This window comes from Dorea sp. Marseille-P4042, from assembly GCF_900290215.1.
Taxonomy (GTDB): Bacteria; Bacillota; Clostridia; order Lachnospirales; family Lachnospiraceae; genus Dorea; species Dorea formicigenerans.
This window is the reverse complement of the sequence record NZ_OLMI01000002.1, coordinates 57,672-288,357: the sequence shown is the minus strand read 5'-3', so window position 1 is coordinate 288,357 and position 230,686 is coordinate 57,672. Positions and strand designations below refer to the sequence as shown.

General features: G+C 40.6%; 211 protein-coding genes, 2 tRNA genes, 4 pseudogenes and 1 riboswitch (2 of these 218 only partly in view). Of the genes and pseudogenes, 193 read left to right on the top strand and 24 right to left on the bottom strand.

The genetic code is table 11. The features are described from left to right. The 15 genes from C7E02_RS06795 to thiI all read left to right on the top strand — a co-directional run. Positions 1–118, top strand: the final stretch of a protein-coding gene (locus C7E02_RS06795; protein ID WP_105309130.1) for a hypothetical protein. The gene continues 854 nt to the left of window position 1, outside the view; only the last 118 of its 972 coding nucleotides appear in the window; the start codon falls outside the window, past its left edge; it ends in the stop codon at positions 116–118. A 33-nt stretch (positions 119–151) separates the two neighbouring features. Further along, a complete protein-coding gene (locus tag C7E02_RS06790; protein WP_242978765.1) occupies positions 152–1,822 on the top strand; it encodes a glycosyltransferase family 2 protein in 1,671 nt (556 codons plus the stop codon). 10 nt (positions 1,823–1,832) lie between these two features. Further along, the gene (locus C7E02_RS06785; protein ID WP_242978764.1) at positions 1,833–3,536 is read left to right on the top strand and encodes a glycosyltransferase family 2 protein; all 1,704 of its coding nucleotides are present in this window, start codon (positions 1,833–1,835) and stop codon (positions 3,534–3,536) included. A gap of 9 nt (positions 3,537–3,545) precedes the next feature. Continuing rightward, entirely contained in the window at positions 3,546–4,760 is a 1,215-nt protein-coding gene (locus C7E02_RS06780; protein WP_005337858.1) for a glycosyltransferase family 4 protein, read from the top strand. A gap of 2 nt (positions 4,761–4,762) precedes the next feature. Beyond that, on the top strand, positions 4,763–5,641 hold the full coding sequence (locus C7E02_RS06775; protein ID WP_105309128.1) for a glycosyltransferase family 2 protein: 879 nt from the start codon (positions 4,763–4,765) through the stop codon (positions 5,639–5,641). Between the two features lie 104 nt (positions 5,642–5,745). After that, positions 5,746–7,149: an undecaprenyl-phosphate glucose phosphotransferase gene (locus C7E02_RS06770; protein WP_105309810.1), complete on the top strand. Its 1,404-nt coding sequence runs from the start codon at positions 5,746–5,748 to the stop codon at positions 7,147–7,149. Positions 7,150–7,187: 38 nt separating this feature from the next. Next, the gene (locus C7E02_RS06765; RefSeq protein ID WP_105309127.1) at positions 7,188–8,336 is read left to right on the top strand and encodes an LCP family protein; all 1,149 of its coding nucleotides are present in this window, start codon (positions 7,188–7,190) and stop codon (positions 8,334–8,336) included. A 13-nt stretch (positions 8,337–8,349) separates the two neighbouring features. After that, the gene (locus C7E02_RS06760) at positions 8,350–9,285 is read left to right on the top strand and encodes a glycosyltransferase family 2 protein (protein ID WP_105309126.1); all 936 of its coding nucleotides are present in this window, start codon (positions 8,350–8,352) and stop codon (positions 9,283–9,285) included. A 62-nt stretch (positions 9,286–9,347) separates the two neighbouring features. Then, a complete protein-coding gene (locus C7E02_RS06755) occupies positions 9,348–10,775 on the top strand; it encodes an LCP family protein (protein ID WP_105309125.1) in 1,428 nt (475 codons plus the stop codon). A gap of 51 nt (positions 10,776–10,826) precedes the next feature. Then, positions 10,827–12,440 (top strand): hypothetical protein, encoded by a 1,614-nt coding sequence (locus C7E02_RS06750; protein WP_105309124.1) that lies wholly within the window; start codon positions 10,827–10,829, stop codon positions 12,438–12,440. A 131-nt stretch (positions 12,441–12,571) separates the two neighbouring features. Further along, the gene (gene glf / locus C7E02_RS06745) at positions 12,572–13,669 is read left to right on the top strand and encodes a UDP-galactopyranose mutase (RefSeq protein WP_005337849.1); all 1,098 of its coding nucleotides are present in this window, start codon (positions 12,572–12,574) and stop codon (positions 13,667–13,669) included. A 68-nt stretch (positions 13,670–13,737) separates the two neighbouring features. Then, positions 13,738–14,694 (top strand): 50S ribosomal protein L11 methyltransferase, encoded by a 957-nt coding sequence (gene prmA / locus C7E02_RS06740; RefSeq protein ID WP_105309123.1) that lies wholly within the window; start codon positions 13,738–13,740, stop codon positions 14,692–14,694. Positions 14,695–14,709: 15 nt separating this feature from the next. Continuing rightward, positions 14,710–15,456: a 16S rRNA (uracil(1498)-N(3))-methyltransferase gene (locus tag C7E02_RS06735; RefSeq protein ID WP_005337847.1), complete on the top strand. Its 747-nt coding sequence runs from the start codon at positions 14,710–14,712 to the stop codon at positions 15,454–15,456. An 80-nt stretch (positions 15,457–15,536) separates the two neighbouring features. Then, positions 15,537–16,694 (top strand): cysteine desulfurase family protein, encoded by a 1,158-nt coding sequence (locus C7E02_RS06730; protein WP_005337846.1) that lies wholly within the window; start codon positions 15,537–15,539, stop codon positions 16,692–16,694. Between the two features lie 21 nt (positions 16,695–16,715). After that, on the top strand, positions 16,716–17,897 hold the full coding sequence (thiI, locus tag C7E02_RS06725) for a tRNA uracil 4-sulfurtransferase ThiI (protein ID WP_105309122.1): 1,182 nt from the start codon (positions 16,716–16,718) through the stop codon (positions 17,895–17,897). 95 nt (positions 17,898–17,992) lie between these two features. On the opposite strand, the gene C7E02_RS06720 is transcribed toward thiI, so the two are convergent. Then, positions 17,993–18,241 (bottom strand): HPr family phosphocarrier protein, encoded by a 249-nt coding sequence (locus C7E02_RS06720; RefSeq protein ID WP_005331686.1) that lies wholly within the window; start codon positions 18,239–18,241, stop codon positions 17,993–17,995. Between the two features lie 107 nt (positions 18,242–18,348). Between C7E02_RS06720 and mtaB the strand changes: the two genes are divergently transcribed. From mtaB to C7E02_RS06680, 8 genes are all read left to right on the top strand, one after another. Continuing rightward, positions 18,349–19,635, top strand: coding sequence for a tRNA (N(6)-L-threonylcarbamoyladenosine(37)-C(2))-methylthiotransferase MtaB (mtaB, locus tag C7E02_RS06715; protein WP_105309121.1), 1,287 nt, complete (start codon positions 18,349–18,351; stop codon positions 19,633–19,635). Positions 19,636–19,728: 93 nt separating this feature from the next. Beyond that, the gene (locus tag C7E02_RS06710; RefSeq protein WP_005331681.1) at positions 19,729–19,992 is read left to right on the top strand and encodes an IreB family regulatory phosphoprotein; all 264 of its coding nucleotides are present in this window, start codon (positions 19,729–19,731) and stop codon (positions 19,990–19,992) included. 5 nt (positions 19,993–19,997) lie between these two features. Then, positions 19,998–20,432, top strand: coding sequence for a Holliday junction resolvase RuvX (gene ruvX, locus C7E02_RS06705; protein ID WP_029731303.1), 435 nt, complete (start codon positions 19,998–20,000; stop codon positions 20,430–20,432). Positions 20,433–20,439: 7 nt separating this feature from the next. After that, positions 20,440–20,700: a DUF1292 domain-containing protein gene (locus C7E02_RS06700; RefSeq protein ID WP_005331675.1), complete on the top strand. Its 261-nt coding sequence runs from the start codon at positions 20,440–20,442 to the stop codon at positions 20,698–20,700. 6 nt (positions 20,701–20,706) lie between these two features. Next, a complete protein-coding gene (locus C7E02_RS06695; protein ID WP_005331674.1) occupies positions 20,707–21,162 on the top strand; it encodes a Fur family transcriptional regulator in 456 nt (151 codons plus the stop codon). Positions 21,163–21,207: 45 nt separating this feature from the next. Further along, positions 21,208–22,875: a ribonuclease J gene (locus C7E02_RS06690; RefSeq protein WP_005337844.1), complete on the top strand. Its 1,668-nt coding sequence runs from the start codon at positions 21,208–21,210 to the stop codon at positions 22,873–22,875. 99 nt (positions 22,876–22,974) lie between these two features. Further along, entirely contained in the window at positions 22,975–23,625 is a 651-nt protein-coding gene (locus tag C7E02_RS06685) for an O-methyltransferase (RefSeq protein ID WP_005337843.1), read from the top strand. Positions 23,626–23,698: 73 nt separating this feature from the next. Beyond that, positions 23,699–24,940: a peptidase U32 family protein gene (locus tag C7E02_RS06680; RefSeq protein WP_022279648.1), complete on the top strand. Its 1,242-nt coding sequence runs from the start codon at positions 23,699–23,701 to the stop codon at positions 24,938–24,940. Positions 24,941–25,068: 128 nt separating this feature from the next. Here C7E02_RS06680 and C7E02_RS06675 read toward each other — a convergent pair whose 3' ends face one another. The 4 genes from C7E02_RS06675 to sigK form a co-directional block, all read right to left on the bottom strand. Beyond that, positions 25,069–26,133 carry a PTS sugar transporter subunit IIC gene (locus C7E02_RS06675; protein ID WP_105309120.1) on the bottom strand — a complete coding sequence of 355 codons (1,065 nt, stop codon included), beginning with the start codon at positions 26,131–26,133 and terminating at the stop codon, positions 25,069–25,071. 147 nt (positions 26,134–26,280) lie between these two features. After that, on the bottom strand, positions 26,281–27,123 hold the full coding sequence (locus C7E02_RS06670) for a response regulator (protein WP_044994243.1): 843 nt from the start codon (positions 27,121–27,123) through the stop codon (positions 26,281–26,283). Beyond that, the gene (locus tag C7E02_RS06665; protein ID WP_105309119.1) at positions 27,120–28,400 is read right to left on the bottom strand and encodes a sensor histidine kinase; all 1,281 of its coding nucleotides are present in this window, start codon (positions 28,398–28,400) and stop codon (positions 27,120–27,122) included. The genes C7E02_RS06670 and C7E02_RS06665 overlap by 4 nt, the downstream gene beginning before the upstream one ends. A 58-nt stretch (positions 28,401–28,458) precedes the next feature. Next, entirely contained in the window at positions 28,459–29,076 is a 618-nt protein-coding gene (gene sigK / locus C7E02_RS06660; protein ID WP_005337832.1) for an RNA polymerase sporulation sigma factor SigK, read from the bottom strand. A 280-nt stretch (positions 29,077–29,356) separates the two neighbouring features. On the opposite strand from sigK, the gene C7E02_RS06655 reads away from it, so the two are divergent. The 19 genes from C7E02_RS06655 (at position 29,357) to C7E02_RS06570 (ending at position 47,089) form a co-directional block, all read left to right on the top strand. Next, positions 29,357–30,910: a YifB family Mg chelatase-like AAA ATPase gene (locus C7E02_RS06655; protein WP_105309118.1), complete on the top strand. Its 1,554-nt coding sequence runs from the start codon at positions 29,357–29,359 to the stop codon at positions 30,908–30,910. Then, positions 30,910–32,022: a DNA-processing protein DprA gene (dprA, locus tag C7E02_RS06650; RefSeq protein WP_203226951.1), complete on the top strand. Its 1,113-nt coding sequence runs from the start codon at positions 30,910–30,912 to the stop codon at positions 32,020–32,022. The genes C7E02_RS06655 and dprA overlap by 1 nt, the downstream gene beginning before the upstream one ends. Positions 32,023–32,095: 73 nt before the next feature. Further along, a complete protein-coding gene (topA, locus tag C7E02_RS06645) occupies positions 32,096–34,177 on the top strand; it encodes a type I DNA topoisomerase (protein ID WP_029731298.1) in 2,082 nt (693 codons plus the stop codon). 63 nt (positions 34,178–34,240) lie between these two features. After that, a complete protein-coding gene (gene codY / locus C7E02_RS06640; RefSeq protein WP_005337824.1) occupies positions 34,241–35,026 on the top strand; it encodes a GTP-sensing pleiotropic transcriptional regulator CodY in 786 nt (261 codons plus the stop codon). A 3-nt stretch (positions 35,027–35,029) separates the two neighbouring features. Further along, positions 35,030–35,368: a hypothetical protein gene (locus C7E02_RS06635; protein WP_242978763.1), complete on the top strand. Its 339-nt coding sequence runs from the start codon at positions 35,030–35,032 to the stop codon at positions 35,366–35,368. 120 nt (positions 35,369–35,488) lie between these two features. Continuing rightward, complete coding sequence (locus C7E02_RS06630; protein ID WP_005337820.1) at positions 35,489–35,773, top strand: co-chaperone GroES; 285 nt, start codon at positions 35,489–35,491, stop codon at positions 35,771–35,773. A 68-nt stretch (positions 35,774–35,841) separates the two neighbouring features. After that, complete coding sequence (gene groL / locus C7E02_RS06625) at positions 35,842–37,467, top strand: chaperonin GroEL (protein ID WP_005331654.1); 1,626 nt, start codon at positions 35,842–35,844, stop codon at positions 37,465–37,467. 174 nt (positions 37,468–37,641) lie between these two features. Continuing rightward, positions 37,642–39,096, top strand: a complete 1,455-nt coding sequence (gene guaB, locus C7E02_RS06620) for an IMP dehydrogenase (RefSeq protein WP_005331653.1) — start codon at positions 37,642–37,644, stop codon at positions 39,094–39,096. A 138-nt stretch (positions 39,097–39,234) separates the two neighbouring features. Beyond that, positions 39,235–39,456: a hypothetical protein gene (locus C7E02_RS19670; protein WP_242978869.1), complete on the top strand. Its 222-nt coding sequence runs from the start codon at positions 39,235–39,237 to the stop codon at positions 39,454–39,456. Further along, the gene (locus C7E02_RS06615; protein WP_242978834.1) at positions 39,392–40,024 is read left to right on the top strand and encodes a peptidoglycan recognition protein family protein; all 633 of its coding nucleotides are present in this window, start codon (positions 39,392–39,394) and stop codon (positions 40,022–40,024) included. Before C7E02_RS19670 ends, C7E02_RS06615 begins: the two co-directional genes overlap by 65 nt. 117 nt (positions 40,025–40,141) lie before the next feature. After that, a complete protein-coding gene (locus tag C7E02_RS06610; protein WP_105309115.1) occupies positions 40,142–40,927 on the top strand; it encodes a shikimate kinase in 786 nt (261 codons plus the stop codon). After that, positions 40,927–41,436 (top strand): YqeG family HAD IIIA-type phosphatase, encoded by a 510-nt coding sequence (locus tag C7E02_RS06605; protein ID WP_105309114.1) that lies wholly within the window; start codon positions 40,927–40,929, stop codon positions 41,434–41,436. Before C7E02_RS06610 ends, C7E02_RS06605 begins: the two co-directional genes overlap by 1 nt. Before the next feature lie 86 nt (positions 41,437–41,522). Beyond that, positions 41,523–42,080, top strand: coding sequence for an elongation factor P (efp, locus tag C7E02_RS06600; RefSeq protein WP_005331647.1), 558 nt, complete (start codon positions 41,523–41,525; stop codon positions 42,078–42,080). A gap of 124 nt (positions 42,081–42,204) precedes the next feature. Next, on the top strand, positions 42,205–43,080 hold the full coding sequence (locus C7E02_RS06595) for a DUF5688 family protein (RefSeq protein WP_029731294.1): 876 nt from the start codon (positions 42,205–42,207) through the stop codon (positions 43,078–43,080). Between the two features lie 212 nt (positions 43,081–43,292). Beyond that, a tRNA-Arg gene (locus C7E02_RS06590) sits at positions 43,293–43,364 on the top strand. Between the two features lie 35 nt (positions 43,365–43,399). Then, the gene (locus tag C7E02_RS06585) at positions 43,400–43,981 is read left to right on the top strand and encodes a hypothetical protein (RefSeq protein WP_105309113.1); all 582 of its coding nucleotides are present in this window, start codon (positions 43,400–43,402) and stop codon (positions 43,979–43,981) included. Positions 43,982–44,120: 139 nt separating this feature from the next. Next, complete coding sequence (locus tag C7E02_RS06580; protein ID WP_105309112.1) at positions 44,121–45,383, top strand: S1C family serine protease; 1,263 nt, start codon at positions 44,121–44,123, stop codon at positions 45,381–45,383. Between the two features lie 36 nt (positions 45,384–45,419). Next, entirely contained in the window at positions 45,420–46,655 is a 1,236-nt protein-coding gene (glyA, locus tag C7E02_RS06575) for a serine hydroxymethyltransferase (protein WP_005337806.1), read from the top strand. Between the two features lie 23 nt (positions 46,656–46,678). Beyond that, complete coding sequence (locus C7E02_RS06570; RefSeq protein ID WP_105309111.1) at positions 46,679–47,089, top strand: hypothetical protein; 411 nt, start codon at positions 46,679–46,681, stop codon at positions 47,087–47,089. 174 nt (positions 47,090–47,263) lie between these two features. Here C7E02_RS06570 and C7E02_RS20425 read toward each other — a convergent pair. Then, a pseudogene (locus tag C7E02_RS20425) lies at positions 47,264–47,473 on the bottom strand (manganese catalase family protein); the annotation flags it as partial. Positions 47,474–47,678: 205 nt separating this feature from the next. Between C7E02_RS20425 and C7E02_RS06560 the strand changes: the two are divergent. The 22 genes and pseudogenes from C7E02_RS06560 to abc-f all read left to right on the top strand — a co-directional run bounded on the left by C7E02_RS06560 (position 47,679) and on the right by abc-f (position 72,417). Then, entirely contained in the window at positions 47,679–50,717 is a 3,039-nt protein-coding gene (locus C7E02_RS06560; protein WP_105309110.1) for a VaFE repeat-containing surface-anchored protein, read from the top strand. 243 nt (positions 50,718–50,960) lie between these two features. Next, entirely contained in the window at positions 50,961–51,275 is a 315-nt protein-coding gene (locus C7E02_RS06555; RefSeq protein WP_016440011.1) for a YdcP family protein, read from the top strand. Positions 51,276–51,290: 15 nt separating this feature from the next. Then, positions 51,291–51,677, top strand: a complete 387-nt coding sequence (locus C7E02_RS06550) for a YdcP family protein (protein WP_016440012.1) — start codon at positions 51,291–51,293, stop codon at positions 51,675–51,677. A 100-nt stretch (positions 51,678–51,777) separates the two neighbouring features. Beyond that, positions 51,778–52,338, top strand: a complete 561-nt coding sequence (locus tag C7E02_RS19665) for a hypothetical protein (protein WP_016440013.1) — start codon at positions 51,778–51,780, stop codon at positions 52,336–52,338. Between the two features lie 97 nt (positions 52,339–52,435). Continuing rightward, positions 52,436–53,232 (top strand): annotated as a pseudogene (locus C7E02_RS06540) (ATP-binding protein); the annotation flags it as partial. Between the two features lie 732 nt (positions 53,233–53,964). Then, entirely contained in the window at positions 53,965–55,785 is a 1,821-nt protein-coding gene (gene ltrA / locus C7E02_RS06530; RefSeq protein ID WP_105309109.1) for a group II intron reverse transcriptase/maturase, read from the top strand. 115 nt (positions 55,786–55,900) lie between these two features. Beyond that, positions 55,901–56,506, top strand: a pseudogene (locus tag C7E02_RS06525) (ATP-binding protein); the annotation flags it as partial. Between the two features lie 170 nt (positions 56,507–56,676). Then, the gene (gene mobT, locus C7E02_RS06520) at positions 56,677–57,888 is read left to right on the top strand and encodes a MobT family relaxase (RefSeq protein ID WP_016440015.1); all 1,212 of its coding nucleotides are present in this window, start codon (positions 56,677–56,679) and stop codon (positions 57,886–57,888) included. A gap of 4 nt (positions 57,889–57,892) precedes the next feature. Continuing rightward, positions 57,893–58,024 (top strand): DUF3789 domain-containing protein, encoded by a 132-nt coding sequence (locus tag C7E02_RS06515; protein WP_005363224.1) that lies wholly within the window; start codon positions 57,893–57,895, stop codon positions 58,022–58,024. 878 nt (positions 58,025–58,902) lie between these two features. Beyond that, positions 58,903–60,813, top strand: coding sequence for a group II intron reverse transcriptase/maturase (ltrA, locus tag C7E02_RS06510; protein ID WP_105309108.1), 1,911 nt, complete (start codon positions 58,903–58,905; stop codon positions 60,811–60,813). A gap of 103 nt (positions 60,814–60,916) precedes the next feature. Further along, positions 60,917–61,141, top strand: a complete 225-nt coding sequence (locus C7E02_RS19660; protein ID WP_242978832.1) for a hypothetical protein — start codon at positions 60,917–60,919, stop codon at positions 61,139–61,141. A 98-nt stretch (positions 61,142–61,239) separates the two neighbouring features. Beyond that, positions 61,240–61,443: a hypothetical protein gene (locus tag C7E02_RS06500; RefSeq protein ID WP_016440016.1), complete on the top strand. Its 204-nt coding sequence runs from the start codon at positions 61,240–61,242 to the stop codon at positions 61,441–61,443. Then, a complete protein-coding gene (locus C7E02_RS06495; protein ID WP_105309106.1) occupies positions 61,443–62,150 on the top strand; it encodes an AbiTii domain-containing protein in 708 nt (235 codons plus the stop codon). Before C7E02_RS06500 ends, C7E02_RS06495 begins: the two co-directional genes overlap by 1 nt. Positions 62,151–62,241: 91 nt before the next feature. Further along, a complete protein-coding gene (locus C7E02_RS06490) occupies positions 62,242–62,487 on the top strand; it encodes a hypothetical protein (protein ID WP_016440018.1) in 246 nt (81 codons plus the stop codon). Next, positions 62,469–62,963 carry an antirestriction protein ArdA gene (locus C7E02_RS06485; protein WP_105309808.1) on the top strand — a complete coding sequence of 165 codons (495 nt, stop codon included), beginning with the start codon at positions 62,469–62,471 and terminating at the stop codon, positions 62,961–62,963. The genes C7E02_RS06490 and C7E02_RS06485 overlap by 19 nt, the downstream gene beginning before the upstream one ends. 23 nt (positions 62,964–62,986) lie before the next feature. After that, a complete protein-coding gene (locus C7E02_RS06480) occupies positions 62,987–63,475 on the top strand; it encodes an antirestriction protein ArdA (RefSeq protein ID WP_005335611.1) in 489 nt (162 codons plus the stop codon). Positions 63,476–63,590: 115 nt separating this feature from the next. After that, complete coding sequence (locus tag C7E02_RS06475) at positions 63,591–63,980, top strand: conjugal transfer protein (protein ID WP_105309105.1); 390 nt, start codon at positions 63,591–63,593, stop codon at positions 63,978–63,980. Next, on the top strand, positions 63,967–66,417 hold the full coding sequence (locus C7E02_RS06470) for an ATP-binding protein (protein WP_105309104.1): 2,451 nt from the start codon (positions 63,967–63,969) through the stop codon (positions 66,415–66,417). Before C7E02_RS06475 ends, C7E02_RS06470 begins: the two co-directional genes overlap by 14 nt. 5 nt (positions 66,418–66,422) lie before the next feature. Then, complete coding sequence (locus C7E02_RS06465) at positions 66,423–68,573, top strand: CD3337/EF1877 family mobilome membrane protein (RefSeq protein ID WP_105309103.1); 2,151 nt, start codon at positions 66,423–66,425, stop codon at positions 68,571–68,573. Then, a complete protein-coding gene (locus C7E02_RS06460; RefSeq protein ID WP_016440024.1) occupies positions 68,570–69,571 on the top strand; it encodes a bifunctional lytic transglycosylase/C40 family peptidase in 1,002 nt (333 codons plus the stop codon). The genes C7E02_RS06465 and C7E02_RS06460 overlap by 4 nt, the downstream gene beginning before the upstream one ends. A gap of 18 nt (positions 69,572–69,589) precedes the next feature. Then, positions 69,590–70,492: a conjugal transfer protein gene (locus C7E02_RS06455; protein WP_270850521.1), complete on the top strand. Its 903-nt coding sequence runs from the start codon at positions 69,590–69,592 to the stop codon at positions 70,490–70,492. Positions 70,493–70,872: 380 nt separating this feature from the next. Then, the gene (gene abc-f / locus C7E02_RS06450; protein WP_105309102.1) at positions 70,873–72,417 is read left to right on the top strand and encodes a ribosomal protection-like ABC-F family protein; all 1,545 of its coding nucleotides are present in this window, start codon (positions 70,873–70,875) and stop codon (positions 72,415–72,417) included. A gap of 17 nt (positions 72,418–72,434) precedes the next feature. Here abc-f and C7E02_RS06445 read toward each other — a convergent pair whose 3' ends face one another. Then, positions 72,435–72,788 (bottom strand): helix-turn-helix domain-containing protein, encoded by a 354-nt coding sequence (locus tag C7E02_RS06445; RefSeq protein ID WP_105309101.1) that lies wholly within the window; start codon positions 72,786–72,788, stop codon positions 72,435–72,437. Positions 72,789–73,359: 571 nt separating this feature from the next. On the opposite strand from C7E02_RS06445, the gene C7E02_RS06440 reads away from it, so the two are divergent. The 4 genes from C7E02_RS06440 to C7E02_RS06430 all read left to right on the top strand — a co-directional run bounded on the left by C7E02_RS06440 (position 73,360) and on the right by C7E02_RS06430 (position 76,195). After that, positions 73,360–73,779, top strand: a complete 420-nt coding sequence (locus C7E02_RS06440) for an RNA polymerase sigma factor (RefSeq protein ID WP_016440028.1) — start codon at positions 73,360–73,362, stop codon at positions 73,777–73,779. Between the two features lies 1 nt (position 73,780). Then, positions 73,781–74,020 carry a helix-turn-helix domain-containing protein gene (locus C7E02_RS06435; RefSeq protein WP_006857574.1) on the top strand — a complete coding sequence of 80 codons (240 nt, stop codon included), beginning with the start codon at positions 73,781–73,783 and terminating at the stop codon, positions 74,018–74,020. Between the two features lie 381 nt (positions 74,021–74,401). After that, positions 74,402–74,545, top strand: coding sequence for a hypothetical protein (locus C7E02_RS19380; protein ID WP_203226950.1), 144 nt, complete (start codon positions 74,402–74,404; stop codon positions 74,543–74,545). An 81-nt stretch (positions 74,546–74,626) separates the two neighbouring features. Further along, the gene (locus C7E02_RS06430) at positions 74,627–76,195 is read left to right on the top strand and encodes a recombinase family protein (RefSeq protein WP_105309100.1); all 1,569 of its coding nucleotides are present in this window, start codon (positions 74,627–74,629) and stop codon (positions 76,193–76,195) included. Positions 76,196–76,278: 83 nt separating this feature from the next. Here C7E02_RS06430 and C7E02_RS06425 read toward each other — a convergent pair. The 3 genes and pseudogenes from C7E02_RS06425 to C7E02_RS06415 all read right to left on the bottom strand — a co-directional run. Then, a pseudogene (locus C7E02_RS06425) lies at positions 76,279–76,686 on the bottom strand (manganese catalase family protein); the annotation flags it as partial. A gap of 3 nt (positions 76,687–76,689) precedes the next feature. After that, a complete protein-coding gene (locus C7E02_RS06420; protein WP_105309099.1) occupies positions 76,690–76,959 on the bottom strand; it encodes a spore coat protein CotJB in 270 nt (89 codons plus the stop codon). Beyond that, the gene (locus C7E02_RS06415) at positions 76,949–77,143 is read right to left on the bottom strand and encodes a spore coat associated protein CotJA (RefSeq protein WP_044911804.1); all 195 of its coding nucleotides are present in this window, start codon (positions 77,141–77,143) and stop codon (positions 76,949–76,951) included. The genes C7E02_RS06420 and C7E02_RS06415 overlap by 11 nt, the downstream gene beginning before the upstream one ends. Before the next feature lie 186 nt (positions 77,144–77,329). Here C7E02_RS06415 and C7E02_RS06410 point away from each other — a divergent pair, with 186 nt between their 5' ends. From C7E02_RS06410 to C7E02_RS06320, 19 genes are all read left to right on the top strand, one after another. Beyond that, a complete protein-coding gene (locus tag C7E02_RS06410) occupies positions 77,330–78,490 on the top strand; it encodes an FtsW/RodA/SpoVE family cell cycle protein (RefSeq protein WP_105309098.1) in 1,161 nt (386 codons plus the stop codon). Between the two features lie 121 nt (positions 78,491–78,611). Further along, entirely contained in the window at positions 78,612–79,451 is an 840-nt protein-coding gene (locus C7E02_RS06405; protein WP_105309097.1) for a DegV family protein, read from the top strand. A 114-nt stretch (positions 79,452–79,565) separates the two neighbouring features. After that, positions 79,566–79,820, top strand: coding sequence for a hypothetical protein (locus tag C7E02_RS06400; protein ID WP_005337796.1), 255 nt, complete (start codon positions 79,566–79,568; stop codon positions 79,818–79,820). A gap of 223 nt (positions 79,821–80,043) precedes the next feature. Beyond that, the gene (gene mraZ, locus C7E02_RS06395) at positions 80,044–80,484 is read left to right on the top strand and encodes a division/cell wall cluster transcriptional repressor MraZ (protein WP_105309807.1); all 441 of its coding nucleotides are present in this window, start codon (positions 80,044–80,046) and stop codon (positions 80,482–80,484) included. A gap of 11 nt (positions 80,485–80,495) precedes the next feature. After that, the gene (gene rsmH, locus C7E02_RS06390; RefSeq protein ID WP_005331632.1) at positions 80,496–81,431 is read left to right on the top strand and encodes a 16S rRNA (cytosine(1402)-N(4))-methyltransferase RsmH; all 936 of its coding nucleotides are present in this window, start codon (positions 80,496–80,498) and stop codon (positions 81,429–81,431) included. 31 nt (positions 81,432–81,462) lie between these two features. Then, complete coding sequence (locus tag C7E02_RS06385; protein WP_022279778.1) at positions 81,463–81,990, top strand: hypothetical protein; 528 nt, start codon at positions 81,463–81,465, stop codon at positions 81,988–81,990. An 8-nt stretch (positions 81,991–81,998) separates the two neighbouring features. Further along, on the top strand, positions 81,999–83,924 hold the full coding sequence (locus tag C7E02_RS06380) for a peptidoglycan D,D-transpeptidase FtsI family protein (RefSeq protein WP_105309096.1): 1,926 nt from the start codon (positions 81,999–82,001) through the stop codon (positions 83,922–83,924). A gap of 100 nt (positions 83,925–84,024) precedes the next feature. Continuing rightward, on the top strand, positions 84,025–85,758 hold the full coding sequence (locus tag C7E02_RS06375; RefSeq protein ID WP_203226949.1) for a peptidoglycan D,D-transpeptidase FtsI family protein: 1,734 nt from the start codon (positions 84,025–84,027) through the stop codon (positions 85,756–85,758). A 34-nt stretch (positions 85,759–85,792) separates the two neighbouring features. Then, positions 85,793–86,749 (top strand): phospho-N-acetylmuramoyl-pentapeptide-transferase, encoded by a 957-nt coding sequence (gene mraY / locus C7E02_RS06370; RefSeq protein ID WP_040015341.1) that lies wholly within the window; start codon positions 85,793–85,795, stop codon positions 86,747–86,749. Between the two features lie 113 nt (positions 86,750–86,862). After that, positions 86,863–88,215, top strand: a complete 1,353-nt coding sequence (gene murD / locus C7E02_RS06365) for a UDP-N-acetylmuramoyl-L-alanine--D-glutamate ligase (protein ID WP_005337781.1) — start codon at positions 86,863–86,865, stop codon at positions 88,213–88,215. Positions 88,216–88,229: 14 nt separating this feature from the next. Further along, positions 88,230–89,339, top strand: coding sequence for an FtsW/RodA/SpoVE family cell cycle protein (locus C7E02_RS06360; RefSeq protein WP_022279781.1), 1,110 nt, complete (start codon positions 88,230–88,232; stop codon positions 89,337–89,339). A 13-nt stretch (positions 89,340–89,352) separates the two neighbouring features. After that, positions 89,353–90,156, top strand: a complete 804-nt coding sequence (locus C7E02_RS06355; protein ID WP_105309094.1) for a cell division protein FtsQ/DivIB — start codon at positions 89,353–89,355, stop codon at positions 90,154–90,156. Positions 90,157–90,273: 117 nt separating this feature from the next. Then, positions 90,274–91,518, top strand: coding sequence for a cell division protein FtsZ (gene ftsZ / locus C7E02_RS06350; protein WP_005331622.1), 1,245 nt, complete (start codon positions 90,274–90,276; stop codon positions 91,516–91,518). Between the two features lie 444 nt (positions 91,519–91,962). Further along, positions 91,963–92,739: a sigma-E processing peptidase SpoIIGA gene (locus tag C7E02_RS06345; protein WP_005337775.1), complete on the top strand. Its 777-nt coding sequence runs from the start codon at positions 91,963–91,965 to the stop codon at positions 92,737–92,739. A 154-nt stretch (positions 92,740–92,893) separates the two neighbouring features. Beyond that, a complete protein-coding gene (sigE, locus tag C7E02_RS06340) occupies positions 92,894–93,634 on the top strand; it encodes an RNA polymerase sporulation sigma factor SigE (protein ID WP_005331619.1) in 741 nt (246 codons plus the stop codon). 37 nt (positions 93,635–93,671) lie between these two features. Beyond that, positions 93,672–95,279: an MBL fold metallo-hydrolase RNA specificity domain-containing protein gene (locus tag C7E02_RS06335; RefSeq protein ID WP_005331618.1), complete on the top strand. Its 1,608-nt coding sequence runs from the start codon at positions 93,672–93,674 to the stop codon at positions 95,277–95,279. A 193-nt stretch (positions 95,280–95,472) separates the two neighbouring features. Next, positions 95,473–96,252 (top strand): RNA polymerase sporulation sigma factor SigG, encoded by a 780-nt coding sequence (sigG, locus tag C7E02_RS06330; protein WP_022279784.1) that lies wholly within the window; start codon positions 95,473–95,475, stop codon positions 96,250–96,252. A gap of 175 nt (positions 96,253–96,427) precedes the next feature. Beyond that, entirely contained in the window at positions 96,428–97,078 is a 651-nt protein-coding gene (locus C7E02_RS06325) for an HAD family hydrolase (RefSeq protein WP_022279785.1), read from the top strand. A gap of 17 nt (positions 97,079–97,095) precedes the next feature. Next, positions 97,096–97,359 carry a hypothetical protein gene (locus C7E02_RS06320; protein WP_005331615.1) on the top strand — a complete coding sequence of 88 codons (264 nt, stop codon included), beginning with the start codon at positions 97,096–97,098 and terminating at the stop codon, positions 97,357–97,359. An 83-nt stretch (positions 97,360–97,442) separates the two neighbouring features. On the opposite strand, the gene C7E02_RS06315 is transcribed toward C7E02_RS06320, so the two are convergent. After that, positions 97,443–97,880 (bottom strand): FMN-binding protein, encoded by a 438-nt coding sequence (locus tag C7E02_RS06315; protein ID WP_005331613.1) that lies wholly within the window; start codon positions 97,878–97,880, stop codon positions 97,443–97,445. A 135-nt stretch (positions 97,881–98,015) separates the two neighbouring features. Between C7E02_RS06315 and pth the strand changes: the two genes are divergently transcribed. The 3 genes from pth to C7E02_RS06300 all read left to right on the top strand — a co-directional run bounded on the left by pth (position 98,016) and on the right by C7E02_RS06300 (position 103,083). Further along, positions 98,016–98,600: an aminoacyl-tRNA hydrolase gene (gene pth, locus C7E02_RS06310; protein ID WP_022279786.1), complete on the top strand. Its 585-nt coding sequence runs from the start codon at positions 98,016–98,018 to the stop codon at positions 98,598–98,600. Positions 98,601–98,602: 2 nt separating this feature from the next. Then, positions 98,603–101,950: a transcription-repair coupling factor gene (gene mfd, locus C7E02_RS06305; RefSeq protein ID WP_105309093.1), complete on the top strand. Its 3,348-nt coding sequence runs from the start codon at positions 98,603–98,605 to the stop codon at positions 101,948–101,950. A gap of 71 nt (positions 101,951–102,021) precedes the next feature. Next, the gene (locus tag C7E02_RS06300) at positions 102,022–103,083 is read left to right on the top strand and encodes a peptidylprolyl isomerase (protein WP_105309092.1); all 1,062 of its coding nucleotides are present in this window, start codon (positions 102,022–102,024) and stop codon (positions 103,081–103,083) included. Between the two features lie 94 nt (positions 103,084–103,177). Here C7E02_RS06300 and C7E02_RS06295 read toward each other — a convergent pair whose 3' ends face one another. Continuing rightward, positions 103,178–103,624: a GatB/YqeY domain-containing protein gene (locus C7E02_RS06295; RefSeq protein WP_105309091.1), complete on the bottom strand. Its 447-nt coding sequence runs from the start codon at positions 103,622–103,624 to the stop codon at positions 103,178–103,180. A 264-nt stretch (positions 103,625–103,888) separates the two neighbouring features. Here C7E02_RS06295 and C7E02_RS06290 point away from each other — a divergent pair, with 264 nt between their 5' ends. The 6 genes from C7E02_RS06290 (at position 103,889) to C7E02_RS06260 (ending at position 109,215) form a co-directional block, all read left to right on the top strand. Next, complete coding sequence (locus tag C7E02_RS06290) at positions 103,889–105,094, top strand: glucose-1-phosphate adenylyltransferase (protein ID WP_005337758.1); 1,206 nt, start codon at positions 103,889–103,891, stop codon at positions 105,092–105,094. Beyond that, a complete protein-coding gene (gene glgD, locus C7E02_RS06285) occupies positions 105,091–106,236 on the top strand; it encodes a glucose-1-phosphate adenylyltransferase subunit GlgD (RefSeq protein WP_005337757.1) in 1,146 nt (381 codons plus the stop codon). The genes C7E02_RS06290 and glgD overlap by 4 nt, the downstream gene beginning before the upstream one ends. A gap of 11 nt (positions 106,237–106,247) precedes the next feature. Further along, positions 106,248–107,129, top strand: coding sequence for a radical SAM protein (locus C7E02_RS06280; protein WP_105309806.1), 882 nt, complete (start codon positions 106,248–106,250; stop codon positions 107,127–107,129). A gap of 127 nt (positions 107,130–107,256) precedes the next feature. Then, positions 107,257–107,952 carry a sigma-70 domain-containing protein gene (locus C7E02_RS06275; protein ID WP_105309090.1) on the top strand — a complete coding sequence of 232 codons (696 nt, stop codon included), beginning with the start codon at positions 107,257–107,259 and terminating at the stop codon, positions 107,950–107,952. 276 nt (positions 107,953–108,228) lie between these two features. After that, positions 108,229–108,774: a stage V sporulation protein T gene (gene spoVT / locus C7E02_RS06265; RefSeq protein ID WP_005331603.1), complete on the top strand. Its 546-nt coding sequence runs from the start codon at positions 108,229–108,231 to the stop codon at positions 108,772–108,774. A gap of 69 nt (positions 108,775–108,843) precedes the next feature. Further along, the gene (locus C7E02_RS06260) at positions 108,844–109,215 is read left to right on the top strand and encodes a TIGR04086 family membrane protein (RefSeq protein WP_105309089.1); all 372 of its coding nucleotides are present in this window, start codon (positions 108,844–108,846) and stop codon (positions 109,213–109,215) included. 204 nt (positions 109,216–109,419) lie between these two features. Here the strand turns inward: C7E02_RS06260 and C7E02_RS06255 are convergent, their stop codons facing one another. Continuing rightward, complete coding sequence (locus tag C7E02_RS06255; protein ID WP_005337754.1) at positions 109,420–109,935, bottom strand: glyceraldehyde-3-phosphate dehydrogenase; 516 nt, start codon at positions 109,933–109,935, stop codon at positions 109,420–109,422. A 226-nt stretch (positions 109,936–110,161) separates the two neighbouring features. Between C7E02_RS06255 and scfA the strand changes: the two genes are divergently transcribed. The 10 genes from scfA to aspS all read left to right on the top strand — a co-directional run bounded on the left by scfA (position 110,162) and on the right by aspS (position 124,206). Continuing rightward, entirely contained in the window at positions 110,162–110,305 is a 144-nt protein-coding gene (gene scfA, locus C7E02_RS06250; RefSeq protein ID WP_005331596.1) for a six-cysteine ranthipeptide SCIFF, read from the top strand. A gap of 126 nt (positions 110,306–110,431) precedes the next feature. Then, positions 110,432–111,826 carry a thioether cross-link-forming SCIFF peptide maturase gene (scfB, locus tag C7E02_RS06245; protein ID WP_105309088.1) on the top strand — a complete coding sequence of 465 codons (1,395 nt, stop codon included), beginning with the start codon at positions 110,432–110,434 and terminating at the stop codon, positions 111,824–111,826. A 53-nt stretch (positions 111,827–111,879) separates the two neighbouring features. Next, positions 111,880–114,123 (top strand): protein translocase subunit SecDF, encoded by a 2,244-nt coding sequence (locus C7E02_RS06240; RefSeq protein ID WP_022279796.1) that lies wholly within the window; start codon positions 111,880–111,882, stop codon positions 114,121–114,123. 164 nt (positions 114,124–114,287) lie between these two features. Next, a complete protein-coding gene (gene recJ, locus C7E02_RS06235; protein WP_105309087.1) occupies positions 114,288–116,003 on the top strand; it encodes a single-stranded-DNA-specific exonuclease RecJ in 1,716 nt (571 codons plus the stop codon). Between the two features lie 80 nt (positions 116,004–116,083). Further along, positions 116,084–116,608 (top strand): adenine phosphoribosyltransferase, encoded by a 525-nt coding sequence (locus tag C7E02_RS06230; protein ID WP_105309086.1) that lies wholly within the window; start codon positions 116,084–116,086, stop codon positions 116,606–116,608. 46 nt (positions 116,609–116,654) lie between these two features. Further along, positions 116,655–119,000, top strand: coding sequence for a RelA/SpoT family protein (locus C7E02_RS06225; protein WP_105309085.1), 2,346 nt, complete (start codon positions 116,655–116,657; stop codon positions 118,998–119,000). Between the two features lie 16 nt (positions 119,001–119,016). Then, the gene (locus C7E02_RS06220; protein WP_005337742.1) at positions 119,017–119,646 is read left to right on the top strand and encodes an MBL fold metallo-hydrolase; all 630 of its coding nucleotides are present in this window, start codon (positions 119,017–119,019) and stop codon (positions 119,644–119,646) included. 2 nt (positions 119,647–119,648) lie between these two features. Further along, on the top strand, positions 119,649–121,121 hold the full coding sequence (hemZ, locus tag C7E02_RS06215; RefSeq protein ID WP_105309084.1) for a coproporphyrinogen dehydrogenase HemZ: 1,473 nt from the start codon (positions 119,649–119,651) through the stop codon (positions 121,119–121,121). Beyond that, positions 121,106–122,377, top strand: coding sequence for a histidine--tRNA ligase (hisS, locus tag C7E02_RS06210; protein WP_105309083.1), 1,272 nt, complete (start codon positions 121,106–121,108; stop codon positions 122,375–122,377). The genes hemZ and hisS overlap by 16 nt, the downstream gene beginning before the upstream one ends. A gap of 38 nt (positions 122,378–122,415) precedes the next feature. Continuing rightward, positions 122,416–124,206: an aspartate--tRNA ligase gene (aspS, locus tag C7E02_RS06205; RefSeq protein WP_005337737.1), complete on the top strand. Its 1,791-nt coding sequence runs from the start codon at positions 122,416–122,418 to the stop codon at positions 124,204–124,206. 151 nt (positions 124,207–124,357) lie between these two features. Here the strand turns inward: aspS and C7E02_RS06200 are convergent, their stop codons facing one another. Then, the gene (locus tag C7E02_RS06200; RefSeq protein ID WP_105309082.1) at positions 124,358–125,053 is read right to left on the bottom strand and encodes a hypothetical protein; all 696 of its coding nucleotides are present in this window, start codon (positions 125,051–125,053) and stop codon (positions 124,358–124,360) included. A gap of 327 nt (positions 125,054–125,380) precedes the next feature. On the opposite strand from C7E02_RS06200, the gene C7E02_RS06195 reads away from it, so the two are divergent. From C7E02_RS06195 to C7E02_RS06070, 26 genes are all read left to right on the top strand, one after another. Beyond that, a tRNA-Gly gene (locus tag C7E02_RS06195) sits at positions 125,381–125,453 on the top strand. A 300-nt stretch (positions 125,454–125,753) separates the two neighbouring features. Then, a complete protein-coding gene (locus tag C7E02_RS06190; protein WP_330406743.1) occupies positions 125,754–126,053 on the top strand; it encodes a MerR family transcriptional regulator in 300 nt (99 codons plus the stop codon). Then, positions 126,001–127,164: an RNA-guided endonuclease InsQ/TnpB family protein gene (locus C7E02_RS06185; RefSeq protein WP_105309080.1), complete on the top strand. Its 1,164-nt coding sequence runs from the start codon at positions 126,001–126,003 to the stop codon at positions 127,162–127,164. Before C7E02_RS06190 ends, C7E02_RS06185 begins: the two co-directional genes overlap by 53 nt. 176 nt (positions 127,165–127,340) lie before the next feature. Then, positions 127,341–128,018, top strand: coding sequence for a response regulator transcription factor (locus tag C7E02_RS06180; RefSeq protein ID WP_005337005.1), 678 nt, complete (start codon positions 127,341–127,343; stop codon positions 128,016–128,018). Position 128,019: 1 nt separating this feature from the next. After that, complete coding sequence (locus C7E02_RS06175) at positions 128,020–129,513, top strand: sensor histidine kinase (protein ID WP_105309079.1); 1,494 nt, start codon at positions 128,020–128,022, stop codon at positions 129,511–129,513. Between the two features lie 72 nt (positions 129,514–129,585). Beyond that, on the top strand, positions 129,586–130,191 hold the full coding sequence (hisH, locus tag C7E02_RS06170) for an imidazole glycerol phosphate synthase subunit HisH (protein ID WP_005337009.1): 606 nt from the start codon (positions 129,586–129,588) through the stop codon (positions 130,189–130,191). A 16-nt stretch (positions 130,192–130,207) separates the two neighbouring features. After that, positions 130,208–130,969: an imidazole glycerol phosphate synthase subunit HisF gene (gene hisF, locus C7E02_RS06165; RefSeq protein ID WP_005337012.1), complete on the top strand. Its 762-nt coding sequence runs from the start codon at positions 130,208–130,210 to the stop codon at positions 130,967–130,969. Positions 130,970–131,050: 81 nt separating this feature from the next. After that, positions 131,051–131,719 carry a uracil-DNA glycosylase gene (locus C7E02_RS06160; protein WP_005334523.1) on the top strand — a complete coding sequence of 223 codons (669 nt, stop codon included), beginning with the start codon at positions 131,051–131,053 and terminating at the stop codon, positions 131,717–131,719. Between the two features lie 119 nt (positions 131,720–131,838). After that, entirely contained in the window at positions 131,839–134,253 is a 2,415-nt protein-coding gene (locus C7E02_RS06155; protein ID WP_242978761.1) for a heavy metal translocating P-type ATPase, read from the top strand. Between the two features lie 195 nt (positions 134,254–134,448). Further along, positions 134,449–134,808 (top strand): ArsR/SmtB family transcription factor, encoded by a 360-nt coding sequence (locus C7E02_RS06150; RefSeq protein ID WP_005337017.1) that lies wholly within the window; start codon positions 134,449–134,451, stop codon positions 134,806–134,808. 104 nt (positions 134,809–134,912) lie between these two features. Further along, positions 134,913–136,775 (top strand): heavy metal translocating P-type ATPase, encoded by a 1,863-nt coding sequence (locus tag C7E02_RS06145; RefSeq protein ID WP_029730738.1) that lies wholly within the window; start codon positions 134,913–134,915, stop codon positions 136,773–136,775. A gap of 24 nt (positions 136,776–136,799) precedes the next feature. Beyond that, on the top strand, positions 136,800–137,324 hold the full coding sequence (locus C7E02_RS06140) for a tetratricopeptide repeat protein (RefSeq protein WP_005337019.1): 525 nt from the start codon (positions 136,800–136,802) through the stop codon (positions 137,322–137,324). A gap of 11 nt (positions 137,325–137,335) precedes the next feature. Next, positions 137,336–138,583, top strand: coding sequence for a GTPase HflX (hflX, locus tag C7E02_RS06135; RefSeq protein ID WP_029730736.1), 1,248 nt, complete (start codon positions 137,336–137,338; stop codon positions 138,581–138,583). Positions 138,584–138,723: 140 nt separating this feature from the next. Further along, the gene (gene dapF / locus C7E02_RS06130; RefSeq protein WP_005334513.1) at positions 138,724–139,581 is read left to right on the top strand and encodes a diaminopimelate epimerase; all 858 of its coding nucleotides are present in this window, start codon (positions 138,724–138,726) and stop codon (positions 139,579–139,581) included. Positions 139,582–139,603: 22 nt separating this feature from the next. Continuing rightward, on the top strand, positions 139,604–143,008 hold the full coding sequence (gene addB, locus C7E02_RS06125) for a helicase-exonuclease AddAB subunit AddB (protein ID WP_105309078.1): 3,405 nt from the start codon (positions 139,604–139,606) through the stop codon (positions 143,006–143,008). Further along, complete coding sequence (gene addA / locus C7E02_RS06120; RefSeq protein ID WP_105309077.1) at positions 142,999–146,580, top strand: helicase-exonuclease AddAB subunit AddA; 3,582 nt, start codon at positions 142,999–143,001, stop codon at positions 146,578–146,580. Before addB ends, addA begins: the two co-directional genes overlap by 10 nt. Before the next feature lie 377 nt (positions 146,581–146,957). After that, positions 146,958–147,278, top strand: coding sequence for a PadR family transcriptional regulator (locus C7E02_RS06115; protein ID WP_029730733.1), 321 nt, complete (start codon positions 146,958–146,960; stop codon positions 147,276–147,278). Further along, the gene (locus C7E02_RS06110) at positions 147,278–147,979 is read left to right on the top strand and encodes a DUF1700 domain-containing protein (RefSeq protein WP_029730732.1); all 702 of its coding nucleotides are present in this window, start codon (positions 147,278–147,280) and stop codon (positions 147,977–147,979) included. Before C7E02_RS06115 ends, C7E02_RS06110 begins: the two co-directional genes overlap by 1 nt. A 2-nt stretch (positions 147,980–147,981) precedes the next feature. Further along, positions 147,982–148,791, top strand: coding sequence for a DUF4097 family beta strand repeat-containing protein (locus tag C7E02_RS06105; protein WP_105309076.1), 810 nt, complete (start codon positions 147,982–147,984; stop codon positions 148,789–148,791). Between the two features lie 115 nt (positions 148,792–148,906). Continuing rightward, positions 148,907–149,101 (top strand): small, acid-soluble spore protein, alpha/beta type, encoded by a 195-nt coding sequence (locus tag C7E02_RS06100; RefSeq protein WP_005337026.1) that lies wholly within the window; start codon positions 148,907–148,909, stop codon positions 149,099–149,101. Positions 149,102–149,227: 126 nt separating this feature from the next. After that, positions 149,228–149,905, top strand: a complete 678-nt coding sequence (locus C7E02_RS06095) for a WecB/TagA/CpsF family glycosyltransferase (RefSeq protein ID WP_005337028.1) — start codon at positions 149,228–149,230, stop codon at positions 149,903–149,905. Positions 149,906–150,039: 134 nt separating this feature from the next. Then, positions 150,040–151,128, top strand: a complete 1,089-nt coding sequence (locus C7E02_RS06090) for a PucR family transcriptional regulator (protein ID WP_005337030.1) — start codon at positions 150,040–150,042, stop codon at positions 151,126–151,128. A gap of 17 nt (positions 151,129–151,145) precedes the next feature. Next, positions 151,146–151,832, top strand: coding sequence for a cell division ATP-binding protein FtsE (gene ftsE, locus C7E02_RS06085; RefSeq protein WP_005337032.1), 687 nt, complete (start codon positions 151,146–151,148; stop codon positions 151,830–151,832). Further along, entirely contained in the window at positions 151,822–152,730 is a 909-nt protein-coding gene (gene ftsX, locus C7E02_RS06080; RefSeq protein ID WP_005337034.1) for a permease-like cell division protein FtsX, read from the top strand. Before ftsE ends, ftsX begins: the two co-directional genes overlap by 11 nt. A 33-nt stretch (positions 152,731–152,763) precedes the next feature. Then, complete coding sequence (locus tag C7E02_RS06075) at positions 152,764–153,897, top strand: murein hydrolase activator EnvC family protein (RefSeq protein WP_005337036.1); 1,134 nt, start codon at positions 152,764–152,766, stop codon at positions 153,895–153,897. Positions 153,898–153,971: 74 nt separating this feature from the next. Next, entirely contained in the window at positions 153,972–155,168 is a 1,197-nt protein-coding gene (locus C7E02_RS06070; RefSeq protein ID WP_044911722.1) for a S41 family peptidase, read from the top strand. Positions 155,169–155,243: 75 nt separating this feature from the next. On the opposite strand, the gene C7E02_RS06065 is transcribed toward C7E02_RS06070, so the two are convergent. The 3 genes from C7E02_RS06065 to C7E02_RS06055 all read right to left on the bottom strand — a co-directional run bounded on the left by C7E02_RS06065 (position 155,244) and on the right by C7E02_RS06055 (position 157,876). Further along, the gene (locus tag C7E02_RS06065; RefSeq protein ID WP_029730730.1) at positions 155,244–155,744 is read right to left on the bottom strand and encodes a hypothetical protein; all 501 of its coding nucleotides are present in this window, start codon (positions 155,742–155,744) and stop codon (positions 155,244–155,246) included. Continuing rightward, on the bottom strand, positions 155,737–156,663 hold the full coding sequence (locus C7E02_RS06060; protein ID WP_005337041.1) for a PucR family transcriptional regulator: 927 nt from the start codon (positions 156,661–156,663) through the stop codon (positions 155,737–155,739). The genes C7E02_RS06065 and C7E02_RS06060 overlap by 8 nt, the downstream gene beginning before the upstream one ends. Positions 156,664–156,766: 103 nt before the next feature. Beyond that, positions 156,767–157,876 (bottom strand): ABC transporter ATP-binding protein, encoded by a 1,110-nt coding sequence (locus C7E02_RS06055; protein ID WP_005337043.1) that lies wholly within the window; start codon positions 157,874–157,876, stop codon positions 156,767–156,769. A 493-nt stretch (positions 157,877–158,369) separates the two neighbouring features. Between C7E02_RS06055 and pyrF the strand changes: the two genes are divergently transcribed. From pyrF to C7E02_RS06040, 3 genes are read left to right on the top strand one after another with little or no spacing between them, the layout of a single operon-like run. Further along, positions 158,370–159,296, top strand: a complete 927-nt coding sequence (pyrF, locus tag C7E02_RS06050) for an orotidine-5'-phosphate decarboxylase (protein ID WP_005334472.1) — start codon at positions 158,370–158,372, stop codon at positions 159,294–159,296. 1 nt (position 159,297) lies between these two features. Next, on the top strand, positions 159,298–160,083 hold the full coding sequence (locus tag C7E02_RS06045; RefSeq protein WP_005337045.1) for a dihydroorotate dehydrogenase electron transfer subunit: 786 nt from the start codon (positions 159,298–159,300) through the stop codon (positions 160,081–160,083). After that, on the top strand, positions 160,083–160,985 hold the full coding sequence (locus tag C7E02_RS06040; RefSeq protein ID WP_005334469.1) for a dihydroorotate dehydrogenase: 903 nt from the start codon (positions 160,083–160,085) through the stop codon (positions 160,983–160,985). The genes C7E02_RS06045 and C7E02_RS06040 overlap by 1 nt, the downstream gene beginning before the upstream one ends. Positions 160,986–161,223: 238 nt before the next feature. Here the strand turns inward: C7E02_RS06040 and C7E02_RS06035 are convergent, their stop codons facing one another. Beyond that, the gene (locus C7E02_RS06035) at positions 161,224–162,447 is read right to left on the bottom strand and encodes a chloride channel protein (protein WP_105309074.1); all 1,224 of its coding nucleotides are present in this window, start codon (positions 162,445–162,447) and stop codon (positions 161,224–161,226) included. A gap of 172 nt (positions 162,448–162,619) precedes the next feature. Then, a riboswitch (Fluoride riboswitch) is annotated at positions 162,620–162,692 on the bottom strand. A 294-nt stretch (positions 162,693–162,986) separates the two neighbouring features. Beyond that, positions 162,987–163,925 (bottom strand): Abi family protein, encoded by a 939-nt coding sequence (locus C7E02_RS06030; RefSeq protein ID WP_242978760.1) that lies wholly within the window; start codon positions 163,923–163,925, stop codon positions 162,987–162,989. Positions 163,926–164,501: 576 nt separating this feature from the next. On the opposite strand from C7E02_RS06030, the gene pyrE reads away from it, so the two are divergent. From pyrE to C7E02_RS05840, 40 genes are all read left to right on the top strand, one after another. Next, positions 164,502–165,182, top strand: coding sequence for an orotate phosphoribosyltransferase (gene pyrE, locus C7E02_RS06025; protein ID WP_005337048.1), 681 nt, complete (start codon positions 164,502–164,504; stop codon positions 165,180–165,182). A gap of 11 nt (positions 165,183–165,193) precedes the next feature. After that, entirely contained in the window at positions 165,194–165,346 is a 153-nt protein-coding gene (locus C7E02_RS19375; RefSeq protein WP_005334464.1) for a hypothetical protein, read from the top strand. 56 nt (positions 165,347–165,402) lie between these two features. Beyond that, positions 165,403–165,867, top strand: a complete 465-nt coding sequence (locus tag C7E02_RS06020; RefSeq protein WP_005337052.1) for a VanZ family protein — start codon at positions 165,403–165,405, stop codon at positions 165,865–165,867. Continuing rightward, positions 165,851–166,198, top strand: a complete 348-nt coding sequence (locus C7E02_RS06015) for a DUF6142 family protein (RefSeq protein ID WP_005334460.1) — start codon at positions 165,851–165,853, stop codon at positions 166,196–166,198. Before C7E02_RS06020 ends, C7E02_RS06015 begins: the two co-directional genes overlap by 17 nt. Continuing rightward, on the top strand, positions 166,199–168,247 hold the full coding sequence (locus tag C7E02_RS06010; RefSeq protein WP_029730720.1) for an aminopeptidase: 2,049 nt from the start codon (positions 166,199–166,201) through the stop codon (positions 168,245–168,247). 42 nt (positions 168,248–168,289) lie between these two features. Then, positions 168,290–168,802: a 5-(carboxyamino)imidazole ribonucleotide mutase gene (gene purE, locus C7E02_RS06005; protein ID WP_105309072.1), complete on the top strand. Its 513-nt coding sequence runs from the start codon at positions 168,290–168,292 to the stop codon at positions 168,800–168,802. 80 nt (positions 168,803–168,882) lie between these two features. Then, complete coding sequence (gene purM, locus C7E02_RS06000) at positions 168,883–169,908, top strand: phosphoribosylformylglycinamidine cyclo-ligase (protein ID WP_105309071.1); 1,026 nt, start codon at positions 168,883–168,885, stop codon at positions 169,906–169,908. After that, positions 169,902–170,525 carry a phosphoribosylglycinamide formyltransferase gene (purN, locus tag C7E02_RS05995; protein ID WP_105309070.1) on the top strand — a complete coding sequence of 208 codons (624 nt, stop codon included), beginning with the start codon at positions 169,902–169,904 and terminating at the stop codon, positions 170,523–170,525. The genes purM and purN overlap by 7 nt, the downstream gene beginning before the upstream one ends. An 82-nt stretch (positions 170,526–170,607) precedes the next feature. Continuing rightward, the gene (gene purD, locus C7E02_RS05990) at positions 170,608–171,882 is read left to right on the top strand and encodes a phosphoribosylamine--glycine ligase (RefSeq protein ID WP_105309069.1); all 1,275 of its coding nucleotides are present in this window, start codon (positions 170,608–170,610) and stop codon (positions 171,880–171,882) included. 193 nt (positions 171,883–172,075) lie between these two features. Beyond that, positions 172,076–172,414 carry a helix-turn-helix domain-containing protein gene (locus C7E02_RS05985; RefSeq protein WP_105309068.1) on the top strand — a complete coding sequence of 113 codons (339 nt, stop codon included), beginning with the start codon at positions 172,076–172,078 and terminating at the stop codon, positions 172,412–172,414. A 196-nt stretch (positions 172,415–172,610) separates the two neighbouring features. Further along, positions 172,611–172,856, top strand: a complete 246-nt coding sequence (locus tag C7E02_RS05980) for a hypothetical protein (protein WP_105309067.1) — start codon at positions 172,611–172,613, stop codon at positions 172,854–172,856. A 409-nt stretch (positions 172,857–173,265) separates the two neighbouring features. Further along, positions 173,266–174,258, top strand: a complete 993-nt coding sequence (locus tag C7E02_RS05975) for a glycine betaine ABC transporter substrate-binding protein (protein WP_105309066.1) — start codon at positions 173,266–173,268, stop codon at positions 174,256–174,258. Between the two features lie 67 nt (positions 174,259–174,325). Beyond that, positions 174,326–175,501 (top strand): ABC transporter permease, encoded by a 1,176-nt coding sequence (locus tag C7E02_RS05970; protein ID WP_105309065.1) that lies wholly within the window; start codon positions 174,326–174,328, stop codon positions 175,499–175,501. Next, entirely contained in the window at positions 175,498–176,430 is a 933-nt protein-coding gene (locus tag C7E02_RS05965) for an ABC transporter ATP-binding protein (RefSeq protein WP_105309064.1), read from the top strand. The genes C7E02_RS05970 and C7E02_RS05965 overlap by 4 nt, the downstream gene beginning before the upstream one ends. 5 nt (positions 176,431–176,435) lie before the next feature. Further along, a complete protein-coding gene (locus C7E02_RS05960; RefSeq protein WP_105309063.1) occupies positions 176,436–177,170 on the top strand; it encodes an ABC transporter permease in 735 nt (244 codons plus the stop codon). A gap of 15 nt (positions 177,171–177,185) precedes the next feature. Further along, a complete protein-coding gene (locus C7E02_RS05955; protein ID WP_105309062.1) occupies positions 177,186–178,442 on the top strand; it encodes an MFS transporter in 1,257 nt (418 codons plus the stop codon). Next, positions 178,399–179,241, top strand: a complete 843-nt coding sequence (locus tag C7E02_RS05950; protein ID WP_158682983.1) for a DUF169 domain-containing protein — start codon at positions 178,399–178,401, stop codon at positions 179,239–179,241. Before C7E02_RS05955 ends, C7E02_RS05950 begins: the two co-directional genes overlap by 44 nt. Then, complete coding sequence (locus C7E02_RS05945; protein ID WP_158682981.1) at positions 179,234–180,277, top strand: uroporphyrinogen decarboxylase family protein; 1,044 nt, start codon at positions 179,234–179,236, stop codon at positions 180,275–180,277. The genes C7E02_RS05950 and C7E02_RS05945 overlap by 8 nt, the downstream gene beginning before the upstream one ends. Before the next feature lie 406 nt (positions 180,278–180,683). After that, positions 180,684–180,812, top strand: coding sequence for a hypothetical protein (locus C7E02_RS20055; RefSeq protein WP_278336543.1), 129 nt, complete (start codon positions 180,684–180,686; stop codon positions 180,810–180,812). A 29-nt stretch (positions 180,813–180,841) separates the two neighbouring features. Continuing rightward, positions 180,842–181,078, top strand: a complete 237-nt coding sequence (locus C7E02_RS05940; RefSeq protein ID WP_105309059.1) for a hypothetical protein — start codon at positions 180,842–180,844, stop codon at positions 181,076–181,078. A 73-nt stretch (positions 181,079–181,151) separates the two neighbouring features. Next, positions 181,152–182,399 carry a glutamate-5-semialdehyde dehydrogenase gene (locus tag C7E02_RS05935; RefSeq protein WP_105309058.1) on the top strand — a complete coding sequence of 416 codons (1,248 nt, stop codon included), beginning with the start codon at positions 181,152–181,154 and terminating at the stop codon, positions 182,397–182,399. 659 nt (positions 182,400–183,058) lie between these two features. Continuing rightward, on the top strand, positions 183,059–184,099 hold the full coding sequence (gene argC / locus C7E02_RS05930) for an N-acetyl-gamma-glutamyl-phosphate reductase (RefSeq protein WP_005334447.1): 1,041 nt from the start codon (positions 183,059–183,061) through the stop codon (positions 184,097–184,099). A 24-nt stretch (positions 184,100–184,123) separates the two neighbouring features. After that, a complete protein-coding gene (locus C7E02_RS05925) occupies positions 184,124–184,567 on the top strand; it encodes a GNAT family N-acetyltransferase (protein ID WP_005337066.1) in 444 nt (147 codons plus the stop codon). Positions 184,568–184,697: 130 nt separating this feature from the next. Continuing rightward, the gene (gene argJ / locus C7E02_RS05920; RefSeq protein ID WP_005337068.1) at positions 184,698–185,921 is read left to right on the top strand and encodes a bifunctional glutamate N-acetyltransferase/amino-acid acetyltransferase ArgJ; all 1,224 of its coding nucleotides are present in this window, start codon (positions 184,698–184,700) and stop codon (positions 185,919–185,921) included. Between the two features lie 56 nt (positions 185,922–185,977). Then, a complete protein-coding gene (argB, locus tag C7E02_RS05915) occupies positions 185,978–186,877 on the top strand; it encodes an acetylglutamate kinase (protein ID WP_022279143.1) in 900 nt (299 codons plus the stop codon). Further along, a complete protein-coding gene (locus C7E02_RS05910; RefSeq protein ID WP_330406742.1) occupies positions 186,864–188,057 on the top strand; it encodes an aspartate aminotransferase family protein in 1,194 nt (397 codons plus the stop codon). The genes argB and C7E02_RS05910 overlap by 14 nt, the downstream gene beginning before the upstream one ends. Positions 188,058–188,182: 125 nt before the next feature. After that, complete coding sequence (locus C7E02_RS05905; protein ID WP_005334438.1) at positions 188,183–188,614, top strand: DMT family transporter; 432 nt, start codon at positions 188,183–188,185, stop codon at positions 188,612–188,614. A gap of 125 nt (positions 188,615–188,739) precedes the next feature. Next, on the top strand, positions 188,740–189,468 hold the full coding sequence (locus C7E02_RS05900) for a helix-hairpin-helix domain-containing protein (RefSeq protein WP_117612979.1): 729 nt from the start codon (positions 188,740–188,742) through the stop codon (positions 189,466–189,468). A 15-nt stretch (positions 189,469–189,483) separates the two neighbouring features. Then, positions 189,484–190,173, top strand: coding sequence for a response regulator transcription factor (locus C7E02_RS05895; protein WP_005337074.1), 690 nt, complete (start codon positions 189,484–189,486; stop codon positions 190,171–190,173). Beyond that, a complete protein-coding gene (locus C7E02_RS05890; protein WP_105309055.1) occupies positions 190,130–191,596 on the top strand; it encodes a sensor histidine kinase in 1,467 nt (488 codons plus the stop codon). The genes C7E02_RS05895 and C7E02_RS05890 overlap by 44 nt, the downstream gene beginning before the upstream one ends. Before the next feature lie 14 nt (positions 191,597–191,610). Then, complete coding sequence (locus C7E02_RS05885) at positions 191,611–192,528, top strand: GerMN domain-containing protein (protein WP_105309054.1); 918 nt, start codon at positions 191,611–191,613, stop codon at positions 192,526–192,528. A 4-nt stretch (positions 192,529–192,532) separates the two neighbouring features. Next, positions 192,533–194,938 carry a DNA internalization-related competence protein ComEC/Rec2 gene (locus C7E02_RS05880; RefSeq protein WP_105309053.1) on the top strand — a complete coding sequence of 802 codons (2,406 nt, stop codon included), beginning with the start codon at positions 192,533–192,535 and terminating at the stop codon, positions 194,936–194,938. Further along, positions 194,922–195,908 (top strand): DNA polymerase III subunit delta, encoded by a 987-nt coding sequence (holA, locus tag C7E02_RS05875; protein WP_105309052.1) that lies wholly within the window; start codon positions 194,922–194,924, stop codon positions 195,906–195,908. Before C7E02_RS05880 ends, holA begins: the two co-directional genes overlap by 17 nt. Before the next feature lie 124 nt (positions 195,909–196,032). Beyond that, positions 196,033–197,847 carry a translation elongation factor 4 gene (lepA, locus tag C7E02_RS05870; protein WP_005334431.1) on the top strand — a complete coding sequence of 605 codons (1,815 nt, stop codon included), beginning with the start codon at positions 196,033–196,035 and terminating at the stop codon, positions 197,845–197,847. After that, positions 197,847–198,938 (top strand): radical SAM family heme chaperone HemW, encoded by a 1,092-nt coding sequence (gene hemW, locus C7E02_RS05865; protein WP_005337088.1) that lies wholly within the window; start codon positions 197,847–197,849, stop codon positions 198,936–198,938. Before lepA ends, hemW begins: the two co-directional genes overlap by 1 nt. Positions 198,939–199,049: 111 nt before the next feature. Further along, entirely contained in the window at positions 199,050–200,249 is a 1,200-nt protein-coding gene (locus tag C7E02_RS05860) for an ATP-NAD kinase family protein (RefSeq protein WP_022279151.1), read from the top strand. Between the two features lie 234 nt (positions 200,250–200,483). Then, complete coding sequence (gene gcvPA, locus C7E02_RS05855; protein WP_242827023.1) at positions 200,484–201,902, top strand: aminomethyl-transferring glycine dehydrogenase subunit GcvPA; 1,419 nt, start codon at positions 200,484–200,486, stop codon at positions 201,900–201,902. Between the two features lie 2 nt (positions 201,903–201,904). Then, positions 201,905–203,464: an aminomethyl-transferring glycine dehydrogenase subunit GcvPB gene (gene gcvPB, locus C7E02_RS05850; RefSeq protein WP_105309051.1), complete on the top strand. Its 1,560-nt coding sequence runs from the start codon at positions 201,905–201,907 to the stop codon at positions 203,462–203,464. A 77-nt stretch (positions 203,465–203,541) separates the two neighbouring features. Beyond that, positions 203,542–204,525, top strand: coding sequence for a dipeptidase (locus C7E02_RS05845; RefSeq protein WP_029731592.1), 984 nt, complete (start codon positions 203,542–203,544; stop codon positions 204,523–204,525). Between the two features lie 51 nt (positions 204,526–204,576). Continuing rightward, positions 204,577–205,785, top strand: coding sequence for a DUF819 family protein (locus C7E02_RS05840; RefSeq protein WP_005337097.1), 1,209 nt, complete (start codon positions 204,577–204,579; stop codon positions 205,783–205,785). A gap of 91 nt (positions 205,786–205,876) precedes the next feature. On the opposite strand, the gene C7E02_RS05835 is transcribed toward C7E02_RS05840, so the two are convergent. From C7E02_RS05835 to C7E02_RS05825, 3 genes are read right to left on the bottom strand one after another with little or no spacing between them, the layout of a single operon-like run. After that, positions 205,877–206,389 carry a DUF4364 family protein gene (locus C7E02_RS05835; protein WP_005334399.1) on the bottom strand — a complete coding sequence of 171 codons (513 nt, stop codon included), beginning with the start codon at positions 206,387–206,389 and terminating at the stop codon, positions 205,877–205,879. Positions 206,390–206,392: 3 nt separating this feature from the next. Beyond that, positions 206,393–207,316, bottom strand: coding sequence for a TIGR01212 family radical SAM protein (locus C7E02_RS05830; protein ID WP_005337099.1), 924 nt, complete (start codon positions 207,314–207,316; stop codon positions 206,393–206,395). Next, complete coding sequence (locus C7E02_RS05825; protein WP_022279154.1) at positions 207,316–208,464, bottom strand: NAD(P)-dependent malic enzyme; 1,149 nt, start codon at positions 208,462–208,464, stop codon at positions 207,316–207,318. The genes C7E02_RS05830 and C7E02_RS05825 overlap by 1 nt, the downstream gene beginning before the upstream one ends. 233 nt (positions 208,465–208,697) lie before the next feature. On the opposite strand from C7E02_RS05825, the gene rho reads away from it, so the two are divergent. From rho to prfA, 5 genes are all read left to right on the top strand, one after another. Next, positions 208,698–210,047, top strand: a complete 1,350-nt coding sequence (gene rho, locus C7E02_RS05820; RefSeq protein WP_029731591.1) for a transcription termination factor Rho — start codon at positions 208,698–208,700, stop codon at positions 210,045–210,047. A gap of 103 nt (positions 210,048–210,150) precedes the next feature. Then, positions 210,151–210,351 (top strand): 50S ribosomal protein L31, encoded by a 201-nt coding sequence (gene rpmE / locus C7E02_RS05815; RefSeq protein WP_005334394.1) that lies wholly within the window; start codon positions 210,151–210,153, stop codon positions 210,349–210,351. An 80-nt stretch (positions 210,352–210,431) separates the two neighbouring features. Next, positions 210,432–211,376: a DUF1385 domain-containing protein gene (locus tag C7E02_RS05810; RefSeq protein ID WP_005337105.1), complete on the top strand. Its 945-nt coding sequence runs from the start codon at positions 210,432–210,434 to the stop codon at positions 211,374–211,376. Then, positions 211,339–212,238: a peptide chain release factor N(5)-glutamine methyltransferase gene (gene prmC, locus C7E02_RS05805; protein WP_005337107.1), complete on the top strand. Its 900-nt coding sequence runs from the start codon at positions 211,339–211,341 to the stop codon at positions 212,236–212,238. The genes C7E02_RS05810 and prmC overlap by 38 nt, the downstream gene beginning before the upstream one ends. Positions 212,239–212,342: 104 nt before the next feature. Next, the gene (prfA, locus tag C7E02_RS05800; RefSeq protein WP_029731587.1) at positions 212,343–213,413 is read left to right on the top strand and encodes a peptide chain release factor 1; all 1,071 of its coding nucleotides are present in this window, start codon (positions 212,343–212,345) and stop codon (positions 213,411–213,413) included. A gap of 816 nt (positions 213,414–214,229) precedes the next feature. Here the strand turns inward: prfA and C7E02_RS20420 are convergent. Beyond that, positions 214,230–214,358 carry a type II secretion system protein gene (locus tag C7E02_RS20420; protein ID WP_278336552.1) on the bottom strand — a complete coding sequence of 43 codons (129 nt, stop codon included), beginning with the start codon at positions 214,356–214,358 and terminating at the stop codon, positions 214,230–214,232. A 271-nt stretch (positions 214,359–214,629) separates the two neighbouring features. On the opposite strand from C7E02_RS20420, the gene C7E02_RS05790 reads away from it, so the two are divergent. The 10 genes from C7E02_RS05790 (at position 214,630) to C7E02_RS05745 (ending at position 224,744) form a co-directional block, all read left to right on the top strand. Further along, a complete protein-coding gene (locus C7E02_RS05790; protein WP_005337112.1) occupies positions 214,630–215,472 on the top strand; it encodes a transporter substrate-binding domain-containing protein in 843 nt (280 codons plus the stop codon). Positions 215,473–215,666: 194 nt separating this feature from the next. Beyond that, a complete protein-coding gene (locus C7E02_RS05785) occupies positions 215,667–216,377 on the top strand; it encodes an amino acid ABC transporter permease (protein ID WP_005334387.1) in 711 nt (236 codons plus the stop codon). Position 216,378: 1 nt separating this feature from the next. Then, positions 216,379–217,119, top strand: coding sequence for an amino acid ABC transporter ATP-binding protein (locus C7E02_RS05780; protein ID WP_022279159.1), 741 nt, complete (start codon positions 216,379–216,381; stop codon positions 217,117–217,119). Between the two features lie 150 nt (positions 217,120–217,269). Further along, complete coding sequence (locus C7E02_RS05775; protein ID WP_029731628.1) at positions 217,270–218,442, top strand: MalY/PatB family protein; 1,173 nt, start codon at positions 217,270–217,272, stop codon at positions 218,440–218,442. Between the two features lie 111 nt (positions 218,443–218,553). Beyond that, positions 218,554–219,693, top strand: a complete 1,140-nt coding sequence (locus C7E02_RS05770) for a M20 metallopeptidase family protein (RefSeq protein WP_105309050.1) — start codon at positions 218,554–218,556, stop codon at positions 219,691–219,693. 211 nt (positions 219,694–219,904) lie between these two features. Then, positions 219,905–220,819, top strand: coding sequence for a DUF2156 domain-containing protein (locus tag C7E02_RS05765; protein ID WP_105309049.1), 915 nt, complete (start codon positions 219,905–219,907; stop codon positions 220,817–220,819). Continuing rightward, positions 220,816–222,003 carry a pyridoxal phosphate-dependent aminotransferase gene (locus C7E02_RS05760; protein WP_105309048.1) on the top strand — a complete coding sequence of 396 codons (1,188 nt, stop codon included), beginning with the start codon at positions 220,816–220,818 and terminating at the stop codon, positions 222,001–222,003. The genes C7E02_RS05765 and C7E02_RS05760 overlap by 4 nt, the downstream gene beginning before the upstream one ends. 52 nt (positions 222,004–222,055) lie before the next feature. Next, entirely contained in the window at positions 222,056–223,114 is a 1,059-nt protein-coding gene (hisC, locus tag C7E02_RS05755; RefSeq protein WP_105309047.1) for a histidinol-phosphate transaminase, read from the top strand. 38 nt (positions 223,115–223,152) lie between these two features. Beyond that, positions 223,153–223,665, top strand: coding sequence for a COG2426 family protein (locus C7E02_RS05750; RefSeq protein WP_005337135.1), 513 nt, complete (start codon positions 223,153–223,155; stop codon positions 223,663–223,665). A 47-nt stretch (positions 223,666–223,712) separates the two neighbouring features. Continuing rightward, entirely contained in the window at positions 223,713–224,744 is a 1,032-nt protein-coding gene (locus C7E02_RS05745) for a 3-deoxy-7-phosphoheptulonate synthase (protein ID WP_005337137.1), read from the top strand. Between the two features lie 31 nt (positions 224,745–224,775). Here C7E02_RS05745 and C7E02_RS05740 read toward each other — a convergent pair whose 3' ends face one another. Continuing rightward, positions 224,776–225,129: a helix-turn-helix transcriptional regulator gene (locus tag C7E02_RS05740; protein WP_022279161.1), complete on the bottom strand. Its 354-nt coding sequence runs from the start codon at positions 225,127–225,129 to the stop codon at positions 224,776–224,778. Between the two features lie 299 nt (positions 225,130–225,428). Between C7E02_RS05740 and C7E02_RS05735 the strand changes: the two genes are divergently transcribed. The 3 genes from C7E02_RS05735 to C7E02_RS05725 form a co-directional block, all read left to right on the top strand. After that, a complete protein-coding gene (locus C7E02_RS05735) occupies positions 225,429–225,890 on the top strand; it encodes a hypothetical protein (protein WP_105309046.1) in 462 nt (153 codons plus the stop codon). Between the two features lie 83 nt (positions 225,891–225,973). Beyond that, entirely contained in the window at positions 225,974–227,029 is a 1,056-nt protein-coding gene (ispG, locus tag C7E02_RS05730; protein ID WP_105309045.1) for a flavodoxin-dependent (E)-4-hydroxy-3-methylbut-2-enyl-diphosphate synthase, read from the top strand. Then, positions 227,022–230,686: the 5' portion of a PolC-type DNA polymerase III gene (locus C7E02_RS05725; protein WP_105309044.1), read on the top strand. The gene runs 901 nt beyond the window's last position; 3,665 of the gene's 4,566 nt are visible here — the first part of the coding sequence; the start codon lies at positions 227,022–227,024; its stop codon lies beyond the right edge, outside the window. The genes ispG and C7E02_RS05725 overlap by 8 nt, the downstream gene beginning before the upstream one ends.

The following is a 230,686-nucleotide window of genomic DNA, read 5'->3' as shown; positions in this document are numbered from 1 at the left end:
AGATACAGAAAGTCTGGATAAATCGTTGAATGGATTTTCAGATTATGAAGGACATATGTATGAAGATGAAGCTGAAAGATTCAGCGCTGAGCTTGGAAAGATGCTTGCTGGAAAGTAGAGCTTTGAGAATCATATGGAAGGCAGAATGAATATGTCAGAATTTTGGAAGAATATAAATACTTATTATAAACGATATGGATTACATGCAACGATAGTCCGTATTATGGATAAATTGACAGGACAGTCTCGTGTAGATTATATGACATGGTATCAGAAAACAAAGCCGACAAAACAGGTGCTCAAAATACAGCGAGAAACAACATTTCCATATATGCCAGAGATTTTGGTAATTGTGCTGGAGAATAAGAGTGGATCTCATCGACTGGCTGACTCTTTGAAAAATCAGACTTATTCAAGGTGGAAGCTTTGCAAAATAAGAGAATTAAATGATGTAGTGGAAATTCTGAAAGAAGCGAAAGAAGAGTATGTGTTGATTACGCAGCCGGAAGATGAACTTTCAGCGGATGCATTCTTTCAGTGTGTGAAGTCATTGAATGCAGACAGAACAATTGAAGCAATTTATTCTGATGATGATATAATAAAAAATGAGACAGAATATGAAGAATCAGCTATAAAGCCGGATTTAAATCTAGATATGCTTAGAAGTTGTAATTATATTCATAATTTTTTATTGGTAAAAAAGAAACTTTGCCAGGAATTGTTTGATGAGTGTTTGGAAAGTTGGAATGGACAAATTGACTGGAAGTATGACTTTATATTTCGATGCATAGAAGAAAAACACTCAATCCATCATATTGCAAAAGTGTTGTATCACAGGAATGTAGAGCATGTTCAAGTGTGTGACGAACAAGAACGCAAAGCAATTGATATGCATCTGAAGAGAATGAATATAAAAGGGAATGTAGAAAAGACAGAGTATAGAGGGATTTATCGTGTCAGATATACGATGGAAGAAACACCGCTTATTTCCATTGTAATTCCTAATAAAGATCATGTGGAAGATTTAAAAAAATGTATTGATTCTTTGGAAAAAAAGAGTTCCTATGACAATCGAGAATATATCATTGTCGAAAATAACAGTACAGAAGAACAGACATTTGCCTACTATAAAGAATTGGAAGCAAAATGTCCAAGAGCCAAAGTAGTTTATTGGAAAGAAAAAGGTTTTAATTATCCGAAAATCAATAACTATGGAGTGCAGTATGCAAAAGGAGAGTATATTTTATTCCTGAATAATGATACGGAGATCCAGAATCCGGATTGCCTTGAGGAAATGCTCATACATTGCAGCAGACCAGAGGTAGGAGCTGTCGGAGCCCGCTTATTTTATGAAGATGGAACAATTCAACATGTAGGTGTGATTGTTGGGCTCGGAGGAATTGCGGGACATCCTTATGCAGCCGAAGCAGAAGAAACGTTAGGGCATATGGGAAGAGTTCATATGATTCAGGATTTAAGTGCAGTAACGGCGGCATGTATGATGGTGAAAAAAACGGTTTTCTTTGAAGTTGGTAAATTTGAGCCGGAGTATGCGGTTGCGTTTAATGATGTGGATTTATGTATGAAAATCCGGAAGGCGGGATATCTGATTGTTTATACTCCATATGCAAGACTGACACATTATGAATCTAAATCAAGAGGTTTAGAAGATTCTCGTGAAAAGGTGAAACGTTTTGATTCGGAGGTAGCACTTTTTGAAGAGCGTTGGGGAAAGGAATTAGAAAAAGGCGATCCTAATTATAATCCTAATTTCAGGCTGGATGAAAAAGATTTCCGATTGAATGTACATGTCAGAAGGTAAGAATAAAAAGATGAATGTAAAGCAAATCAGCGAAAGATTGAATAAAGAGAATGTAAAAAAAGGTTTTGAATATATTCGTAGAAATGGTATCAGCAGATTTTTGACGCTTGCGAAAGCAAAAGCTTTTCCGGCAGGAAAGAGTTATAAAGAGTGGTATGAAGAGCATTGTCCGACAAAAGAAGAGCTGATGCGTCAAAGAGAGGTTGAATTTTCTGTTCAGCCTCTTATTAGTATTGTTGTGCCGACCTACCAGACTCCGATTCCTTTTTTAAAAGATATGATTGATTCGGTAAGAAAACAATCTTATGAAAAGTGGGAACTATGTATTGCAGATGGAAGCTTGAACGGAGATGAAAATGACACAAAAGTCATTCGCGTCAGAGAAGAATTAAATCGTTATTCCATGGAAGATAAAAGAATTAAAGTAGTTTATCTGGAAGAAAATCAGGGAATTGCAGAGAACACAAATCAGGCACTAGCGCTCGCTACAGGAGAGTATATCGGGTTATTTGACCATGATGACATGCTGACGCCAGACGCTTTATATGAGATTGTAAAGGCAATTAATGACTATGATTATGATGTGTTGTACACAGATGAGGACAAAATATCAGAAGATAGTCACGATTATAAAAAGCCAGTGTTTAAACCGGATTACAGCCCGGAATTATTATGCGCTAATAATTATATCACTCACTTTTTTGTGGCTAAAAAATCAATTGTAGATCGGTTGGGAGGATTCAGAAAGGAATATGATGGATCTCAGGATTATGATTTTATCTTTCGGTGTGTAGAACTTGCAAAAAAAGTAGGACACGTTTCTAAAGTTTTGTATCACTGGAGGATGCATGGAGGCTCAGTAGCAGGAGATCCAACAAGTAAAATGTATGCGTACGATGCGGGAAAGAAAGCAATTCAATCACATTATGAGAGAGTTGGTATTCAGGCTAATGTAGAGCATATGGAGCGACTGGGACTATATCACACAGAATACAAGATGATAAAGCAGCCTTTGATATCTGTGATTATATATGGGGAAGATGATGAAAAAAAGAAAAGATGTTCAGAGTGGTTCAAAAGAAAAGATTATTCGAATTTGGAAATTTTAGCTTCTGCAGGAATAAACGTTGAAGAAATTAATACTCTTGCAGAAAAAGCGAGAGGATCTTATCTGTTTTTTGTTTCAGAAAATCTGGAGAGTGTAGAAAGAGACGCATTGCAACAAATGGCTGGAGTTTTACAGATACAAAATGTTGGTGCCGTGAGCGGAAAGGTGATTGGGCGAAAACATACTGTAGAAGATGCAGGAGTTGTGTTTAGAACAAATGGGGATTTGTGCAAAGCGAATTATGGTATTGGAGATTGCGATTATGGAGATATGTTTCGGGCAAAAGTAATGAGCAATTATAGCATTTTATCTTTGAATTGTTTCATGACACACAAAAATACATTTGAAGAATTAGGCAGATTTAATAAACGTTTTTCTTTAAGTTTTGCGGCAGCAGATTATTGTTTAAAACTGAGAATGCATGGGAAAAGATGTGTCATGCAGGCATCAACAGTCTGGGAATCAAAAGATTCGATGAAAACTGGTATAATCAACGATGAAGAACGTGAAAGATTTTATAAAGAATGGCAGGAAGTTTTAAGAATGGGAGATTCTTATTACAATTCTAATTATGCAAAACAGGGAGCACTTTATATTCTGGAGTAGGAGTAAAAAATGACAATACGAAATGTGATAGTAGCTTGTGATTATGCCTATATAGAAGGAGGCGCAGCCAGAGTGGCTGTTCAGACTGCAGTTGAGCTGTCGAAGCGAAGTAACCTGAAGGTTTATTTTTTTGCAGGTTGTGGTGAACCATGCCAGGAGTTAGTTCAAAGTTCTGTACAGGTGATTTCGCTGGGAATGTATGATCTGCTCGGAAATCCAAGCAAATTAGATGCTATGAAAAAAGGAATTTATAATCGGAAAGCTGGAAAATTGCTGGAAGATTTATTAAATACTTTAAAAGAAAATGAAACAATTATCCATGTGCATACATGGACAAAAGTGTTATCCAGTGCAATCTTTGCTATTGCGGATAAAAAAAATATACCAGTATTTTTGACTGTGCATGATTATTTCCTTACATGTCCAAATGGAGGCTGCTACGATTATGTAAAAAATGAAATCTGTGAGAGGAAGCCAATGTCTTTTAATTGTGTTGTTTGCAATTGTGATTCCAGACATTATTATTATAAAGTCTGGAGATGCATGAGGCAGTTCAGGCAGAATCGGGTTATGCGAAATTGCAAAAATATTCGGTATATATTTATATCTGAATTTGAAAAAAAGCAATTGGTGAGACGTTTTGGCGAACCTAAGTGGCAGTTTATGCTAAAAAACCCAAGTACATTTTCAGAAAGAAAACGAGTATTGGCAGAAAAGAATGAGATATATCTGTACATTGGGCGAGTATCTGAAGAAAAAGGAGTACCACTTTTCTGTGAGGCAGTAGAAAATGCGGGAGTAAAAGCAGTTGTAGTCGGAGATGGCGGATTAAAAAAAGATTTGGAAAAAAAGTATCCAGACATTACGTTTACAGGCTGGCTGGAAAAAGCACAGATAGATCAATGGATTGAAAAAAGCAGATGTCTGATATTTCCGTCAAGATGGTATGAGGGATCACCACTTACGGTACCGGAAGTTCAAGCCTATGGTATTCCATGTATCGTGACAGACTGCAGTGCGGCAGTTGATAATATTGTGACAGAAAAAAATGGTTTGATTGTAAAAGCAGATGGAAAAGAAATGTGCAGCGCAATTGCCAAGATGGCGAATGATGAAATCGTAGCGAAGATGTCATATAATACATTTGAATTGTTCGATGAAAAAAGTTATTCAAATGATGTATACATTAAAAATCTGCTGCAGATTTATGAAAAGGGAGTCTAGAAATGAAAATTTCGGTCATTATCGTAGCTTATAAAAGTGGAGACATTCTTGTGAAATGTTTGGATTCTATTGCAAAATACAATGATATTGAAGATGAGTTGGAAGTGATTGTGGTAGACAATAGTCCAGAAGATGAAAGAATAGAACGAGATTTAGCAAAATCACAATATAAAAATTATCGATATATTCCATCGGACAATCGAGGATTTGGTGCCGGCAATAATCAGGGAGTAGATATATCAACCGGGGAAATCCTTGCATTTTTGAATCCGGATATTATGTTAATTGAACCAATATTTAAAAAAGTCTGGGAGAAATTCCAGAAGGAAAAAGATCTGATGCTCATGGGAGGGAAACTTTTGTTTGAAGATCTAAAACCGGGCTTTTCATTTTACTTTGATTACAAGCCTTCTATAATAAAAAAATGGTCGTTAAAATTATGGAATCGGAAAGACCGTTATGATGAAAAGAACATGTATATTGCTGGGGCAGATTTGTTTGTAAGACGAGATGCTTTTTGTGAGGCGGGAAAATTTGATGAGAATATTTTTATGTATTATGAGGAGCCGGATTTGATTCGAAGACTTCGAAAGGTGAAAAAAGATTGTAAGATTGTGTATGAACCGGGAATTCGAATGATTCATCTGGAAAAGAAGAGTACGCCGATGTCTATGAATATGATTGGGCACGAAATGGATTCTTGTATTTATTATGGAAAAAAATATGGACTGGATTATAAGAAGAAGATTCGTTTTGAATACAGATATTATAAACTAAAAAGGATGGTTTATAAGGTATTGAAGAATCAAAAAGCAGAGCGTATGAATGAAATTATTCAATATTTGAATGAAAATTATATAAAAATATTACGTAAATATTAAAGAAATGTTAAGAATTATGCATCTGATTAGGGTTGTAGACAATTTAAAGATATAGTATAATTTGTAGAATAAAGAGCTATGTTTTGAAAAGTCAGGTGAAAATTGTGATTAAAGATAATCAAAAGTTATTTAATAGATTACATGTGTTGATAGATGCACTTATTATTATATTTTCTTATGGAGCAGCGTGGTTTATCCGTTTTAAAAGCGGATTATTCGCGCTGTCTTCATGGTATCTTTCTTTGAGCCAATATATGAAAGTGCTGGTGTTTGTAGTACCTATCTATTTGATTCTATATTATGCGTTTCAATTGTATACTCCAAAGCGTGGACAGGGAAGAAGAATTGAAGCGTGGCATATCGTACAGGCTAATATTATTGGTCTCTTAGTATTTATTCTAATACTTTATCTCGCAAAAATGACAGATTATTCCAGAAAGATGTTGTTTGTATTTTTCTGTGTAAATGTAGTTGCTGAGATAGGGTTTAGAAATGTGTTACGATGGATTCTCAGAAAGTATAGAAAGCAGGGATATAATCAGAAACATATCTTGTTGGTCGGATATAGCCGTGCAGCAGAAGGATATCTGGATCGCGTGGTAACACATCCAGAATGGGGATATATTGTAAAAGGAATATTGGCAGATAATAAGCCTGAAGGAGAGGAATATCGAGGAATAAAGATTCTTGGCGGAACAGATAAACTGGCAGAAATTCTTCCGCAGAACCAATTGGATGAGATCGTAATTACGCTTGGACTGGCTGAGTATCATAAACTGGGACGGATTGTTAATATGTGCGAAAAGTCTGGTGTGCATACGAAATTTGTTCCGGATTATAATAATATTATTCCGACAAAACCGTACACCGAAGATTTGATGGGAATGCCGGTCATAAATATTCGACGGGTACCTTTGAATAATATGTTAAACGCAGTGGCAAAGCGTTGTGTGGATATTTTTGGAGCATTGGTTGCGATTATATTGTTTTCACCGGTAATGCTTGTTACTTCAATCATTATTAAAGTAACTTCACCGGGACCACTTATTTTTAAACAGGAAAGAATTGGAAAGCATAATCGTCCGTTTTATATGTATAAGTTCCGTTCTATGGTTGTTCAGGATGAAAAAGATGAAAAGAAAGGCTGGACGACGAAAAATGATCCACGTGTGACACCAATTGGAAGATTTATTCGTAAGACAAGTATTGATGAATTGCCACAGCTTTTTAATATATTAATAGGAGACATGAGCCTTGTCGGACCAAGACCGGAAAGACCGCAATTTGTTGAAAAATTCAAAGAGGAAATCCCAAGATATATGATTAAGCATCAGGTAAGACCTGGACTTACAGGTTGGGCACAGGTGAATGGATACAGGGGAGATACATCTATTCAGAAGCGTATAGAATTTGATCTATATTATATTGAAAACTGGACAATGGGATTTGATTTTAAAATTATTTTCCTGACATTTTTTAAAGGCTTTATTAACAGGAACGCATATTAACCAGGAAATGGGAAGACTCGGATAAGAGGAGTGGAAGTATGGATAGAAAGAGATTGAATAAAAGACAGCAAAGATTGGAACGTGAACGCAGGCTTAAAAAGAAACGCAGAAAAAGGATCATCATTATTATGGTTGAATTATTAATCCTGGCAGGTCTTGGAGTTGTAGCTTATGGGATGTTCGTTATGGATAAGATGGATAAGACTACGCTGAACACAGATGATCTTAATATTTATAAGAGTACAGGAGATTATACGAATATTGCATTATTTGGTCTGGATTCCAGAGAAGGCGAGCTGGATGGCGGAGTACAGAGTGACTGTATGATGATAGCCAGTATTAATAATAAGACCAATGAGGTGAAATTAATTTCACTCTATCGAGATACACTTTTGAAGCAGGAAAATGGGAAATATCAGAAAGCTAATTCTGCATACCGTATGGGAGGACCAGCCGAAGCAATTGCGCTACTGAATCGTAATTTAGATCTTGATATTGAAAAATATATCAGCGTCAACTTCAATGCATTGGCAGATATTATAGATGCGTTGGGCGGAATTGATCTTGATTTTACAGAAGATGAAATTAAATATACCAATATGTATTGCGATGAAACTGAAATTGTAGTAGGTCGTGAAACTTCCAGACTTAAAGGAGCAGGAACACATCACGTAGATGGTATTCAGGCAGTAGCGTATACGAGAATTCGATATACAAGTGGAATGGATTTTGAGAGAACACATCGTCAGAGAATTGTATTAGAAAAAATAGTTGAAAAAGCACAGAGTGCAAACGTGATTACATTGAACAAGTTGATTAATGAAATCGTTCCACAGATTTCTACAAATCTGACAACAGGTAATTTCCTGGCGCTTGCATCAAAAGCAACAAATTACAAACTTAGTGAGATGTCTGGATTCCCATTTGAAGTGACAACATGTGACAATGTAAAAGGACACAAAGGGTCTTATGTCGCTCCAGTTGGATTTGCTAAAAATGTAACAGAATTACATCAATTTTTATTTGGAAAAGAAGATTATGATCCTTCTGATGAAGTGAAAGAAGCAAATGATGCAATTATAGAATTGACAGGGGTTGATCCGAAAACTTATAAAGAGACTAAAGACTTTACTTATAAGAGTGGAGGAGAAGAATCAGATACTTCAGAAAAGCAAAATAGTAAATAAAGGGGAATTTTAAATGCAGGTGGATGTAATTATTCCAACATACAGACCAGGAAGTGAGTTTGGACAATTAATTAGCAAGTTACAAAAGCAGGAATATCCGATTCATAAAATTATCATAATTAATACGGAAGTAGGAGAATTTCCACAAATGCTTGAATCAGAACCATATCAGATTGAAGTTACTCACATCAGACAAGAAGAGTTTGATCATGGGGGAACAAGAAATATGGGAGCTAGTATTTCACAGGCAGATATTGTTCTCTATATGACACAGGATGCGATTCCGGCAGATAATCAGTTGATCGAAAGATTTGTGGAAATATTTAAAAGTAATCCAGAAATTGGGATTGCATATGGAAGACAATTGCCAAGAGAGGATTGCAATATAATAGAAAGATATACAAGAAGGTTTAATTACCCGGAAAAAAGCAGAATCAAATCAAAAGTTGATTTATCACAGCTTGGAATTAAAACATTTTTTTGCTCAGATGTATGTGCAGCTTATCGAAGAAACTATCTTTTGAGTGCAGGAGGATTTGAAGATCCAACTATATTTAATGAAGATATGATTTTTGCCGGAAAGAGGATATTAGCTGGAGATAAGGTGGCATATGTGGCAGAAGCGAAAGTGATACATTCACATAATTATACGGGAAGTCAGCAATTTCATCGTAATTTTGATCTTGCAGTGTCACAGGCACAATATCCGGAAGTGTTTGAAGGAGTTCCGTCAGAAGGAGAAGGAATCCGTATGGTAAAAGCGACTGCAAAATACCTGATTCGGAGCGGACAGCCTTTGGAAATATGGAATTTGATATATCAGTCAGGATGTAAATATATGGGATATTTCTTGGGAAAGCGATATGAAAAATTACCAAAATGGCTCGTATTAAAATGTACGTCAAGTCCAAAATACTGGAAAAATCTTAAGAAACACAATTTCTGTTGAAATTTGTAAAAAAATAGGATATTATTAATCTGTTTAATTCTGTTCAATGAAAGGAAGTTTCGATGGTTAAGAAAAGAAGAAGTAATCGTAAGGTACATAGAGGTAGAAGAAAAAAAAGAGGATTTTCTACCTGGTCGTTAGGTAAGAAGATAGGCGTGATTGCTGTTAGCATACTATTAGTACTCGTGATTGGTGGAGGAGCAGCGGCAGCTGCTTATGTGACCAGCAAGGTGGACAAGATGGAAGTCCAGAAGCTAGATGTGAATAAGCTGGAAATTAATAAAGAAGTAGAACATAAGACGGGATACTTAAATGTTGCGTTATTTGGAGTAGATTCCAGAGAGGCTTCTTTGGGGAAAGGTACCAGAAGTGATACAATCATGATCGCAAGTCTGAATCAGGAGACTGGAGAAGTAAAGATTAGTTCCGTATATCGTGATACGATTTTGCAACAGTCAGATGGTACATACAATAAAGCGAATGCAGCATATTCCTTTGGAGGAGTAGAAGAGGCAGTTGCACTGTTGAACAAAAATCTGGATTTGAATATTGAACATTATGTTGCAGTGAATTTTAATGCTATGATTGATGTGATTGATACACTTGGTGGTCTGGATATTGAACTTACAGAAGAAGAAGTTAAGTATACGAACATGTATTGTGATGAGACTGCTGTAGTAACAGGACGTCCATTTGAAGAAGACCTGGTTGGTGCTGGGGTGCATCATCTAGATGGTGTTCAGGCTACTTCTTTCTGTCGTATTCGTTACACGAAAGGCGATGACTTCAAAAGAACTGAGCGTCAGCGCTTTGTGATTGAGAAGATTGTAGAAAAATTACAGGCAGCTAATCTTGCAACAATCAATAAAATTGCAGACGACGTATTTGCAGAGGTAGGTACTAACTTTACATTACCGGAAATTCTTTCTTATGCAAAAGATTTTAAAAAGTATACATTGGGAGAAACTACGGGATTCCCATTTAATAAATCAACTGGAACATTAAGCGGAATTGGAAGTTCCGTACTTCCTACTGATTTAGCAGGAGATGTGCAACAGCTTCATCAATTCTTCTTTGGAGATGATGGCTACACCCCATCAGATGTTGTGCTGAGTATTGATGCAGGTGTTAAAAAGAAAGCAACTGATGTTGGTAAAGGTACAACAAAAGGTAATGACAGTTATTACGATAACAGCTCCAACAGTTCTTCTAAGGGTTCATCAGGAAGTAGTTCCAATAAATCTTCAGGAACTTCAAGTAGAGGCTCCGGTAGCGGCAATTCCTCTGGCAGTAGAAGCTCCGGTGGCAGTAAATCAGACAGCGGATCAGGCGGCGGCTCCGGCAGCGGTAGTTCAGGCAACAGCGGTTCCGGTGGTGGAAGTGAATCTGGAGGAAGCGGTTCTGGCGGCAGTAGTTCCGGTGGCGGAAGTGAATCTGGTGGAAGCAGCTCCGGCGGCGGAGAATCTTCCGGTGGTGAAAGTGCAGAATAATGTATAACCATTCTTAAAATACAGAAACTATAGAAAAAAGAGGTAAAGTACATGAAGTTTTTAAAGAAAGTACTGGCTGCAGTTGCCTGTGTATGTGTGCTGGCTACCAGCGTGACACTGACATCCCATGCAGCTGGCGGTAGAATTTCTTTTGCAGATCCGAGTACGGCTGTGGGAGATATGGTAGACGTAAAATGTGTTTTAAAATCCAGCAGTGGATCTCTTGGAAGTTCATCAGTAACACTTTCTTATGATGCCAGTGCATTGAAGTTTAATTCCGGTGATGGAGTGACCGGTGGTGATGGAACCCTGACATACTCAGGAAATGGCGGCTCTTCAGAAGTGTCATTTACCATGACATTCCAGGCACTGAAAGAAGGTTCTACAGAGATTACGGTAGCATCTCAGGATGTGAAATCCAGTTCTGGTTCAGAGGTTAAGCTGACAGAAGGAAAATCTACAGTGAAAATCGCTGCCGGAGATCCTTCTAAGATCGTGGATGATACTCAGGCAGCAGAAAGTGCTGACACAGCAGCTAGTGGCGATGTTACAGTTAAGGTGAACGGTACATCTTATACGCTGAGTGATTTTGTAGAAGCTTCTGTTCCAGCAGGATTTAAAAAGACAACAATGAATTATGAGGGCGCTGACCGCCCAATGGCTTATAACGAGACAAATGGTGTTTACCTTGCTTATCTGACATCAGCGGATGGTAATTCCAATTTCTTCTTATATGATGATTCAAATGCAACATTTGCACCATATGAAGAGATTGATATTTCCGATACAACAACGATTGTTCTGTTAAGTGATACAAGTGTGAAGCTGCCATCTAATTATGCGCAGACAACACTGACGCTGAACGGACAGGAATTCCCTGTATGGCAGGATAAAGACAAAGATGGATTCTATCTGATGTATGCTGTAAACAACAATGGTACGAAGAATTTCTACGAGTATGATTCTCAGGAGAATACGTATCAGAGATGTGATGTAAAGCAGGATACCGGAGCAAGCAATGCTAAGAAAAAGGCAAATGGCTTCTTTGACAAGATGCAGAATGTGATTGACGGACATTTTAAAGTATTTGCGATTATCTTTATTGTTATTTTACTTCTTCTCATTATCCGTTTGATTGTGGTTCGTGTGAAGCTTCGTAACCGTGATATTGAGTTGGATGACCTGTATGATGAGTATGGAATCGACTTAGAAGAGAAAGAACCGGAACCGGCTCCGAAGAAGATAAATAAAAAGAAAGCTCAGCCGGCTCCGAAAAAAGACAAAAACAAAAAAGTCGTAGACGAAGATGATTTCGATGACTACGATGATGACGAATTTGGCGATGATGACGATGATGATGACGATCATTATGATAGCAAGCGTTATGATGACGAAGATGATTATGCAGATGATGACTTTGAAGAAGAGAAATTTGATGAAGTCAGAGAAGCACCGCTTCGTACAGTGAAATTCGATGATTTTAATACCATTACGGATATGTCTTTATATGAAGATGAGAACTTCGAATCATTTGTGATGGATGAGGAAGAAGAGGATGATATGGTAGATGATTTAGATGATCTGCTCAGTGAGCGCCCGAAGGAGAGACGCAGCCATTCTGAGAAGGATGACACATTCCAGGTGGATTATATTGATCTGGATTAATAAGAGTGAAATGAGTAACCAGGGAGGAATGCATAATGTAAGATGCATTCCTCTCTTAATAAATGGAACTTAAAAGGCATAAATGGAGTTTGAAAGGCATAAATGGAGCTTAAAAGGCAGCAGGAGGGATTATGTACGATTATATTATTGTAGGGTCTGGGCTTTATGGAGCAATCTTTGCCCATGAGGCTATGAAGGCAGGAAAGAGCTGTCTCGTTGTAGAGAGGCGTTCGCATATCGGTGGAAACATTTATACAAAAGAGATGGAAGGAATCCAGGTGCATCAGTATGGAGCACATATTTTTCACACAAGTAATAAAGAGGTGTGGGATTACATTGGACAGTTTGCAACATTTAACCGTTATACGAACTGCCCGGTGGCATATTATAAAGGCCAGATGTACAATATGCCGTTCAATATGAATACATTTCATAAGATCTGGGGTGTGATCACACCGGCAGAGGCGAAGGCTAAGATTGAGGAACAGGTGAAGGAATATGGCGTGAAGGAGCCGAAGAACCTGGAAGAGCAGGCAATCAGCCTGGTTGGAAAAGATATTTATGAGATCCTGGTTAAGGGGTACACTGAGAAGCAGTGGGGAAGGCGTGCGACAGAGCTGCCGCCGGAGATCATTAAGAGACTGCCGGTCCGCCTGACTTATGATAACAATTATTTTAATGACCTTTATCAGGGGATTCCGGTGGGAGGCTACACGCAGATCATTGAGAAGATGCTGGAAGGCGCCAAGGTCCGCCTGAATGTGGATTATCTGAAAGAAAAAGAAAATCTTCGCCCACTCGGTAAAAAAGTAGTGTATACTGGACCTGTAGATGCATATTTTGACTATTGTTTTGGTGAATTAGAATATCGTACGGTCCGTTTTGAGACAGAGATTCTGGATACGGACAATTATCAGGGAAATGCGGTAGTCAATTATACAGAGTATGAAGTTCCATATACAAGAATCATTGAGCATAAGCATTTTGAATTTGGAACCCAGGAGAAGACCGTTATTTCCAGAGAGTATCCGGTGACATGGAAGAAAGGGGACGAACCTTATTATCCGGTCAATGATGAGAAGAATACAGCACTTTATGCAAAATACAAAGAGCTGGCAGAGAAGGAAGAGAACGTAATTTTTGGAGGACGTCTGGGACTTTACCGTTATATGGATATGCATCATGTAGTGGATGCGGCGTTACAGGCTGTAAGAGAAGAAATGAAATAAATGATAACGAGGTTAGAAACCGGGTATCATCAAAGGAAGATAATGAACGTAAAGAAGGAGAAAGTATTATGAAATGGAAGCAGTTTCGTTTAAAAACAACGACACAGGCGGAGGATATTGTGAGCAGTATGCTGGCAGATCTTGGAATTGAAGGTGTGCAGATTGAGGACAAGATCCCGCTTACAGAACAGGATAAGGAGCAGATGTTCGTGGATATTCTGCCGGATATCCCAGATGATGACGGAACAGCATATTTAACATTTTATCTGGATGAGGAAGAAGATGTGGCGCCGGTTCTTATGAACGTGAGAAAAGAACTGGAAGATATGCGTGCATTTCTTGATGTTGGGGAGTGTACTATTGAGGAATCTGAGACGGAAGATGTAGACTGGGTCAACAACTGGAAGCAGTACTTCCATCAATTCTATATAGACGACATTCTTGTAATCCCATCCTGGGAAAAAGTAAAGCCGGAGGACAGCGACAAGATGGTCATTCACATTGATCCGGGTACAGCGTTCGGAACAGGCATGCATGAGACGACACAGCTTTGCATCCGGGCGTTGAAAAAATATGTGACATCCGAGACGGAGATTTTAGATGTTGGTTGTGGAAGCGGGATTCTTGGAATGCTGGCGCTTAAGTTCGGGGCAAAGCATTCTCTTGGAACAGATCTTGATCCATGCGCCATTGATGCGACTCACGAGAATATGGAAGTGAATGGGATCCGCAAGGATCAGTATGAGGTCATGATCGGAAATATCATTGATGACACGGCTGTTCAGTATGCGGTTGGATATGAAAAATATGATATTGTAGCAGCAAATATTCTGGCAGATGTCCTTGTTCCGCTGACGCCGGTCATCATTCATCAGATGAAGCCGGGTGCTGTATATATTACAAGTGGAATTATCGAAGATAAAGAAAATGTTGTAGTAGAAGCTGTGAAGGCTGCCGGGCTGGAAGTTCTGGAAGTGAATCACCAGGGCGAGTGGGTATCTGTTGTAGCAAGAAAGAATGCCTAGAGGAGTAAAGAGAAAATGCAGCATTTTTTTGTAGATGCCTCTCAGGTATCGGAAGAAACAATCCGGATCGAAGGCACTGATGTGAATCATATGAAAAATGTGCTCCGTATGCGGATTGGTGAGGAAGTGACGGTCAGTGACGGTCAGGGAAAAGAATATCTCTGCCAGGTTCTGGATCTTGAAGAGGAGCAGGTGCAGTTGAAAATCGTAGAGACGAAAGCTTCAGATGCGGAACTTCCATCAAAGATCTATCTGTTTCAGGGTCTCCCGAAGCAGGAGAAGATGGAATTGATCGTGCAAAAATGTGTGGAGCTTGGGATTTATGCGGTTGTACCGGTGTCCATGAAGCGGTGTGTGATGAAGCTGGATGCAAAAAAAGGGGCGAAGAAAGTGGAGCGTTGGAATACAATTGCAGCCAGCGCAGCCAAACAGTCCGGGCGGGGGATCGTGCCGGAAGTGATGTCTGTGAAGACTTATAAGGAAGCCCTTGAGATGGCAAAAGATTTGGATGTTGTATTGGTGCCTTATGAGTGTGCAGAAGGTATGGACCACACAAAGAAACTGATACAGTCTATAAAGCCGGGACAGTCTGTTGGAATATTTATCGGACCGGAAGGCGGATTTGATCCGGATGAGATTGTGCTTGCATGTGAGACGGGCGGTCAGGTCATAACTCTCGGAAGGCGTATTTTACGGACAGAGACAGCGGGACTCGCGCTATTATCTGTGCTGATGTTTCAACTGGAGCAAGTTACATATTAAATTGCAGGGACATATATTGATGATAAGAAGAGACAGTGATCAACTGTTATTGGAAAAAAGAAAACAGGAAGTGAGATAGAATGAAGGAAGTATATCTGGACAATTCTGCTACGACGAGAGCATACCCGGAAGTGGGAGATCTGGTCCGTAAGGTATTGTGTGAAGATTATGGAAATCCATCTTCCATGCACCGTAAGGGCGTGGAGGCTGAAAAATATATAAAAGAAGCGAAAGAGACATTTGCAAAACTTTTAAAGGTGCAGGAGAAAGAAATCTTTTTTACCTCCGGAGGTACGGAAAGTGATAATCTGGCATTGATCGGGGCAGCAAAAGCGAATCGAAGAGCAGGGAATCATCTGATCGCATCCGGAATTGAGCATCCGGCGATCATTAATACGATGCGTTATCTGGAAGAAGAAGGATTTCGTGTTACATTTCTTCCGGTGGACCGCTTTGGAAGAATCAGTCTGAATGCACTGAAGGATGCACTCTGTGAAGACACGATCCTTGTATCTGTGATGTATGTGAATAATGAGGTGGGATCCGTGCAGCCGATTCAGGAGGCTGCCAGCATGGTAAAAGCGTATAACAAGAACATTTTGTTCCATGTGGATGCTGTGCAGGGATTTGGAAAGTATCACATTTACCCGAAGCGCCTGAAGGTGGATATGTGTTCCATCAGTGGACATAAGATTCATGGACCAAAAGGAATCGGAGTGCTTTATATTGATGAACATGTGAAGATAAAACCAATCGTATTTGGCGGTGAACAACAGAAAAATGTCCGTTCCGGTACGGAAAATGTACCTGGAATTGCAGGGATTGGTCTTGCTGCGAAGATGATTTATGAAAATCTGGATGAAAAAGTTGCAGCGATGCGTGCGATGAAGGAGCATTTTATTGAAGGCGTGAAGCAGATCCCGGATACGACCATCCATGGTCTTTATGATGAGACCAGTGCGCCACACATTATCAGTGTTGGATTTGCGGGAATCCGAAGCGAGGTTCTTCTGCATGCGCTGGAAGATAAAGGCATCTATGTATCCAGTGGTTCTGCATGTGCTTCCAACCATCCGCAGATCAGTGGCGTGTTAAAAGGAATCGGAGCCGGTCAGCAGTTTTTGGATGCAACGCTTAGATTCAGTCTTTCTGAATTTAATACGATGGAAGAGATTGACTATACATTAGATACTCTGTATAATATAGTACCGATGCTTAGAAAATATACCAGACATTAGAGATAAATGAGGAGAAGATCGATGAGATTTCATACATTTTTATTGAAATACGGGGAGATTGGTATCAAAGGAAAGAACCGTTATCTTTTTGAAGATGCTCTTGTAAGACAGGTGCGTTATGCGTTAAAGGATGTAGACGGGAACTTTGATGTCCACAAATCCCAGGCAAGAATCTATGTGGACTGTGAGGGTGATTATGATTACGAGGATACGGTGGAACATTTGAAAAGAGTGTTCGGACTGGTCGGAATCTGCCCGGTTGTCCGTATGGAGGATAAAGGTTTCGCGGAATTGAAAAAAGACGTGGTAGCTTATATGGCAGAGATGTATCCGGACCGCAACTTTACATTTAAGGTAGAGTCACGCCGTGCCAGAAAGTCATATCCGAAGAACTCTATGGAAATAAGCCGTGACCTTGGAGAGGCGATTCTCTATGCGTTCCCGGAGATCAAAGTAGACGTACATCACCCGGATGTACTGGTAAATGTAGAAGTGAGAAATGAAATCTATGTTTATTCTGAGATTATTCCAGGAGCAGGCGGAATGCCGATAGGAACCAATGGAAACGCTATGCTTCTGTTATCCGGTGGGATTGACAGCCCGGTCGCAGGCTATATGGTATCCAAACGAGGAGTTGGTCTTGAGGCAACTTATTTCCATGCACCGCCGTACACAAGTGAGCGTGCAAAGCAAAAAGTTGTTGATCTTGCGAAGATTGTGGCAAGATATTCCGGACCGATCAAATTACATGTTGTGAACTTTACAGATATTCAGTTGTATATTTATGACAAATGCCCGCATGACGAGCTGACTATTATTATGCGCCGCTATATGATGCGTATTGCGGAAGAATTCGCAAGACGTGATGGCTGCCTTGGACTGGTGACGGGAGAGAGTATCGGACAGGTGGCAAGTCAGACTATGCAGAGCCTGGCTGCAACGAATGATGTATGTACGATGCCGGTATATCGTCCGCTGATTGGATTTGATAAGCAGGACATTGTAGATGTGGCAGAGAAGATCGATACTTACGAGACCTCCATTCTTCCATTTGAGGATTGTTGTACCATTTTCGTGGCAAAGCATCCGGTCACAAAGCCGAATATCGAGGTTATCCGCCGTTCTGAGGAGAATCTGGCAGAGAAGATCGATGAACTTATGCAGACAGCGTTAGATACAGCAGAGATCATTGAAGTGAAATAGAAAAAGTGAAATAAAAAGGGGCAGCCCTTCGAAAGGAAGAACTGCCCTGTTATCTTTACTGCTTTGCTTTTGATATATGCTTTTTGGCCTGAATCCTACTTAGGATCTTCGCTTACGATATAAGGCTTGATTGCTTCAAGAATAGGACCCATCTCAGAATCTGTTGCGTGGATATTCAGAGTTGTTGGCTCATTCAGATCCAGACTGAAGATTCCCATAACAGACTTAGCGTCTACGATATATCTTCCGGAAACAAGATCAAAGTCGTTGTCGAATTGTTCAAGCTCGTGAGAAAAAGAGTTCACCTTTTGGATTGAATTTAAATAAACCTGTACAGTTTTCATTGTACGTTACCTCCTTATTTATCATACTTCTATCATCTCTATCTTAAAAGTATGACAGATAAAAGTCAAGAAACAAATTACCAAATATTTTGAAAGGAATGTGTAAAATGAAAAAGAAAGCTGCGCTCCATAATCTGGGCTGCAAAGTAAATGCATATGAGACAGAGGCTATGCAGGAGCTTCTGGAGCAGAATGGATATGAGATCGTGCCATTTAAAGAAGGGGCAGATGTCTATATTATCAATACATGTACAGTCACCAATGTTGCAGACCGCAAATCCCGGCAGATGCTTCATAAAGCACGGAAAATGAACCCGGATGCGGTAGTTGTGGCGACAGGCTGTTATGTGCAGGCAAGAGGAGAAGATATCGACCCTTGTGTGGACATCGTAGTTGGAAATAATAAAAAGAAAGACCTGATCGCGATTCTGGACGAGTATTACAATGCTCAGCATAAAGTAAAAAAAGAGCTGCTTGATATCAACCATGAGAAAGAATATGAGGAGATGCAGGTCACCCATACAGCAGAGCATACCCGTGCGTATATCAAGGTCCAGGATGGGTGCAATCAGTTCTGTTCTTACTGCATCATTCCGTATGCGAGAGGACGTGTCAGAAGCCGTAACCTGGAACATGTATTAGAAGAGGTGCGGACACTGGCTGCTTCCGGATATAAAGAAGTTGTGCTGACAGGAATCCATCTGAGTTCTTATGGAATTGATACCGGGGAGAGCCTTCTGGAACTGATCCAGAAAGTACATGAAATTGACGGCATTAAAAGAATCCGGCTTGGATCTCTGGAGCCGAGGATCATTACAGAAGAATTTGCTTCCAGTATTGCTGCACTTCCGAAGATGTGTCCGCATTTTCATCTGTCATTACAGAGTGGCTGCAATGCGACCCTGAAGCGTATGAATCGTCGTTACAGTGCAGAAGAATATATGGAAAAATGTGACCTTTTACGGAAATATTTCCACAATCCGGCACTGACAACAGATGTAATCGTAGGATTTCCGGGGGAGACGCAGGAAGAGTTTGCCGAGTCCATGGATTTTGTAGACCGCGTGAATTTCTATGAAACACACATTTTCAAATATTCCAGAAGAGCAGGAACAAAAGCAGCCGTGATGCCGGATCAGGTTCCGGAGGAAATAAAAAGTGAGCGAAGCGCGAAAATGATCGAGCTTGGACATAGAAAACAGAAAGCTTATGAAGAAAAACTCCTTGGAACGACACAGGAAGTGCTGATGGAAGAGGCAGTTGAGGCAGAAGACGGCATTTACCAGGTCGGGCATACGAAAGAATATGTTAAAATTGGTTTAAAAACAGAAGAAAATCTATCAAATCAACTGAAAAATGTTAAAATCGAAGATACAAAGCAAATAATTCATTGAATTTTGACAAATGATAGGTTAGAATAAGATTGAAGAAATGTAATTATGAAGATGTGAGAATAATTACAAAGTAATGTGAAGGACGTGAATAGTATGAAAGAATTAAGCAATACACAATTTTTTCAGGTAGAGAGTGCACCACAGATTCAGGCAAAAGATATTCTTGAAATTGTGTACAAGGCTCTTGTGGAAAAAGGGTATAATCCGGTGAACCAGATCGTAGGTTATATTATGTCAGGTGATCCGACTTATATTACCAGTTACAATGGTGCCCGCAGTCTGATTATGAAGATGGAACGGGATGAGCTGGTTGAAGAGATGTTCAAGACGTATATTGAGCATAATAAGTGGGGATAATATATATGAGGATTATGGGGCTGGACTACGGCTCGCGTACAGTCGGGGTGGCTGTCAGTGATCCTTTGGGGATAACTGCGCAGGCTGTAGAGACTATATGCCGTAAGGACGAGAACAAGCTTCGGAAGACATGTGCCCGCATCGAGGAACTGGTGGCAGAGTATAAAGTTGAGAAGATTGTGCTTGGACTTCCGAAGCATATGAATAATGATATTGGAGATCGGGCGGAAAAATCTATGCAATTTGGTGAGATGATCGGACGACGGACCGGCCTTGAGGTCGTGATGTGGGATGAGCGTCTGACTACTGTTTCGGCAGAGCGGACTTTAATCGAGAATAAGGTAAGAAGAGAAGACCGCAAGAAGTATATTGACCAGATTGCGGCTGTTTTTATATTGCAGGGATACCTGGACTCCGCACACCTGAATAAAGAAGGGTAGAAGATTTATGGAAAAGATTACATTTGCGTCTGCAGATTCACAGGAAAATGAAGAGTTTTTTGTGTTGGAGCAGACAAAGTTAAATGGAGTATCTTATATTCTTGTCACGGATTCGGAAGAAGACGATGCAGAATGTTGGATTTTAAAAGACACGTCACCGGAGGAATCATCCGAGGCAATCTATGAGTTTGTGGAAGATGAAAAAGAACTGAATGGGATAATGGGAGTTTTTGAAGAACTTCTGGAAGATGTGGAAATTGAAAGGTAATGAATTATGTCAGTCAGTCAGGAGAGTTTTAAGAAAAAGTTAAAAGAAAAAGGGCTTAAAGTGACGAATCAGAGACTGCTTGTACTGCAGGTTCTTGCAGAGAATAAGGACAGACATCTGACTGCTGAAGATATCTATGAGCTCGTAAAAGAAGATTACCCGGAGATCGGGCTGGCAACCATTTACCGAACAGTGCAGTTGTTACTGGAAATGCAATTGGTGGATCGTATTAATCTGGATGATGGATGTGTGCGTTATGAGATCGGGGAGACGCTGGATGGCACAGGAAAGCACCATCATCACCATCTGATATGTAAAACATGTGGAAAAGTACTGCCTTTTAAAGACGACCTGTTGGATGAACTGGAGCGGCATATAGAAGAAGAGACAGGATTTCATGTGTTAGACCACGAATTAAAGTTCTACGGACAGTGCAGTGAATGTAGAAAGAAACAGAAATAGACCCTTTGTTACACTGGGGGTCTGTAATTACGTGGAGGTGTAAACTTGAAAAAAGAGAATATTGGAAGTATGCGTATCATTCCACTCGGGGGACTCGAGAAGATCGGAATGAACATTACTGCTTTCGAGTACGAAGACAGTATTATTGTTGTGGATTGCGGATTGGCATTCCCGGAGGACGGTATGCTTGGAATTGACCTTGTTATTCCAGATGTGACATACCTGAAAAACAATATTGAGAAAGTAAAAGGATTTGTTATCACGCATGGTCATGAGGACCATATTGGAGCATTAAGCTACATTTTACGGGAAATCAATATCCCAATCTATGCAACAAAGCTTACGATGGGTATTATAGAGAAGAAACTAACAGAGCACAATCTGCTTCGCTCAACGAGAAGAAAAGTAGTAAAACATGGACAGTCTATCAACCTTGGACAGTTCAGGATAGAATTTATTAAGACGAACCACAGTATCCAGGATGCAGCAGCACTTGCAATCTATTCCCCGGCAGGAATTGTTGTGCATACAGGAGACTTTAAGGTGGATTATACACCAGTCTTTGGAGATGCTATCGATCTTCAGAGATTTGCAGAGATTGGAAAAAAAGGAGTACTGGCACTTTTGTCAGACAGTACCAATGCGGAACGAAAAGGCTTTACACAGTCTGAACGTACGGTAGGTATTACCTTTGATCATATATTTGCAGAACATCAGAATACAAGAATCATCATTGCGACATTTGCGTCTAATGTAGATCGTGTACAGCAGATCATCAACTCAGCGTGCAAGTATGACCGTAAGGTTGTGGTAGAAGGACGCAGTATGGTGAATATCATTCAGGTAGCACAGGAACTCGGATACTTGAATGTTCCGGAGAACACGATGATCGAGATTGACCAGCTTAAGAATTATCCGCCGGAGAAGACGGTTCTGATCACGACCGGAAGCCAGGGTGAGTCTATGGCGGCTCTTTCCAGAATGGCGGCAGACATTCACAAGAAGGTAACGATCATGCCAGGCGATACAGTTATTTTAAGCTCTAACCCGATCCCTGGAAATGAGAAATCCGTATCCAGAGTTATCAATGAGCTGTCTGAGAAAGGTGCAAATGTTATCTTTCAGGATGCTCATGTATCCGGACATGCGTGCCAGGAAGAATTAAAGCTGATTTATTCACTGGTCAAACCAAAGTATGCAATACCGGTACATGGTGAGTACCGTCACAGAAAGGCGAATGCGAACCTGGCAAAATCTCTTGGAATTCCAAAAGAGAATGTCTTCATGCTTCAGTCCGGAGATGTACTGGAAGTCAGTGAACAAGAGGCAAAAGTCGTAGATAAAGTCCATACGGGAGAGATTCTTGTAGACGGACTTGGTGTCGGTGATGTGGGAAATATCGTACTTCGAGACAGACAGCATCTGGCAGAGGACGGAATTATGATCGTAGTCCTGACGTTAGAGCGCGGAAGCAACCAGCTCCTGGCAGGACCGGATATTGTGTCCCGTGGATTTGTCTATGTTCGTGAGTCAGAAGATCTTATGGAAGAGGCAAGACAAGTCGTAACTGACGCAGTAGAAGATTGCCTGAATCATCAGAGAAATGCTGACTGGAGCAAGATAAAATTAGTGATCCGCGATACAATGAACGAATTTATCTGGAAAAAAACAAAACGTCGTCCGATGATTTTGCCGATTATTATGGATGTATAAAGTGATATTTATTTAAAAGGGGACGTAGTACTTTGAAGAAGTGCTACGTCCCCAATTGCGAAGAGGGGTGTCCCTGATTGAGGAGAGAGGTGATTGTAAATGATCGTAGATGAGCGGATGGTGACTTATATACGGTCGCTGGAGGTGCCGGAAAGCGCGGTAATTGAAGCGATTGAGCAGGAAGCTTTAAGAGACCGTGTGCCGATTATCCGGAAGGAAATGCAGAGTTTTCTGAAGGTTCTGCTGATGATCAAAAGACCGATGAGGATTTTGGAAGTAGGAGCTGCGGTTGGTTTTTCGTCAATTCTTATGAGTGAATATATGCCGGAAGGCGGGCATATTACAACAATAGAAAATTATGATAAACGAATTCCGATAGCCCGGGCGAATTTTAAACGGGCAGGGAAGGAAGAGCAGATTGATTTGATTGAGGGAGATGCCCTGGAAGTGATGCATGGCCTGGAAGGGCCGTATGACCTGATATTTGTGGATGCGGCAAAAGGGCAGTACATTCATTACCTTCCGGAAGTTATGCGGCTTCTTGGGACAGATGGAGTGCTTGTGTCAGATAATGTGCTGCAGGAAGGTGATATTATTGAATCCAGATTCGCGGTGGAGCGCAGGAACCGGACTATTCACAGCCGTATGCGGGAATATCTCTATGAGTTAAAGCATCATGATCAGTTGCAGACATCGATTATTCCACTGGGAGACGGCGTGGCATTGAGTGTAAAGCGCAGTGATATTTAAATAGTGATAGATATTTAAGCAGTGATATTTAAGAAGAATAGAAAGTTAATAAAAAGAGAAGGAGAAGAGAAGTATGAGTCAGAAACGTCCGGAATTATTAATCCCGGCCAGCAGTCTGGAAGTATTGAAGACTGCGGTTATGTTTGGTGCAGATGCAGTATATATTGGTGGCGAAGCATTTGGGCTTCGTGCGAAAGCAAAGAATTTTTCCATGGAAGATATGAAGAAGGGTGTGGAATTTGCGCATGCACATGGTGTAAAAGTACATGTGACGGTCAATATTCTTGCGCATAATGATGATCTTCCGGGAGTAGAAGAGTATCTGAAAGAATTAAAAGAAGTTGGACCGGATGCGCTTATTATCGCAGATCCCGGTGTGTTTGAGCTGGCAAAGGAAATCTGCCCAAAGATTCAGCGCCACGTCAGCACGCAGGCAAACAACACGAACTATGCGACCTATCAGTTCTGGTGGAAGCAGGGAGCTTCCCGCGTAGTATCTGCCCGAGAATTATCCTTGAGAGAAATCAAAGAAATCCGTGAAAGAATCCCGGCTGAGATGGAGATTGAAAGCTTTATTCACGGAGCAATGTGTATATCATATTCCGGAAGATGTCTGCTTAGTAATTTCTTTACCGGTCGTGACGCAAATCAGGGAGCATGCACGCATCCGTGCCGCTGGAAATATTCCATCGTGGAAGAGACGAGACCGGGAGAGTATATGCCTGTCTATGAAAATGAGCGTGGAACATACATTTTCAACTCAAAAGACTTATGCATGATCGAGCATATTCCGGAAATGATCGATGCCGGAATCGACAGCTTTAAAATTGAAGGGCGTATGAAAACGGCTCTTTATGTTGCAACAGTTGCAAGAACTTATCGCAAAGCGATAGATGACTATCTGGAAGATCCACAGAAATACAGAGATAACATGCCTTGGTATCTGGATCAGATATCTAACTGCACATATCGTCAGTTCACTACAGGATTCTACTTTGGAAAACCGACCGAAGAGAGCCAGATCTATGACAGCAATACTTATGTAAAAGAATATACTTATCTTGGAATTGTAGGAGAAATCTGTGACGGGCGCTGCAAGATTGAGCAACGTAACAAATTCTCAGTCGGTGAGACAATTGAGATTATGAAACCGGATGGAGAAAATGTAGAAGTTGCAGTCAAACGGATTATCAACGAAGAAGGTGAAGACCAGGAGAGTGCACCACATTCTAAACAAGTGCTCTATATTGAGTTAGAAGGCGGTCAGGCAAGCCCATATGATATTTTGCGCAGGCAGGAGCCAGAAGTTCAGTAAGGCGGTAAATGAGAACTTGTTGCATAGAATATCATGAATTTCTTTTCTTGTGTAATAAAAAAAAGATGCGCTGGCGAAGCGCATCTTTTTTTATATGTATCAATGTCAATATCGATGGAGTGCGATACTTACATTCCAGGCTCAAGCTCTGCTTCTGCCATTTCTTCGGCTGCTTCAGATGCTTTCTCATAAGTTCCGTTTTTCATACGAATGTGTTTGAAAATTGTTCCACCTACAAATCCTGCAACACTTCCTCCGATAGCTGCGAACAGAAGAGCAAATAATACATTCTGAACCGGGTTAAATGCAAATGGTGCTAACAGTCCAGGGATTGGAGATGCTGTACCAGGTGCATCATTTACAACATGGAATACTGCTGCTGAAATTCCGGCAAATCCACCTCCGAAGAAGTTAGAACCGTAAATCGGAATCGGGTTTGCAGTAACGATTGGAGCCTGTGTTAATGGCTCGAGCATAACGCCGATCACATTACCCTTGTTACCAAGTTTCAGTTTGTGGAATACAAATCCATTTGTAAAGGACCCACCAAAACATGCGATGGCTGCAATACCCATTGGAAGACCGGTCAGTCCTAACATAGCTGTGAGCGCCATAGAACTAAGCGGCGATGTACAGATCATCTTCATCATTCCACCTAACAGGAATCCCATAACGATTGGAGACTGGTCTGTAGCAGCAGAAATAGTAGCACCAATGTGTGACAGAATCCATGTTACACCAGGATCAACAACTGTTACAATAATACGGGCAACTGGAGCAATTATAAGTGCTCCTGCAATAATGTTAATTCCAACAGGAAGTTTCTTTTCAATAATCGGAGCGATGAATCCGATGACATAACCTGCGATAAATCCAGGAAGGATTCCGAATCCACCAACAGCAACACCGGCTACAACTGCGAATAACGGGTTAGCGCCCATTGCAATCGGAACAAGAGTAGCTGCGGCAACACCGCCCATGCTTCCGGAGATATCTCCAACTTCACGTAAGAATGCAATGCCAATCAGATCACCGGAAATATACTTATGAATTGCTTCAACAAGGAATGTTGCAACGGCTGCGTCTGCCATACCGCCCATTGCAAGAGATCCTTTTGGCATCTTCAGACTGAAAACAGAGAAGACTGCCAGAGTGACGAGTAGTAAACCTACACCAGATAAAATTGTTACCATACTTTGTACCTCACATTTCTTTAATTTGTTATTTTAATAACATCGCCGTGTTTATCGATGAGATTAATATATAAGCATGGTTACAAAAAGTATCAAATGGTGTCAAAATACCATTAAAAATTTAACAAATCGCGATAACTTTGTGCATTATTGACAATAAGAGGCCAATGCGTTCAAAAACTGCTTAATCCTTACATTGCCGTGCTTATCAGTCTTTCCACGTATAAAATCCATTTCCCTGCGAACCTGCTCAAAATTGTATAATGTGCTGGAATAGTCTACAAAAATTTCGTTACTATAATCTTCAAGACCAAGGTGAGCCAGGTTTACGAGGCCATTAAATGCTGTTCTGCGTATGCGCTGCTCCATAGATTTCGGTGTATCACAGAAGCGGCTGCACAGATCGCTAACTGTCAGTGAGTCGGCATTATCCTGGTGGTCGACTAGATATTTGACGATAGAAATGATATCTTTACTGCCAATATCCCCGATAATACCGATTCTTGTAAGGATTGTGCGAAGGGAATTCTCAATCTGCTCACTATTGTCAGGTACAGTCACAGTTGCAGGGCTGGTATCTTCCATAAATATGTTTTGCATTTTGCGGACCATTCGTTTCATAGATAAGCCATCGGAAACTTTTTTGATGACAACTTCTACTTCCACACTATTAATTGGTTTCTGGATAAAGAATTCAATCCCGGCTTCATAGGCAGAAGCAATCATATCTTTGGAGGACACTTGGGACAGCATAATATAAGATGCATCTGGTACTATTTTTCGAGCCTGTTTTACAAAGCTGATTCCATCTATTTCAGGCATGAGCAGATCTACAATTACAATATCCGGTTTAGCTGAAGGAAGATCTTCCAGTGCTTCAGCTGCATTATTAGCACTGCCGCAACATACCCCAAGTCCTCGTTCATTTATAATTAGTTTCAAAATGTTACAAATATTTTTGTCATCGTCTATAAAATAGAAAGACATCATTTTGACATTACCTCCAATTCATTTAAAGGGATGCAGATGGTAAAAACTGTCCGACCCGGAATAGAGGTCAGACCAATCGTTCCATGTAATTCCCCTTCTACAAGATCTTGTACCAGATTCAGTCCAAGTCCCCGGCTGACTTCCCCTGTCTGGAAATTAATCTTGGTCGAGAATCCAGTCTTAAATACTTCTCCTATGTATTCAGCCGGAATTCCCGGGCCGTCATCTGTAACGGTAAAAATAGCCTGCCCATCTTCGATGACCTCTGTGACAGAAAGATTAACGGTGTCAGTCTTCGAAGCTTCCAAAGCATTTACAAAAAGGTTACGGAAGATGGAAAGAAGGGCATAGTGGCTGGAAGTATAGAAATTTTTCTGATATTCATAAGTAAGATTCAGTGTCTTTCCCTGTGATTCCGCCAGATTGGTGATGGAAGATTTTAAAAGGGAGAGCACTTCTTCCAGATACATACCGTCATTTTCCAGTTCCTGTTCCAGTGCTTCGGAAATTCCACGCATGATCAACAGATATTCTTTCTTTATCTCGTGAATATCTTTTGCAGTAGTAAGCGCAGAAGAGGCAAGGGCAGGATCGGCACCTGAGTCACGCAGTGTTTCAAAGAGCCGGTAAGAATTATTCATAGTTTCTTCTATTAATGTAGTATTTTTCTTCATCCAGACAATTTCTCCATTGAGTTTGGAGAAGAGAAGTACCAGTTTCTGATAACGTTCCTCATGTTCTTTCTCAATTAAAAAGATCCGGTATTTTTCAAAGAGCAACATGACAAGCCATGTGAGACAGGAACGCATAACAGCAGCCAGAAAGATTCCAGACTGCATGTGAAGCACAAGGGAACTGAGTTCCAGTCGTACGAGAAGCTCGATAAAGTTTGCCAAGTAGTCAATCAGAATCAGAGCTCCCAGTGTCAGGTTCCGCTTTTCATGAATAGTAGCCGACAAATAATCAAACCGTCTGATATACAGATGTAGAAGAAGTCCGTAGCAAAGATAGAAAGCTATCTCCGGCATATAGTGAGAAGGACTCGTCCAATGCCCGTGGGTGATCCAATAGACGAACATACGCATAGAAAATACACCGATTGCGGATAAAAATGTAACCGGAATCAGTGGAAAATTGGACATTAATAATCCGCAAGCGGCCAGAATAACGACTGCAATGGATATTTTAAAGTTTGCTGTGAACCAGTTAATACTGAGCTGCGAAGTTAAAGCAATTGCGAAGCTGTAAAATATAGATTTTTTCAATATATCTTTCATAATATATACCACACCCTATACCTAATATAGTACAGGAAAAAAGAAGACTGCGCAAGTATTAAAAATACCCACGCAGTTTTTCAATAGCGCTCTTTTCGATTCTGGATACATAGGAGCGGGAAATGCCAAGAAGCTTTGCAATTTCGCGCTGTGTATATTCTTCTTCGTTATACAGACCATAGCGCATTTTTAAGACCAGACGTTCCCGGGTAGATAATTTAGACTCTACGTGTTGATATAATTTCAAAATATCATCTTTTTCCTCGATTTTCCGGTGGGCCTCCTGATCGTCTGTCTCAATTACATCGAAAAGCTGGATTTCGTTGCCTTCCCGGTCCGTGCCGATTGGTTCATAAAGGGAGACTTCCCGAGAAGTTTTTTTTCTGGCACGCAGATGCATCAGAATTTCATTTTCAATACAGCGTGCAGCGTAAGTTCCGAGACGTACGTTTTTTCCCGGATTAAATGTAACGACTGCTTTGATCAGCCCGATGGTGCCAATGGAAAGCAAATCTTCAGCTTCTTCTACATTTGCCTGATATTTTTTGACAATATGAGCTACGAGCCGGAGATTATGCTCAATCAGGATATGCTTGGCATTTAAGTCGCCCTCGATATATTTTTGCAGGTAATACTGTTCTTCGGAAGCAGTCAGGGGAAGGGGAAAAGATTTCAAGAAATGCACCTCGAGACAGATTTGATATAGTTTATGATGGAAAATGAAAATTTGTGCTTTTCCCATGTGGAAAAGTGTGCTATACTGATGCTACTTCAGACAGGAAATTCTTCCGTCTGCAGGAGATCTGTTGTATCGGGCGGTATCCGCCGGAGAATCCAACGATTTTGATTGAGATTGATTGTTATTAATTGTTACCTGATTATCGAAAAAATCTATGAGTGACTGAACATGAAAATGTGAATAAAAAGTATAGTTCAGTTAGAAATGAGGTGTATGAATGGCATTTAGTTCAATTGCGTCTGCCTGTGTTCAGGGACTTCACATTGAAGTAATCCATGCAGAATCAGATGTCAGTAATGGTCTTCCGATGTTCCATATGGTGGGCTATCTTTCGTCGGAAGTGAAGGAGGCTGCTGAGCGGGTGCGGACTGCGATCCGTAACAGTGGATTTTCGCTTCCACCTAAGAAAATCGTAGTAAATCTGTCGCCGGCAACGGTGAAAAAGAAAGGAGCATCTTATGATCTTCCAATCGCATTATCTGTATTAGAAGCTGTTGGCAATATTCCGGCAAAAGTGCTGGAGAGAGTTCTTGTAGCCGGGGAACTTAGTCTGGACGGGAAAGTACGTGAAGTAGAGGGAGTTCTGCCAATCGTTCTGGAGGCAAAAATGCAGGGATTTCACACATGTATTTTGCCCGAAAAAAATGTAAGTGAAGGGCGTCTTGTTCCGGGAATTCGAATTATAGGTGCCGGGACATTGGAACAATTGTGCCGGGACTTAAATAAGAAGGAAGGGTTAGGGGGAAAAATATCAGAGACGAAAGCAATCACTGAGTTTAAACAGATATGGGAACCGGAGATGCTATATGATGTGGATTACAGTGATATCTGTGGACAGGATATGGTGAAGCGGGCGGTTGAAGTTGCAGTAGCGGGTGGTCATAATCTGTTGCTTGTAGGTCCGCCGGGAAGCGGAAAATCCATGGTGGCAAAACGAATCCCGACCATTTTACCGCCGATGCAGTTGGAAGAGAGTATGGAGGTGACAAAGATTTACAGCGTGGCAGGGATGGTAGACCGGGAACATCCGTTGATTACAAAACGTCCATTTCGAAGTGTACATCATACGGTAACGAGAGCAGCACTTATTGGTGGTGGTGTGATACCGAATCCGGGGGAAATCAGTCTTGCACATGGAGGTGTTTTATTTCTAGATGAACTGGCGGAATTCCATAAGCCAGTGCTGGAAGTTTTAAGACAACCTCTGGAGGAACATAAAATCCGGATTTCCAGAAACAGTGGATGTTATGAGTATCCGGCTGATTTTATGTTGATTGCGGCAATGAATCCGTGTCCTTGTGGAAATTATCCGGATTTGAACAAATGTAATTGTACAAAAACGCAAATTCAAAATTATCTGGGTCATGTAAGCCAGCCTTTTTTAGATCGTATGGATTTATGTGTAGAGGCTTCAAGGGTAGAATACGGGGAATTACACAAGACTGGAAAAGAGGAAACATCAGAAGAAATACGTAACCGTGTCTGCACGGCGAGAAAAATCCAGGAGCAGCGTTATGAGGGGACCGATATCCGGACAAACTCCGGAATCGGAGTACGGCAGATGGAAGAATTTTGCCAAATTGGAGAAAAAGAAGAAAAACTGATGCGATGTGCATTTTCAACGATGAATCTGACTGCCCGGACTTATCATAAAGTATTGAAAGTCGCCAGAACGATCGCTGATCTGGACGGGGAAGAACAGATTGGATGCAGCCATCTGAAAGAGGCGCTTGGATACCGTATGCTGGATAAAAAATACTGGGGGAGGTAATGTGGGTGATTTATGAATACTGGTTTGCCAGGATGAAAAATATCTCTGATAATAAGAAGAAAAAACTAAGAGAGGCATATGGCTCTGCAAAAGAGATATATTATATAGAAGAAACTCAACTCAGATTACAGGATTTCCTGACAAAAAAGGATATAGAACAGCTGAAAATGGCGAGAAAGCAGAAAGATTTAGAAGAAAAATATTATAATATGGAAGAAAAAGGAATTGATTTTGTACCGTATTTTCAAAAAACATATCCGAAACGGTTGTCGGAGCTTGACGCTGCACCGTATGCGCTTTATGTAAAAGGGAAACTGCCGGAAGAAGACCGGCCTTCGGTAGCGATTATCGGAGCAAGAAGATGTAGTAATTACGGGGAAGGGCAGGCGCTGGAATATGGGAAATGTCTGGCATCAGCCGGGGTACAGATTATCAGTGGTCTTGCACTTGGTATTGACGGGGCCGGACAACGGGGGGCACTAAATGGAGGCGGAACAACTTATGGCGTGTTAGGCTGCGGAGTGGACATTTGTTATCCGAGAGAAAATATCGGTCTTTATATGGATATTCAGAGAGAAGGAGGGATAATTTCGGAGCAAATACCAGGAGAACCACCTATGTCATATCATTTTCCACTGAGAAATCGTATCATCAGTGGATTGGCAGATGTAGTGCTTGTGATGGAAGCGAAAGAAAAAAGCGGATCTTTGATTACCACAGATATGGCACTGGAACAGGGGAGGGACGTATATGCTCTTCCAGGGCCTGTCACAAGTACTCTCAGTCAGGGGTGCCACAGGCTGATCAGACAAGGTGCGGGCATATTGATCTCGCCGGAAGAATTCCTGAAAGAACTGCAGATTGAGGTTTCCGAAAACTCTACAGAATTATTAAAAAATGAAAAAATGCTTGAAACAACAGAAAAAGTGGTGTATAGTTGTCTCGATTTGTTCCCCAGAAATGTAAGTGAGATTCAGATGAAGACCGGGCTTGATGCACGGATTCTTATGGAGACACTTATGACGCTGGAGATGGAAGGATATATAAAAGAAACGGCAAAGAATTATTATGTCAGAATGTCAGATGTAATCAGAATGTCAGATGTAAGATGAAACATTTGCATTTGAACGAAAATAGTGTACGGGAATTTGCCCGATACAGATAACATGGAGGTTAGATACAGATATGGCACGATATCTCGTGATAGTGGAGTCACCGGCAAAGGTGAAAACAATCAAAAAGTTTCTGGGAAGTAATTATGTGGTGGCTGCGTCAAATGGACATGTCAGAGATCTTCCGAAAAGTCAGCTTGGTGTAGATGTGAAGAATGACTACGAACCGAAGTATATTACGATACGTGGAAAAGGTGAGATCCTTGCAAATCTCAGAAAAGAAGTGAAAAAAGCAGATAAAGTTTATCTCGCAACTGACCCGGACCGCGAAGGAGAGGCAATTTCCTGGCATCTGAGTAAAGCATTGAAACTGGAGGATAAGAAAGTTTATCGTATTAGCTTCAATGAGATCACCAAGAATGCGGTGAAGGCATCTCTTAAGACCCCGCGGGATATCGATATGGATCTGGTGGATGCACAGCAGGCGAGACGTGTGCTGGACCGTGTGGTTGGATACCGCATCAGTCCACTCCTCTGGGCCAAAGTAAAGAGAGGTTTAAGTGCCGGTCGTGTGCAGTCTGTAGCGCTTCGCATTATAGCAGATCGTGAGGCGGAAATCGATGCATTTATTCCAGAGGAATACTGGACTCTGGATGCAGAGCTGAACGTAAAAGGTGAGAGAAAGCCTCTGATCGCGAAGTTCTACGGAACAGAGAAAGAGAAGATGACGATTGAGTCGAAAGAACACTTGAATAAGATTTTAAAGGAGCTTGATGGTGCGGACTATGAAGTGAGTGAGATCAAAAAAGGAGAGCGTACAAAAAAGGCACCGGTCCCATTTACGACAAGTACACTGCAGCAGGAAGCTTCCAAAGCTTTGAATTTTGCAACCTCCAAGACGATGCGTATTGCGCAGCAGCTTTATGAAGGAGTTGATGTCAAGGGAAGTGGAACCGTGGGTATTATCACATATCTTCGTACGGATTCTACCCGTATTTCCGAAGAGGCAGATGCGAATGTAAGAAGCTATATTGGAGAGCAGTATGGCAGCCAGTATGTGGCAGCAGAAGGCGCCGGGAAAAGTGGCAGTCAGAAGATTCAGGATGCTCATGAGGCAATTCGTCCGACGGATGTTACCCGCACTCCGGCTATGTTGAAGGATTCCTTGTCCCGTGACCAGTTCCGCTTGTATCAGCTGATCTGGAAACGTTTTGTTGCAAGCCGTATGATGCCTGCAGTTTATGAGACCACTTCTGTAAAAATCGCAGCAGGAAAATATCGTTTCAATGTTGCAACATCAAAGATTGCATTTGAAGGATTCCGTCTGATCTATACGGAGGCGGGAGAAGAAAAAGACGAGAAGGGTGTGCTTTTAAAGGGACTGGATGAGAACAGTGAACTTTCTCTGAAACAGTTTGACAGTAAGCAGCATTTTACACAGCCGCCGGCACACTACACAGAGGCGTCTCTTGTAAAGACTTTGGAGGAGCTGGGAATCGGACGCCCAAGTACTTATGCACCGACAATTACATTGATTATAAATAGAAGATACGTTGCGAAGGAAAATAAAAACCTTTATATGACAGAACTTGGAGAAGTTGTTAATAATATAATGATGCATTCATTTCCAAGTATTGTGGATGTCAGTTTTACGGCAAATATGGAAAGTCTTCTGGACGGTGTTGCGGAAGGAAAAGTCAGATGGAAGACGATTATTGAAAATTTCTATCCGGATTTGGACGCAGCCGTGAAAAAAGCGGAAGAAGAACTGGAAGAGGTAAAAATCGAGGACGAAGTAACGGATGTAATCTGTGAAGAATGTGGCAGAAACATGGTTATCAAATACGGTCCGCATGGAAAATTTCTGGCATGTCCGGGATTCCCGGAATGTCGGAATACAAAGCCGTATCTGGAAAAGATTGGTGTAAAATGTCCGATGTGCGGAAAAGATGTAGTAATTCGCAAAACGAAGAAGGGAAGACGCTATTACGGTTGTGAAAATAATCCGGAATGTGAGTTCATGTCCTGGCAAAAACCGTCTGAAAAGAAGTGTCCTCAGTGTGGAAAATATATGGTAGAAAAAGGAAATAAACTTCTTTGCAGCAATGAACAATGTGGTTACACTGAAAGTATAAAAAAAGAGAAAGAAAATTAAGGAAATTTATTGAATAAGCGTGAATTGTATGATAATATACACTCATAGATGGAGGAATTGCATATGGGCGTACAATTATTAGATAAAACTAGAAAAATCAACAAATTACTACACAACAATAATTCAAGCAAGGTTGTATTTAATGACATTTGTGATGTCTTGACTGAGATACTGGAGTCAAATGTTCTGGTAGTCAGTAAAAAAGGGAAGGTGCTTGGAAAAAGTCGGTGCCTGAATGTACAGCCGATTGGAGAACTGATTGCCTGTGAGGTTGGCGAGCATATTGATGGTATGTTGAACGAGAGATTGCTTAGTATCTTATCAACAAAGGAGAATGTAAATCTTCAGACACTGGGATTTTCTGCTGAGGCAAGCGGAGGATATCAGGCAATCATCACACCAATCAATATTGCAGGAGAGCGTCTCGGAACATTGTTCATTTACAAAGTAGATAAACCATATGAGATTGATGATATCATTCTCAGCGAGTATGGAACAACAGTTGTAGGACTGGAGATGCTCCGTTCTGTTAACGAAGAAAGTGCAGAGGAGACAAGAAAAGAACACATTGTACAGTCTGCGATCAGTACATTATCTTATTCAGAACTTGAAGCGATCATTCATATTTTTGATGAGCTGGATGGCTCAGAGGGAATTCTGGTTGCAAGTAAGATTGCAGACAGAGTTGGAATCACCCGTTCTGTAATTGTAAATGCTCTGCGCAAGTTTGAAAGTGCAGGCGTGATTGAATCTCGTTCATCAGGAATGAAAGGAACTTATATCAAAGTTGTAAATGATTATGTATTTACAGAACTGGAGCACATCAAGGAAGAAAAGAACAGAGGTTAAACTTTGAAAAATCGGAGAATGGACAACATGTATGAAGAGTGTCCGGCGCTGCTTCAGATGACGCGGACGTTTTTGGAAGATGGAGAAAAAGATGAAATCATTCATCATTGTAAAGTAATCCGGTATGATTCGGAAGAAGATAACATATACTTCATTGCAGGAAAATCAGATATCACAAGTTTTTTGCTGGATGGAGTATATAGATGTACGATCAATAGTGAAAAAAAAGAAATCTGGTGCCAGGGCGTCATACGTGAAAGATACTGTAATAAAGTCGGAAAAGTCTTAGTATTTCGTGTACAAAACGGCTTTTATGAAAAAAATATAAACAAGATAAAATAAATAAAAGAGTGTTGACAAAAGAGAAAGAGAGTGCTATTTTATACCTAGAGTTTTTAATAGCACTCTATTTTTATGAGTGCTAACAACATAAAAGAGATGTTAAAGCAAGGAGGAATAAATATGAAATTAGTACCATTAGGAGACAGAGTCGTATTGAAACAGATCGTGGCTGAGGAGACTACAAAGTCAGGAATCGTATTACCTGGACAGTCTAAAGAAAAACCACAGCAGGCAGAAGTTGTGGCAGTCGGACCAGGCGGAACTGTTGATGGAAAAGAAGTGAAGATGAACGTAACAGTAGGACAGCAGGTTATCTATTCTAAATATGCAGGAACATCTGTTGAGATTGAAGACGAAGAATATATTGTTGTGAAACAGGATGATATTTTAGCAATCATCGAATAAGGAATGTTTGTTAATTTAAAATATTTTGTGTGAAATCAGTAAAGTCTAATTTAGGAGGCAGTTTAATCATGGCAAAGGAAATTAAATACGGAGCAGAAGCAAGAGCAGCCCTGGAAGCAGGAGTAAATCAGTTAGCAGATACAGTAAGAGTGACACTTGGACCAAAAGGACGTAACGTAGTACTTGATAAATCATTTGGTGCACCACTGATTACAAATGATGGTGTTACAATCGCAAAAGAAATCGAGTTAGAAGATCCATTTGAGAATATGGGAGCTCAGATCATCAAAGAAGTTGCATCTAAAACAAATGATGTAGCAGGAGATGGTACAACAACAGCTACTGTACTTGCACAGGCTATGGTACATGAAGGAATGAAGAACCTGGCAGCAGGTGCTAACCCAATCATTCTCCGTAAAGGAATGCAGAAAGCTACAGATGCAGCCGTTGAGGCAATTAAGAATATGTCCAGCAAAGTTAACGGTAAAGACCAGATTGCTAAGGTTGCAGCTATTTCAGCAGCAAGCGAGGAAGTAGGTCAGATGGTAGCAGATGCTATGGAGAAGGTTTCTAACGATGGTGTTATTACAATCGAAGAATCTAAGACAATGAAAACAGAGCTTGACCTTGTAGAAGGAATGCAGTTCGATCGTGGATACATTTCTGCATATATGGCAACAGATATGGATAAGATGGAAGCTAATCTGGAGGATCCATATATTCTGATCACAGATAAGAAAATCAGCAACATTCAGGAAATCCTTCCAGTACTTGAGCAGATCGTTCAGTCAGGATCCAGACTCCTGATCATTGCAGAGGATGTTGAGGGTGAAGCTCTTACAACCCTGATTGTAAATAAACTGCGTGGAACATTCAATGTTGTTGCTGTAAAAGCACCTGGATATGGTGACAGAAGAAAAGAGATGCTCAAAGACATCGCTATTCTGACAGGCGGACAGGTAATTTCCGAGGAGCTTGGATTAGAGCTGAAAGATACTACTATGGATCAGCTTGGACGTGCAAAATCAGTCAAAGTACAGAAAGAGAATACGGTTATCGTAGACGGCTGTGGAGACAAAGATTCCATCCAGGCAAGAGTTGCTCAGATCAAAGCTCAGATTGAGGATACGACATCTGAATTCGATAAAGAAAAACTTCAGGAGAGACTTGCAAAACTGGCAGGCGGAGTTGCAGTAATCCGTGTCGGAGCAGCAACAGAAGTTGAGATGAAAGAAGCAAAACTTCGTATGGAAGATGCTCTGGCAGCAACAAGAGCAGCAGTAGAAGAAGGAATTATCTCCGGTGGCGGTTCTGCATATATCCATGCAGCAAAAGAAGTAGCAAAATATGCTGCAACACTGGAAGGTGATGAAAAGACAGGAGCTAATGTAGTCCTCAAAGCACTGGAGGCTCCATTATTCCACATTGCTGCAAATGCAGGACTGGAAGGCTCTGTTATTATCAATAAAGTATCTGAGTCTGAACCGGGCGTAGGATTTAACGCATTGACAGAAGAGTATGTAGATATGGTAGAGGCAGGAATCCTTGATCCGGCTAAAGTAACAAGAAGTGCACTTCAGAACGCAACAAGTGTAGCATCTACGCTTCTGACAACAGAGTCTTGTGTAGCGAACATCAAAGAAGATACTCCGGCAATGCCAGCAGGCGGCGGAGCAGGCATGGGAATGATGTAAGAATAGTGTATTAGCAATTCTAATAATCATAGATTAGTATTATGAAAACTCCCCCTTTAGGGAGTTTTCTTTTTAACACAATTTGTGGTAAAATAGAGAAAATGGTTGACAAATGCCGACTGTTTTTTGTATCATAGCTTTTAAATATTACAAAGGAAAGTGAGGATAATAATCATGGGAAAGATTATTGGAGAAGGTATTACATTTGATGACGTACTTTTAGTACCAGCTTATTCAGAAGTAATTCCGAATCAGGTTGATCTGTCAACATATCTGACAAAGAAGATCCACCTTAACATACCGATGATGAGTGCAGGTATGGATACGGTTACAGAGCATCGTATGGCAATTGCTATGGCTCGTCAGGGAGGAATCGGTATCATTCATAAGAATATGTCTATTGAGGCTCAGGCTGAAGAGGTAGACAGAGTAAAGCGTTCTGAGAATGGTGTTATTACAGATCCATTTTATCTTTCACCGGATCATACACTGGCAGATGCTAATGAATTAATGGCTAAATTCCGCATTTCAGGTGTGCCGATCACAGAGAACGGAAAGCTGGTCGGTATTATCACGAACCGCGATCTGAAATTTGAGGAAGATTTCTCAAAGAAGATCAAAGAGTCTATGACTTCTGAGGGGCTCATCACAGCACCGGAAGGAATTACACTGGAGGAAGCAAAACGGATCCTTGCAAAAGCAAGAAAAGAGAAACTTCCAATTGTAGATAAGGATTTTCACTTAAAAGGACTTATTACAATTAAAGATATTGAAAAACAGATCAAATACCCTCTTGCAGCAAAGGATTCACAGGGACGTCTTCTTTGTGGTGCTGCTATTGGTATTACAGCAAACTGTATTGAGAGAGCTCAGGAGCTTGTCAATGCAAAGGTTGATGTTGTTGTTCTTGATTCTGCACACGGACATTCAGCAAATGTTATCCGCACAGTGGATATGATCAAGTCTAAATTCCCGGATCTTCAGGTTATTGCTGGTAACGTTGCAACAGGAGCTGCTACAGAGGATCTGATCAAAGCAGGAGCTGATGCAGTTAAGGTTGGTATCGGACCTGGATCCATCTGTACAACACGTATCATCGCAGGTATCGGTGTGCCTCAGATTTCAGCAGTTATGGATTGCTATGAAGCAGCAGATAAATATGGAATTCCGATTATTGCTGATGGAGGAATCAAGTACTCAGGAGATATGACAAAGGCAATTGCAGCCGGAGCAAATGTATGTATGATGGGAAGTATCTTTGCAGGTTGTGACGAGAGCCCTGGAACATTTGAGTTATATCAGGGAAGAAAATACAAGGTTTACCGTGGTATGGGATCTATCTCCGCTATGGAGAACGGAAGTAAAGACCGTTACTTCCAGACAGATGCCAAGAAACTGGTACCGGAAGGTGTCGAAGGACGTGTCGCTTACAAGGGAAGCGTAGAAGATACTGTATTCCAGTTAATGGGAGGCCTTCGTTCCGGTATGGGTTACTGTGGAGCACCGACAATCGAAGATCTGAAGGAAAAAGGAAGATTTGTCAAGATTTCTTCTGCATCATTAAAAGAGAGTCACCCACATGACATCCACATCACAAAAGAAGCTCCGAACTACAGCGTAGACGAGTAAGATCAGTAATTCATTGGTGAGCTGCTTTTGCATTAAAAGATAGAATTGTGGCTGAGTGAACAGCAGATAATAAAATTCATAAATTAATAAGAATTCATTCATAAAATGTTTCGCTGGAATATGTAGAATATATATCAGATGAGTGATGACTTCACCTCTATAGGTGACGGACAGCAAGCATGCCTGGGGCATTCTTGGATCAGAAAAAGGCGGGGCAAAGAACGTGCAGATGAAGAGGAACAGAAAAAGAAGAACTCTAAGCACGACAAAGAAGAAAAGAAAGACCCAGCGGAATATCCGGCTGGGTTTTCTTATTCTTGGAATTGTGCTAGTGGTCATGCTGATTATAAAAATAAATAATCCGGGATTTTTTTCCAATAAGTATTATGAGTTGGATACGAAAGCAGTGGATGCATCAAAGCCTGATATTGATGTGGAGCTTCTGACACCGAATCCATATTCCAGATCGCAGGAGAAGACAGACAAGATTACAGGGATTGTTATTCACTATACAGCTAATCCGGGAGCAACGGCTATAGGTAACCGGAATTATTTTGAAGGGTTAAAAGACAGCCACGAGACGAAAGCCAGCAGTAATTTCGTGGTGGGACTGAACGGGGAGATCGTGCAGTGCATTCCGACCTGGGAAGTGGCGTATGCATCGAATGACCGGAATTATGATACAGTATCCATCGAATGCTGCCATCCGGATGCGACTGGAAAGTTTAATGATGCGACTTATCGTTCTATGGTCCAACTGACGGCGTGGCTTTGTCTGAAGTTCAACCTGACAGAAGAAGATGTGATCCGCCACTATGATGTGACTGGGAAAATCTGTCCGAAATATTTTGTGGAAAATGAAGGCGCATGGGATCAGTTCCGGAAAGATGTAAAGTCAGCTATGGCGATGAACAAGAATCCGGAATAGGAATGAATAGAAAAAAATAAGGCAGTTGCGAAATAAGATAATTGTTGGTATAATACACCCGATAAGACAGAAAAGAAGTGGATAAAGAGGCCACATTTGACACAGGAGTAATATACGATGAACGATTTGGAAATGTACAGAGAGAGTCTGGCGCTTTGTGATGATAAGATTATTGACGTGCTTGTTGAAAGAAGTAAAATAGTAGAAAAAATCATGGCATATAAAGAGGAATATGGTATGCCGATTTTACAGCCGCAGCAGGAGGCAAAACAGGCCTCGAGACTGGAAGAAAAGCTGAATGGTAATAAGTACAGAGAAGAGATTAAGGATATCTTTGAATGTATCCGTATGAACAGCAAGAAGATCCAGGCAAGAAAGTTATTCAATTACAATATTGTAATGATCGGATTTATGGGAGCTGGAAAATCAACAGTGGCGGAGTATTTAAGTACCATGTTTGCCATGGAAGTTGTAGAGATGGATCAGGAAATTGTGAAAGAGGAAGGAATGAGTATTCCGGACATTTTTGCAACTTATGGCGAAGAATATTTCCGTAACTGTGAGACAGAACTCCTGAAGAAAATGCAGAGCCGCAAAAATGTACTTATTTCCTGCGGAGGCGGAGTTGTACTTCGAGAATGCAATGTAGAACAGATGAAGAAGAATGGAAGAGTCGTTCTTCTGACTGCCAGTCCGGAGGAAGTTTATGAGCGCGTGAAAGATTCCGATGACAGACCGGTTCTCGCAGGACGAAAGAATGTAAAAGGTATTGCAGAATTGATGGAGGCACGTCGTGAAAAATATGAGGCAGCAGCCGATATTATTGTCAATACGGATCACAAGACTGTTCTTCAGGTGTGTGAAGAGTTAGTACAGAGACTGACAGAAATGGATGGAGAGTAATGTTTGACAGATTTTTCCCGGATAGATATGTGGCTTCCACATATGTGATTGATTTTGAAAAATTATATGAAGAAGGATATCGTGGCCTGATCTTTGATATTGACAATACACTTGTACCGCATGGAGCACCGGCTGATGCGAGGGCAATCGCACTCTTTGACAGATTAAAAAAGATTGGATTTAAATGTTGTCTCATTTCCAATAATCAGGAGCCGCGTGTAAAGATGTTCAATGAGCCGATTCAAGTAGATTATGTGTACAATGCGCACAAGCCATCAACAAAGAATTACCGGAAAGCTATGGAAATCATGGGGACTGATGAGATAAACAGTGTGTTTATTGGAGATCAGTTATTTACGGATGTCTGGGGCGCAAAAAGAACTGGGATTTCCAATATTCTTGTGAAACCGATTCACCCAAAAGAAGAGATTCAGATTGTGCTGAAGAGATATTTGGAGAAGATTGTATTGTATTTTTATGCAAGAAGCAAGAAACAGGCGAAAAAATAGTTGAAAAAAGGCACAATCTATTATAAAATGGTAAAAGTGAAAACGTATAAAGTGCCATTCGGGTGCGATTAAGGAGGATATATACAATGGCTGATGCTTATATTGAAAAAGGTACGACGTATGAGATCGACGGAAAGGTATATGAATGTCTGGAATTCTTACATGTAAAACCAGGTAAAGGTTCTGCTTTCGTCCGTACAAAACTGAAAGATGTTATCAATGGTGGTGTTGTTGAGAGAACATTTAACCCATCTAAAGATGTATTGAAGAAAGCATTTATCGAGAGAAAGACAATGCAGTATTCCTATGTTGACGGAAACCTGTATTACTTCATGGACAACGAGACATTCGAGCAGATTCCGGTTGATTCTGAGGATGTTGGAGATAGCCTGAAGTTCGTAAAAGAAGGAACAGACGTAACTCTGAAATCATATCAGGGTAAAGTATTTGCAATTGACCCACCGACAACTGTTGAGCTTCTGATCACAGAGTCTGAGCCAGGTGTAAAAGGTAACACAGCAACAGGTGCTACAAAACCGGCTATCGTTGAGACTGGTGCGCAGGTTATGGTTCCTCTGTTCGTTAATGAGGGAGAGGTCATCAAGATTGATACACGTTCCGGCGAGTATCTTTCAAGAGCATAAGCTTAAGAAAAACATAAGAAAAATAAACGACAAAAGCCTTGCATTTTTTGCAGGGCTTTTTTATAATTCTAATACCATAATATTTGAAACACAGAAACTGCTGCTGTCTGAGGAAAGGAGATGTATGGATTATAAGCAGTTTTTAGAGACAGTAGAGAAAAATGTAAGAGTGAACATGGGGACACACATCAGAGTCAGCACACGTACCGTGAAGAAGAATAACGGAACCGAGCGGAGCGGGCTTCTGATTGAGGATGACAGTACGAATATTTCACCGACCATCTATCTGGAAGAATATTATCAACAGTTCCTTAGCGGCAAAGGAGTTGATAAGATTGCAAAAGAAGTGGCCGATTTGTATGAGGATTTGAAAGTTGACCGGCCGTGGGATGAACAGAAGCTTGGAGAATATGATAAAATCAAGGAAAAAGTGATTTATCGTCTGATTGGTCGTGAGGCAAATGAAGAACTTCTTCAGGAAGTGCCATATGTGCCATATCTTGATCTGGCAATTATCTTTTGTGTACTTTTTGAAGCAGGAGATTATGGCATGGCGACAATGATGATCCGTAACCGGCATCTGAAACTGTGGCATGTGACAAAAGAGGACATTTATCATCAGGCAAGATATAATACATGGCATGAACTTCCGGGAGAATTTCTGACTATGAGTGATTTGATTGCGGAACTTACAGGAATAAAGGAGAAATGTCCGGAAGAACCTATGTATGTATTGACGAATCAGATCCGCAATTATGGAGCATCAGCAATTCTGTATCCAGACAGACTTGCAGGTATCAGTTTATGCCTTAAAGAGAATTTCTATGTGGTTCCAAGTAGTGTCCATGAGATGATCATAGTGCCGGAGAGTGCTTCGCCGGGACGGAGAATGCTGACAGAGATGTTAAGAGAAGTCAATGAGACACAGGTACCGGACGAAGATATTTTGTCAGATCATGTTTATTATTATGACAGAAAAGAACGGAGATTGCGATTATAAGAGAAGTGAAGAGCAGTCAATGCAAGTAGCGAAAGATAATCTATGATATAGAAGAGTATTATAATTGGTGTATGGGAGCGCCAGCGGTCAGGAATGCCGAAGGCGCTCTTGCTATAATGTTATGATGATTCGAATTGTGTAGAAAATTATCTCATGTATTTACTTTACTTTGTGAGATAAATGTGTTACTATTACAAAGTCAAATTGACCAGGCACCCGTAGCTCAGGGGATAGAGCACCGCCCTCCGGAGGCGGGAGCGGCGGTTCGAATCCGCCCGGGTGTGTATGAATAACGAGTACTGATGTGTGGAGGAGATCTATGAAGAGAAGGTGGATTGTCCTCCTGCTTCTTTTTATGACGATAGGAGCAGCGGGGTATGGATTTGCCAGAGAAGAAGCACAGAAGGTACAAAAGACAAGTTCGTTGAAGATACAGGCTGTTTATCTGGAATGTGAATCGGAAGAGGCAAATCCGCTTTTGGAAGATGCAGTTTTGGAAGTGAATCGGGCAGTGGAAGAACACTTTGCGAAGATGCAGGAAGAGACAGGCTATGTAGAAGCTTATCATAATCTGCATGTGTATACAAAGGAAGGAAAAGATGCGGATACATATGTGACATTTGTGACATACGATATGAAAATCCGAGGGATTTATACAGAAGTACCAGGACTTGCAACATTTTATGTAAAAAAAGAAAAGGACAAGATGCAGGTAATCTCAGATCCAAAAGAGAGTGACGTACAGAGATACATTGCAAGACTTACGAAACACCAGGATGTTCAGAATCTGTTCCGGAAAGTGAATGAGGAGTATAATGGAGCACTTCAGTCCGATGCACTTTTGCGGGAGGCGTTGAGCGAATTGCAGAATGCATATGGAAGCACAGAAGATAACGGTTAAATATTTTAGAAATAGAGAAGTATGCTGTCAGAAGCATGCTTCTTTTTTAAATTTATAGATTTGACAAGATTTCATCACAATTCGAACACATTTAAACGATACAATCTATTACAGAAATGAAGGAAAGGAGATTATTGATATGGAAAATCAATATACTTATTATAAACCAGAACCTGATGACATGAATGGTATGAACGAGGAAACGCCAAAGCCAAAGAAGAACCGAAAGGTGCCAAAACCAGTGAAACTTGTATGCGCCGGAGTTACATTTGGTCTTGTGGCAAGTGCAACATTCCAGACAGGAAATTATGTGGGAACAAAAGTGTTCGGCACAATAACTACAAACGGTAAGACTGCCAAGACAGCACAGACAGTGGATGGTGCGAAACTAACAACATCATCAAGCAGTACAGGAACTTCCGATATTGCAACGATTGCAAAGAATGCAATGCCATCTATTGTATCTATTACGAATATGAGCGTTCAGGAAGTACAGAGTTTCTTCGGAGGAACACAGCAGCAGGAGAGCACAAGCGTCGGATCTGGTATTATTATCGGCCAGACAGATAGTGAACTTCTGATCCTTACAAATAATCATGTAGTGGAAGGCAATGAAAAGCTTACAGTTTCTTTTGTGGATAATGAAAGTGTTGAAGCTAATGTAAAAGGAACTGATTCCACAAAAGATCTTGCAGTTGTGGCTGTAAAGATTAGCGATGTGAAAGATTCTACTATGGATAAGATTGCAGTTGCGACAATGGGAGATTCCAGTAAGCTTGAGGTAGGTGAACAGGTCGTCGCAATCGGTAATGCACTTGGTTATGGACAGTCTGTAACATCAGGTATCGTATCTGCAACGGAGCGGACACTGGACGGTTATGAAGGAGGTACTCTGATTCAGACAGATGCAGCAATCAACCCTGGTAACAGTGGCGGAGCACTTTTGAACTCTAACGGTGAAGTTATTGGAATTAATACCGCAAAAGTTGCAACAGACAGTGTAGAAGGTATGGGCTATGCTATTCCAATTTCTGATGCAAGCGATACGATCCAGAATTTGATGAATCAGGTGACAAAGACAAAAGTGTCTGAGGCAGAACAAGGATATCTTGGAATCCAGGGTGTAGATGTCTCGGATGAAAGTGCCAAGATGTATAATATGCCTACTGGAGTTTATATTTCCGATGTTGTGAAGAATGGTGGAGCCCAGCAGGCAGGTCTGACAAAAGGCAGTGTTATTACAGGACTTGAAGGAACCACAATCAGCGATATGAATTCACTGAAAGAACAGCTTCAGTATCATCGTGTGGGTGATAAAGTCAAGGTAACTGTACAGGTTCCTGGAAATAATGGCGAATATACTGAAAAAACTGTCGAAGTAACACTTGGAAGTAAATCATAAAAATGATATAATTGTCCCCATAGGAGGGACAGGACTATGTATACATTTGATGAAATTGAAAAGACAGACAGCGAAATAGCAGATGCGATCAAGGCAGAGATGGAAAGACAGAACTCACACATCGAGCTGATCGCATCTGAAAACTGGGTAAGTAAAGCAGTCATGGCGGCTATGGGAAGTCCGCTGACGAACAAATATGCAGAGGGGTATCCGGGAAAGAGATATTATGGTGGCTGCCAGTGTGTAGATGTTGTAGAGAATCTTGCCAGAGACAGAGCAAAAGAGTTATTTGGCTGTGAGTATGCAAATGTTCAGCCACATTCAGGAGCACAGGCAAACCTGGCAGTATTTTTTGCAATGCTGGAGCCGGGAGATAAAGTAATGGGAATGAATCTGGATCACGGCGGACATCTGACACACGGCTCACCGGTCAATATTTCCGGAAAATATTTTAATATTGTGTCCTATGGTGTCAATGAAGAAGGCGTGATCGATTATGATAATGTAAGAGAGATCGCTTTGAGAGAAAGACCGAAGTTAATTGTCGCAGGAGCAAGTGCTTACGCGAGAACAATTGATTTTAAAAAATTCCGTGAGATTGCAGACGAAGCAGGCGCATATCTGATGGTAGATATGGCTCATATTGCAGGTCTTGTTGCAACAGGACTGCATCCAAGCCCGATTCCATATGCTCATGTGACAACGACAACGACTCACAAGACTCTTCGTGGACCAAGAGGAGGTATGATTCTGTGTAACCAGGAGGCAGCAGATAAGTTCAACTTTAACAAAGCTGTATTCCCGGGAATACAAGGCGGACCATTGGAACATGTTATTGCGGGAAAAGCAGTATGCTTCAAAGAGGCATTACAGCCAGAGTTTAAAGAATATCAACAGCAGATTCTGAAAAATGCACAGGCACTCTGCAAAGGATTACAGTCCCGTGGCGTGAAAATCATTTCCGGAGGAACAGACAATCATCTGATGCTTGTAGATCTTCGCGATGAAGAGGTGACGGGAAAAGAGCTGGAGCGTCGTCTTGATGAAGCTCATATTACCTGCAACAAGAATACAATTCCGAACGATCCACGTTCACCATTTGTTACAAGTGGTGTAAGACTCGGAACACCAGCCGTCACAACAAGAGGCATGGTAGAAGAGGATATGGATGTGATTGCGGAAGGTATTGCACTTGTGATTAAGAGTGAGGATAATATTGAAAAAGTACGCGAGATGGTAAAAGGTCTGACTGACAAATATCCATTGATCTAAGAGATAGATAACAGGAGGTATTGATGATGAAGTGTCCAACATGTGGCGGACCATTGAAACCAAGCAAAAAAGATCCGGATTATCTGCTTTGCTATACATGTAAGAAAAAATTTAAAGTTCCACAGCATCAGGCGGAAGATGTGGCTCCGAAAGCAGAGCGTATGTCTGTGAAGAAAGAGGCTGGTAGAAGAGATAGTGCGAAAAAAGATAGCGCAAGAAAAGAGAATGTAAAGAGGGAACGTTCTGTAAAAGAACAGAAGTATTCCAATATTCCGCCAAAGGAAGTACGTGATAAGCGGGAACGCGAGATGAAAAAAGCGTATGATGACATGCTTTCTGTTGAAAAAGAGAAGGTGTCTAAAGCACCGATTATTATTCTTGCGATTGCAATTATCGTAGTGGCAGCAGTTATTGTGTATATGTTATTAAAGTAAGATGCAAAAGCTGAAAGTTTTCTTTAGGAGCCTTTTCTGAATTTTTTACAGAAACTGAGATTAATATTTTGTTATAGAAACTGAGAGTGTGGATGATCCACACTCTCATTATTATTTTGCAGGAGACTGCGTATACTTTCGGAAGGTATCGTTGGATATTTTTGGCTGATTGAATTAAGATTTAAGATCAAATTCAGGATTAATTGCATAGAAGTTCTTACTATCCAAGTGATCCTGGATGATTCTGAGACTTTCGCCAAATCTTTGGTAATGTACGATTTCACGTTCTCTGAGAAAACGAATCGGATCGCAGACTTCAGGATCTTTTACAAGCCGTAAAATATTGTCATAAGTCGTTCGTGCTTTTTGCTCTGGGGCGACCTCGTAAGAACAACATAGCTGGAAACCCTTGAAAATACGCCATTTTGCGTAGGACAAGCCTTTTCCTGCTACGATTGCATAAGAACAAAAACATAGAAAAATGAAGATGAAGCAAGCTATCCTACATAGTTCCAATGGTTTCAGCAACTAAGACGTTCAACAATGAGCGTCTATTTTTTTACCCAAAATGAAAGGAGAATCAAACATTATGAAAAAGATTATGAAGCGATTGCTTACAGGTGTACTTACCCTTGCAACCGTATTTACTGCATTACCTGTCACACAGGTTCATGCTGCGGATTCCGTCTATACTACTACGGACGGTAAAGCAGGAACAATCGTCAAGATTGACAATGGCGGTTCAGAGGTTTCCAGCTTTGAAGAAAGCATAATGAACGCTGACGGGCAGATTGCCTACTGTATTGATATAAACACAAATTTCCAATCGGGATATAAGAATCGTATCAATGCAACAGAGCGAATGAGCGACGACCAAATATCTGATGTGGCGTTGAATCTGGAATACGTCAAACAGTATGCAGAAAAGCACAGTCTTTCCAGCAAACAAGTCTATCTGTTGGAACAATGTGTTGTCTGGCGAAGATTGAGCGTTCACTTAGGCTGGGGGTACAACAATGTACGAGCTGCCTATGATGAAGTGTCAGAGAAAATCCAGTCAGAAGTCTATGAGAACGCAAAGGCTTTCGCTAAAGAAAATAAAGACCGTTACGATTGCGGTGGTTACATCTATGTTGGTGAAGGACAGGACTTAGGACAGTTCTGGGCGAAGTTAGCTGTCGGTGATGGCAAGATTCAGAAATCGTCCAGTAATACAGCGATTACAAAATCTAATGACTGCTATTCTTTATCTGGTGCGACTTATGGTGTCTATTCTGATAAAGGCTGCACGAAATCAGTTGCCACACTTATGACAGATGGCAACGGGAATACGGATACGGTGGAGTTGAGAGCTTCTACATACTATGTAAAAGAAATCGAAGCTCCAAAAGGATTCCAGTTAGATAACAACGTCTATACCCTTACGGTAAAGGCTGGTGAAACTTCCACATTGAAAGTCAGCGATACACCAAAAGTCACAGACACTTTGGTTGAGCTTTTCAAGATTGATATGGAAACAGGAAAAGCAACCGCACAGGGTAACGCTTCTTTAGAGGGTGCGGAGTTCGTCTGGAAGTATTATGACGGTTATTACACAAAAGATAATCTTCCATCAGAACCAACACGCACATGGACGACAAAGACAAAAGCGGAAAAAGGCAGCGATAACACTATCCACTATATCACAAGATTGGCAGATTCCTATAAGGCATCTGGTGACAGCTTCTATACACAAAACGGTACTATCTGTTTACCGCTTGGTACTATCACTGTAGAAGAAAAAGCTGCTCCAAACGGTTACTTGTTAGATGGTGCTTATATGCAAGCCGCTGGAAGTTCTGAACTGATAAAAGGCGTGTATGTGGCACAGATTACAGAAGATGGCGAACTTGCAGCATTAAGCGGCAGCAACCAGTATTCCGTATCGGACAAGATTATCCGTGGAGGTGTGAGAATCCAAAAGCGTGACCTTGAAACAAAAGACACAAAACCACAAGGCGGTGCAACATTGAAAGATACTGCCTTTGAAATCATTTCCTTAAATGATAATGCGGTATTGGTAGATGGCAAATTATACAACAAAAATGAAACAGTCAAGACAATCCATACAGGCGTTGACGGTATCGCTACGACTGCCGCAGATACTTTACCTTATGGGAAATACCGCTTAGAAGAAAGCAACGCCCCAGAGGGATATTTGACGGACGGTGCAAAACCGATTGAGTTTGAAATCACAGAGAATGGAAAAATCGTTGACTTAACTGACGAAGCACATTCCATCTACAATCAGATTAAACGTGGTGACTTGGAGGGTGTGAAAATCGGTGACGGTACTCATAAGCGACTTGCGAATGTTCCGTTCAGGATCACAAGCAAGACCACAGGCGAAAGCCACATCATTGTGACGGACGCAAACGGTCAGTTCTCTACCGCTGCTGACTGGGTATCTCATACACAGAACACCAACGCTGGCGAAAACAGTGAGGACGGTATCTGGTTCGGTACTTCCACACCAGACGACAGCAAAGGTGCGTTGCTCTACGATACCTATACAATCGAGGAATTACGCTGTGATTCCAACAAAGGAATGACACTGATTCCTGCTTTTGATGTGATAGTTTCAAGAAATAAGACTGTCATTCATTTGGGTACATTGACAGATGATTATGAACCAGAAATCTCTATCCATACTACCGCTGCTGATAAGGCAACAGGCGAAAAATCAATTGTCGCTGGTAAAAGCGTGACTATCGTTGATACCGTCACTTTAGACGGACTTACAAAAGGTACGAAGTATCAACTAAAAGGCTGGCAGATGGTGAAGTCTGAAAACGCACAGCTTCTTATTGATGGTGAGCCTGTGGAAAGTGATTACACTTTCACTGCAAAAAAATCAGAGATGGAAGTTGAGGTTTCTTATACATTCAATGCTTCTGCTCTTGGTGGTAAAGATCTTGTAACTTTTGAGGAATTGTACGATTTATCCAATCCAGACGAGCCTACAAAGGTAGCAGAACATAAGGACATTGAGGACGACGGACAGACTGTGACAATCACAGAGCGTATCATTACCATGCATACAACCGCTACCGACAAGGCAACAGGGAAAAAGACAATCGAAGCTGGTAAAGATGTGACTATCGTTGATACCGTCACTTTAGACGGACTTGAAAAAAGTGTGAAATATCAGCTCAAAGGCTGGGAAATGGTGAAGTCTGAAAATGCAGAGCTTATCATAAATGGTAAACGTGTAGAAAATGACCTTACTTTCACCGCTACCGATACGAAGATGGAAGTTCAGATTGCATTTACATTCAATGCCAGTGAGCTTGCAGGAAAAGAGCTTGTCACATTTGAGGAATTATATGACGTGACAAATCCAGACGAGCCTATCAAAGTAGCTGAACATAAGGACATCAAGGATAAGGGGCAGACGGTGACAGTCAAAGAAAAACCAGAATCCCCTGCCACATCAGAAGAACCCAGCACACCAACAAGAACAGGCAATTCACCAAAGACAGGTGACAATACACCATTTGCCGCATTGTTCGCTATGATGGGGATTTCCGCTGTTGGTCTTATTTTTGCAGGATATAAGAGATTTCGCAAAGTAAAGAAAGTTAAATAATACGGGAAGTCACAGTATATGAAAACTTCCCGTTCACCGCCCACCATAAAGAAGTCAGTCTGTAACTGACAGCTTAACCAAATTCTGCTTGATTATCATTTATCTTTCTGAATGGGGATTGTCAAGGGTGCTTCAAGCACAACGCTTGCCCTTGATGATTCACAGGCAGACAGATACTATCCAGACAGCAGAATGACACTATCAATCATTAAAAATATAGAAAGAAAAGAGGTAAATACATTTATGGAATTAAAACACGTTATCCCTAACATGGAAAGAACATTCGGGAATTTGGAATTTGCAGGTGAGAATAAGGTGGAACAGCGTAGGATCAACGGACGTATGACGGTCGTTTCCCGTAGCTTCAACCTTTATTCGGACGTGCAGAGAGCAGATGATATTATCGTGGTGCTGCCTGCTTCTGCTGGTGAGAAGAACTTTGAATCAGAGGAAAAAGTAAAACTTATCAATCCAAAAATCACCGCAGAGGGTTACAAAATCGGTACAAGAGGATTCACAAACTATATCCTGTCAGCGGACGATATGGTGAAAGCATAAGGAGGAAAAATTTATATGAGATTAGCAAATGGAATCATTATTGATAAGGAAAAGACATTCGGAGTGTTGAAGTTCTCGGCGTTGCGTCGTGAGGTACATATCCAGAATGAAGACGGTACGGTTTCTGAAGAAATCAAGGAACGTACCTACGACTTGAAGTGTAAGGAACAGGGACGCATGATACAGGTAAGTATTCCCGCCACTGTTCCATTAAAGGAGTTTGACTACAACGCAGAGGTGGAAATCATCAACCCTGTGGCAGACACGGTGGCAACCGCTACATTTCAAGGTGCAGACGTGGACTGGTACATCAAGGCAGATGATATTGTTTTAAAGAATAAGAATGGTCAGCCAGCAGGAAATCCACAGCACCATAACCAGCAATCACAGAATAAAAAATAAGTCATGTCGTTTTGTTGCTTGCAATATTGGAATAGGATATAATTTCCTCATAAAGTAAGATTTGTGATATACTAAAATTTAATAACGAGGAGGAGTTTAAGTGTCAGAAATTTTGCAACTACTAAATGATTTTCAAGGAATTATCGGTACAATTCTTGGTAGTGTTACAACACTGATTGTTACTGATATATTAAAAAAAAGAGGACAATTAAAAAATTATCTTGTTTCATACGAAGCCAAGTTTCAAACATTTCGAGATGTCGGTTGCAGTATGGGCGGCAAAAGGGATGAAGATTTTTATGGTTATTCTATAAAATATATAATTCAAATATATAATCAGAGTGATACTCCCAAAATAATGAGAGATTTTAGGCTAATATTCTATAAAAATGCAAAAGAACAATATTCCCTTATCCCTGATAATGAAGAAACCAGAAGATATTCTGCTCATATCTCACATATTGATGAGATGGAAGTTGCCAATATTGCTCCAAAAGAAATACAGGTATTAAAACAATCAATCTATGTTATGTATGATATGTTAGATAAAATTCAAGGTGCTGATAAAGTAGAATTGCAATATAAAGATGAAAAAGATAAAAATAGAAAAATTATATTATCAAATAAAGTAATTACAACAGATGATTATGTGCAAGAATAATATCATTTAATACTTGATTAAAACTTAATATTCTATATTGCATAAGCAGTAAATCTATAAGGTTTGCTGCTTTTTTTCATGGAAAGGAGATTTTTATATGCCACAATTCAAAAAATGGGGAAAACATATCAGAGCCAGCGACAAATCACTGGTTTTTCGTTTCTCGGCTGGTTCGCTGCCCTGCTGTTTCTTGCTATGATTATACTGTTGAACCTAAAGGCAATTGTAACAACGGACTGGGAATCGGTTAGCTTTCTACAAGATGGCAGTGTCCATTTTTCAGTTACGCCATATAGGATAGTTACGGTCATAGTGTCAGCTCTGGTCTGTGTGATTGCTGCCTTTTTGTATCAGCGTTTTCAGTATGACAGGGTGAAGCAGCTCTTCCACCGTCAAAAGCTAGCAAAGATGATACTTGAAAATGGCTGGTATGAATCGGAAACAACACAGGAAAGCGGATTCTTCAAGGATTTACCAGCGTCCAGTAAAAAAGAGAAAATCACCTATTTTCCTAAACTGTATTACCGTATGGATAACGGACTATTGTATATCCGTACAGAAATCACGCTGGGAAAATATCAAGACCAGCTCTTACACTTGGAAAAGAAGCTGGAAACAGGCTTGTACTGTGAGTTGGTGTCAAAAGAATTAAAGGACAGCTATGTGGAGTATGTCTTACTTTATGACACTATCGCAAATAGAATCACTATCAATGAAGTACAGGCGGAACATGGCAGCCTGCGTCTGATGAAAAATGTCTGGTGGGAGTATGACAAGCTCCCCCATATGCTGATTTCTGGCGGCACTGGTGGAGGAAAGACCTATTTTATTCTCACTATCATTGAAGCTCTGCTCCGCTGCAATGCGGTCATGTATGTGTTAGACCCGAAGAACGGTGCGAGACGTTTCTACTTGAAAAAAGTAGACACTGCACAATCAATTAAAATTGTGTTGGAGAACTGAACACACGAATAGTCGAATGATGGGGTAACGCCCTGAAAGGCTACTTTAATACTCCGACTGGCAGGATTATGAGTAAACATAGGTCTGTCAGAAGCTCGGTGAAGTCGGCAGAGAGATACCGTAACAGATAGCGCTGTCGAAAGATACCCAGAGGTGGGTGTCGTATCCTATATGCCGGAAGTCTATAAAATATCTATGGTTAGTATGTAGATGAGCGGTCTACTGACGAATCTTTGAATGTACAGGTCTATATCGGGACTGGATAGAAATGTCCAGTGACACAAATAGTGTCGCTACTGTGGGTGAGTAAGACTCGTTTTTATGAAAACCCATATAATGTTACAGGCATTATCAAAGTAGCAGGCTTAGAGAAGAAACCTACGGATATATATGTACAGATAGTGTGTTTGGAACGTTGAAAGCTGGCAACATGGAGATTTTACTGTCTATGAAGTGTTCACATCATAAGGTTGTTGTGAGATTAGCAATAATATAAGGTGTGTTTATGCCAGTGAAAGTGGTGGCACAGTACCTATGAAACCGTGATAACAAACGGTGGAGGGATAGCCACTAGTCATTGAAGAATAGAATTACTAAGAATGGTATGGGTTCGAGTAAGACTAAAAGATGTACTTGCTCCTGTGATTAAGGAGGGTACAGACCATGCTAAAGAAAGACAAGCTCCGCTATAACGAATATTATGATATGCAACATATTTATGATGAGTTATACGCACAGAGCAAAAATGGTAATAACTTTTATAAGTTACTGGAAATTATTGGTTCAGAACAAAATATCTGCTTGGCATACCGAAATTTAAAAACAAACAGCGGAAGCAAAACCGCTGGTACAGATGGGCTAACGATTGATGATATTAAACATTTATGTGATGAAGATATTATTATGAAAGTCCGAAGCAGCCTGGATAATTACCAACCAAAATCAGTCAGACGGGTTTTTATTCCTAAATCTGCAAGCGATAAAAGGCGACCTCTCGGAATCCCCTGTATCTGGGACAGACTTGTACAACAATGTATCTTACAAGTCCTAGAACCGATATGCGAACCTAAGTTCCATAATCATTCCTATGGATTCCGTGCGAATCGAAGTGCCCACCATGCACTTGGCAGAGTAACCAGTTTGATAAACATATCAAAGTATCATTACTGCGTTGATGTAGATATTAAAGGATTCTTTGATAATGTCAACCACGGGAAATTGTTAAAACAGATTTGGACACTTGGCATTCGGGATAAAAGACTGATTTGCATTATTAGTAAAATGCTGAAAGCTGAAATTGACGGCGAGGGTGTTCCAGAAAAAGGAACTCCGCAAGGCGGTCTGTTAAGTCCCCTGCTCTCGCTCATAGTCCTTAATGAATTGGATTGGTGGGTAAGCAGTCAATGGGAAACTTTCCAGCCAAAGCACCGTAATAAAAACGGTTGGTTTCAATATGCAAAGAAACATACGAGGTTAAAAAGTGGCTTTATTGTGCGTTATGCTGACGATTTTAAAATTATGTGTTCGACCTATGAAGAAGCACAGCGATTCTATCACAGTACCGTAGATTTTCTAAACAAAAGGCTGAAATTAGAAATCAGTCCAGAAAAATCAAAGGTAGTAAATCTGAAGAAAAATTCATCAGATTTTCTGGGATTCAAAATTAAAGTGATTCCAAAAGGGAAGACAAAACATGGATATGTTGCCAAAACAGATATGAACCAGAAAGCACTAAAGAAAGCAAAAACAAATCTAAAGTTAAAAGTCAAGGATATAGTCAGGCACACAACTACTTTCCAGATTGCACGTTATAATCTGGCGGTTATGGGAATGCAGAATTATTATTGTGTGGCTACGAATATATACAACAATTTAACAGAAGTAAGTTACGCTCTCTTACCGACCACCAGAGTTCGTTTTAAAAAGATTGCAAAGCTAATACCTTTTGAAACTACAAGTCAAGATTTCCAGATGAAAACAACTGGAATACGACCACAAACAAAAATTATTATGATTGCCGATACTCCTCTATTGCCAATCAACGGAGTAAAACACAAAAATCCGCTGAATTTCTCACAGGATATATGCAACTTTACAGAACACGGAAGAAGCAAAATACATGAGGAAATAGCATTGGTAACGAAAGGAGAGATACGGATTCTTTTAGAGTATAAAGACACCACAAAGAGTGTTGAATTTAATGATAATCGAATTTCGGTATTTATAGCCCAACAAGGCAATTGCTATATCACTAATCGAAGGCATAGCCCGACTGATATGGTTTGTATCTACAAGAATATTACCGAAACAGATAGAGATAAATACCAAAATCTTGTATTTGTTGAAATACCAATATCAAAAGCGATACTGACTGAATCAGTACAACAGGCGAAAATGTGGTTGATGAACTATGGCTTGAGCAGTCAACAAAAGAAAAAGCTGAACAAAATACGAGCGAACTATGGATACCAAGCAATAAAATAACCAGAACTTATGAATCTATTTGAATATGATGGAACGCCGTATGAAGCGAAAGTTTCATGTACGGTGTGAAGCGGGGGAAAACTTGGAGATAACATCAAAGAGTTACCTATCGCTATCCGACCTTGCGGATTTATCCGTCGTCATGCCAGAAGTCTATTACAAAAAGGAAGATATAACTGCCTGTATTGACAGATTTTATGACGGTATGATGGCAAGAAGTGAAGCTATGAAACTCATGGAGAACTACAAGACGGGTGAAAACTATGCCTATCTTGGTCTTGCTCCGCATTTTCTCATTTTTGATGAATATGTGGCGTTTATGGAAATGCTGACGACAAAGGAAAACGCCGCTGTTTTAAATAAGCTTAAACAAATAGTCATGCTCGGACGACAGGCAGGTTACTTTCTCATTCTCGCCTGTCAGCGACCAGACGCAAAATATCTCGGTGACGGAATCCGTGACCAGTTTAACTTCCGTGTTGCATTGGGGCGTATGTCAGAGCTTGGCTATTCCATGATGTTTGGTGAGGTAGACAAGGACTTTTTTCTGAAACAGATCAAAGGACGTGGATATGTCGATACGGGAACGAGTGTCATATCCGAGTTTTACACTCCCCTTGTACCCAAAGGACACGATTTCCTAAAAGAAATAGGCAGATTGTCACAAAACAGGCAGGACGGACAGGCGGCGTGCGAAGCGAAAGCCGCAGGTACGGACTAGCCTGTGTTGGTGTGGCTTGCCACACCAACCATTCGCCCCCGTTATCTAACAGGGGGGCACAAATCAACTGAAAACAGTCAATTTAATATGGAAAAATCCTTAAAATATGAGGATTTTTCAAACATTCAAGGGAATGTGACAAAATCGGTAAATGTCACATTCCTTTTCGATTGGAGGGATTTTTACTGAACGATACCGACTGGATAAATGATTTTAAAGAAAAACGGACACAGTACGGCGTTTCCCAGAATCAGCTTGCGGTCATGGCTGGTGTCAGCCGAGAGTATGTCAGCAGGCTTGAATCTGGAAAAGTAGCCTTGACGGAAGAAATCAAGGGGAAATTCACGGACGCTCTGGATAAATTGAATCCAGACAATCCGCTGGAAATGGTCTTGGATTACGTCAGAATCCGATTCCCCACACAGGACGTTAAGCACGTGGTTGAGGATATTCTCAAATTAAGGCTTGATGTGATGATACATGAGGATTTCGGGTTCTACTCCTATGCGAAACATTATGTCTTGGGTGATGTGTTCGTGCTGACTTCGCCCGATAAAGAAAAAGGCACATTGCTAGAGCTGAAAGGGAAAGGCTGCCGCCAGATGGAGAGCTACCTTTTGGCACAGCATAGGAGCTGGTATGACTTTCTCATGGACGCTCTGATAGAGGGAGGTGTGATGAAACGTCTTGACCTTGCCATCAATGATATGGCAGGAATCTTAGACATTCCAGAGCTGACAGAGAAATGTAACCATGAGGAATGTATTTCCGTATTCCGCAGCTTCAAGAGCTACCGCAGCGGTGAGCTTGTAAGAAGTCAAGAACAGGATAAATACGGTATGGGAAATACATTATACGTCGGTTCGCTCAAATCGGAAGTCTATTTCTGTATCTACGAAAAGGACTATGAACAATACGCAAAGTATGACATAGCCATTGAAGATACGAAAATAAAGAACCGTTTTGAAATAAGGCTAAAGAATGAGCGAGCCTATTATGCGGTGCGTGACCTGCTGACCTACCACGATGCAGAGCGTACCGCTTTTGATATTATCAACCGCTATATGCGATTCGCTGACAAGGAGGTGGATAAGCGACGCAGCGAATGGAAAACCAATGAGAAATGGGCGTACTTTATCGGTTCTGATCGTGGGCGTTTGAAACTGACGACCAAACCAGAACCGTACACGCTCGCAAGGACGCTGAACTGGATAAGCAGACAGGTAGCTCCCACATGGAAAGTCTTACAGCAGATAGACAATACCAACGGTACGACTTACCTCAAAGATATTTTAGACCATGCGAAGCTCACCGAGCGTCATAAAAAGCTGATCGAACAACAGACGACTTCCACAGAGGAAATCATCAGTAAGGAGGAATGACAACATGAAGCATATCTTATTTGACTTCTTCCTGTTCTCACTTGGGGCAGGATTCGGAGTAGTAACTATGTGTCTTATGCAGTCTGCAAAAGCCGCAGACAGAGAAATTGAAATGATGGAAAGGAGAAAGAGATAATGAATTTCGGACAGAACTTATGTGCGACTCGTTCCTTAGTGAAAAGCTAAGGCACTAATAAAAGAACGAAAAAGTTTGGTTATTAGGAGAACTGATAATCTGACAGGTGGAATGATGAAGTAACGCTCTGAAACGCCTGCCCTGAGCCTCCNAACTTATGTGCGACTCGTTCCTTAGTGAAAAGCTAAGGCACTAATAAAAGAACGAAAAAGTTTGGTTATTAGGAGAACTGATAATCTGACAGGTGGAATGATGAAGTAACGCTCTGAAACGCCTGCCCTGAGCCTCCGACAAGCATTGTATGAGGAAACTCAGAATGTTTGAAGCTCGGTAAAGACGGCTGAAAGATACCGTAATAGTTGATGAACATATATCTTCTATCGAAAACTATCCAGAGGCGGGTAGCGTATCCAACAGGTCGGGGGTCTATAAAATATCTATGGTTAGAATGTTCTATAAGGAACTGACGAAACAGCGAATGTACGGGTCTAAATTTGAACTTTGTAGAAATGCAAAGGTACGAGAAATCGTAGCTGGTGTGGCAAAGTAAGAATATAGGTTATGAAATGCCATATAACGTTACAGGCGGTATCAAGCCAGCAGGCTTATAGCTAGTGACCTAAGGATATATATGTATAGATAAGATTATCGGAACGAGGAAAGGTATTGGGTTCTCATCAAGAGAATAAACTGACGAAGAACAATAAGCAGTTGAACTAATGCTGAAAAGCAGAGGGCGAACCTAAGAAATTCTTGTAATGAGAATGGAGGAATGCCCTCAAGTCGTGTATATATTAGAAAAGTATTATGTTGTTTCAATAAGGATTACGAGTAAGATAAAAAAGCTCACTCAATTTCAAGCAAAGGAGTGAAGCCTTATGCCTAAAAATAAAAATGAAACATTGTGTGTAGAAGATTTAAGACACGCCGAATATTACGAAATGCAAAACACCTTTGATGATTTATATGCCAAAAGTAAGAATGGAGATATTTTCACTCATCTTATGGATATTATCCTATCGAGAGAAAATATATTACTGGCATATCGAAATATCAAAGCAAATGCAGGCAGTAAAACAGCAGGAACAGACGGTACAATAATTAAAGATATTGGCAAATTGCCAGCAGAAACAGTTGTCAAAAAAGTAAGATACATTGTTGCAGGCAGTCCACATGGGTATCGATCTAAGCCAGTGAGGCGAAAAGAAATACCAAAACCAAATGGGAAAACCAGACCTCTAGGTATTCCTTGTATGTGGGACAGGCTTATACAACAATGTATAAAACAAGTATTAGAACCAATCTGCGAAGCTAAATTTAGTGAAAACAGCTATGGTTTCAGACCTAATAGGTCAGTTGAAAATGCAATAAAAGCAACCTATAACCGCCTACAAATCAGCCAGCTACATTATGTGATTGAATTTGATATTAAGGGTTTCTTTGACAACGTGAACCATTCCAAGCTGATAAAACAGATATGGGCTATGGGAATACGGGACAAGCACTTGATATTCATTTTAAAAAGGATATTAAAAGCTCCAATCAAAATGACTAACGGTACAATAACATATCCAGAGAAAGGAACTCCGCAAGGGGGAATAATATCCCCACTACTAGCAAACATTGTTCTTAATGAGTTAGACCATTGGGTAGAAAGCCAATGGCAGGAAAATCCTGTTACAAAAAACTATGTGGTTCATATCAATAAAAGCGGTAGCCCATGTAAAAGCAACGCTTACAAAGAAATGAAGAAAACAAAGTTAAAGGAAATGTATATGGTTCGTTATGCAGATGATTTTAGAGTTTTCTGCCGCTACAAGGAAAGTGCTGAAAAAGCCAAAATAGCAATCACTCAATGGATTGAACAACGATTAAAATTGGAAGTATCACAAGAAAAAACAAGAATTGTAAATGTTAGAAAAAGATACTCCGACTTTCTTGGTTTCAAGATTAAAATGATACCGAGAAGAAAGAAGTTAGTTGTTAAATCACATATAAGTGATAAACAATTCAAAAACCAAAAAGACAAGCTGGTATCACAGGCAAAGAAAATTGCTTCTCCCTCAAAAGGGAAAACGGAATTAGAAGAAACAAGACTTTATAATTCAATGGTATTAGGTATGCAAAATTATTATCAGATTGCAACGAATGTAAATCTGGATTGTATGAAACTGAATAGAGCTGTAATGGCTATCTTCACTAACAGATTAGGTACAAACAAAAGGGGCAGATTGAGAAAAACAGGCAGACAACTTACGACAAAGGAGGCAACAAGATATGGTAAATCTAAAATGCTCCGGTATGTTGCTGGCGAGGGCGAACCTATTTTCCCTGTTGGATATATCCAACACAGAAAACCAATGGCAAAGGTGTATTTAGCGAATTGCTACACTCTAGAGGGAAGAAAATTTATCCACACCAATCTAAGTGTTGATAAATTACTGATGTACCAGTTAATGAAATTATCTTTGGAAAATCGCACAATAGAATACGCAGACAATCGAATTTCGCTATTTTCTGCTCAACATGGAAAATGTGCTATAACTCTGGAAGAATTTCAACAAGCTAATGAAATACACTGTCATCATATTGTACCAACTGGAGCTGGTGGAAATGACGATTATAAAAATCTTATTTTGGTAAAAGAGGCGGTACACCGTCTAATACACGCTAAAACAGAAGAAACAATACAAAAATATATAGCTCTATTGAAGCTAAATAAAGTCCAGCTCATAAGACTAAATAAATATAGAGTATTAGCTGGCAATCAAGAATTAAACTTGATATAGGTCTACTACATAAATACTTTTCAATATAAACACGATGGAACGCGGAGTGCGGTGAAAGTCGCACGCTCCGTGTGAATGGGGGGAAAAGTTTGAGATATTTATAATATCAGGAACTTACCTATCCATATACAACTGGTTTTTATCTAACGCACAATCCCTTGTGCTTATGGCAATCGCTGTTATCGGGGTGTATCTCGGATTCAAGCGTGAGTTTTCCAAACTTATCGGCTTTCTGGTGATTGCCTTAATCGCTGTCGGCTTGGTATTCAATGCCGCTGGCGTAAAAGACGTACTGTTACAGTTATTTAATAAGATTATCGGAGCGTAATGCTCCGATAGTCCTAAAGTAAAAAACAAAAGATTGTATATCATCTATATTAGTGCTAAAATCATATGCAAATATAGATTTACTGGAGGAATTATTTAGTGGGAATAAACATTGGTGATGGCAACAAGATTGTAAATTCAAATATTGCAGAAAAGATAGAGAATACCAATCTTAAAGAAAAAAAGAGATTTTATGATAAGCACCCGTGGATTTGTGGCATTTTGGTTTCTCTTTTTGTGGGTATAATTTTATTATTTTCTTTCTGGCAAAATATTATTACATGGATTGAGGGGTGGTTTTAATGGCTAAAAGTCAAATTATTAAAGACCTTGCAAACGGTAAGGCAGATACACAAACTGCACTGAAACGTACGAAGGTATTATTGCAAGATTTAGAAAACGATGATTTGCTTGATTGGGTAAACTATGAAATAGAAGGTTATCCTGATGATGTAGAAATTCCAGATTATAGAGTAATTGGAGGACAACTATATGGAACTTATTTCAAAGGGTCAATGGCAAATCATATAACATATAACCATGTTCCTTTACCACTTGGTAATTTGCCCGATGAAATTAAAGAAGATATTTTGACTATTAAAATCAGACAAGGTATCGAAGCATTAAAAGGTGTTATTGCAGAAAGTGAAAAAAATGATAATAGCGGATTGATAAAACCGATTCCTGCTGAATATTATCCATACATAGCACAGGCAAACAATGACCTCGGTATGATGATTGCAACAGCTAGTGTTGAGCTTAATATGCCAAAAGTATTAAATATTTTTCCAAAAGTTGAAAGTAAATTGCTTGATATTCTATCATATTTGGAAAAACAATTCGGTAATTTAGATGATTTAGATATTGATATTGAAAGCAAAAGTGAAAAAGAATTGAATAATATTATAAATCATATCCATGTGCTAATATATAATGATAAAAGTGTTACTTTAGGAGATAACAACAAAATCAAAAACAGTAATATTGCTTCTTCCATTAAAGAAGATTAAAAGCACTAAGAATCAACGATTGTAATAAAAAGGCAGCAACTTTATTGGTTAGCTGCTTTTTCTATGCAAAATTTTAAGATTGGAGGACACTATGAAAACAGATATTTTTGAGGATATGAAAGACTGTATCGGCTGTAATGATGTTTCTGACCTGCCCTACCACAAACGTGAGGTGTGGGAAGAAATCAAACGACAGTTACCGCTTGATTATCCCAAAGAACAGTTAGAAAAATTTTCTCATTATGTGTTCGGTGTAGATTATGCTGTTATAATGGGAATACTGGAAATGAAGAAAGGAAGTGACAGACCTTGCAGGAAATGCGAATCTACCTTTTAAATAATACGAAACCCTACCATGACGAGGACGACGGTTACTCTGGTGACTGGTTTCACTGCCCTGTGGACTTTGAGGAAGTCAGAGAAAAGCTCGGTGTGGAAAACGAAGAACAGATTAAGATTGCAGACTATGAGCTGCCCTTTGACTTACACAGCGATACGCAGCTCTGGGAAATCAATGCCAACTGCCGCATGGTGCTGGAATTGGAGGGTACGCCTATCGGCAATGAAATGAAAGCCATTCAGCAGAAATGGTTTTCCAGCTTCGAGGAATTTATCGACCACAAGGACGAGATACGCTACTATGATGTGGGTGACGGTGCAGCTCTGGCAGAATACCTTATCCGTGAAGAATATGTTTTTGGTGAGATTCCTCACGAACTGTTGAAACATATCGACTATCACTCCTATGGTAGTGAGCTGGAAATGGACGACAGATACTTATTTACCACAAGCGGCGTATTCCGCTATCAGTAAAGGGGTGATGTGGTATCGAAGAAATGCGAATCTATATCGCCAATCTTGGGAAATACAACGAGGGTGAGCTTGTGGGTGCGTGGTTTACGCCGCCCGTTGATTATGACGAGATGGCAGAACGTATCGGCTTGAATGACAGATACGAAGAATACGCAATCCATGATTATGAGCTACCCTTTGAGATTGACGAGTACACACCCATTGAGGAAGTCAACCGCCTGTGTGAAATGGTGGAGGACTTACCAGAGGACATACAGGACGAATTATCGGAACTGCTAGGCTATTACAGCAGCTTGGAAGATTTGTGCGAACATGCAGACGATATTATCCATTATCCCGATTGTGACGATATGACAGACGTTGCCTATTACTTCATAGATGAATGTCAAAGTCTGGGTGAGATACCAGACAGAATCCGCAGTTACATAGACTATGAAGCCTACGGGCGTGACCTTGATTTAGAGGGGCGTTTTGTCGTCACCAATCATGGCGTGTTTGAATGTCCGTATTAACAATTACAACTGAATATTTTTTATCTGCCAGTGAAATGACACTGGTTATTTTTTTGCAGCAGCCTTGAAACATAGGCTGCTGTTTCCATTTTAGAACAGAAAGGAGCTGTGAAAATTGAAGAAAATCAAAAGCTATACAAGCATATGGAGCGTGGAAAAAGTCATTTATGCAATCAACGACTTTCAGCTCCCGTTCCCTGTCACGTTCAGTCAGATGGCTTGGTTCGTGGTGTCGCTGTTTGTGGTGATTCTCTTTGGGGAGCTACCGCCCTTTAACATGATTGACGGTGCATTTCTCAAATACTTTGGAATCCCTGTGGCGTTCACTTGGTTTGTATCGCAAAAGACCTTTGACGGAAAAAAGCCTTTTGGATTCCTAAAATCCTGTGTGAGCTTTTTCCTCCGACCAAAAGTGACCTATGCAGGAAAAGCTATCAAACTGAAAAATCAGAAATTCAATACAAGCGTGACCGCAGTTAGGAGTGTGATGTATGTTCCCGATTAAGTACATAGAAAACAATCTGGTGTTCAATCATGACGGTGAGTGCTTTGCCTACTATGAGCTGACACCTTACAATTATTCGTTCCTGTCACCAGAAGAAAAATACATGGTGCATGACAACTTCCGTCAGCTTATCGCCCAGAACCGTGACGGAAAAATCCATGCCCTACAGATTGCCACAGAGGACAGCCTGCGTGCAGTACAGGAGCGTTCCAAAAAGGGAATCACAGGCAGATTAAAAGAGATTGCCTGTAAAAAGGTAGATGAACAGACAGAAGCGTTGGTTGAGATGATTGGTGAAAATCAGATTGACTACCGCTTTTTTCTTGGCTTCAAGCTGCTGGTAAATGAGGAAGAAATCAGCTTCAAGGGTATGCGAAAATCAGCAGCTATGACCTTTGCGGATTTTATCTATGAAGTCAATCACAAGCTGATGGGTGACTTCGTTTCCATGAGTAATGATGAAATCAACCGTTTCCTAAAGATGGAAAAATTCTTGGAAAGCAAAATCTCACGCCGCTTTCAGTTCCGCAGACTAGATAAGAACGACTTCGGCTACCTCTTGGAACATATCTACGGGAATACCGGCGTTGCCTACAGTGATTACAGTTATGACCTCCCGATAAGAAAGTCAAAGCGTGAAACATTGGTGAAGCGATATGACCTTATCCGTCCGACACGCTGCATGATTGAAGAAAACCAGCGATACCTAAAGATTGAGCGTGAAGATCAGACAACTTTTGTTGCCTACTTCACGATTAACAATATCGTGGGTGAGCTGGATTTTCCGTCAAGCGAGATATTTTATTATCAGCAACAGCAATTCACGTTCCCCGTTTCCACTTCTATGAATGTGGAAATCGTCACCAACAAAAAGGCTCTGACGACTGTTAGGAACAAAAAGAAAGAGCTGAAAGACTTGGATAATCATGCTTGGGAATCCAACAACGAAACAGGAAATACCGTCATTGAAGCTCTGGATTCAGTCAATGAGCTGGAAACGAACTTAGACCAGTCCAAAGAATCCATGTATAAGCTGTCCTACGTTATCCGTGTGGCGGCTAATACTCTGGAAGAACTGAAACGCCGCTGTGATGAAGTCAAGGACTTCTACGACGATTTGAATGTGAAGCTGGTACGCCCATTCGGTGATATGTTGGGGTTGCATGGTGAGTTTATCCCGTCCAGCAAAAGATATATCAATGATTATATCCAATACGTCACTTCTGACTTTCTGGCTGGACTTGGATTCGGTGCGACACAGCAGCTTGGGGAAACGGACGGTATCTATATCGGCTATAACCTTGATACAGGAAAAAATGTATATCTGAAACCCAGCCTTGCGGCACAGGGCGTTAAGGGTTCCGTCACCAATGCGTTAGCTGCCGCTTTTCTTGGTTCTCTTGGCGGTGGCAAGTCATTTTGTAACAACCTTATCATCTATTATGCGGTGCTGTTTGGAGGAAAAGCGGTCATTGTAGACCCAAAATCAGAGCGTGGCAACTGGCAGGAAACACTACCCGATATTGCACATGAAATCAAAATCGTCAACCTTACCAGCGAGAATAAGAACAAAGGACTTCTTGACCCTTATGTGATTATGAAGCGTACAAAAGACGCTGAAAGCCTTGCGATTGATATTTTAACATTCCTTACAGGTATTTCTTCCCGTGACGGTGAGAAGTTCCCTGTATTAAGGCGTGCAATCCGTTCTGTTACCCAGAGCAAAAAACGAGGACTGCTCCGTGTCATTGATAAATTAAGGAAAGACGGTTCTCCTGTGGCAGAGAATATCGCAGACCATATTGAGAGCATGACGGACTATGATTTTGCACACCTGTTATTCTCGGACGGTGATGTGGAACAATCCATCAGTTTAGACCGACAGCTTAACATCATACAGGTGGCTGACCTTGTATTGCCAGACAAGGACACAAAATTTGAAGAATATACCACAATGGAGCTGCTTTCCGTGGCAATGCTTATCGTTATCAGTACCTTTGCCTTAGATTTTATCCATTCGGATAGGAGCATTTTCAAGATGGTGGATTTGGACGAAGCGTGGACGTTCTTGCAGGTAGCACAGGGAAAAGCACTCTCTAACAAGCTGATTCGTGCTGGTCGTTCCATGAATGCCGCTGTGTACTTTGTGACACAAAACTCTGGTGATGTGGACGACGAAAAGATGAAGAACAATATCGGCTTGAAGTTTGCCTTTCGTAGCACAGATATAAAAGAAATCAAAAATACCCTTGAATTTTTCGGTGTGGATAAGGAGGACGAGGGCAACCAGAAGCGATTAAGGGATTTGGAAAACGGGCAATGCCTGTTTCAAGATTTATACGGGCGTGTGGGCGTTATCCAGATTCACCCTGTATTCGCTGACCTGTTCCATGCCTTTGATACCAGACCGCCAGTGCAGACGGAAGAAATGAGGTGAAGCCTATGGACAAGAGAAAAATAGTCCGTTATCTGCTTATCACGCTTTCGGTGATTCTCGGTGTGCTGGTATTTTTATCTATCACGGGTACGGTAGCTCATGCGGCTGGCCTGGTAGACAATACGGTGAGTGACGCTAACACCTATTCCAAATATCCGCTGGAAAACTACCAGCTTGATTTCTATGTGGATTCAAGTTGGGATTGGCTGCCGTGGAACTGGCTTGACGGTATCGGCAAAAGTATTCAGTACGGACTATATGCCATCACAAACTTTGTCTGGACGGTGAGCCTTTATATCTCCAATGCGACAGGCTATGTAGTACAGGAAGCCTATAAGCTGGACTTTATCTCTGATACTGCAAGCTCTATCGGAAAGAACATTCAGACATTAGCTGGTGTGACTTCCAATGGCTTTTCCAGTGAGGGATTTTATGTAGGATTCCTGCTTATCCTCATTCTGGTAATGGGAATCTATGTGGCATACACAGGACTGTTAAAAAGAGAAACCACAAAAGCCATTCATGCGGTTATCAACTTTCTTGTGGTATTTATCCTGTCAGCGTCCTTTATTGCCTATGCCCCAAACTATATCAGCAAAATCAATGACTTTTCCGCAGATATAAGCAGCTCGGCATTATCGCTCGGTACAAAAATCGTGCTGCCCGATTCCAACAGCAAAGGAAAAGACAGCGTAGATTTAATAAGAGACAGCCTGTTTTCCATACAGGTGAAACAACCGTGGCTGCTTTTACAGTACGGGGAATCGGATATAGAAACGCTCGGTTCTGACCGTGTGGAAAGCCTGTTATCGGAAAGTCCAGACACGGACGACAGAGAGGACGTTGTGATTGAGGAAATCGAGGATAAGGACAATGATTATTTGAGCGTCACAAAGACCATGACACGTTTAGGTATGGTGGTGTTTCTGTTCATCTTTAATATCGGTATCTCGGTTTTTGTATTTCTGCTTACGGGCATGATGATTTTCTCACAGGTGCTATTTATCATTTACGCTATGTTCCTGCCAATCAGTTTTATCCTGTCTATGATTCCGACCTATGAGGATATGGCAAAAAAGGCACTTACGAAGCTGTTCAATACCATTATGATGAGGGCAGGAATCACACTGATTATTACGACAGCATTTAGTATCTCGACCATGTTTTACTCTATTTCTTCTGGCTATCCGTTCTTTATGATTGCCTTTTTACAGATAGTCACCTTTGCAGGAATCTACTTTAAACTGGGTGATTTGATGGCAATGTTCAGTCTGCAATCTTCTGATACACAGCAGGTCAGCAGACGAATCATGCGACGACCTTATATGTTCCTTAACCGCAGAGCAAGACGCTTGGAGCGTAAAATCGGAAGAACGGTTGCGGCTAGTGCTGTTGGCGGTGTTGCTGGTGCGGCGGCTGCTTCTGCTTCTACGAAAAAAGCAGATAATAAAAAATCAGCAGGCAGCGGTCATACCAGACCAAACAATATGCCATCTTCCAATAGTGGAGGTAACGGAAAGCCGCCTGCTCTGCCAACGAATCAGAAGCCGCTTGCATTACCCGATAAGCAGAACAGTGATTCTTCGCAATCAACAGTACATAGCAGCTCTGTAAGCCAGTCGCAGGAAACGAAGTCCGCTTCTAAGCGTGGTATCGTGGATAAAAAGGCGGTATCGAAACAACCGCAATCAGAAAAACAGGATAAGCAACGTCCGATAGTGGATAAGACACAGAAGAAACAGGAAACACGGGATAAGGAGCGACAGGACAATAGATCAGCGACAAAAGCTGGTACAGCGAAAGGAACTGCCCCATTGCATGAGCGACCAGTGACAACGCCTGTATCTGCGAAAGCAGCTCCACAGGCGGCAGGTTCTAAAGAAGAACAGAATATCAAAGAACGTCCTACTACTGTTAAGAGGGAGCAATCACAATCTGCCAGAGCAAAAGAGCCTGTCACAAAGCAACAGGAAGTAAGGACGCAGGTTGCCAGAGAATCTTCTTCTCCAGCAGCTACACCAAAACATTCGGGAACTGTGACAGATATGCCCCGTCAGACAATCAAACATCAAAAGCAGACAAAGACCGTACAGAAAAAGACCACAAACCCGTCAACCATGAAGAAAACGACCAGCAGGAAAGGCGGTAAGAAATGAAGCTAAGACACTTCGCTGTGTTCGGTGGGATTTTTACGGTGATTATCTGTCTGCTTTTGTTCCTGTTTATCGTGACCGCAGATGATGAAGAAAACAGCACTTCCTACTTTGATTTTTCTGGACTGAATCTGTCAGAGGAAGTGCTGAAACATCAACCGACGGTAGAAAAATATGCGAAAGAATACGGAATCTCGGACTATGTGAACTATCTGCTTGCCATCATGCAGGTGGAATCTGGCGGTACAGCTACGGATGTCATGCAGTCGTCAGAATCAATGGGGTTGCCGCCTAATTCCCTCTCGACGGAGGAATCCATCAAACAGGGGTGTAAATACTTCTCGGAGCTTTTAAAATCCGCAGAAGCAAAAGGCTGTGACATTGACACAGTGGTACAAGCCTATAACTATGGCGGTGGCTTCATTGACTATGTGGCGAAGCATGGAAAAAAGTACACTTTTGAACTGGCTGTCAGTTTCGCTAAAGACAAATCGGGCGGTGTCAAAGTCACCTATAAGAATGAGATTTCCATTAAGGAAAATGGCGGCTGGCGTTATAAGTACGGAAATATGTTCTATGTCCGTCTGGTGAACCAGTATTTAGCTGTTCCCAGTTTCAGTGACGCTACCGCACAGGCAATCTTCAAAGAAGCATTGAAGTATCAAGGCTGGAAGTATGTCTTTGGCGGCAGCAATCCAAACACCAGCTTTGACTGTTCTGGTCTTACGTCTTGGTGCTATGGGAAAGCTGGTATCAGTCTACCTCGTACCGCACAGGCACAGTATGACGCTACACAGCACATACCGCTGTCACAGGCGAAAGCTGGTGACTTGGTATTCTTTCACTCCACTTATAATTCTGGAACGTATGTCACCCATGTGGGAATCTATGCAGGAAACAACAGAATGTATCACGCTGGCGACCCTATTGGATATGCAGATTTAACAAGCCCGTACTGGCAGAAACACTTGATTGGTGCTGGTCGGGTAAAATCAAAATAGAAAGGAAATGGTACTATGATATTTAAGAAAAAGGACAAGGAATCAAAACCGAAAAAAGAGAAAAAAGTGCCTGTGATGAAAGTCGGCACACACAAGAAAACTGTGATTGCCTTATGGCTGGTGCTGATTACAAGCGTCAGCTTTGGGGTGTATAAGAATTTCACCGCCATTGATATGCACACGGTACATGAAAAGGAAGTCATTGAACAAAGAATTGTTGACACTAACAGGATAGAGAACTTTGTAAAAGCCTTTGCGAAGTCCTACTATTCTTGGAGTAATACGCAGGAATCCATTGATAAAAGAACCGCAGCCATCAACAATTATCTGACTAAGAGCTTGCAGGATTTGAATGTCGATACGGTAAGGCAGGATATACCTACAAGCTCTACGGTAACAGATGTAAAGATTTGGGATATAGAACAGGCTGGAACAGACGACTTTACCGTTGTCTACTCCGTAGATCAGACGGTAACGGAGGGTGAAACGTCAATCGGTTACACCTCCGCTTATATGGTAGTGGTTCATGTAGATAGCAATGGAAACATGGTTATCACACAGAATCCGACCATTAGCAGCACACCGACAAAATCCAGCTATGAACCAAAGACAAAGGAATCTGACGGAACGGTGGATGCTGCCACAACGGAGGAAGTGACAGAGTTCTTGGAAACATTCTTTAAGCTGTACCCTACCGCTACGGAAAAGGAGCTTGCCTATTATGTATCTGGCAATGTGCTTGAACCTGTAAACTGTGGTTATCTGTTTTCAGAGTTGGTAAATCCTATCTTCATCAAAGATGGGGAACAGGTCAAAGTTTCGGTATCGGTGAAGTATCTCGACCAGAGAACAAAAGCAACACAGATTTCACAGTTTGACTTAACGCTGGAAAAAGATAGTAACTGGAAGATTGTAGGATAAAAAGATAATCTGATAGATTGACACATTAAAATGAATGTGTTAAAATTTCTTTGTTTTATAAAGGAGAAAAATTATGAATTACTATATAACAAATCAACCCAAAAAGAAACTTATCTCTGTACAATTAAATCCGATGAAACATTGTACAGAGTATAGCATATAAAAAATGCGTAAGATTTCATCGGGAATGTGGCAATAGAGTGATATACTTTTATTGTCTCTTTTCCGTATGTTATAAAACGTAAAAAAATTAAGGCTATAGGCAATGTTTTGTCTATAGTCTTTTGTTATACATTCATAATTTTAACAGGAGGCTATTGCACTTTGTGTATTTTGCCTCCTATTTTTTATGCTCAAAAACAGAGAAAGGAACATGAAACATGAGTTTATTAGAGATTACAAATTTATCACATTCGTTTAGTGAAAATGTTTTATATAAAAATGCAGATTTTTCATTAAACAAAGGAGAACATATTGGAATTGTCGGGCAGAATGGAACGGGAAAAAGTACGCTGATTAAACTTTGTACGGGGCAACTTCTCCCCGATGAAGGGCGTATTATATGGCAGCCTAAAACAAGTATCGGCTATTTAGACCAATACGCTGAAATTGATATGCAGCTTGATATGAAAAGATTTTTGAAAACTGCTTTTTCACATCTATATGAATTGGAAGAAAAAATGAACTGTTTATATGAGAATATACATGATGGTGATTTTCAAAACTTAGACATAGCAGCAAAGTATCAAGAAGAATTAGAACGACAGGATTTTTATTTGATTGATACGAAAATAGAGCAGGTCGCAACTGGTTTGGGATTATCAGCAATCGGTTTAGATAGACCTATTGCACAAATGAGTGGCGGTCAACGTGCAAAGGTAATATTAGCAAAACTATTGCTTGAAAAGCCAGACGTATTATTGCTTGATGAACCAACCAATTTTTTGGATAAAGAACATATTGATTGGCTGTCGGAATATCTCTGCGGTTTAAGTAATGCCTTTATGGTTGTTTCGCATGATTATAGTTTTTTAGAAAAAATTTCAAATCGAATTTGTGATATAGATAACTACAAAATCGGAAAATATCATGGCACTTATTCGGAATTTTTGAAAAAGAAAACTGCTCTGCGAGAGAATTATATACGTCAATATTCCGCACAGCAAAAGGAAATCAAGAAAACGGAAGAATTTATCCGTAAAAATATAGCAGGAAGAAAATCAAAAATGGCAAGGGGCAGACAAAAGCAACTAGACAGAATGGATAAGATGGAGGCTATTGAACAAAAAGAAGTTGTGCCATTTTTTCATTTTCGTGAAATGCCTTTGACAAATACAGAACATTTAAGCGTTAAGCATTTATCTGTTGGTTATCATTATCCTGTTTTATCTGACATTGATTTTGCTATTAATGGTGGACAGAAAGTTGTAATAACTGGTTTTAACGGTATTGGAAAATCGACATTATTAAAGACATTGGTCGGAAAATTAGATGTTCTAAATGGTTCATTTTCTTTTTCCGAGCAAGTGAAGTTACGATATTTTGAACAGGATTTATATTGGGAAAATGAAAAGGAAACTCCAATACAGATAGTGTCTGATTGTTATCCGTCCCTTACGATAAAGGAAGTAAGAAAAAACCTGGCATGTTGCGGAATCATAGGAGAACACGCAATGCAGAGTATTGGCACATTAAGCGGTGGAGAACAAGCAAAAGTAAAAATATGCCTATTAACTCTTACTCCTTGTAATTTTATTATCATGGACGAGCCAACAAACCATTTGGACATTCAAGCAAAACAAGCTTTAAGAATTGCATTAAAGGAATTTAAAGGCACAGTTTTGCTTGTTTCTCACGAACCTGCTTTTTATAAAGAGATAGCACAAAAAATAATTAACATTGAAAATATCATTAAGAAAAAATAACTCTGATAAATGTAAAATTATTCTTTTATTTTTTTAAACTTGATAATTCCGTCAGCGACACTTTCCATGATAATTAAATCCTTATCGGAAAGGTTGTCAAGTTGTTTTTCCAACTGTCGTCTTCTGGTGCTTTTATCCAGATCAGACGCAGGCAGGAAAAATTCATCAACGGAAATATTAAGTAATGATACAAGGTCATAGAACACCTGTAAACTTGGGTGCTGCCCTTTGTTTTCAATATTTGTCAAATAGCGTGGGTCAATTTCAATCATAGCTCCCACCTGTTCACGAGTAAGACCTCGTTTTTTACGAGCTTCTTTGATGGCAAGACCAAAGGCTCTGAAATCATACTTATCTTCTTTTTTACGCATATTTAATCACCTCACTACATTTTACTGTTCCTGTTGATTTTCTAACAGGTATAGAAAAACGTATAGTAAGGTTTATCAGTTCCTATTATGCGTAAATCAATTAAAAAGTGCTGCATAGCGGCAAATAAAAAAAACCGCTATCAACAGTACCGTTTTTGCGTGTCACAAAATACCTTTTTCCAGATGGCGGTTGAAAAGCCGCCTTTTTCTTTTCCCATCAATAGAAAAACAACATAATGGTTTTGGGTTAGCGGCTTTGGGAGGTAGCCGCATTGAAAGACCTGTATAATCGACAATCTTCAATATATCCGTTATTGTCAAAAAAATCCTAGCTTTCACAGCGGCACAATATACCCTTGAATATGGTTTTTCACGTTACATAACAGGAACAATTTTAAAAGCACAAGAACAGCATTTCTTATATGCCCTTGTGCTTTTTTGCTACTTTAAAAAATTTTTTGATTTTTTTCTGATTCGGGTTACAAATCGCCCCTCCGTGTTGAGTGTTAGTGCGGAAAGAGGTAAAAAGCCTTTTCGCTTTAGCAACTTCAACTTGAAAGGAGGTGAGATTATGAAACCTTCTTCATTTGAGAACGCTATAAGACTTCAATTTGACTGTCTGGCTCGTAAGGTGATTGGCAGAACTGTAAAGAACTACAACAAAGAACTTGCCAGACGTGCAAAGCATGAAATATCTTTCTGTGAAATACCAGAGCTGGAATTAAACCAGTTGGGTGTATCGGACGAATACCCGATTGAATTTACTTCCTTTGATGTGTTTGGTACAGAAGTTCGTGTCTATGATGAGAAATTATGTGAAGCAATCAAAAAATTAAGCGAAAGACGACGCAATGTTGTGTTGATGTTCTATTTTCTGGAATTACCAGACGCAGAAATCGCAGAGATTTTGGATATTTCCAGAAACTCTGTTTATAGAAACAGAATGTGTTCACTAAAGCTCATTAGAGATATGTATGAGGAGGAATTATAACATGATGAAGTCTACAAAAAAGTGTCCTCTATTCTCCACAATCAGTTTAGCTGCTGATGGCGACGAAGTGGCAATAGAGAAAATATTAAATCACTACGACGCTTACATATCAAAAGCAAGTTTACGCCCGTTCTATGATGAACACGGAAATATGTATATTGTGGTCGACATGGAACTGAAAGGCAGAATCAGAGCTGCTCTTATTAAAGCAATTCTAGGTTTTGAAGTCAGAGTGAAATAAGCGAATATATACGGAGTGTTCTATCACCTCATTCCAGCTCCGTTTTACAAGTGTTCTTTGAAAAATGAATAAAGTAATCAGATACGTTTGATATACGGTGAGCCGACGGACTGGAACGCCATGACCCACGAAAGGAGGGATAAAGAAGCGAGCGACCATGCCAGTGATCCGTAAGCGACTGTTGGAAAAGTTGCTGCCATGACCTGTATATCAGAATAATGATACACCCGTATGACACGGTTCACCCATCAGAATGGGAATGGTGAAATTCCAGTGGAGCTTTCCAAAGCCATCTGATTACTTCTTATTTATAGACAAATTCTTTCATAATGTACAAGCATTTTTGCATACTTTGTAAATATATTGTAGTGAGGTGGTTCAATGGCAAATGACGCAAAGGTAGTTTGCAAGAATGTTTTTAAAAATTGTGATAGAGCGGCGTTTACAAAAACATTTACTCTAAAATGGATAGAGTTGATAAATCAATATGAAAAAAATAAAGGAAAGGCAACTCCTGCCAGATGATAGACAAACTATCCTACAAGATGTTATAATAACATTATGTAGAGATAGTTTGTTTCGTCTTCTCTAAAAGGAGAACGAAGCATGATAGAATCAAAATCAAGAGTTGCTATTTATTGCCGCTTATCAGAGGAAGATAGAAACAAACAATCAGAAACAGACGACAGTAACAGTATTCAGAATCAAAAGTCAATGTTACTTCAATACTCATTAGAGCATGGTTGGGAAGTCTACAACATATACAGTGATGATGATTACACTGGTTCTGACAGACGACGACCAGAATTTAACAGGTTGTTGGAGGACGCAAAGAATCGTAAATTTGATATTGTCCTTTGTAAGACACAATCCAGATTTACCAGAGAACTAGAATTAGTGGAAAAATATATCCACGGTCTTTTCCCTATTTGGGGTATTCGTTTCATCAGCATTGTTGATAATGCAGATACCGCTAATAAAGGAAATAAGAAATCAAGACAGATAAATGGTCTGGTGAATGAGTGGTACTTAGAGGATATGTCAGAGAACATTAAAAGCGTTCTCACTGACAGAAGAAAGAACGGACACCATATCGGTGCTTTTGCCCTGTATGGTTACAAAAAAGACCCTGACGTAAAAGGGCATTTGATTATTGATGAAGAAGCTGCGGAAGTTGTCAGAGAAGTTTTTACACTGTTTTCACAGGGATATGGAAAGACCGCCATTGCCCGTATGCTGAATGACAGAGGAATACCAAACCCTACGGAATACAAACGACTTCATGGTTTGCGTTACAAGCAGCCTAAAACGAAAAACAGTACCCTATGGAAATATTTTGCCATATCAGATATGTTGGTGAATGAAATCTATATCGGGAATATGGTTCAAGGGAAATATGGCAGCGTTTCTTATAAGACAAAGCAAAACAAACCCAGACCAAAAGACGAGTGGTACAGAGTTGAGGGTACACATGAGCCGATTATTGACCGTGAGTTATGGGATAGGGTTCAAACATTGGTAGCTCAAAAGGCAAAACCTTTCACAGTTGGCACAATCGGCTTATTTGCCAGAAAAGCTCGCTGTATGAATTGTGGTTATACAATGCGTTCATCAAAGAATCGTGGTAAGCATTATTTACAATGTTCTAACCGCCATGTAGCAAAGGACGCTTGTATAGGTTCTTTCATTTCAGTAGACAAATTGGAAAAAGCTGTGATTGATGAACTTAATAAGTTATCCGCAGAATATCTGGATAAAGATGAGCTTGAACAAAATGTGCAATTCAATAATGACTTGCGAGGTCAAAAAGAAGCTTTGGAAACGGAGATTGCTGCTTATCAAAAAAAGATTGCGGAATACACAAAAGGAATCCGTGAACTATATTTAGATAAGGTAAAGGGTATTCTTTCCGAACTTGATTACTTGGATTTATCTAAAGACTTCTCAACACAAAAAGAAAGGCTCGAAAAACTGGTAATTGATACGCAGAAACAGCTTGATGTTATTGAAAGAAAAATGCAAGTTGGCGATAACAGACGTCAGTTAATCGAGCAATATACAAATCTTGAACACTTAGACAGGGAAATCGTTGAAAAGCTGATTGATTATGTATTGGTTGGCAAGAAAGACCCTGTAACTAAGGAAGTACCTATTGAAATACATTGGAATTTCTAAGGTTCTCATATCTGGCAGCTAGTATGCCAGATTATCGGGAACTATCTTTTAAAACCTCAATGTTGTCTTTACACAATCGTACCATCAGCTGCCATATCTTCGTGCAAATCAGTTATTGGATCTCCTTTAGATTGAAAATAGGTAGCGGTCCAAGGAGCTCCGCTGGCAGCTTGAGGCCAAAGAGCTAATGTGTGATCAACATAATACTTATCAAATCCCGATTCTTTTAACTGTTCTGGAGTTAAATCTCTGGTTAATTGATACACTATAGCACACACGATTTCCATATGGGCCAGTTCTTCCGTTCCAATATCAGTTAATGTGCCTGTTACTTCCTTATACGGCATCGTATATCTTTGAGACAAATATCTCATAGATGCAGCCAACTCTCCATCTGGACCACCGAATTGTGATATTATAACTTGTGCGATCTTTGGGTTTGTTTTTGTGATTTTCACCGGATACTGTAATCTTTTTTCATAATTCCACATAGACTAGCACCCTCCTTCCTGCCACGGCCACGGTGTATCAATCCATTTCCACTTATCAGCAGGAGTACACATGGTATCCAGTGTCAATGGACCATAATACTTTGCATATTCCTGAAGTGCCTGCATTCTTTGATTTTTAAATTCCTCGTAAAATTCTAAGGCTTCTGTGGTACATGGGTGAGTGTCCAGAAACAATTTTGTATCATCGCATACAAAACTCACAGTGTTGATCCAGTCCAGAAGCTCTGCTTTGCAAGGTCTGTTATCTGCCATTTTGACAACCTCCTATTCCACGGAAAGGTTTATCCAGATCCTGAAAAATAGTTCCTCTTCGTAATCCTTTTTCAGCCTCATAAATATTTCGCCATTTCGTCCATGGTACATAGGCCATAGTCACAGGCATTTGATCTAATGCTATACCTGCACATAATTCTCGACTGGAATCTGGCTGTCTCATACAGCCTCTGGAATTTCCTGGTGAGCGATAACGGTAATTTTGCATTTTCCATATTCCTTTCATAACTGATTGCACTATCATATTATGTTTCAATCTGAAAAACTGTGAATTTACTGTACTCATGAATTATCTGTTGTTTTTGAAAGCGTGTCCCGTTATAATAGAAACGATTGGAGAGTATAAAAAATGGCAGAAAGAAAAAAGAAAAAAAGAAATACAAGGAATGTTAAGAGTGCAGACCAGTATTTTGACTACAGTATGTTAGCTGTTCTGATTTTTATGATTTGTTTTGGATTGGTAATGCTATTTAGTACCAGTTCTTATAGTGCCCTGATAAAACAAGGGGACAGTATGTTCTATTTAAAGCGCCAGTTGATTTTCTGTGTGGTTGGTTTTTGGGGAATGATAATCGTATCAACAATAGATTATCATTACTATATTAAATTGGCGAAACCGTTGTATTGGTTTTCAATTTTTCTGATGGCGTTAGTTAAGACGCCGCTCGGAAAGACGGTCAATGGAGCGAGAAGGTGGTTGAGACTTCCGAGAAATCAGCAGTTCCAGCCGGCAGAGGTTGCAAAAATCGCAGTAATTTTGTTTATACCGGTAGTGATTATTGAACTTGGTAAAGAGGCAAAGACTCTGAATGGTATTTTGAAGACACTGGCTTGGGGTGGATTCAATGCTGCGTGCGTATATATTCTTACAGATAACCTAAGTACAGGTATGATTGTACTTGGAATTACATGTATTCTTATTTTTGTTATGCACCCAAAGACGAAACCGTTTCTGATGCTTGTTGGAGCCGGTGTGGTAGTGGCCTCAGTGGGAGTGTTTGTTTTGTCGAAGACTCTGGAGACAAGTACAAGCTTCCGACTTCGCCGTGTCATTGCATGGCTGCACCCGGAAAAATATGCTTCAGACGGAAGTTATCAGACTTTGCAGGGACTGTACGCAATCGGTTCTGGCGGATTCTTTGGAAAAGGGTTAGGAAACAGTGCTCAGAAAATGATCATTCCAGAGGTGCAAAATGACATGATTTTGTCAGCAATCTGTGAGGAACTGGGAGTGTTTGGTGTTATTATGATCCTTGTGATTTTTGGATTGCTTTTATACAGACTGTTGTTTATTGCCCAGAATGCGCCAGATGTGTATGGTTATATGATTGTAACTGGAATTTTTGCTCATATTGCACTTCAGGTCATATTAAATGTAGCGGTTGTGACTAATGTTATTCCCAATACGGGAATTACATTACCGCTTATCAGTTATGGAGGTACGTCGGTTCTCTTCCTGATGGCAGAAATGGGAATAGCTCTTGGAGTATCAAGAAAAATTAAAATATAAATATTTCTTTTCTTTCTATAATAAATGTGCTATATTACTAATGTAGTAATAGAAACTACATATAATAGAAATGAACACGTGTCTTTGAGATATAGATAAGATACTAAGTCGGGAGGCAAGTATGAGTTATAAAGTGATTGTGGATAGTTGTGGAGAATTAACACCGGAGATGAAAGCTTCCGGTATTTTTGAGATAGCGTCATTGACAATAGAAGTAGGGGGACACCAGATTGTAGATGATGAGACATTTGACCAGAAGCAGTTCTTGCAATACGTGGCAGAAGCAGCAGAATGTCCCAAGTCTTCTTGTCCATCACCGGAAAAATATATGGAAAAGTATGACTGTGATGTGGATCGGGTGTACGCAGTGACATTGTCAGCAGAACTGAGTGGTTCTTATAACAGCGCAGTTCTTGGCATGAATTTGTATCATGAGGAGCACGGCGAGAAGAATATCCATGTTTTTAATTCGTGTTCTGCATCGATTGGAGAGACGTTGATTGCGTTGAAGATCCGTGAATGCGAGGAGCAGGGTATGACATATGAACAGGTCATAGAGACGGTGGAAGCATACATCGAATCCCAGCATACATATTTTGTGCTGGAGACACTGGACACATTGAGAAAGAACGGAAGATTGACAGGAATTAAGGCGTTTGTTGCGACGGCTCTGAATATTAAGCCGGTCATGGGCTCAACTCCGGAAGGAAACATTTATCAGATCGGACAGGGGCGTGGCATGAAAAAAGCCCTTGGTAAGATGGCAGAAAGTGTGCTGGCTGAGATGTCAGATCCACAGAATAAGATACTTGCAATTTCCCATTGTAACTGTCCGGAACGCGCAGAAGCATTTAAAGAGCTGTTGGTGAAATATGCAACATTTAAAGATGTGATTGTTGTGGATACGGCAGGAATCAGTAGTATGTATGCTAACGACGGCGGTATCATTGTAGTTGTGTAGGATTCGCAGGACTCAGGCTTTACAACTCAGGCTTTGATAGCAAAATCTGGTTGTACAAATGCGTGGGATGTGCTACAATATGAAAAGCGAACATAGACAAGGAGCATTTGAATTATGAGCCAGGCAAAAGTGGACAGATATAAAGAAGAAAAAGCAAACAGAAAGAAAGTCATGCGCAAGGAGAAGGTTGCCAACAGACTTCGCAAGTGTGCGGTGGCAGTTGTAGCAGCAGCGCTTGTTGTGTGGATTGGATATTCTGCTTACAATATGTATGAGTCCAGCAGACCGGTGAAAGAAGCGGAAGTGAATTATCAGTCTGTAGATACATTTAATCAGGAGATTGCCACTGCAGCAACAACAGCTGAGTAACAGATAGAGGGTATACAGATAAGAAGTGAAATTGCATATTAGAAGATAAATCAGAGAACTGAAGAAATTCAGTTCTCTTTTTTTTACGCAAAACAGGAAAAAGTGCTTGAAATAGGTGGAAAAGTGTTTTACAATGGTTTCAAGTGGTAGAAAGTGGTGATGAGTGGTACAAAGTGGTGGAGATGTGGAGAAAATATCCGCCATGGGAGAGAAGGTGAGTTTCATGTTGAAAGGAGAGTACAGTCATAATATTGACGCAAAGGGAAGATTGATCATTCCTGCAAAGTTTCGTGACGATTTAGGGGAGAATTTCGTCATAACAAAAGGAATGGAAAATTGCCTTTATGTATATCCGGAAGATGAATGGAACGACTTCGAAAAGAAACTCAATGCATTACCAACCACTACAGATAAGAAAGCCCGCGCTTTTGCCTATTTCTTTCAGGGAAGCGCAGCAGACGGCGAACTTGATAAACAAGGTCGTACTCTGATTCCTTCTGTGCTCAGAACCTATGCAAAACTTGATAAGGAAGTTGTGTTTGTCGGTATGGGGAAGCGTGCCGAGATATGGGACAAGGTCAGATGGGATGAAAAGAATGCTGAAGTGGAGCTTAACATTGAAGAGATTGCATCGGATATGGAAGCAAGCGGGTTCAGTATCTAGAGGGAGAAGATATGGAATTCAAACACAAATCAGTATTACTAAATGAGACAATTGACGGACTGAACATTAAGCCGGACGGAATCTATGTAGATGGAACGCTCGGTGGAGGCGGACATGCATACGAAGTGTGCAGACGTCTCGGAGAAAAGGGGAGTATTGTAGGAATAGACCAGGACGCTGCAGCAATCGAGGCTGCAAGTGCCCGATTAAAAGACTTCGGGGAGAAGGTTACAATAGTCCGGAGCAACTATTGTGATATGAAGTCAAAGCTTCATGAACTGGGAATTGACAAAGTAGATGGGATCGTGCTTGATCTGGGCGTATCATCATATCAGCTTGATACGGCAGAACGGGGATTCTCCTATCGGGAAGATGCACCTCTGGATATGAGAATGGATACACGTCAGAAGATGACGGCCAGAGACATCGTCAATGACTACACAGAAGCAGATCTTTACCGAGTGATTCGCGATTACGGGGAGGACAAGTTCGCGAAGAACATAGCCAAGCACATTGTGCAGGCTCGCGCGGTGAAGCCTGTAGAGACGACAGCGGAATTGTCGGAGATTATCCGTGCATCAATTCCTATGAAGTTTCAGAAAAAGTCTGGACATCCTGCAAAGAGGACGTTTCAGGCAATACGCATCGAGTTGAACAGAGAACTTGATGTGTTACGCGATTCGCTGGACGATATGATCGATCTGCTGAATCCGGGTGGGAGATTATGCATTATTACATTTCATTCGTTGGAGGATCGTATTGTGAAGAGTGCGTTCCGAAAGAATGAAAATCCATGTACTTGTCCACCGGACTTTCCGGTTTGCGTATGTGGAAAAAAATCAAAAGGGAGTATTATAACAAAGAAGCCGATTCTGCCAAGTGAAGAGGAACTTGAGTACAACAGCAGATCTAAGAGTGCGAAGCTTCGTATTTTTGAACATTGCTAAAATCGGCGGATAGATAATTGAGGTGAGTATTATGGCAGCGGGAAGATCCGTGCATACACAAAAGAATAGAGTGAACAGACAGGGACAGTATGTGTATGGCAATGTTGTGACAAAGCCGTCATATGAGCCACAGAGACGAACGAGTGCTCCAAAGAGAAAGAAGAATGTAAGCAGACGGGTCAGCCAAAACCGAAAAAAGGCTCTGGCTATGAACCGTGCTTATGTAACATTTCTTGCGGTGGCAGCAATATTTGCACTGATTCTGTGCGTGAATTATGTGCAGATGCAGTCAAGAATTACAAGTCATTCAAAAGAAGTAAGTTCCTTGCAGAAGGAGCTTGCAGATTTGAAGGAGCAGAACAATACGAAGTATAATTCAGTGATGGATTCTGTAAATTTAGATGAAATCCGAGAGAAAGCTATGAATGAACTTGGTATGGTATATGCGACTTCTGATCAGGTGATTGAATATGACAGCCCTTCTGGAGATTATGTGAAGCAATACGAAGGAATTCCGGAGGATGGAGTACTTGCCCAGTCTGATAAGAATGCGAAATAGGTGATAGAATGGCAAGAAGACCAAGAAAAAACAAATTTCGAAAAAAATTTACAAAACTTATGCAAAAAAAGCTAGTATTACTCTTCGTGGGGATTGTACTGGCTTTTGCTTTATTGGTAGGAAGAATTACATATATCAATGCTTTTAACGGGGATAAATATTCTAAAATCGTGCTGGATCAGCAACAGTATCAGAGTAGAACGATTCCATTTAAACGAGGTGATATTGTAGACCGGAATGGCACGAAGCTTGCAACAAGCCAGCGCGTATACAATGTGATTCTGGATGCAAAGGTCATGAACAGTGATGAAAAATATGTTGACCCGACAATTCAGGTGTTGGCAGACTGTTTTGGACTTGATAAAAGTGACGTGGAAGATCAAGTGGAGGAGAATCCGAACAGCCGTTATCTGATTATGAAAAAGGGTGTCAGTTATGAAAAGGCTCAGGAGTTCGAAAAGATAGATGAGGATGATGAGAATTATCCGAATGTCAATGGAATCTGGCTGGAAGAGGATTATGTGAGAACATATCCGTATAATACACTGGCCAGTGATGTGATTGGCTTTACCGTGTCTGGAAATGTGGGAAGTAATGGAATCGAGGCTTCTTATAATTCCATTTTAAATGGTACAGATGGCAGAGAATATGGATATTTGAGCGAAGATTCATCCTATGAAAAGACAGTGAAGGAAGCCCAAAACGGAGATACGGTTGTGTCAACAATTGATCTTCAGGTACAGAGTGTAGTGGAAAAATATATTACACAGTTCAACGAGGAGAACAGTTCCGGTACGACACTTGGAAGTAAGAATACAGCAGTTATGGTTATGAATCCGCAAAATGGAGAGATTCTTGCGGAGGCAACTTATCCGAATTATGATCTCAACAATCCACGTGATCTGACAAAACTACACACAGAAGAAGAACTGGCAGCACTGTCTGATGAGGAGAAAGTCAAAGAACTGAATTCACTTTGGAATAATTTCTGCATCAGCAGTGGATATGAGCCAGGTTCCACATTTAAACCGTTTACCATATCGGAAGGTCTGGATCTTGGAGTGCTGACCGGAGATGAAAGTTATGTCTGCAATGGTGTTCTTCACGTAGGAGACCATGATATTCACTGTAGTAACCGTAATGGACATGGAACACAGTCATTAAAAGTAGCTTTGGAAAATTCCTGTAATGTTGCACTGATGCAGATCGGTTCAGCAATAGGAAAAGAGCAGTTTGTAAGATATCAGCAGTTGTTTGGATTTGGACAGTCTACTGGAATTGATCTTCCGGGAGAAGCAGCAGGACTTTTATACTCACTAGAGGATATGGATTCCTCTACGCTGGCTACCAACGCGTTTGGACAGAACTTTAATGTTACAATGACTCAGCTTGCAGCATCGTTTTGTTCACTGATCAACGGCGGAAATTACTATGAGCCACATGTGGTAAAGCAGATTCAGGATGAAAATGGAAATGTGACGGAAAATAAAGATCCGGTTCTTGTAAGACATACCATTTCTAAGGAGACGAGTGATATTATCAAAGATTATATGCTTGGAGTTGTGGAAGAAGGAACAGCTAAGACTGCGGCAGTAGAAGGTTATGACGTTGGAGGTAAGACTGGAACTGCGGAAAAACTGCCAAGAGGAAATGGAAAGTATCTGGTCTCTTTTATTGGATATGCACCACAGGAAAATCCACAGGTCATGGTCTACGTTGTGATTGACGAGCCAAATGTGGACAATCAGGCAAACAGTAAACTGGCAACGACAATGGCATCTCAGATTATGACAGAGATATTCCCGTATCTCGGAGTAGAAAAATCTGCAGATGCTAAGGCAGCAGATGCAAAATCATCTAATAGCAGTGCGAGCAGTGACAGCAGTGGTGATACACCAGATGACATGGCAACAGAGTCCGGTGACGGAGAATAGATATATTTGAAAATTAACAGGAAAAATTAAATATGAAAATGAATAACCTCGGAAGTGTCCTAATAAATTGATAAAAACAGCGCTTCTGAGGTTTTTTGTATTGAGAAATAAAACATATAATAAAAGGAAAATTATGATTGTGTTTTTGGCGGCACTTTTGATGATTTTGGGTCTGATAGGACGAATGGTCTATCTGATGGTTTTTGATGCGGAGTATTATCAGAAAAAAGCGGAAGATCTTCACGAGCGGGAACGAAAGATTAAGGCAGCCAGAGGAGAAATTATCGATACGAATGGTACAGTGCTGGCAACAAACCGGACGGTGTGTACAATTTCGGTCATACATAGCCAGATTAAGGAACCAGAGGTGGTGATAAAAAAACTGAGCAAATGTCTGGGCATGGAGGAAGCGGAAATTAGAAAGCGGGTGGAGAAGGTGTCTTCCATGGAACGGATTAAAACGAATGTTGATAAGGAGACAGGGGATAAGATACGGGAAATGGAACTTGCCGGAGTGAAAGTGGATGAAGATTTTAAACGGTACTATCCGTATAATGAGCTTGCTTCGAAGGTGATTGGATTTACCGGTGGTGATAATCAGGGAATCATAGGACTGGAAGTGAGATACGAAGATTACCTAAAGGGGAGTAACGGCAGGATTCTGACAACGACAGATGCAAGAGGTATTGAATTGGAGGGTGTAGCTGAAGACCGGGTAGAACCGGTGGCAGGCAAGACACTTCAAATCAGTATGGACTATAATATTCAGATGTACGCCCAACAGATGGCAGAAAAAGTCATGGAAGAAAAACAGGCGGATAAGGTTGCGATTCTTCTTATGAATCCACAAAACGGAGAAATCCTTGCCATGGTAAATGTACCGGAATTTGATCTGAACGAACCATTTACATTGAAGCAGGATCAGAAAATTTCAGAGAAATCAAAAGAAGCTTTGAATCAGATGTGGAGAAATGGATGCATCAATGATACATATGAGCCGGGTTCCACTTTTAAAATCATTACGGCGTCAGCCTGTCTGGAAGAAAGGGTGGTATCTCTTTCAGATACATTTTCCTGTCCGGGCTACCGGATCGTGGAAGACCGGAAAATCCGGTGTCACAAAGTAGGGGGACATGGAGCTGAAACATTTGTACAAGGGATACAGAATTCCTGTAATCCGGTATTTATTGACATTGGACTGAGATTGGGAACAGGACGATTCTGTGATTATTTTGAACAGTTCGGGCTTCTTGGAAAGACGGGAGTAGATCTTCCGGGGGAAGCAGCAACGATTATGCATAAGGAAGAAAATATTGGTCAAGTGGAGCTTGCGACCATGAGTTTCGGTCAGTCCTTTCAAGTGACACCGATTCAGATGGCAGCGACCGTGAGTGCTCTGGTCAATGGTGGAAAGCGCGTGACACCACATTTTGGAGTCCGGATACTGGACAAAGATAAAGAGACAGTGCGGGAATTAAAATATGACGATGGAAAGCAAATCGTGTCGGAAGAAACTTCCAGGACGATGCAGGCATTGCTGGAAAGTGTTGTGTCAGAGGGATCCGGGAAAAATGCAAAGATCGAAGGATACCATATTGGTGGAAAGACAGCTACGTCTCAGACGCTTCCAAGAAGTGCGAATAAGTATATTTCTTCTTTTATAGGGTTTGCACCGGCTGCCAATCCGCAGATTCTCGGCATGTGTGTCATTTATAACCCACAGGGTGTATACTACGGAGGGACCATCGCAGCTCCGGTGATACGGGATATATTTGACAACATATTCCCGTATCTTGGCATTGAAAAAGACGTCGAAATGCAGTATACTAACTAAAGCAAAATGAACAAAAGAAATGAAGAGGTGTGTTATGGATTATACGATATTTTTACCGGTGATTATTGCATTTGCACTGAGTGCGGTTATGGGGCCTTTGATCATTCCGGTGCTGAGAAGACTTAAAATGGATCAGACAGAACGCGAGGATGGTGTGAAGTCTCATTTGAAAAAAGCAGGAACTCCGACTATGGGAGGAGTTATGATCCTGCTTAGTGTTGTGATCACATCCGTATTTTATATTAAAGACTATCCGAAGATTATCCCAATCTTGTTTCTGACACTTGGATTCGGTCTGATTGGATTTTTAGACGATTATCTGAAAGTTGTTATGAAACGTTCTGATGGTTTATATCCAAAGCAGAAAATGGCACTTCAGATTGTTGTGACAGCAATTTTTGCGTTTTATATGGTAAAGTACAGTGGAGTTTCTCTTGCAATGCTGATTCCGTTCTCTGGTGGAAAGTATCTGGATATCGGCTGGCTTGCGATTCCTTTGATGTTCTTTGTCGTGATTGGTACTGTTAACGGAACAAATTTTACAGATGGTCTGGATGGTCTTGCTTCAAGCGTGACTGTTCTGGTAGCAACATTTTTTACAGTTGTTGCAGTTGGAACAAAGAGTGGAATTGAGCCGATTACATGTGCAGTTGTAGGTGCATTGCTTGGGTTTCTATTGTTTAATGTGTATCCGGCAAGTGTGTTTATGGGAGATACAGGATCTCTGGCACTGGGCGGTTTTGTTGCGTCCGCAGCTTATATGCTCCAGATGCCGATTTTTATTGTGATTGTCGGACTCATTTATCTGGTAGAAGTATTATCTGTTATGATTCAGGTAACTTACTTTAAAAAGACAGGTGGAAAGAGATTTTTCAAAATGGCTCCGATTCATCATCATTTTGAATTATGTGGCTGGTCAGAAACAAGAGTCGTCGCTGTATTTTCCATTATTACAGCACTTCTGTGTCTGATCGCACTGATGGCCATGTAATGATGCCAAATCTCAAAAGTCCAAAGCACGGAGCCGAGGCATTACGTGAAGTAGAGAGAAAATATGAAAATACCGAATCGCGAGATTGGGTATGAATGCAGGAGGAAGATAAAATGGTAGTAGCAGGAAAGAAAGTGCTGGTATTCGGTTCTGGAATCAGTGGAATCGGGGCAGTGAAATTACTGGAAGAGAATGGAGCGGATGTGGTGCTCTATGACGGAAATGAAAAACTGACTGAAGCAGACGTGCGCGCAAAGCTTCAGGAAGGAAGCAAAGCCCGGATCATAATCGGTGCTTTTCCAGAGGAACTTCTAAATACGCTGGATCTGGTGATCTTAAGTCCGGGTGTACCGACAGATCTTCCGATTATTTTAAAGATGAAAGAAAAAGAGATTCCGGTTATCGGAGAAGTGGAACTTGCATATACATTTGGTAAGGGAGACGTACTTGCAATTACCGGAACGAATGGCAAGACGACAACAACAACACTTCTCGGTGAGATCATGAAGGCTTACCAGGATGATGTGTTCGTAGTTGGAAATATCGGGAATCCGTATACTGTTGCAGCAGATCTTATGACAGAGCATTCCATTGCCGTGGCAGAGATGAGTAGTTTTCAGCTAGAGAGTATCGTGTCATTCCGCCCAAACGTAAGTGCGATCCTGAATTATACACCGGATCATTTGAACCGGCATCATACGATGGAAGCTTATATTGCTGCTAAGGAGAACATTGCAAGAAATCAGACAGAAGACGATTATTGTGTTCTGAACTATGAAGAGCCGGTTATGCGTAAATTCGCAGAGACATTAAAGTGTCATGTTCTGTTCTTCAGCAGTCAGCATAAGCTGGAAAAAGGTATTTATCTGGATAACGATAAAATTATTTACAAGAATCCGGATGAAGTCGAAGTCTGCCATGTTGACGAACTTCAGATTTTAGGAACGCACAATTATGAAAATGTTATGGCAGCTGTATGCATGGCAGCTGTTTATGGCGTTCCGATGGAGACGATCAGGAAGGCAATTCTTGCATTTAAAGGAGTCGCACATCGTATAGAATATGTGGCTGAGAAAAACGGAGTTGTTTATTACAATGATTCTAAAGGAACGAATCCGGATGCCGCAATTAAGGCAATCCAGGCAATGCGCCGGCCGACAATCCTGTTAGGCGGGGGATACGACAAAGATTCCGAGTATACAGAGTGGATTAACAATTTTGATGGAAAAGTCAAGAAACTGATCCTGATGGGTGCGACAAAAGAAAAGATTGCGAGAGACTGTGAAAAATGTGATTTCCATGATTATGTGTATGTGGACACATTTGAAGAAGCTATGAATCTTGCAGTGGAGATGGCAGAGCCGGGAGATGCAGTGCTTCTGTCTCCGGCGTGTGCAAGCTGGGGCATGTTCCCGAATTATGAAGTACGTGGAGATAAATTTAAAGAGATTGTAAATTCCTTATAAGGAGTGCGAATGGATTGACACGTATGGCAGCAAGAGGCAGATACGATTATACGCTCCTGACAGTACTGGGAATCCTAGTGCTGTCAGGTCTTATCATTCTGTATAGTACAAGTGCGTATAATGGGGAAGTGAAATTCTGTGACAGTTCCTATTATCTGAAAAAGCAGGTATTTGCGACTAGTCTTGGGCTTCTGGCAATGTTTTTTACTGCACAGCTTGATTATCACAGATTGAAGAACATAGCGTGGCTTTGTTATCTTGTGGCGCTGCTTTTATCGATTGCTGTTATATTTGTGGGCAGGGAGTATAATGGTTCCAAGCGCTGGCTTGCACTTGGTCCACTGTCATTTCAACCATCGGAATTTGCAAAGGTTGCGGTTATTTTATTTCTGGCTTCTTACGTCACACGCAATGTGAAAAAAATGTACCGTATGCGGACATTGATAAAAGTCATGATAGTCGTGCTGCCGATAGTAGGATTGGTCGGAGCCAGTAACTTGAGCACAGCAATCATTATTCTGAGTATAGCAGTCGTTTTGATTTTTGTGGCGAGTCCAAAGTACGGGCAGTTTGTTTTTCTGGGAGCGGCCGGGGCAGGATTTATGGGAATCTTTCTTGCTTTGGAGAGCTACCGGCTGGAACGGCTTGCAGTCTGGAAGAATCCGGAAGCTTATGAAAAGGGATATCAGACTCTGCAGGGATTGTATGCAATTGGGAGTGGAGGATTATTTGGAAGAGGGCTGGGACAGAGTATTCAAAAGCTTGGTTTTGTACCGGAAGCCCAAAATGATATGATTTTTTCCATCATTTGTGAAGAACTTGGATTATTTGGCGCATGTTTTATTCTGATGCTTTTTCTACTTCTGATCTGGCGTTTTTTTGTCATTGCAACGCAGGCAAAAGACCTGTTTGGGGCATTGATTGCTTCCGGGGCAATGGCACATATGATGATTCAGGTCATCTTAAATATTGCGGTCGTGACCAACACGATCCCCAATACTGGAATTACGTTGCCATTCATTAGTTATGGCGGAACTTCAGTTGTATTTTTACTGGTAGAAATGGGGCTTGTACTAAGCGTCTCGAAAAATGGAAGTTACTGTGAAGAGGAGATTACAGAATAAGGAGCAGGGGTGAATGAAAAGGGAAGAATACCTGGACGACTATCAAGATCATGCAGAAAGACGTCCGAAAAAGAAAAAAAAGAAGAAAAAACGAAAACATAGAGTTTATGCTTTTTCTGTATTGCTCTTTGCCTTTTTAATTTTTGTACTTGGAATTTTTATTTTGTTTCATGTCCAGAAAGTAGAAGTGAAGGGAAATGATTATTGCAGTACAGAAGAAATTGTAAAATCTGTTCAGAACGATAAATATTCGGTCAATGGGCTGTATGTGCTTGCAAAATATAAACTCGGTTATGGAAAACAGCCGGACTGTTTTGAAAGTATTAAGGTAAGCCTTAAAAATCCGTGGACGCTTAAGATTACAGTTCAGGAGAAGGAAAGAATCGGATATGTAATGGATTCGGATGGAAAGTATTACTATTTTGACCAGGATGGTATGGTCGTAGATGTAGAGGAAGTACCGGTAGATGGAATTCCGCTTGTAGACGGTATGGATCCGGACGAACTTAAGCTTTACCACAAATTGAAAAAGAAAAGTTCGATTATCTATCAGGAGATACTGGAAGCTACCAGAGAGATGAAAAAGTACGAGTTGTCTGTCAAAAAGATTATGTGTCGTTCTGACAGAATTTATGTGTACATCGGGAATGTATGTGTGAGCCTTGGAAATGATGTCACTTCCGTGAAAGTTGCGCAGATTCCTAAGATTCTTGAAAAGCTGGAAGGAAAAGAAGGAACGCTTCATCTGGAAAATTTTTCTGATGAGAGTGACACAGCGACTTTTGATATTGGAGTTTTTCCGGAAGATGCAGGATAAAACAAAAAAAATTGAAAAAGTCATGAAATTCTATTGATATTTTGGACAAAAGTCTATATTATAGAAATATATATGGGTGTATAATGTATAATAAGGATAACAAAGGAGGAGAAACCCTTGCTAGAAATTAAAACCAACGAGTCAGAAGCAGCGGCTAAGATCATAGTTGTAGGAGTCGGCGGCGGCGGTAACAACGCTGTGAACCGAATGATCGACGAGCAGATTGCCGGTGTGGAATTTATTGCAATTAATACAGATAAACAGGCACTTCAGTTAAGTAAGGCTCCGACACTTTTACAGATCGGAGATAAGATTACCAAAGGTCTTGGTGCGGGAGCAAGACCGGAGATTGGTGAGAAAGCTGCAGAGGAAAGTTCCGAAGAGATTGCAGCAGCATTAAAAGGAGCAGACATGGTCTTCGTTACCTGTGGTATGGGTGGCGGAACAGGAACAGGAGCTACACCGGTTGTAGCACGTATTGCCAAGGAACAGGGTTCCCTGACAGTCGGAGTTGTAACAAAACCGTTCCGTTTTGAGTCCAAGACACGTATGAACAATGCTCTTGCAGGAATTGAAAAATTAAAAGAAAGTGTAGACACACTGATCGTCATTCCAAATGATAAGCTTCTTGAGGTTGTTGATAGACGTACAACTATGCCGGAAGCACTTAAGAAGGCTGATGAGGTGTTACAGCAGGGTATTCAGGGTATCACAGACCTGATCAATGTACCATCCTTGATCAACCTGGACTTTGCAGATGTTCAGACTGTTATGACAGACAAGGGAATCGCACATATCGGTATCGGTATGGGACGCGGTGACGATAAAGCGCTTGAGGCAGTAAAACAGGCAGTTGCCAGTCCTCTTCTGGAGACAACAATTGCCGGAGCTTCTCATGTTATCATTAATGTATCCGGAGATATCACTCTTATGGATGCATCAGATGCAGCTGAGTATGTTCAGGATCTTGCCGGAGAAGATGCGAATATTATCTTTGGTGCAATGTATGATGATTCCAAGGCTGATGAGGCTACGATCACAGTTATCGCAACAGGACTTCATAATGTAGGAGGTACAGCTTCCAAATTAAAATCCAGACTGGAAAGCCAGCGCCCGGCAGCAAATGTGGGGCATACGGCTACACATACAGGACATGCTTCTGCATATGACAGACAGCCGGTTCGCCAGCAGGCAGCTCCAAAGCTTGATATGAGTATGGGATCTGTGAACAGAACAGTGGAAGAGCCGGAAGTTCCTAGAAGAACAGTTGGAGGAACATCACCTTCCATGGAGACACCGAGAACTCCGACAAGCCGTGTAAAAGAGCAGTCTATCAAGATTCCGGATTTCTTTAAAAAATAGGAATTCATATTAGAATACAAGATTGAATGAATAAAAGAGTCAAAGAAACGAATAAGTTTCTTTGACTCTTTTTGTATATAATAGGAAATTGCATTTCCTATTATATACAAAAAGTCTCAGGCAGGATGCGCACTGCGGCGTACAATGATGATGTCGCAAACGACTGCCGCAGGCGCCAGAATATGCCAAGGCACATTCTTTATTCATCATTGTAAAAACACATCGATAAAAAATTCGTTCATTTGTGGTAAATACATGGATTATGTCATATAAAATTACATGGCGAAAAAACATGGAAAAAGAAGGGATAATGCGTAAAATCCTGTCGTAATAAACTGAATTGTTTCTTTCATTATCTGACAAAATCTACGTGTGGTCACACGTATAATAAAATCACTCAAAAGTACAAAATCGATTGCGTATACAAGAGGAAGAAGGTGGAACATGCACTATGAGCTGTACATAGATCTGTTTTTTCTTATTAATTTTCTGATGGATTATTTCCTGTTATTAATGGTAGGAAAGATGCTTAAGTGCCGGATCAGACGTCTGCGAATTATTGCGGGAGCAATGGTCGGTGCGTTTCTGACTTGCATATTTGTGGTCTTTTTGCGAGGAAAGATATGGAGGCTTGTGTTGTTTCACGGAGTCATGAATATGTGTCTGTTGAAAACAGGACTTGGGATAAAAGAAAAACGTACTCTGATAAAAGCATGGATATTGCTGTATGTCAGTGCATTTTTACTGGGCGGTATACTGAATGTATTTCAGCCATACGTTCGTGGAGGTGCAGTGTTTTTAATACTTGCACTTGCAGGATATCATCTTTGTCTTGGAATATGGGATTTGCTGGCTTATTTTCATAAAAATATGGCTGGCTCCTGTAGAGCCAGGCTGTATCAAAACGGAAGGGAATGTGAGATTTATGCCATTATTGACACTGGAAACAAGTTGCGGGATTCGTTGACGGGAAGACCGGTTCATGTAATTACAGGAGAGATAGCCGAAAAACTTGGCTGCACAGATTTTTCAAGTAAACGTGTAATCACCTATCAGAGTATTGGAAAGGAAAATGGTACGATGCCGATCCTTATGCTGGATTGTTTGTGTTGTCAGTGTGAAAAGGAAGAAAAATGGGTGGAAAAACCACTTGTGGCAGTCAGTGAGAGACAGAAGCTTTCCAATGTATATGACATGATCTTGAATCCTGATGATTTATAGCAGGCAGAAGAATAAATCGGACATTGAAAAATGTATTTATAGTCATTGTCGAAGTAAATAGTGGATTTAATATGGAAAGACATCTGTGAAAATGGAAGCTATGAAATGATTGATAAGTAAATAAAAAAGTTAATTTGTAAATGGAGGAATAGATATGTTAATGAAAGCAGTTATGCCCAAAAAGTTTCAGTTAAACGTAATTCCGGATTTTCGGACATTTTTATTTCCGGATGGAGGAGAGATACACTATATCGGAGGGTCAGACATTTTGCCTGCACCGTTAGAAGCAGATGATGAGGCGAGAGCAATCGGTTATCTGGGAAGTGCACATGACGAAGAGGCGAGGAAACTTCTGATAGAACATAATTTGCGCCTGGTCGTTTATATAGCGAAAAAATTTGATAATACTGGTATCGGAGTGGAAGATCTTATTTCCATCGGAACAATTGGATTGATCAAGGCAATTAATACATTTAACCCGACGAAAAATATAAAACTTGCGACCTATGCTTCCCGCTGTATTGAAAACGAGATTTTAATGTATCTGCGACGTAATAATAAAACGAAACTGGAAGTGTCGATCGATGAGCCGCTGAATGTGGACTGGGATGGAAATGAACTCTTGCTGTCAGATATTCTGGGCACAGAGGAGGATACGATTTATAAGGATCTGGAGCAGGAGGCAGAGAGGAAGATTCTGATAAAAGCACTGAATCTGTTGTCAGCAAGAGAACGTTCCATCATACAGATGCGCTTTGGTATCGGAACTGTGGACGGGGAGGAAAAGACGCAAAAAGAGGTGGCAGATCTGCTGGGGATTTCCCAGTCCTACATATCCAGACTTGAGAAAAAAATTATGGTGCGCCTGAGAAAAGAAATGGTGAAGTATTCCTGAAAAAGTGGTAGAATGAAAATAAAAAGGGGATACGTGTATGAAGCTTACTTTTATAGGAGCGGACCACGAAGTGACAGGCAGCTGCCACCTTGTTGAGGCCTGCGGAAAGAACATTCTGGTAGACTGCGGTATGGAGCAGGGGCCAGATCTTTACGAGAACCAGGAAATCCCGGTTGCATCGGGAGATATAGATTATATTCTCCTGACGCATGCACATATCGATCACTCCGGAAAGATTCCGATGCTCTGCAAACAGGGATTTCATGGAGAAATCGTAACAACATTTGCCACATCAGACCTGTGTAATATCATGCTGCGTGACAGCGCCCATATTCAAGAGTTTGAGGCGGAATGGCGGAATCGTAAAGCAAGGCGAAGCGGCGGACCGGAATATGAGCCACTCTATACAATGGCGGATGCCGATGCAGCAATCAAATTGCTGGCACCGTGTGATTATGATCAAAGAATTACACTGTGTGACGGAATAGACATTCGTTTTACGGATGTAGGGCATCTTCTTGGCTCTGCGGCAATCGAGATGTGGATCACAGAGGGAGACATTTCCAAAAAGATCGTATTTTCCGGAGATGTGGGAAATCTGGATCAGCCGATTATCAAGGATCCAAAGAAAGTGACAGAAGCAGATTATATTTTGATTGAATCTACATATGGAGACCGGGTGCATGGGGATGTAAGACCGGATTATGTCGGAGAGTTTACGAGAATTTTAAAGGAGACTTTTGACCGCGGAGGGAATGTGGTCGTTCCGTCCTTTGCAGTGGGACGTACACAGGAACTTCTGTATTTTATCCGTGAGATCAAGGAGAAAAACTTGCTGCCGGACTATCCGAATTTCGAGGTTTATGTGGATAGCCCGTTGGCAATTGAAGCAACGAACGTATTTAATAAGAATGTAAAATCCTGTTTTGACGAGGATGCACTTGCGATTATTGAGAAAGGAATCAATCCACTTGTTTTTCCGGGCTTAAAAACAACGATTACAAGTGATGAGTCCCGGATGATCAATTTTGATACAAAACCGAAGGTTATCTTATCGGCATCAGGAATGTGTGAGGCAGGACGAATCCGACACCATTTGAAGCACAATCTATGGAAAAAAGAAAGTACGATCTGTTTTGTAGGATATCAGGCGGTGGGAACACTGGGGCGAAAGCTGATTGAGGGTGCGGAATGCGTCAAGCTTTTTGGTGAGACAGTCGAAGTCAATGCGAAGATCGAAAGTCTGAAAGGTATCAGCGGACATGCAGACCGGAACGGACTTTTAGACTGGCTGTCAGGATTTGAGAACACACCGCAGCATGTATTCGTAGTTCATGGTGAAGATCAGGTTACGGATACATTTGCAGAAGCAATTACGGAAAAGTTTGGCTGGCCGGCCATGGCACCGTATTCCGGAGGATGTGTGGATCTTGCTACAGGTGAAATCCTGTCCGTTGGAATTAAAGAACCGAAAAAGGCAGTGGAAAAACCAGCACAGATCCGTAAGCAGAATGCATTTTACAGAGTGGTCGCAGCGGCAAAGAGGCTGCTTGATGTGGTATATAAGAATGAAGGACTTGCAAACAAAGAACTGATGAAGTTCGAGAATCAGATTAATAATCTGGCAGACAAGTGGGACAGATAAAAATGTCGGATTTGTCAAGATAATCAGACTTATAGAGCGGTTTGCATGGCTGGCGGGATAAGATGATGCCGGATGTGCGATGTCAAGGGGCAAAAATTTTTTAATTTCATGACACTTACGAATAAGTAACCTGCATATGGAGAGAATTTCTACTAGACGTAATCAGAAAACATCTGGCAGGAGGTTCGAAAAAATGCAGGGAAAAGTTGAAATATGTGGTGTGAATACGGCAAAGCTTCCTATCCTGAAAGAAGAGGAGAAGGAAGCTTTGTTTGCGCGTATTAAAGCGGGAGATGATGAGGCGAAAGAGGAATATATCAAAGGAAATTTAAGACTGGTTCTAAGTGTGATCAAACGATTTCATTCCAGTAATGAAAACCCCGATGATTTATTTCAGATTGGTTGTATTGGGCTGATTAAGGCAATCAATAATTTTAATACGGAGCTGGACGTCAAATTCAGCACTTATGCAGTGCCTATGATCATTGGAGAAATTCGGCGTTACATGCGGGATAACAGCAGTATACGAGTCAGCCGTTCCCTTCGTGATACCGCATACAAAGCAATTTATGCGAAAGAAAATTATGTGAAACAGAATATGCGAGAGCCTACAGTTCAGGAAATCGCACAGGAGATTGGAATAGCCAAGGAGGACATTGTATATGCGCTAGATGCCATTCAGGCACCTATGAGCCTCCAGGAGCCAGTGTACAGTGACGGAGGCGACGCACTTTACGTGATGGACCAGATCAGCGATCACAAGAATAAAGAAGAAAAATGGGTCGAAAGCCTGTCGCTACAGGCTGCCATGGAACATTTAAACGAACGGGAAAGATACATTATTTCCCTTCGCTTTTTTGACGGGAGAACCCAGATGGAAGTGGCAAGAGATGTGGGAATCAGCCAGGCACAAGTAAGCCGCCTGGAAAAAAACGCACTTCGCATAATGAGGCAGTATTTGGTGGAAAGTTAAAAAGGGACAGGTGTGAGAAGCACTAAAGCCCGTAAAAACGTAGGTGGGGTTAAAAAAAGGGACAGGTTAAAGTCCAATTGGGGACGGGGTTTTTTTGAAAAAACCCCGTCCCCAATTGGTAATTGACATCTCCGACGTCTCATACTATGATATTGGCATGGAGGATTTTTTGGCAATGATTAAGGCATGTATTTTTGATCTTGATGGTACGATTGGTAATACGTTGGATTCCATGGTCTATTCGGTTAACCTGACATTAAAAGAGATGAATCTTTCGGAGATTTCTAAAGAACAGTGTCGGGAGTTCGTAGGGAATGGTGCGAGGGTGTTGATGGAGAAGGCGCTGGATGCATCGGGGAATCCTGGTGCGACCAGAATTGAGGAAGGTATGCAGATCTATGGACGCATATTTGATGAGAATTGTACATATCATGTAACACCTTGCGAAGGCGTCCCGGAAATGCTGTATAAGTTAAAGAAACAGGGAGTGAAATTGGCGGTGCTGTCCAATAAACCTCATTGTCAGGCGGTGAAAGCGGTTCATGCAATTTATGGTGAGAAGTTGTTTGACTGGGTACAGGGACAGAAGGATGAAATTCCAAGAAAACCGGATCCGGCGGGAGTGTTTTATGTGGCGAAAAAGCTCGGTGTAGATTACAAGGAGTGTCTGTATGTAGGAGATTCTGAAGTAGATGTGGTGACTGGAAAGAATGCAGGAGTAAAAACTATCGCAGTGACGTGGGGATTTCGTACGAAAGAAGAGTTAATGATTGCCGGAGCCCAGTATATGATAGACAAGGCAGAGAAATTGCAGGAATATCTATAAAAGGAGGTTAAGAGGTAATGAATGAGTTTGATGAGGAATGTCTGAACGTATTTCTTGAAAATCAATCACAACTTTTTGAGGAGGCAGTTGCAGAGACGCTGGAAGATGCAGAAGCATTTCTGGAGGACTGCATGGCAGTTGTTGTGGAAAACATTGATGAGGTAAAAGAATTCCTGGAAGAAGAAGGAATGGATATTCAGGGAATGTCTGATGAGGAACTGGAAGAAGCAGCAGAAGTGTTCCCGATTCCGGACGGAAGATATCTGATTGTGGAAGGTTAAAATCCGGTGCAGTAAAATGTCCGGAAAAGAGGTTGAAGCAGCACAGATAATAAGAAAACTACATAGAAGAGAAAAAGCCGTAACTATCTGGTGGTTACGGCTTTTTTTAGGGCATCATCAATGGCGTTGATGATGATTTGAGAGGTATATGGATTGTCGGAGGAATAAGAAATGTTTTCTAGCGATTGTGTCTGGCAGATCTGGTCTGCGATTTCTTCCATAGTCGGCTGGATCAACGGATACATGGTGGTGACGGTGTCGTCCAGGTTGGAAAATCGGATAGAGTTGATATGATTTTCGTCGACTGTGACTTCTACTTCCAGCTCTTTATCGCCCAAAGTAAGCTGTGAAGTGTAGATGCCCGGTTGATAGGAAGTGCTCTTTGATGAGGAAGTTTCTTTGTTTTTCGGGTGGAACATAAATGTAAGCAGTGCTACCAGCAAAATGCCGAGACAGATGAACAGGACTGTATAAATAATTTCCTTCATGTGAAGTACAACGATTTTTGTTTTTGAACTCATAATAACCTCCTGTATTTGTTTTCTTAGGTTTTTGTTCTTTATAATGTATGAAAAAGGTTGGAAAATTATACAGCTTTTTTCGTGACAAAAGAATAGTTATCCTGTAGAATGGGTAGAGATAAAGAGGTGGAAAATATGATAATTATAGCAGGACTTGGAAATCCGACAAAAGAATACGAAGGTACAAGACATAATGTAGGATTTCAGGTGATAGATAAAATCGCAGAAAAATATAATATTGCAGTGGACGCAAAAAAAGGGCGTGCCTATGTTGGAAAAGGAATCATCGAAGGTCAGAAGGTTCTTCTTGTTAAACCGCAGACTTATATGAATTTAAGTGGTGAGAGCATTCGCGAGCTGGTGGATTATTTTAAGGTAGATCCGAAAGAAGAGCTGCTTGTGATCTATGATGATATTAGTCTGAACCCGGGGCAGATCCGGATTCGTAAAAAAGGAAGTGCCGGTGGACATAACGGAATTAAAAATATGATTGCCCAGCTTGGGACAGATACATTTCAAAGAATTAAAGTCGGAGTGGGAGAAAAGCCGAAAGGATATGATCTGGCTGCCTATGTTCTCGGACATTTTCATGGAGAGGATCTGGAACTTATGGAAGAGGGATATGAAAAGGCAATTTCTGCCACAGAAGAGATATTAAAAGGTGAGATTGATGCGGCCATGAATGAGTATAACCGTAAAGTGAAGCCGAAGGAGGAGTAAAAGTGCAGGCGTTACTTAAGCCGCTTTTGGAACTGGCAGAATATGAAGATATCGTAAAAAAGAAAAAAGAAGCTCCAGGAGTTCTGATGCTGACAGGTTGTGTGAATTCCCAGAAGACTCATATGATGTACGCACTTAGCGATGGCTGTTGTTATAAAGTCATCGCCTGTTCCAGTGAGGCAAAAGCGAAACAGATTTATGAAGAGTATTGTTTTTTAGATGCAGCCATTAGTTTTTATCCGGCAAAAGACTTGCTGTTTTACCAGGCAGATATTCGTAGTAAAGAGCTGATCAGTCAGCGAATGCAGGTGATACAGGCAGTTTTAAAAGGCGAACCGATAACTGTGGTTGCTAGTTTTGATGCATTTATGGATGCACTCCTTCCAAAAGAAATGATAAAGAGCAGGGTGATCAAGATATGCTCCGACGAGACTCTGAATCTGGATGAATTGTCTGTGAAGCTGGCACAGTGTGGATATGACAGAGAGATAGAGGTGGCAGGACCGGGGCAGTTTGCGGTCCGTGGCGGCATCTTGGATGTATATCCGCTGACGGAGGAGCTCCCGGTTAGGATTGAACTTTGGGGAGATGAGGTGGATTCTATTCGAACCTTTGATCCGGAGACGCAGCGATCTATCGAGAAGCTTGACGAGGTAGAAGTGTTTCCGGCTACAGAATTTCCAGAGGAAGAAGAAAAAAGAGTTTCTTTTCTGGATTATTTTGAAAAAGAAAATACAATTCTTTTCTTAGATGAGCCTGTGCGTTTGAAGGAAAAAGGGGAAGGAGTGGAAGAAGAATTTCTGGAAGCCCAGAAACGACGTGCCCAGAGCGGATACGAAGTAGCCGACAGCGAAGCGGTGCTTTTTACAACGCAGGAGATTATGAGGAAAATGAATGAATATTCCAGCGTGGGATTTCAGGCGTTGGATATGCGTTGCCCTGGGTTGAATATCCGGGCAAGTTATAATCTTCAAACGAAAAATGTGGATCCATACAATAGAAGTTTTGAACTTCTAACGCAGGATCTGAAAAAAATGAAACGAAATCAGAGCCGTGTCATTCTGCTTTCCGGTTCCAGAACAAGAGCAAGGCGCCTGGCAGAAGATCTTCGAGATTACAATCTGAGCAGCTTTTACAGTGAAGATATGGATCGTGAAGTAGAACCGGGAGAAATTATGACTGCTTATGGTTATATTGCAGAAGGCTATGAGTATCCACTTTTGAATTTTGTTGTAATTTCAGAAACGGATATTTTCGGAAAGAATAAAAGGAAGAAAAAACGCCGTACCACTTATGAAGGGCGTAAGATTCAAAGCTTCTCGGAATTAAAACCTGGAGATTATGTGGTACATGAGAATCATGGACTGGGAATTTATCAAGGAATTGAAAAAATCGAAGTGGATAAGATTTCCAAAGACTATATGAAGATTTCCTATGCTAAGGGTGGAAATCTTTATATTCCGGCAACACAGTTGGATCTGATCCAGAAATATGCCGGTTCTGATTCAAAAAAACCAAAACTTAACCGTCTTGGAACTCAGGAGTGGACAAAGACGAAGGCAAAGGTTCGGGGGGCAGTTAAAGAAATTGCAAAAGATCTGGTAGAACTTTATGCAGCAAGACAGAATCAGGATGGGTTTGTTTACGGGGAGGATACAGTCTGGCAGAAAGAATTTGAGGAAATGTTCCCGTATGAGGAGACAGAAGATCAGCTTCTGGCGATCAATGCTGTGAAGAAGGATATGGAAAGCCACAAGATCATGGATCGTCTGATCTGTGGTGATGTAGGTTATGGAAAGACGGAAATTGCAATCCGTGCGGCATTTAAGGCAGTACAGGAAAATAAGCAGGTGGTCTATCTGGTACCGACCACTATTTTGGCACAGCAACATTACAATACATTTTGCCAGAGAATGAAGGATTTCCCGGTCCGGGTAGATCTGATGTGCCGATTCAGGACTACGGCTCAGCAAAGAGATACGATTCAGAACTTGAAACGCGGGCTGGTGGACATTGTGGTTGGAACCCACCGTGTGCTCAGTGGTGATATTGAGTATAAGGATCTGGGATTGCTGATCATCGACGAGGAGCAGCGTTTTGGAGTCCAGCACAAGGAGAAAATCAAAAAGTTAAAGAAAAATGTAGACGTTCTGACGTTGACGGCAACGCCGATTCCAAGAACTCTTCATATGAGCCTTATCGGAATCCGTGATATGAGCGTGCTGGAGGAGGCACCGCAGGACCGGCTGCCGATCCAGACGTATGTGATGGAATATAATGATGAGATGGTCAGGGAGGCAATCGAACGAGAATGTGCGAGAAACGGACAGGTCTACTATGTGTACAATCGAGTGGAAGACATTGCAGAGGTGACAGCGCATATTCAGAAACTTGTCCCGGAGTTAAATGTATCCTTTGCCCACGGACAGATGAAGGAGCATGAGCTTGAAAAAATCATGTATGATTTTATTAATGGAGATATTGATGTGCTTGTGTCGACAACGATTATTGAAACGGGTCTTGATATATCCAATGTAAATACCATGATCATTCACGACGCAGACCGGCTTGGCCTTTCCCAGCTCTATCAGCTTCGTGGCCGCGTCGGGCGTTCCGGGCGTATGGCCTATGCATTTTTGTTGTACCGGAAGGACAAATTATTGAAAGAGATTGCAGAGAAGCGTCTGGCGGCAATCCGGGAATTTACAGATCTTGGATCAGGATTCAAAATTGCCATGCGTGATCTTGAAATCCGTGGAGCTGGAAATCTTCTTGGTGCCGAACAGCACGGGCATATGGAAGCGGTCGGATACGATATGTACTGCAAAATGTTAAATGAGGCAGTCAAACATTTAAAAGGGGAATTATCAGAAGAGGATACATTTACGACAGCATTGGATATCAATGTCGATGCGTATATTCCGGATTCTTATATACCAAATGAATATCATAAGCTGGATATTTATAAGAGAATTGCTGCCATCGAGTCTGAGGAAGAGATGGACGATATGATAGAGGAGTTGATTGACCGTTTTGGAGATATTCCTAAAAAAGTGGAGCTCCTTCTGGAAGTAGCAAGGCTTAAGAATCTGGCGCACCAGGCGTATGTGACAGAGGTGACTCAAAAAGGTGTGACCTATACATTCCGTATGTATGAAAAAGCAAAAATCCATGTAGAGCGGATCCCGGATCTTTTAAAACAATTTCCGGAAGCTCTGTCATTTAAGGCGGATATATCGGATCCCAAATTCATTTACCAGAGAAAGAAGAAAACAAAGCGTGGTGAAGTGGAGAATCCAATTGAGGTTGTGAAAAAAGTGTTAATTGGTATAAAAGGATTGCTTGACTAGAAAAAAGAAGATATAATAAAAAAAGTGGACATTTCTTTGCCCATCAGAATGAAGGAGGATACGAAAACGATATGAAAAAGAGATTATTTGCGCTGGCTCTTGCAGGAGTATTGGCGGCTGCAACACTGACCGGATGCGGATCATTAAAAGGAGACGAGACGGTTGCGACAGTCGATGATACAAAGATTGATGCGGATCTGGCCAATTTCTTCGCAAGATATACACAGGCAACATATGAGACATATTATTCTGCTTATCTGGGAGAAGATAAGTGGAACTCAGATGCTTCTGACGGAGAGACATACGAAGAATCTGTAAAGAGTTCTGTACTGAAATCACTGGAAGATATGATTCTTCTTGAAAAGCATATGGAAGATTATGATGTGTCAATTACAGATGAAGATAAAGCAATGATCAAGGAGACAACGCAGCAGTTTCTGAATGATAATTCTTTAGATGACAAGAATCTTGTATCTGGCAATGAGAAGACTGTAAATCGTGCATTGACACTGATGGCAGTTCAGCAGAAGATGCGAACTGCGATCCAGGCCGGGGCAGATACAGAAGTCTCAGATGAAGAAGCAGCACAGAAGAGCATGGATTATGTGTTCATTTCTTATCAGACAAAAGATGATTCCGGCAACAGCAAAGACGTTTCCGATGATGAAAAAGCGCAGTTAAAGTCTCAGGCAGAGGCGATTGCTTCCGGTCTGAAGGAAGGTGGAGATTTGAACGCGCTTGCAGAAGAGCAAGGGGCAACGGTTCAGACACTGACGTTTGATAAAGATACAACTTCTCCTGATGAAGATTTGATTAAAGTCGCAGATGCACTGGGCGAGGGAGAATCTACAGATGTGATTGAGACAGAAAAAGGCTGTTACGTAGCAAAAGTTACAAGCCTGTTAGATCGTACAGCAACGGACTCTAAGAAATCAAAGATTGTACAGGAACGTCAGAAAAAGCTTTATGATGATACAGTGAAAAAGTGGAGAAAAAAAGCAGATATTAAAGTGCATAAGGGTGTATGGAAAAAAGTAAGTTTCCAGAAAGTGTCTGTAAAGATGAAGACTGAGACTCAGACACCGTATACAGATCAGGTGCAGACAGATGATCGGGCTCAGACAGATAATTAAAATGCAGTAAGTCTGAAAGACATGAAAAAATTTCCATAGAGAAGAAAAGACCTGCCAACCGGCAGGTCTTTTCTTCTCTATGGAAATTCTAAAATTATTTGAAATATGTGGATACAAGATCATTGACAAGCTTACCATCAGCTTTACCTTTTACCTTTGGCATCAGATGTTTCATGATATTTCCTTTGTCTTTTCCGGTTGGGTTCTCGATACCAAGTTCAGATAACACACCTTCGATGATTCCCTTGATCTCGTCTTCGTCCATCATTTTTGGAGCGTAGGCTCCCAGAACAGTCAGGCGGCGGTTGCATTCTTCAATAATATCAGTACGGTCAGCAGGTGTCATCTCCAAAGTCTCTTTTGTCTGCTTGATTTCTTTCATGATAACCTGAATCTCTTCTTCTTCTGTCAGATCTGCACGTTTGTCGATCTGTTTATTCTTAAGAGCTGCCAGAAGCATGGATAAAGTTTCCTTTTTCTCCTTTTCGCCGGCTTTCATAGCTGCGACCATAGCACTTCTAATTTCATCAATTTTACTCATGATACATATCCTCCTCGAAATTACTACTTTTATTATACAAGACTAGATTGAAAATATCCAGCCCTGGATTTTGAAAGAAAGATTCATACAGAAATAATGCTTCATTCTGATATTAGAATTAACAGAAAACTAACAAAAATTTTGGAAAAACAATAAGTGAGTTTGTAGAAAAAATAACTGAAATATAGTATAATATTTTTTATATCAAGAATAAATAATCTGTCATTTTACAGGTAGATGATAGAATGAGAAAGGGGAACTATAATGGGCAAAGAAATGATAGCAATGTTACTTGCCGGAGGGCAGGGCTCCAGACTGTATGCGCTGACCCAGAAGCTTGCAAAACCGGCAGTTCCATTTGGCGGAAAGTATCGAATCATAGACTTTCCACTTTCAAACTGCGTAAATTCTGGTATTGATACAGTAGGTATTCTGACTCAGTATCAGCCTCTGGAGCTGAATGAGTATATCGGAAATGGGCAACCGTGGGATCTGGACCGAATCTATGGAGGAGTTCATGTATTACCACCATATCAGAAGGCATCTGGCTCAGATTGGTATAAAGGTACAGCAAATGCAATTTACCAGAATATTTCATTTATCGAGCGCTATGATCCGGAATATGTCATTATTTTATCGGGAGATCAGATCTGCAAGCAGGATTATAGTGATTTTCTTAGATTCCACAAAGAAAAGAACGCAGAATTCAGTGTTGCGGTTATGGAAGTCCCGTGGGAGGAGGCACCAAGATTCGGACTTATGGTCACGGACGATGATGACCGTATTACGGAATTCCAGGAAAAACCGAAGAATCCGAAATCCAATCTTGCCTCTATGGGTATTTACATATTCAACTGGGATATTTTAAAACAATACCTGATTGAAGATGAGGCTGACCTGGAATCTGAAAATGATTTTGGAAATAATATTATACCGAATCTGCTGCATGATGAGAGAAAAATGTACGCGTATCATTTTAACGGATACTGGAAAGATGTGGGAACGATTCCATCTTTGTGGGAAGCGAATATGGAAGTGCTGGATCCGGAACACAGTGGAATTAACCTGTTTGATGAAGACTGGAAGATCTACAGCAGGAACAGTGGTATGCCGGGACATAAGATCTGTGCCGGAGCCAATGTAGAGAACTCGATGATCACAGATGGATGTAAGATCGCAGGCAGCGTGAAACATTCTATCTTATTTGCCGGAGTGAAAGTAGAAGCCGGAGCAGTTGTAGAAGATGCAGTCGTTATGGGCAGAACAACGATTAAAGCCGGAGCCAGTGTAAAGCATTGTATTGTTGCGGAGAATGTAGTGATTGGTGAAAATGCTGTGGTAGGAGCTATGCCGACAGAAGATGAGCAAGGAGTTGCAACCATCGGACCGGATGTCTGCGTCGGAACAGGTGCCAAGATTGGATCGAATGCCATGATCAGTGAAGATGTAAAGGACGGTGAAGAAAAATGATAAATGCAAATGCGGACGCAATGGGAATTATTTTCCCGAATAATTATGATAAGTTTGTTCCGGAACTGGTCAGCGAAAGACTAATGGCTTCCATTCCATTTGCAAGCCGTTATCGAATGATCGATTTTTTGTTATCCAGTATGGTTGGCTGCGGAATTGATAAAATAGAAGTGCTTGTTCGTGAGAATTATCATTCGCTTGTAGACCATTTAGGTGGTGGCCGAGAGTGGGATCTCAGCCGTAAGAACGGAGGACTTAGTATCTTTCCTCCATTTGCCCAGAAGTCGATTGGCAGTATGGGAGGAGGAAGAGTGGAAGCGCTCGCCAATATTCTTCCGGTACTCAAAAAGCAAAAAGAAAAATATGTGATTATGGCAGATACGAATATTGCTGCAAATTTTGATTTCAATGCGCTGATCGCACAGCATGTAAAAACAGATGCAGATATTACGTTCGCTTATACAAAAGAGGAACTGCCACAGGAACTGACTGGTGCAAAAGATGCAAGTAAAGGGCTTTATTATACGTTGAAGCTGGATGGAGATAAAGTAGAAGACATCTACATCAATAAGCAGGAGCAGGGTGTGCAGAATTTCTCTATGAATATATACATTGCGAACAGAGAGTGGCTGATCGATACCATTAATGAAGCGTTTATGCGTGGAGCTATTTCACTGGAGCGGGACATCCTGATCCCGCATCTGGATACATATAAAGTCATGGCTTATGAGCATAAAGGATATGTGGCGAGAATCACCGGACTTAAGAGTTATTTTGATGAGAATATGAAACTTCTGGATGATAAGAATCTTGAGAAGCTTTTTACAGGTAATCCCATCTATACAAAGATTCGTGACGATAATCCGACCAGATACATCGGCAATGCAAAAGCAAGTAATGTTATGGTAGCAGACGGTTGTGTGATCGAAGGTGAAGTGGAGAACAGTATTTTATTCCGTGGTGTGAAGATCGCAAAAGGTGCGAAAGTGAAGAATTGTGTTTTAATGCAGGATACGATTGTTGGAGAAGGTACAAAGCTGGAATATATCATTTCAGATAAGAATGTAAAAATCACCGATGGAAAAGAATTAAAGGGTGATGAAGCATTTCCTGTATTTGTTGCGAAAGGACAGGTTGTCTAGTGAACGGGTGCATGTTATGCCCGAGACAGTGCCAGATTAAGCGAGAAGAAGGAAAGCGTGGCTTTTGTGGGGAGTCGGATTTGGTCCGGCTTTCCAGAGCCGCGCTTCATATGTGGGAAGAACCGTGTATCTCCGGGACAAATGGATCCGGAGCTGTTTTTTTCTCTGGCTGTACGCTTCGATGTGTATATTGCCAGAATTATCACATTGCCAACAGTGAGGTTGGAAAAACAGTAAGTGTTGAACGGTTATCGGAGATATTTCTGGAGCTTCAGGAACAGGGGGCGAACAATATTAACCTTGTGACACCAACGCACTTTGTACCACAGATTATCGCGGCACTGGATCAGGCAAGAAAAAAAGGGCTTAATCTTCCAATTGTTTATAATACAAGCGGCTATGAAAAGGTGGAGACTTTACGCAGGCTAAATGGACATGTTGATGTATATCTTCCGGATTTTAAATATCTGGATCCGGAGCATGCAAAGAAATATTCCGGGGCAGAAGATTATCCGGAAGTAGCAAAACGGGCACTGGCAGAAATGATAAGACAGACAGGAGTGCCACAATTTGATGAACAAGGCATTATGGAAAAAGGTGTGATTGTGAGATATTTGTTATTGCCTGGGTGTCTGAGAGATGCGAGAAGAATTGTGAAATACCTCTATGAAACATATGGTGACCAGATTTATATGAGTCTCATGAACCAGTACACTCCACTCGATACGTTGAATCGGGAAAAATATCCGGAGCTTGCCAAGAAAGTGACGAAAAAAGCATATGATGTTCTGGTGGATTATGCCATAGATCTTGGCGTGGAGCAGGCATTTATTCAGGAAGGCGAAACGGCAAAAGAAAGCTTTATTCCTGATTTTTCCTACGAAGGAGTGTAATGAAGAACAGATGCCAGAAGATATGAAGAGCTATCGGAATTTTATTATTGACATTTGAAGAGAGTTCTTGAATAACAGGAACGTGAATGATAAAAAGGTAAAGAAAATTTAACGAAGGAGTAAAGATATGGCAGACAGAGCCCAGTTTCAGAAAAAATTAGGAGAGCTTCTTGCAGTTGCAGCAAGCCAGAATAATAAAATGACCAGTCAGGAAGTGCAAGCTTTCTTCCAGGATGACAATCTTACAGATGAGCAGATGAATCTGGTTCATGAATTCCTGATGTCTCAGAAAGTGGAAGTAATCGGATATACAGGAACTATAGAAAATACAGAAAAAACAGAACAAGAAGAAAAGGATACATTAAGCCAGCAGGAAAAAGACTATGTGGCAGAGTATCTGATCGATATTGAAAAAATGGCGAAGCAGACGGGAGAAGAGGTAACACTTGCATATTATCTTCCAAAAGTTGTGGAAGAAGCAGTAAAGCTGCATATGCCGGGAATCTTTATCGGTGATGTGATCCAGGAAGGTAATGTCAGCTTGATGCTGTACTTAGGTGAGAATAAGAAAGCAACAGAAGCAGAAGTGCTGGAGCAGGTGCGCGCTGGAATCCGGGTGATGCTGGAATCCCACACCGAAGAAAAACGCCGCGATAAGAAGATGGTCGAGCGGGTGAATGATCTGGACGAGACAATCAAAAGCATGAAGGAAGAATACGGAAGAAAAGTATCGATCGATGAAGTGGCGGAGCGTATGGGTATTACGGAAGACACCGTGGAAGATATCCTGAAGCTTGCAGGCGAAGAAGTGAAGGATGAGTAAAGTGCAAAACGGAAACATTTGGAAGTATTTTCAGAGAACGTTTTGTGATATTATTCTGAAATTAACCAATCAATCAAATTGATGGATTTTATGCCATTATATGAAGAGTCCATTCCGGGATTTAAAGAAAGAATAATTTTTCCAATATGGAATACGCAAAAAATTCTGCTTCCTTTATTAGAATAATTTTCATGCATTTTCACATAATAGCATTAAAAGTAAAATTTAGCATGAGAAGAAAGAACAGCCATGCGGAATCAATCATGGAGGAATCATATGAAGGCAACAGGAATTGTACGTCGGATTGATGACCTGGGACGTGTGGTCATTCCGAAAGAAATACGAAGAACACTTAGAATCAGAGAAGGTGATCCACTGGAGATATTTACCGACCGGGAAGGCGAGATTATATTGAAAAAATATTCACCGATCGGAGAGCTTGCTGCATTTGCAGGTATGTATGCAGACAGCCTGGCAAAAGAGGCGGGGTGCCTTGTGTGTATCTGTGATATGGATCAGGTCGTGGCAGCTTCCGGAAATGGGAGAAAAGAGGTGCAGGAAAAGTATATCAGCAAAGTTCTTCAAGGGGAACTGGAAGAAAGAAACAGTATTCTGGCAAAGGTAGATGAGAAGAAATATATCCGGGTGTTCCGGGAACAGGAAAAGGATTATGTATGGGAATCTATTACACCGATCATTTGCGAAGGAGATGTTGTGGGGGCAGTTATTTTACTGTCATCAGATGAAAAAGAGAAGTTTACAAAACTGGAACAGAAGCTGGGGGCATGTGCGGCAGGATTTCTTGGAAAGCAAATGGAGTGATAAAATTTGCAGAAGCAGTCATATTCGCCGGATCTGGCTCATACCTTGTGGTAGACAAGGAGGAAAGAGATGGAGAATATGCAAAAAAATATAAAGGTCATATGGTGGATCAAGTCACTTCTGGCTTCTTATATTGTCACCGGTATATTACTTTTGGTTTTGACATTTTTTATGTATAAATTTGAATTAAATGAAAAAATTGTATCGGCGGCAATTGTTGGAATCTATGTAGTGTCAACACTGATCGGAGGATTGATCATAGGGAAACTGACAAAATCAAAACGGTACTTGTGGGGGATGGTTCTTGGAATCATATATTTTGTATTGCTTTTGCTCATTACACTTGGAGTTTACAGAACTCTGAATGGAGACAGTGTTAGTATTGTCACATCACTGATACTATGTGCAGGCGGCGGTATGACCGGTGGTATGATATCATGAAAGACTAAAAAATAAGAGCTGCGTATATCTCTTGTAAAAAGGAAACAGATATAGGCAGCTTTTATTTTACGTACGGTTCATAATCGTAATGACGAATGTATATGTCCCTTACAGAAAGTAGAATAGTTACAGTTCGAATCAGAAAGTTTTTGCCACATGTAAAAATGTAAAGATACCAGAATGGAAAGTGTTTCCACCGGCATCTTATGAATTATGGTCTACCTGATCCATGTACTTGATGAGGCGGAAAATCTGGCTTGTATAGCCCCATTCATTATCATAGAAACAGATGACCTTAAAGAAGTGAGAATTTACTTGAATTCCCTGTCTTGCATCAAAGATAGAAGCGTGTGAATCTCCGATGAAATCAGAAGATACAACTTCATCATCTACATAATCAAGAATGCCGGACAAATATGTCATGGAGGCTTCCTTTACTTTTTTGCAGATATCCTCATAAGATGCAGACTCTTTTAGTGCGACGTTCAGATCAACGATTGAGACGTCTGTAGTTGGAACACGATAAGAAATACCACTCATCTTGTCCTTCAGAGAAGGAATGACGAGAGAGATAGCCTTAGCGGCTCCGGTTGCATCGATGATGTATTCGGCACCGCAGGAACCCCAAGGGATGGAAGCAGCATCACCTTCTGTGAAGACAGGAATCTTCTGCCCGTTAATGATACGTCCGAATCCGTTAATGCCAATTGAAATTGCCATGTTACAATTACCTCCTATAAGACATATTAATGAAGTGGCAATTTCTGATTCATTTGTAATCTAACGCAAGTGTAACATAGTAAAATTGAAAAAACCACCTTTTTGCAGGTAATTAAAATATGAACTGGAATAATTAAAAATTAACGATTCAGATAAAAATATTGCGAAAAAGAAAGGAAGATGCTATACTTATAAAAGTCAAGCAAAGACAAGGAGGAATGTAGTGATGAAACATGTGAAAACATTGAATACACAGACTCTGAACAAGACAGTGAAAAAAGGCGGTTGCGGCGAATGTCAGACATCTTGCCAGTCAGCATGCAAGACTTCCTGTACAGTAGGAAATCAGACCTGTGAGCAGAGCAAATAAGTAAAAGAACATAGGTAAAAAACCAGGAGACAGCGGTCTTAAAAGGGTCGCTGTCTCTGTTCTGTTGCCAAATAACCATTAAAATTTTTAAAGAGATAGAAAAAAATAGAAAAGGAGATTATTACTGTGATTCATCAGTATAAGAATAACGGATATAACATTGTTCTGGATGTATACAGTGGAGCCGTACATGTGGTTGATGACCTGTGCTATGATGTGATCGCTGTACTGAATGAACCGGACGAAGAACCAACAGCTGAGATTTTAAAGAGTGATCTTACATGGGAGAATCTGAAAAAGCGGCTTGGAGGTACATATAGCGAGGAAGATTTACGAGATGCTCTTGATGATGTCATTGAACTGACAGAGGACGGGAAATTATTTACAAAGGATGAGTTTGAATATCTTGTTCCAATCGTGAAGAAGAGAAAGACAGTTGTAAAGGCTCTTTGCCTTCACATTGCACATGACTGTAATCTGGCCTGCAGGTACTGCTTTGCAGAAGAAGGCGAGTATCATGGAAGACGTGCTCTTATGAGTTATGAAGTCGGAAAGAAGGCATTAGATTTCCTGATCGCAAATTCCGGAAGCAGAAGAAATCTGGAAGTAGATTTCTTTGGAGGAGAGCCACTTATGAACTGGCAGGTTGTCAAAGATCTGGTAGCATACGGAAGAGAACAGGAAAAGCTTCATGACAAGAATTTCCGATTTACAGTTACGACGAACGGCGTTCTTCTGAATGATGAGACTCAGGAGTTTGTCAATAAAGAGATGGACAATGTTGTGCTAAGCCTGGATGGACGAAAAGAAATCAATGATAAGATGCGTCCGTTCCGCAACGGAAAAGGAAGTTACGATCTGATCGTGCCGAAATTCCAGAAGCTGGCTGAAAGCCGTAATCAGGAGAAGTATTATATCCGTGGGACATTTACAAGAAATAATCTGGATTTCTCCAATGATATCCTGCATTTTGCAGACCTTGGATTCAAGCAGATGTCCATTGAGCCGGTCGTAGGTGACGAATCCGATCCATATGCGATCCGCGAAGAGGATATTCCACAGATCAAAGAAGAGTATGATAAGCTTGCCAAGATTATGATTGAGCGTGAAAAAGAAGGAAAAAGATTTAACTTCTTCCACTTTATGATCGATCTGGAAGGCGGTCCATGTGTGATGAAACGTATGTCCGGCTGTGGTTCCGGAACAGAATATCTGTCTGTCACACCATGGGGAGATCTGTATCCATGCCATCAGTTTGTCGGACAGGAAGAATTCCTGGTGGGAAATGTAGACGATGGAATTGTAAAGCCGGAGATTGCAGATGATTTCAGAAGCTGCAGTGTATATTCAAAAGAAAAATGTAAAAATTGTTTCGCTAAATTCTACTGTAGCGGTGGATGTATGGCAAACTCTTATAATTTCCATGGAACGATCCATGATTGTTATGATATTGGCTGTGAGATGCAGCGTAAACGTGTGGAATGTGCCATTATGATCAAAGCAGCACTGGCAGATGCATAATGTGTAACATAGAATCCTTCGAAGGAATGGAAGAAAGAGAAAGGAAGTAAATCATGAAAAAAAGCAGAGGCATACTTAGTCTTATTGTGGCAGCAGCCTTGATCGTACTGCTTGGTTTTACGACAATTGTTGGATTCGGAAAAGGCCATACAGGTTCTATGAAGAATATCAAACTGGGTCTGGACCTTGCCGGTGGTGTAAGTATCACATATCAGGTCAAAGATGACAATCCATCGGATGAAGAGATGAGTGATACGATCTATAAGCTGCAAAAGCGCGTAGAACAGTATAGTACAGAGGCAAGTGTATATCAGGAGGGAAGAGACCGTATTAATATCGAGATTCCTGGTGTTACAGATGCCAATGAGATTTTAGACGAACTGGGACAGCCGGGTTCCCTGTATTTTATTGCACAGACAGGCAGTGACGGCTCAGCAAACTATAGTCAGGTGAACAGTACGGGAGATGCGTCCAAAGATTATCAGCTCAACAAGACAATTGAAGAATTGCAGGCAGACGGTTCTATTGTACTGAGTGGCAATGATGTAAAAAGTGCCCAGGCTCAGACAACAGAAGACCAGCTGACAAAGAATAAACAGAATGTTGTATCTCTTACATTTACAAAAGATGGAACAACAAAGTTCGCAGATGCAACAACAAAAGCACTGGCAGCAAGACAGAGCATTGGTATCTATTATGACGGAGCATTTGTAAGTGTTCCGAATGTACAGGCAGCCATTACAAATGGACAGGCTCAGATCAGTGGTAACATGACCTATGAAGAAGCAGATGCGCTTGCTTCTACAATCCGTATCGGTGGTCTGAAGCTGGAACTGGAAGAGTTACGTTCTAATGTTGTCGGAGCTCAGCTTGGTGAGCAGGCAGTTGCGACCAGTTTAAAAGCCGGAGCAATCGGACTTGCAATTGTATTTGTATTCATGTGTTGTGTATACTTGCTTCCGGGACTTGCATCCGGACTTGCACTTTTAATCTATACAGGACTTGTACTTATAATCCTGAATGCATTTGAAGTAACATTGACACTTCCGGGTATTGCCGGTATCATTCTTGGCATTGGTATGGCAGTAGATGCCAACGTTATCATCTTCGCTCGTGTACGTGAAGAGATGGCACGCGGAAGAAGTGTAAAGAATTCTCTGAAGATTGGTTTCCAGAAAGCTTTATCAGCAATCTTAGATGGTAATATTACGACTCTGATCGCAGCAGCTGTATTGTGGTTCAAAGGTTCCGGTACAGTAAAAGGATTCGCACAGACACTTGCAATTGGTATCATCGCATCTATGTTTACAGCACTTGTTATTACAAGATTGATCGTAAATGCATTTTATGCAGTCGGACTTAGAAGTGAAAAATTATATTATCGTCCAAAGAAAGAGCGTGAGCCAATCGATTTCCTTTCAAAGAAAAAAGTGTTCTTTACAATTTCTCTTGTATTAATTGCAGCAGGAGTGATCACGATCGGTATCAATGAAGGAAGAGGAAAAGGAGCATTTGCATACAGCCTTGAATTCCAGGGCGGTACATCTACAAATGTAACATTTGATAAAGATTACTCTATTGATGAGATTGATAAGGAAATTGTTCCGGTTGTAGAAAAGGCAACTGGAGATAACAATGTTCAGACTCAGAAAGTAGCCGGAACCAATCAGGTTATTATCAAGACAGTTACACTGGATCTTGACAAGCGTGAAGCACTGAATAAGGCTATGGTTGATAACTTCGGTGTGGACGAATCAAAGATCACGGCAGAAAATATCAGTTCTACAGTAAGTAATGAGATGCGAAGAGATGCAGTTATCGCGGTTGTTATTGCGACAATCTGTATGCTTCTGTATATCTGGTTCCGATTCAAAGATATCCGTTTCGCGACCAGTGCGGTACTTGCTCTTTTACATGACGTCCTTGTTGTAGTAGGATTCTATGCAATTGCAAGAATCTCTGTTGGTAATACATTTATCGCGTGTATTCTGACAATCGTTGGATATTCCATCAACGCGACCATTGTTATCTTTGACCGTATCCGAGAGGAAATGCGTGGTAAGACAAAGAGCAGTGATGTTGCAGTAGTTGTAAACAAGAGTATTACACAGACGCTGACAAGAAGTATCTATACATCTCTTACAACATTTATCATGGTAGCAGTACTTTACGTCATGGGTGTAAGTTCTATCAAGGAGTTTGCACTTCCATTGATGGTCGGAGTTGTATGCGGAGCTTACTCATCTGTATGTATCACAGGAGCGCTGTGGTATGTAATGAAACGCTTCAAGAAGTAATTTTAAATACTATAGAACAGCCAAAGTCATATTTTATGGCGAGGCTGTTCTTTTCTTAAAGTAAATATTTGCAAAGTAAATAAAATGATGTTGGAGATTTCTGTTGAAAGTGTAGTATTTACTTTGCAAATATTTATTTGGATAAAACAGGAGAGACGAAAATTATGGAACGCTGGGTACTTTTAAGAAAAGGTGCTGATTTTGAGGCTATCAGTAAGAAATTTCATATTAGTCCGAGACTGGCCAGTCTGATCCGTAACCGGGATGTTATTGGAGATGAAGCAATCAACCAATATCTGAACGATACAATTGCGGAACTCTACGATGGAATGCAGATGAAGGGTATGCCACAGGCGGTGGAAATTCTGACTGAAAAAATCAGGGACCGGGAAAAAATCCGTGTCATTGGAGACTATGACTGTGATGGGATCAATGCGACATATATTCTTTTAGAAGGTCTGGAAAAGCTTGGCGCAAAGGTGGACAGCGACATCCCGGATCGTATCAAAGACGGATATGGATTAAATCAGCATCTGATTGACCGGGCACATGAAGATGGAATTGATACGATCATCACCTGCGATAACGGAATTGCGGCAGCGAAAGAAATTGAGTATGGAAAAGCACTTGGTATGACGATCATCGTAACAGACCATCATGAAGTGCCGTACAAGGAAAATGAAGCGGGAAGAAGATACATTTTACCGCCGGCAGATGCAGTTGTTGACCCAAGGCAGGAAGGATGTGAATATCCATTTAAAGGATTATGTGGTGCAGCGGTTGCATACAAGCTTGTAGAGGCGCTCTGTGAGGCAAATGGTCAGGATGTGGCGGATCTGGATTATCTTTTGGAAAATGTTGCAATTGCAACAGTGGCAGATGTGATGGATCTGACAGAGGAAAATCGAATTCTGGTGAAGCAGGGTCTTGAGATGCTAAAGAGGACATCTAATCTGGGACTACGTGCTCTGATCCAGTGTATCGGGCTGGAGGGAAAAAAGATTCAGGCATATCACATCGGATTTATTCTTGCTCCGTGTCTGAATGCCAGTGGTAAGCTGGATACGGCAAAAAGAGCACTGGCACTGCTTCGGGCAAAGACAGAGCGGGAGGCAGATATGCTGGCAGGCGATCTGAAAGCATTGAATGAGAGCCGTAGAGATATGACAGACCGCGTTGTAGATGAGGCAATGGCGAAAGTGGAACAGACAGATATCCGGGGGGATAAGGTGCTTGTTATCTATCTGCCGGATTGTCATGAAAGCCTTGCCGGCCTTGTGGCTGGACGTGTGAGAGAAAATTACTATCGTCCGGTATTTGTATTGACGGATTCCGAAGATGGAGTCAAAGGATCGGGAAGATCAATCGAAAGCTATTCCATGTATGAAGAACTGACAGGCTGTGGGGATCTTCTGACAAAATTCGGCGGACATCCGATGGCGGCAGGCCTTTCACTTGATAAAGAAAATGTTGAGAAATTCAAAAGAAGACTAAATGATCAGTGTACGCTTTCAGAAGAAGAGCTGACAGAAAAAGTAGTGATCGATATGGAACTGCCATTTGCTGCTATTACAGAACATTTTATAGAAGAACTTGAATACATGGAACCATTTGGAAAAGGTAATACAAAACCGGTTTTTGCGGCAAGAGGCGTCGTCATGCAGCATGTGAAGATCATCGGGAAAAATAAAAATGTTGCAAAAGCAACAGCAATCGATGAGGAGGGAAACCGGATGGAAGCCATCTGCTTTCATGATGCACAGGAATTTGCAGAACGGTGTGAAAAAAATAATGGGAAAATGTCCATTACATTTTACCCTGGAATCAAGGAATTCCGGGGAGATAGACAAATTCAGATTGTAATTACCCATTATCGATAGATTTTTTTTGAAAAATGGAACAAATAATGCTATACTAAAAGATATACTTTACCTTGAAAGAGAAGAAGGAGAGAATAATTATGAAACCGATAGAAGATTATGTAGTAAGTATTCCGGATTTTCCAGAACCGGGGATCATATTTCGTGATGTGACAGGTGTATTACAGGACGCGGAAGGACTGCATCTTGCAATTGATCTGATGCAGGAAAAATTAGAAGGTCTTGACTTTGACGTAGTAGTCGGACCGGAATCCAGAGGATTTATTTTCGGGGTACCGATCGCATATAATCTGAAAAAGCCATTTATTCCGATTCGTAAAAAAGGAAAGCTCCCAAGAGAGACGGTTTCTGCAGAGTATGAATTAGAGTATGGCACAGCAACTATCGAGATGCACAAAGATGCAATCAAGCCAGGGCAGAGAGTTGTGATCATTGATGATCTGATCGCGACAGGCGGAACGAATGAGGCGATGATCCATTTGATTGAAGGTCTTGGCGGAAAGGTTGTAAAGACTGTGTTTTTAATGGAACTGGCAGGACTTCACGGACGTGACAGATTACAGGGATATGATATAGATTCAGTTATTGTATATCCTGGAAAATAGAAAAAGATATACATTTGAGAGACTAGAGAGGGAAGGAGGCGTTAATATGTCAGAGAATAAAACAACATATGAGTCACTGGACGGCAAGATTGCTCCGGAAGCATTGCTAAAAGACACAAGAGGGAAACTTCAGATGGTAGATGGGCACGGGATCAAACAGGAGGCAGATTATGATGACCCGGATAAGCTTTATGGCATGTTAATTGCCCGTATTCAAAAGTATCATCCGTCTGCGGATGTTACTCAGATCGAGAAGGCATATAATCTGGCAAAAAAAGCGCATGGAGACCAAAAGAGAAAGTCGGGAGAACCGTATATTATCCACCCACTCTGGGTAGCGATCATTCTTGCGGATCTTGAGATGGATAAGGAGACAATTATCGCAGCTCTTCTTCATGACGTAGTGGAAGATACTCAGATTGGAGAGGATTATATCAAAGAAGAGTTTGGAGAAGAGGTAGCTCTTCTGGTAGACGGTGTTACGAAACTTGGCCGTGTAGCTTATTCTGCGGACAAACTGGAACTTCAGGCGGAGAATTTGAGAAAGATGTTCCTTGCTATGGCAAAGGATATCCGGGTCATTATCATTAAACTTGCGGACCGTCTGCATAATATGCGTACACTGCAGTTCATGACTCCGGCCAAACAGCAGGAAAAGGCCCGTGAGACAATGGATATTTATGCACCGATCGCGGGAAGGCTTGGTATTTCTAAAATTAAGACAGAACTTGACGATCTGTCATTGAAGTATCTGAAACCAGATGTATTTTTTGATCTTGTAAATCAGATCAATGCCAGAAAAACAGAGCGTGAGGAATTTGTCCAACAGATTGTGGATGAAGTGTCCATGCATATGAAAAATGCGGGGATTAAAGCAGATGTAAATGGACGTGTAAAGCATTTCTTCAGTATTTATAAGAAGATGGTCAATCAGGATAAGACAGTAGATCAGATTTATGACCTGTTTGCAGTCCGTATCATTGTGGATTCTGTCAAAGACTGTTATGCGGCATTGGGAATTATCCATGAGATTTATACGCCGATTCCTGGAAGATTTAAAGATTATATTGCCATGCCGAAACCGAATATGTATCAGTCTCTGCATACAACGCTGATGAGTTCGATCGGTCAGCCGTTTGAGATCCAGATCCGTACACAGGAGATGCATAAGACAGCCGAATATGGTATTGCTGCTCACTGGAAGTATAAAGAGTCCGGCGGCAGCAAGAAAGGTGTTATGGCTGAAGAAGAGAAAATGAGCTGGCTCAGACAGATTCTGGAATGGCAGAGAGATATGTCTGACAACAAGGAATTCTTAAGCCTCATCAAAGGAGATCTGGATCTGTTTGCAGATGATGTGTACTGCTTTACACCGCAGGGGGATGTAAAGACATTGCCGACGGGGTCCACTCCAATCGACTTTGCTTATTCCATACACAGTGCAGTCGGCAATAAGATGGTCGGTGCCAGAGTGAATGGAAAGCTTGTTCCGATTGATTACAGAATCCAGAATGGAGACAGAATAGAAATTCTGACCTCCCAGAATTCGAAAGGACCAAGCCGTGACTGGCTGAATGTAGTCAAGAGTACACAGGCAAAAAATAAGATCAATCAGTGGTTCAAAAAAGAATTTAAAGAGAGCAATATTATCAAAGGAAAAGAGATGGTGGCCTCCTATTGCAAAGCAAAATCTCTCAACCTTTCTAATCTGCTCCAGCCAAAATATGAAGAGATCGTACAGAGAAAATATGGATTCAAGGACTGGGATTCTGTGCTTGCCGCGATTGGACATGGCGGCTTAAAAGAAGGACAGGTCGTGAATCGTCTGGCGGAAGAATATGGCAAGGATCACAAGCAGGAACTGACAGATGAAATTGTACTTGAAAAAGTTGCAGAGGCGGCTAAGAATAAAGTCCATATTGCCAAGTCCAAGAGTGGAATTGTCGTAAAAGGAATTGATGATGTGGCAGTCCGGTTCTCCAGATGCTGTAATCCAGTACCGGGAGATGAGATTGTCGGATTTGTTACAAGAGGAAGAGGACTTTCGATTCACCGCACGGATTGTGTTAATATGATACATTTGACAGAAGCAGAACGTGCAAGACTGATTCCGGCTGAGTGGGAAGGAAATGTGACAGAAGAGACAGGAGGTCAGTATCTGGCTGAGATCAAGATGTATGCAAGAGATCAGCAGGGACTTCTGATGAGTATTTCCAAAGTATTTACGGAGATGGAGATGGATGTCAAATCCTTAAATATCCGCACGAGCAAGCAGGGAACTGCGACCATCGAGGCTGGATTTATTGTGCATGGCCGAGAGGAACTTGCGAAAGTAATTGGTAAACTGCGTCAGATTGATGACGTGATCGATATTGAGAGAACAACAGGCTAGGAGGAAAGAAAAAGCAATGAAGATAGAGAAATTTTCCCTTGGGATTTTGGGGGCAAATTGTTACCTTTTGATAAATGAAGAGACAAAGGATACAGTTGTAGTGGATCCAGGTGGACATTCTAAGAAGTTTACAGCATACATTGAGGAAGAAAAACTTAACCTTGTGGCAATTCTTCTGACTCATGGACATTTCGATCATATTATGGGAATTGATTCTATTTTGGAAAACTGGAATATTCCGGTCTATGTAGAGGAAGAGGATCTTCCGATTATGACGGATCCAGAGCTGAATCTGTCTTCATCTTACACGAATGGTTATTCCTTTGATGGTGCAAAACCGTTAAAAGACGGACAAAAACTGGAACTGGCAGGTGAGACGATAGAAGTCATTCATACACCGGGACATACGATGGGAGGCTGTTGCTATTATCTGCCTGTAGAACATGCAGTATTTAGTGGAGATACTTTATTCCAGCGTTCTGTCGGACGTACGGATTTTCCGAACAGCAGTCAGGATGCAATCGTAAGATCTGTAAGAGAACGACTGTTCGCACTTCCGGATGATACGATTGTTTATCCGGGACATATGGGTGAGACAAAGATAGAGTATGAGAAGCTTCACAACCCATATGTACAGGAGGGCTAAGAATGATCCGGGTTATATGCAATCAGGAGACATTTGTATATAATGCATATCATATGGTGAAGGCTTTTTATCCATCGGAGACAGTTGTGTCTTCAGTGGACGAAAAAGCCTCTAATTATGTAACTGTGGAATTTGCAGAAGATGGTACAGACGGGCAGAAAGAGGCGATGATTGAAATTGCAGACAGGCAGACAAATGACATGCCAGCGGAGAAATCTGCAATGAAAAAATATCTCGACCAGATGTTATACAAAAAGTTGTCAGAGCAAAGTGGCAGAACTCTTGCATGGGGAATCCTGATGGGAGTACGACCGACTAAAATTGCTATGAGAAAACTGGAAGAAGGTATGACACAGGAGACGTTTGTTCCATGGTTCCAGAAGGAAAATCTGGTGAGTGAAGAAAAAGCACATCTTGCATGGCAGATTGCAGGGAGAGAAAAAAAGCTTCTGGATCAGTTGGATTATAAAAATGGCTATAGTCTTTATGTGGGAATCCCATTCTGCCCAACGGTTTGCAGTTACTGTTCGTTTAGTTCGGGTGCCTTAGGTGACTGGGAGCACCGGGTAGAAGACTATCTGGCTGCACTTATGAAGGAACTGGAAGCAATTGCGAAAATGTCTGAAGGAAGAAAAGCTGACACCATTTACATGGGCGGTGGAACACCGACAACTTTGAATGCGGATCAGTTAGACCGGCTGCTTACATGCATTGATAGACATTTTGTAAGGGAAGGACTTCTGGAGTTTACGGTGGAAGCCGGACGACCGGACAGTATTACGAAAGAGAAACTTCAGGTGCTTCGAAATCACGGTATTAATCGAATTTCTATCAATCCTCAGAGCATGCAGCAGAAAACCTTGGATACAATTGGACGTAAGCATACGGTAGAACAAGTGTATGAAGCATTTCATATGGCGAGAAAGCTGGGATTTGATAATATCAATATGGATATTATTGCAGGACTTCCGGGAGAGACACCGGAGGATATGGAGGACACTCTAAGACAGATTGCGTTACTTGGACCTGATAATCTGACGGTACATTCCCTTGCAATTAAACGTGCAGCTAAAATGGGCCAGGAAGAGAGAGAAGGGAAAAGATTAACGATCATACAAGATGAAATAGGTACGATGGTAGAGATGGCAGGAAATAAAGCCCGACAGATGGGACTTTTTCCGTATTATCTGTATCGTCAGAAGAATATTGCCGGAAATTTTGAGAATGTGGGCTATGCAAAGGTTGACAAAGCAGGAATATACAATATACTAATTATGGAGGAAAAGCAATCCATTATTGCAGCAGGTGCAGGTGCGTCTACAAAAATCGTACTGAAAGAACCTGTCATAAATCCTGAAAGCAAAAAGAAGAAAAAAACCAGTCTGATCCGGCAGGAGAATGTAAAAGCAATCGATGCTTACATCAGCCGGGTGGACGAGATGATAGAACGAAAAGGAGAATGGCTATGGCGTTAAAGAAGAAACCAGTAACCGGTATGAAAGATGTAATGCCGGCAGAGATGGAAATCCGGGATTACCTGATCGGCCTGATTAAAGACACCTATAAAACATTTGGATTCCAATCTATGGAAACTCCATGTGTTGAGCATATCGAGAACCTGTGCAGCAAGCAGGGGGGAGATAACGAAAAACTGATCTTCAAGATTTTGAAACGTGGAGAAAAGTTAAAAATTGACGAGGCAAAAGAGGAAAATGATCTTGTGGATGGAGGACTTCGGTATGACCTGACGGTTCCGCTTGCAAGATATTATTCTAATCATGCAAATGAGCTGCCGTCTCCTTTTAAAGCACTTCAGATTGGAAGTGTATGGAGAGCAGACCGCCCGCAGAAAGGACGTTTCCGCCAGTTTGTACAGTGCGATATCGATATATTAGGAGAGGCTTCTAATCTCGCCGAAATCGAGCTGATCCTTGCCACAACGGCGATGCTTGGGAAACTGGACTTTAAGAATTTTACTGTATGTATTAATGACCGTAATATATTGAAATCTATGGCTGCTTACAGTGGTTTTAAAGAGGAAGACTATGATGAAGTCTTCATTGTTCTGGATAAGATGGATAAGATCGGACCGGAAGGTGTCGAGGCAGAGCTTATTGAGATGGGATATACCAGGGAAAGTGTTAAGACCTACCTTTCTCTTTTTGATGAGGTTGCTTCTGATGTATCCGGAGTCCGTTACCTGAAAGAAAAGCTTGGAGATTATCTGAGCGATGAGACGGCTGACGGCCTGGAACTGATCATGTCAAGTGTAGAAGTTGCAAAAGAGTGTGATTTTAAGCTTCAGTTCACACCAACCCTCGTAAGAGGACAGTCCTACTATACCGGAACAATTTTTGAGGTAACTATGGATGACTTTGGCGGTTCTGTTGCCGGAGGCGGACGTTATGATAAGATGATCGGCAAGTTTACAGGGCAAGATACACCGGCATGCGGATTTTCCATTGGATTTGAGAGAATTGTCATGCTGCTTCTGGAAAATGGATATAAAGTTCCGGGAGGACGCCGGAAAAAGGCATATCTTCTGGAGAAGAAGCTTCCAAAAGAGGCCATGTTGAAGGTTCTTGCTCTTGCAAAAGCTGACCGGGAGGCAGGACGACAGGTGCTGATCGTCAATATGAAGAAGAATAAGAAGTTTCAGAAAGAGCAGCTAATAGAAGATGGATATACAGAAATTGCAGACTGTTATGCAGATTCCGTAGACAGGCTGTAGAGAATAGAACGCACAAGTGAAAAAGGAGATATAGAAAAATGGCAGAGTCAATGCAGGGCTTAAAGAGAACCCACAGATGTGGGGAACTGTCAGCAGCTAACGTAGGCGAGACAGCGACCATTATGGGATGGGTACAGAAAAATCGTAATAAAGGAGGTCTCGTATTTGTAGATGTAAGAGACCGTTCCGGAATTATCCAGGTTGTATTTGATGAAGGAAGTGTAGATGCAGCACTGATCGAGAAGGCTGCAAAGCTTCGCAGTGAATATGTTGTTGCAGTTGTAGGAAAAGTTGCAAAACGATCTGGTGCAGTCAATGAGAACATTGCAACAGGTGAAATTGAGATTATCCCAGAGGAGCTTCGTGTACTTTCTGAGTCAGAGACACCTCCGTTCCAGATTGAGGAGAATTCTAAGACAAAAGAAGAAGTCCGTCTGAAATACAGATATCTGGATCTTAGAAGACCGGATATGCAGCGCAATCTGATGATGAGAAGCAAGGTGGCTACACTTGCACGTCAGTTTATGGCAAATGAAGGATTCCTTGAGATTGAGACACCGGTACTCATCGGAAGTACACCGGAGGGAGCAAGAGATTACCTTGTACCAAGCCGCGTTCATCAGGGACATTTTTATGCACTTCCACAGTCACCACAGCTATTTAAGCAGCTTTTAATGTGTTCTGGTTATGACAGATATTTCCAGATTGCAAAATGTTTCCGTGACGAGGATCTTCGAGCAGACCGTCAGCCAGAGTTCACACAGATGGATATGGAGCTGTCTTTCGTAGATGTTGATGATGTCATTGATGTCAATGAAAGATTCCTTGCGATGCTGTTTAAAGAAGTTCTTGGTGTGGAAGTTCCGCTTCCGATTCCGAGAATGACATGGCAGGAGGCTATGGATCGTTACGGTTCCGATAAACCGGATACAAGATTCGGCATGGAGCTTGTCAATGTGACAGATGTTGTAAAAGACAGCGAGTTTGTTGTATTTAAGGGTGCTATTGAGAATGGTGGTACCGTTCGTGGTATCAACGCAAAAGGCCAAGGAGGAATGGCACGTAAGAAGATTGACAAGCTGGTTGATTATGCAAAGGATTATGGGGCAAAAGGACTGGCTTACATTGCAATCCATGAAGATGGAACTGTAAAATCTTCTTTCGCAAAATTCATGACAGAGGATGAGCAGAAGAACTTGATTCAGGCTATGGACGGTGAGAATGGTGATCTGCTTCTCTTTGCAGCAGATAAGAATAAAGTTGTATGGGATGTATTAGGTGCGCTTCGTCTGGAACTTGCACGCCAGATGGATCTTTTAGATAAGAATGAGTACAAATTTATGTGGATCACAGAGTTCCCGCTTCTTGAGTGGAGTGAAGAACAGAACCGTTTCACAGCAATGCATCACCCATTTACAATGCCAATGGAAGAAGATCTTCAGTACATTGACAGTGATCCGGGAAGAGTCCGTGCAAAAGCATACGATATTACTTTGAATGGAAATGAGATTGGTGGAGGAAGTGTGCGAATCTTTAACCCTGAGATCCAGAGCAAGATGTTCGAGGTGCTTGGATTTACACCAGAGCAGGCACAGGAGCAGTTCGGATTCCTCCTGACAGCATTCCAGTATGGAGTACCGCCACACGCAGGACTTGCATATGGACTGGATCGTCTTGTTATGCTCATGGCAAAACAGGATAGCATTCGTGACGTGATAGCATTCCCGAAGGTAAAAGATGCTTCGGATCTTATGACAGAGGCTCCAACAAAAGTTGATCAGAAACAGCTTGATGAATTGGGACTTTCAGTGGTAGAAGAGGAAGAATAAAATTTATCTCAGTCGAGAAGACTCCCACCTCTTCAGGGGTGAGTAATAGTAAATTTGTCTCACGGACGTTCGACTTGAATTAATGATGAAAAAAATCCCACCCGGATATTCTTGCGTTGAAGAATACCGGATGGGATTTTTTATTAAATTATTAATCTTTTGGTGAGCGTCCATCTTTATGTTTATTCCAGATGTTAAATGCAATCAAAAGACCGGCTGTGTATAAGATGCTGATCAGAATTGCCGGACTGTCTTTCAAAAAATAAATAACTAAGACTGCGGCAATTAACGCAATGGTCATCTGGAATGCAATCCAAATTCTTTTTTCGCGAATTTCTCTGGCATGCTGCTGGGATTCCAGACGCTTCTGTTCTAATTTTAAGTATTCCATCAAGTCCTTGTCCGGAATACGGGAAAGTATAATTTCATCGCGAACAAGTCTGGCTTCGCGGCGGGAGTGGATATTTGCAATTTTAGCAGAAAAACGGGCAAAAAATCCGGAGGAATCACGCTCTTTTTCAGCTTTGTCAAACGGATCCATCTCAGAATCCAGGTCATAAGCAGATTCTGTTCCTGGAGCAGTAGTATTATTGATGACAGATGCGTTTTTCCGGGCAGTTGTGCTACCGGAAGCAGACGTATCTTCCTGGATAGTTGAACTTTTAGAAGCAGACGTATCTTTCTGGATAGTTGTGCTGCTAGAAGCAGATGTATCTTCCTGACCAGATGCATTTTCTGCAGCAGATGTATCTTTCTGACCGGATATAGTTTCTGTAGCAGATGCATGATCTATTGTAGTTATATTTTCTTCTGTAGTTGTATTTTCTTCTGTAATTGTCTCTGACATAACAAACCTCCTATGTGAATTATATATATCAGCTGGGAGATGACTCCCACCTCGCAGCAAGAATGCCGAGGCATTCTTGAATCATCGTTTTGTTTATCATAACAGTAAAAAAAATAAAAAACAACTGATTTTCCAAGATTAGTCTTATTAAAAGAAAGGAGATTAGAGACTTTCATATATGAGAAGTGTGCAAAAAAATGGAATAAAATATATTGCATCAAAAATTTTGAAAAAAATAAAAAAAAGCTGTTGACAAAAGTCTGATTATCATGTATAGTATATATTGTTCCAAGGAACACAAGAAACAAACGGAACAATATAATGAATGCGACAGTGGCTCAGTTGGTAGAGTACGACCTTGCCAAGGTCGGGGTCGCGGGTTCGAACCCCGTCTGTCGCTCTTATAGAGATCTCAATCTTCGGATTGAGATTTTTTCGTATATGATAACTTGTATTTTCTATATATTCAAGAATGCTGAGGCATTCTTGCTGCGAGGTTCATGCATCAAAATTCTCCTATAATTCCAATAATTACAGATAGAAAAACATGCGTAAAATAAAAAATTATGATATGATATGAGAGTCAAATCTCAGAAAGAAACAATGTTGATAAAAAGTGGAGGTTATTAACAGATAAATATAAATTATAAAATCATATAAGTAGATGTTTAGTTTTATAAGATATTAGACTAGAATATTATTGAAAGGAGTTGATACTTTGAGTAAATATTATTCTATACATGAATTCTCAAAAATTATAGGCGTATCTGCTCAGACATTACGAAATTGGGATGCAAATGGAAATATTGATAATACTGAAAAATCGGAACAGCAGGAACTTGTTGAAGACCTGGTTCAAATAATCACAGTATTCAGCTGCAAATTACAAGGAAAACGAGCGAACAAAGCTAAGAAACTTATCCGGGAATTGATACAGGAGGACACAGATGGTAAAAGCCATAAAAGTAATGCTGATACCAAACAATGTACAGAAAACTAAGATGTTTCAGTACGCAGGTGCTTCAAGATTTGCTTATAACTGGGCTTTGGCCAGGGAAAAAGAAAATTATGAAAAAGGTGGCAAATTCATTTCAGATTCAGAACTCAGAAAAGAATTTACAAAGCTCAGACATTCTGATGAATACGCATGGCTGCTGGATATTTCAAATAATGTAACCAAACAGGCAATCAAAGATGCCTGTACTGCGTATAAGAATTTTTTCAAGGGTTTGCAAAAATTCCCAAGATTCAAGTCCAAAAAGAGATCAATGCCGAAGTTCTATCAGAACAATGTTAAAATACAATTCAGTAATACCCACGTTAAGTTTGAAGGCTTTTCTTCCAACAGGAAAGCAAATAAGCAGAAAATGAATTGGGTAAGACTTGCAGAACATGGACGTATTCCAACAGATGTTAAATATATGAATCCGAGAATATCCTTTGACGGATTGAACTGGTGGATCAGTGTATGTGTGGAATTTCCTGATTGCAAGGAAACACTTAATGATGATGGAGTTGGTATAGACTTAGGAATCAAAGATTTGGCTGTCTGCTCTGATGCTGTTAAATATAAGAACATTAATAAGAGTCAGAAAGTAAAGAAACTAGAAAAACAGAAACGCAGATTACAGCGTAGTATCTCTCGTTCTTACGAGAAAAATAAGGAAGGAGAAAGTTACTGCAAAACCAATAATGTAATCAAAAAGGAAAAACTTTTATTAAAACGAAATCACAGATTAACAAACATCCGTAAAAACTATTTGAATCAGACCATATCTGAAATCGTAAATCGAAAACCAAGATTTATCTGTATTGAAGATCTGAATGTCAGCGGAATGATGAAAAATAGACATTTATCCAAAGCAGTTCAGGAACAAGGATTTTTTTGGTTTAGAAAACAGCTTGAATACAAATGCAGTGATAAAGGGATCCAGCTTATTGTGGCGGATCGGTTTTATCCATCATCAAAGCTTTGCAGCTGTTGTGGAAACATCAAAAAAGATTTGAAATTATCTGACAGGGGTTATAGATGTGCGTGTGGGAATATAATTGACAGAGATTTCCAGGCATCAATAAATCTCAAGGCTTATGGAGAACGATTTGCAAGCTGACACTGAAACGTTAATGCAAATATGTACGGATACGTTAGTCCGGAATTTACGCCTATGGAGAGTACAAGAACTTGTGAGTAGATAGATATTTATATCATCAAAAGCATACTCGTTGAAGTAGGAATGAAACATAAAAGTTTATAACTTTTTATAAGTTTTCAGTAACGGTTTATGATATGGAAAAGATCAAGATATTAGTTGTAGATGATGAGAGCAGAATGCGTAAGCTTGTGAAGGATTTCCTTGGAAGAGAAGGATATCAGGTGCTGGAGGCAGGAGACGGTCTTGAGGCTATGGAGGCGTTTTATGCAGAGAAAGATATTGCGCTGATCATATTAGATGTCATGATGCCGAAGATGGACGGCTGGCAGACTTGCCGTGAGATCCGTCAGTCTTCTAAAGTACCGATTATTATGCTGACGGCACGCGGCGATGAGCGGGATGAACTTCAGGGATTTAATCTTGGCGTGGACGAATACATTTCTAAGCCATTTAGTCCGAAGATTCTTGTTGCGAGAGTGAATGCACTTCTGAGACGTTCGAATGTGTTGGATGCAGATGAGCATGTGGAAGCAGGTGGTATCGTTGTAGATAAGGCAGCTCACCAGGTGCAGGTAGACGGAAAAGATGTGGAACTTAGTTATAAAGAATTTGAATTATTGTCTTATTTCCTTGAGAATCAGGGAATTGCACTTTCCAGGGAGAAGATATTGAATAACGTATGGAATTATGATTATTTTGGAGATGCAAGAACTATCGACACTCATGTTAAGAAGCTTCGCAGCAAGCTTGGAGAAAAGGGTGAATACATTAAGACAATCTGGGGAATGGGCTACAAATTCGAGGTAAATTAAGATGAAGCATTTTAAACAAAAAGAAAAAAGAAAGCATTCTATTAAGAGGCAGATGATCGCAGTTTTTGCAGGCATGGTCATCTGTCTGCTTGCTATTTTGCTTGTTGTTAATGTAAAGTTCTTAGAGCCGTATTATATCAGAGACAAGGAAATGCAGTTCATTCATGTATATGAAGAACTACAGAATGCTGTGAAAAAGGGGACAATCAGTAATGATGAAGTACAAGATGAATTACATGTCCTTTGTGAGAAGAGCAACATTTCCTATATTGTATTGGATATGGATGATGAAAAACTGATTACAAATGTGCACGATACGAATATGCTCAAGCAGCAGTTAGCGGGATATCTTCTGAACCAGGCACAAAAAGGTGGAAAGGTGCTGGATAGCACAGACAATTACCAGTTGATGAGAAGTCAGGATCCATGGAATCAGAGCGAATATATTGAGATGTGGGGACAACTTGACGATAATGTGAATTTCCTCATTCGAAGTCCTGTAGAAAGTATCCGTGAAAGTGTTGCATTATCCAATCGTTTCCTAATATATGTAGGTATGGGAACACTGATCATCTGCATGGGACTTGTATGGTATTTCTCCAGAAGGATTACAAAGCCGATCCAGGAACTGGCAGAGCTGTCTGACCGTATGGCAAATCTGGATTTTGAAGCGAAGTATACAAGCGGTGGTAACAATGAGATTGGTGAACTGGGTGATAACTTTAATCGTATGTCGCAGAAGCTGGAAAAGGCAATTTCTGAATTGAAGCAGGCAAATAACAGTCTGCAGCAGGATATTGAGCAGAAAGAGAAGATGGAGCAGATGCGTACGGAGTTTATGGGAAATGTATCTCACGAGTTGAAAACTCCGATTGCTCTGATCCAGGGATATGCAGAAGGACTGAAAGAAGGAGTTAATGATGACCCGGAGAGCCGCGACTTCTATTGTGATGTTATTATGGACGAAGCAGGTAAGATGAATCGGATGGTCAAGAATCTGATGACACTGAATCAGTTGGAGTTCGGGAATGATAAAGTAGAATTTGAGCGTTTTAATCTGACAGAGCTGATTGGCGGAGTACTTCAGAGTATGGACATTCTGTCACAACAAAAGGATGTTAAACTTATTTTCAGGGAAGAAAATCCAGTTTACGTCTGGGGGGATGAGTTTAAGATTGAACAGGTCGTGCGTAATTATGTAAGTAATGCCTATAATCATGTCAATGAAGAAAAGATTATTGAAGTGAAGATTTTGCGGGAAGACGGACTTGCAAAAGTGATTGTATTTAATACCGGAAAGCCAATACCGGAGGAAGATGTTCCGCGTATCTGGGATAAATTTTTCAAAGTGGACAAGGCTCATACACGCGAGTATGGAGGCAATGGAATCGGACTTTCTATCGTAAAAGCCATTATGGAATCCATGCATCAGCAATATGGTGTGAAAAATTACGATAATGGTGTTGAATTCTGGTTCACACTTGATGTACGATAGAAGAAACCACAACAAAAGAGAAAGATGTGCGTTAACAGACATAAAGGAATGAGAAGAAAGGGACACGAGCACATGATAGCAATTATTGACTACGATGCAGGGAATATAAAGAGCGTGGAAAAGGCCATGCACCTTTTAGGACAGGAAGTTGTTGTAACAAGAGACAGAGAGTCGATTTTAAAGGCAGACAAAGTAATTCTTCCGGGAGTCGGAGCATTTGGAGATGCTATGAGCAAGATCAGACAATATAATCTGGAAGAAGTGATCCATGAAGTCGTGGAAAAAGGGACTCCATTTCTTGGAATTTGTCTGGGACTTCAGCTTTTATTTGAACGAAGTGACGAGACACCGGGAGTAGAAGGACTTGGTATTTTAAAAGGAGAGATTCTTCGGATTCCGGATCAGCCGGGACTTAAGATTCCTCATATGGGCTGGAATTCTCTGAAGTATCCGAATGAAGGCAGATTATTCCGTGGAATACCGGAAGATTCTTATGTATACTTTGTACATTCTTATTATCTGAATGCAGAAGATGAGAGTATTGTAACAGCCACAACAGAATACAGCACATTGATCCATGCATCTGTAGAAAGTGGAAATGTATTTGCATGCCAGTTCCATCCGGAAAAGAGCAGTGATGTTGGAATACAGATTTTGAAGAATTTTGTTGAGTTATAGACAGGAGGAACGGTATATGCATACAAAGAGAATCATCCCATGCCTGGATGTAAATAACGGACGAGTTGTAAAAGGTGTGAACTTTGTAGATTTGAAGGATGCTGGCGATCCAGTGGAAATTGCTAAGGCTTATGATAAAGCAGGAGCGGATGAACTTGTTTTTTTGGATATTACAGCTTCATCCGATCGAAGAAACACAGTTGTAGACATGGTCAGAAAAGTAGCTGAGACAGTATTTATTCCATTTACTGTTGGTGGAGGAATCCGTACGGTAGACGATTTTCGGGCACTGTTGCGAGAAGGAGCAGACAAGATCTCGATTAATTCATCAGCCATTGATACTCCGAATCTGATTTCGGATGCGGCAGACAAGTTTGGAAGCCAATGTGTGGTTGTAGCAATCGATGCAAAGAAACGTGCAGATGGCAGTGGTTGGAACATTTACAAACATGGTGGAAGAATTGATGTAGGAATTGATGCACTGGAGTGGGCTCATAAGGTGGAAAAACTGGGAGCAGGAGAGATACTCTTGACCAGTATGGATTGTGACGGAACAAAGGCAGGGTATGATCTGGAACTGACTCGTGCAGTTGCAGAAGCAGTTAATATTCCGGTCATAGCCTCCGGCGGTGCAGGCAATCTGGAACATTTTTACGATGCGCTGACAGACGGAAAGGCAGATGCAGCATTGGCAGCATCTCTGTTCCATTATAAAGAATTAGAGATTAAGGAAGTAAAAGAATATCTTCGTGGCAGAGGTGTTTCTGTGCGATTATAACAGATAAAAGGTATGGGTAATTGTAACTTAAAGTTGCAATTACCTATATCTCTATCTAGGAAGTAAAAAGGAGAAAAGAAAATGGCAGCAATTAATAATGACTGGCTTGAGGCTTTGCAGGGGGAATTTAAAAAGCCGTATTATAAAAAACTATTTGAGACAGTAAATGAAGAATATCGAACAAGACAGATATTTCCACCGGCGGATGACATTTTCAATGCCTTTCATTTGACACCATTACACAAAGTAAAGGTTGTGATTCTTGGACAGGATCCATATCATAATGTAGGACAGGCTCATGGACTCTGTTTTTCTGTAAAGAAAGGTGTGGATATTCCACCATCACTGGTAAACATCTATAAAGAACTTCACGATGATCTGGGCTGTACCATCCCGAATCATGGCTGCCTGACAAAATGGGCAGAGCAAGGTGTTCTGATGCTCAACACAGTATTGACTGTACGGGCACATCAGGCGAATTCACACAGAGGCATTGGCTGGGAGGAGTTCACGGATGCAGCAATTATGGCACTTAATAGCCAGAATCGTCCGATTGTATTTATTCTTTGGGGAGCTCCGGCACAGAGAAAAGCCAGCATGTTGAATAATCCGAACCATCTGATTCTGAAAGCACCACATCCAAGTCCGCTTTCCGCTTACCGTGGTTTCTTTGGAAGTAAACCATTTAGCAAGACGAATAAATTCCTGGAAGCAGGCGGTGTGGAACCAATCGACTGGCAGATTGATTAGTAATAATTAAGAGAAAATAAAGGAAGACTATTGACAAACAGACATATCAGGAATATATTTAAAACAAACATATGAACAAATGCTCAATTATTAATACGACGTGCAGGAGGATAAAATATATGAAAGATATGGAGAAAGAATTACACGAGCACCATCACCATGAGGAAGCGTGTGAATGTGGTTGCGGCTGTGGACATCATCACCATGACGAAGAGCATGAACACCACCATGAGGAAGAATGCGGCTGTGGACATCATCACCACCATGACGAAGAGCATGAACACCATCATGACCATAAGCAGGAGCATGAGCACCATCACCATGATGAGGAGTGTGAATGCGGCTGTGGACATCATCACCACCATGATGAAGATCATGAACATCATCATGAAGCAGTGGAGCATGAGCCTTGTGTTATGCCGGCAGGTGTAGCGCAGAAGACATACATTTTGGAGAATCTTGGATGTGCGAACTGTGCAGCTAAGATGGAGAGAAAGATTCAGGCGTTACCGGAAGTTGAAGGTGCAACATTGACTTATGCAACAAAAAAACTAGTTGTCGCATCAGATCATCAGGAGCATCTCCTTTCCAAGATTCAGGAAATCTGTTCCTCTATCGAGTCAGAAGTACAGGTTGTTGCAATGCCGGATGATCAGCCGATCAAAAGAGAGAAGAAGAACCCGTTTGAAGAGAATAAAAAGGATATAGTACTTGTCGGAGCTGGAGCGATTCTTTTTGCCGCAGGTATTATTGCAGAAAAAACATTTCCGAATCCGATGATCAGTGCATGTATTTTCATTATTGCGTACTTACTTCTTGGACTTGAGATTGTAATGAAAGCGCTGAAGAATATGGCGGGAGGACATTTGTTTGATGAAAACTTTCTGATGGCAGTTGCGACAATTGCAGCGTTTGTGATTGGTGATTTTGCAGAGGCAGTCGGAGTTATGCTGTTCTACCGTATCGGAGAGTTGTTCGAAGATATTGCCGTGGAAAAGAGCCGTGGACAGATTATGGATGCCGTAGATATGCGCCCGGAAGTTGTTAATCTTGTCGTTGGTTCCGAAGTAAAAGAAATTCCATCACAGGATGCAAGGGTAAAAGATATTATTATGATCCGTCCTGGTGACAGAATTCCGCTGGATGCAAAGGTTATCGAGGGTGAGAGCCGGGTAGATACTTCACCGGTCACAGGAGAGCCGGTACCGGTAAGAGTTGTTCCGGGAGACGAACTGATTTCCGGTTGTATCAATGAACAAGGTGTATTAAAGGCTGAGGTTACAAAACCACTGAGCGAATCCATGGTCACAAAGATTCTTGATTCGGTGGAAAATGCAGCGGCAAGTAAGCCGAAGATCGATCGTTTTATCACAAGATTTGCGAGAGTTTATACGCCAGTTGTTGTTGTGGCAGCAGTTCTTACTGCAATTATCCCTTCCATTGTAACGGGAGACTGGAATCACTGGATTTACACAGCGATTACATTTCTTGTAATCAGTTGTCCGTGTGCACTTGTATTGAGTGTACCATTGGCTTTCTTCTCGGGAATTGGAGCAGGATCTAAGAGAGGAATCCTCTTTAAAGGCGGTTTGGCTATGGAGGCATTGAAAGATGTTAAAGCAGTCATTATGGATAAGACAGGAACCATCACAAAGGGGAATTTTGCTGTACAGAAAGTCACGGCAACAAGAAAACTGACAGAAAAACAGGTGCTGACTATGGCGGCGGACTGTGAGCTTGGTTCAACACACCCAATTGCGGTCAGCATTGTTCAGGAAGCAAGAAGACAGAATCTGACGTTTACAAGACCGAAAGAAGTGGAAGAGATTTCCGGTAAAGGTATCCGTGCAACATTCCCGGAAGGAACCGTTCTCCTTGGAAATTATACACTGATGGAAATGTATCAGGTAGATACGACAGGATACGAAAAAGGCGGTTATGGCTCAGAAGTCTTACTGGCAGTTGATGGTGTGTTAGAAGGATTTGTAATTGTAGCAGATGAAATTAAGACTGATGCAGCTGCTTCTGTAACTAAGATGAAAGCTCTTGGAATTGCAACAGTTATGTTAACTGGTGATGAGAAGAACAGCGCGCAGGCAGTTGCAAAAGAGACAGGAATTGATGAAGTTTATGCACAGCTTCTTCCACAGGAAAAACTGGAGCATCTAAAGAACGTTCGTAAGAATCACGGTGCTGTCATGTTCGTTGGAGACGGAATTAATGATGCACCGGTACTGGCTGGTGCAGATGTGGGAGCAGCAATGGGAAGCGGAGCAGATGCCGCAATAGAGGCGGCCGATGTGGTATTTATGAATTCTTCAGTAGAAGCAATCCCACAGTCTATCGCGATTGCGAAGAAGACAGGAAGTATTGCAATTCAGAATGTAGTATTTGCGCTGGTGATCAAAGCAATTGTTATGATTCTTGGTTTTCTTGGATTTGCGAATATGTGGCTTGCAGTATTTGCTGATACAGGTGTAGCAATGCTATGTGTATTGAATTCCATCCGCGCAATGCATGTGAAAACAAAATAACGATAACATAACATTACAAAAGTGTTAAATTATGCCAAATGGTTGAAATAGTTTTCTCCATTTGGCATAATTAATATAAACAGGCATTTGTATAGGCATAGTCTGGCTTTGAAAATTGTAATTTTTAAGATTTAAGCCTTACAAAAAACATGACAGTCGGGTCGTGATAGTCTGTAGTTTGAAAGGATGAAATATATGGGAAAGACAGAAGTTGAATGCTGCGATGTGACATGTATTCATAATGAGAACGTAAAACTGGCTTTGGAGCAGATGCCGGATGAAGAACTGCTTAATAGTCTGGCTGATTTTTATAAAGCATTTGCAGATGGAACAAGAGTGAAAATTCTGTATGTATTGCAAAAATCAGAGATGTGTGTGTGTGATCTGGCGGAGATACTGGGAGTTACACAGTCAGCAGTCTCCCATCAGCTTCGTATGTTAAAGCAGATGAAACTTGTGAAGAACCGAAGAGACGGGAAGACTGTTTATTATTCGCTTGCAGATGGACATATCCAGTCTATTATCAGTCAGGGTATGGAGCATATTACAGAATAAAAAGATATATCAGTTGGGAGATGACTGACCAAAGCGTTTTCCTGCATCTGGGCGAAGCAAAGATGCAAGTCTCAAAATAAGAAAGAGAATGTGGGAATAGAGTTATGAAAAAGCAGTTAAAGAGAAAATGTATAGTCTATGGATTGGGGATAATAGTATATGCAGGTGCTGTCTGGGGGGCAGCCCGATTTATGCTGTCCGATCAAGAAAAATTCGCAATATTTCTGGGAATCTATTTACTGACAGGATATGGAGCATTTCAGAAACTGAGTGAAGAGATTATGGAAAAGAGATTCCCGGTAGAATATATATTAGTTATCTTTGCAACAATCGGAGCATTTGGCATAGGGAAATATATGGAAGCTGTGATTGTTATGCTTATGTTTGAACTTGGAATGCTTGCGGAACAGATTGCGACAGACCGGACAAAGAGATCTATTGCAAAGATGATCGATCTGAGACCGACATATGCTATTCGTAAAGTAAAAGGGCAGGAAGTACAGGTAGATCCTTCGGAATTGAAGATGAGCCATATTATTGTGATCAAACCAGGAGAACGAATTCCAGTCGATGCGGTTGTTCTGGCTGGAAGCTCAACTATAGATACAAAGGCAATTACAGGAGAGGCAATGCCAGTGGAAGTGTATAAAGGGGATAAGATTTACAGTGGCTGCATTAATCAAAGCGGTGTGCTGGAAGCGCGAGTGACAAGAATTTACAAGGATTCAATCGTCTCAAGAATTATGGAAACTGTGGAGGAGGCGCAGAACCGTAAATCCCAAAAAGAAGCATTTGTGACGAGATTTTCCAAAGTATATGCACCGATCATGGTATTGCTGTCTGTGTTGATCATGGTTATTCCGCCGTCTACATTTTCTTATGGAAACTGGGAGACATGGATATATAAAGGACTTATTTTTATAATCGTGGCATGTCCATGTGCGCTTGCAGTGGCAGCACCACTTGCATTTTTGGGTGGAATTGCTTCAGCAGCCAGACAGGGAATTGTGGTCAAAGGTGGTAATTTTCTGGAAAGTCTGGTGAAAGCAGATACATTTATCTTTGATAAAACAGGAACTTTGACACAAGGAGAGTTCCGGGTGGCAAGAATAAAAGCAGTGGGTATGACAGAAGAAGAACTTTTAAAGCTGGTCGCTCATGTGGAGAGTTATTCCAATCACCCACTGGCAAAATCACTGGCAGATGCATATGGAAAAGAGTTGGATACTGACAGTGTCAGAAGCGTAAAAGAAAAGCCTGGATTTGGAATCAGTGCGACCTATGAAGGACAGAGAGTGCATGTTGGAAGCCGTCGTATGATGGATGCAAAAAAGCTGCTGGTAGATGAAATTAATGAACCGGGAACAGTCGTCTACGTATGTGTGGGCAGAGAGTATGCAGGATATGTACTCGTTCAGGATCAGGTGAAAGAAGAGGCAAAAGCGACGCTTACATGGCTGAAGGAAAAGTATCGGGCAATTTTGGTGATGCTGACGGGAGACACAGAAAAGACGGGACGGGCGGTTGGACGCGAACTTCATATGGACTATGTTTATACGGACTTACTTCCGCAGGATAAACTGGAACAGTTAGAAGATTTCATGTCTATTCAGGGAGAGGCAGAGAAGCTGGTCTGTGTCGGTGATGGAATTAACGATGCTCCGATGCTGGCGAGAGCAGATATAGGAATTGCCATGGGAAATCTCGGGTCAGAAGCGGCAATTGAGGCAGCAGATGTGATTCTTGTAAAAGATGACCTTCATGGAATAGTAGCTTTGATGAAAATTGCAAAAGAGACACTGCGCAGTGTTTCACAGAATATTACATTTGCAGTATTTGTAAAGATACTTGTGTTGTTTATGGCAGTTATTGGATACTTTGGTATGTGGGAAGCAATTTTAGTAGAGATGGTCGTGGTGATACTGGCAGTGATTAATTCAGCAGGAGTTGCAGGATATACTGCTTAGACAGGAGGAAAAAAGACAACAATCATGAAATGTTATAAAAGAATTATACCACTGATACTGGCGTGCATGATGCTTGCCGGCTGTGGTCAGAATGTATATAAAAAGGGTGTGGAAAGTCTGGAAAATAAAGATTATGCAGCAGCACAGGAGAATTTCCGGAAAGCAGTAGAGGATAAGAAAAATGTGGCAGATTCCTATCGTGGACTGGGAATTGCATATTATGAACAGGAAAAATACAAAGATGCGCTTGCTGCATTTGAAAATGCAGTTTCAGCTGGAACGAAGGAGACAGGAACAATCTGTAATATGATGGCAGTGTGTAAGATGCAGACAGAAAACTATGAAGATGCTATTTCTTATTATGAAAAAGCATTGGATCATTCAGATTGTTCTGACGATATGAAGCAGGAAATTCAGTTTAATGTAATAGTCTGCTATGAAAAACTGGAAGACTGGGACAATGCAAAAGCAAAACTGGAAGATTATGTGACTGCATATCCAGATGACGAGAAAGCTGCTAAAGAAGCAGAATTTTTAAAAACCAGATAAGGGAAGTTTAAATGATAGAATTAAAGAAAGAGACAGAACGTGTTATATTGGTAGGGGTATGTCTTCCGGGGCAGGAGGATATCGATGCTTCACTGGAAGAACTAAGTGAGCTTGCGAAGACAGCCGGTGCTGTTACAGTAGGAAAAGTTGTGCAGAGCCGGGATCAGGTACACCCGGGAACTTATGTCGGAAAGGGAAAGATTGATGAGATCAAAAGCCTTTTGTGGGAGCTGGATGCAACAGGAATTATCTGTGATGATGAATTGTCGCCGGCACAGATGAAGAATCTCCAGGATGAACTAGATGCAAAGGTTATGGATCGGACTCTGGTTATTTTGGATATATTTGCCGCAAGAGCATCTACCAGTGAAGGAAAGATTCAGGTTGAGCTGGCGCAGCTTAAGTACCGACAGACGAGACTTGCCGGATTTGGAACTGCCATGTCAAGGCTTGGCGGTGGTATCGGTACGAGAGGTCCGGGAGAAAAGAAGCTGGAGATGGACAGACGTCTTATTAAAAATCGGATCGCACTTCTGAATCGGGAGCTAAAGAGTGTAAAGCAACACCGTGAAGTGACAAGAGAAAAAAGAGCAAAGAGCCGGATTCCGGTCGCAGCAATCGTGGGATATACGAATGCCGGAAAGTCAACACTTCTCAACGCTTTGACTGGTGCAGATATTCTGGCGGAAGATAAGTTGTTTGCAACACTGGACCCGACGACAAGAAGTCTGAAGCTTCCAAGCGGTCAGGAGATACTTCTGACAGATACCGTAGGGTTTATCCGGAAACTGCCACATCATCTGATCGATGCATTCAAAAGTACACTGGAGGAAGCAAAGTATGCAGATATGATTCTGCATGTGGTTGATGCCTCGAATCCTCAGGCGGATGAGCAGATGTTTACTGTTTATGAGACACTTCAGGGATTAAAAGTCCAGGATAAACCGATTATTACCGTATTTAATAAACAGGACCGACTGGAAGGAAGGCCAGTTATTCGAGATTTTAAGGCAGACTATACGGTTTCAATATCTGCAAAGACTAAAGCAGGACTCGGGGATCTGCTGGAGACGATTGAAGCGCTTCTTCGCCAGCAGAAGGTTTATATAGAGGAAGTATATCCGTACAGTGAAGCCGGGAAGATCCAGCTTATTCGAAAATATGGAGAATTACTGGAAGAGAATTATACAGAAGAAGGTATCCAGGTTACGGCATATGTACCTGCTGATATTTATCCGCAAATTGTTGTCAACAGGTAAATCTTATTATGTTTTATAGTGTATCATTTTTTCATACATTTAAACGACAGAAAAATCATTATATACATTGAAAAAGAAATTGATGCCTGTTATGATAAGAATAGTGAAAATTGTCTGAAGATTTAAAACGGAGGTATGTTATGAAAGTGGTATTAGAGCGTTATCATGGATTAAGCAATGATTATGTAGTATTTGATCCAAATAAAAATGAACTGGAACTGACACCGGGAAATGTTAAGATGATTTGTGACCGTAATGCAGGACTTGGAGCAGATGGAGTCCTGGAAGGTCCGGTTATAAAAGAAGACGGCATGCATGTCAAAGTATGGAATCCGGATGGAAGTGAATCTGAAACAAGTGGAAATGGTGTCCGTATTTTTGCAAAATATTTAAAAGATGCAGGCTATATCCAAAAGAAGAATTTCAAATTATATACCAGATATGGGGAGGCAGCAGTTACATTTTTAAATGAAGACGGAAGCAGACTCCGCGTTTCTATGGGAAAGATTTCTTTCTGGAGTGATGAAATTCCGGTGACAGGAGAGAAGAGAGAAGTGATCAATGAAGATATGGTATTCGGAAGGACATTGTATCCGGTTACTTGTGTAAGTGTCGGTAATCCGCACTGCGTGATTCCGATGAGAGAAATCTCTAAGAATATTGTATGTAAGATTGGTGATTACTCCGAGTGTGCGAAGTATTTTCCACACAGAATCAATACACAGATTATGAAAGTCATCGACAAAGAGAATATTGCTATTGAGATTTATGAACGTGGTGCAGGCTATACTCTGGCATCTGGAACAGGTGCATGTGCAGCCGCAGCCGTGGCACATAAGCTTGGTATGACGAATAACAAAGTAATCGTACATATGCCGGGAGGAGATCTTCAGGTGGAAGTGGAAGATGACGGAACGGTCTTTATGACAGGAGATGTATTCTACGTGGCAAAGATTACGCTCAGCAGTGAATTTACGGAGAATTTAAGAAGCCTGTAAGAAGCCTGTAAGAAGGAGAGATATGTCTTTAAAATTCGTATTTGGGCCGTCTGGCTCAGGAAAATCTTATCAATTATATGATTATGTGATCCGGGAATCTGTAAAGTTCCCGGATCGTCAGTATATTGTCCTTGTACCGGAGCAGTTTACGATGCAGACGCAGAAGGATCTTGTCATGCAACATCCGAATCATGGAATTATGAATATCGATGTACTTAGTTTTGTGAGGCTTGCTTACCGCATCTTTGAGGAGACCGGTGGGCAGGCCCTTCCGGTGTTGGATGATGAGGGAAAGAATCTGATTCTGCGAAAGATTGCCGGTGATTATGAAAAGGATTTAAAAGTCTTAAAGGGAAATATGAAAAAGCTTGGCTATATCAGCGAAGTCAAATCAGTGCTTTCAGAATTTGATCAGTACGATATTGGGGAAGAGGAACTGAGGCAGATGAAAGCAGCAGCAGGGGAGAATTCAAGGCTTTATTATAAACTTCAGGATCTGGAAGTTCTGTATATTGGTTTTAAGAAATATCTGGAAGATAGATTTATCACGAAAGAAGAACTCCTGGACGCACTTTGCCGTGTAGTGAAAGGTTCGGATATTTTAAAAGAAAGTACGATTGTTCTGGACGGATTCACAGGATTTACACCAGTACAGAACCGGCTGCTTGGAGAACTTCTTGAAGTATGCCGGGAAGTGATCGTAACTGTAACGATGGATGATCGGGAAAATCCGTACGTTTATAAGCACCCATATCAGTTATTTGCACTCGGCAAGCATACCGTGACATCGTTAATACAGATTGCGGCAGAGAGAAAAGTGAGTGTGGAAGACCCATTGTGTCTGTACGAACGTCCACTCTATCGATTCTGTGACAATTCGGCTATGGAGTTTCTGGAGAGAAATATATTCCGCTATAGCAAAGAATGTTATAAGGAAAGACAGGGAGCGGTCCAGGTACATGTGGCCAGAAATCCAAGAGAAGAAGCGATGAAAGCAGCAGGAAGAGTTCGGAACCTGGTTCGGACAAAAGGATATCGTTACCGGGATATCGGAGTTATTGTAAGCAATATGGAGGTGTATGGTGATGACCTGGGACAGGCATTTGACCTCTACGAAATTCCGGTGTTTATGGATCATAAGCGGAGTATTCTTTTGAATTCTTTTGTAGAATATATCCGGAGTCTTCTGAATATGGTGAAAGATAATTTCAGTTATGAGAGTGTATTTCGTTTCTTAAGAACAAATCTTAGTGGTTTTACTTATGGTGAAGTCGATGAACTGGAAAATTACGTAATTGCACTTGGAATCCGTGGATATAAGAAATGGCAGGAGAGCTGGATCCGCCGCCCGAAATATATGGAAGAAGAAAATCTGGAAATTCTGAATCATAACCGGGTTCGTCTTGTGGAAAAGGTGGACACGCTTGTGTATGTATTAAGACAAAGGAGCAAGACAGTCAAAGATGTGACAATGGCGCTTTATGAGTTTATGGTGAGAGAAGAACTTCAGTTAAAATTGCAGCGTCAGTCTGAAGCATTTCAAGAGGCAGGAGAACTTGCGCTTGCCAAGGAATACAGTCAGGTTTATCGTATTTTGATTGAACTATTTGATAAATTCGTAGAACTTCTTGGTGATGAGAAGGTGACCATGGATGAATATCTGAAGCTTTTAGACGCGGGTCTTGAAGAAGCAAGAGTCGGAGTCATTCCACCTGGAATTGATCAGGTTGTTGTTGGAGACATGCAACGTACAAGATTAAAAGATATGAAAGCACTTATTTTTGTCGGGGCAAATGATACATTTCTTCCGGGAGCATTAATAAGGAGTGGTCTTCTTACAGAGCGCGACAGGGATAAGTTTGCAACAGGAAAGATCCATCTGTCACCGGGAGGTAAAGAGAAAGCGTACGAGCAGAAATTTTATCTTTACATGAATCTGACAAAACCTTCTGAGACATTGGATATTTATTACAGCAAGGTTTCCGCGGACGGAAAAAGTATCCGCCCATCATATCTGATCCAGGAGATGCAGAGATTATTTTCGGGTCTGGAAATAGAAGACGAAGAAAAACAGGCATTTTCTGCCCAGGAGTGGACCCCCAGGCTTGGTATGCAAAAAGTTATCAGAGGATTTCAGGACGGGAACGCTATGGATCAGGAATGGCAGGAATTATATTCCTGGTACAAGAGACAGCCACAGTGGCAGTATCGTGTAGAAGAACTTATGAAATCGGGATTTTATACCCGGCCGGCAGATGGACTGACAAAAGAGGTGGCTAAGCAGCTTTATGGAGAACATTTTCAGGACAGTATCACGAGAATTGAACGGTTTTCAGCCTGCGCATTTGCGCATTTTCTTACTTATGGACTGCGCCTTCGGGAGCGGCAGATATACGAATTTCAACCAATTGATCTGGGAAATGTGTGCCACAGCGCCCTGGAGTATTATTCCAGAAAGCTAAAAGAAGAGCATTTGTCCTGGACAGAGATAGAGGAAGAAAAAAGACAGGAATACATTGACGATAGTGTGGAACATGCCATTTCCGACTATGGGAATTCGGTGCTTTACAGTTCGGCGCGCAACGAGTATATGATTGAGCGCATGAAGCGTCTTCTGACGAGAACCATATGGGCGCTTACAAAGCAGCTAGAAGCAGGAGATTTTGTGCCGGTGGCTTATGAAATGCGTTTTGAGAATGGTAAGATTGACCGTGTGGATCTGTGCAAAGACAAAGACAAGGTCTATGTCAAGGTTCTGGATTATAAGACCGGGAGCAAGGCCTTTGATGTGGTGGCTTTATATCACGGGCTCCAGCTTCAGCTTATGGTCTATATGGACGCAGCAGTAAAAATGACTCAAAAACATTACCCGGACAGTGAGGTGATTCCGGCAGGTGTCTTTTATTACCGGTTAAATGATCCTCTTGTGGAGAAGAAAGTGGTTGGAGAGGAAGAAGAAATCTGGCAGAAAGTACTAAAAGAGCTGAAGGTGGATGGTGTGATGAATTTGAAAGATGAGACACTGGAGCATCTGGATCATTGTCAGGCCGGAGAATCTGCTGTCATTCCTGTGAAATATAATAAAAATGGTAGTCTGTCAAAAAATTCAAAAGTTGCATCGGAGCAGGAATTTGAAGTGATGATGCGCCATGCCCTGGGAAAAGTATTAAAGGTACATCGAAAAATATTAAGTGGAGAAGTTGCGGCATTTCCATACCGGAGAAAACAGGAGAGTGGCTGTGATTATTGTGCATACCGGCATATCTGTGGTTTTGACCAGAAAATACCGGGATACAAATATCGGGATATTTTTGAGATGACACAGTCAGAGGTGATAGCAGCCATGGAAGCAGATGCAGTCAAAGAGAACATGAATCGGGACGATCATGAAAAGGAGCAGGAGAAAGGAACGGGCTCATGGGAGTAAAGTGGACAAAACAGCAGCAACAGGTCATTGATCTTCGGGACCGCAATATTCTTGTGTCTGCAGCAGCAGGTTCGGGAAAGACAGCAGTGTTGGTAGAGCGTATTATTACCATGCTGACTGATGAGGAACACCCGGTCAATGTGGACGAACTTCTGATTGTAACATTTACAGAAGCAGCGGCAGGTGAGATGAAAGAACGAATCCGGGGTGCCATTGAAAAGGCATTAGAAGAGAATCCGGAAAATGAACATCTGAAAAGACAGGCGACTTTGATCCACAATGCGCAGATTACAACAATTCACAGTTTCTGTCTTTCTGTGATCCGTGATCATTTTCATGTAATTGACATTGATCCAGGTTTCCGTACTGCAGAAGAAGGAGAACTGAAACTTTTGCGGCATGATGTATTAGATGAACTGCTGGAAGAAAAGTACGCGCAAAAAGAAGAGCGGTTCTTGCGGTTTTCTAATGCCTATGGTGGAAGAAGAAATGATAAAAAGCTAGAAGAAATGATTGAGAAGGCTTACGATTACAGCCGGAGCTATCCAGACGGAGAGGGCTGGCTTGATTCATGTGTTGATGCATATAGAGTCGACTGTGCAGAAGATCTGGAAAAAAGTGATTATGGAAACAAAATTGTAACCTGGGCGAAAGCCTACCTGGAAGAAGCAAAACTATTGAATGAACAGGCAACGCAAATTAGTCTGGAAATAGATGGCCCGGCTGTGTATGAAGAGGCTTTGAAGCTGGATGCTCAGACAATAAGAGAGCTCTTAAGTGCAAAAAATTATAATGAGCTGTCTGGGCGCATCCAGAATGTAGAGTGGAGCAGGTTCGCATCATGCAGAGATAAGACTGTATCGAAAGAAAAAATAGAAGCAGTTAAGGATCTTCGTGAGCAGGTGAAGGAAATTGTCAGTGGTCTGAAGAAAGATTATTTTTATCAGAAACCGGAAGAAATGGCAGCAGATATGCAGATATGTCTTCCTTATATGGAAGAATTGGTGGGCCTGGTAAAATGTTTTTCGCAAAGATTTGACGCAAAGAAGCGCCAGGAAAATGTTATTGATTTTTCAGATATGGAGCAGTTTGCACTTCAGATCCTGGCAAAAAAAACAGAAAAAGGGTTTGAACCTTCTGAGGTTGCAAAGGAATATCAGGATCAGTTCCGGGAGATTATGATTGACGAATATCAAGATAGTAATCTGATCCAGGAGACGATTCTGACCAGTATTTCCGGTGTTTCGAAAGGAAAATATAATATTTTTATGGTGGGAGATGTCAAGCAGAGTATTTATAGCTTCCGGCTGTCCAGACCAGAGCTTTTTATGGAAAAATTTGACACGTATGATTTGGAAAAAGGACCAAAACAAAGGATTGATCTTCATAAAAACTTCCGGAGTCGAAAAGAAGTACTGGACAGTGTGAATTACATTTTTCGGCAGATTATGATGCGGAATCTTGGAGAAATTGATTACGATGACAAGGCGGCATTGTATGTGGGTGCAGAATATCCTGAAAATCCGGGGTGTGAAACAGAAGTACTTGTATTAAATACAGAATTGAAAAAATATGACCGTTCCATAAAAGCATCCAAACAGGAGATGGAAGCCCGGATGATTGCAAGCCGGATCCGCAGGCTGATTGCAGAGCAGAAGGTTCTGGATAAGAAGACAGGAAAGCTGCGTCCGGCAAGATATTCCGATATTGTCATTCTTACAAGAAGTGTGAAGGGGATTGCTGACATATTTGTACAGGAACTGAATCGGGAAGGGATTCCGGCATTTTCAGGTACAAAAGAAGGATATTTTGCAACGCAGGAAATCGGTGTGCTTCTGGATTATCTGAGAGTGCTGGATAATCGGAAACAGGATATTCCACTGGCGGCGGTTCTTATGTCGGCATTTTGTGGACTGAACGAACAAGAAATGGCAGTGATCCGAAGTTCTGAAGCTTTTGAAATTCCATTTTACCAGGCGGTAGAAAATTATCTGGAAAACGGAGAAGATACAGTAATATGTGAGAAACTCAAACATTGCTATGGAAAAATGAATGATTTCCGGGAAATTGTTCCTTATACACCAATCCATGAACTTCTACGGAGCATTCTGACACAAACCGGGTATGGTCAGTTTATTTCAGCAATGCCGGGAGGCGCGCAGCGTGCGGCAAATGTAGAAATGCTGATTACAAAAGCGCAGGCATTTCAGTCTTCCAGCTATAAAGGACTCTTTCATTTTGTGCGTTATATTGAGCAGCTTCAGAAATTTGAAGTGGATTATGGTGAGGCAAGTCTGGAAGATGAGCAGTCAGACACAGTCCGTGTCATGACGATTCATAAAAGTAAAGGACTGGAGTTTCCAATCGTGTTTGTAGCAGGAACTGGTAAAAAATTCAATGTGACGGATCTTGCAGGACAGGTGATCATTCATGCCAGACTAGGAGTCGGTATGGATGTAGTAGACTTAGATAGAAGAACGAAAATTCCAAGTCTGGTAAAAAAAGTGATTCAAAAAGAAGCGAAGCTTGATAATTTAGGAGAAGAACTTCGTGTGCTTTATGTTGCACTGACAAGAGCAAAGGAAAAGCTGATTATTACAGGAACCTGTGATAATCTAGAGACAAAAATGGCAAAGACACTGACTTTTGCACAGAGAAGTAGTGCTATTCAATATCTGGACTGGATCATACCGGCACTTGCATATATACCAGAAGAGATACCGGTCACTTTCGAAGAAGTGTTGCTAGAAGAGATTGTCCGTGATGAGGTGGAGACGGAAGTATCCGGAAGAATACAGGAAGAAATATTACGAAGATGGGACACTTCAGCAGAATATGATGCAAATGTAAGACAGACATTAGAAGAACAGTTCGCATATCAGTATCCTTATCCAAAAAGTCATGCCAGAAAGATGAAATTTACAGTATCTGAGCTAAAAAAAATGGCTTATCAGGCAGAACTTGACAATGAGGAAAATGCTTTGGGAGAAGTAGTTTTTGAAGAACCGGAAGTTGTACCGCTTCTTCCTAAATTTATGACAGAAGAAGAAACGCTGACCGGAGCTCCGCGAGGAACTGCTTATCACCGCGTCATGGAACTTCTTGATTTTGAAAAAATGTATGATAGGCAGACACTGGAGGCAGAGATAAACACATTTGTAGAACAAGGGCGAATGACGCGAGAAATGGCAGATTCCGTCCAGACAGCCGATGTGTTGGGATTTCTTGATAGCTCTGTGGGAAAACGAATGAGAACAAGTGCAGATTGTGGAAAACTGTGGAAAGAACAGCCGTTTGTTCTTGGGATACCAGAGCAGGAATTATATAAAGATGAGCCGGAAGGCGACTTTGCTCTTGTACAGGGAATCATAGATGTGTACTTTGAGGAAGAAGACGGACTGGTCGTACTGGATTACAAGACAGACAAAGTATATAAGATAGAAGAACTGGTGGAAAAATACCATGCTCAGCTAGATTACTATGGCAGGGCACTGGAACAGATCACCGGGAAGAAAGTGAAAGAAAAGGTGCTGTACTCTTTTACACTGGGGGAAGCCTGCAGTTTGTCTTAACAAATATTAATTACTAAAAAGGATGCATCAAGTGCATATTCTAAGCTCCCCACACAGGGAATTATGATGAACCTCTAAAAACAAACATCATATTCGGCAGAGGCCTCTATGATGTTAAGAGTTTCATCTCCATTGTGTAGAAGTCGCGTAGAATATGCACTTGATGCTGTTTTTATTGAAAATATCTGTTAAAATGCAGGTTATTCAACTTTTGTGTCTGCGTTCTCTTGACTTATAATATTATATGCTGTATAATATACAAAAGCATATATTATACGGCATATAATATATGAAACGAAATAATATAGCGAATCTGTAAAGATAATTGCATAACAATTTTTAGGTAAATCCAGATTTTGCAGAAAGGGTGTGGTGAAATGGTCTTTAATACAGGTGCGGCTCTTTTAGATGCGATTGTTCTGGCAGTTGTGTCACGGACGGAGGAAGGCACTTATGGTTATAAGATTACACAGGATGTGCGGGAGACAATAGAAGTGTCTGAATCAACCCTCTATCCAGTTCTTCGAAGACTCCAAAAAGATGGTTGTCTTGAAGTGTACGACAGACAATACGATGGGCGCAATCGAAGATATTATAAGGTGACTTTGGCAGGAAGGGAAAAGTTTGATATGTATCGGACAGAATGGACACAATATACGAACAAGATCAATCAGTTATTTGCAGGGGGTGAGAAGTAATGAACCGAATTGAATATATGACAAAACTAGCATCGCTTTTACAGGACATTCCTGAAGTAGAACGAAGAGATGCTATGAAGTATTATAACGATTATTTTGATGAGGCCGGCGAAGAGAATGAAGAACAGGTTATCCGGGAATTTGGCGCTCCGGAGGAAGTGGCAGAGAATATAAAAGCAGATTTAAAAGGCAAGACGGAAAATACAACGCATGGTCAGCAGGAAGAATATCAGTCAGCAGGACAGCAATATCAGATGAATCATCAGGAGAATAAGCAGTCATCGGAATATCAGTATGGGACATCAGATGATCAGAAAAAGAAAAATGCCCGTATTGGAAAAATTGTTTTAATTGTGGCTCTTGCGATAATTATAGGACCGGTCTTGATTCCAATTATCGGAGGTATTCTGGCTGCAGGACTGGCAATGGTGTTAACTATCATTGTTGGAGTATTTGCATTGGTTATTGCCGGGGCTGCCATTGCAATTGTAGGAATTTCGCTGGTAATATCCGGTTCCGTTATACTTCTGCCACAGACAGCCGCAGGATTGGCATTGATTGGCAGCGGTCTGATCATAATGGTTCTTGGTGTGATTGCAACAGTAGGATTTGGAAAACTCTGTGAAGTAGTACTTCGTGGACTGGCAAAGGGAATGAAGTACCTCTGGGGAAAGATTTCTCATAGAAAGGTGGTAGCGTGAAGATGAAAAAAGGATGGAAAATATTCTGGCTGACCTGTGGTATTACGTTGGTAGTCGGTATTGCACTTTTGGGCATTGGACTGGGAATGGGCGCAACGATGGAAATAGTGAAAGAACGTGCTCCAATAAAAGAGACTTATAGTCCGAATATTCAGGAAAGCTATCAGGGCATCCGAGAATTGGATCTTGACATAGCAACAGGCGAGATAAAAATATTAAAAGCACCAAAAGAACAGCAGGAGATTACTGTAGAAACACAAAAAATATCCAAAAGTCTTAAGTTTAAGTGTTATGAAGAAGAGGGAGTATTAAATATTACAACAAATAAAAAAGTCTGGAACTGGATTTACGCGCGAAATCATGCACAAGATGCAAAAATATATATTTATATTCCAGAAGGCTATAAGTTGGAAGAAGTAGAGATGAATCTGAGTGCAGGCAGCATTTATATAGAAGATATCCATACAGAAGATTTAGATATAGATGTAGATGCCGGTGAGGTTCAAGTGGAGTCTTTTCTGACAAATGATCTGACAATGAATTGTGATATGGGGCTGATCGAAGCGCTCGGAAAGACACTGGGAGATGCAGATCTTGAAAGTGGCGTCGGAGAGATTAACTTTACTGCCATCGGTAATGAGAAAGATTATAATTATGATCTGAATTGCGACATAGGAAGTATTGTGTGTGGTGAAAGAGAATTTACGGAGATTGGAAGTGAATATCAGATTGAAAATCAGTCCGATAAGACCATGTCAATTGAATGTGGAGTTGGGGAGGTAAATGTTCAATTTCAGGCAGAAAAATCATAGGGAATGTGAAAAAATAAGCCGAAGGTAAATGCTTTGGCGAATAAGAAATACAGATGTGTTAACAATACTGGTGTAGAAAAATATGTTTCGGTCATAGGAAGGAAAGGAGTTTGCCATGGCAAAAAAGAAGGATACACCAGTTCGTCTGGATCAGCTTACAGAAGAAGAGAAGATGAAATATGAGATAGCCGATGAGTTAGGACTTTTAGATAGGGTTATGAAAGACGGTTGGAAATCGTTGTCATCAAAAGAAACCGGGAGAATTGGTGGAATACTTGCCAGAAAAAGGAAAAATCGAAGTAAGAAGTAACAAAAATATTACAAAAAATATTACGAATATTAACAAATGTGAACATTTTACAAGAAACCTTGAAAAACAAAGGATCGTTTGCTATAATCGAACAGCTACAAGATGTTGACAAATATGAGTGAGATTATGAGCAAAAAGATAAGTGTTTTAGATATATCCATTGATAATTTTACAGCAAAAGAAGCTATGCAGGAAGCGCTTGCTTATATGGAATCGGATCTGGTGAGTGTAATCGAACTTGTGACGATAGAAAGTCTTATGGAACTGGGAACAGAGGCTGAGTTAAAAGAAGAGATCGAGAATTTCGATCTTATACTGGCTGGTAACAAGACAATTCTGGAAGCAGCAGAGATTACAGATCACAAGTGTTTGCGAGAGACGCAAGATAAGACATTTTTAAAGATGTTTTTAAGATATCTGGCAAGAAAGCATAAGCGGGTATATCTTTTGGTGGAATCGGAAGAAGAAGGACAGAAGATGTTCGGACATTTTGAAGAGTATTACAGAGGGACCCAGATTGTAGGTATGGCGAAGGTATCTGCAAAGAATCGGGCAGATGATATGCTGATCAATGCGATTAATGGCGAGGAAGTAGATTGTGTCTTGTCGGCACTTTCTTCACCGCTGCAGGAAGAACTGATTTCCAAGAATCGTAATGTAATGAATGCAAGAGTATGGCTTGGACTTGGAAAAGATGGAATTCCAGTGGCGGCGAAAGGTATTGGTGGGGGCAGAATCGGTCAGTTTTTTATGAAACAGATTTTTAAGAAGGAAATTGAAAAGAGTAAAAAAAGAGGAAACTAACAAAAAAACTGTAGTTTTCTCTTTATTTTTTTGTTAAAATATATTAATATAGAATTTGAGAATATGCTCTTTTACTAAAAAGCGGGGTACTTTGTTGTGAAAAATGCATATTGATATGAGTGGAGGAGATGGATATGATATCTAATCAGATACTTCAAAACACAATTGAAGGATTGAAAGGAATTACAAGAATTGACTTCTGTGTGATGGACACAGATGGAAAACCGCTTGCAAGTACGATGACAGAACAGGAGAATTATGAAGAAGAAGTGCTGGCCTTTGTGGATTCTCCGGCAGATAGCCAGGTTGTGCGTGGATATCAGTTTTTTAAGATCTTTGAAGAACATCAGTTGGAATATGTGCTGTTGGCGAATGGTGGCAGTGATGATGTGTACATGGTTGGAAAGATTGCAGCATTTCAGATCCAGAATCTGTTAGTTGCATATAAGGAGCGTTTTGACAAGGATAATTTCATTAAGAATCTGCTTTTGGATAACCTGCTTCTTGTAGATATTTACAATCGTGCCAAAAAATTACATATTGACACAGAAGTGCGTCGTGTTGTATTTATAATTGAGACGGATCATGAGAAGGACAGCAATGCTCTTGATAACGTACGTAATCTTCTGGGAAACAAATCAAAAGATTTTGTGACAGCAGTAGATGAGAAGAATATTATCATTGTGAAGGAACTTGAGCTTGAAGACGGGCACAAGGAACTTGAAAAGATGGCGAACGGTTATCTGACACTGTTGAAAGATAATGGGGAAGAAGACGCCCTGATCGCATATGGTACCGTCGTACATGATATCAAAGAAGTATCTAAGTCTTATAAAGAGGCGAAACTGGCGCTTGATGTAGGTAAGATATTCTTCAGTGAGAGAAATGTTATTGCTTACAGTGCGCTTGGAATCGGAAGATTGATTTATCAGTTGCCGATTCCACTCTGTAAGATGTTCATCCGTGAGATTTTTGAGGGGAAATCGCCAGATGACTTCGACGAAGAGACATTAGCAACTATTAATAAGTTCTTTGAGAACAACCTGAATGTATCAGAAACATCCAGACAACTGTATATTCATCGTAATACGCTTGTATACAGACTGGATAAACTTCAGAAGAGCACAGGACTTGATCTTCGTGTGTTTGAGGATGCCATTACTTTTAAAATCGCTCTTATGGTAGTGAAATATATGAAGTATATGGAATCGATGGAGTATTAAATAATTAGGAGGAAACTATGATCGAATTAAAGGACGTAACCAAAGAGTACTCGAAGGGAATCTCTGCGCTAAATGGCATCAACCTTAAGATCGAGCAGGGCGAATTCGTATTTATCGTAGGTGACAGTGGATCAGGTAAGTCAACACTTATCAAATTGATCATGAAGGAGCTGGAGCCTACATCAGGTACTATTATTGTGAACGGACATAATCTGGGTCGCATGCGCCATAGAAAAGTCCCGATGTACCGAAGAAATATTGGAGTAGTGTTCCAGGATTTCAGACTTTTAAAGGATCGTAATATCTATGAGAATATTGCTTTTGCACAGAGAGTTACAGAGACCTCTGCAAGAGTGATCAAGAAAAAAGTACCGGCAGCATTGTCACTGGTGGGACTTGCACAGAAGTACAAAGCATTTCCAAAGGAGTTATCCGGTGGAGAGCAGCAAAGAGTAGCGATTGCAAGAGCAATCGTGAATGAACCGGCGATTCTTCTCGCTGACGAGCCTACAGGAAATCTGGATCCGACAAATTCATGGGAGATCATGAAGCTTTTGGAGGAGGCGAATGACAGAGGAACTACCGTTTTGGTCGTAACTCATAATCAGGAAATTGTAAACGAGATGAAGAAGCGAGTTGTTACGATGAAAAAGGGAGTCATTGTAAGCGACGAGAAAAAAGGTGGGTATAATAATGAAAATTAGTACTTTTGGATATTCTATGAAGCAGGGTGTCAAGAACATAGGGAGAAATAAGATGTTTTCCATTGCATCTATTGCGACTATGTCAGCTTGTATTTTCCTGTTTGGCCTGTTTTATTCTATTGTTATGAATTTTAATTATATCGTACAGAAGGCAGAAGAGGGAGTTGCCATTACGGTATTTTTTGATCAAGAAGCAACACAGGAACAAAAAGATAACATTGGAGCTCAGCTTAAGAATGAAGACGGAGTATTAAGCGTCACTTATGTGAGTCCTGATGAAGCATGGGCAAAGTTCCAGAAGCAATATTTCCAGGGATCAGAAGAAGCAGCAGAAGGATTTAAAGATGATAATCCGCTTGCAAATTCTGATAACTATGAAGTATATATGTCTGATGTTTCCAAACAGAAAGATGTAGTAAGTTTTGCAGAAAGCCTGGATGGAGTCCGTAAAGTCAATAAATCAGATGTCGTTGCGAAGACGCTGACCAGTGTAAATAAACTGGTAGGTTATGTATCAGTTGCCATTATTGGAATTCTGTTAGCGGTATCTATTTTCCTGATCAGTAATACAGTTACCATGGGTATTACTGTCAGAAGAGAAGAGATAGCTATTATGAAATATATCGGAGCGAAGGATGGATTTGTCCGAGCACCGTTCGTGTTTGAAGGATTGCTCATCGGAGCAATCGGAGCTGTGATTCCACTTGGAATTCTGTACTTAGTATATGAGAAGGCAATTCACTATATTCTTGAGAAGTTCCATCTTCTTCAGAATATCATTAATTTCCTTCCGGTCACACAAGTATATAGAACACTTTTGCCAGTAGGAATTCTTTTGGGAGTGGGAATCGGCTTTGTAGGAAGTTTCTTTACAATCAGAAAACATCTGAAAGTATAATAACATACGTACTGAATTGATAAGGGGGTACATATGATAAAGGGGAAGAAAATTATCAGTGCTTTACTGATCGGTACATTATGCCTGGGGATGTCGACACAAGTAGGAGCTGCCGAGATTGATGACACGAAGCAAAAGGCTGAAGAACTTCAAAAACAGAAGGAAGCGGCAGAATCGGAACAGAAGTCACTGGAAACGCAGCTTATGGCAATTGTTTCGGAGATGGAAGATACGAAAAATCAGATTTCTCAGAAGGAAGAAGAGCTGGGGCAGAAAGAAGAGGAGCTTTTTGAGGCTCAGGCTCAGGAAAATGATCAATATGAGAGTATGAAAAAGCGTATCAAATATATGTATGAGAATGGAAATACTAAATTTGTTGATATTTTATGTCAGTCAAAAGATATTAGCGAATTTTTAAATAATGCAGAATATATTTCCACTATATCATCATATGACAGAGAACAATTGGTGGCATATCAGCAGATTCGCAAGAAAGTTCAGGAACAGCAGGCTGCACTGGAAGAGGAGTATGCAAAACTAGAAGACTTGCAGAATGATCTGATTGCAAAGCAAACGAATGTCGAGAGCTTGAAAGCAAGCAAGGAAAGCGAGATTTCAAGTATCAGCGGAGAGCTGGAGCAGACGAATCAAAAGCTTGCAGAACTGCAGGCGGCCGCAGAAGAGGCGGCAAGAAAACAGAAAGAAAAAGAAGCCGCAGCTGCAGCAGCAAAGAAGAACAATAATAGTGGAAGTGCGGGAGGAGCTGTAGTCAGCGGAAATGGAATGTTTACGCATCCTTGTCCGGGATATAGTCGTATTTCCAGCACATTTGGATATCGTAATGCGCCACTTGCCGGGGCCAGTACAAATCACAAAGGAGTTGATTTTGCAGCATCAACTGGAACACCGATTTATGCGGCAGCAGCCGGAACTGTAACTTCAGCAGGTTACAGTGGTAAGGCTGGAAATTTGATTATTATTAACCATGGAAATGGACTTCTGACTTATTATATGCACTGCAATACAATTTTTGTATCAGCAGGACAGAAGGTCAGTAAAGGACAGAATATCGGGCAAGTAGGAACAACAGGAAACTCTACGGGACCGCATCTGCATTTTCAGGTGATGAACAATGGAACACCGGTAAATCCGATGAATTACTTGTAGAAAAATAAGCCTCTGGCAGGATTGCAGAGGCATTCTTGAATCAAATTGAATTTAAGACAGACGGGACTAAAAATATGAAAAATAAAAAAGGATTTTTACAGGGGGCGCTTTGTGGCGCCCTTGCCATGTTATTGGCAGCAGGACTGGTATCATGTGGATTAAAAGCAAAAGACAGCAACAGTGGAGAGAAAGATACAACAGAAGCAATCAGTTCAGAGACCGATAAAAAGCTGGAAAAACTGGAATCTTTGATTAACCAGTATTATCTGAAAGATGTAGATCAAGATGAACTTCAGCAGGGAATTTACGAAGGATACATTGCCGGATTGAATGATCCGTATTCTGTATATTATGATGAAGAAGCTACGAAGAGTTTTCAGGAATCTACAGATGGAGAATATGACGGTATTGGTGCGGTGATGTCGCAGAATAAGGAGACTGGAATCATTACCATCAGTCAGGTATATGAAGGTTCACCTGCAGAACAGGCTGGAATGAAGGATAATGATATTCTCTATAAAGTAGAAGATGAGGAAGTGACAGGAAAAGATCTGACAGAAGTCGTCAGTAAGATAAAAGGAGAAAAGGGAACGGATGTTAATTTGACAGTTCTTAGAGGTGACGACAGAGAAGAGGTTGCAGTAACAGCGACCCGCGATACGATTGAGTATCCAACAGTAAGCTCTAAGATGCTGGATAATGGAATTGGGTATCTTAGAATTACAGAATTTGATTCCGTGACATACGACCAATATAAGAATGCCTATAATGACCTGAAAAGCCAGGGAATGAAAGGAATGGTCGTAGATTTGAGAAGTAATCCAGGCGGAAGTCTGAGTATTGTGTGTAAAATATTAGATGAGATTCTTCCAGAAGGAAAGATTGTATATACTCAAGACAAAAGCGGAAAAGAAGAAGACTTTACATCAGATGAAGAGCATCAAATCGATATTCCAATGACTGTTCTTGTAAATCAATATAGCGCCAGTGCTTCTGAGATTTTTGCAGGTGCGATTCAGGATTATGATCTGGGTGCAATTGTGGGAACGCAAACTTATGGAAAAGGTGTTGTACAGCAGATCTTTGATTTGAAAGACGGAACTTGTGTGAAACTTACAATTGCCAAATACTTTACGGCAAAAGGTCAGGACATTGATGGAAAAGGAATTACACCGGATGTAGCAATTGATTATCAGGCAGATGAAAACAATCCGGAAGCAGATAATCAGTTGAATAAAGCAATTGAAACTCTACAGGGAGAGATGCAGTAAGCAGCTCAATTGGGGACATCGTTAATCGCAGATGGGGACGTAGTAAACTTTTAAAATGCTACGTCCCCAATTAAGTTAAAACTGTGAAAATTTTGATCCCATCCACGGCCGGATTCCGGCAATCATTTCTTCGTCAGGCTCAATCAGAATATGATACATCTGCTGATTTAGAAAAATAATGATGGAATAAATTGCCGCATTTCCCTCTCCGGAAGTATAATCGCAGGTTTTTACTGGCTTAAAAGAAGCAAGCTTACTGGATCCTTTTGGGGCAATCATTTCAGCTTCTTTGATATCAAAAGAGCAGAGTTCTTTTCTTTTTGACTTGCTGTAAATTGCGGTGATATCCAGTTCATGGTTGACCAGTGAATACTCATACTCAACACTAAGATTTGGGAAAATGTAAAAATAAGCAGTAACACCAAGTACTACAGCGATGATAATAGACAGAAATCCTAGAAACAGAGCACCGATCGTTAAAAATAAAATTATGAAAACTACAACGATGATGCGAATAACTAACGGATTTCCTTTTTGTTTTTTTGTTATAAGTTGTTCATGAAAATTATCATTCATGTGAAACATTCCTTTCTGATTGTAAGTAATTCAGTATCATAATCGCAATTTTAAAGGTCATAGCGTCCTCGAACTGACGAAGGTCAAGACCTGTTCTTTTTTCGACTTGTTCCAGTCGGTAAATAAGTGTATTGCGATGCATATGAAGCTGTCGTGCAGTTTCTGCAATGTTCAGGTTGTTCTGGAAGAATTTGTCGATGGCAGCTAAAGTGTCCTTATCTAAATGTTCGGAAGTTATATCACCGAATATCTCAAAAAGAAAATCTTCGCAAAGTTTTTCGGGCAACTCGTGAATCAATCGTCCAAGCCCTAACTTGTTAAAAGGAAATACAGATTGTTCTGAATAAAAAAGTTTACCAACTCTCAATGCAAGCGCAGTCTGTTTATAAGCAGAAGGCAGGGCGTGCAGATCGGGAATAAGATCGCTGTAGGCAATCTGTACATGAGTCAGCGCTTCCATACTCAGAGTATCGATCATGGTATGTGCCAGATCGTGAATATCTTTGAATGTGCAGCCATCTTTTACCGGATAAAGCATTGCAAGTTGAAATTCATTTACAGGAACGAGATATATTTTCTCTTGAAATGGAAACAACTGTTTCAATACTTCTGTAACTGTTTCATCCATTTTTTTTGAGGATTCGAGCAAAAAAAGATAACGAGGTTTTACAGCACGAATATGTAATCTGGCGGCACGTTCCCTAATCTCGCAATCCTGTGCAGTACCTGTCATGAGATTTAACAAAAAATAATTCTTGTTATACTTCTCTTTATAAGCAGCACAAAGAGAACGAATCTGCCGGATTGACTCGTCTATCTTCTCTTTGGAAGCTTCCGGTTGTATGTGAATATCCAAAGCGATGCCGGTTGCCCGTGTAAGTTCTTCTAATGCTTTGGAAAGTTCCTGAGATTGCTCCATAAAAATAACCCTCTTTTGCATAAATTAGAAAGAGCTGCACCTTCGTACAGCTCTTTCATTGTATCTTCCATAACAGTAGAACCGTTATTGTTATTTTATACGATTAGTTTGAAATCGTCAACTCTGTCTCTTTGTCGAAGATATGGATCTTGCTCATGTCAAATGTGAAGGAAGCTTTATCTCCGCTTCTGAGCTCGGTTCCGGAACCAACTCTTGCAGTTACCTGAGTTCCTGCAACATCGAAGTATAAGAATACTTCAGCTCCAAGAAGCTCATATACGTTAATTGTAGAGTGAACAGTACCTGCATTCTCACCTGTAAATGTAGCTGCAACATGTACATCCTCCGGACGGATTCCGAGGATAACTGTTTTTCCGGCATATCCTTTATCGATGAGAGCCTGTTTTTTATCAGCTGGCACTGGAAGCTCATGTCCACCAACAGAAAGTGTAACATCAGATCCATTAACCTTAACTTCAGCATCTAAGAAGTTCATCTGAGGTGATCCAATGAATCCAGCTACGAACAGATTGCATGGTTTTGTATAGAGATTTTGAGGTGTATCTACCTGCTGAACAACTCCGTCTTTCATAACAACAATTCTTGTACCAAGAGTCATAGCCTCTGTCTGGTCATGTGTTACATAGATAATTGTAGCACCTAAATTCTCATGCAGTTTTGCAATCTCAATACGCATCTGAACACGAAGTTTTGCATCCAGGTTTGAAAGAGGCTCGTCCATAAGGAATACCTTTGGTTTACGAACGATTGCACGTCCCATAGCAACACGCTGTCTCTGTCCACCGGAAAGAGCTTTTGGCTTACGGTCAAGAAGTTTCTCAAGGTCGAGGATTCTTGCTGCCTCGCGAACTTTTTTGTCGATTTCGTCTTTTGGTACTTTACGAAGCTTCAGTCCGAATGCCATGTTGTCATATACTGTCATATGTGGATAAAGAGCGTAGTTCTGGAATACCATAGCGATATCTCTGTCTTTTGGCTCTACATTATTCATTACTTTTCCGTCAATCTTCAGTGTACCGCCGGAAATATCCTCAAGACCTGCGATCATACGAAGTGTTGTTGATTTTCCACATCCGGAAGGTCCAACGAAGATGATGAACTCTTTGTCAGCGATTTCAAGATTGAAGTCTTTAACTGCCTGGAATCCATTAGAATATACTTTCTGGATTCCCTCTAATGATAAACTTGCCATTTTGTGTAATCCTCCTTAAAGAAAATAAATAGTTCTCTTGTAATCTGATATCAGTATAGAACAAACGGGAGGGAGGTACAATGTAAGCAGTGACTAAAAAATTGGTGAAATGATGTACATTTTGACTAGTTGAATCTAATATCTTATTAAATATTGTCAGAACCGTACTACATATCTCCCAGCATTCATCTGTTCTCCATACTCTGAGCATTCTAATGAGCCATTTAAAGCAAACATCATGTTCGCATGAGTGCTCCATGATGTTTATGTCTCATTTTCATAGAGTATAAGTCAAACAGATGAAAGACTGGGAGATTTTATATGCGGAAGGATTTGATATTTTGTTTTATGATAAAATATTAGATTAACTGTTTAAAATGCAAAATGCAAAGAGGGATTGATTTCTTGTCAAGTGAGCTACTAGTGTGGTAAAATAAATTAAATATGTAATTTCTAACAAAAGTAATAAAGATAGAAGCAGGAGGATGAGATTGTGATTAATCAGTTAATTGCGAATATTAAGAAGACGGGCGCGCCGATCGTGGTTGGTCTGGATCCAATGTTAAAATATATTCCGGAGCATATCCAGAAGAAGGCGTTTGCTGAGTTTGGTGAGACACTTGAGGGAGCTGCAGAGGCTATATGGCAGTTCAATAAGGAAATTGTGGACAAGACTTATGATCTGATTCCAGCTGTGAAACCTCAGATCGCTATGTATGAGCAGTTCGGTATTCCGGGACTTGTTGCATTTAAGAAAACAGTAGATTACTGTAAATCAAAAGGATTGGTTGTAATCGGAGATATCAAACGTGGAGATATCGGATCAACCTCTTCTGCTTATGCGGTTGGACATATTGGTAAGGTGCAGGTAGGAAGCAAGACTTACGCACCATTTGATGAGGACTTTGTGACAGTCAATCCATATCTTGGATCTGATGGTGTGAATCCGTTTATAGATGTATGCAAAGAGGAAAAGAAAGGTCTTTTTATCCTTGTTAAGACTTCTAACCCGTCAAGTGGAGAGTTCCAGGATCAGATGATCGACGGACGTCCGCTCTATGAGCTGGTCGGTGAAAAAGTTGCACAGTGGGGAGAAGACTGCATGGGTGACGAGTACAGCTACATTGGAGCAGTTGTCGGAGCTACTTATCCGGAGATGGGGAAAGTACTTCGTAAAGTGATGCCGAAATCTTACATCCTTGTGCCGGGATATGGTGCACAGGGAGGAAAAGGAAAAGACCTGGTACATTTCTTTAATGAAGATGGACTTGGAGCAATCGTAAACTCTTCTCGTGGAATCATTGCGGCATACAAGCAGGAAAAATACGCAAACTATGGTGAAGAAGCATTTGCAGATGCATCCAGAGCAGCAGTAGAGGACATGGTTGCTGATATTAGAGGCGCATTGGAGGCAAGATAAGATGGCGGATAAGAAAAAAGAACAGGCAATGGTTGTTTCTCAGGAGCAGATCGCTGATGGGATTTTCAGTATGTGGATTCATACAGAGGCAGCTCAGAGCGCCAGACCTGGACAGTTTATTTCTATGTATACAAAGGATGCGACAAAGTTATTGCCTCGTCCGATCAGTATCTGTGAGATTAACAAAGAAGACAGTCGCCTTCGTGTTGTATACAGAGTGACTGGAGAGAATACAGGAACAGAAGAATTTTCAAAGTTAAAAACAGGAGATGCAATCCCGATTATCGGACCTCTTGGAAATGGATTCCCGTTTGAAGCGGCTGAAGGAAAGAAAGTATTTCTTATGGGTGGAGGAATTGGTGTACCACCGATTCTGGAACTTGCAAAACAGATGAAATGCGACAAAAAACAGATTGTCGCAGGCTATCGTGATGCACAGACATTTTTAAAGGAAGAGTTCGAGCAGAACGGTGAGTTATACATTTCCACAGAGAATGGAAGTGTCGGAACAACGGGAAATGTTATGGACGCAATCCGTGAAAATGGACTGGAAGCGGATATGATCTATGCCTGTGGACCGACTCCTATGCTTCGTGCGATCAAGCAGTATGCCGAGGAACATAAGATTGTATGCTATATATCTCTGGAAGAGCGTATGGCATGTGGAATTGGTGCCTGTCTTGGCTGTGTGTGCAAGACAAAAGAGAAAGATGCCCACAGCAATGTGTGCAACAAGCGAATCTGTAAAGATGGTCCGGTATTCCTTGCTACGGAGGTGGAAATCTAATGAATATGAATGTAAACATCGCCGGAGTAGAATGGAAGAATCCGGTTACAGTAGCATCTGGAACATTTGGTTCCGGAGAAGAATTTTCTGAATTTGTGGATCTGAATAAACTGGGAGCTATCACGACAAAAGGTGTAGCTGATGTGCCATGGGCTGGTAATCCGACCCCGCGTGTGGCAGAAGTTTACGGCGGTATGATGAATGCAATCGGACTTCAGAATCCTGGAATTGATCTGTTCTGCGAAAGAGATATTCCTTATCTTCAGAAGTATGACACGAAGATTATTGTAAATGTATGCGGTCATGCACCGGAAGAATATTTCAGAGTTGTAGAACGTCTGGCAGATGAGCCGATTGATATGATGGAAATCAATATTTCATGTCCAAATGTTAACGCCGGATTTCTGGCATTTGGGCAGGATGCAAAGAATGTAGAGAAGCTTACCGCAGATATTAAGAAAATCGCAAAACAGCCGATCATTATGAAGCTGACACCGAACGTAACAGATATTACTGAGATAGCAAAAGCTGCAGAAGCGGGTGGAGCAGATGCAATTTCTTTAATTAATACATTGACAGGTATGAAGATTGACATCAACCGCAAGACATTTGCGTTGGCAAATAAGACAGGAGGAGTGTCAGGTCCAATCGTGAAACCGGTAGCTGTGCGCATGGTATATCAGGCAGCACATGCAGTCAATATTCCAATCATCGGAATGGGCGGAATCGCAAGTGCAGAAGATGCAATTGAGTTTATTTTAGCAGGAGCGAGCGCAGTATCTGTCGGAACAGCAAACTTCCATAATCCTGCAGTGACTATGGAAGTCATTGACGGAATCGAAGCTTATATGAAGAAAAACGGCTTTGAGAACGTGGCTGATATGGTTGGCATTGTGGAGTAGTTTGAAGTCGGACACAAGCGAGATTTGTGGATGATGTTAATTACATCAGATATCAAATGATGGGATATAAAATATAAAAAATGGTACAGTCCTTTCAAGCATTACATTTCTGGAAAGTTGAAGGTTTGTACCATTTTTGTTTTCAAAGAGTTTAATCAATATCCTGATTGGTATCTTGATCATTATCTAAAATGGTCAGGACGGTTCTTTTTTGAATTTGTCACGGATATGCATGCCTTTATTCCTCAAACCGGCATAATGCTTTCTGCTGTGCCCCGTAAATAGAACGATTTCCGCCTACCAGATAGGCAATGATGCATACCAGCACCAAAGGAATGATGTTCTGACTGCCGAAGACCTCAAGGCCAATCAGAATCGGGGCAAACAGGGTATTGGTTGCACTTCCGAAAACTGCGGCATACCCCAGGGCGGCACAAATTACAGGTGGAATACCAAGAAGTAATCCGAGGATAATTCCGAGGGAAGCACCGATGGAAAATAAAGGTGTGACTTCACCACCCTGGAAACCAATTGCCAGTGTGAAAATCGTAAAAAGTAATTTTAAAATCCAGTCATATCCGTAGATCGTTTCTCCGGCAAATGAAGCGGAGATCAGATTGGTTCCCAGTCCGGTATAGCGTCCGCTGTGGATTGCAAAAAGGAGGATTGCAAGCGGAACTGCCAGGGTAGCGATCCGGATAAAGGGATTGGAAATCTTTTCGCCGAACAATTTCTTGGCTTTCTGTAAAAGAGCAGAAAAGAATCTTCCTGTAAGACCGAAAACTACTCCAAGAATAATCAAGATTAAAACATCTCTGCTGCCGGAAATGTTCCAGTTTTCCGTAATATTTACTGCAAATTTTTCAAGCCCAAGCATATGTGAGGTCATAGAGGCAGTATATGCTGCAATCAGAGCCGGGAGAAGTGCGTCATACTCCATATATCCGGCAACAATCACTTCCATAGCAAAAAATACAGCCGCCAGCGGGGTCTGGAATAAGCCGCCGAATCCTGCTGCCATACCGGTGATGAGCATGACCGGTGTTTTTTCTTTTATATGAAGTCTGCGCCCTGCTTCATGTGAAATCGTAGCACCAATCTGTACGGCAACACCTTCGCGACCGGCACTGCCGCCAAAAAGATGTGTGATCCATGTGCAGATCATAACTAATGGAACAAGCGCCAGTGGAATTTCTTCTCTTTTTTTCTGCCCTGTTTCAAAAATCAGTGACATGCCTTTCAGGCTCAGACTGCTGAAATGCTGATATAACCAGATGATCAGAAGTCCCGTCAGTGGAAGAAATGGAAGCAGGAATTGATAATGGGCGGTGCGAAAGACAGAAATTGCTAACAGTCCCCGGCCAAATACAGTATCTACAATTCCTACGCATATACCTACAATTAATGCGAGAAATGCATATTTAATCTGTAAAATCAAATGTTCTTGTTTTTCCTTTGTCATTGTAAACTCCTTTTTTGATAAGAATAAAGAATGTGCCTTGGCACATTCTAGCGCCTGCGGTGGTTGCTTGCAACATCATCATTGTACGCCGCAGTGCACATCTTGCCGGAGGCTTTTATATAATCAGGAAATGAAATTTCCTAATTATATAAAAAAAGCTGGTAACTCTGTGTAAATCACAGAAGTCATCAGCCATTTGGCGGTTTCAATCGTAATTGAGGGAGAACCTCATTCCCTGTCTGAGAGTATAGCATTTAGAAAAGTAAGTTGTCAATGTGAGTTTCAGTTACAAATTGAAAACTCAAATAAATCTAAAATGAATTTTTAAGTTTATAGTGAGATTGAAAAAGTATTAGTGTACATGATATAATGCAAATTATTGACACGAGCGGTAGGTATTGTTGGGAAAATAAAAAGTGGAGCCCACGCACGGAACTCCACCGGCTACGGATATCGCAAGTTTCTGTAGCATAACTGTATGTACAATATCATCATTCAATTTATAAGTCAATGAACTGTTGATATAAGCATAGGTTAAATTATATTTTCCTGTATCGACTGATTTTCTCCCAGTTAGCAGGAAAACCCATATTATCAAGAAGTTGTTCCTCGGTAAGATGAGGACACTGTTTAAGTACAGATTTTATAAGTTTTGAAAGAGTAGCTTTGAAGTGTTTGAATTCATCATTGCTTATCAAGTAGCGTAAAGCAATTACGACTGCGAATAAATCCTGCTTACCACATACATAATGATTATTGACAACTTGTATTTTTAGTTTTTTATGTAAGAGAGTGTCTGGTATTGTCTCATTAATTTTAAAGGAAAAGAGGCGTTCTCCATGAGCGCATACATTTCTACAACGTGCAAGTACGTTAATAAACTGATGTAATTCACGTTCAGTAACATTATCAAATTTCTGGCTGATTTTATATTGTACATCATTGGTGATGTATTGGTACATTTTAGATACTTGTCCAAATGTAAATGCATTCATAGCAACCCATAGAGGTACATTTCCGTAAGTATTGGCATGATGTGCAATATATGTATACCTGCTTGGCAACGCAATTACCTTTTTCATGGAGTTGACCAGTCGGTTAACATTGGAATAATTCCTTTTGGTCAATGCGTAGTTGTGAATATCAAGATATTCAGTATCTTGTTCTCCATATTTTTCGCAAAAGTAATATGAGAGCAGAGATTTGATGTGTCTTTCAACATGCAGGATATATTTTAGAAAGAGAGAACGAAGTTCTTCATCAAAATAGTAAAAAGCAACTAATTCATCAAATGTTACTCCATACTTGTATTTCTGTGATGGTGTGTGCTTGAATAGCTGTTTATATCCACCAATAAGAGAGTAGTAGCTGAGATGTTCTAAAGTCTCAGTAGCTGTTGCAATATCAGAAACAATAAGACCTTTTTCCTGCTGAAGCTTATTTAATTGTTGTTCATATGTGAAAAATGTCTTAAGCATAGGGTGTTTCCTTTCTAAACAGGCATAAAAAAAGTGGAGCCCACGCATGGAACTCCACCGGCCACGCGCCTCGCAAGCTACGTAGCACAACCACTATAGATACTATACCATTGATATCCTGTGATGTCAAACGGTATTTTTTTCTAGTGGTATTAATAGTTTATGCGTTTCTGTGTGTAATATTCTTACTTTGTTTAATTCTGGCATTCAGTTGATGTTTGTATTAAAAAAATATAATATTTAAAATTAATATAATCATCATAACATAAAACAAACATATATTCTATAATTTTTTGCTGCTTTTTGAAAAACAAAGGAGTGTTATTGAATGCCAGTAGAATCTGCGAAGATGTTTCTAGTAGGAAACGGAGAGAGGTTGGTAATGCGAATATGTTGTTATGTGAGTTCATCAATGTGAGTTTCAGTTACAAATTGAAAATGTTTTGGTGTTATGGTAAGATAAAGAGAAGTAAAGGACAACTGCCGGTTGCAGTACATTTGTAATAATATAAGGCAGTTTCCTGAAAAAGAACGTATCAGGTATATGCACCTGTAGAATATGGAGGAAGAATAACAATGGAAGCTTACAAACAGGAATTTATTGACTTTATGGTAGAGAGCGATGTGCTCAAATTTGGAGAATTCACATTAAAGAGTGGAAGAAAGTCCCCATTCTTCATGAATGCGGGAGCATATGTGACTGGTTCACAGCTTAAGAAGCTCGGAGAGTATTATGCAAAAGCAATTCATGAGACATATGGAGACGACTTTGATGTACTGTTCGGACCTGCATACAAGGGAATCCCGCTTGGAGTTGTAACAGCAATCGCTTACAGTGAATTATATGGGAAAGAGGTTCGTTATTGTTCTGATCGTAAGGAAGAGAAAGATCACGGTGCAGATAAGGGAAGCTTTCTTGGAAGCAAGTTAAAAGATGGTGACCGTGTGATTATGATCGAGGACGTAACAACTTCCGGAAAATCTATGGAAGAGACTGTTCCGAAGGTAAAGGGAGCTGCTGATGTTACAATTGTAGGACTTATGGTATCTTTGAACCGTATGGAAGTTGGAAAAGGCGGAGAAAAATGTGCCCTTGATGAGATCAAAGACCTGTATGGATTTGAAACAGCAGCAATTGTAAGTATGGCAGATGTAGTAGAGCATTTGTATAACAAAGAGTGTCAGGGAAAAGTTGTCATCGACGATACATTGAAGGCAGCAATCGACGCATACTATGAACAGTACGGTGCAAAATAAGGAGAAGCTATATGAACGAGAAGGCATATAAGACAATGAGCCTTGCAGGTGCGGCCGGAATCACAGTTGGGATCATTGTGATGGTCACAGGCGTGGCTGCAGGAATTATCTCCATTGTCAGCGGAGCAAAGTTATTAAAAGACAAAAAAGGACTTACGTTTTAAAATCTGATAAGATCAGAGAATAAGACATTTGATTGGACGGAAAGGAAGCAATATTTTTGAATTCCAGAAAAAGAAAGGCACTCAGAGGACTTGGAAAAGTATTATTTGTCCTTTACATCGGGTTCCTGATATATTTTCTTATATTTTCCGACTGGTATGGCAGAACGGGCGAGATGCAGGAATACCATTATAATCTCGTCCTGTTCAAAGAAATCAAGAGATTTTGGCAGTACCGGCATCAATTGGGATTTTTTGCCATGTTCACGAACCTGTTTGGAAATGTAATTATATTTATACCATTCGGGTTCTTTTTACCTATGGCAAGCAAATATCGTAGCTGTTTTGCTACACTGTTCTGGAGCTTTGGATTAAGCTTGTGTGTAGAAATATTTCAGCTTCTTACGAAAGTCGGAAGTTTCGACGTAGATGATATTCTACTCAACACGATCGGAGGAGTGGCAGGTCATATTATATTTGTGATCTGTGTAGCAATAAGGAGGAGACATGTTCGGAAAAGATAAGAAAAAACGAAGCAGACGTGTAAATACAAAATATGGCCAGAAGACTTTGAAACATGCGAGAAAGGGAATCCAATCCTGCATGATGGCTGTGCTTTGTGCAGTGATTTTAATTGTGATGATTCTTGTGTCATTTCTGATGAAGGGAAATGTAAATATAATCGTAGGATTTCTTTGTTTTGCACTGCTTGCACTGGCAGTTTATGGATTCAGACTCGGACTTCGGGGTCTGAATGAACGAGATAAGAAATACATAACCTGCAAAGTCGGAATCGGGGTAAATGGATTGGTTCTTGCAGGAGTTGCAGCAATATTTATCAGGGGGCTTGTGTAGATGACAGAGATGAGATATGAATTAGCAATCGAGAGAATTGAGAATATAAAGGGTGAAAATACAGTCAGTGAAAAATACCGGGATTATTTCCGGACACTGGCTGATTTTGCACTTTTAGTTGATAAATTAAAAGAAAAAATTGAAAATGGTGAGTATTATAAGTTTTCAATTGAAGAATTAGAGTGTTGGAATACACATTTGTATGATGACGTGCTTGGAGAGCATTATAAGACAAGTTATGCCAATCCGGCATTTGCAACAGAAAAATTCGGCATAGAATACGGCCGGCTTTTGAGTTTTCTATATACAGAACTTCGTGGTGTGATTCCATATGCATTTGAAAAGAAAACAGAATATCTAGATATTTTGTTTGAATTATTCATTGAAGTTTATAATCAGTTTGAGGAAGAAAACGAGCCGGAATATGAGCATGTGAGACAGACGATTTATTGGTATGCCAGCGATTATTGTGACGTATTTTTGGCAGACCGCATCAAAGAACAGATTGACCCGGAAGATAATTTTGCTGCGGACCTGATTATGAACAGTGATTTTAATGATGTGCGTTATCTCTATTATTACGGAGAGTATGTCAGTGAAAACGAGAAGCGCACTGCCATGCACCTGAATGAGCTGCCACTTGAGACAATACAGAAAATGGCAGATGTGTATACAGAAGGTTACCGGATTGGATTTGTAAATACAGGCAAGAATCTGTCAAAGAAAGCAACAGTCAATATTCGCTATACGCTTGGGTTCGAGCGGGTGATTCGGATTGCTATTGAGAATTTTCGGAAAATGGGACTAAAGCCGACGATTTACCGTGCCGGTGTCAGTGTCCTTACAAAGAGGCAACATTTGAAAATCGGATATTACGGAGGTATTGCAAATAAGCAGTACGAGTATGACCACAAGGACGATCAGGCACTGATCTTAGATCGTCAGTTCATGGAACGGAAGCTGGAAGTCATGCGCACAACTTACGAACAGTATAAAGACCTGGCAAGACGTCATGCAGGTCCGGCATGCATGGAGACATTTGGCGAGGAGCCATTTACACCAGTGTCAAAATCAGAGGCGGTAAAACTTAATGATAAGCAGAAGGAAATCTCGCTTGAATATGACAGTAAATCCAGTCAGATTGTAAATAGCTATATTCCAGGAGACGAGAGAAGTTTCACAATCGTAGCGTATCCTGTTCCGGAGATTGGAGATCAGTACGAAGAGATTTTTGATGAGATTATCAAGATCAATACATTAGATGCAAAAGTTTATGAGAAGGTTCAACAGACCATTATTGATGCATTAGATCAGGGAACAAGTGTGCACATTCTTGGAAACAACGGTAACCATACAGATCTTCGGGTGCAGCTTTATAAATTGAAAGATCCAAAGAAGGAGACGATTTTTGAAAACTGCGTGGCAGATGTTAACATCCCAGTGGGAGAAGTTTTTACATCACCGGTTCTGGAAGGAACGAACGGGGTTCTTCATGTAAGTCAGGTTTACCTGAATGAACTATTATACAAAGATCTGGAAGTAACGTTTTCAAATGGAATGGTGGCAGATTACAGCTGCAAGAACTTTGAACATGAACTGGAGAATAAAGAATACTTTTTAGATAATGTTCTTTATCGTCACCCAACATTGCCGCTTGGCGAATTTGCAATCGGTACGAACACGACTGCGTATGTAGCAGCGAAGAAATACAATATTGCCGATAAGATGCCAATTCTGATCGCCGAGAAAATGGGACCGCATTTTGCAGTTGGTGACACATGCTATAGCTGGGCAGAGGACATAAAAGTTTACAATCCAAATGGCAAAGAAATTGTGGCAAGAGATAATTCGGTATCCATTCAGAGAAAAGAAGACGTCTCAGCAGCATATTTCCATTGTCATACAGATATTACGATTCCTTATGAAGAATTGAAGAGTATTACCGTAGAATGCGCGGATGGAAAAGAGATAGAAATTATCCGTGACGGAATATTTGTGCTTCCAGGTACAGAGATTTTAAATGAACCATTGAAAAATTCTAATAAATAGGGTATGATTTATTTGTTGAACTTATAAGAAAGGGTGAATGCTATGCCAAGAGTAGGAATTATAATGGGAAGTGACTCAGACCTTAAGGTCATGAGCAAAGCAGCAGTCATGCTGGAAGAATTAGGAATTGATTATGAGATGACAATCATCTCCGCACACCGTGAGCCGGATGAACTGATCGAGTGGACACGCAGTGCAGAAGGACGCGGAATGAAAGTTATGATCGCGGGAGCTGGAATGGCAGCAGCCCTTCCGGGAATGTGTGCAGCATTGTTTGCCCTTCCGGTTATCGGGGTTCCGCTTTCGGGAAAGAATCTGGACGGAATGGACGCAGTCTTTTCTATTATGCAGATGCCACCGGGAGTTCCGGTAGCAACAGTAGCAATTGACGGAGCAAAGAATGCAGCGATTCTTGCGGCAAAGATCCTTGCAGCTTCCGATGAGGCTTTGCTTCAGAAATTAAAAGATTATACAGTAAGCCAGAAAGAGGCAGTGAAGGCAAAAGCGGCAAAACTGGATGAAATCGGATATGAAGCATATCTGGCTTCTAAATAAATCAATGAACATCAATAATAAGAATTAAAATATAGTAATAAAGATTATTATAAAATCTAAAGTACATAAGGAGACGAGTTATGGATTACAAGAATGCAGGTGTGGATATCGAGGCTGGTTACAAATCAGTAGAACTTATGAAAGAGCATGTAAAGAAGACTATGCGCGAAGAAGTACTTGGCGGTCTTGGTGGATTTTCCGGTGCATTTTCTCTTGCAAAGATTAAAGAAATGGAAGAGCCGGTTCTTCTTTCAGGAACAGACGGATGTGGAACAAAAGTAAAACTGGCTATGATCATGGACAAGCATGATACCATCGGAATTGATGCAGTTGCAATGTGTGTAAATGATATTGCTTGTGCAGGTGGAGAACCATTATTCTTCCTGGATTATATTGCATGCGGAAAGAATTACCCAGAGAAAATTGCTTCTATCGTAAGTGGTGTGGCAGAAGGCTGTATCCAGTCAGAAGCAGCACTGATCGGTGGCGAGACTGCGGAACATCCGGGACTGATGCCGGAGGATGAGTATGATCTGGCAGGATTTGCAGTTGGTGTATGTGATAAGAAAGATATGATCACAGGTGAGAATTTAAAAGATGGAGATGTTCTGATCGGTATGGCATCTACAGGAGTGCACAGCAATGGATTTTCTCTTGTAAGAAAAGTATTTGACATGACAAAAGAGTCTCTGAACACATATTATGATGATCTTGGAACAACACTTGGTGAGGCACTTCTTGCTCCGACCAGAATTTATGTGAAAGCATTAAAGAGCATTAAAAATGCAGGTGTGACTGTAAAAGCATGCAGCCATATTACAGGTGGCGGTTTCTATGAAAATGTACCAAGAATGCTGATTGATGGAGTGAAAGCGGTTGTTAAAAAAGACAGCTATCCAATCCCGCCAATTTTCACAAAACTTGCAAAAGAAGGAAATGTTGATGAGCATGCGATGTATAATACATACAATATGGGTATCGGAATGATTGTTGCAGTTGATCCGGCTGATGTAGATAAGACTATGGAAGCAATTAAAGCAACAGGAGACAAACCGTATGTGATTGGTCATATTGAGGCCGGAGAAAAGGGAGTTACATTATGTTAAATGTAGTAGTTCTTGTATCTGGTGGCGGAACGAATCTTCAGGCTATTATCGATGCGGTGGAAAAGGGGACGATTACGAATACGAAGATTGCAGGCGTGATCAGCAATAATAAAAATGCATATGCACTTGAGCGGGCCAAAAAACATGGAATTGAAAATTGCTGTATTTCCCCAAAAGATTATGCTGACAGAGCAACATTCAATCAGAAATTTCTGGAGAAGATGGATGAACTGAATCCAGATCTGATTGTGCTGGCAGGATTCCTTGTAGTGATTCCTCCAGAAATGATTGCAAAATACCGCAATCGTATCATTAATATCCATCCGTCTCTCATTCCGTCATTTTGCGGAACAGGCTATTATGGATTGAAAGTTCATGAGGCAGCACTCGCAAGAGGAGTCAAAGTTGTGGGCGCGACGGTTCATTTTGTAGATGAAGGAACAGACACCGGTCCGATTATTTTACAGAAGGCAGTGGAAGTTGAAGAAGGAGATACACCGGAAGTATTGCAGAGACGTGTCATGGAGCAGGCAGAGTGGAAGATACTTCCGAAAGCAATTGACTTGATCGCAAATGGAAAAGTAAAAGTAGAGGATGGAAGAACTCATATTATATAGTAAGAATACGAACTGTAGGGAAACTTGCAGTTCGTTTTGATACATGAAAACCTATATCATAAAAGCAGCAGGAGGGAATAAAATGAAAGTATTAATCGTAGGTGGCGGCGGAAGAGAGCATGCAATTGCACAAAGTGTTGCAAAGAGTGAGAAGGTCGATAAGATTTACTGTACACCGGGAAATGCCGGAATTGCAGCACTGGCAGAATGTGCACCTATCGGAGCGATGGAGTTCGATAAGATTGTAGCCTTTGCTAAGGAAAAAGAAGTAGATCTTGTAATTGTAGGAATGGACGATCCGCTTGTAGGCGGCCTCGTAGATGAACTGGAAGCAGCTGGGATTCGTGCATTCGGTCCAAAGAAAAATGCAGCAATTCTGGAAGGCTCCAAAGCATTTTCAAAAGATTTAATGAAAAAATACAATATCCCAACTGCAGCATATGAGAATTTTACAGATCCGGATGCGGCAATTAAGTATCTGGAGACAGAGGCAAAATTTCCAATCGTATTAAAAGCAGATGGACTGGCTCTTGGAAAAGGAGTTTTGATCTGCAATACACTGGAGGAAGCAAAAGATGGTGTCAAAGAGATTATGCTGGATAAGAAATTCGGTTCTGCAGGAAATGAGATGGTCATTGAAGAATTTATGACAGGTCGTGAAGTTTCCGTACTTTCTTTTGTAGATGGCAACACAATTAAGACCATGACAAGTGCTCAGGATCACAAGCGTGCCGGAGATGGAGATACTGGACTCAACACTGGAGGAATGGGAACATTTTCACCAAGTCCATTTTATACAAAGGAAGTTGAAGATTTCTGCAACAAATATGTATATCAGGCAACAGTCGATGCCATGAAAGCAGAAGGCCGTCCATTCAAAGGAATTATTTTCTTCGGACTTATGCTGACACCAGACGGACCGAAAGTACTGGAGTATAATGCCAGATTTGGAGATCCGGAGGCTCAGGTCGTACTTCCAAGAATGAAGAATGATATTATTGAAGTCATGGAAGCCTGCATTGATGGAACATTGGATCAGATCGACCTTCAGTTCGAAGACAATGCAGCAGTGTGTGTCGTGCTTGCAAGTGACGGATATCCGGTAAAATATGACAAAGGTCTGCCAATCACAGGATTGGAGGAATTTGATAAACACGATGGTTACTATTGCTTCCATGCCGGAACAAAATTTGACGGAGACCAGATCGTTACAAACGGAGGACGTGTCCTTGGTGTGACAGCAAAAGGAAAGGATTTGAAAGAGGCGAGAGCTAATGCCTATGCAGCAACAGAATGGGTAAAATTTGATAATAAGTATATGAGACATGATATCGGAAAAGCTATTGATGAAGCTTAAATAGCAGAAAAAATAAATCAGGCGAATAAAAAAAGAAAGTGCGTATCTGAAAAGTATGTACTTTCTTTTTTTTGATGGGCGAAAAACTACTTATTGCCATAATATGGAAATTATAGTTTGGATGAAAATACAGAAATTATAGCACGTTGATACGAAATGGAGAATCTTATAGGATTAACTAAAGGAGAGGATTATGGATAATAACTTTAGTATAGGAAATCGTATTCGTGAATTGCGCAATCAAAAACATTTAAGCCAGGAACAATTGGCTCTTTCGGCAGAGATTACTACTGCTTATCTGGGACAGATAGAGAGAAATGAAAAAAATCCTACAGTTGCTGTCGTATCAAAATTATGTGGGGCGTTGGGAATAGAACTGTCGGACTTTTTTTCACAAAAAGAAATACCGCAAAATGAACTAGATTCATTGACATTGCAGATTCTTTATCTGGTGAAGAATGAGAATGATGAGGTGAAACAGATTATCTTGCAGATGATCAAGCAGGCATTGAAATTGAAAAGGGAAAGATAAAAGCTATGCACTCGAAGAAAGAGTGCATAGCTTTTTTAATCGATATATAGATAATAAAAATAAATGAATAATATATATATAATTAATCAATTTTACAATTTGTGATTGACACTATATACTAACTATTGTACTTATACTATAGTGATTGAAAAAACATATTAAGAGTAACTATAATAATATTTTGTGAGTAATTATAATGAAAAAAAGTGATTTAGAAACACGATCAGTTTATCTATGTGAACAATACAGAAGACATGGATATGCTTGTTCAGAGTCTGTTTGTAGAGCGCTTGCGGATATTTATAATTTACAACTTTGCGAGGATGCAAAAAGGGTAATTAGTGTATTTGCGGGAGGAGCGGTTGATGACGGAAGGTGTGGAATAATTGAAGCTGGATTATTGAGTAGTCCTTTACTTTATGATAAAGGAAAATATAAATAGAGCATTTTATAAAAATATATTTGTCAAGATGCACAAATTTTTAGGATAAAAGAATCTGAACATTGATTCATGCAATCATAACATTACTCAATTAATCTGTAAAAAGGACATAAAATCCCTGTGATAGAATTCAGAAGTAATTGTTAAGCTATAAGCAAGAATGTATACCTAAGGCAGATTGGCATTTACCTTTTAGCGAGATTTCTTATAGAAGCAAAATCAAGGCTGTGTTTTTATCAAGTTTCAAATTATTTCATCGTAACAGACAAGAGGAGTTTCTTTTCTATTCACTTGATAGGTGAAAACGGGTATTCAGTTAAAATACAGTAACTATGTGGTTTTCAGTCACTTTCGCGGCTGTGTCGTGAATGATTTAGGATTATTTATAATTTTGAAGGAGGAAATTGCTATGAAACAAAAGTGGATAAGTATTTTGCTGTGTGTTGCAATGTGCGCAACATTGGCAGTAGGATGTGAAGGAAAGGCAAAAGGAGAGTCTGAAGGTAAATCAGATTCAAAAACTGAGAAGACAGTAGAAATCAAAAATGAAGGAGATCCTATTGTTATAGCTACTATGACAGATGAAGAAAGTCAAATATATGGCGAATTAATGAAACAGATACTAGAAGCTAATGGATATGAGGTAGAGGCGAGTGGTATTGGAACATATAATAATTCAACATTGCCACGACAATCATTAATGGAAAAACAAGTTGATCTTGTTCAAGATTATACAGGGCGTGGAATGATGTTTATTAAAGATGTTGATACATCTGCTTATCAGACAGATTTAGAAACTGCGTTTAATACAACGAGAGAAGCTGATGAAAAAAATGGCCTTGTATGGATGTGCTACTCTCCGTATAATAACACAGATGGAATATGTGTTAGAAAGGAATGGGCAGAAAAAAATCATATAAAAGATTTTAACGATTTTGCAAAGTATATCAATGATGGTGGAGAAATGAAACTTGCTGTTGCAACAGAAAATAGTTATTTTGTAACAGAACCTATATGTCTTCCAGGATGGGAAGAAAAATATGGATTTAAACTCAATGAAAATCAAGTTGTTGTAGGAGTAAGTGATCCTCAAACGATGGTTGCTAATGGAACAGATGGCGTAATTGCGAGCAATTGTTATACAACTGGTGGAACATTGGAAGCGTTGGATTTATATGTAATAGAAGATCCGGAATATGTTTCTCCGATTTACAGTCCATCAGCGGTTTGTACAGAAGATTTCCTGAAGGAGTATCCAGAGATTCAAGAAATATTAACACCTATGTATGAAGCTATTGATGAAGATACTATTAGGGATATGAATAAAAGATTATCTACGGATGGTGAAAGTGCAGCAGATATTGCGTCAGGTTTTTTGAAAGAAAAAGGTTTTATTAAGTAAATAAAGATTACTGCTGACTCCGTTTATAGAATAGTAAGCGGAGTCAGAACTATATTGGAGGATAAAGATGGTAAAAAAGCAAGACGTGGCAACTGATATTTTGTCTTTTTTGATGCTGCTTTTTTTGATGTTAAATCAATTTATGTTTCAAGCACCAGCACGTATTGGAATAAAAAAAGGACTTACAGCAAAAGAGTGTTTAGGAGCTAACTATGTAATTTTACTTGGAATAACCACAGTACTGTTTTTCTTGGTAATTATAAAAGGAGAAAAAGAAAATTTAAATTTTCTGGCTGGAATTATGGCTAGTTTATGTTTGGGCTTTGCAATTCTTTTTGCGGGACAGGCAGTGAATGTTGTAGAAGTATCTTCGCCGAATGGCCGAGTTTCCATGAGTATAGGATGTTATTTATATATCGTGATAGCGTATTTGGTAGAAGTAAAGTGTAATGAGTATATTGAAAAAAAATGGAAACGTTTTATTGTAATTGCATTGGGTGGAATAATTGCAATAATGGCATTTGTAACAGGACAAATGAGTGGATTATCGATTATGAAAGAATATTTAACCTATCGGAAAGAATTTGCCAATTACTTTGTTAATCATATTAGTATGTCTTTCAAAGTTGTAATATCTGGTATAATTTGTGGGATTCCATTAGGATGGTGTGTTTACAAATTTTCACGGATAGGAAAAATAATAACAATAGTATTAAATACGATAGAGTCTATTCCATCACTTGCATTAATTTGTGTTATGATGTTTCCTTTGTCTTTCTTGAGCAATAAATTTCCTATTTTAAAAGAGTATGGCATTTCAGGTGTTGGTGCTACTCCTGTATTTTGTGCATTGTTTTGTTATTCGTTATTTCAAATTGTTAATAGTATGTATGGAGCGTTAAAAGTAGTTGATAAGCAATATATAGATGCAGCTAAAGGTATGGGGATGACTACATTACAGATATTTACCCAAATTGAATTCCCAATTATTATGCCTATTATTATATCTGGAATTCGCGTTTCGCTTACATCAACAATTTTAGGAGTAACTATAGGTTCATATATAGGATATGGTGGACTTGGAAAATTCATTTTGCAGGGATTGAATGGTTTTGCAATAGATATTGTAATGTTAGGCACACTTCCAATTATGGGAATGGTTTTCCTTTTTGATTTTATTTTGAAAAAATTGGTAGATTTTATTGAGTTTTACCGAAAAACTAAGGGGGTAGTGAATGTATGATTGCGTTAAGAAATGTTACAAAAAAATTTGAAACACAAGTTGCAGTAGATAACTTATCAATGGAATTACAAACTGGAGAATTATGTATGTTTGTAGGAGAATCAGGATGTGGGAAATCAACTACGCTTCGAATGATTAATAGATTGATAGACGCTGATGAAGGTGTTATAGAGATTAATGGTAAAAATATTTATGATTATAACGAGGTCGAACTACGTAGAAGTATTGGTTATGTTGTTCAAAATACAGGGCTTTTTCCACATATGAATGTTAGAGAAAATATTTCTATTGTTCCAAGACTTTTAAAATGGAATGAAAATAAAATCTTAGATAGGGCAAAAGAATTGATTGATCTTGTTGGTCTTGAGGTAGAGTCTTATATTAATAAATATCCTTCAGAACTTTCAGGCGGCGAAGCGCAACGAATAGGAGTTGCAAGAGCTTTGGCAGCAGATCCGGATATTATTCTTATGGACGAACCATTTGGAGCAGTAGATCCATTGAATAGAGCAAATCTTCAAAATGAATTTATGAAGATTCAGAAACAATTGAAAAAAACAGTTATATTTGTTACTCATGATATTGACGAAGCAATGAAAATGGGTGATAAAATTGCAATTATGTCTAAAGGAAAATTGGAACAGTTTGAATCGCCAGAAACGATATTACTGTCAAATAATAATTTTGTTAGATCTTTTTTAGGAAAAGAGACATATATTAAAATTTTAAACAGATTTCAAGTACGTGAATACATGAAAAAAGATATTAAAAAAGAACTTTGCTATAAGGTGAATGTGGATGAAAATTTAAGAGATGCATTAGCAGAAATGATTGAATATGGCACAGAAGCTATGAGTGTAGTTGAGAATGGGAAAATAAAAGGAACACTGTGGTTGAATGATATTGTGAATATATTTCAAAAAGGATAAGAACGATGAAAAAAAATAATAAAATGGATGGATATACAGTAGCCATTATATTGATTCTGCTGATATTAATATTATTTGTTTTTGGTTTCCAGTATATTGAAAAATGGGTATATGATGTATGGCCGTATGAAGTCGGAAATGTTGCAAAATACAGTTTGCCGAAATTAACTGCACAATTTCTTGAAATAGCAATAATTTCTTGTGCATTGTCAGTTGTTATAGGTGTTGGACTTGGAATCTTTTGCTTTACAAAACTAGGAGAAACTTTTGGAGTGGTAATAGAAAAAAGTGCTATGATAATGCAAACAATACCTACAATGGCAGTTTTGATGTTCGGTCTTACTGCATTTGGTATAGGAATAAGAGCCGCAATTTTTGCATTATTGCTTCAATCACTACTGCCTATAGTATTTGCAACAATGGCAGGGTTACGTAATGTTTCGCAAGTATATATTGAAATTGGTAAAGGATTGGGGATGACAAAGAGGCAGATTTTATGGAAAATTCAATTGCCACTTGCTCTTCCGGTTATTTTATCAGGAATGCGTACATCATTAATTATTTGTGTGAGTGCTGCAACACTTGCATTTAGTACAGGAGCTGGAGGATTAGGACTTTTGATTCAGACGGGATGTTCAACATATAATACAGTATATATAATGGAGGGCACGATTCCGATATGTTTGATTGCTATTTTAATGGATCAAATTATTAGAAAAATAGAAAAACATTATACATAAGGCAGTCGGATAAATATGAATGCGAAAAAAAAAACTATAATCTTTATTTTATCTTTAGGCATTATAGGTATGTATGGCTTTCCATATATGAAAAATACATTCTATAATGTTATGAAAATATCGTTGGGGCTTTCAGATATTCAACTAAGTAGAGTTTGGGGAATGTTTGGAATAGTGGGAATGTTTTCATATATTTTTGGTGGTTATTTTGCAGATAGAATTTCTCCTAGAAAGATATTAATAATAGCATTGAGTATGTCTTCTATTCTGCATATGTATGTATCGTTTGTTCCATCTTATTTCGTGCTACTTACTATTTCAGGATTAATGGGAATTGTTGCAGTGTTTGCTTTTTTTCCAGCTTCATCAAAGGTTTTGAGTTCTATAGGGGGAAAAAAGCAGGCAGGTAGAGTATTTGGCATATATTATGCATTGGAGGGAGTAGGAGGTATGATTGTAAATTCTATTGGAAGTAGAATTTACATATTGACAGGAAATGAAATGCAGGTATTTACGATGATTGTAAGGATATATGCAGTTTTAAATTTAGTTGCAGCTATAGGAATTTATTTTTTTCTTTCAGACATCGAAACGAAAGAGATTCAAGGTCATCAAATTTCTTTTTCACTGTTAAAGTATATATATAGAAGAAAAGAAATATGGTTGATTGCGGTGATTACTATGTGCAATTTTGTGATGTATTGTAGTTTAACATATATTACCCCTTATTTAACAGATGTATATATTATATCTGAAAGTAGAGCGCTAATTTATGGAATTATACGTGTGAATATATTGACATTTTTTTCGGCAATTATTTTTGGAAAATTGTCAGACATAAAACAATCAGCATTATATTTAATTAAATGGATTATGCCAGTTCAAAGTGTAATACTTGTATTATTAATTAGCAATGGAATGACTTGGAAAAATGAAGCAATTGCAGTTATTATAACATTGATTTATGCTTTTATAGCAACAGGCGTAAAAGCGATTTGCTTTGTTCTGATTACAGAGTCTGGAATTCCAATGTTTATTATGGGTACTGCAATAGGCTTGGTGTCATTTGTTGGATATTCCCCAGATGCTTTTTTGTATCCAATTACGGGAAAACTATTGGAAACATATAGTGAACAAGGATACTGCTATTTGTTTTTTATATGTTTAATAGCTACAATAATTGCATATGCATGTTGTAAAACGTTATGGAAAATAAGGAGAAAAGATTGTGAAAAAGGAAGTAGTAGAGTTTCAGACGTTGCTGAAGTTTGAAACAAATAGAAAACTTGTGGGTGTAAAATTTATATACGATAAAGAAGAATATAATTCAGTAGACATTAAAGAAGCTACGCATCAAATGTTTTTTTGCATGATGATAAAAGCAGCAACTGTGGGACATAGTATGAAAGTAAAAAAAGAACATATTTATTGTTCTGCCGCGGCAGAAGTGCTGGGATTCACAGAAATTTCTTGGAAAACAAAAACGGGAAGAACGCAATATGAAAGAAATATGTATGGAACGGAAAAGGCATCTTTTGATATAGCAAATAGTAATCCATATTTGGAACATAATATATTTGGAATGTGCATTCAACCATTGGAAGATTTTAAGTATTCACCAGATATGGTTATTGCTTTTTGTAATCCATATACAGCTATGCGTATAATTCAAGGATATTCATATTTTTTTGGATTAGCGAAACAAATTGGCTTTTGTGGAATGGGGGGCGTTTGCACAGAATTACTAGCTAGAAGTTATAAGAACCAAGATCTTAATATTTCTTTTTTATGTTCGGGCACACGATTCGCGGCAGGATGGAAAGATGATGAAGTTGGTGTATCATTTCCGTACCATATGTTTGAACGTATTTTGGAAGGTGTAAGATGTACTGTAAATACATTTGAGCCGGATGATAAAAAGAATGAAATTTTACAAAGAGCTAAAAAAAATGGGATTTTAGTAGATATCAAAGAGGATACAAATTATTATGAATCTAGTTTGGGTGTTGCTAAAATGGGAACAATAGGATATCGAAAAAAATGCAAAAAGGAAAAGAATGTATATGAATAAATTATCATCAGCAGAAAGAATGAGACGATTTTATAATGGTCAAATTATAGATCGAGTGCCGGTATTTTCTTGTGCAACAATGTATGCGGGATGGGAAAAAGGATTAACATCAGAAGAATTTTATTTCGATGTAGCAAAGGCGTTCCAAGCTCAAAAAGAATTATATGAGGAGGGGTATGATGATCTTCCGTGCTATGATTTGCCACATGGAGAAATATTAGATTTTGGAGGAGAATTAATTATAAATCAAACGGGTAGAGTCTCACTTCCTTTTGTAAAAAGATTTCCAATAGATTCATTGGAGGAAGCATGGAAATATGAGTTACCACCAATGAGCGAAAGAAGATATACAAAGTATTATGTTAAGTTTCTAGAGTATGCTGAGAAACAAGGACAAATGGGAGTATCAATAAGTGCGGGATCTCCATTTACGATGATTGGTTCTATGGTTGATACAGGTTTATTAATGCGTTGGCTTGTAAAAGAACCAGATGTTGTACATCATTTACTAAATATAGCAATAAATTATCTTAATGAGAGCGCAGATTTGTTAATACAGAAATTTGGAATTGAAAGGTGTTCGGTTTCGTCCAATTATCCTTTTGAATCAAATTGTTTGATCTCACCAAAAATTTTTGAAAAATATGCTTATCCAGCTATGCTTAAAATACATAAAGATCTAAGACTAAAAGGACTTGAAAATTTTGGAATTCATCTTTGTGGTAATCATGATAAAAACATGAAATTTTTTAAAGACTTAAATCTTGCCCCAGGAAGTTTTATTAGCTCAGATGAAGCTAATTCGTTAAAAGTAGTAGCTGAAATATTTGGTAAGGATTATATCTATGCAGGTAATGTTTCAACCAAATTATTGGTCAACGGTACAAAACAACAAGTATACCAGCAGTCGAAAAATCTTATAGAAGAAATGCGCTATAATAATTTTATTCTTATGCCGTCTTGTGATTTGCCGATTAATACAAAAGCAGAAAATTTGGCTGCGATGTTAGAGGCTTCTTGTGATTTCAGTAAATAATGAAGCTTATAAAGATAAAAATAGACATAAATGAAAACGTATGGTGTCTGACAACATTTACTAATAAGTGGTTCATAGTAAATTACTAATCTTTGTTAATCAGAAAAAATGTAAACGCAAAATAGTGAACGCCTAGACATTTTGCGTTTACGCTATATTTAATTCAAGAGACCTTCTAGTCTCCGAATATTTAAAACCGAAAGGTAAACATTTTCATTGTTTCGAATTCTGAAATAAATACCCAATGTATATACATAAACTTTCGAACTATTGTTGCAAACAGGAAGCTAAAAAATTATAATGAAAAGAAAGCTAGAAATAAAATCAGAAGAATTAAAGATTATGTTTATTTATAATCATTATCCTAAAAAGTTGATTCAGTATTTTAAAATTAAAAGATAATGTAGTGACAAGTGTATTGGTCGGAGCATCAAAACCGGAACAGATCTTTGACGATATAAAAACCATTGACGGAGTCGGATTTTCAGAAGAAGGAATTCGGAAAATCGATGAGATTACAGTAGATTCATTATAGAGAATAACGGAGGCAAGGTAAAGTCAAGTATGTGTGAAGCATTAAAAGAGTTGATGGCAGAAGAATTTCAAGAAATGAGAGAACAAGTGACAGAACAGGTAACAGAACGGGTAACAGAACAGGTGACAGAGCAAGTAACAGAGCAGCTTACAGAACAATTTATAATGAATGCGTATGCAAGTACAGGGGATACGAGAAAGGTTTCTGATCTGCTAAAAATACCAGTGGAAATCGTTGAAAAAACAGTGGCAGCGCATGAGATATAGGAGGAAATCCGGGAAATTGATGAGATTATCGTAGATTAGTGATAGATGAATGATAGAAGCAGGAGGGCGTCACATGGATTATATAAAGGAGATTGGAAAGCGTGCAAAATCAGTTTCTGCACAGGTTCAGCATCTTTCCCAAAATCAGAAAAATGAAGGACTTCGAAGAGTAGCGGAAGAACTGGAAAATCAGAAAAGCTATCTTATGGCAGAAAATGAAAAGGATATTGAAAAAGCTGAGAAAGACGGTATGAAAGCATCTCTGATTGACCGTCTTCGCCTGACGGAAGAAAGAATTGCCGGAATGGCTGAAGGTCTCAGACAGATTGCTGATCTGGAAGATCCAATTGGTGCAACATTGTGGGAAAAGGTCAGACCGAATGGTCTTCGTATTGGAAAAAGAGTGGTTCCACTTGGGGTGGTCGGAATCATTTATGAATCGCGCCCGAACGTAACGGCAGATGCTTTTGGACTTTGCTTTAAGACAGGAAATGTTGTAATCCTACGTGGAGGTTCTGATGCAATCCATTCCAATCTTGCCGTGACAAAGGTGATTCGGGAAGGTTTGAAAAAATGTAATCTTCCAAAGGATGCGATTCTTCTTGTTGAAAATACAGATCGTGCAGTTGTCAATCAAATGATGAAGCTAAATAAATATATTGATGTTCTGATACCAAGAGGCGGAGCAGGACTCATTGCAAATGTAGTGCAGAACAGTACGGTCCCGGTTATTGAGACAGGAACCGGAAACTGTCACATTTTTGTGGACGAGACTGCAGACCTTGACATGGCAGTCCCGATTGTTGTCAATGCAAAGACACAGCGTCTCGGCGTATGCAATGCATGTGAATCACTTGTGGTTCATGAAAAAATCGCAGAACAGGCCATTCCGGTTATTTATAAAGCGCTTTGTGAAAAAGGCGTAGAAGTCCGGGGGGATGAGTGTGCTCGCGAGATTGTACCGGAGATTGTGACGGCAACAGAAGAAGACTGGGGCACAGAGTACCTGGATGCGATCATTTCCGTGAAGATTGTTTTTTCCATAGAAGAGGCAATTGCACATATTAACAAATACAATACCGGACATTCCGAGTCCATTATTACAAAAGATTATACAAATGCACTAAAATTCCAGGACGAGATTGACGCGGCAGCAGTTTATGTCAACGCATCGACCAGATTTACGGACGGATTTGAATTCGGATTCGGAGCAGAGATAGGAATCAGCACACAGAAATTGCATGCAAGAGGACCAATGGGATTAGAAGCACTTACCACGACAAAGTATGTGATTTTTGGAGATGGGCAGATTCGCCCGTAAGAAACAGAAAAAACTATGAATTTGCTTACGAAAGTATTTGAGCCGTCACTCCGTTGCACAAAGCATTCCGACAAGCCTGACAGAACAAAAATCATGTCAGCAAAGGCTACCATGATTTTTACAGTCTTGTCTCCATAATGCAAAGTCGGACGGTCATAATACTTTCGATAGCAAATATGGAGTTCTACGAATTTTGCAAGTTTCTTAGAGGAAATTAAGAGGTAGACTTGGGGACGAAAGTTTATCATATGTTGCACTTTTACAGGCAGAAGGATAAAGAGTAAAGATTAAAATATGCTGTGAAATTGTGCAAAAGTATTCATGAGATTGGATAATATGCATAATATTAAAAAGTTATGCATAAACACTTGAATATTATACATATAAGTTGTATAATCATGCACATAGCTTGAAGTGTATACAATGATAGTTTGACCAACAAAGTAAAGATGGAGCATAATGATACTTTGGTCAACAAAGCAACGGGGAAAGAACCAGCTCATTTTATCCGGTAAAGGTAAGGTGGAACGCCCCTGGTTTTGACGCCATATTTAAGTAGTAAAAGTATAATTGGTATGTGAGAGCTGATTGACTGTCTGAAATTAGCTGTCACATACCTTAGATAGTTTTAGATTTTACAATATAAGGAAGGTACAAAAATGATAAAAGTAGGAATCATCGGAGCCACAGGCTATGCAGGTGGAGAACTCGTTCGTATTTTAATGGGACATAAGGAGGCAGAAATTGTGTGGTATGGCTCAAGAAGCTATATTGATCAGAAGTATGCAGATGTATATCGCAATATGTTTCAGATTGTAGATGCAAAATGCATGGATGACAATATCGAAGCATTGGCAGATCAGGTAGATGTGATTTTTACAGCGACTCCTCAGGGATTTCTGGCTTCTGTCATTAACGAGAATATTTTAGGCAAGACAAAAATTGTAGATTTAAGTGCAGATTTCCGTATCAAAGATGTTAAGGTATATGAAAAATGGTATGGTATCGAGCACAAGAGTCCGCAATTTATTGAAGAAGCTGTTTATGGACTTTGCGAAGTGAACCGTGATAAAGTAAAAGGCGCAAGACTGATCGCTAATCCGGGCTGCTATACAACTTGCTCTATTCTGACAGCATATCCGCTGGCAAAAGAAGGGATCATTGATATGAGGACACTCATTGTAGATGCGAAATCCGGTACTTCCGGAGCAGGAAGAGGAGCAAAGGTTCCGAATCTTTTCTGTGAAGTCAATGAGAACATGAAAGCTTACGGTGTAGCATCTCACAGACATACACCGGAGATTGAAGAACAGCTTGGATATGCGTCAGGTGAAAATGTGACCATCAGTTTCACACCACATCTTGTTCCGATGAATCGTGGAATACTGGCAACAGAGTATGCTACATTGAAAAAAGATGTAACAGGTGAAGAAGTAAAAGCAATTTATGATAAATATTATGCAGACGAGAAGTTTGTGCGTGTGCTTGGTGAAGGCGTATGTCCGGAGACAAAATGGGTAGAAGGCAGCAATTATGTAGATATCGGATTCAAATTGGATCCAAGAACGAACCGTATTGTTATGATGGGAGCCATCGATAACCTTGTAAAAGGTGCAGCTGGACAGGCGGTTCAGAATATGAACCTTCTTTTCGGACTTCCGGAAAGCGAAGGACTGGAACTTGTTCCGATGTTCCCATAGAACAAATCTGAGGGGAGAAATAAAATGATACGAACAATGACAATTGAAGATTATGAACAGGTGCATGATCTTTGGATGAAAATACATGGTTTTGGAATTCGAAGTGTGGATGATTCAAAAGAAGGTGTGGAGCGCTTCTTAAAGAGAAATCCAACAACGAGTGTGGTGGCAGTTGAAGATGATAAGATTGTTGGTGCTATTTTATGTGGACATGATGGAAGAAGAGGGTGTCTCTATCATGTCTGTGTGGATGAAGCATACCGCATGCGCGGAATCGGAAAAGCAATGGTTGTATTTGCAATGGAAGCACTAAAAACAGAAGGAATCAACAACGTTTCTTTAATTGCATTTACAAAGAATGATATAGGAAATGCATTCTGGAAAGAGATTGGCTGGAAGAAGCGGGAAGATTTGAATTATTACGACTTTATATTAAATGAGGCGAATATCACTGCATTTATTCAGTAACTGAGAATGAGGCAAGTGCGAAGTGCAGAGCAATCTGCAGGCATCATAAGAATGCCGAGGCATTCTTGAATATGAAGAAAAAGCTTTGTAAAATAAGTGAATAAATAGAAGGAAACTTCAGGAGGAATATATGAAACAGATAAAAGGCGGTGTAACAGCTGCGAAGGGATATGAGGCTGCAAGTACAGCCGCAGGGATTAAATATCAGGGACGTACCGACATGGCATTGATCTATAGCCAGGTGCCTTGTGTATCTGCAGGAACCTTTACAACAAATGTTGTAAAGGCAGCCCCGGTTAAATGGGATCGCCAGATAGTAGACAGTGGCGCAGGCGTGCAGGCAGTTGTTGTAAACTCAGGAATTGCCAATGCATGTACCGGTGAAGAAGGCATGGGATATTGCAAAGAGACAGCCGAGGCAGCAGCGAAAGCGCTTAATATTGACGCAGCAGGTGTCCTGGTTGGTTCCACAGGAGTCATCGGAATGCAGCTTCCGATGCAGAAGCTGGTGGACGGAATCCAGGTGCTGGCAGGAAAGAAAGCAGAAGGTCTACAGAGCGGACACGATGCAGCTCTTGCAATCATGACGACTGATACAGTAGAAAAAGAGATGGCAGTTGAGATAGAGATTGGCGGCAAGACAGTCACAATCGGAGGAATGTCCAAAGGTTCCGGTATGATCCACCCGAATATGTGCACGATGCTTGCATTTATCACAACAGATGCCGCAATTACAAAAGAGGCACTGCAGAAGGCGCTGAGTGAAGACGTAGAAGATACTTACAACATGATTTCTGTAGATGGAGATACATCTACCAATGATACAGCAATTCTTCTTGCAAATGGTCTGGCAGGCAATCAGGAGATCACTTACGCAAGTCCGGAGTATGAGACATTTAAAGAGGCACTTCACATGGTCAACGAGACACTTGCCAAGAAAATGGCAGGAGATGGAGAAGGAGCGACTGCTTTATTTGAGGTGAAAGTCGTAGGAGCAGAGAGTATAAAGCAGGCAAAGACACTTGCAAAATCAGTTGTATGCTCCAATCTTACAAAGGCTGCAATTGCCGGACATGATGCAAACTGGGGGAGAATTCTCTGTGCAATGGGATATTCCGGTGTACAGTTTGATCCGGAAAAGGTGGATCTGTTCTTTGAAAGTAAGGCTGGAAAGCTTCAGATTATTGAAAATGGTGTGGCAACAGATTATAGTGAAGAAGCAGCCACAAAGATTTTATCTGAGCCTGAGATCACAGCAACGGCAGATATCAAAATGGGCGATTACAGTGCGACCGCATGGGGCTGTGATCTGACACATGAATATATCAATATTAACGCAGACTACAGAAGTTAAAGTACAGATAATTGCTAGAAACTAGTAGTTGGACGACAGAAGGGAAGTTTTTGGACATGAATAAAGATATGCAGCAATATTTGGATAAAGCAGAAGTACTGATTGAGGCGCTTCCATATATCCAGCGTTTTAACCGTAAGATTATCGTAGTAAAATATGGTGGAAGTGCCATGGTTGACGAGGAACTCAAAGCAAGAGTCATTCAGGACGTCACACTTTTGAAACTGGTAGGATTCAAACCGATCATTGTTCATGGCGGCGGTAAGGAAATCAGCCGCTGGGTTGGAAAAGTTGGTATGAAACCGGAATTTAAGAATGGACTTCGTGTGACCGATGAGGCAACTATGGAGCTGGCTGAGATGGTTCTGGGCAAGGTAAATAAAAGTCTTGTTCAGCTTGTAGAGAGCCTGGGAGTCCGCGCGATCGGAATCAGTGGAAAAGACGGAAGACTTCTCTCTGTAAAGAAAAAATATGCAAATGGTGAAGATATCGGATTTGTCGGAGATGTGACAAATGTAAATGCAGATATTCTTTACGATCTTCTGGAAAAAGATTTCCTTCCAATCATTTGCCCGGTAGGACTGGACGATGACAACAATACATACAATATTAATGCAGATGATGCAGCATGTGCGATTGCAAAAGCCATGAAAGCAGAGAAGCTTGCATTCCTGACAGATATTGAAGGAGTCTATAAGGATCCACAGGATTCATCCACACTGATTTCTGAACTGACAGTATCAGAGGCTCATAAGCTGGTGGGAGATGGATATATCGGCGGCGGAATGCTTCCGAAGATCAACAACTGTATCGAGGCTATTGAGAGTGGGGTATCCAGAGTTCATATTCTGGATGGAAGAATTCCACACTGCCTGCTGCTTGAAATCTTTACAAACAAAGGAATTGGTACAGCTATTTTAAATGACAGTGAGAGAAGGTATTATGATGGAGAATAATCAGACAAATACATATATGGAAGAGACAAACTCAGAACTGGTCCATACATATAACCGTTTTCCGGTTGTCTTAGATCATGGTGAGGGTGTTTATCTTTATGATACAGAAGGAAAGAAGTATCTGGATTTTGCGGCAGGAATTGCGGTATGTGGACTTGGATACAGTAATGAAGAGTATAAGACGGCATTAAAGAATCAGATAGATCTTCTGACACATACTTCGAATTTATACTATAATACAACGTGCGGAAAAGCAGCAAAAGCACTTTTGAAAGCATGTGAGATGGATAAAGTATTTTTTACTAACAGTGGTACAGAGGCAATTGAAGGTGCATTAAAAGCTGCCAGAAAATATGCTTACAAAAAAGGTACCGGACGTTATGAGTTCATTGCTATGGAGGATTCTTTCCATGGAAGAAGCATGGGAGCATTGTCTGTTACCGGAACAGAGCATTACAGAACGCCATTTGAGCCACTGATACCGGGCGTGAAATTTGCAAAATACAATGACCTTGACAGTGTAAAAGCACTGGTAAGTGATAAGACATGCGCAATTATTCTGGAAGCTCTTCAGGGGGAAGGCGGAATCACTCCGGCTACTGATGAATTTATGAAAGGACTCCGCCAGATTTGTGATGAAGAAGGAATTCTTCTGATTTGTGACGAGATTCAGTGTGGTATGGGACGTACAGGTTCTATGTTTGCATGGCAGGGATATGGTGTAAAACCGGACATCATGACGATGGCAAAAGCAATTGGAAATGGAGTTCCGGTAGGAGCATTTGCCATGACAAAAGAAGTGTCAGAATATTCTCTTGAGCCGGGAGATCACGGAACAACTTACGGTGGAAATCCGCTGGCGTGCGCAGCAGTTGCCAAGACGCTGGAGTTATTTGAAAAATACGATCTCACAGCTCATGTGCGTGAGATTGGCGCATATCTGACAGAAAAGCTGGATGAACTTGTTGCAGCAAATGACGCAGTTCTGGAGAGACGAGGAATTGGACTTATCCAGGGGATTAAGGTTAAGAAGCCGGTAGGAGAGATTAGCTCGGAGGCACTGAAAGAAGGACTTCTTATTATCAGTGCAAAGGGGAATGTACTTCGCCTGGTTCCGCCACTTGTGATTGAAAAAGAGCATGTAGATGAGATGCTGGAGATTTTGAAAAAGGTTCTGTAATAATAGCAGAGTGAAAAAATGTGGAGCAATCCGCAGGCATCATGAAATGTATCTGGCATTTATAAAAAGGAATATAAAAACCGACGCACGGATATACTAATTACGACAGGTAAGGAGGTATCACAATGGTCGGTTTTTTTATTGCTCTTTTATCAGGGGCATTGATGAGTATACAAGGTGTTTTTAATACAGAAGTTACCAAGACGACAGGTATGTGGGTTGGCAATGCATGGGTGCAGCTTACTGCATTTGCCGTCTGTCTGATTGCCTGGCTGATTGCAGGTAGAGATAATCCGATGGTACTTATGAAAGTAGAGCCCAGATATCTGCTTTTGGGAGGAGTGATCGGGGCTGGAATTACACTTACAGTAATTCGGGCAATGAACCAGCTTGGCCCGGCAAAAGCAGCATTACTGATCGTTATCGCACAGTTGATCGTAGCTTATGGGATTGAACTTCTCGGATTGTTTGGGGTTGATAAAGAACCTCTGGAATGGAGAAAAGTAATCGGCATGGGGATAGCACTGATTGGAATTGCAATTTTTCAGTGGAAATAATAGAAGTGATTTTACGTCTCTTTGGCGGATCGCAGTTGCAATTTTGGAATGGAGATAGTACAATAAAACTGTCTTACATTTTGAGGGTACAAGCCACTTTGTATGAGAATTACAAAGGAGGACATATGAGTAGGACAAGGTGGAATTACAGGTATTTTATCAGAAGCGTAGTTGTAATTATGTGCGTGGTATTTTGTGTGGGCTGCCAGAAAAAGTCACAGGAGACAGATCTTAAGACAGTGTCTGTCAGGGAAGAAGAACCGGAAAGTACACCGGAAGACTCAAGAGAAGATACCACAGAAGATGTCGGAAAAGTGAAGGAAGAAGACACTGCTAAGAAGAAAGATGATGCGGTGCCTGACACAGAAGATAGACCAGAGAAGCTGTATGTACATGTGTGCGGCAATGTAAATCAGCCAGGAGTCTATGAATTACAACAGGATAGCAGAGTTTTTGAAGCGATAGAGGCAGCAGGAGGTATGACTACAACTGCCGCTTTTTCTTATCTGAATCAGGCTGAGCTTCTAAAGGACGGGCAGCAGATTTATGTTCCGTCACAGGAAGAGGTAGATTCCGGAAAAGTTACGTCAACCAGAAATGCATCTGAGAGTGATGAGACATTCAGCGTGCAGGCTGTGGAAAATGTATCCGGGCAGGATGACGGAAAAGTTAATTTGAATACAGCTTCAAAAGAAGAATTGCTGACATTAAATGGAATTGGTGATGTGCGTGCACAGGCAATTTTAAAATACCGGGAAGAACATGGCGAATTCCGCTCGATAGAAGAGCTTATGGAAGTAGAAGGAATCAAAAAGGGGACCTTTCAGAAATTAAAAGATCAGATTAAGATTTGACAGGGGAGACTGGCAATGAGCAGAAAAGTATTAGTAGTAGACGATGAAAAACTGATTGTGAAGGGAATAAGGTTCAGTCTGGAACAAGATGGTATGGATGTGGACTGTGCCTATGACGGTGAGGAAGCATTGAAACTGATCCGTGAGAATAAGTATAACATTATACTTTTGGATGTGATGCTGCCTAAACTGGATGGATTTCAGGTGTGTCAGCAGGTACGTGAATTTTCTGATGTGCCAATTGTGATGCTGACAGCAAAAGGCGAGGATATGGACAAGATCCTCGGACTGGAATATGGTGCAGATGATTATATCACGAAGCCATTTAACATTCTGGAAGTGAAGGCAAGAATCAAGGCAATCATGAGAAGAACCGAAAGACAGACAGAGGAACGGCCGGAAGGAAGACAGATCGTCAAAGGCGATATGAAGATTGACTGCGAAGGAAGAAGAGTTGTGATCGGAGAACGGGAAGTGAATCTGACAGCAAAGGAATTTGATCTTCTGGAGCTTCTTGCAATGAATCAGGATAAAGTCTACAGCAGAGAGAATCTTCTGAATATCGTATGGGGATATGAGTATCCCGGTGACGCAAGAACTGTCGATGTACATATCCGGAGACTTCGGGAGAAGATAGAAAAGAATCCGAGTGATCCGAAGTATGTACATACGAAGTGGGGAGTTGGTTATTATTTTAGGGGTTAAGAAGTATTTGAAAAGAAGCAGACTAGGGAGTCTCAGGTTTCAGATTGGATTCCTGATCATTCTGGCAGGGATCATTCCGGTGCTGATCATTGAAGGGGTACTCCTTAGTACTTATGAAAAAAGGGCAGTGAATGTACGCACTGCCGAGATTCAGAGTCAATGTACAATTCTATGCAATCAATTGGGTGACAGCAGTGACCTGAAGGGAAAAAATTCAGAATTTATAAAGACAGAACTCGACCAGTTGACAAATATTTACAATGGCCGGGTGATGTTGATCGATGATAATTTTCAGATTATGGAAGATACATATGGAATGGACGATGGAAAGACCATTGTTTCAGGTGATGTGATTCAGTGTTTAAAAGGGCAGGGAACCAGCCATTATGATTCAGGGAACCGCTATATTGAAGTGACTTCACCGATTGCTGATTCACAGACCAATGAAGTAAAGGGCGTTATGTTAGTCAGTGTGTCCACAGATACGATCGTAGATACACTTCATGAACTTCGGTCAAGTGTCAGAACAGTAGGAGGCATAATCCTGATCATCTGGGTGCTTATAGCACTGGTATTCAGTAAGCTTATGGTTCGGCCATTCATCAGAATTACCAGATCACTGGAAAATGCAACGGCAGGCTATGATGAAAGTATGCTTCATGAAAATGCATATACAGAGACGAGACAGATGACAGAAGCATTTAATAAAATGCTGGGAAGACTCCGGGTGTTGGATGATTCAAGGACAGAATTTGTGTCAAATGTGTCTCATGAATTGAAAACACCACTTACGTCTATGAAGGTATTATCAGATTCATTGCTGACACAGGAAGATGTTCCGGTGGAGTTGTACAAGGAGTTTATGGGGGATCTGTCAGAAGAAATAGAGCGTGAGAACAAGATTATTAATGATCTTCTATCTCTCGTTAAAATGGACAAAACAGCGGATACGATGAATATTTCTTCCGTGAACATTAATACTCTTGTGGAAAGAATATTAAAACAGCTTCGTCCAATTGCGGCAAAAAATAATATAGAGGTGGTGTTTGAAAGTTTCCGACCGGTGACTGCGGAGGTAGATGAAGTGAAATTATCGCTTGCAATCACAAACCTGGTGGAAAATGCGATTAAATATAATCAGGAAAATGGCTGGGTGCATGTGGCGTTAAATGCAGATCACAAGTTGTTTTATATTGAAGTGGCTGATTCCGGCATTGGAATCGCACCGGAGGAGACAGATCATATTTTTGAGAGATTCTACCGGGTAGATAAGTCTCACTCCAGAGAAATCGGAGGAACCGGACTTGGACTTGCGATTGCAAGAAGTGCAATTGTTATGCACAGAGGTGCGATTAAGGTTTACAGTCAGCCGGGAAAAGGAACAACATTTACAGTGAAAATTCCATTGACTTACGTGTCATAGAAAGGAGAGGCAGTATGAATAAACGAAGGAAATTTACAGCTTTGTTAGGGATTCTTATATGCGTGGTTCTCCTTATGTCCTGTAAGAAAAATGATACGGATGAGGAAACTTATGAACTGTATTATGTAAATGTACAGACCCAGGCACTGGAACAGGAAAAAGTTCAAATAGAAGGGGATACTACGGAAGAGAAGATTGAATCTATGCTAAAAGAACTGAAGAAAAATCCAGAAGATGTAGAAGTAAAGAGTACATTCCCCAAAAAGATAAAAGTGGAAAAATGGGAACTTACAAATGGACGACTGGGGATATCTTTTAATCAGGAATATAAAAATGTGAAAAAAGTGCCGGAACTTCTTTTTCGTGCGTCACTGGTTCAGTCACTGATACAGATTGATGGGGTTGATTCTGTAAAATTATATATTGGTGGGGATCCATTGTGTGATGTGAATGGTAACGAAATCGGAGCTATGAATGACGAATATTTTGTTCAGAATATAGGTTCCACACTTCATACATATCAAAGTGTAGATCTTGAATTGTATTTTGCAAACAGTGAGGGAGATAAGCTTGTGACTGAGACAGAACATGTCCGGTACAACAGCAATACATTGAAAGAGAAGTTGATTGTAGAAGAACTGATGAAAGGACCTTTTGCAGAAACTCATAAAAAGGTCATTCCTATGGATACGGTACTTTTGGGTGTGTCTGTGAAAGATGATGTATGTTATGTGAATTTTGATAATGGATTTTTGAATATGACAGATATACAGCCGGAAGTTACTATTTATTCTATCGTAAATTCTATAATTCGAGGAGGAAGTGCATCAAAAGTACAGATTCTGGTTAATGGAGATTCAAATCTTAAGTATCAGGATCAGGTGGATCTTAGCCAGCCGCTTACAGAGCGGGAAGATATTGTGGAGGACTAATCATTTGAAGAACAGACCACTATGCAGTTTATGCCTGGTGATCGCAATTTTAATCGGAATCCTGACAGCCGGGGCAGGTGCGAAGTTCGTGTCAGAGCTTCGCCCTTCTCCTGTTGAACAATATGGAGAAAAAGATGATTGGCTGATTGTCAGGGGCCAGGTATATAAAAAAGAAGAAAAAGAAAAGTATCAGATATTATATCTGAAAAAATGTTCTGTCTATTTTCAGAAAGATCAACAGAGTCAACAAAATCAACAAAGTCAGCAATCGTTAATAAAAGAATCCAGAATGCTCATTTATGATGAGAAGAAAAATAAGATACAGATAGGAAATGAGGTGGAGGCGGAAGGGAAGCTTAGTTTTTTTGAAACTGCGCGTAATCCGGGGAATTTTGATCAGAAAGCCTATTATCAAAGGCAGAATATTCACGGAAAGGTATGGAGTGAAACTTTAAGAATAACAGACCACACAGTAAAACGGATACAAAATATATTGGAGAATATACGAGTACATTGTAGAAATACATTACTGAGTGAAGCGGGAGAGAAAAACGGCAGTATTTTAAGCGCCATACTTCTTGGAGAAAAATCCCAGATGGACCCAGAGATAAAAAAACTATATCAGGTGAACGGAATCGGACATATAATGGCTATTTCCGGTTTGCACCTGTCGGTAATCGGGATCGGAATTTATCAGTTACTTAGAAAACTGACAGGAAGTTATACGATAGGAGGAATCGGAGGCATATTCTTTTTCTTTCTTTATGTATTGATGATTGGGGTTACAGTATCTGTGATCCGTGCCGGTATTATGTATTTGTTCCGGGTAGGGGCAGAAATCGCGGGGAGACATTATGACAGTGTGACGGCACTTTCTGTGGCAACGGCAGTAGTACTCATCTGGCGGCCGCTCAGTATTTACGACGGGGCGTTCTGGCTGTCATTTTTTGCAGTATTTGCAGTGGTGGTTATAATGCCAGCCGGACAGATGGAGAAAGCAAAAACAAGAACAGAGATAGACATTCAGAAAAACAGAGAAAATAAGGCTTGGATAATACAAATAAAAAGCATGATAATAAGCAACATAGAAATGCAATTATTTCTTTTACCTGTTGTTCTGTATTTTTTTTATGAATTTCCACTCTATGCAACATTTTTAAATCTGCTTGTAATTCCGCTCATGACAATTTTGCTGAGCCTGGGAATTACTGGAAGTTTTATATGTATGTTGTGCTCTGGTATGTTCAAGATTCCAGGAAAGTGTATGCTGGGAATCTGTGGCTTTATTCTGACGATTTATGAAAGATGCTGTGAGTTTTTTTTGGAACTTCCTGGGGCAAGAGTCGTTATTGGAAGAATTAAGATCTGGCAGATATTGTTCTACTACGGCTGCGTAGTGGTCATATGTGTTATATACTACTATAAAAAGAAACATCCTCAGAAAAAAGAGTATGCGAAAGGGCAGGAACGCAATGAAGCACAGGAATGTGAAAAACAAAGAAAACGTGGAAATATATTGACAGGAATGTTATGTGCTTTGGGAGTATTTGTTCTGCTTCACCGTTTTGATAGTTTGTCGCAGATGCAAGTGACGGTGTTGGATGTGGGTCAAGGTGATGGAATATTTTTAAAGAGTCCCGGAGGTATGACCTGTATGATTGACGGAGGGAGCAGTGATGTGAAGAATGTCGGGCAGTACAGAATCGAGCCATATCTGTTATCGAAAGGAGTCGGGACACTGGATTATGTGTTCATTTCCCATGGTGACATTGACCACACGAACGGGATTGAAGAAATGATATCGAGGCAGAAAATCGGTGTGAAGATTAAAACACTTGTATTCCCAAAAGAAAGTGTCTGGGACGAAAGCCTGAAGAAATTAGCAATATATGCAATAGAAAATGGAGTGCAGGTAGCGGTTATGGAGCAAGGACAGGAGATTGAAAAACAGGGAATGAAAATCCTCTGTCTTTGTCCGGGGAGTGATTATTCCGGAGAAACTGGTAATGGAGCTTCCATGGTTTTATCTGTCAGTTACCGGGAATTTGATTTCTTATTTACCGGGGATGTGGAAGGTATAGGGGAAGAAAAACTTTGTGAATCTATAGAAAAATATTGTCCTGAAAAAGCATTTGAGGTATTGAAGGCGGCACATCATGGTTCCAGAAATTCCTCTTCTGAAATATTTCTTCAGAAAGTCAGACCAAAGTACACAATCATATCGGCTGGGATAGAGAATTCATATGGGCATCCGCATAGAGAAACTATTGAAAGATTAGAAAAAACTGGCAGCCGGATCTTAGCTACGGCAAATTGTGGAGGAATTGAAATCACGGTTGAATTCGGTGGGAAAATTCAGTATACTCTTAAGGAAGGGAGCGAAACGACAGCTTATGAAGAATCTGAATGAAGATTTGAAAACAGGGAATATCAAGCAGGCATATCTTTTGTATGGAGAAGAGGCTTATCTGAAAAAGCAGTACCGTGACAGATTGACAAAAGCTGTGCTTCCGGAAGGTGATACAGTGAACTATGCGCATTATGAAGGCAAGGGGATCAATGTATCGGAGATTATAGATCTGGCAGAGACAATGCCATTTTTTGCAGAAAAGCGTCTCATTGTGATGGAAGATTCTGGCTTATTTAAGAATGCAGATGCAAAGTTTGCAGATTATATTAAGAGCATGCCGGAAACGGTCTGCTTTGTATTTGTGGAGAGTGAAGTTGACAAGCGGAGTAAGATGTATAAGGCCGTAAAGGATATCGGAAGAGTGGTCGAGCTTGGAAGACAGGATGAGAAGACATTGCTTTTGTGGCTTGCTGGTAATATAAAGCGTGAAGGCAGGCAGATTAAGCAATCCACTGCAGAATACATGTTGTCCCGAACTGGAACCGACATGGAGAATCTGGAGCGGGAGATGGAAAAGCTGTTTTCTTATACGCTTGGAAGAAATGAGATTACGGTGGCGGATATTGATGCAATCTGTACGACGCAGATCACGAATAAGATTTTTGATATGATTGAAGCAGTTGCAACAAGGCAGCAAAGGAAAGCTTTGGATTATTATTATGATCTGTTGGCGTTAAAAGAACCTCCGATGAGGATTTTATATTTGCTGGCGAGACAATTCCGTCTGCTTTTGCAGGTGAAAGATCTGATGAACCAGGGAGCAGACAAAAGCACCATCGCAAAAAAAGCGGGACTTCATCCATTTGTGGCAGGAAAATACATGCAACAGAGCAGAAGCTTTACAATGAGAGAACTAAAAGGTATCATGGAAGAAGCGGCAGATACAGAAGAAGCTGTAAAGACCGGACGGCTCAGTGATACAATGAGTGTAGAGTTGTTCATTGTAAAGTATAGTGCACCAAAGAAGTAGCGCATTAGCATTGTGGGAGTGCATCGCACGAAACAATCTGCAGGTATCATAGTTGGGGCTTTTGACTCCAACATCATTATAATAGAAAAAGTTTAAGATAAAGAGATAAAGAGGTAGAAGATAAGTGGCAGGAATAGATCAAAGTAAAATTCGCAATTTTTGTATTGTGGCTCATATTGACCATGGTAAATCAACATTGGCAGACCGTATCATTGAACAGACAGGGCTTCTGACGAGCCGCGAGATGCAGGCACAGGTGCTTGACAATATGGATCTGGAACGCGAGCGCGGAATCACGATCAAGGCTCAGGCAGTCCGTACAGTATATAAGGCAAAAGACGGAGAGGAGTATATCTTTAACCTGATCGACACACCGGGACATGTAGATTTTAACTATGAAGTATCAAGAAGTCTGGCAGCGTGTGACGGTGCGATTCTGGTCGTAGACGCAGCTCAGGGAGTAGAGGCTCAGACACTGGCCAATGTATATCTGGCGTTGGATCATGATCTGGATGTAATGCCTGTTATTAATAAGATTGATCTTCCAAGTGCAGAGCCGGACCGTGTCATTGAAGAGATTGAAGATATCATTGGAATCGAGGCACATGATGCGCCACTTATTTCTGCAAAGACAGGGCTGAATGTAGATCAGGTTCTGGAGCAGATCGTGGAAAAGATCCCGGCACCGGGCGGAGATCCGAAAGCACCATTGAAGGCATTGATTTTTGATTCCCTATATGATTCTTATAAAGGGGTTATCGTATTTTGCAGACTCCGTGAAGGTACCGTGAAAAAAGGTACGAAGATCCGTATGATGGCGACAGGAGCAGAGGCAGATGTCGTTGAAGTCGGATATTTTGGAGCCGGACAATTCATTCCATGTGATGAGCTGGAAGCAGGTATGGTAGGCTATATTACGGCCAGCTTGAAGAATGTCGGAGATACCCGTGTAGGAGATACCATCACAGATGCAGCGAATCCTTGCGAGGAGCCGTTGCCGGGATATAAGAAAGTGAATCCGATGGTTTACTGTGGACTGTATCCTGCGGATGGGGCAAAGTATCCGGATCTTCGGGATGCTCTTGAGAAGCTTCAATTAAATGATGCGTCCCTGCAGTTTGAGCCGGAGACTTCCATTGCTCTTGGATTTGGATTTCGCTGTGGCTTTTTGGGACTTCTCCATCTGGAGATTATTCAGGAGCGTCTGGAGAGAGAGTATAATCTTGATCTTGTTACAACAGCACCGGGAGTTATTTATAAAGTATACAAGACGAACGGAGATGTCATAGAACTGACAAACCCGTCTAATCTTCCGGATCCTTCTGAGATTGAATATATGGAAGAGCCGATGGTAAAGGCTGAGATTATGGTAACATCCGAATTTATCGGTACGATTATGGATCTATGTCAGGAGAGACGAGGAGAGTATCTTGGCATGGAATATATTGAAGAGACCCGTGCAGTTCTGCATTACAGACTGCCGCTCAACGAGATTATCTACGATTTCTTTGATGCATTGAAGTCCAGATCCAGAGGATACGCTTCCTTTGATTATGAGATGGACGGATACCAGAGATCTGAACTTGTGAAACTGGATATTCTGGTCAATAAAGAAGAAGTAGACGCTCTTTCCTTTATCGTCCATGCAGATACTGCATATGAACGTGGAAGAAAGATGTGCGAGAAGCTTAAAGAAGAGATTCCAAGACAGCTCTTTGAAATCCCGATTCAGGCGGCTATTGGTGGAAAGATTATTGCCCGTGAGACTGTAAGAGCAATGCGAAAAGATGTGCTTGCAAAATGTTACGGTGGTGATATCAGCCGTAAGAGAAAGCTTCTTGAAAAACAGAAAGAAGGAAAGAAGCGTATGCGTCAGGTTGGTAACGTAGAGATTCCTCAGAAAGCATTTATGAGTGTACTGAAGTTGGATGACAAATAATGAGATTATTAGAATTATATATTCATATACCATTTTGTAAAAAAAAATGTAAATATTGCGATTTCCTCTCAGGTCCGTCAACGGCGGATGAGAGGGAATCTTATGTGAAAAGCCTTTGTCAGGATATTCGCTCATACGCGCACCTGGCGGAGGCTTGTCGTGTTATCAGTATCTTTGTCGGTGGGGGAACGCCTTCTACTTTGACAGCTTTTCAGATGCAGCAGATATTTTCAACAGTCCGTGATACATTTGTTGTAGAAGAAAATGCAGAGATCACAGTTGAGATGAATCCAGGAACTGTAGACAGGGAAAAGCTTTCCGGTTATAAAAAATGTGGAATTAACCGATTAAGCATTGGCCTGCAATCTACAAAAAATAGAGAACTTCAGATACTGGGTCGTATTCATACGTATGAAGAATTTCTTGAAACATATCGTATGGCAAGAGCAGAAGGATTTGAGAATATTAATGTTGATCTGATGTCAGCAATTCCGGGACAAAGTCTTACTGACTGGGAGGAAAACTTAAAAACAGTGGCAGAGCTTGCCCCGGAACACATTTCTGCATATAGTCTGATCGTGGAGGAAGGTACTCCATTTTATGAGGAGTATGGGGAAGGGCGTCATGCAGACGAATTACCTGATGAAGAGACAGAGCGTAAGATGTATTGGAGAACGAAAGAAATACTTTCGAAATACGGATATGAAAGATATGAGATTTCTAATTATGCAAAGCCTGGATATGCTTGCAGACATAATATCGGATACTGGGAGCGAACAGAATATCTGGGGATTGGAACCGGAGCTGCATCACTGATCAATAACAGTAGATTTAATTATGGAGAAGAGCCGGAAAAGTTAACTGTATCTGCACAGATGGAAGAGACGATGTTCCTTGGCCTGCGTATGATGAAAGGTGTATCAAAAATAAAATTTCTTAAGATGTATGGTGAGAGCATGGAGAACGTTTATGGAAATGTGATAAGAGACATGGAACAGAAAGGACTTCTGGAAGATGGCGAAGACTTTGTGAAACTTACAGATCGTGGAATCGATGTCAGCAACTATGTTATGAGTGAGTTTTTGTTGTAAAGATTATTCTTGGATTTGTTGATTTGATAACATAAAAATGACAAAAGAAAGTTTTAAGATTATATAGCGATAAAAAAGTTTACAGTAAACAGCAACGACACAGGGGAAAAGATGGAGACTAAGAAAAAGAAAATAGGTTTTATTCTAAATCCATATGCTGGAATTGGTGGAAAAGCCGGTCTAAAAGGAAGTGACAATTACAAAAAAATAGAAAAGCTTTTCCTGGAAGGCTGTGAAAGAACAGCCCCCAAGAGAGCAGAAAGCTGTATGAGCAAAATTGCAGATCTTACCGCAAGTTTAGTTGCAGGAGATAAAGGATTGGTGGGAGAGAAAAATTTTTCAATCTTAAGTGCACCAGGGGATATGGGAGAAGCTTTGCTTGAGAAACTTAAAATTCCATGTGATGTGGTGTTATGTCCAAAAGCCCATACAAGCAGCGCAGAAGATACGAAGCTTTGTGCACAAATTATGAAAGAACAGGGTGTGGATCTTCTCGTGTTTTGTGGAGGAGATGGGACTGCAAGGGACATTTGTGAAGCTGTTGGTACGGATGTGACGGTTCTTGGAATCCCGGCAGGAGTGAAGATGTATTCTGCGTGTTATGCCTGTAATCCATATCAGGCAGGTGAGATGTTGGCAGGGTGGCTTGAAGGAAAAGAGATGTCTTATGAAATGAGGGAAGTTCTTGATATTGAAGAGAAGGATTTAGATTCCAGAAACGTAAGCCCCCAATTGTACGGATTTTTGGAAGTATTAAGTGATGGAAAACATTTACAAAAGGCAAAAGAATTGGATTTGGGGTCAGGCGAGTCCGCAACTATAATAGCGAGGGCAGCAATCTTGCGAATGGAAAAGGACTGGGTTTATATTATCGGCCCGGGAGGAACGACCTGGAAGATAAAAGAGTTATTGTGTGAAAATGACGAGCAGGAGGATACTGGGAAAAAGAAAGTACATGGAACTGTCCGTGGAGTGGATGTAATCAGAAATGGTAAAATCATACTTCGAGATGCGAATGAAAGAGAATTGTGGAACTGTGTCAATTCATACAGTCATATAAAAATTCTGGTGACCTGTATTGGTGGAAATGGTTTTTTGTTAGGAAGAGGAAATCAGCAGATTAGTCCACGGGTAATCAGAAAAGTAGGAAAAGAACAGATTGAAATTGTAGCAACAAAAGAAAAACTGGCAGGACTTGGCGGGCAGCCGATGCATGTAGATACTGGCGATGCAGATGCAGATGAGTATTTAAAGGGGTATTATAAAATTATATTCAAAAATTCTGATTCTGCTATTTACAAGGTTGGATAAAGAAAGAATCTGCAAATAGCCTTTGGTAAAGATGAATATTATGGAATATTTAAAGAAATCGACAAATGGCCGACTTCTTATTTTGCTTTTTGTGAAATATTGCAAAAATATCAAATGATTAACAAAATAACTTGACGAAATCACTGTTTGAAGACTAATGTATGTGTTGTAGGTGAAATAAATAAAAATATTTAGATAATCAATAAGTGAACTGCCATGAAAGGAGTGATTCTTGTGGAAAACAGTTTTGTACATCCATATATGCCTAATAGTGTATCAGAGAATAAGAAGGCAATGTTGGATGAATTGGGGATCAACAGCGTAGAAGACATTTACAAAAGTATAATTCCAGATGAATTGTTGTATAAAGAACGATTAGATATTCCGGAACCGATCAGAAGTGAATATGAACTGAAAAGACATGTGATGGGAATTTTGAATCGTGATATTACAACGGAAGAATATACGAGCTTTCTTGGAGCCGGGTGTTACAAACATCAGGTGCCGGCAATTTGCGATGAGATAAATTCCAGAGGTGAGTTTCTGACTGCTTACTGTGGAGATACATATTCTGATCATGGTAAGATGCAGGCAATCTTTGAATACACAAGCATGATGGGAGAACTTCTGGACACAGATGTTGTAAGTTATACAACTTATGATGGCGGTCAGGCAGTGGCATCTTCGCTTCGTATGGCAGTCAGAGCAGTCAGAGAAAAAGGAATGGCTGGAAAAGTGATTCTTGTTCCGAAGACTATGAATCCGGAAATATATTCACAGGTCGTACAGTATTGTAGAAATGTGGCAGAAGTAAGAAAAATAGCTTATGAACCAGAGACAGGACTTATGGATCTGGAAGAGTTGAAAGAACAGTTGGCAAAGAAAAATGTTGCAGCTGTATTTTTTGAAAATCCAACTTATCTTGGTAACTTTGAGACAAGAGGAGAAGAAATTGCAAAACTGGCACATGATGCAGGAGCTTATTGTGTTGTACAGACAGAGGCGGCAGCGCTTGGAATTATGGAGAGCCCGGTAAATCAGGGTGCTGATATTGTATGTGGAGATATACAGCCTCTTGGAATGCACATTCAGTTCGGCGGTGGTCAGGCAGGATTTATTGCATGTAATCAGAATATGGATCTGGTAGAACAATTTCCAACTTATATGTATGGAATTACAGAGACAGAGAAAGAAGATACCTATGGATGGGGAAGAGCGATGAATTATCGAAGCTCTCATGGAAGCCGTGAGAATGCAAAAGAGTATTTTGGAACAGAAACAGGTCTCTGGGCAATTACGGCAGGTGTGTACCTGGCAAGTATGGGACCGCAGGGCATGTACGAACTCGGTGAGACGATTATTCAGAATGCAGCATATCTGGAGGATATTTTAGATGAGATTCCGAAAGTTCGGGCAAAGAGATTTGAAAATGCGAAGTTTCAGGAGTTTGTAATAGATTTTAACCGGACTGGAAAGACGGTTGAAGAAATTAATAAAGAATTGTTAAAAGAGAACATATTTGGCGGAAAAGACTTAAGTCATGATTTCCCAGAGCTTGGGCAATGTGCACTTTATTGTGTATCAGAGATTACGACATTAGAAGAGATGGAGCATCTTCGTGATGCCCTCAAGCGGATTGTAAAGGGGGAATAGTGATGGGATATTATAAGACAAATCGGGATTTCCACGAAGCAAGATGGGACGAACCTATAATTATGAAACTTGGCAATCCAGGTGAACGAGGAATATTAGTTCCCAAAGCAGATGAAAAAGTTACAAAAGCAACAGGAACCGTAGAAACGCTGCTTCCGAAAAATCTGATTCGAAAAAAAGCACCGAAGCTTCCGGAAATGTCTCAGATGCAGGTACTCAGACATTATATGAGATTATCTCAGGAGACGATTGGAACAGATTTTAATATTGATATCGGGCTTGGAACCTGTACTATGAAGTATAGTCCGAAGATACATGAACAATTGGTGAAATCTGAAAAATTAAGTGAAGTTCATCCATATCAGGACGAGTCAACTATTCAGGGGATCCTGGAAATTATGTATCGAGATGAGCAGTACATCAAGGCAATTTCGGGTATGGATAAAGTAAGCTTACAGCCAGGAGGCGGTACTCAGGCAATCTTTGCAAATGTAGAGACAATTCGTGCTTATCATGAATCCAGAGGTGAGGGTGAACAGCGAAATGAGATTATTACGACCATTTTATCGCATCCGGGCAATCCAGGTGCCGCTGCAACGCTTGGATATAAGGTAATCACTTTATATCCAGATGAAAACGGTGTGCCAGATATAGATGCTCTAAAAGCAGCCGTTTCTGAACATACAGCCGCACTTATGATCACCAATCCGGAAGATACCGGAATCTACAATGAGAAAATTAAAGAATTTGTAGATATTGTTCATGCAGCTGGAGGCTTATGCGTATATGACCAGGCAAACTTAAATGGACTGTTCGGAATTACAAGAGCGCGAGATGCAGGATTTGATATGTGTCATTATAATCTGCACAAATCCTTTTCTTCACCGCACGGATGTCAGGGACCGGCAGCCGGAGCACAATGCGTATGTGAGAAGCTTGCAAAGTTTGTTGCAGCACCGACAGTAGAATTTGACGGAGAAAAATATTATCTGGATTACAATTGTCCGGATAGCATTGGAAAGTTAAGAAAATTTTATGGAGTGCCTGCAGTTCTTGTGAGAACCTATGCATATATTCGAACTCTCGGTCCGGATGGAATGAAACAGATTGCAGAAATGTCGATTTTAAATAATAATTATATGTTGAAAAAACTTTTGGAGATAAAAGGAATTTCCTTGCCATATGCGAAAGGAAAATACAGATTAGAACAGGCAAGACTGAGCTGGAAAGAATTGACGGACGAGACAGGTGTAACGACAGATGATATCTGCAGACGAATCGTGGATTATGGCTTTCAAGATTATTTTACAAGTCATCATCCAAGAATCATTCCAGAACCTTTTACACCAGAGCCTGTAGAATCTTACTCAAAGGATGACATTGATGAATTTGTAGATGCATATTGTCAGATTGCAGAAGAAGCATATACTACGCCACAAGTTGTAAAAGAAGCACCGCATCATGCGGCACTCGGATCCAGAATCCAGGAAGATGGTCTTATCGAGTGGAAAAAATTTGCAACAACATGGCGTGCATATATAAAAATGAAAAAAGACTCTTAATCCGATGCAACAGGAGGGTGGTGAAAAAATAATCGGTATGTGAGATGTCTTGAAAATGTCAGAAGGGAGAAGATAGAATGATTTTTGATGGCCATGGAGATGTGTGGACAGATGTAACTTGCCGTGCAGTAGATCACGGAGAAAGAGATATTTTTCGTAAGCATCATCTGCATAAGTTCCAGGAAGGTGGTGTTACAGGAGGAATTTTCGTAATCTGGATCGATCCACCATATGATAGTGATCCAGTGAAACGATCCAAACAGATTGTAAAGAGTATTAAGCAGGAAATGGAAGATTCTGCAGATATTCTGAATTTTGTGAAGAAGTACGATGATTTTGAAAAAGGTACAAAAGAAGGAAAATTAAATATCGTAACCGGAATGGAAGGGTTAAGCCAGATTGGGGAAGACATTGATATGATCAACTATTTTTATGATGAAGTAGGTGTCAGACATGCAATGCTTACCTGGAATGAATTAAACGCATTGGCAACCGGATGGCCGGTGGATGTAACAAGGGGACTTACAGAAGCCGGAAAGAAAGCCGTAAAGCGGATTCAGGATCTTGGAATGGTGATGGATGTATCACATCTAAATGACAAATGTTTCTGGGGTGTCATTGATCTGGCGCAGGGACCGATTATTGCATCACATTCCAATGCACGTAGTGTATGTCCGGCAATGCGCAACCTGACAGATGACATGTTGAAGGCGATTGCTAAGACTGGCGGTCTGGTGGGAATGAACAGTATGAGAGAGTTTATTTCTGAAAAGCACGATGAACAAAATGTCGAGCATTTGGCAGACCATGTCGAGTATATTGCTGATCTGATCGGAATCGATCATATTGGTCTTGGATTTGACTTTGATGACTACCTTGGAGGAGAGGCGCTTAAGACATTCAGTGATCATGTCGATTCACCGAGTGGCGACGGTATTTCTAATGAGGCAGAAGCAAAGAATATCCTGGCAGTATTAAAGAAGAGGGGATACAGTCAGGAAGAGCTTGACAAGATTGGCTATAAGAATTTTTATCGAGTATTCAAAGAAGTATGGAAATAAAGAATACGAAAAAGTAACTTGTTTATAGGATTGAGAAAGGCAGGGATTCATATGAGAACATTAATTAGTGCGGATAATACGTGGGCGTTGTTTGCAATATTAGTAGTCATCGCAGCATTAGCTATCTGGATGGAGCAGAAGTACAAATGGGCAGGAAAAGTAACAGGTTGTGTTATTGCTTTGATTGGAGCTATGATTCTTTCTAACATCCGGGTAATCCCGACAGATGCACCGGCATATGATTTTGTATGGTCATATGTTGTACCACTTGCAGTACCACTTCTTTTGTTTAATGCAAATGTGAAGAAAATATGGAAAGAAAGTGGACGTGTGCTTGTAATTTATCTGATCAGCGGTATTGGTACACTGGTCGGTGGTATTGTAGCATTTTATCTGTTACATAACCAGATTGCAGATCTGAATAAGATAGCAGCTATGATGGTTGGTACATACACAGGAGGAAGTGTAAACCTGGTAGCAATGTCTGATGCATTTGGAGCAAGCGGAGATATGGTATCTTCTTCAGTGGTAGCAGATAACCTCTTGATGGCACTTTATTTCTTCGTACTGATTGCAATTCCAACAATTGAATTCTTCTTGAAGAAATTTAAACATCCATATATTGATGAAGTAGAAGCAAGAAAAGCAAGTGGTGAAGGTGAAAACCAGGCAGCAAGTTACTGGAAAGCAAAACCGGTCGCACTGATCGATATCGCAGAGGCACTTGCGATTGCATTTGCAATCGTAGCAATTTCGACAGCAATTGCAGATTTCTTTGCAGGATTGATTCCAACAAGTAATTTTGGACTGGCATTATTAAACGGTCTTCTTGGAAACAAATATTTGATCATGCCTACATTGACCATGTTATTGGCAACAATTAAACCAGAATTTATGGGAAATATTGGTGGCGCACAGGAAATTGGTACATTCCTGATTCATATCTTCTTTGCAGTAATCGGTGTTCCGGCATCTATCTACCTGATCATGACACAGGCACCATTACTCCTTGTATTCTGTGCAATCATCGTTGGTATGAACATGATCTTCTCCTTTGTATTTGGTAAGATTTTCAAATTCAACCTGGAAGAGATCTGTATTGCATCGAATGCAAATGTAGGTGGACCTACAACAGCCGCAGCGCTTGCAATTGCGAAAGGATGGCAGGCAATGGTAGTTCCGGCACTTCTGGTCGGTACTCTTGGATATGTCATTGGTAACTACTATGGAATCTTTGTAGGAACATTCCTTGGAAGATAATGATAATACAAATCCGGGCTAAATAAAAAGAGAATGAACTGTATTTACAATGAAAATTAAAATACAGTTCATTCTTTTTTTGGGGATATACCTATAATAATTCGGCCATTAGATTGGCGTATATCTTTTCATTCTTTTGTGTCCAGTTTGCTGCAATTGCCATTGCTTCAGATTCCGTTGGAACAGTGAGCGTCAGGTCGATTAAAGGAGCATCACGTTCCAGTATCTGACAGCGGACACAATATTCCATGTTGGGATTTCGATAATAGTCAGCTTTTATGGCAACTTCATTTTTCAGTTCATATTGTTTATTACTGAGAAAACTGTTAATATCTTCCTGGATTGCAGGTGAAATATCATTTTTAAAGTAATGAATTGTTTCCTCGCCTTCTTCTGTCAGGTGATAAAATGTTCTTGTGTGCGTGGACTCTTCACGAATAAATCCAGAATCCAAAAGCTCTGAAAGAGCCTGTTGCAATTTAAAATATGTCGTGTAGCCTTCGTTTAAAATGAATTCTGAAATCTGGGAATTAGTCAGTGGGAAATCCACCTTATCCAGCATATACAGAATGATCAGTTTATAAAGTTTAAATGCTTCTGCCATAATTTACAACTCCTTTCCCTGCCAGATGTCGTGAATCTTGAACCAGGACTGCATCTGGTTTAAGACATGTCGTTTGTTTGTGCTCCAGGTAGGAGCAATCAGAAGATCTTTTGGACCGTCCCCGGTGAGCCGGTGAATGACGATATCCGGACTCAGATTGCAGATACAGGAACTTAAGACTTCAAAATATTCTTCCATGGAATAAACAGAAAATCTGCCTGTCAGGTAATCGTCCGCGAGATCTGTGTATTTCAGAACATGTAAAAGCTGTAGCTTGATTCCCTGAATGTGGTGTTCATTCAGATAATGCATAGTCTCAAGATTCCGCTTGCTATCTTCTCCTGGAAGTCCGAGAATCGTGTGTACGATTACCGGAATACCCAGTTGACGAAGTCTCTTTAATGCATGTTCAAATACCGGAAGATCATAGCCGCGCCGGATATAAGATACCGTATCTTCATGAATTGTCTGAAGTCCAAGCTCAATCCAGACAGGTTTGATCTGATTTAATTCATGAAGAAGATTTAAAATATCTTCACCGAGACAGTCCGGTCTTGTTGCAACAGAAAGAATTCTGATATCCGGGTGCATGATTGCCTCAGTAAATATTTTACGAAGGTAGTCTACAGGTGCATAAGTGTTCGTATATGCTTGAAAGTATGCAATATAAGAACCGCCTCCATATTTGGCGGCGACTTTAGATTTTCCATGTTCAATCTGTTCACGAATCGTCTCGGAAGGTGATTCGGCAAAATCACCAGAACCACCCTGGCTGCAGAAAATGCAGCCACGGGTTCCGCATGTTCCATCCCGGTTCGGACAAGTCATGCCTCCGTTCAGTGATAGTTTATATAATTTGCTGCCATAGGTGTTTTTGAGATAATAGTCCAGAGAATGGTATCTCTTTTCGCCCCAGTAAACAGCCATTAAATCAATTCCTTCACAGCTTCGCTTACAACGTCTGCAACGCGAGGGTCGAAAGCTTCCGGAAGAATATTGTTTTCGTTCAGTTCTTCATCCGGAACAAGGCTTGCGATTGCTTTTGCAGTTGCAAGTTTCATCTCTTCTGTAATCTTAGTTGCGCGTCCTTCCAGAGCGCCTTTGAAGATTCCAGGGAAAGCAACGACATTGTTGACCTGGTTCGGGAAGTCTGAACGTCCGGTTCCAACAACTTTTGCTCCGGCTTCTTTTGCAAGGTCTGGCATGATCTCTGGTACAGGGTTGGCCATCGCAAAGAGGATAGCATCTTTGTTCATGGAAGCGACCATTTCTTTTGTGACAATATTTGGAGCAGAGACACCGACAAAGATGTCTGCACCATTCAATGCGTCAGCAAGGGTTCCTTTTTTGCCTTCCAGATTTGTTACTTCGACCATCTTTTTCTGCATCCAATTCAGATTCTGAGAATCTTTTCCGAGGATTCCACTGATATCGCACATTGTAATATGAGAAAATCCGTATGTGAGAAGCAGTTTTGTGATTGCAACACCGGCACTTCCGGCACCATTTACAACGACTTTACAGGTCTCTTTGTCTTTTCCTGTTACTTTTAATGCATTAATGATTCCGGCAAGAACTACAATGGCAGTTCCGTGCTGATCGTCGTGGAAAACAGGAATGTTAAGAAGCTCTTTCAGACGTTCCTCAATTTCAAAGCATCTTGGAGCACTGATGTCTTCTAAGTTAATGCCTCCGAAAGCAGGAGCAATATTTACAACAGTTTTGATGATCTCTTCAGTATCCTGAGTGTCCAGGCAGATCGGCACAGCATTGACACCACCGAATTCTTTGAAAAGGACAGCTTTTCCTTCCATAACAGGCATGGCAGCCAATGGTCCTATATTGCCAAGTCCAAGCACGGCACTTCCGTCAGATACAACAGCAATTGTGTTGGATTTGATTGTATATTTATATGCGGCTTCTTTATCTTCAGCGATAACTTTGCATGGCTCAGCAACACCCGGTGTGTAAGCAATTGCCAGATCTTCGCGAGTCTTTACATGAGACTTTGCGATGGTTTCAAGTTTGCCGTTCCATTCTTCGTGCATTTTCAGAGCTTTTTCTTGATTTGTCACGTTAAATACCACCTTTTTCTACTATATTTTGTATATGGGGATTTGAACAAGGTCACCCCTTGTATACCATCATATCATTTTAAGATTACCAAATCAAGAAATGTCTTTGAAAAAAGGCTTTTAAAAGCGAAACATTTGTAGTATAATAAACTTTAGTTTCAGATGAAGTCTATTCTGACAAAGAATCCCGTGATGACACATAAGCCTATAATTGAAAGGAATATAAAGCGATGATGAAAGAAAAATATGAAACATTACCGTTGACGACGTTAAAAGAACTTGCAAAAGCAAGAGGCCTGAAAGGTATTTCTACAATGAAAAAGGCCCAGGTAATCGAATTGATGTTACAGGAAGATGAAAAAGAACAGGAAAAAGAAAAACAGGAAAAGCGTGAGACAGTAAAAGAGATGTCTGCGAATACCGGAGATAAAGAAATCCATGATATTGACCGCCTGGACAGTGGAATTGTTGCACGCGGAATTCTGGAGGTTATGCCAGATGGGTTCGGATTTATCCGAAGTGATAATTATCTTCCAGGAGATAATGATATCTATATTTCGCCGTCTCAGATCCGTAGGTTCAATCTGAAGACTGGAGATATTTTGGAGGGACATACTCGTATTAAGACACAGCAGGAGAAGTTCAGCGCACTGTTATATTTGACTAAAGTGAATGATACAGATCCAATGGAACTTCTCACACGTAGCAGTTTCGAGAAGATGACACCAATTTTCCCAAATGAGAGAATGCGTCTGGAGTGTGGCAAGACAAGCACGTCTATGAGAATTATGGACTTGCTTTCTCCAATTGGCAAAGGTCAGAGAGGAATGATCGTATCACCTCCGAAAGCCGGTAAGACAACACTTTTAAAAGAAGTTGCATTGTCTGTTCTTAAGAATAATCCGGAAGTGCATCTTCTGATTCTTCTGATTGATGAACGTCCGGAGGAAGTTACGGATATTAAAGAGACCATTCAAGGAGACAATGTAGAGATTATTTACTCTACATTTGATGAGCTTCCAGAGCATCATAAGAGAGTATCTGAAATGGTCATTGAACGTGCAAAGCGTCTTGTAGAACATAAGAAAGATGTTATGATCTTGCTTGACAGCATCACACGTCTTGCAAGAGCGTATAACCTGACTGTTTCACCATCCGGAAGAACACTTTCCGGTGGCCTTGATCCTGCAGCGCTTCATATGCCAAAGCGTTTCTTTGGTGCTGCAAGAAATATGCGTGAGGGTGGAAGCCTTACAATTCTCGCTACAGCACTGGTAGATACAGGAAGCAAGATGGACGATGTTGTATATGAGGAGTTTAAAGGAACAGGTAACATGGAACTGGTACTTGACCGTAAGCTTTCTGAAAAAAGAATGTTTCCTGCTATTGATATACCGAAGTCAAGCACTCGTAGAGAAGATCTGCTTCTTAACAAAGATGAGCAGGAAGCTGTGGAGATCATGCGCCGTGCACTCAATGGAATGCGTGCGGAAGAGGCGGTGGAGAGTATCCTGAATATGTTCTCCAATACAAAGAACAACAATGAGTTGATTGAAATGGTAAAAAAGAAAAAAATATTATAGACAAGCTGGCAATCGTGTGGTACAATAAGAAAGCTGTTTAGAAAATATTCGCGTTTGACGCAACTAAAATAAACGCAACAATAATAAAGAAGAGGTGAAAATCATGAAAGAAGGAATACATCCAGCATACTATCAGGCAACTGTAACTTGCAACTGTGGTAACACATTCGTAACAGGATCTACAAAAGAAGATATCCACGTAGAAATCTGTTCTAAGTGTCATCCGTTCTACACAGGACAGCAGAAAGCAACACAGGCTCGTGGTCGTGTTGATAAGTTCAACAAGAAGTACGGAATGAAATAAGTTCGAAGGTTATCGGGGTTGAGGTTTTTTGAATCTCAACCCTTTCTTCTATTTATATCAGATATGAGGAGAGCAATTATATGAAGTCATCCAATATTGGGGGACAGGCAGTCCTTGAAGGAATTATGATGAGACATGGAGACGACTATGCGGTTGCAGTGAGAAAACCGGATGGAGAGATTTTTGTACAGAAGGAAGAATATCACAGTGTGATTAAATGGAAAGCTTTAACGAAGATTCCGTTTATCAGAGGGGTGTTCAATTTTATAGATTCTATGGTTCTGGGAATTAAGACGTTGATGTTTTCAGCTGAATTTTATGAGGACGAAGAGGAAGTAAAAAGCGAAAAAGAACTGACAGAGGAAGAAATCGCAAAGAAGGAAAAACAGGAAAAATGGATGATGAATGCGACAGTTGCAATATCTGTAGTAATTGCAGTAGCAGTATTTATGGTTCTGCCGTATTTTCTGTCTTCATTATTAAAACCACTGATGCCATCGTATCATTTGAGAACATTAGTGGAAGGATTTGTGAGGATTGGTATATTTATTCTCTATATTGCATTGATTTCAAGAATGGATGATATCCAGAGAACATTTATGTACCATGGCGCGGAGCACAAATGCATCAATTGCATTGAGCATGGACTTCCGCTTACCGTTGATAATGTCAGAATCAGTTCCAGACAGCATAAGCGCTGTGGAACAAGCTTCTTATTCTTCGTACTGGCAATCAGTATTATTTTGTTGATGTTGATTCAGGTGGAATCACCGCTGATGCGTGTGATCGTGAGAATTGCCCTGATTCCGGTCATTGCAGGAATTTCTTATGAAGTACTGAAACTTGCAGGAAGAAGTGAGAATCCGATTATCAATCTTTTAAGCAGACCAGGACTTGCAATCCAGAAGCTGACAACGAAAGAACCGGACGACTCAATGATTGAAGTGGCAATACAGGCAGTAGAAGCAGTATTTGATTGGAGAGCATATGAAGCAGAGAACTTTAAAACTGCAGAGGATTTATAAAGAAGGATCTGCGTATCTGGAAAGCAGACAGATACCAGATGCTCAAATCGATGCATGGTATTTACTGGAATATGTGACTGGAATCAGTCGTGCTTCCTACTATGGAAATCCGGAAAAAAATATTTCGGAAGAGGAAGCAAAACGGTATTGGGAATATCTGGAAAAGCGTGCACGAAGAATTCCACTTCAGCATATTACGGGAAGTCAGGAGTTTATGGGATATGAATTTCTTGTTAATGAGCATGTGCTTATACCAAGACAGGATACAGAGAATCTGGTGGAAGAAGCATTGAAAGTGATAAGACCGGATATGTATGTGTTGGATATGTGTACTGGTTCTGGCTGTATATTGATCAGTCTTTTAAAGTATGCGGCAGAAAGAAAGCACATTACAGGGGGGAAAGCGGTTGGCGCAGATATATCAGCAGATGCGCTTGAAGTAGCAAAAAAGAACGCTCAGAGACTTAAGGTTCCTGTTATATGGGTACAGAGTGACATTTTTGAAAATGTATCTGAAAGTTTTGACCTTATTGTGTCAAACCCACCATATATTAGAACGGAAGTGATCCAGGGACTGGAGGACGAAGTAAAGCTTCATGATCCGTGGATCGCGCTTGACGGATATGAAGACGGACTTTACTTTTACAGAAGAATTGTAAGCGAAAGCATTTCACATCTGAATGATGGTGCATGGCTCATGTTCGAGATCGGTCATGACCAGGCAGAAGATGTATCAAAGCTTATGAAAAATGCAGGATTTTGCAATATATATGTGAAAAAGGATCTGGCAGGACTTGACCGTGTAGTGTGTGGCATGTACAATAAAAGAGTTGCAGAAAATTCAAGTCGAACAAAAATGTGAGACATTGGTCAGGATAGAGAATACCGAAGTGAGGATTATGTTTAATGTTTGCGCCGGTATATGGCAGTTATAGTAATATTGCAGGTAAACAGGAGGAGATAGAGATGTTTGATAAATTAGAAGATCTGCTAATTCGATTAGAAGAAATCTTGAGCGAACTTCAGGAACCGGATGTGGCAAGTGACCCAAATCGTTTCCGTAAGCTCATGAAAGAACAAAGTGAGCTTACACCAATCGTAGAAGCATACAAAGAATATAAAGCATGCAAGCAGAACATTGAAGAAAGTCTGGAACTTCTGAATGAAGAGTCTGACGAAGATATGCGAGAACTTGCAAAAGAGGAGTTGAATGAGTCGAAAGCAAGAGTAGAAGAGCTTGAGCATGAGCTTAAGATCCTGTTGCTTCCAAAAGACCCTAATGATGACAAGAACGTAGTAGTTGAGATCCGTGCTGGTGCCGGTGGAGATGAAGCAGCACTTTTTGCTGCAGAAATTTATCGTATGTATCTGCATTATGCAGAGAGTAAACGCTGGAAAGTGGAACTGGTAGAGTGCGAAGAAATTGGAATCGGTGGTATGAAGAATGTTACATTTATGATTGATGGACAGGGCGCATATTCTATGATGAAATACGAATCCGGAGTACACCGCGTGCAGCGTGTGCCGGAGACAGAAAGTGGCGGACGTATCCACACATCAACAATCACAGTAGCAGTTATGCCGGAGGCAGAAGATGTGGATGTTCATATCGATGAGAAAGATATTCGTATCGATGTTATGAGAGCATCAGGAAACGGTGGACAGTGTGTCAATACAACAGACTCCGCTGTACGTCTGACTCACTATCCAACTGGAATTGTAATCTACAGCCAGACAGAGAAATCACAGCTGCAGAATAAAGAAAAAGCATTTGCACTTCTGCGTGCAAAACTCTACGATTTGGAATGTCAGAAGCAGCATGATGCAGAGGCAGAAGCAAGAAAGAGCCAGATCGGAACAGGAGATCGCTCTGAGAAAATCCGTACTTATAACTTTCCACAGGGACGTGTCACAGATCACCGTATAGGTCTGACATTATACAAACTAGACAAGATCATGAACGGCGATATCCAGGAAATCATCGATGCCTGCATCGCTGCCGATCAAGCCAAAAAACTCGCAAACATGGACGAATAGCACGAACGCAGATTAAATATAAGAGCGCAAGGGACAATTTATTGTCCAGGGCGCTCTTATTTTAATCTATGTGAGTCAAACGAACACTGAGATGAAGTGAAACGGAATCGAAGTGGGCGTTCGTGCTATTCGGAAGTGGTGGGAGGCTGCTTGCAGGGAGAATCGTCCTTTTGTTATATTGTGTGAGAATGCAAACGAGCACCGAGAAGAAGCAAAGCGGAATCGAGGTGGGCGGGTGCATGCCCTCATAGCGAAGCACGAGAGTCAGAGTACTCTTATTTTAATCTATGTGAGTCAAACGAACACTGAGATGAAGTGAAACGGAATCGAAGTGGGCGTTCGTGCTATTCGGAAGTGGTGGGAGGCTGCTTGCAGGGAGAATCGTCCTTTTGTTATATCAGCTGGGAGTCAATCCCCCAGCTGATATAGCCTCCGGCAGGATTGCAGAGGTGCGCAGTAGAAGTATGTCATGCAATTGCATGACGCGCACCTCGCAGCAAGAATGCCGAGGCATTCTTGAATGTGTGAGAATGCAAACGAGCACCGAGAAGAAGCAGAGCGGAATCGAAGTGGGCGTTCGTGCTATGAAAAAGAAAAGAGGAGCCAGATGCTTGCAGCAAACTGACTCCTCTTTTTACCCTCTGATTGATTTTAAAGATTTCCCGTTATACACACATGTAGTTTCCTTGCCGGGAACGATTGTCACCATATAACCGTCTTTGCCAAAGTTAATTGCAACAACTTTTCCGTCTGTTGTATGGAAAATCTGAAGCAGTACAGCATTCAGAGCAGCGTTCGTAATTCTGCCCAGATTATTTATTCTTTTGACTTTCGTATGTATCCGGTTAAAGCCGGAATCAAAAGTGCGGCAAGAATTGCAAGGATTGTCAGAACCACAATGAGTTCTACTAATGTGAACCCCTGTTTTTTCTCTTCTGATTTTATAATTATCGTCTTCTCTCTATAATATAATGTTGTTGAGTTTTTGGTATCATATAATAAAAATGATTACACATAATATAATTAATGATACCGTATATATAGGAAAACATTAAGAAAAACAAAACTCAATTCAATCAATTCAGATATTGATATAATTATATCCTATAGCAAACTATAAAAATCTAAACATAGACAAACTAAAATCTTACAATTATAATAGGAAAAGTCAAGAACATAAAAACTAATGAAAAAAACTTGTAAGGAGTGATCGGTTATGAAGAAGAAAAAAGTATTAAGTACATTATTGATAGCGGGAATGGCAGCAAGTATGATGGTTGGTTGTGGAAAATCAGCAGATGATAAAAAAGAATCTGACAATTCCGGAGTTACCACTTATACAGTTGGAACAGAAGGAGCATATCCTCCGTTCAACCTTGTAAATGAAAAAGGCGAACCGGACGGATATGATATTGCAGTTATGAAGGCAATTGATGATCTGAATCCAGATGTTGAATTTAAATATGAAGCAACAGGCTGGGATGGAATCTTTACAGCTCTCGAGTCTGGCAAGATTGATGTGATTGCCAGTCAGTGTGGTAAGAATGAAGAACGTGAGCAGAAATATCTTTTCCCGGATATTCCATATACAGAGACTCAGGCAGCAATTGTATTTAAAAAAGACCGTACAGATATTTCCAGTGATGTAAACAGTATTGCAGGAAAAACGATTGTATCTGCAACCTCAGGAGCACAGACAAACTGGCTTGAGAATTATAACAAAGAGCATCCGGACAAAGCAGCCAATATTATGTATGCAGATGGAGATATGAGCAAGATGCTTCAGGAAGTTATTAACGGAAGAGCAGATGCACATATTGCTTCTATTAAAGTAACTGCTGATTATGTTCTCAAAGAGCAGGGACTTGACAGTGAACTAGAGTGTCTTCCATTTGAGACTGGTGATGAGACAACTACATACATGCTTCTGAGACAGGACGAGTCAGGAGAGAAGCTGAAAAAGATTATTGATGACAGTCTGAAGACGTTGATTGAAAATGGTACATTAAAAGAATTATCCGAGAAGTATCTTGATGGAGATTATGCACCACAATTATAATCGAGAAAGTGTCTTATATCTTTAAAGAAATAAGGAAAAATGTAAGATGCACGCCGTATGAGATGCGACGTGCATTTTGTGCAATACGCCGTTATACAGAAATCGTTCTTGCACGAATTTCTATAGGGCGATTCATAAGTTGTACCGGAAACCACAAGAGTTCCGAATAAAAGAGAAAGATTGGTGTAAAAGAGATGGGGAAAATATTTAGTGTTGAATTTCTGATACAGTCCATTCCGCAGATAGCAGTATATCTGCCGATCACACTTCTGATTACAATTGCCAGTTGTGTAGCAGGACTGATTGTAGGGTTCTTTATTGCGTTGGCCCGTTATTTTGAAGTACGGGTACTTAAGACAGTTGCGAAAGTATACATATCATTTATCCGTGGTACGCCGACTATGGTACAGTTGGTGCTTGTGTATTACGGAATCCCGATACTGCTTCGTGTGATGAACGAAGCATGGGGAACAAGTTTTGATATTAACGGAATCCACCCGGTCGTATTCGCAATTATTACACTGGGACTTAATGCAGCGGCATATATGTCAGAGATTATCCGCAGTGCATTGATGTCCGTAGATGAAGGACAGGTAGAAGCTTGTTATAGCTTGAATATGACGAAGTGGCAGGCGCTTATAAGTGTTGTAATCCCGCAGGCATTTGTCGTAGCACTTCCAAGTCTGGGCAATAACTTTATATCATTATTAAAAGAGACTTCTCTTGTATTTAACATTGCAGTTGTAGATATTATGGCACAGGCAAGAATCGTTGGAGCAAGATCTTATCGTTACTTTGAGGTATATATTGCAGTATCTTTGATTTACTGGGTATGCTGTATGCTTTTGGAACGTCTGCTTGCAAAGATAGAGACCTATGTGCGTAGAAAAGAGAGGAGAAGTTAAGATGTCGATAGTAGAAGTAAGAGGACTTTGTAAAGCTTTTGGTGATAATCAGGTTTTGAAAAATCTGGATTTTCAGATAGAAAAAGGTGAAGTTGTAACACTGATCGGACCAAGCGGAGGCGGTAAGACAACGCTTCTTCGTTCTCTCAACTGGTTAAATGTACCAGATGCAGGGAGAGTTACCATTGATGGAGTTACAATTGAAGCCGGAAAAGAGAATAAACAACAAATCCGGGCACTCAGAGAAAAGACGAGCATGGTATTTCAGCATTATAATCTCTGGAAGAACAAGACTGCTCTGGAGAATATTACGGAAGGACTGATTCGGGTTCAGAAGATGCCGAAAGTCCAGGCAGTGGAGAAAGCAGAACATTTGCTGGAACGTGTCGGACTGATCGAGAAGAGAGATGAATACCCGGTACGTCTTTCCGGAGGGCAGCAGCAGAGAGTAGGAATAGCGAGAGCACTTGCAGCAGAACCGCAGGTTATGCTGTTTGATGAGCCAACAAGTGCTCTTGATCCGGAGTGGATCGGGGGAGTTCTTGATGTTATGAAAGAAATTGCAGCAGATGGAATGACGATGATCGTAGTATCCCATGAGATGCGCTTTGTAAAAAATGTTGCCTCCAGAATCTTATTCCTGGAAGGGGGACAGATTGTAGAAGACAATACACCGGAGAAACTGTTTAATAATCCGGAGAATGAACGTACAAAAGCATTTTTGGAGATGGCAGAATTGTAAGAAACAATAAAAAGTTTTATTATAAAATGAAGACAGATTAGAAAGCTGAAATAAGAACATTAAATCTGGGACAGGTACTTTTAAAAGAAGTCCCTGTCCTAAAATATTTGAAGACAACAGGCAATTGCGAAAATGAAGGAGAAAATAAATATGGCAACAGATTTTGATAAAGTAATCAATCGAAAAGGAACACATTCTTTAAAATATGATTTTGCGACAGTAAGAGGAAAGAAAGCGGATATACTTCCACTTTGGGTGGCAGATATGGATTTTCAGGCACCAAAAGCAGTCAGAGAGCGCTTATTTGAGATTGTAGAGCATGGTATATTTGGGTACAGTGATACCCTGGAGGATTATTTCAGAGCAGTGAAATCCTGGTATAAGAGAAGATTTGACTGGGAAATCAAGAGTAACTGGATCATCAAAACACCAGGAATTGTATTTGCACTTGCAATGGCAGTAAAAGCCTACACAGAGCCGGGAGAAAGTGTTCTGATGCTGCAGCCGGTTTACTACCCGTTCAGAGAGGTCATTGAAGACAATGGAAGAAAGCTGATTGGAAGTCCATTAAAATTAGAAGAGGGGCACTACACCATTGACTTTGAGGATATGGAGAAGAAAATCCGGGAAAATGATGTAAAATTATTACTTTTCTGCAGTCCGCACAACCCGGTAGGACGTGTGTGGAAAAGAGAAGAGTTGGAAAAAGCTGCAGCGCTCTGCTTGAAATATCACGTGACACTTGTCAGCGATGAGATCCACAGTGATATTGTATACAAAGGACATAAACATCAGATGATGGCATCTATTTCAGAAGAGATTGCAGATATTACTGTCACATGTACCGCGCCATCAAAAACATTTAATGTGGCAGGGCTTCAACTTTCCAACATTATCATTTCCAATCCAAAGCTGCGTGAGAAATTTAAACACGAAGTGATGCAAGCGGGCTACAGCCAGCCGAATCTGATGGGAATGGAAGCGTGTCAGGCTGCTTATGAAAACGGCGAAGAATGGTTGGAAGAGTTACTTGTATATCTTCAGGGAAATGTGGACTTTGTCCGGGATTATCTGAAACAGGAGATTCCGAAAATCAATCTTATTGAGCCGGAAGGAACTTATCTGCTTTGGCTGGATTGCAGAGAACTGGAATTATCAGTAGAAGAACTGGAACATCTGGTTGTTGATAAGGCAAATCTCTGGCTGGATCCGGGATTTATTTTTGGGGCAGTAGGAGAAGGATTTGAACGAATCAATATCGCATGTCCGCGTCAGACGCTAAGGCAGGCAATGGATCAGCTTAGAGATGCTTTGAATGCTTAAGTAGAAGTATGTCATGCAATTGCATGACGCGCACCTCGCAGCAAGAATGCAGAGGCATTCTTGAACTAGGGATTTGTAAAGAATGGTAGATAAGACAGGAGGAAAATCGTGATGGCAGAAGAACTACAGACATACTTATTGGAACATTTTCAATGGCTGCACAGACATCCGGAACTTGCATTAAAGGAGTATGAGACAACCAACTATGTAAAAAATGTATTAAAACAGACAGAAGGTGTGGAGCTTTTGAATCTGGGACTTGATACAGGAGCACTTGCAAAGATCGAGGGAAAAGAGCCAGGGGGTGTTGTTGCAATCAGAGCGGATATTGATGCGCTGCCGATCCTGGAAGAGAGTGGACTTTCTTACAGTTCAGAAAATGATGGCTGTATGCATGCTTGTGGACATGATTTCCACACGACAGCGCTTCTTGGAGTGGCAAAACTTCTTGGAGGAGAGAGAGAGCATATAAAAGGTACCGTCATTTTATTGTTTCAACCTGCCGAAGAAGCAGAACATGGTGGTGAAAAAGTTGTAAATACCGGAATGTTTGAAAAATATAAGATTGAAAAAATCTTTGGACTTCACACAAAACAAAACATGCCAGTCGGAACGATTGCAATTGCACCAGGTCCATTTTCAGCGGCGGTAGACCGGTTCTTATATACGGTAAAAGGAATGGGATGCCACGGAAGCGCCCCGCAGACGGGTCTGGATCCGATCCCGGCAGCAGCAAGACTGGTAGGAAGTCTTCAGGAAATTGTAAGTCGAAGAATCAGTCCGACGGAGACGGCAGTTATCAGTGTGACTCGTTTTACATCAGGCACAAGCTGGAACATTATCCCAGAGACCGCCAGGCTAGAAGGAACCGTTCGCACATTTAATCCCAAAGTGCGTGAGCAGATTGTGAAACTGATGCAGGCACAGGCTGAAGGTCTGGAGCGGGAAGGTTATCAGGTGGAATTTACATGGATCCCGGGCTGTCCGGCAACGAACAATGATGCAAATCTTGCAGAACTTGTGCGAAAAGAAGCAATGGAAGAAGGATTCCATGTAACCTTGCAGCATCCGGAGATGGGCGGAGAAGATTTTTCCTGTTATCAGGAGTTGGTTCCGGGAGCATTTTTTCATGTGGGGACCGGGGGAAAATATCCGGCGCATAATTCTAAATTCACAGTAGATCCGGCAGCACTTTTTGGAGCTTCCAAACTGATGAGTGAGATTGTGAAGAAAGCGCTTAAAGCTTCATAGATATTGCAGCTATGAAGCTTTGTTTTTTGGCAGAGCAGTAAAAAGTACATAGATGATATTAGGGGCATGCCTTGTAATGAGTATAGAAAATGTGATATACTCGGAAGAGTAAAAATTACAGTTATCAGATGGACGAGAACTGCGATGAGTACAATGGCGGGGAATTCCTTCGTCGGATGTGCTCTTTACTAGTTTTGAATTGGAGCATAGAATGAAAGATATTATTTTTAAGAGAACAGAGCTGGAAGACAAGGAAATCATGACAAAGTATTTCGATGAGCATCCGAGCAGAAGTTGTGAACGTACATTTGTCAATGTGTTTTTATGGTCCAGGCAGTACCCGGTAAAATGGGCGATTGTTGAAGGAGCCATGGTGTTCAAAAGTGAAGATGAGGGACATGTTGCCTATGCATTTCCGGCAGGGACAGATGAACATGTGAAGCGTGCATTGGATAAGATGAAAACATATAGTGAGGAGCGAGGTTATCCGTTCCGTATGTATAATGTGACACCGGATGATTTTGCACGACTGGAAAGCTGGTATCCGGGAAGATTCGAGATTGAGTATGACCGGGACGAAGCGGATTATGTCTATGAAAGCGAGAAGTTAGCGACTTTGTCTGGTAAGAAGATGCATGGAAAGAAGAACCATGTGAATCGATTCCGAAAAGAATTTGAAGGACGCTGGAGCTACGAATCCATGAAAAAAGAGAATCTGGAGGAATGTTTCCAGATGGCTTTGAAGTGGAGAAAAGAGAATGGCTGTAATGATGATACAGATAAGAATGCAGAGATGTGTGTGACAATGAATGCACTCAGACTTTTTGAAGAACTTGACCTGAAGGGCGGTATCCTTCGAATTGATGGTAAAATCGTAGCATTTACCATCGGAGAACCAATCTGCCCGGATACATTTGTTGTTCACATAGAGAAAGCTTATGCAGATGTGCCCGGAGCATATACTATGATCAATCAGCAATTTGTAGAACATGAGTGTATGGATTACAAATATGTGAATCGGGAAGATGATGCCGGTTCTGAGGGACTCAGAAAAGCAAAGCTTTCCTATAAACCAGTATTTATGGTAGAAAAAGGACATGTACATGAAAAGGAGATAGGAAAATGATAGCAGATAAAATGAAAAATATGGTAGCGAACAGTTCCGCTATTCGTGCAATGTTTGAGGAAGGAACACGTCTGGCAGGAATTTACGGACGTGAGAATGTATTTGATTTCAGCCTTGGGAATCCGAATGTTCCGGCACCGCAGATTGTAAAAGATGCAATTGTCGAACTGGTCAATGACACAGATCCGGTTGTGCTTCATGGCTATACGAACAGTAACAGTGGATATCCGGAAGTAAGAGAGGCAATTGCAAAGTCTCTGAATGAAAGATTTGATACAAAATTTTCCGGCAAGAACATTGTCATGACTGTCGGAGCGGCAGGTGGATTGAATGTCATTTTAAAATCTCTGATCAATCCTGGAGATGAAGTGATTGCATTTGCACCATATTTTGGAGAATATCGTTCTTATACAAACAACTATGATGGAGTTCTGGTCGAGATTTCCCCGAATACAGTTGATTTTCAGCCAAAGCTTGATGAATTTGAGCAGAAGATCACACCAAAGACAAAAGCTGTCATTGTAAATACACCGAATAACCCGACAGGTGTTGTATATTCAGAGGAGACAATCAAGAAGTTAGCGGCAATCATGGAGGCCAAACAGAAAGAATATGGAACAGAGATTTTCCTGATTTCTGACGAACCATATCGTGAACTTGCTTATGATGGAGTGGAAGTTCCATACCTGACGAAATATTATGATAATACGATTGTAGGATATTCTTTTAGTAAATCCCTGTCACTTCCGGGAGAACGTATAGGATATCTTGTTATTCCGGATGAGGTTGCAGACAGTGAAGATCTTCTTTCCGCTGCCAATGTGGCAACAAGAATCTCAGGTTTTGTAAATGCACCAACTCTGCAGCAGAAAGTAGTAGAAAAATGCCTGGATGCAAAGACAGACCTTTCTTTCTACAACAGAAACAGAGAAGATCTATATAACGGATTGAAAGAATGTGGATTTGAATGCATCAAACCACAGGGAGCATTCTATCTTTTTGTAAAATCACCAGTTGCAGATGAAAAAGAATTCTGTAATGCAGGAAAGAAATATAATATCCTGATGGTACCGGGTAGTTCCTTTGCGTGCCCGGGATATGTAAGACTGGCATATTGTGTATCTCATGAGACAATCGTGAATTCGCTTCCAAAATTCAAAGAACTGGCAAAGGAATACATGTAATGTTCAGAGGCCGCGGCGATGAACAAATTTGGCAAAGACACAGGAGCATAGTATGAAAGCATTTGAGAAGAACATAAGAAAAGTAGAGCCATATGTACCAGGTGAACAGCCACAGCGCAAAGTCATCAAATTAAATACGAATGAGAATCCATATCCACCGGCACCGGGAGTCAAAAAAGCGTTAGAAGAGATGGATACAGACCGTTTCCGCCTTTATCCGGATCCGACTGCAGCACCACTTGTAAATGCGCTTGCGGACTTTTATCATGTGAATCCGGACCAGGTATTTGTAGGTGTAGGATCCGATGATGTATTGTCTATGTGTTTCCTGACATTTTTTAATTCCGAAAAACCGATATTTTTCCCGGATATTACTTATTCTTTTTATAGTGTATGGGCGGATCTGTATCGGATTCCATATGAATGTCAGAAACTGGATGAGGATTTCAAACTTGTAAAAGAAGACTACTATAAGGAGAATGGGGGAGTGATTTTCCCAAACCCAAATGCACCGACAGGAATCTATGAGGATCTGTCAGTAGTAGAAGATATCATTGCACATAATCAGGATGTCATTGTGATCGTGGATGAAGCGTATATTGATTTTGCAGGACGTTCCGCACTGGAACTGATTGACAAATACGATAACCTGATCGTTGTCCAGACATTTTCCAAGGCAAGATCTATGGCGGGTATGCGAATAGGCTATGCTATCAGCAATCCGACATTGATCAAATACTTAAATGATGCGAAATATTCATTTAACTCTTACACTATGAACCAGACTTCAATTGTGTGTGGTGTGGAAGCTGTGAAAGACAGGGAATATTTCGAGAATGGCGTCAGAAAAATTGTTGAGACAAGGGAGTGGGCAAAAGAAGAACTTACAAAACTTGGATTTACATATCTGGATTCTGGTTCCAACTTTATATTTGCAAAGCACCCGGAATACGATGCGAAAGAGCTGTTTGAGGCATTAAAGGCACATGATATCTATGTGCGATTTTGGGGCAGCGAGAGAATCGAGCAATATATGCGTATCACCATCGGGACAAGAGAAGAGATGGAGCAGTTATTTGCGTTTTTGCGAATTTGTGTGGCGGGGTTCTGAACAGTTACAAAAATAAATGAAAAAATAAGGAGAGATGTATGACACAGTCATTAGTACAAGGAATTATTGATGCACTCAGTGGAAGTGTTGGGAAAGAGGCAATTGTATTTATTATTTCCATGATTCCGATTCTGGAACTTCGTGGAGCACTTCTTGTGGCAGGTCCGCTTCTTGGAGTGCCGGTCGCAAAAGCGATTCCATTATGTATTCTTGGGAATATTATACCGGTTCCGTTTATCCTGCTTCTGATCACACCGATTTTTAACTGGATGAAAGGAACAAAACATTTAAAACCGCTGGTAGATAAGCTGGAAGCAAAAGCAATGAAGAAAAAAGACCAGATTGAAAAATTTGAATTCTGGGGACTTGTATTATTTGTTGGTATTCCGCTTCCGGGAACCGGAGCCTGGACAGGTTCACTCATTGCCGCACTTCTCGGTGTGAAATTTAAGAAAGCATTTCCGGCAATCATCATTGGAATCTGCATGGCAACTGTAATTATGTGGTTCATATCTTATGTGCTTCTTGGTGGAGTACAGATTTTAGGATAGTGCAGTCTTGAATGAATAAGAGAGAAGAAACATAGAAGGAGAAAAATATGTCTATGAAAATCAATACGACACTGCCTTCCCCGACAGAACTGAAGGAAGAATATCCTCTGTCAGAAAAGCTTGCAGAGTTAAAGAAAAAAAGAGATCAGGAGATTCGAGATATTTTTACGGGGAAATCGGATAAATTTGCAGTCATTATCGGACCGTGTTCTGCAGATAATGAAGATTCCGTGTGTGAGTATGTGAATCGTCTGGCAAAAGTCAATGAAAAAGTAAAAGATAAACTGATGATTATTCCAAGAATTTATACAAATAAACCAAGAACGACCGGCGAGGGATATAAAGGAATGCTCCATCAGCCGGATCCGGATAAGGCACCGGATCTTTATGCGGGAATTATTGCAATCCGTCATATGCATATCCGTGCTATGGAAGAAAGCGGACTGACCGGAGCAGATGAGATGTTATATCCGGAGAACAGAAGCTATCTGGATGATATTTTATCTTATGAGGCAATCGGTGCACGTTCTGTGGAAAATCAGCAGCATCGTCTGACAGCAAGTGGAATGGATATTCCTGTCGGAATGAAGAATCCGACCAGTGGAGATCTGTCGGTGATGCTGAATTCTGTAGTGGCAGCCCAGATGGGACATCGTTTCATTTACAGAGGTATGGATGTACAGACGTCAGGAAATGATCTGGCACATGTGATTTTGCGTGGAGGCGTAGACAAATATGGAACATGCCAGCCAAATTATCATTATGAAGATTGCCTGCGATTATTTGAACTTTATCAGAAGAAAGATCTGAAAAATCCAGCAGCAATTGTGGATGCGAACCATTCTAATTCAAATAAAAAATACAAAGAACAGCTTCGTATTGTCAGTGAAGTGCTTCATACACGAAGATATAATCCGGATCTGAAAAATATGATCAAGGGTGTTATGGTGGAAAGTTATCTGGAAGAAGGAAGACAGAATATCGGACCTGATATGGTATATGGAAAGTCCATTACGGATCCTTGTATTGGCTGGGAAGATACGGAGCATCTAATTTATAAAATTGCAGAAGAGTGCTAGAAAATAAAAAAAGAAAAATAATAAGTGCAGATTAAGAGCTTTCTGAAGCATCTTTTTCTTTCAAAAGTTTCATATACTTTTTGAGATCACGTTTGCTGCTTCGGGAGAGGCTTCGGTATGCAAGCAAAAGATTCAGCTCATCATCAGAATTGGTTGTAAGCCGGGAAGGAGAGAGGGTGATAGTATCCTCTTCGTCATTCAGAAGATAATCAACAGGGACCTCGAATAAATCTGCGATTGCCGTCAGCTTTTCGTGAGAAGGCTGGCGGCCTTTTTTTTCGTAACCTGCAATAGCAGAGCGGGAGACATGGATACAGTCAGCAACATTTTCCTGAGTCATATTAAATTTTTTGCGTAATTTGCGTAGCTTCTGACCGAATGACACTTGCCAGGTCTCCTTTCTTTTGTATTTTTGGTATATTTTACCAAGTGTTATGTGAGAAAAAGATAAGTGTGGCAGATGTAAACAAAAAGTAGCGAAAAAGTTCCGTTCTGGAACATGATAATACCCGTTGACACTGTCTGGAAAAGAATCTATAATTTAGTTATATAAAAGATACCAAGGTCAAAAGGTCTGAAACCACCGGGAGTGCAACGCACGAAACAATCCGTAAGTATCATAGTTGTGGGCTTTTGACCCCAACGTCATTATAGAAAGAAGAGAAGTGAGAGGATTATAAGAGTATGATTATAGCAGGCAATGATGAGGCAAAAAGAAGTAAGATATGGCGAGTGGTTACCCTTGTATCCTCAGTGCTGATCATTTTAATCGCAGTATATCTGCTGACGAGAATGTTCACGACTAATCCAGTAGTAGGAACCTGGGAAAGTGAGGATGCAACGATTGCGCTAAAGATTGAGAAGAACGATACGATTCAGGTAGATATCACGGATATTGCGGAGAATACAGATGCAGCCGTAGAGATGAATTACAGCGTAGATATGAAGTCAAAGATTATTACCATCACAAAAGATGAGGAGCAGATTGACAAGGCAGTTGAGAAAGCGGACAGTGCATATACAAAAGAAGATCTGGAGAATGTACTGGATGATCTGGATTCATCTTTTTCATACAGCATAGATGGCAATCAGATGACGCTTACAGAACGAGAATATGGGGAACAGTTCACGTTCATCAGAAAGTAGGTATCAGACAAAAGAAACCTAAAACGAAAATATCAGAAAATCTGCCGTGTGGCAGGTTTTCTGCATGTGAAGGAGCAAAAATTATGTACAGAGATCACACGAAAGAAGTTCAGATTGGAAATGTTACGATCGGAGGAGGTAATCCGATCAGAATACAGTCAATGACAAATACGAAGACGGAAGATGTGGAGGCGACTGTTGCCCAGATTCTTGCTCTCGAGAAAGCCGGCTGTGAGATCATCCGCTGCGCTGTGCCGAATATGGATGCAGCGAAAGCAATTGGTGAGATCAAGAAGCAGATTCATATTCCACTTGTGGCAGATATTCATTTTGATTATAAGCTGGCGATTGCAGCGATTGAGAACGGGGCAGATAAGATTCGTATTAATCCGGGTAATATTGGAGATGAACAGAGAGTCCGTGCTGTTGTTGAAAAAGCAAAAGAGTACGGTGTTCCAATTCGTGTTGGTGTGAATAGTGGATCACTGGAAAAGCATCTGGTAGAGAAATATCATGGGGTGACTGCAGAGGGACTTGTAGAGAGTGCCTTGGGCAAAATACAGCTTATCGAGGAGATGGGATATAATAATCTTGTAGTCAGTATCAAATCTTCTGATGTTATGATGTGTGTAAAGGCACATGAACTGATCGCCAAGAAATGCCCATACCCATTACACGTAGGAATTACAGAGGCAGGAACATTATTGGCAGGTAATATAAAATCCTCAGTAGGTCTTGGACTGATTCTTGGACAGGGAATCGGAGATACAATCCGTGTGTCACTGACTGGATCACCACTAGAAGAGATCAAGACAGCGAAGATTATTTTAAAGACACTGGGACTTCGCACAGGTGGAATTGAGGTTGTATCCTGTCCGACATGCGGAAGAACCCAGATTGATCTGATCGGACTTGCAAATCAGGTCGAAGAGATGGTTGCAGATATCTCACTGGACATTAAGGTCGCAGTTATGGGCTGTGTGGTCAATGGACCGGGAGAAGCAAAAGAAGCAGATATTGGAATTGCCGGAGGAAAGGGAGAAGGACTCCTGATCAAAAAAGGCGAGATTGTAAAAAAAGTAAAAGAAGAGGAACTATTAGAGACATTGAGACAGGAGCTGTTGCATTGGAATGAGTAAACCGTTCTTTGAAGTATTCCCTACGTTAAAGGCAGGGGAAGATATACGTAATATGTTCGAAGGAGCGCAGGTATTAAAAGTGACGACCAACTCTGACCGGACATTTTTAAGAGTACATATAGTAAGCCGTCATCTGATTCAGAAAACATTGGTATACGAGATGGAGCACCTGATCAAGAACCAGCTTTTCGGAAGAAGTGCCGTGCAGGTAGAGATTCGAGAAAAGTATGAGCTGTCCGGACAGTACACGCCAGAGAATGTGATGGCGGAGTATCTGGACAGCTTTCTTGCGGAGCTGGATACAAGAAGTGTTGTAGAACGCAATATGCTGCAGAATGCGAAATGTACCTTTGAAGAAGGAAATATTCTTTGCATGCAGTTAATCGACACTGTTATTGCGCAAGGAAAAAAAGATTCTCTGACAGATTATTTAAAAGGTGTGTATGCAGACCGTTTCGGATTGCCCATTGAGATTCGTGTCATGTATAAAGAACCAAAAGAAAGTACTTTGAAATACAATGATATGCGTCTGCAGCAGGAAGTAGACAGTATACTGGATCAGGTTGAGGCTGTACAGAAGCAAAAAGAGGAAAAAAAGCAGGAAAAAGAAGCAAAGTCTGGGGAAAAAGAAACATCTGGAAGCAGACAAGGTGGAAAAAATTCCGGAGACGGAAAAAATTCTGGCAGTCCTGCAAAAGGTGGATTTTCAAAAGGCAGTGGATTAAAGAAGGGTGGTTTTCGTGATAAGAAGGTGTTTGTGAAATCTGCGAAGATGGATCTTGATGAGTCAGGTTTGATTTACGGACGTCCATTTGATGATGAGCCGATTGAACTGTCAACCGTGATTGGTGAGATGGGAGAAATTACATTTCGAGGAAAAGTCATTAGCTTTGATACAAGAGAAATCCGCAATGAAAAGACCATTGTCATGTATGCAGTGACAGACTTTACTGATACGATCATGGTCAAGATGTTCGTGCGTAATGATCAACTTGCAGATGTACTGGCTGAAATTAAAATGGGTGCATTCCTGAAAATTAAAGGCGTGACCAATATTGATAAATTTGACGGCGAACTTGTCATTTCTTCTGTGTTTGGAATTAAGAAAATTTCTGATTTTACAGAATCCAGAAAAGACAATGCGGTAGAAAAGAGAGTGGAGCTCCACTGTCATACGAAAATGAGTGACATGGACGGAGTTTCCGAGGTCAAAGATCTTGTAAAGAGAGCACATGACTGGGGGCATAAGGCAATTGCGATTACAGATCATGGTGTGGTACAGGCGTTCCCGGACGCGAATCATTATATTGAGACACTGGATAAAGACGATCCATTTAAAGTTATTTATGGTGTGGAAGGATATCTGGTCGATGATTTGCAGGATGTGGCAGTCAATGAGAAAGGTCAGTCTTTAAAAGGAACCTATGTTGTATTCGATCTGGAGACGACGGGATTTAGTTCGGCAAAAGATAAGATTATCGAAATTGGTGCAGTTAAAGTTGAGAACGGAGAAATTACGGATAAGTATAGTACATTTGTGAATCCGAAGATTCCGATTCCATTTCGAATCACACAGCTTACAAGCATTACTGATGAGATGGTTATGGAATCACCGGAGATTGAGACAATTCTCCCACAGTTTCTAAAGTTCGTAGGAGATGCAGTGCTGGTAGCGCACAATGCCAGCTTTGATGTGAGCTTTATCGAAGAAAATTGCAGGCAGCAGGGCATAGAACCGGATTTTACTTCTGTAGATACGGTGGGACTTGCCCGTGTATTATTACCGACACTTTCAAAATTTAAGCTAAACGTTGTGGCAAAAGCACTGAATATTTCTCAGGAACATCACCATAGAGCAGTGGATGATGCCAGAGTTACCGCAGAGATTTATGTGAAATTTATTCAGATGCTGGAAGAACGTGGAATCGAGACACTGGATCAGATGAATCATTTTGGCGCGCACAACGCGGAAGCAATCCGTAAGATGCCGTCTTACCATGTCATTGTTCTGGCAAAGAATGATATTGGACGCGTGAACCTTTATACATTGATTTCCAAGTCACATCTGGAGTATTTTGGACGTCAGCCGAGAATGCCAAAGAGCGAAGTGTTAAAATACAGAGAGGGTCTGATTATTGGAAGTGCTTGTGAAGCAGGAGAATTGTATCAGGCAATACTGGGAGAAAAATCTGCAGAGCGGATTGCCAGAATTGTTAATTTTTATGATTATCTGGAAATACAGCCACTTGGAAATAACCGGTTCATGATTGATAGTGATCGTGTGGAGAAGGTTCAAAGTGAGGAAGATTTACGTGAGATCAACCGTGAGATCATCCGTCTTGGAGAACGGTTTGATAAGCCGGTCGTGGCGACCTGTGATGTGCACTTTATGGATCCGGAAGATGAAGTGTACCGCCGTATCATTATGGCAGGAAAAGGATTCAAAGATGCAGATCAGCAGGCACCGTTGTATTTGCATACGACAGATGAAATGCTGGAGGAGTTTGAATACCTTGGTTCAGCAAAAGCAAAAGAAATTGTCATTGACAATCCCAATATGATTGCGGATATGGTGGAAAAAATATCACCAGTCCGCCCGGATAAGTGTCCACCGGTCATTCCAGATTCAGATAAAACGCTTCGTGAAATATGTTATAACAAGGCACATTCTATGTACGGAGATCCGCTTCCGGAGATTGTTACAGAGCGTCTGGAACGTGAGCTTAATTCCATTATTTCCAACGGATTCGCCGTTATGTATATTATCGCACAGAAATTGGTGTGGAAATCTAACGAGGACGGATATCTTGTAGGATCCCGTGGTTCGGTAGGATCTTCTTTTGTTGCGACCATGGCTGGAATTACAGAGGTAAATCCATTAAGCCCACATTACTATTGCCCGAAGTGCCACTACAGTGATTTTGAATCCGAAGAAGTACGGGCTTACGCAGGGGGCTGTGGATGGGATATGCCGGATAAGGAGTGCCCGGTGTGCAAAACCAGGCTTGTAAAAGATGGATTTGATATTCCGTTCGAAACATTCCTTGGATTTAAAGGAAATAAAGAGCCAGATATTGATCTGAACTTCTCAGGAGATTATCAGAGTAATGCTCATAAATATACGGAAATTATTTTCGGAGCCGGACAGACGTTCCGTGCCGGAACGATTGGTACGTTGGCGGATAAGACAGCATTTGGGTATGTAAAGAACTATTTTGAAGAGCGGGGAACAAGAAAGAGAACTTGCGAAATTGACAGGATTGTTCAGGGATGTACCGGTATCCGCAGAAGTACCGGACAGCATCCGGGAGGAATCATTGTACTTCCTCACGGGGAAGATATCAACTCATTCACTCCGGTGCAGCATCCGGCAAATGATATGACGACTGATATTATTACGACACATTTTGACTATCATTCCATCGACCACAACTTGTTAAAATTGGATATTCTGGGTCATGATGATCCAACCATGATCAAGGCACTTGAGGCATATATCAGTTCGCCTGCTATGGAAAATGAGTACAATGAGACGGATCATCCATTTGTAGCAACAGATATCCCTCTGGATGATCAGGGGGTAATGTCTTTATTCCATGATACATCGGCACTTGGAATCACACCAGATGATATCGGAGGATGTCCGGTAGGATGTCT

What these genes read in the sequence shown, in the direction of transcription:
- C7E02_RS06790 (WP_242978765.1), top strand. Translation starts at nt 152, where the DNA reads ATGTCAGAATTTTGGAAGAATATAAATACTTATTATAAACGATATGGA.
- C7E02_RS06785 (WP_242978764.1), top strand. Translation starts at nt 1,833, where the DNA reads ATGAATGTAAAGCAAATCAGCGAAAGATTGAATAAAGAGAATGTAAAA.
- C7E02_RS06780 (WP_005337858.1), top strand. Translation starts at nt 3,546, where the DNA reads ATGACAATACGAAATGTGATAGTAGCTTGTGATTATGCCTATATAGAA.
- C7E02_RS06775 (WP_105309128.1), top strand. Translation starts at nt 4,763, where the DNA reads ATGAAAATTTCGGTCATTATCGTAGCTTATAAAAGTGGAGACATTCTT.
- C7E02_RS06765 (WP_105309127.1), top strand. Translation starts at nt 7,188, where the DNA reads ATGGATAGAAAGAGATTGAATAAAAGACAGCAAAGATTGGAACGTGAA.
- C7E02_RS06760 (WP_105309126.1), top strand. Translation starts at nt 8,350, where the DNA reads ATGCAGGTGGATGTAATTATTCCAACATACAGACCAGGAAGTGAGTTT.
- C7E02_RS06755 (WP_105309125.1), top strand. Translation starts at nt 9,348, where the DNA reads ATGGTTAAGAAAAGAAGAAGTAATCGTAAGGTACATAGAGGTAGAAGA.
- C7E02_RS06750 (WP_105309124.1), top strand. Translation starts at nt 10,827, where the DNA reads ATGAAGTTTTTAAAGAAAGTACTGGCTGCAGTTGCCTGTGTATGTGTG.
- glf (WP_005337849.1), top strand. Translation starts at nt 12,572, where the DNA reads ATGTACGATTATATTATTGTAGGGTCTGGGCTTTATGGAGCAATCTTT.
- prmA (WP_105309123.1), top strand. Translation starts at nt 13,738, where the DNA reads ATGAAATGGAAGCAGTTTCGTTTAAAAACAACGACACAGGCGGAGGAT.
- C7E02_RS06735 (WP_005337847.1), top strand. Translation starts at nt 14,710, where the DNA reads ATGCAGCATTTTTTTGTAGATGCCTCTCAGGTATCGGAAGAAACAATC.
- C7E02_RS06730 (WP_005337846.1), top strand. Translation starts at nt 15,537, where the DNA reads ATGAAGGAAGTATATCTGGACAATTCTGCTACGACGAGAGCATACCCG.
- thiI (WP_105309122.1), top strand. Translation starts at nt 16,716, where the DNA reads ATGAGATTTCATACATTTTTATTGAAATACGGGGAGATTGGTATCAAA.
- C7E02_RS06720 (WP_005331686.1), bottom strand. Translation starts at nt 18,241, where the DNA reads ATGAAAACTGTACAGGTTTATTTAAATTCAATCCAAAAGGTGAACTCT.
- mtaB (WP_105309121.1), top strand. Translation starts at nt 18,349, where the DNA reads ATGAAAAAGAAAGCTGCGCTCCATAATCTGGGCTGCAAAGTAAATGCA.
- C7E02_RS06710 (WP_005331681.1), top strand. Translation starts at nt 19,729, where the DNA reads ATGAAAGAATTAAGCAATACACAATTTTTTCAGGTAGAGAGTGCACCA.
- ruvX (WP_029731303.1), top strand. Translation starts at nt 19,998, where the DNA reads ATGAGGATTATGGGGCTGGACTACGGCTCGCGTACAGTCGGGGTGGCT.
- C7E02_RS06700 (WP_005331675.1), top strand. Translation starts at nt 20,440, where the DNA reads ATGGAAAAGATTACATTTGCGTCTGCAGATTCACAGGAAAATGAAGAG.
- C7E02_RS06695 (WP_005331674.1), top strand. Translation starts at nt 20,707, where the DNA reads ATGTCAGTCAGTCAGGAGAGTTTTAAGAAAAAGTTAAAAGAAAAAGGG.
- C7E02_RS06685 (WP_005337843.1), top strand. Translation starts at nt 22,975, where the DNA reads ATGATCGTAGATGAGCGGATGGTGACTTATATACGGTCGCTGGAGGTG.
- C7E02_RS06680 (WP_022279648.1), top strand. Translation starts at nt 23,699, where the DNA reads ATGAGTCAGAAACGTCCGGAATTATTAATCCCGGCCAGCAGTCTGGAA.
- C7E02_RS06675 (WP_105309120.1), bottom strand. Translation starts at nt 26,133, where the DNA reads ATGGTAACAATTTTATCTGGTGTAGGTTTACTACTCGTCACTCTGGCA.
- C7E02_RS06670 (WP_044994243.1), bottom strand. Translation starts at nt 27,123, where the DNA reads ATGATGTCTTTCTATTTTATAGACGATGACAAAAATATTTGTAACATT.
- C7E02_RS06665 (WP_105309119.1), bottom strand. Translation starts at nt 28,400, where the DNA reads ATGAAAGATATATTGAAAAAATCTATATTTTACAGCTTCGCAATTGCT.
- C7E02_RS06655 (WP_105309118.1), top strand. Translation starts at nt 29,357, where the DNA reads ATGGCATTTAGTTCAATTGCGTCTGCCTGTGTTCAGGGACTTCACATT.
- dprA (WP_203226951.1), top strand. Translation starts at nt 30,910, where the DNA reads ATGTGGGTGATTTATGAATACTGGTTTGCCAGGATGAAAAATATCTCT.
- topA (WP_029731298.1), top strand. Translation starts at nt 32,096, where the DNA reads ATGGCACGATATCTCGTGATAGTGGAGTCACCGGCAAAGGTGAAAACA.
- codY (WP_005337824.1), top strand. Translation starts at nt 34,241, where the DNA reads ATGGGCGTACAATTATTAGATAAAACTAGAAAAATCAACAAATTACTA.
- C7E02_RS06630 (WP_005337820.1), top strand. Translation starts at nt 35,489, where the DNA reads ATGAAATTAGTACCATTAGGAGACAGAGTCGTATTGAAACAGATCGTG.
- groL (WP_005331654.1), top strand. Translation starts at nt 35,842, where the DNA reads ATGGCAAAGGAAATTAAATACGGAGCAGAAGCAAGAGCAGCCCTGGAA.
- guaB (WP_005331653.1), top strand. Translation starts at nt 37,642, where the DNA reads ATGGGAAAGATTATTGGAGAAGGTATTACATTTGATGACGTACTTTTA.
- C7E02_RS19670 (WP_242978869.1), top strand. Translation starts at nt 39,235, where the DNA reads ATGAGTGATGACTTCACCTCTATAGGTGACGGACAGCAAGCATGCCTG.
- C7E02_RS06610 (WP_105309115.1), top strand. Translation starts at nt 40,142, where the DNA reads ATGAACGATTTGGAAATGTACAGAGAGAGTCTGGCGCTTTGTGATGAT.
- C7E02_RS06605 (WP_105309114.1), top strand. Translation starts at nt 40,927, where the DNA reads ATGTTTGACAGATTTTTCCCGGATAGATATGTGGCTTCCACATATGTG.
- efp (WP_005331647.1), top strand. Translation starts at nt 41,523, where the DNA reads ATGGCTGATGCTTATATTGAAAAAGGTACGACGTATGAGATCGACGGA.
- C7E02_RS06595 (WP_029731294.1), top strand. Translation starts at nt 42,205, where the DNA reads ATGGATTATAAGCAGTTTTTAGAGACAGTAGAGAAAAATGTAAGAGTG.
- C7E02_RS06585 (WP_105309113.1), top strand. Translation starts at nt 43,400, where the DNA reads ATGAAGAGAAGGTGGATTGTCCTCCTGCTTCTTTTTATGACGATAGGA.
- C7E02_RS06580 (WP_105309112.1), top strand. Translation starts at nt 44,121, where the DNA reads ATGGAAAATCAATATACTTATTATAAACCAGAACCTGATGACATGAAT.
- glyA (WP_005337806.1), top strand. Translation starts at nt 45,420, where the DNA reads ATGTATACATTTGATGAAATTGAAAAGACAGACAGCGAAATAGCAGAT.
- C7E02_RS06570 (WP_105309111.1), top strand. Translation starts at nt 46,679, where the DNA reads ATGATGAAGTGTCCAACATGTGGCGGACCATTGAAACCAAGCAAAAAA.
- C7E02_RS06560 (WP_105309110.1), top strand. Translation starts at nt 47,679, where the DNA reads ATGAAAAAGATTATGAAGCGATTGCTTACAGGTGTACTTACCCTTGCA.
- C7E02_RS06555 (WP_016440011.1), top strand. Translation starts at nt 50,961, where the DNA reads ATGGAATTAAAACACGTTATCCCTAACATGGAAAGAACATTCGGGAAT.
- C7E02_RS06550 (WP_016440012.1), top strand. Translation starts at nt 51,291, where the DNA reads ATGAGATTAGCAAATGGAATCATTATTGATAAGGAAAAGACATTCGGA.
- ltrA (WP_105309109.1), top strand. Translation starts at nt 53,965, where the DNA reads ATGCTAAAGAAAGACAAGCTCCGCTATAACGAATATTATGATATGCAA.
- C7E02_RS06515 (WP_005363224.1), top strand. Translation starts at nt 57,893, where the DNA reads ATGAAGCATATCTTATTTGACTTCTTCCTGTTCTCACTTGGGGCAGGA.
- ltrA (WP_105309108.1), top strand. Translation starts at nt 58,903, where the DNA reads ATGCCTAAAAATAAAAATGAAACATTGTGTGTAGAAGATTTAAGACAC.
- C7E02_RS06495 (WP_105309106.1), top strand. Translation starts at nt 61,443, where the DNA reads ATGGCTAAAAGTCAAATTATTAAAGACCTTGCAAACGGTAAGGCAGAT.
- C7E02_RS06490 (WP_016440018.1), top strand. Translation starts at nt 62,242, where the DNA reads ATGAAAACAGATATTTTTGAGGATATGAAAGACTGTATCGGCTGTAAT.
- C7E02_RS06485 (WP_105309808.1), top strand. Translation starts at nt 62,469, where the DNA reads ATGCGAATCTACCTTTTAAATAATACGAAACCCTACCATGACGAGGAC.
- C7E02_RS06480 (WP_005335611.1), top strand. Translation starts at nt 62,987, where the DNA reads ATGCGAATCTATATCGCCAATCTTGGGAAATACAACGAGGGTGAGCTT.
- C7E02_RS06470 (WP_105309104.1), top strand. Translation starts at nt 63,967, where the DNA reads ATGTTCCCGATTAAGTACATAGAAAACAATCTGGTGTTCAATCATGAC.
- C7E02_RS06465 (WP_105309103.1), top strand. Translation starts at nt 66,423, where the DNA reads ATGGACAAGAGAAAAATAGTCCGTTATCTGCTTATCACGCTTTCGGTG.
- C7E02_RS06460 (WP_016440024.1), top strand. Translation starts at nt 68,570, where the DNA reads ATGAAGCTAAGACACTTCGCTGTGTTCGGTGGGATTTTTACGGTGATT.
- abc-f (WP_105309102.1), top strand. Translation starts at nt 70,873, where the DNA reads ATGAGTTTATTAGAGATTACAAATTTATCACATTCGTTTAGTGAAAAT.
- C7E02_RS06445 (WP_105309101.1), bottom strand. Translation starts at nt 72,788, where the DNA reads ATGCGTAAAAAAGAAGATAAGTATGATTTCAGAGCCTTTGGTCTTGCC.
- C7E02_RS06440 (WP_016440028.1), top strand. Translation starts at nt 73,360, where the DNA reads ATGAAACCTTCTTCATTTGAGAACGCTATAAGACTTCAATTTGACTGT.
- C7E02_RS06435 (WP_006857574.1), top strand. Translation starts at nt 73,781, where the DNA reads ATGATGAAGTCTACAAAAAAGTGTCCTCTATTCTCCACAATCAGTTTA.
- C7E02_RS19380 (WP_203226950.1), top strand. Translation starts at nt 74,402, where the DNA reads ATGGCAAATGACGCAAAGGTAGTTTGCAAGAATGTTTTTAAAAATTGT.
- C7E02_RS06430 (WP_105309100.1), top strand. Translation starts at nt 74,627, where the DNA reads ATGATAGAATCAAAATCAAGAGTTGCTATTTATTGCCGCTTATCAGAG.
- C7E02_RS06420 (WP_105309099.1), bottom strand. Translation starts at nt 76,959, where the DNA reads ATGGCAGATAACAGACCTTGCAAAGCAGAGCTTCTGGACTGGATCAAC.
- C7E02_RS06415 (WP_044911804.1), bottom strand. Translation starts at nt 77,143, where the DNA reads ATGAGACAGCCAGATTCCAGTCGAGAATTATGTGCAGGTATAGCATTA.
- C7E02_RS06410 (WP_105309098.1), top strand. Translation starts at nt 77,330, where the DNA reads ATGGCAGAAAGAAAAAAGAAAAAAAGAAATACAAGGAATGTTAAGAGT.
- C7E02_RS06405 (WP_105309097.1), top strand. Translation starts at nt 78,612, where the DNA reads ATGAGTTATAAAGTGATTGTGGATAGTTGTGGAGAATTAACACCGGAG.
- C7E02_RS06400 (WP_005337796.1), top strand. Translation starts at nt 79,566, where the DNA reads ATGAGCCAGGCAAAAGTGGACAGATATAAAGAAGAAAAAGCAAACAGA.
- mraZ (WP_105309807.1), top strand. Translation starts at nt 80,044, where the DNA reads ATGTTGAAAGGAGAGTACAGTCATAATATTGACGCAAAGGGAAGATTG.
- rsmH (WP_005331632.1), top strand. Translation starts at nt 80,496, where the DNA reads ATGGAATTCAAACACAAATCAGTATTACTAAATGAGACAATTGACGGA.
- C7E02_RS06385 (WP_022279778.1), top strand. Translation starts at nt 81,463, where the DNA reads ATGGCAGCGGGAAGATCCGTGCATACACAAAAGAATAGAGTGAACAGA.
- C7E02_RS06380 (WP_105309096.1), top strand. Translation starts at nt 81,999, where the DNA reads ATGGCAAGAAGACCAAGAAAAAACAAATTTCGAAAAAAATTTACAAAA.
- mraY (WP_040015341.1), top strand. Translation starts at nt 85,793, where the DNA reads ATGGATTATACGATATTTTTACCGGTGATTATTGCATTTGCACTGAGT.
- murD (WP_005337781.1), top strand. Translation starts at nt 86,863, where the DNA reads ATGGTAGTAGCAGGAAAGAAAGTGCTGGTATTCGGTTCTGGAATCAGT.
- C7E02_RS06355 (WP_105309094.1), top strand. Translation starts at nt 89,353, where the DNA reads ATGAAAAGGGAAGAATACCTGGACGACTATCAAGATCATGCAGAAAGA.
- C7E02_RS06345 (WP_005337775.1), top strand. Translation starts at nt 91,963, where the DNA reads ATGCACTATGAGCTGTACATAGATCTGTTTTTTCTTATTAATTTTCTG.
- sigE (WP_005331619.1), top strand. Translation starts at nt 92,894, where the DNA reads ATGTTAATGAAAGCAGTTATGCCCAAAAAGTTTCAGTTAAACGTAATT.
- C7E02_RS06335 (WP_005331618.1), top strand. Translation starts at nt 93,672, where the DNA reads ATGAAGCTTACTTTTATAGGAGCGGACCACGAAGTGACAGGCAGCTGC.
- sigG (WP_022279784.1), top strand. Translation starts at nt 95,473, where the DNA reads ATGCAGGGAAAAGTTGAAATATGTGGTGTGAATACGGCAAAGCTTCCT.
- C7E02_RS06325 (WP_022279785.1), top strand. Translation starts at nt 96,428, where the DNA reads ATGATTAAGGCATGTATTTTTGATCTTGATGGTACGATTGGTAATACG.
- C7E02_RS06320 (WP_005331615.1), top strand. Translation starts at nt 97,096, where the DNA reads ATGAATGAGTTTGATGAGGAATGTCTGAACGTATTTCTTGAAAATCAA.
- C7E02_RS06315 (WP_005331613.1), bottom strand. Translation starts at nt 97,880, where the DNA reads ATGAGTTCAAAAACAAAAATCGTTGTACTTCACATGAAGGAAATTATT.
- pth (WP_022279786.1), top strand. Translation starts at nt 98,016, where the DNA reads ATGATAATTATAGCAGGACTTGGAAATCCGACAAAAGAATACGAAGGT.
- C7E02_RS06300 (WP_105309092.1), top strand. Translation starts at nt 102,022, where the DNA reads ATGAAAAAGAGATTATTTGCGCTGGCTCTTGCAGGAGTATTGGCGGCT.
- C7E02_RS06295 (WP_105309091.1), bottom strand. Translation starts at nt 103,624, where the DNA reads ATGAGTAAAATTGATGAAATTAGAAGTGCTATGGTCGCAGCTATGAAA.
- C7E02_RS06290 (WP_005337758.1), top strand. Translation starts at nt 103,889, where the DNA reads ATGGGCAAAGAAATGATAGCAATGTTACTTGCCGGAGGGCAGGGCTCC.
- glgD (WP_005337757.1), top strand. Translation starts at nt 105,091, where the DNA reads ATGATAAATGCAAATGCGGACGCAATGGGAATTATTTTCCCGAATAAT.
- C7E02_RS06280 (WP_105309806.1), top strand. Translation starts at nt 106,248, where the DNA reads ATGTTATGCCCGAGACAGTGCCAGATTAAGCGAGAAGAAGGAAAGCGT.
- C7E02_RS06275 (WP_105309090.1), top strand. Translation starts at nt 107,257, where the DNA reads ATGGCAGACAGAGCCCAGTTTCAGAAAAAATTAGGAGAGCTTCTTGCA.
- spoVT (WP_005331603.1), top strand. Translation starts at nt 108,229, where the DNA reads ATGAAGGCAACAGGAATTGTACGTCGGATTGATGACCTGGGACGTGTG.
- C7E02_RS06260 (WP_105309089.1), top strand. Translation starts at nt 108,844, where the DNA reads ATGGAGAATATGCAAAAAAATATAAAGGTCATATGGTGGATCAAGTCA.
- C7E02_RS06255 (WP_005337754.1), bottom strand. Translation starts at nt 109,935, where the DNA reads ATGGCAATTTCAATTGGCATTAACGGATTCGGACGTATCATTAACGGG.
- scfA (WP_005331596.1), top strand. Translation starts at nt 110,162, where the DNA reads ATGAAACATGTGAAAACATTGAATACACAGACTCTGAACAAGACAGTG.
- C7E02_RS06240 (WP_022279796.1), top strand. Translation starts at nt 111,880, where the DNA reads ATGAAAAAAAGCAGAGGCATACTTAGTCTTATTGTGGCAGCAGCCTTG.
- recJ (WP_105309087.1), top strand. Translation starts at nt 114,288, where the DNA reads ATGGAACGCTGGGTACTTTTAAGAAAAGGTGCTGATTTTGAGGCTATC.
- C7E02_RS06230 (WP_105309086.1), top strand. Translation starts at nt 116,084, where the DNA reads ATGAAACCGATAGAAGATTATGTAGTAAGTATTCCGGATTTTCCAGAA.
- C7E02_RS06225 (WP_105309085.1), top strand. Translation starts at nt 116,655, where the DNA reads ATGTCAGAGAATAAAACAACATATGAGTCACTGGACGGCAAGATTGCT.
- C7E02_RS06220 (WP_005337742.1), top strand. Translation starts at nt 119,017, where the DNA reads ATGAAGATAGAGAAATTTTCCCTTGGGATTTTGGGGGCAAATTGTTAC.
- hemZ (WP_105309084.1), top strand. Translation starts at nt 119,649, where the DNA reads ATGATCCGGGTTATATGCAATCAGGAGACATTTGTATATAATGCATAT.
- hisS (WP_105309083.1), top strand. Translation starts at nt 121,106, where the DNA reads ATGGCTATGGCGTTAAAGAAGAAACCAGTAACCGGTATGAAAGATGTA.
- aspS (WP_005337737.1), top strand. Translation starts at nt 122,416, where the DNA reads ATGGCAGAGTCAATGCAGGGCTTAAAGAGAACCCACAGATGTGGGGAA.
- C7E02_RS06200 (WP_105309082.1), bottom strand. Translation starts at nt 125,053, where the DNA reads ATGTCAGAGACAATTACAGAAGAAAATACAACTACAGAAGAAAATATA.
- C7E02_RS06185 (WP_105309080.1), top strand. Translation starts at nt 126,001, where the DNA reads ATGGTAAAAGCCATAAAAGTAATGCTGATACCAAACAATGTACAGAAA.
- C7E02_RS06180 (WP_005337005.1), top strand. Translation starts at nt 127,341, where the DNA reads ATGGAAAAGATCAAGATATTAGTTGTAGATGATGAGAGCAGAATGCGT.
- C7E02_RS06175 (WP_105309079.1), top strand. Translation starts at nt 128,020, where the DNA reads ATGAAGCATTTTAAACAAAAAGAAAAAAGAAAGCATTCTATTAAGAGG.
- hisH (WP_005337009.1), top strand. Translation starts at nt 129,586, where the DNA reads ATGATAGCAATTATTGACTACGATGCAGGGAATATAAAGAGCGTGGAA.
- hisF (WP_005337012.1), top strand. Translation starts at nt 130,208, where the DNA reads ATGCATACAAAGAGAATCATCCCATGCCTGGATGTAAATAACGGACGA.
- C7E02_RS06160 (WP_005334523.1), top strand. Translation starts at nt 131,051, where the DNA reads ATGGCAGCAATTAATAATGACTGGCTTGAGGCTTTGCAGGGGGAATTT.
- C7E02_RS06155 (WP_242978761.1), top strand. Translation starts at nt 131,839, where the DNA reads ATGAAAGATATGGAGAAAGAATTACACGAGCACCATCACCATGAGGAA.
- C7E02_RS06150 (WP_005337017.1), top strand. Translation starts at nt 134,449, where the DNA reads ATGGGAAAGACAGAAGTTGAATGCTGCGATGTGACATGTATTCATAAT.
- C7E02_RS06145 (WP_029730738.1), top strand. Translation starts at nt 134,913, where the DNA reads ATGAAAAAGCAGTTAAAGAGAAAATGTATAGTCTATGGATTGGGGATA.
- C7E02_RS06140 (WP_005337019.1), top strand. Translation starts at nt 136,800, where the DNA reads ATGAAATGTTATAAAAGAATTATACCACTGATACTGGCGTGCATGATG.
- hflX (WP_029730736.1), top strand. Translation starts at nt 137,336, where the DNA reads ATGATAGAATTAAAGAAAGAGACAGAACGTGTTATATTGGTAGGGGTA.
- dapF (WP_005334513.1), top strand. Translation starts at nt 138,724, where the DNA reads ATGAAAGTGGTATTAGAGCGTTATCATGGATTAAGCAATGATTATGTA.
- addB (WP_105309078.1), top strand. Translation starts at nt 139,604, where the DNA reads ATGTCTTTAAAATTCGTATTTGGGCCGTCTGGCTCAGGAAAATCTTAT.
- addA (WP_105309077.1), top strand. Translation starts at nt 142,999, where the DNA reads ATGGGAGTAAAGTGGACAAAACAGCAGCAACAGGTCATTGATCTTCGG.
- C7E02_RS06115 (WP_029730733.1), top strand. Translation starts at nt 146,958, where the DNA reads ATGGTCTTTAATACAGGTGCGGCTCTTTTAGATGCGATTGTTCTGGCA.
- C7E02_RS06110 (WP_029730732.1), top strand. Translation starts at nt 147,278, where the DNA reads ATGAACCGAATTGAATATATGACAAAACTAGCATCGCTTTTACAGGAC.
- C7E02_RS06105 (WP_105309076.1), top strand. Translation starts at nt 147,982, where the DNA reads ATGAAAAAAGGATGGAAAATATTCTGGCTGACCTGTGGTATTACGTTG.
- C7E02_RS06100 (WP_005337026.1), top strand. Translation starts at nt 148,907, where the DNA reads ATGGCAAAAAAGAAGGATACACCAGTTCGTCTGGATCAGCTTACAGAA.
- C7E02_RS06095 (WP_005337028.1), top strand. Translation starts at nt 149,228, where the DNA reads ATGAGCAAAAAGATAAGTGTTTTAGATATATCCATTGATAATTTTACA.
- C7E02_RS06090 (WP_005337030.1), top strand. Translation starts at nt 150,040, where the DNA reads ATGATATCTAATCAGATACTTCAAAACACAATTGAAGGATTGAAAGGA.
- ftsE (WP_005337032.1), top strand. Translation starts at nt 151,146, where the DNA reads ATGATCGAATTAAAGGACGTAACCAAAGAGTACTCGAAGGGAATCTCT.
- ftsX (WP_005337034.1), top strand. Translation starts at nt 151,822, where the DNA reads ATGAAAATTAGTACTTTTGGATATTCTATGAAGCAGGGTGTCAAGAAC.
- C7E02_RS06075 (WP_005337036.1), top strand. Translation starts at nt 152,764, where the DNA reads ATGATAAAGGGGAAGAAAATTATCAGTGCTTTACTGATCGGTACATTA.
- C7E02_RS06070 (WP_044911722.1), top strand. Translation starts at nt 153,972, where the DNA reads ATGAAAAATAAAAAAGGATTTTTACAGGGGGCGCTTTGTGGCGCCCTT.
- C7E02_RS06065 (WP_029730730.1), bottom strand. Translation starts at nt 155,744, where the DNA reads ATGAATGATAATTTTCATGAACAACTTATAACAAAAAAACAAAAAGGA.
- C7E02_RS06060 (WP_005337041.1), bottom strand. Translation starts at nt 156,663, where the DNA reads ATGGAGCAATCTCAGGAACTTTCCAAAGCATTAGAAGAACTTACACGG.
- C7E02_RS06055 (WP_005337043.1), bottom strand. Translation starts at nt 157,876, where the DNA reads ATGGCAAGTTTATCATTAGAGGGAATCCAGAAAGTATATTCTAATGGA.
- C7E02_RS06045 (WP_005337045.1), top strand. Translation starts at nt 159,298, where the DNA reads ATGGCGGATAAGAAAAAAGAACAGGCAATGGTTGTTTCTCAGGAGCAG.
- C7E02_RS06040 (WP_005334469.1), top strand. Translation starts at nt 160,083, where the DNA reads ATGAATATGAATGTAAACATCGCCGGAGTAGAATGGAAGAATCCGGTT.
- C7E02_RS06035 (WP_105309074.1), bottom strand. Translation starts at nt 162,447, where the DNA reads ATGACAAAGGAAAAACAAGAACATTTGATTTTACAGATTAAATATGCA.
- C7E02_RS06030 (WP_242978760.1), bottom strand. Translation starts at nt 163,925, where the DNA reads ATGCTTAAGACATTTTTCACATATGAACAACAATTAAATAAGCTTCAG.
- pyrE (WP_005337048.1), top strand. Translation starts at nt 164,502, where the DNA reads ATGGAAGCTTACAAACAGGAATTTATTGACTTTATGGTAGAGAGCGAT.
- C7E02_RS19375 (WP_005334464.1), top strand. Translation starts at nt 165,194, where the DNA reads ATGAACGAGAAGGCATATAAGACAATGAGCCTTGCAGGTGCGGCCGGA.
- C7E02_RS06015 (WP_005334460.1), top strand. Translation starts at nt 165,851, where the DNA reads ATGTTCGGAAAAGATAAGAAAAAACGAAGCAGACGTGTAAATACAAAA.
- C7E02_RS06010 (WP_029730720.1), top strand. Translation starts at nt 166,199, where the DNA reads ATGACAGAGATGAGATATGAATTAGCAATCGAGAGAATTGAGAATATA.
- purE (WP_105309072.1), top strand. Translation starts at nt 168,290, where the DNA reads ATGCCAAGAGTAGGAATTATAATGGGAAGTGACTCAGACCTTAAGGTC.
- purM (WP_105309071.1), top strand. Translation starts at nt 168,883, where the DNA reads ATGGATTACAAGAATGCAGGTGTGGATATCGAGGCTGGTTACAAATCA.
- purN (WP_105309070.1), top strand. Translation starts at nt 169,902, where the DNA reads ATGTTAAATGTAGTAGTTCTTGTATCTGGTGGCGGAACGAATCTTCAG.
- purD (WP_105309069.1), top strand. Translation starts at nt 170,608, where the DNA reads ATGAAAGTATTAATCGTAGGTGGCGGCGGAAGAGAGCATGCAATTGCA.
- C7E02_RS05985 (WP_105309068.1), top strand. Translation starts at nt 172,076, where the DNA reads ATGGATAATAACTTTAGTATAGGAAATCGTATTCGTGAATTGCGCAAT.
- C7E02_RS05980 (WP_105309067.1), top strand. Translation starts at nt 172,611, where the DNA reads ATGAAAAAAAGTGATTTAGAAACACGATCAGTTTATCTATGTGAACAA.
- C7E02_RS05975 (WP_105309066.1), top strand. Translation starts at nt 173,266, where the DNA reads ATGAAACAAAAGTGGATAAGTATTTTGCTGTGTGTTGCAATGTGCGCA.
- C7E02_RS05970 (WP_105309065.1), top strand. Translation starts at nt 174,326, where the DNA reads ATGGTAAAAAAGCAAGACGTGGCAACTGATATTTTGTCTTTTTTGATG.
- C7E02_RS05965 (WP_105309064.1), top strand. Translation starts at nt 175,498, where the DNA reads ATGATTGCGTTAAGAAATGTTACAAAAAAATTTGAAACACAAGTTGCA.
- C7E02_RS05960 (WP_105309063.1), top strand. Translation starts at nt 176,436, where the DNA reads ATGAAAAAAAATAATAAAATGGATGGATATACAGTAGCCATTATATTG.
- C7E02_RS05955 (WP_105309062.1), top strand. Translation starts at nt 177,186, where the DNA reads ATGAATGCGAAAAAAAAAACTATAATCTTTATTTTATCTTTAGGCATT.
- C7E02_RS05945 (WP_158682981.1), top strand. Translation starts at nt 179,234, where the DNA reads ATGAATAAATTATCATCAGCAGAAAGAATGAGACGATTTTATAATGGT.
- C7E02_RS05940 (WP_105309059.1), top strand. Translation starts at nt 180,842, where the DNA reads ATGTGTGAAGCATTAAAAGAGTTGATGGCAGAAGAATTTCAAGAAATG.
- C7E02_RS05935 (WP_105309058.1), top strand. Translation starts at nt 181,152, where the DNA reads ATGGATTATATAAAGGAGATTGGAAAGCGTGCAAAATCAGTTTCTGCA.
- argC (WP_005334447.1), top strand. Translation starts at nt 183,059, where the DNA reads ATGATAAAAGTAGGAATCATCGGAGCCACAGGCTATGCAGGTGGAGAA.
- C7E02_RS05925 (WP_005337066.1), top strand. Translation starts at nt 184,124, where the DNA reads ATGATACGAACAATGACAATTGAAGATTATGAACAGGTGCATGATCTT.
- argJ (WP_005337068.1), top strand. Translation starts at nt 184,698, where the DNA reads ATGAAACAGATAAAAGGCGGTGTAACAGCTGCGAAGGGATATGAGGCT.
- argB (WP_022279143.1), top strand. Translation starts at nt 185,978, where the DNA reads ATGAATAAAGATATGCAGCAATATTTGGATAAAGCAGAAGTACTGATT.
- C7E02_RS05910 (WP_330406742.1), top strand. Translation starts at nt 186,864, where the DNA reads ATGATGGAGAATAATCAGACAAATACATATATGGAAGAGACAAACTCA.
- C7E02_RS05905 (WP_005334438.1), top strand. Translation starts at nt 188,183, where the DNA reads ATGGTCGGTTTTTTTATTGCTCTTTTATCAGGGGCATTGATGAGTATA.
- C7E02_RS05900 (WP_117612979.1), top strand. Translation starts at nt 188,740, where the DNA reads ATGAGTAGGACAAGGTGGAATTACAGGTATTTTATCAGAAGCGTAGTT.
- C7E02_RS05895 (WP_005337074.1), top strand. Translation starts at nt 189,484, where the DNA reads ATGAGCAGAAAAGTATTAGTAGTAGACGATGAAAAACTGATTGTGAAG.
- C7E02_RS05890 (WP_105309055.1), top strand. Translation starts at nt 190,130, where the DNA reads ATGTACATACGAAGTGGGGAGTTGGTTATTATTTTAGGGGTTAAGAAG.
- C7E02_RS05885 (WP_105309054.1), top strand. Translation starts at nt 191,611, where the DNA reads ATGAATAAACGAAGGAAATTTACAGCTTTGTTAGGGATTCTTATATGC.
- holA (WP_105309052.1), top strand. Translation starts at nt 194,922, where the DNA reads ATGAAGAATCTGAATGAAGATTTGAAAACAGGGAATATCAAGCAGGCA.
- hemW (WP_005337088.1), top strand. Translation starts at nt 197,847, where the DNA reads ATGAGATTATTAGAATTATATATTCATATACCATTTTGTAAAAAAAAA.
- C7E02_RS05860 (WP_022279151.1), top strand. Translation starts at nt 199,050, where the DNA reads ATGGAGACTAAGAAAAAGAAAATAGGTTTTATTCTAAATCCATATGCT.
- gcvPB (WP_105309051.1), top strand. Translation starts at nt 201,905, where the DNA reads ATGGGATATTATAAGACAAATCGGGATTTCCACGAAGCAAGATGGGAC.
- C7E02_RS05845 (WP_029731592.1), top strand. Translation starts at nt 203,542, where the DNA reads ATGATTTTTGATGGCCATGGAGATGTGTGGACAGATGTAACTTGCCGT.
- C7E02_RS05840 (WP_005337097.1), top strand. Translation starts at nt 204,577, where the DNA reads ATGAGAACATTAATTAGTGCGGATAATACGTGGGCGTTGTTTGCAATA.
- C7E02_RS05835 (WP_005334399.1), bottom strand. Translation starts at nt 206,389, where the DNA reads ATGGCAGAAGCATTTAAACTTTATAAACTGATCATTCTGTATATGCTG.
- C7E02_RS05830 (WP_005337099.1), bottom strand. Translation starts at nt 207,316, where the DNA reads ATGGCTGTTTACTGGGGCGAAAAGAGATACCATTCTCTGGACTATTAT.
- rho (WP_029731591.1), top strand. Translation starts at nt 208,698, where the DNA reads ATGAAAGAAAAATATGAAACATTACCGTTGACGACGTTAAAAGAACTT.
- rpmE (WP_005334394.1), top strand. Translation starts at nt 210,151, where the DNA reads ATGAAAGAAGGAATACATCCAGCATACTATCAGGCAACTGTAACTTGC.
- C7E02_RS05810 (WP_005337105.1), top strand. Translation starts at nt 210,432, where the DNA reads ATGAAGTCATCCAATATTGGGGGACAGGCAGTCCTTGAAGGAATTATG.
- prmC (WP_005337107.1), top strand. Translation starts at nt 211,339, where the DNA reads ATGAAGCAGAGAACTTTAAAACTGCAGAGGATTTATAAAGAAGGATCT.
- prfA (WP_029731587.1), top strand. Translation starts at nt 212,343, where the DNA reads ATGTTTGATAAATTAGAAGATCTGCTAATTCGATTAGAAGAAATCTTG.
- C7E02_RS05790 (WP_005337112.1), top strand. Translation starts at nt 214,630, where the DNA reads ATGAAGAAGAAAAAAGTATTAAGTACATTATTGATAGCGGGAATGGCA.
- C7E02_RS05785 (WP_005334387.1), top strand. Translation starts at nt 215,667, where the DNA reads ATGGGGAAAATATTTAGTGTTGAATTTCTGATACAGTCCATTCCGCAG.
- C7E02_RS05780 (WP_022279159.1), top strand. Translation starts at nt 216,379, where the DNA reads ATGTCGATAGTAGAAGTAAGAGGACTTTGTAAAGCTTTTGGTGATAAT.
- C7E02_RS05775 (WP_029731628.1), top strand. Translation starts at nt 217,270, where the DNA reads ATGGCAACAGATTTTGATAAAGTAATCAATCGAAAAGGAACACATTCT.
- C7E02_RS05770 (WP_105309050.1), top strand. Translation starts at nt 218,554, where the DNA reads ATGGCAGAAGAACTACAGACATACTTATTGGAACATTTTCAATGGCTG.
- C7E02_RS05765 (WP_105309049.1), top strand. Translation starts at nt 219,905, where the DNA reads ATGAAAGATATTATTTTTAAGAGAACAGAGCTGGAAGACAAGGAAATC.
- C7E02_RS05760 (WP_105309048.1), top strand. Translation starts at nt 220,816, where the DNA reads ATGATAGCAGATAAAATGAAAAATATGGTAGCGAACAGTTCCGCTATT.
- hisC (WP_105309047.1), top strand. Translation starts at nt 222,056, where the DNA reads ATGAAAGCATTTGAGAAGAACATAAGAAAAGTAGAGCCATATGTACCA.
- C7E02_RS05750 (WP_005337135.1), top strand. Translation starts at nt 223,153, where the DNA reads ATGACACAGTCATTAGTACAAGGAATTATTGATGCACTCAGTGGAAGT.
- C7E02_RS05745 (WP_005337137.1), top strand. Translation starts at nt 223,713, where the DNA reads ATGTCTATGAAAATCAATACGACACTGCCTTCCCCGACAGAACTGAAG.
- C7E02_RS05735 (WP_105309046.1), top strand. Translation starts at nt 225,429, where the DNA reads ATGATTATAGCAGGCAATGATGAGGCAAAAAGAAGTAAGATATGGCGA.
- ispG (WP_105309045.1), top strand. Translation starts at nt 225,974, where the DNA reads ATGTACAGAGATCACACGAAAGAAGTTCAGATTGGAAATGTTACGATC.